This window comes from Nisaea nitritireducens (genome assembly GCF_014904795.1).
Taxonomy (GTDB): domain Bacteria; phylum Pseudomonadota; class Alphaproteobacteria; order Thalassobaculales; family Thalassobaculaceae; genus Nisaea; species Nisaea nitritireducens.
On record NZ_JACZFS010000009.1, the window covers coordinates 56,489 to 284,819 of the forward strand.

Annotated in this window: 217 protein-coding genes (2 of these 217 cut by a window edge); 111 read left to right on the forward strand and 106 right to left on the reverse strand. The window is 59.8% G+C overall.

The features are described from left to right. A protein-coding gene (locus IG629_RS01825) for a hypothetical protein (protein WP_193170282.1) crosses the window boundary here: on the forward strand, positions 1-433 show its 3' portion. It extends 185 nt beyond the left edge of the window; only the last 433 of its 618 coding nucleotides appear in the window; its start codon lies beyond the left edge, outside the window; it ends in the stop codon at positions 431-433. Positions 434-1,532: 1,099 nt separating this feature from the next. On the opposite strand, the gene IG629_RS01830 is transcribed toward IG629_RS01825, so the two are convergent. From IG629_RS01830 to fliF, 8 genes are all read right to left on the reverse strand, one after another. Next, positions 1,533-2,324 (reverse strand): MinD/ParA family protein, encoded by a 792-nt coding sequence (locus IG629_RS01830; protein WP_404923176.1) that lies wholly within the window; start codon positions 2,322-2,324, stop codon positions 1,533-1,535. Between the two features lie 36 nt (positions 2,325-2,360). Next, a complete protein-coding gene (locus IG629_RS01835) occupies positions 2,361-3,356 on the reverse strand; it encodes a flagellar biosynthesis protein FlhF (RefSeq protein WP_193170283.1) in 996 nt (331 codons plus the stop codon). Between the two features lie 47 nt (positions 3,357-3,403). Beyond that, positions 3,404-5,545: a flagellar biosynthesis protein FlhA gene (flhA, locus tag IG629_RS01840; RefSeq protein ID WP_193170284.1), complete on the reverse strand. Its 2,142-nt coding sequence runs from the start codon at positions 5,543-5,545 to the stop codon at positions 3,404-3,406. Positions 5,546-5,612: 67 nt separating this feature from the next. Continuing rightward, positions 5,613-7,094 carry a sigma-54 interaction domain-containing protein gene (locus IG629_RS01845; protein WP_193170285.1) on the reverse strand — a complete coding sequence of 494 codons (1,482 nt, stop codon included), beginning with the start codon at positions 7,092-7,094 and terminating at the stop codon, positions 5,613-5,615. Between the two features lie 47 nt (positions 7,095-7,141). Beyond that, the gene (locus IG629_RS01850) at positions 7,142-7,999 is read right to left on the reverse strand and encodes a motility protein A (protein ID WP_193170286.1); all 858 of its coding nucleotides are present in this window, start codon (positions 7,997-7,999) and stop codon (positions 7,142-7,144) included. Between the two features lie 22 nt (positions 8,000-8,021). Then, positions 8,022-8,396, reverse strand: a complete 375-nt coding sequence (fliN, locus tag IG629_RS01855; RefSeq protein WP_193170287.1) for a flagellar motor switch protein FliN — start codon at positions 8,394-8,396, stop codon at positions 8,022-8,024. Positions 8,397-8,424: 28 nt separating this feature from the next. Beyond that, a complete protein-coding gene (locus IG629_RS01860) occupies positions 8,425-9,339 on the reverse strand; it encodes a FliH/SctL family protein (RefSeq protein ID WP_193170288.1) in 915 nt (304 codons plus the stop codon). A 49-nt stretch (positions 9,340-9,388) separates the two neighbouring features. Then, positions 9,389-11,080 carry a flagellar basal-body MS-ring/collar protein FliF gene (fliF, locus tag IG629_RS01865; RefSeq protein WP_193170289.1) on the reverse strand — a complete coding sequence of 564 codons (1,692 nt, stop codon included), beginning with the start codon at positions 11,078-11,080 and terminating at the stop codon, positions 9,389-9,391. 264 nt (positions 11,081-11,344) lie between these two features. Between fliF and IG629_RS01870 the strand changes: the two genes are divergently transcribed. Continuing rightward, the gene (locus IG629_RS01870; RefSeq protein WP_193170290.1) at positions 11,345-12,919 is read left to right on the forward strand and encodes a tetratricopeptide repeat protein; all 1,575 of its coding nucleotides are present in this window, start codon (positions 11,345-11,347) and stop codon (positions 12,917-12,919) included. Here the strand turns inward: IG629_RS01870 and sciP are convergent. From sciP to IG629_RS01890, 4 genes are all read right to left on the reverse strand, one after another. After that, entirely contained in the window at positions 12,908-13,222 is a 315-nt protein-coding gene (gene sciP, locus IG629_RS01875) for a CtrA inhibitor SciP (protein ID WP_193170291.1), read from the reverse strand. The genes IG629_RS01870 and sciP overlap by 12 nt on opposite strands. 161 nt (positions 13,223-13,383) lie before the next feature. Continuing rightward, entirely contained in the window at positions 13,384-14,694 is a 1,311-nt protein-coding gene (locus IG629_RS01880) for a flagellar hook protein FlgE (RefSeq protein WP_193170292.1), read from the reverse strand. 111 nt (positions 14,695-14,805) lie between these two features. Continuing rightward, positions 14,806-15,471 carry a flagellar hook assembly protein FlgD gene (locus IG629_RS01885; RefSeq protein ID WP_193170293.1) on the reverse strand — a complete coding sequence of 222 codons (666 nt, stop codon included), beginning with the start codon at positions 15,469-15,471 and terminating at the stop codon, positions 14,806-14,808. 12 nt (positions 15,472-15,483) lie between these two features. Further along, positions 15,484-17,766, reverse strand: a complete 2,283-nt coding sequence (locus IG629_RS01890) for a flagellar hook-length control protein FliK (protein ID WP_193170294.1) — start codon at positions 17,764-17,766, stop codon at positions 15,484-15,486. Between the two features lie 326 nt (positions 17,767-18,092). Between IG629_RS01890 and IG629_RS01895 the strand changes: the two genes are divergently transcribed. From IG629_RS01895 to flaF (IG629_RS01925), 7 genes are all read left to right on the forward strand, one after another. After that, positions 18,093-18,920, forward strand: coding sequence for a flagellin (locus IG629_RS01895; RefSeq protein ID WP_193170295.1), 828 nt, complete (start codon positions 18,093-18,095; stop codon positions 18,918-18,920). A gap of 347 nt (positions 18,921-19,267) precedes the next feature. After that, positions 19,268-20,095 carry a flagellin gene (locus tag IG629_RS01900; RefSeq protein WP_193170296.1) on the forward strand — a complete coding sequence of 276 codons (828 nt, stop codon included), beginning with the start codon at positions 19,268-19,270 and terminating at the stop codon, positions 20,093-20,095. A gap of 204 nt (positions 20,096-20,299) precedes the next feature. After that, positions 20,300-20,716 carry a flagellar biosynthesis repressor FlbT gene (locus IG629_RS01905; RefSeq protein ID WP_193170297.1) on the forward strand — a complete coding sequence of 139 codons (417 nt, stop codon included), beginning with the start codon at positions 20,300-20,302 and terminating at the stop codon, positions 20,714-20,716. Next, a complete protein-coding gene (gene flaF / locus IG629_RS01910; protein WP_193170298.1) occupies positions 20,716-21,153 on the forward strand; it encodes a flagellar biosynthesis regulator FlaF in 438 nt (145 codons plus the stop codon). The genes IG629_RS01905 and flaF (IG629_RS01910) overlap by 1 nt, the downstream gene beginning before the upstream one ends. Positions 21,154-21,211: 58 nt before the next feature. Continuing rightward, positions 21,212-23,161, forward strand: a complete 1,950-nt coding sequence (locus IG629_RS01915; RefSeq protein WP_193170299.1) for a tetratricopeptide repeat protein — start codon at positions 21,212-21,214, stop codon at positions 23,159-23,161. A 257-nt stretch (positions 23,162-23,418) separates the two neighbouring features. Next, on the forward strand, positions 23,419-24,237 hold the full coding sequence (locus tag IG629_RS01920) for a flagellin (RefSeq protein WP_193170300.1): 819 nt from the start codon (positions 23,419-23,421) through the stop codon (positions 24,235-24,237). A 33-nt stretch (positions 24,238-24,270) separates the two neighbouring features. Further along, positions 24,271-24,645 carry a flagellar biosynthesis regulator FlaF gene (gene flaF, locus IG629_RS01925; protein ID WP_193170301.1) on the forward strand — a complete coding sequence of 125 codons (375 nt, stop codon included), beginning with the start codon at positions 24,271-24,273 and terminating at the stop codon, positions 24,643-24,645. A gap of 27 nt (positions 24,646-24,672) precedes the next feature. Here the strand turns inward: flaF (IG629_RS01925) and IG629_RS01930 are convergent, their stop codons facing one another. Next, positions 24,673-26,412 (reverse strand): tetratricopeptide repeat protein, encoded by a 1,740-nt coding sequence (locus IG629_RS01930; RefSeq protein ID WP_193170302.1) that lies wholly within the window; start codon positions 26,410-26,412, stop codon positions 24,673-24,675. Positions 26,413-26,544: 132 nt separating this feature from the next. Between IG629_RS01930 and flgK the strand changes: the two genes are divergently transcribed. The 4 genes from flgK (at position 26,545) to IG629_RS01950 (ending at position 30,765) form a co-directional block, all read left to right on the forward strand. Next, positions 26,545-28,017 carry a flagellar hook-associated protein FlgK gene (gene flgK, locus IG629_RS01935; RefSeq protein WP_193170303.1) on the forward strand — a complete coding sequence of 491 codons (1,473 nt, stop codon included), beginning with the start codon at positions 26,545-26,547 and terminating at the stop codon, positions 28,015-28,017. A gap of 14 nt (positions 28,018-28,031) precedes the next feature. Beyond that, positions 28,032-29,036: a flagellin N-terminal helical domain-containing protein gene (locus IG629_RS01940; protein WP_193170304.1), complete on the forward strand. Its 1,005-nt coding sequence runs from the start codon at positions 28,032-28,034 to the stop codon at positions 29,034-29,036. A gap of 190 nt (positions 29,037-29,226) precedes the next feature. Continuing rightward, entirely contained in the window at positions 29,227-29,616 is a 390-nt protein-coding gene (locus tag IG629_RS01945; protein WP_193170305.1) for a hypothetical protein, read from the forward strand. Between the two features lie 186 nt (positions 29,617-29,802). Next, entirely contained in the window at positions 29,803-30,765 is a 963-nt protein-coding gene (locus IG629_RS01950) for a tetratricopeptide repeat protein (RefSeq protein WP_193170306.1), read from the forward strand. 55 nt (positions 30,766-30,820) lie between these two features. Here IG629_RS01950 and IG629_RS01955 read toward each other — a convergent pair whose 3' ends face one another. Genes IG629_RS01955 through IG629_RS01965 form a run of 3 tightly spaced genes read right to left on the reverse strand, consistent with a single transcriptional unit; the run spans position 30,821 to position 32,773 of the window. Beyond that, positions 30,821-31,267 (reverse strand): hypothetical protein, encoded by a 447-nt coding sequence (locus IG629_RS01955; protein WP_193170307.1) that lies wholly within the window; start codon positions 31,265-31,267, stop codon positions 30,821-30,823. A 1-nt stretch (position 31,268) separates the two neighbouring features. Next, on the reverse strand, positions 31,269-31,604 hold the full coding sequence (locus tag IG629_RS01960; protein ID WP_193170308.1) for a rod-binding protein: 336 nt from the start codon (positions 31,602-31,604) through the stop codon (positions 31,269-31,271). An 11-nt stretch (positions 31,605-31,615) separates the two neighbouring features. Then, positions 31,616-32,773 (reverse strand): flagellar basal body P-ring protein FlgI, encoded by a 1,158-nt coding sequence (locus IG629_RS01965; RefSeq protein WP_193170309.1) that lies wholly within the window; start codon positions 32,771-32,773, stop codon positions 31,616-31,618. A 223-nt stretch (positions 32,774-32,996) separates the two neighbouring features. On the opposite strand from IG629_RS01965, the gene IG629_RS01970 reads away from it, so the two are divergent. Together IG629_RS01970 and dksA are read left to right on the forward strand one after the other, a co-directional pair. Further along, the gene (locus IG629_RS01970) at positions 32,997-33,419 is read left to right on the forward strand and encodes a flagellar assembly protein FliX (protein WP_193170310.1); all 423 of its coding nucleotides are present in this window, start codon (positions 32,997-32,999) and stop codon (positions 33,417-33,419) included. A gap of 176 nt (positions 33,420-33,595) precedes the next feature. Continuing rightward, positions 33,596-34,012 (forward strand): RNA polymerase-binding protein DksA, encoded by a 417-nt coding sequence (dksA, locus tag IG629_RS01975; RefSeq protein WP_193170311.1) that lies wholly within the window; start codon positions 33,596-33,598, stop codon positions 34,010-34,012. Between the two features lie 129 nt (positions 34,013-34,141). On the opposite strand, the gene flgH is transcribed toward dksA, so the two are convergent. The 4 genes from flgH to flgF are packed head-to-tail and all read right to left on the reverse strand — an operon-like array spanning position 34,142 to position 37,489. After that, positions 34,142-34,906 (reverse strand): flagellar basal body L-ring protein FlgH, encoded by a 765-nt coding sequence (gene flgH / locus IG629_RS01980; protein WP_193170312.1) that lies wholly within the window; start codon positions 34,904-34,906, stop codon positions 34,142-34,144. A 26-nt stretch (positions 34,907-34,932) separates the two neighbouring features. Then, positions 34,933-35,919: a flagellar basal body P-ring formation chaperone FlgA gene (flgA, locus tag IG629_RS01985; protein ID WP_193170313.1), complete on the reverse strand. Its 987-nt coding sequence runs from the start codon at positions 35,917-35,919 to the stop codon at positions 34,933-34,935. 34 nt (positions 35,920-35,953) lie between these two features. Then, complete coding sequence (gene flgG, locus IG629_RS01990) at positions 35,954-36,739, reverse strand: flagellar basal-body rod protein FlgG (RefSeq protein WP_193170314.1); 786 nt, start codon at positions 36,737-36,739, stop codon at positions 35,954-35,956. Between the two features lie 24 nt (positions 36,740-36,763). After that, positions 36,764-37,489: a flagellar basal-body rod protein FlgF gene (gene flgF / locus IG629_RS01995; protein WP_193170315.1), complete on the reverse strand. Its 726-nt coding sequence runs from the start codon at positions 37,487-37,489 to the stop codon at positions 36,764-36,766. Positions 37,490-37,938: 449 nt separating this feature from the next. Here flgF and IG629_RS02000 point away from each other — a divergent pair, with 449 nt between their 5' ends. The 9 genes from IG629_RS02000 to IG629_RS02040 all read left to right on the forward strand — a co-directional run bounded on the left by IG629_RS02000 (position 37,939) and on the right by IG629_RS02040 (position 47,172). After that, positions 37,939-38,478 carry a flagellar basal body-associated FliL family protein gene (locus IG629_RS02000; protein WP_193170316.1) on the forward strand — a complete coding sequence of 180 codons (540 nt, stop codon included), beginning with the start codon at positions 37,939-37,941 and terminating at the stop codon, positions 38,476-38,478. Positions 38,479-38,487: 9 nt separating this feature from the next. Then, positions 38,488-39,528, forward strand: coding sequence for a flagellar motor switch protein FliM (fliM, locus tag IG629_RS02005; RefSeq protein ID WP_193170317.1), 1,041 nt, complete (start codon positions 38,488-38,490; stop codon positions 39,526-39,528). A gap of 9 nt (positions 39,529-39,537) precedes the next feature. Continuing rightward, positions 39,538-40,089: a DUF6468 domain-containing protein gene (locus IG629_RS02010; RefSeq protein WP_193170318.1), complete on the forward strand. Its 552-nt coding sequence runs from the start codon at positions 39,538-39,540 to the stop codon at positions 40,087-40,089. After that, positions 40,089-40,952, forward strand: coding sequence for a MotE family protein (locus IG629_RS02015; protein WP_193170319.1), 864 nt, complete (start codon positions 40,089-40,091; stop codon positions 40,950-40,952). The genes IG629_RS02010 and IG629_RS02015 overlap by 1 nt, the downstream gene beginning before the upstream one ends. Before the next feature lie 189 nt (positions 40,953-41,141). Continuing rightward, positions 41,142-41,531 carry a response regulator gene (locus IG629_RS02020; protein ID WP_028464636.1) on the forward strand — a complete coding sequence of 130 codons (390 nt, stop codon included), beginning with the start codon at positions 41,142-41,144 and terminating at the stop codon, positions 41,529-41,531. A gap of 45 nt (positions 41,532-41,576) precedes the next feature. Next, the gene (locus IG629_RS02025) at positions 41,577-42,047 is read left to right on the forward strand and encodes a protein phosphatase CheZ (protein ID WP_193170320.1); all 471 of its coding nucleotides are present in this window, start codon (positions 41,577-41,579) and stop codon (positions 42,045-42,047) included. Positions 42,048-42,050: 3 nt separating this feature from the next. Next, on the forward strand, positions 42,051-42,695 hold the full coding sequence (locus IG629_RS02030; protein WP_193170321.1) for a hypothetical protein: 645 nt from the start codon (positions 42,051-42,053) through the stop codon (positions 42,693-42,695). Beyond that, on the forward strand, positions 42,692-43,417 hold the full coding sequence (locus IG629_RS02035) for an OmpA/MotB family protein (RefSeq protein ID WP_226886381.1): 726 nt from the start codon (positions 42,692-42,694) through the stop codon (positions 43,415-43,417). The genes IG629_RS02030 and IG629_RS02035 overlap by 4 nt, the downstream gene beginning before the upstream one ends. Continuing rightward, complete coding sequence (locus tag IG629_RS02040) at positions 43,414-47,172, forward strand: tetratricopeptide repeat protein (RefSeq protein WP_193170322.1); 3,759 nt, start codon at positions 43,414-43,416, stop codon at positions 47,170-47,172. Before IG629_RS02035 ends, IG629_RS02040 begins: the two co-directional genes overlap by 4 nt. A 42-nt stretch (positions 47,173-47,214) precedes the next feature. On the opposite strand, the gene fliP is transcribed toward IG629_RS02040, so the two are convergent. The 4 genes from fliP to IG629_RS02060 form a co-directional block, all read right to left on the reverse strand. Beyond that, complete coding sequence (gene fliP / locus IG629_RS02045) at positions 47,215-47,991, reverse strand: flagellar type III secretion system pore protein FliP (RefSeq protein WP_193170323.1); 777 nt, start codon at positions 47,989-47,991, stop codon at positions 47,215-47,217. Beyond that, positions 47,988-48,335, reverse strand: coding sequence for a FliO/MopB family protein (locus tag IG629_RS02050; RefSeq protein ID WP_193170324.1), 348 nt, complete (start codon positions 48,333-48,335; stop codon positions 47,988-47,990). Before IG629_RS02050 ends, fliP begins: the two co-directional genes overlap by 4 nt. Before the next feature lie 133 nt (positions 48,336-48,468). Further along, positions 48,469-48,795: a hypothetical protein gene (locus IG629_RS02055; RefSeq protein ID WP_193170325.1), complete on the reverse strand. Its 327-nt coding sequence runs from the start codon at positions 48,793-48,795 to the stop codon at positions 48,469-48,471. Then, positions 48,792-49,160, reverse strand: a complete 369-nt coding sequence (locus IG629_RS02060; RefSeq protein ID WP_319024991.1) for an EscU/YscU/HrcU family type III secretion system export apparatus switch protein — start codon at positions 49,158-49,160, stop codon at positions 48,792-48,794. The genes IG629_RS02055 and IG629_RS02060 overlap by 4 nt, the downstream gene beginning before the upstream one ends. Before the next feature lie 164 nt (positions 49,161-49,324). On the opposite strand from IG629_RS02060, the gene flgB reads away from it, so the two are divergent. The 11 genes from flgB to IG629_RS02115 all read left to right on the forward strand — a co-directional run bounded on the left by flgB (position 49,325) and on the right by IG629_RS02115 (position 60,602). Then, on the forward strand, positions 49,325-49,738 hold the full coding sequence (gene flgB, locus IG629_RS02065; protein ID WP_193170327.1) for a flagellar basal body rod protein FlgB: 414 nt from the start codon (positions 49,325-49,327) through the stop codon (positions 49,736-49,738). Positions 49,739-49,784: 46 nt separating this feature from the next. Beyond that, positions 49,785-50,195 carry a flagellar basal body rod protein FlgC gene (gene flgC / locus IG629_RS02070; protein WP_193170328.1) on the forward strand — a complete coding sequence of 137 codons (411 nt, stop codon included), beginning with the start codon at positions 49,785-49,787 and terminating at the stop codon, positions 50,193-50,195. A gap of 69 nt (positions 50,196-50,264) precedes the next feature. Continuing rightward, positions 50,265-50,570: a flagellar hook-basal body complex protein FliE gene (locus tag IG629_RS02075; RefSeq protein WP_193170329.1), complete on the forward strand. Its 306-nt coding sequence runs from the start codon at positions 50,265-50,267 to the stop codon at positions 50,568-50,570. A 93-nt stretch (positions 50,571-50,663) separates the two neighbouring features. Beyond that, entirely contained in the window at positions 50,664-50,930 is a 267-nt protein-coding gene (gene fliQ / locus IG629_RS02080; protein WP_193170330.1) for a flagellar biosynthesis protein FliQ, read from the forward strand. Positions 50,931-50,945: 15 nt separating this feature from the next. After that, a complete protein-coding gene (gene fliR / locus IG629_RS02085) occupies positions 50,946-51,710 on the forward strand; it encodes a flagellar biosynthetic protein FliR (protein ID WP_193170331.1) in 765 nt (254 codons plus the stop codon). Between the two features lie 57 nt (positions 51,711-51,767). After that, positions 51,768-52,847 (forward strand): flagellar biosynthesis protein FlhB, encoded by a 1,080-nt coding sequence (flhB, locus tag IG629_RS02090; RefSeq protein ID WP_193170332.1) that lies wholly within the window; start codon positions 51,768-51,770, stop codon positions 52,845-52,847. A 59-nt stretch (positions 52,848-52,906) separates the two neighbouring features. After that, positions 52,907-54,934, forward strand: a complete 2,028-nt coding sequence (locus IG629_RS02095) for a hybrid sensor histidine kinase/response regulator (RefSeq protein WP_193170333.1) — start codon at positions 52,907-52,909, stop codon at positions 54,932-54,934. A gap of 272 nt (positions 54,935-55,206) precedes the next feature. After that, positions 55,207-56,283 (forward strand): recombinase RecA, encoded by a 1,077-nt coding sequence (gene recA, locus IG629_RS02100; RefSeq protein WP_193170334.1) that lies wholly within the window; start codon positions 55,207-55,209, stop codon positions 56,281-56,283. Positions 56,284-56,578: 295 nt separating this feature from the next. Further along, complete coding sequence (alaS, locus tag IG629_RS02105) at positions 56,579-59,239, forward strand: alanine--tRNA ligase (protein WP_193170335.1); 2,661 nt, start codon at positions 56,579-56,581, stop codon at positions 59,237-59,239. Between the two features lie 134 nt (positions 59,240-59,373). Then, positions 59,374-60,234 carry an AAA family ATPase gene (locus IG629_RS02110; protein WP_193170336.1) on the forward strand — a complete coding sequence of 287 codons (861 nt, stop codon included), beginning with the start codon at positions 59,374-59,376 and terminating at the stop codon, positions 60,232-60,234. Next, complete coding sequence (locus IG629_RS02115) at positions 60,234-60,602, forward strand: hypothetical protein (RefSeq protein WP_193170337.1); 369 nt, start codon at positions 60,234-60,236, stop codon at positions 60,600-60,602. The genes IG629_RS02110 and IG629_RS02115 overlap by 1 nt, the downstream gene beginning before the upstream one ends. On the opposite strand, the gene IG629_RS02120 is transcribed toward IG629_RS02115, so the two are convergent. Beyond that, complete coding sequence (locus tag IG629_RS02120) at positions 60,599-61,585, reverse strand: hypothetical protein (protein ID WP_193170338.1); 987 nt, start codon at positions 61,583-61,585, stop codon at positions 60,599-60,601. The genes IG629_RS02115 and IG629_RS02120 overlap by 4 nt on opposite strands. Before the next feature lie 186 nt (positions 61,586-61,771). Beyond that, the gene (locus tag IG629_RS02125; RefSeq protein WP_226886382.1) at positions 61,772-62,299 is read right to left on the reverse strand and encodes a GNAT family N-acetyltransferase; all 528 of its coding nucleotides are present in this window, start codon (positions 62,297-62,299) and stop codon (positions 61,772-61,774) included. 206 nt (positions 62,300-62,505) lie between these two features. Here IG629_RS02125 and IG629_RS02130 point away from each other — a divergent pair, with 206 nt between their 5' ends. Further along, positions 62,506-63,684 carry a vWA domain-containing protein gene (locus tag IG629_RS02130; RefSeq protein ID WP_193170339.1) on the forward strand — a complete coding sequence of 393 codons (1,179 nt, stop codon included), beginning with the start codon at positions 62,506-62,508 and terminating at the stop codon, positions 63,682-63,684. After that, positions 63,681-64,562 (forward strand): C40 family peptidase, encoded by an 882-nt coding sequence (locus IG629_RS02135; protein ID WP_193170340.1) that lies wholly within the window; start codon positions 63,681-63,683, stop codon positions 64,560-64,562. The genes IG629_RS02130 and IG629_RS02135 overlap by 4 nt, the downstream gene beginning before the upstream one ends. Before the next feature lie 42 nt (positions 64,563-64,604). Here IG629_RS02135 and IG629_RS02140 read toward each other — a convergent pair whose 3' ends face one another. Both IG629_RS02140 and IG629_RS02145 read right to left on the reverse strand, forming a co-directional pair. Next, positions 64,605-64,982, reverse strand: coding sequence for a glyoxalase superfamily protein (locus IG629_RS02140; protein WP_193170341.1), 378 nt, complete (start codon positions 64,980-64,982; stop codon positions 64,605-64,607). Between the two features lie 142 nt (positions 64,983-65,124). Further along, entirely contained in the window at positions 65,125-65,736 is a 612-nt protein-coding gene (locus IG629_RS02145) for a histidine phosphatase family protein (RefSeq protein ID WP_193170342.1), read from the reverse strand. 152 nt (positions 65,737-65,888) lie between these two features. On the opposite strand from IG629_RS02145, the gene IG629_RS02150 reads away from it, so the two are divergent. From IG629_RS02150 to IG629_RS02175, 6 genes are all read left to right on the forward strand, one after another. Then, a complete protein-coding gene (locus IG629_RS02150) occupies positions 65,889-67,076 on the forward strand; it encodes a pyridoxal phosphate-dependent aminotransferase (protein ID WP_226886383.1) in 1,188 nt (395 codons plus the stop codon). A gap of 64 nt (positions 67,077-67,140) precedes the next feature. Beyond that, positions 67,141-67,425, forward strand: coding sequence for a hypothetical protein (locus IG629_RS02155; protein ID WP_193170343.1), 285 nt, complete (start codon positions 67,141-67,143; stop codon positions 67,423-67,425). Between the two features lie 27 nt (positions 67,426-67,452). Beyond that, on the forward strand, positions 67,453-68,253 hold the full coding sequence (locus IG629_RS02160) for a carbon-nitrogen hydrolase family protein (RefSeq protein ID WP_193170344.1): 801 nt from the start codon (positions 67,453-67,455) through the stop codon (positions 68,251-68,253). Between the two features lie 50 nt (positions 68,254-68,303). Next, entirely contained in the window at positions 68,304-70,292 is a 1,989-nt protein-coding gene (locus tag IG629_RS02165; protein ID WP_193170345.1) for an acetyl-CoA carboxylase biotin carboxylase subunit, read from the forward strand. Between the two features lie 126 nt (positions 70,293-70,418). Continuing rightward, positions 70,419-70,604, forward strand: a complete 186-nt coding sequence (gene rpmF / locus IG629_RS02170) for a 50S ribosomal protein L32 (RefSeq protein WP_193170346.1) — start codon at positions 70,419-70,421, stop codon at positions 70,602-70,604. Positions 70,605-70,712: 108 nt separating this feature from the next. Beyond that, positions 70,713-71,591, forward strand: coding sequence for an isocitrate lyase/PEP mutase family protein (locus IG629_RS02175; RefSeq protein WP_193170347.1), 879 nt, complete (start codon positions 70,713-70,715; stop codon positions 71,589-71,591). 140 nt (positions 71,592-71,731) lie between these two features. Here IG629_RS02175 and IG629_RS02180 read toward each other — a convergent pair whose 3' ends face one another. From IG629_RS02180 to IG629_RS02200, 5 genes are all read right to left on the reverse strand, one after another. Continuing rightward, the gene (locus tag IG629_RS02180; protein WP_193170348.1) at positions 71,732-74,068 is read right to left on the reverse strand and encodes a molybdopterin-containing oxidoreductase family protein; all 2,337 of its coding nucleotides are present in this window, start codon (positions 74,066-74,068) and stop codon (positions 71,732-71,734) included. Positions 74,069-74,211: 143 nt separating this feature from the next. Then, complete coding sequence (locus IG629_RS02185; RefSeq protein WP_193170349.1) at positions 74,212-75,330, reverse strand: malate/lactate/ureidoglycolate dehydrogenase; 1,119 nt, start codon at positions 75,328-75,330, stop codon at positions 74,212-74,214. After that, on the reverse strand, positions 75,330-76,085 hold the full coding sequence (locus IG629_RS02190; protein WP_193170350.1) for an HpcH/HpaI aldolase family protein: 756 nt from the start codon (positions 76,083-76,085) through the stop codon (positions 75,330-75,332). Before IG629_RS02190 ends, IG629_RS02185 begins: the two co-directional genes overlap by 1 nt. 13 nt (positions 76,086-76,098) lie before the next feature. Beyond that, the gene (locus IG629_RS02195; RefSeq protein ID WP_193170351.1) at positions 76,099-77,067 is read right to left on the reverse strand and encodes a hydroxyacid dehydrogenase; all 969 of its coding nucleotides are present in this window, start codon (positions 77,065-77,067) and stop codon (positions 76,099-76,101) included. 40 nt (positions 77,068-77,107) lie between these two features. Beyond that, positions 77,108-77,800 (reverse strand): RraA family protein, encoded by a 693-nt coding sequence (locus IG629_RS02200; RefSeq protein WP_193170352.1) that lies wholly within the window; start codon positions 77,798-77,800, stop codon positions 77,108-77,110. 119 nt (positions 77,801-77,919) lie between these two features. On the opposite strand from IG629_RS02200, the gene IG629_RS02205 reads away from it, so the two are divergent. Beyond that, positions 77,920-78,357: a methylglyoxal synthase gene (locus IG629_RS02205; protein WP_193170353.1), complete on the forward strand. Its 438-nt coding sequence runs from the start codon at positions 77,920-77,922 to the stop codon at positions 78,355-78,357. A 208-nt stretch (positions 78,358-78,565) separates the two neighbouring features. Here IG629_RS02205 and IG629_RS02210 read toward each other — a convergent pair whose 3' ends face one another. Together IG629_RS02210 and IG629_RS02215 are read right to left on the reverse strand one after the other, a co-directional pair. Continuing rightward, positions 78,566-78,985 carry a DUF6285 domain-containing protein gene (locus IG629_RS02210; RefSeq protein ID WP_193170354.1) on the reverse strand — a complete coding sequence of 140 codons (420 nt, stop codon included), beginning with the start codon at positions 78,983-78,985 and terminating at the stop codon, positions 78,566-78,568. Next, complete coding sequence (locus IG629_RS02215; protein WP_226886384.1) at positions 78,978-80,000, reverse strand: phosphotransferase family protein; 1,023 nt, start codon at positions 79,998-80,000, stop codon at positions 78,978-78,980. Before IG629_RS02215 ends, IG629_RS02210 begins: the two co-directional genes overlap by 8 nt. A gap of 231 nt (positions 80,001-80,231) precedes the next feature. Here IG629_RS02215 and IG629_RS02220 point away from each other — a divergent pair, with 231 nt between their 5' ends. Then, positions 80,232-80,585 carry a RidA family protein gene (locus IG629_RS02220; protein WP_193170355.1) on the forward strand — a complete coding sequence of 118 codons (354 nt, stop codon included), beginning with the start codon at positions 80,232-80,234 and terminating at the stop codon, positions 80,583-80,585. Between the two features lies 1 nt (position 80,586). Here IG629_RS02220 and IG629_RS02225 read toward each other — a convergent pair whose 3' ends face one another. From IG629_RS02225 to IG629_RS02295, 15 genes are all read right to left on the reverse strand, one after another. Continuing rightward, the gene (locus tag IG629_RS02225) at positions 80,587-81,075 is read right to left on the reverse strand and encodes a phosphatase domain-containing protein (RefSeq protein ID WP_193170356.1); all 489 of its coding nucleotides are present in this window, start codon (positions 81,073-81,075) and stop codon (positions 80,587-80,589) included. A gap of 47 nt (positions 81,076-81,122) precedes the next feature. Then, complete coding sequence (locus IG629_RS02230; RefSeq protein ID WP_226886385.1) at positions 81,123-81,932, reverse strand: ABC transporter ATP-binding protein; 810 nt, start codon at positions 81,930-81,932, stop codon at positions 81,123-81,125. Further along, positions 81,916-82,800: an ABC transporter ATP-binding protein gene (locus tag IG629_RS02235; RefSeq protein WP_193170357.1), complete on the reverse strand. Its 885-nt coding sequence runs from the start codon at positions 82,798-82,800 to the stop codon at positions 81,916-81,918. The genes IG629_RS02230 and IG629_RS02235 overlap by 17 nt, the downstream gene beginning before the upstream one ends. Beyond that, the gene (gene nikC / locus IG629_RS02240) at positions 82,797-83,726 is read right to left on the reverse strand and encodes a nickel transporter permease (RefSeq protein WP_193170358.1); all 930 of its coding nucleotides are present in this window, start codon (positions 83,724-83,726) and stop codon (positions 82,797-82,799) included. Before nikC ends, IG629_RS02235 begins: the two co-directional genes overlap by 4 nt. A gap of 15 nt (positions 83,727-83,741) precedes the next feature. After that, complete coding sequence (locus tag IG629_RS02245; protein WP_226886386.1) at positions 83,742-84,764, reverse strand: ABC transporter permease; 1,023 nt, start codon at positions 84,762-84,764, stop codon at positions 83,742-83,744. A gap of 61 nt (positions 84,765-84,825) precedes the next feature. After that, the gene (locus IG629_RS02250) at positions 84,826-86,433 is read right to left on the reverse strand and encodes an ABC transporter substrate-binding protein (RefSeq protein ID WP_193170360.1); all 1,608 of its coding nucleotides are present in this window, start codon (positions 86,431-86,433) and stop codon (positions 84,826-84,828) included. A 139-nt stretch (positions 86,434-86,572) separates the two neighbouring features. Beyond that, the gene (locus IG629_RS02255; RefSeq protein WP_193170361.1) at positions 86,573-87,331 is read right to left on the reverse strand and encodes an SDR family NAD(P)-dependent oxidoreductase; all 759 of its coding nucleotides are present in this window, start codon (positions 87,329-87,331) and stop codon (positions 86,573-86,575) included. Between the two features lie 8 nt (positions 87,332-87,339). Beyond that, entirely contained in the window at positions 87,340-87,834 is a 495-nt protein-coding gene (locus tag IG629_RS02260; protein ID WP_193170362.1) for an acyl-CoA thioesterase, read from the reverse strand. A gap of 5 nt (positions 87,835-87,839) precedes the next feature. Further along, entirely contained in the window at positions 87,840-88,460 is a 621-nt protein-coding gene (locus IG629_RS02265) for a LysE family translocator (protein WP_193170363.1), read from the reverse strand. Between the two features lie 118 nt (positions 88,461-88,578). Then, a complete protein-coding gene (locus tag IG629_RS02270) occupies positions 88,579-89,280 on the reverse strand; it encodes a HoxN/HupN/NixA family nickel/cobalt transporter (RefSeq protein WP_193170364.1) in 702 nt (233 codons plus the stop codon). 84 nt (positions 89,281-89,364) lie between these two features. Continuing rightward, positions 89,365-89,973: a sarcosine oxidase subunit gamma gene (locus tag IG629_RS02275; protein ID WP_193170365.1), complete on the reverse strand. Its 609-nt coding sequence runs from the start codon at positions 89,971-89,973 to the stop codon at positions 89,365-89,367. After that, positions 89,966-92,998, reverse strand: a complete 3,033-nt coding sequence (locus tag IG629_RS02280) for a sarcosine oxidase subunit alpha family protein (protein WP_193170366.1) — start codon at positions 92,996-92,998, stop codon at positions 89,966-89,968. Before IG629_RS02280 ends, IG629_RS02275 begins: the two co-directional genes overlap by 8 nt. Beyond that, entirely contained in the window at positions 92,995-93,285 is a 291-nt protein-coding gene (locus IG629_RS02285; RefSeq protein ID WP_193170367.1) for a sarcosine oxidase subunit delta, read from the reverse strand. Before IG629_RS02285 ends, IG629_RS02280 begins: the two co-directional genes overlap by 4 nt. A 12-nt stretch (positions 93,286-93,297) precedes the next feature. Further along, positions 93,298-94,554 carry a sarcosine oxidase subunit beta family protein gene (locus tag IG629_RS02290; RefSeq protein WP_193170368.1) on the reverse strand — a complete coding sequence of 419 codons (1,257 nt, stop codon included), beginning with the start codon at positions 94,552-94,554 and terminating at the stop codon, positions 93,298-93,300. Between the two features lie 119 nt (positions 94,555-94,673). Beyond that, entirely contained in the window at positions 94,674-95,303 is a 630-nt protein-coding gene (locus IG629_RS02295; RefSeq protein ID WP_193170369.1) for a hypothetical protein, read from the reverse strand. Positions 95,304-95,489: 186 nt separating this feature from the next. On the opposite strand from IG629_RS02295, the gene IG629_RS02300 reads away from it, so the two are divergent. After that, the gene (locus tag IG629_RS02300; protein ID WP_193170370.1) at positions 95,490-96,956 is read left to right on the forward strand and encodes a M23 family metallopeptidase; all 1,467 of its coding nucleotides are present in this window, start codon (positions 95,490-95,492) and stop codon (positions 96,954-96,956) included. Further along, positions 96,937-97,440, forward strand: a complete 504-nt coding sequence (locus tag IG629_RS02305) for a bactofilin family protein (RefSeq protein WP_193170371.1) — start codon at positions 96,937-96,939, stop codon at positions 97,438-97,440. The genes IG629_RS02300 and IG629_RS02305 overlap by 20 nt, the downstream gene beginning before the upstream one ends. 48 nt (positions 97,441-97,488) lie before the next feature. Here the strand turns inward: IG629_RS02305 and IG629_RS02310 are convergent, their stop codons facing one another. From IG629_RS02310 to IG629_RS02320, 3 genes are all read right to left on the reverse strand, one after another. Further along, on the reverse strand, positions 97,489-98,490 hold the full coding sequence (locus tag IG629_RS02310; protein WP_193170372.1) for a threonine/serine dehydratase: 1,002 nt from the start codon (positions 98,488-98,490) through the stop codon (positions 97,489-97,491). Positions 98,491-98,639: 149 nt separating this feature from the next. Further along, positions 98,640-99,338, reverse strand: a complete 699-nt coding sequence (locus tag IG629_RS02315; protein ID WP_193170373.1) for a haloacid dehalogenase type II — start codon at positions 99,336-99,338, stop codon at positions 98,640-98,642. Positions 99,339-99,344: 6 nt separating this feature from the next. After that, positions 99,345-101,465, reverse strand: coding sequence for a lytic transglycosylase domain-containing protein (locus IG629_RS02320; RefSeq protein WP_193170374.1), 2,121 nt, complete (start codon positions 101,463-101,465; stop codon positions 99,345-99,347). A gap of 295 nt (positions 101,466-101,760) precedes the next feature. Between IG629_RS02320 and dapA the strand changes: the two genes are divergently transcribed. Further along, positions 101,761-102,636, forward strand: a complete 876-nt coding sequence (gene dapA / locus IG629_RS02325; protein ID WP_193170375.1) for a 4-hydroxy-tetrahydrodipicolinate synthase — start codon at positions 101,761-101,763, stop codon at positions 102,634-102,636. Between the two features lie 41 nt (positions 102,637-102,677). After that, complete coding sequence (gene smpB / locus IG629_RS02330) at positions 102,678-103,148, forward strand: SsrA-binding protein SmpB (RefSeq protein ID WP_193170376.1); 471 nt, start codon at positions 102,678-102,680, stop codon at positions 103,146-103,148. A gap of 4 nt (positions 103,149-103,152) precedes the next feature. Here the strand turns inward: smpB and IG629_RS02335 are convergent, their stop codons facing one another. Next, positions 103,153-103,803, reverse strand: a complete 651-nt coding sequence (locus tag IG629_RS02335) for a uracil-DNA glycosylase (protein ID WP_193170377.1) — start codon at positions 103,801-103,803, stop codon at positions 103,153-103,155. Between the two features lie 20 nt (positions 103,804-103,823). Then, the gene (locus IG629_RS02340; protein ID WP_193170378.1) at positions 103,824-104,477 is read right to left on the reverse strand and encodes a LabA-like NYN domain-containing protein; all 654 of its coding nucleotides are present in this window, start codon (positions 104,475-104,477) and stop codon (positions 103,824-103,826) included. A gap of 203 nt (positions 104,478-104,680) precedes the next feature. Here IG629_RS02340 and folK point away from each other — a divergent pair, with 203 nt between their 5' ends. The 12 genes from folK (at position 104,681) to parC (ending at position 116,242) form a co-directional block, all read left to right on the forward strand. Then, complete coding sequence (gene folK / locus IG629_RS02345) at positions 104,681-105,199, forward strand: 2-amino-4-hydroxy-6-hydroxymethyldihydropteridine diphosphokinase (protein WP_193170379.1); 519 nt, start codon at positions 104,681-104,683, stop codon at positions 105,197-105,199. Between the two features lie 79 nt (positions 105,200-105,278). Beyond that, positions 105,279-105,674, forward strand: coding sequence for a DNA-directed RNA polymerase subunit omega (gene rpoZ, locus IG629_RS02350; RefSeq protein WP_193170380.1), 396 nt, complete (start codon positions 105,279-105,281; stop codon positions 105,672-105,674). A 105-nt stretch (positions 105,675-105,779) separates the two neighbouring features. Beyond that, positions 105,780-107,927, forward strand: a complete 2,148-nt coding sequence (locus tag IG629_RS02355; RefSeq protein ID WP_193170381.1) for a RelA/SpoT family protein — start codon at positions 105,780-105,782, stop codon at positions 107,925-107,927. Between the two features lie 31 nt (positions 107,928-107,958). After that, positions 107,959-108,636, forward strand: a complete 678-nt coding sequence (locus IG629_RS02360) for a DUF2062 domain-containing protein (protein WP_193170382.1) — start codon at positions 107,959-107,961, stop codon at positions 108,634-108,636. Next, positions 108,633-109,388 carry a pyridoxine 5'-phosphate synthase gene (locus tag IG629_RS02365; protein ID WP_193170383.1) on the forward strand — a complete coding sequence of 252 codons (756 nt, stop codon included), beginning with the start codon at positions 108,633-108,635 and terminating at the stop codon, positions 109,386-109,388. Before IG629_RS02360 ends, IG629_RS02365 begins: the two co-directional genes overlap by 4 nt. Positions 109,389-109,398: 10 nt before the next feature. Continuing rightward, a complete protein-coding gene (gene acpS / locus IG629_RS02370) occupies positions 109,399-109,821 on the forward strand; it encodes a holo-ACP synthase (protein ID WP_193170384.1) in 423 nt (140 codons plus the stop codon). 129 nt (positions 109,822-109,950) lie between these two features. Next, complete coding sequence (lepB, locus tag IG629_RS02375) at positions 109,951-110,667, forward strand: signal peptidase I (protein WP_193170385.1); 717 nt, start codon at positions 109,951-109,953, stop codon at positions 110,665-110,667. Between the two features lie 7 nt (positions 110,668-110,674). Beyond that, a complete protein-coding gene (gene rnc, locus IG629_RS02380; RefSeq protein ID WP_193170386.1) occupies positions 110,675-111,349 on the forward strand; it encodes a ribonuclease III in 675 nt (224 codons plus the stop codon). Beyond that, entirely contained in the window at positions 111,342-112,268 is a 927-nt protein-coding gene (gene era, locus IG629_RS02385; protein WP_193170387.1) for a GTPase Era, read from the forward strand. Before rnc ends, era begins: the two co-directional genes overlap by 8 nt. A gap of 73 nt (positions 112,269-112,341) precedes the next feature. Beyond that, positions 112,342-113,193: an ion transporter gene (locus tag IG629_RS02390; protein ID WP_319024992.1), complete on the forward strand. Its 852-nt coding sequence runs from the start codon at positions 112,342-112,344 to the stop codon at positions 113,191-113,193. Then, complete coding sequence (recO, locus tag IG629_RS02395; RefSeq protein WP_193170388.1) at positions 113,180-113,929, forward strand: DNA repair protein RecO; 750 nt, start codon at positions 113,180-113,182, stop codon at positions 113,927-113,929. Before IG629_RS02390 ends, recO begins: the two co-directional genes overlap by 14 nt. A 102-nt stretch (positions 113,930-114,031) precedes the next feature. Continuing rightward, positions 114,032-116,242 (forward strand): DNA topoisomerase IV subunit A, encoded by a 2,211-nt coding sequence (gene parC, locus IG629_RS02400; RefSeq protein ID WP_193170389.1) that lies wholly within the window; start codon positions 114,032-114,034, stop codon positions 116,240-116,242. Between the two features lie 17 nt (positions 116,243-116,259). On the opposite strand, the gene IG629_RS02405 is transcribed toward parC, so the two are convergent. The 3 genes from IG629_RS02405 to motA form a co-directional block, all read right to left on the reverse strand. Next, a complete protein-coding gene (locus IG629_RS02405; RefSeq protein WP_193170390.1) occupies positions 116,260-117,003 on the reverse strand; it encodes an arginyltransferase in 744 nt (247 codons plus the stop codon). Between the two features lie 9 nt (positions 117,004-117,012). Continuing rightward, entirely contained in the window at positions 117,013-118,068 is a 1,056-nt protein-coding gene (locus tag IG629_RS02410) for a flagellar motor protein MotB (protein WP_193170391.1), read from the reverse strand. Positions 118,069-118,149: 81 nt separating this feature from the next. Continuing rightward, positions 118,150-119,010, reverse strand: coding sequence for a flagellar motor stator protein MotA (gene motA / locus IG629_RS02415; RefSeq protein WP_193170392.1), 861 nt, complete (start codon positions 119,008-119,010; stop codon positions 118,150-118,152). Positions 119,011-119,217: 207 nt separating this feature from the next. Between motA and IG629_RS02420 the strand changes: the two genes are divergently transcribed. Beyond that, on the forward strand, positions 119,218-119,694 hold the full coding sequence (locus IG629_RS02420; protein ID WP_193170393.1) for a flavin reductase family protein: 477 nt from the start codon (positions 119,218-119,220) through the stop codon (positions 119,692-119,694). Between the two features lie 3 nt (positions 119,695-119,697). Here the strand turns inward: IG629_RS02420 and IG629_RS02425 are convergent, their stop codons facing one another. Next, the gene (locus IG629_RS02425) at positions 119,698-120,936 is read right to left on the reverse strand and encodes a threonine ammonia-lyase (RefSeq protein ID WP_193170394.1); all 1,239 of its coding nucleotides are present in this window, start codon (positions 120,934-120,936) and stop codon (positions 119,698-119,700) included. 223 nt (positions 120,937-121,159) lie between these two features. On the opposite strand from IG629_RS02425, the gene IG629_RS02430 reads away from it, so the two are divergent. Next, entirely contained in the window at positions 121,160-121,738 is a 579-nt protein-coding gene (locus IG629_RS02430) for an outer membrane beta-barrel protein (RefSeq protein WP_193170395.1), read from the forward strand. Between the two features lie 6 nt (positions 121,739-121,744). On the opposite strand, the gene IG629_RS02435 is transcribed toward IG629_RS02430, so the two are convergent. The 5 genes from IG629_RS02435 to IG629_RS02455 form a co-directional block, all read right to left on the reverse strand. Next, positions 121,745-124,162 carry a penicillin acylase family protein gene (locus IG629_RS02435; RefSeq protein WP_193170396.1) on the reverse strand — a complete coding sequence of 806 codons (2,418 nt, stop codon included), beginning with the start codon at positions 124,160-124,162 and terminating at the stop codon, positions 121,745-121,747. A 36-nt stretch (positions 124,163-124,198) separates the two neighbouring features. Continuing rightward, positions 124,199-125,728 carry an aldehyde dehydrogenase family protein gene (locus IG629_RS02440; protein WP_193170397.1) on the reverse strand — a complete coding sequence of 510 codons (1,530 nt, stop codon included), beginning with the start codon at positions 125,726-125,728 and terminating at the stop codon, positions 124,199-124,201. After that, positions 125,725-126,879, reverse strand: a complete 1,155-nt coding sequence (locus IG629_RS02445; RefSeq protein ID WP_028464715.1) for a CaiB/BaiF CoA transferase family protein — start codon at positions 126,877-126,879, stop codon at positions 125,725-125,727. The genes IG629_RS02440 and IG629_RS02445 overlap by 4 nt, the downstream gene beginning before the upstream one ends. 92 nt (positions 126,880-126,971) lie before the next feature. Continuing rightward, on the reverse strand, positions 126,972-127,442 hold the full coding sequence (locus tag IG629_RS02450; RefSeq protein WP_226886387.1) for a CopD family protein: 471 nt from the start codon (positions 127,440-127,442) through the stop codon (positions 126,972-126,974). 36 nt (positions 127,443-127,478) lie between these two features. Further along, a complete protein-coding gene (locus IG629_RS02455; protein ID WP_193170398.1) occupies positions 127,479-127,937 on the reverse strand; it encodes a GNAT family N-acetyltransferase in 459 nt (152 codons plus the stop codon). Between the two features lie 148 nt (positions 127,938-128,085). Between IG629_RS02455 and IG629_RS02460 the strand changes: the two genes are divergently transcribed. From IG629_RS02460 to IG629_RS02470, 3 genes are all read left to right on the forward strand, one after another. Continuing rightward, positions 128,086-129,018 (forward strand): alpha/beta fold hydrolase, encoded by a 933-nt coding sequence (locus IG629_RS02460; RefSeq protein WP_193170399.1) that lies wholly within the window; start codon positions 128,086-128,088, stop codon positions 129,016-129,018. Positions 129,019-129,148: 130 nt separating this feature from the next. After that, the gene (locus IG629_RS02465) at positions 129,149-129,991 is read left to right on the forward strand and encodes a YheT family hydrolase (RefSeq protein ID WP_193170400.1); all 843 of its coding nucleotides are present in this window, start codon (positions 129,149-129,151) and stop codon (positions 129,989-129,991) included. A gap of 98 nt (positions 129,992-130,089) precedes the next feature. Continuing rightward, entirely contained in the window at positions 130,090-130,908 is an 819-nt protein-coding gene (locus IG629_RS02470; RefSeq protein ID WP_193170401.1) for a cyclase family protein, read from the forward strand. A gap of 77 nt (positions 130,909-130,985) precedes the next feature. On the opposite strand, the gene IG629_RS02475 is transcribed toward IG629_RS02470, so the two are convergent. The 3 genes from IG629_RS02475 to hemB form a co-directional block, all read right to left on the reverse strand. Next, positions 130,986-132,347: a sensor histidine kinase gene (locus IG629_RS02475; protein WP_193170402.1), complete on the reverse strand. Its 1,362-nt coding sequence runs from the start codon at positions 132,345-132,347 to the stop codon at positions 130,986-130,988. Positions 132,348-132,356: 9 nt separating this feature from the next. Further along, complete coding sequence (locus tag IG629_RS02480; protein WP_193170403.1) at positions 132,357-133,124, reverse strand: PstS family phosphate ABC transporter substrate-binding protein; 768 nt, start codon at positions 133,122-133,124, stop codon at positions 132,357-132,359. A 196-nt stretch (positions 133,125-133,320) separates the two neighbouring features. Continuing rightward, positions 133,321-134,370, reverse strand: coding sequence for a porphobilinogen synthase (gene hemB / locus IG629_RS02485; RefSeq protein WP_226886389.1), 1,050 nt, complete (start codon positions 134,368-134,370; stop codon positions 133,321-133,323). A 222-nt stretch (positions 134,371-134,592) separates the two neighbouring features. Here hemB and IG629_RS02490 point away from each other — a divergent pair, with 222 nt between their 5' ends. From IG629_RS02490 to lpxB, 29 genes are all read left to right on the forward strand, one after another. Then, positions 134,593-135,744: an acyl-CoA dehydrogenase family protein gene (locus tag IG629_RS02490; protein ID WP_193170404.1), complete on the forward strand. Its 1,152-nt coding sequence runs from the start codon at positions 134,593-134,595 to the stop codon at positions 135,742-135,744. Next, a complete protein-coding gene (locus IG629_RS02495) occupies positions 135,741-136,808 on the forward strand; it encodes an enoyl-CoA hydratase/isomerase family protein (RefSeq protein WP_193170405.1) in 1,068 nt (355 codons plus the stop codon). The genes IG629_RS02490 and IG629_RS02495 overlap by 4 nt, the downstream gene beginning before the upstream one ends. A gap of 62 nt (positions 136,809-136,870) precedes the next feature. Then, positions 136,871-137,752, forward strand: a complete 882-nt coding sequence (gene mmsB, locus IG629_RS02500) for a 3-hydroxyisobutyrate dehydrogenase (protein ID WP_193170406.1) — start codon at positions 136,871-136,873, stop codon at positions 137,750-137,752. An 82-nt stretch (positions 137,753-137,834) separates the two neighbouring features. Beyond that, on the forward strand, positions 137,835-138,356 hold the full coding sequence (locus tag IG629_RS02505) for a MarR family winged helix-turn-helix transcriptional regulator (RefSeq protein WP_193170407.1): 522 nt from the start codon (positions 137,835-137,837) through the stop codon (positions 138,354-138,356). Positions 138,357-138,526: 170 nt separating this feature from the next. Next, complete coding sequence (gene proS, locus IG629_RS02510) at positions 138,527-139,846, forward strand: proline--tRNA ligase (protein WP_193170408.1); 1,320 nt, start codon at positions 138,527-138,529, stop codon at positions 139,844-139,846. Positions 139,847-139,873: 27 nt separating this feature from the next. After that, positions 139,874-141,118 (forward strand): lipoprotein-releasing ABC transporter permease subunit, encoded by a 1,245-nt coding sequence (locus tag IG629_RS02515; protein ID WP_193170409.1) that lies wholly within the window; start codon positions 139,874-139,876, stop codon positions 141,116-141,118. After that, on the forward strand, positions 141,111-141,860 hold the full coding sequence (locus tag IG629_RS02520; RefSeq protein WP_226886390.1) for an ABC transporter ATP-binding protein: 750 nt from the start codon (positions 141,111-141,113) through the stop codon (positions 141,858-141,860). The genes IG629_RS02515 and IG629_RS02520 overlap by 8 nt, the downstream gene beginning before the upstream one ends. Positions 141,861-141,966: 106 nt before the next feature. Then, on the forward strand, positions 141,967-145,464 hold the full coding sequence (dnaE, locus tag IG629_RS02525) for a DNA polymerase III subunit alpha (RefSeq protein WP_193170410.1): 3,498 nt from the start codon (positions 141,967-141,969) through the stop codon (positions 145,462-145,464). After that, entirely contained in the window at positions 145,448-145,777 is a 330-nt protein-coding gene (locus IG629_RS02530) for a hypothetical protein (protein ID WP_193170411.1), read from the forward strand. Before dnaE ends, IG629_RS02530 begins: the two co-directional genes overlap by 17 nt. Positions 145,778-145,847: 70 nt before the next feature. After that, the gene (locus IG629_RS02535) at positions 145,848-147,389 is read left to right on the forward strand and encodes a M81 family metallopeptidase (RefSeq protein WP_193170412.1); all 1,542 of its coding nucleotides are present in this window, start codon (positions 145,848-145,850) and stop codon (positions 147,387-147,389) included. Continuing rightward, entirely contained in the window at positions 147,386-148,054 is a 669-nt protein-coding gene (locus tag IG629_RS02540; RefSeq protein ID WP_193170413.1) for an O-methyltransferase, read from the forward strand. Before IG629_RS02535 ends, IG629_RS02540 begins: the two co-directional genes overlap by 4 nt. 71 nt (positions 148,055-148,125) lie before the next feature. Beyond that, entirely contained in the window at positions 148,126-148,485 is a 360-nt protein-coding gene (locus IG629_RS22835) for an SH3-like domain-containing protein (RefSeq protein ID WP_193170414.1), read from the forward strand. Next, complete coding sequence (locus IG629_RS22840; protein ID WP_193170415.1) at positions 148,485-148,799, forward strand: SH3-like domain-containing protein; 315 nt, start codon at positions 148,485-148,487, stop codon at positions 148,797-148,799. Before IG629_RS22835 ends, IG629_RS22840 begins: the two co-directional genes overlap by 1 nt. Next, positions 148,796-149,488 (forward strand): nitrile hydratase subunit alpha, encoded by a 693-nt coding sequence (locus IG629_RS02555; protein WP_193170416.1) that lies wholly within the window; start codon positions 148,796-148,798, stop codon positions 149,486-149,488. The genes IG629_RS22840 and IG629_RS02555 overlap by 4 nt, the downstream gene beginning before the upstream one ends. Before the next feature lie 171 nt (positions 149,489-149,659). Further along, positions 149,660-150,508 (forward strand): 30S ribosomal protein S2, encoded by an 849-nt coding sequence (rpsB, locus tag IG629_RS02560; RefSeq protein ID WP_193170417.1) that lies wholly within the window; start codon positions 149,660-149,662, stop codon positions 150,506-150,508. Between the two features lie 132 nt (positions 150,509-150,640). Continuing rightward, positions 150,641-151,588, forward strand: coding sequence for a translation elongation factor Ts (gene tsf / locus IG629_RS02565; protein ID WP_404923226.1), 948 nt, complete (start codon positions 150,641-150,643; stop codon positions 151,586-151,588). A gap of 49 nt (positions 151,589-151,637) precedes the next feature. Beyond that, positions 151,638-152,381 (forward strand): UMP kinase, encoded by a 744-nt coding sequence (gene pyrH / locus IG629_RS02570; RefSeq protein ID WP_449867041.1) that lies wholly within the window; start codon positions 151,638-151,640, stop codon positions 152,379-152,381. Between the two features lie 3 nt (positions 152,382-152,384). Then, complete coding sequence (gene frr / locus IG629_RS02575; RefSeq protein WP_193170418.1) at positions 152,385-152,945, forward strand: ribosome recycling factor; 561 nt, start codon at positions 152,385-152,387, stop codon at positions 152,943-152,945. A gap of 3 nt (positions 152,946-152,948) precedes the next feature. Further along, entirely contained in the window at positions 152,949-153,680 is a 732-nt protein-coding gene (locus IG629_RS02580) for an isoprenyl transferase (RefSeq protein WP_193170419.1), read from the forward strand. Positions 153,681-153,687: 7 nt separating this feature from the next. Next, entirely contained in the window at positions 153,688-154,575 is an 888-nt protein-coding gene (locus IG629_RS02585) for a phosphatidate cytidylyltransferase (RefSeq protein WP_226886391.1), read from the forward strand. 26 nt (positions 154,576-154,601) lie between these two features. Then, on the forward strand, positions 154,602-155,831 hold the full coding sequence (dxr, locus tag IG629_RS02590) for a 1-deoxy-D-xylulose-5-phosphate reductoisomerase (RefSeq protein WP_193170421.1): 1,230 nt from the start codon (positions 154,602-154,604) through the stop codon (positions 155,829-155,831). A gap of 43 nt (positions 155,832-155,874) precedes the next feature. Beyond that, positions 155,875-157,008: an RIP metalloprotease RseP gene (rseP, locus tag IG629_RS02595; protein ID WP_193170422.1), complete on the forward strand. Its 1,134-nt coding sequence runs from the start codon at positions 155,875-155,877 to the stop codon at positions 157,006-157,008. 140 nt (positions 157,009-157,148) lie between these two features. Further along, entirely contained in the window at positions 157,149-159,452 is a 2,304-nt protein-coding gene (bamA, locus tag IG629_RS02600; RefSeq protein ID WP_319024994.1) for an outer membrane protein assembly factor BamA, read from the forward strand. Then, complete coding sequence (locus IG629_RS02605; protein WP_193170423.1) at positions 159,409-160,011, forward strand: OmpH family outer membrane protein; 603 nt, start codon at positions 159,409-159,411, stop codon at positions 160,009-160,011. Before bamA ends, IG629_RS02605 begins: the two co-directional genes overlap by 44 nt. Positions 160,012-160,030: 19 nt before the next feature. Then, on the forward strand, positions 160,031-161,062 hold the full coding sequence (lpxD, locus tag IG629_RS02610) for a UDP-3-O-(3-hydroxymyristoyl)glucosamine N-acyltransferase (protein ID WP_193170424.1): 1,032 nt from the start codon (positions 160,031-160,033) through the stop codon (positions 161,060-161,062). Continuing rightward, positions 161,062-161,538 carry a 3-hydroxyacyl-ACP dehydratase FabZ gene (fabZ, locus tag IG629_RS02615; protein ID WP_193170425.1) on the forward strand — a complete coding sequence of 159 codons (477 nt, stop codon included), beginning with the start codon at positions 161,062-161,064 and terminating at the stop codon, positions 161,536-161,538. The genes lpxD and fabZ overlap by 1 nt, the downstream gene beginning before the upstream one ends. A 3-nt stretch (positions 161,539-161,541) precedes the next feature. Beyond that, positions 161,542-162,348 (forward strand): acyl-ACP--UDP-N-acetylglucosamine O-acyltransferase, encoded by an 807-nt coding sequence (gene lpxA / locus IG629_RS02620; protein ID WP_193170426.1) that lies wholly within the window; start codon positions 161,542-161,544, stop codon positions 162,346-162,348. 8 nt (positions 162,349-162,356) lie between these two features. Then, positions 162,357-163,190, forward strand: coding sequence for an LpxI family protein (locus tag IG629_RS02625; protein ID WP_193170427.1), 834 nt, complete (start codon positions 162,357-162,359; stop codon positions 163,188-163,190). Then, on the forward strand, positions 163,187-164,392 hold the full coding sequence (gene lpxB, locus IG629_RS02630; RefSeq protein ID WP_193170428.1) for a lipid-A-disaccharide synthase: 1,206 nt from the start codon (positions 163,187-163,189) through the stop codon (positions 164,390-164,392). The genes IG629_RS02625 and lpxB overlap by 4 nt, the downstream gene beginning before the upstream one ends. A 134-nt stretch (positions 164,393-164,526) precedes the next feature. Here the strand turns inward: lpxB and IG629_RS02635 are convergent, their stop codons facing one another. Continuing rightward, positions 164,527-165,828, reverse strand: a complete 1,302-nt coding sequence (locus IG629_RS02635) for a citrate synthase (protein WP_193170429.1) — start codon at positions 165,826-165,828, stop codon at positions 164,527-164,529. A 96-nt stretch (positions 165,829-165,924) separates the two neighbouring features. Then, on the reverse strand, positions 165,925-167,319 hold the full coding sequence (gene gltX / locus IG629_RS02640; RefSeq protein ID WP_193170430.1) for a glutamate--tRNA ligase: 1,395 nt from the start codon (positions 167,317-167,319) through the stop codon (positions 165,925-165,927). A 92-nt stretch (positions 167,320-167,411) separates the two neighbouring features. Here gltX and IG629_RS02645 point away from each other — a divergent pair, with 92 nt between their 5' ends. After that, positions 167,412-169,514, forward strand: a complete 2,103-nt coding sequence (locus IG629_RS02645; RefSeq protein ID WP_193170431.1) for a ComEC/Rec2 family competence protein — start codon at positions 167,412-167,414, stop codon at positions 169,512-169,514. A gap of 94 nt (positions 169,515-169,608) precedes the next feature. Then, entirely contained in the window at positions 169,609-169,923 is a 315-nt protein-coding gene (locus IG629_RS02650) for a hypothetical protein (protein WP_028464750.1), read from the forward strand. A gap of 9 nt (positions 169,924-169,932) precedes the next feature. On the opposite strand, the gene lexA is transcribed toward IG629_RS02650, so the two are convergent. The 6 genes from lexA to IG629_RS02680 all read right to left on the reverse strand — a co-directional run bounded on the left by lexA (position 169,933) and on the right by IG629_RS02680 (position 175,031). Further along, complete coding sequence (gene lexA / locus IG629_RS02655; protein ID WP_193170432.1) at positions 169,933-170,700, reverse strand: transcriptional repressor LexA; 768 nt, start codon at positions 170,698-170,700, stop codon at positions 169,933-169,935. 100 nt (positions 170,701-170,800) lie between these two features. After that, positions 170,801-172,054, reverse strand: coding sequence for a molybdopterin molybdotransferase MoeA (locus tag IG629_RS02660; RefSeq protein WP_319024995.1), 1,254 nt, complete (start codon positions 172,052-172,054; stop codon positions 170,801-170,803). Continuing rightward, complete coding sequence (moaC, locus tag IG629_RS02665; protein ID WP_193170433.1) at positions 172,044-172,520, reverse strand: cyclic pyranopterin monophosphate synthase MoaC; 477 nt, start codon at positions 172,518-172,520, stop codon at positions 172,044-172,046. The genes IG629_RS02660 and moaC overlap by 11 nt, the downstream gene beginning before the upstream one ends. A 33-nt stretch (positions 172,521-172,553) precedes the next feature. Beyond that, on the reverse strand, positions 172,554-173,360 hold the full coding sequence (gene trpC / locus IG629_RS02670; protein WP_193170434.1) for an indole-3-glycerol phosphate synthase TrpC: 807 nt from the start codon (positions 173,358-173,360) through the stop codon (positions 172,554-172,556). Beyond that, a complete protein-coding gene (gene trpD / locus IG629_RS02675; RefSeq protein ID WP_226886393.1) occupies positions 173,353-174,402 on the reverse strand; it encodes an anthranilate phosphoribosyltransferase in 1,050 nt (349 codons plus the stop codon). The genes trpC and trpD overlap by 8 nt, the downstream gene beginning before the upstream one ends. Next, the gene (locus IG629_RS02680; protein WP_193170435.1) at positions 174,399-175,031 is read right to left on the reverse strand and encodes an anthranilate synthase component II; all 633 of its coding nucleotides are present in this window, start codon (positions 175,029-175,031) and stop codon (positions 174,399-174,401) included. The genes trpD and IG629_RS02680 overlap by 4 nt, the downstream gene beginning before the upstream one ends. A 130-nt stretch (positions 175,032-175,161) precedes the next feature. Here IG629_RS02680 and IG629_RS02685 point away from each other — a divergent pair, with 130 nt between their 5' ends. Both IG629_RS02685 and IG629_RS02690 read left to right on the forward strand, forming a co-directional pair. Next, complete coding sequence (locus IG629_RS02685) at positions 175,162-176,235, forward strand: divergent polysaccharide deacetylase family protein (protein WP_193170436.1); 1,074 nt, start codon at positions 175,162-175,164, stop codon at positions 176,233-176,235. Positions 176,236-176,256: 21 nt separating this feature from the next. Next, a complete protein-coding gene (locus IG629_RS02690; RefSeq protein ID WP_193170437.1) occupies positions 176,257-176,706 on the forward strand; it encodes a GNAT family N-acetyltransferase in 450 nt (149 codons plus the stop codon). 94 nt (positions 176,707-176,800) lie between these two features. On the opposite strand, the gene IG629_RS02695 is transcribed toward IG629_RS02690, so the two are convergent. The 5 genes from IG629_RS02695 to IG629_RS02715 form a co-directional block, all read right to left on the reverse strand. Further along, positions 176,801-178,405, reverse strand: coding sequence for a gamma-glutamyltransferase family protein (locus IG629_RS02695; protein ID WP_193170438.1), 1,605 nt, complete (start codon positions 178,403-178,405; stop codon positions 176,801-176,803). A 378-nt stretch (positions 178,406-178,783) separates the two neighbouring features. Further along, positions 178,784-181,468, reverse strand: a complete 2,685-nt coding sequence (gene ppdK / locus IG629_RS02700; RefSeq protein WP_193170439.1) for a pyruvate, phosphate dikinase — start codon at positions 181,466-181,468, stop codon at positions 178,784-178,786. Positions 181,469-181,665: 197 nt separating this feature from the next. After that, a complete protein-coding gene (locus tag IG629_RS02705) occupies positions 181,666-182,487 on the reverse strand; it encodes a universal stress protein (RefSeq protein WP_193170440.1) in 822 nt (273 codons plus the stop codon). A 19-nt stretch (positions 182,488-182,506) separates the two neighbouring features. Then, positions 182,507-185,287 carry a formate dehydrogenase subunit alpha gene (fdhF, locus tag IG629_RS02710; protein ID WP_193170441.1) on the reverse strand — a complete coding sequence of 927 codons (2,781 nt, stop codon included), beginning with the start codon at positions 185,285-185,287 and terminating at the stop codon, positions 182,507-182,509. Then, a complete protein-coding gene (locus tag IG629_RS02715; protein WP_193170442.1) occupies positions 185,284-186,981 on the reverse strand; it encodes an NAD(P)H-dependent oxidoreductase subunit E in 1,698 nt (565 codons plus the stop codon). The genes fdhF and IG629_RS02715 overlap by 4 nt, the downstream gene beginning before the upstream one ends. A gap of 608 nt (positions 186,982-187,589) precedes the next feature. Here IG629_RS02715 and IG629_RS02720 point away from each other — a divergent pair. The 3 genes from IG629_RS02720 to IG629_RS02730 all read left to right on the forward strand — a co-directional run bounded on the left by IG629_RS02720 (position 187,590) and on the right by IG629_RS02730 (position 190,708). Beyond that, positions 187,590-188,561, forward strand: coding sequence for a Bug family tripartite tricarboxylate transporter substrate binding protein (locus tag IG629_RS02720; RefSeq protein ID WP_193170443.1), 972 nt, complete (start codon positions 187,590-187,592; stop codon positions 188,559-188,561). 109 nt (positions 188,562-188,670) lie between these two features. After that, entirely contained in the window at positions 188,671-189,168 is a 498-nt protein-coding gene (locus IG629_RS02725; protein ID WP_193170444.1) for a tripartite tricarboxylate transporter TctB family protein, read from the forward strand. A 22-nt stretch (positions 189,169-189,190) separates the two neighbouring features. Continuing rightward, positions 189,191-190,708: a tripartite tricarboxylate transporter permease gene (locus IG629_RS02730; protein ID WP_193170445.1), complete on the forward strand. Its 1,518-nt coding sequence runs from the start codon at positions 189,191-189,193 to the stop codon at positions 190,706-190,708. An 81-nt stretch (positions 190,709-190,789) separates the two neighbouring features. On the opposite strand, the gene IG629_RS02735 is transcribed toward IG629_RS02730, so the two are convergent. Beyond that, positions 190,790-191,476, reverse strand: coding sequence for a fumarylacetoacetate hydrolase family protein (locus tag IG629_RS02735; protein ID WP_193170446.1), 687 nt, complete (start codon positions 191,474-191,476; stop codon positions 190,790-190,792). Positions 191,477-191,637: 161 nt separating this feature from the next. On the opposite strand from IG629_RS02735, the gene IG629_RS02740 reads away from it, so the two are divergent. After that, positions 191,638-192,654, forward strand: a complete 1,017-nt coding sequence (locus IG629_RS02740; protein ID WP_193170447.1) for an FG-GAP repeat domain-containing protein — start codon at positions 191,638-191,640, stop codon at positions 192,652-192,654. 15 nt (positions 192,655-192,669) lie between these two features. Here IG629_RS02740 and pcaD read toward each other — a convergent pair whose 3' ends face one another. Further along, on the reverse strand, positions 192,670-193,464 hold the full coding sequence (pcaD, locus tag IG629_RS02745; protein ID WP_193170448.1) for a 3-oxoadipate enol-lactonase: 795 nt from the start codon (positions 193,462-193,464) through the stop codon (positions 192,670-192,672). Positions 193,465-193,689: 225 nt separating this feature from the next. Between pcaD and IG629_RS02750 the strand changes: the two genes are divergently transcribed. Both IG629_RS02750 and IG629_RS02755 read left to right on the forward strand, forming a co-directional pair. Next, positions 193,690-194,676 (forward strand): MBL fold metallo-hydrolase, encoded by a 987-nt coding sequence (locus IG629_RS02750; RefSeq protein WP_193170449.1) that lies wholly within the window; start codon positions 193,690-193,692, stop codon positions 194,674-194,676. Between the two features lie 192 nt (positions 194,677-194,868). Beyond that, positions 194,869-196,041, forward strand: a complete 1,173-nt coding sequence (locus tag IG629_RS02755) for a DUF2336 domain-containing protein (protein ID WP_193170450.1) — start codon at positions 194,869-194,871, stop codon at positions 196,039-196,041. 46 nt (positions 196,042-196,087) lie between these two features. On the opposite strand, the gene IG629_RS02760 is transcribed toward IG629_RS02755, so the two are convergent. After that, positions 196,088-198,424, reverse strand: coding sequence for a PAS domain S-box protein (locus IG629_RS02760; protein WP_193170451.1), 2,337 nt, complete (start codon positions 198,422-198,424; stop codon positions 196,088-196,090). Positions 198,425-198,714: 290 nt separating this feature from the next. On the opposite strand from IG629_RS02760, the gene IG629_RS02765 reads away from it, so the two are divergent. Continuing rightward, complete coding sequence (locus IG629_RS02765; RefSeq protein ID WP_193170452.1) at positions 198,715-199,092, forward strand: Hpt domain-containing protein; 378 nt, start codon at positions 198,715-198,717, stop codon at positions 199,090-199,092. A gap of 20 nt (positions 199,093-199,112) precedes the next feature. Here the strand turns inward: IG629_RS02765 and IG629_RS02770 are convergent, their stop codons facing one another. Next, a complete protein-coding gene (locus tag IG629_RS02770; protein WP_226886394.1) occupies positions 199,113-199,493 on the reverse strand; it encodes a response regulator in 381 nt (126 codons plus the stop codon). Between the two features lie 214 nt (positions 199,494-199,707). On the opposite strand from IG629_RS02770, the gene IG629_RS02775 reads away from it, so the two are divergent. Then, entirely contained in the window at positions 199,708-200,472 is a 765-nt protein-coding gene (locus IG629_RS02775; RefSeq protein ID WP_193170454.1) for an ATP-binding response regulator, read from the forward strand. 168 nt (positions 200,473-200,640) lie between these two features. Then, entirely contained in the window at positions 200,641-202,209 is a 1,569-nt protein-coding gene (locus IG629_RS02780; RefSeq protein ID WP_193170455.1) for an ATP-binding protein, read from the forward strand. A 20-nt stretch (positions 202,210-202,229) separates the two neighbouring features. Here the strand turns inward: IG629_RS02780 and IG629_RS02785 are convergent, their stop codons facing one another. Continuing rightward, on the reverse strand, positions 202,230-203,522 hold the full coding sequence (locus IG629_RS02785) for an MFS transporter (RefSeq protein ID WP_193170456.1): 1,293 nt from the start codon (positions 203,520-203,522) through the stop codon (positions 202,230-202,232). A gap of 213 nt (positions 203,523-203,735) precedes the next feature. On the opposite strand from IG629_RS02785, the gene hspQ reads away from it, so the two are divergent. Then, positions 203,736-204,065, forward strand: coding sequence for a heat shock protein HspQ (hspQ, locus tag IG629_RS02790; protein WP_193170457.1), 330 nt, complete (start codon positions 203,736-203,738; stop codon positions 204,063-204,065). A gap of 199 nt (positions 204,066-204,264) precedes the next feature. Here the strand turns inward: hspQ and IG629_RS02795 are convergent, their stop codons facing one another. From IG629_RS02795 to IG629_RS02815, 5 genes are all read right to left on the reverse strand, one after another. After that, positions 204,265-204,894 carry a class I SAM-dependent methyltransferase gene (locus IG629_RS02795; protein WP_193170458.1) on the reverse strand — a complete coding sequence of 210 codons (630 nt, stop codon included), beginning with the start codon at positions 204,892-204,894 and terminating at the stop codon, positions 204,265-204,267. 125 nt (positions 204,895-205,019) lie between these two features. After that, positions 205,020-205,907: an ABC transporter permease gene (locus IG629_RS02800; protein ID WP_193170459.1), complete on the reverse strand. Its 888-nt coding sequence runs from the start codon at positions 205,905-205,907 to the stop codon at positions 205,020-205,022. Continuing rightward, complete coding sequence (locus IG629_RS02805) at positions 205,900-206,856, reverse strand: ABC transporter permease (protein WP_193170460.1); 957 nt, start codon at positions 206,854-206,856, stop codon at positions 205,900-205,902. The genes IG629_RS02800 and IG629_RS02805 overlap by 8 nt, the downstream gene beginning before the upstream one ends. Before the next feature lie 23 nt (positions 206,857-206,879). After that, positions 206,880-208,355: an ABC transporter substrate-binding protein gene (locus tag IG629_RS02810; protein ID WP_193170461.1), complete on the reverse strand. Its 1,476-nt coding sequence runs from the start codon at positions 208,353-208,355 to the stop codon at positions 206,880-206,882. 117 nt (positions 208,356-208,472) lie between these two features. Continuing rightward, positions 208,473-208,778, reverse strand: a complete 306-nt coding sequence (locus IG629_RS02815) for a hypothetical protein (RefSeq protein WP_193170462.1) — start codon at positions 208,776-208,778, stop codon at positions 208,473-208,475. Between the two features lie 210 nt (positions 208,779-208,988). Here IG629_RS02815 and IG629_RS02820 point away from each other — a divergent pair, with 210 nt between their 5' ends. Then, positions 208,989-209,768: a DUF2189 domain-containing protein gene (locus tag IG629_RS02820; protein ID WP_193170463.1), complete on the forward strand. Its 780-nt coding sequence runs from the start codon at positions 208,989-208,991 to the stop codon at positions 209,766-209,768. Here the strand turns inward: IG629_RS02820 and IG629_RS02825 are convergent. From IG629_RS02825 to IG629_RS02880, 12 genes are all read right to left on the reverse strand, one after another. Then, positions 209,765-210,616, reverse strand: coding sequence for an alpha/beta hydrolase family esterase (locus IG629_RS02825; protein WP_193170464.1), 852 nt, complete (start codon positions 210,614-210,616; stop codon positions 209,765-209,767). The two genes, IG629_RS02820 and IG629_RS02825, sit on opposite strands and share 4 nt — an antisense overlap. A gap of 73 nt (positions 210,617-210,689) precedes the next feature. Beyond that, positions 210,690-210,827 carry a cbb3-type cytochrome oxidase assembly protein CcoS gene (gene ccoS / locus IG629_RS02830; RefSeq protein WP_193170465.1) on the reverse strand — a complete coding sequence of 46 codons (138 nt, stop codon included), beginning with the start codon at positions 210,825-210,827 and terminating at the stop codon, positions 210,690-210,692. Next, positions 210,814-213,117, reverse strand: coding sequence for a heavy metal translocating P-type ATPase (locus IG629_RS02835; protein WP_193170466.1), 2,304 nt, complete (start codon positions 213,115-213,117; stop codon positions 210,814-210,816). Before IG629_RS02835 ends, ccoS begins: the two co-directional genes overlap by 14 nt. 8 nt (positions 213,118-213,125) lie before the next feature. Further along, positions 213,126-213,641: a FixH family protein gene (locus IG629_RS02840; protein ID WP_193170467.1), complete on the reverse strand. Its 516-nt coding sequence runs from the start codon at positions 213,639-213,641 to the stop codon at positions 213,126-213,128. After that, complete coding sequence (gene ccoG, locus IG629_RS02845) at positions 213,641-215,128, reverse strand: cytochrome c oxidase accessory protein CcoG (RefSeq protein ID WP_193170468.1); 1,488 nt, start codon at positions 215,126-215,128, stop codon at positions 213,641-213,643. Before ccoG ends, IG629_RS02840 begins: the two co-directional genes overlap by 1 nt. 103 nt (positions 215,129-215,231) lie before the next feature. Then, positions 215,232-216,101, reverse strand: coding sequence for a cytochrome-c oxidase, cbb3-type subunit III (gene ccoP / locus IG629_RS02850; protein ID WP_193170469.1), 870 nt, complete (start codon positions 216,099-216,101; stop codon positions 215,232-215,234). A 2-nt stretch (positions 216,102-216,103) separates the two neighbouring features. After that, on the reverse strand, positions 216,104-216,253 hold the full coding sequence (locus IG629_RS02855; protein WP_193170470.1) for a cbb3-type cytochrome c oxidase subunit 3: 150 nt from the start codon (positions 216,251-216,253) through the stop codon (positions 216,104-216,106). 12 nt (positions 216,254-216,265) lie between these two features. Continuing rightward, on the reverse strand, positions 216,266-217,000 hold the full coding sequence (gene ccoO / locus IG629_RS02860) for a cytochrome-c oxidase, cbb3-type subunit II (RefSeq protein WP_193170471.1): 735 nt from the start codon (positions 216,998-217,000) through the stop codon (positions 216,266-216,268). Positions 217,001-217,003: 3 nt separating this feature from the next. Next, the gene (gene ccoN, locus IG629_RS02865) at positions 217,004-218,488 is read right to left on the reverse strand and encodes a cytochrome-c oxidase, cbb3-type subunit I (RefSeq protein ID WP_226886412.1); all 1,485 of its coding nucleotides are present in this window, start codon (positions 218,486-218,488) and stop codon (positions 217,004-217,006) included. A 418-nt stretch (positions 218,489-218,906) separates the two neighbouring features. Further along, positions 218,907-220,298, reverse strand: coding sequence for an oxygen-independent coproporphyrinogen III oxidase (hemN, locus tag IG629_RS02870; protein WP_319024996.1), 1,392 nt, complete (start codon positions 220,296-220,298; stop codon positions 218,907-218,909). A gap of 28 nt (positions 220,299-220,326) precedes the next feature. Next, positions 220,327-220,926 carry a hemerythrin domain-containing protein gene (locus IG629_RS02875; RefSeq protein ID WP_193170473.1) on the reverse strand — a complete coding sequence of 200 codons (600 nt, stop codon included), beginning with the start codon at positions 220,924-220,926 and terminating at the stop codon, positions 220,327-220,329. Between the two features lie 72 nt (positions 220,927-220,998). Continuing rightward, the gene (locus tag IG629_RS02880; protein ID WP_193170474.1) at positions 220,999-222,570 is read right to left on the reverse strand and encodes a bifunctional aminoglycoside phosphotransferase/ATP-binding protein; all 1,572 of its coding nucleotides are present in this window, start codon (positions 222,568-222,570) and stop codon (positions 220,999-221,001) included. Positions 222,571-222,706: 136 nt separating this feature from the next. On the opposite strand from IG629_RS02880, the gene IG629_RS02885 reads away from it, so the two are divergent. Next, positions 222,707-224,086: an MmgE/PrpD family protein gene (locus IG629_RS02885; protein WP_193170475.1), complete on the forward strand. Its 1,380-nt coding sequence runs from the start codon at positions 222,707-222,709 to the stop codon at positions 224,084-224,086. A 21-nt stretch (positions 224,087-224,107) separates the two neighbouring features. On the opposite strand, the gene IG629_RS02890 is transcribed toward IG629_RS02885, so the two are convergent. The 4 genes from IG629_RS02890 to IG629_RS02905 form a co-directional block, all read right to left on the reverse strand. Further along, complete coding sequence (locus IG629_RS02890; protein ID WP_193170476.1) at positions 224,108-224,779, reverse strand: Crp/Fnr family transcriptional regulator; 672 nt, start codon at positions 224,777-224,779, stop codon at positions 224,108-224,110. A gap of 173 nt (positions 224,780-224,952) precedes the next feature. Continuing rightward, entirely contained in the window at positions 224,953-225,738 is a 786-nt protein-coding gene (locus IG629_RS02895) for an ABC transporter ATP-binding protein (RefSeq protein WP_193170477.1), read from the reverse strand. 22 nt (positions 225,739-225,760) lie between these two features. After that, positions 225,761-227,485: a hydantoinase B/oxoprolinase family protein gene (locus IG629_RS02900; protein WP_193170478.1), complete on the reverse strand. Its 1,725-nt coding sequence runs from the start codon at positions 227,483-227,485 to the stop codon at positions 225,761-225,763. A gap of 12 nt (positions 227,486-227,497) precedes the next feature. After that, positions 227,498-228,331 carry the end of a hydantoinase/oxoprolinase family protein gene (locus IG629_RS02905; protein WP_193170479.1) on the reverse strand. 1,257 nt of this gene lie beyond the right edge of the window, so 834 of the gene's 2,091 nt are visible here — the last part of the coding sequence; the start codon falls outside the window, past its right edge; its stop codon occupies positions 227,498-227,500.

The window sequence follows — 228,331 nt, forward strand, 5'->3', positions numbered from 1 at the left end:
GGCGGGTGTTGCGGCTGACCGGTTTTCGGGCGCCCCTTGTGTGACCGCCTGCGGCGTTGGTGCTGCGCTGGTGGGCTGCCCTGCCGTTGCCGGTTGGCCAGTCCCCGGCTGGCTCGTAGCTGTTGCCTGGCCCGCTCCTGTTGTCTGGGGCGAAGTGATGGGTTGGCTGGTTTGGCCAGTTGCCGCTGAGGATGCTGTTGTTGCAGCAGCGGACGATGGCGCCTGTGATTGGGGGGCGGCGCCTCCCGGTGAAGGGGAAGAGGCACTTTGTGGCGCCGGCGCCGCCGCTGTACTGGCCGCACTCGCACCTGCGCTCGAACCTGCCTGCACCGGCGGGCCCGGCTGTCGTGTGATCGCGGGGCTGCCTTGCTGGGCGGCATCCGGTTTCACAGCTGGTTGCTGTGCTTGTGACGGTGTGTTGGTGACAGGCTGACCACCGGTTGGTGTCTGCGACGGGGGCGCTGCTTGAGAAAACGCGGCCTGTGATACAGAAGGCAAGCTGCCGGAAGGTTTCAGGTGAGGGCTGGATGCAAGCAGATACCTCGCGGCGGCCTGGGCCGCTTGTTGAGGTTTGATGCCGCTTGCGGTTGGCGGAAGCGGGCCGCCTGCGATGCCCTGGGGCAGTGAGGTGGGACGCAACACGATGGCACGGGCAATCTGCCCATCGGATAGTGGCGGTAATGTCCTTGGGGCAGGTGCCGTTGTGGATGTCGCGCTGCCGGTTGTCCCGGGCGAGGTTTGTTGGCCCCCGGATACCGGTTTTGCTGCTGCATTGGCTTGCACTGGAGAGCGAGGTTGCAGGAGCGCCTGAAATCCGTTTTCCGTTCGTTGCAGGATCAGGCTGACAACGGTGCCCGGGCGAACAAAGGCGGGAATTTGTCGAGGGTTGACCTGGATCGTCGCCTCGCCTGCCGCCGCTCGGACGCTGACGGTACCGTCGGTCCGAACCCGCGTGACCGTCACATCCTGAGCCGCTGGATGCTGGGCCTGAGACTGGGGTGGTTGGGATGCCGGGGCTCGGGGCACGGGCGCAGGAGTTGCTGCCGCGCGGCCTGACACAGGCGTGTTTTCGGGGAGCGTCGGGGGAGGGTTCTGAGACGCAGAGCCTTGCGCGGGCGGTGGTGCCGATGACTGTGTCGGTGACGCTGGCGGCTGCGACTGGGCCGGAGACTGAGACTGAGACTGAGAAACGGGGGCTTGCTGGCCTTGCGGCGCAGGAGCCTGAGGGGGCTGTCCCTGGGGAGGTTGCCCCTGGGGAGGTTGAGGCTGCCCTTGGGGCACTTGTCCCTGAGTTGGTGGGGCTTGCGGAGCCTGTCCTTGCGCAGTTGGTCCCTGAGCAGGCTGCGGCGCTGGCTGTTGTGTTTGTGGTGATGTGCCTTGAGCCGCCGGCCTGGCCTGATTGCCTGACTGAAGTGCGTCCGCGCCACTGGTCACCCGTCCCTCAACCGGCGCACTGGCCGGCTGTGAGGAACTTGTCGCCTGCGTGGCAGGCGCGGTGGGTTGTACGGTGCTCAAGCTTCTCTCTTCAGCCGCTATAGCAGCTTGTCGACGATAGCCTCCACGTCGGTCGCGGCCGGGGCCGACGGATAGCGGCTCAGGATCGGGCTCTGGTTCCGGATCGACTCAATGACCTTCCTGTCGCGGCGGATGATTCCGAGCAACTGTGGCTCGAACTTCAGGAAGTTCATCGCTGCCTTGCGCAGGGTCTCGTAGGTTTTCCGGCCGTCATTCACCGAATCCGCGCTGTTCACGACAATAGAGACCTCGCAATTCGGATCGCTCTGGTGGGCAACTTTGACGAAGGCATAGGCGTCGGTCAGCGATGTCGGCTCAGCGGTCGTGACAACGACGATCTTTCCGGCCCGCGCCGCCAGCATGCGGACGGTCCGGTCCAGACCGGCCCCGAGATCCATAACCACGCGGTCGTAGGTATCGGAGAGTTGAACAAGTTCTGTGCCCAGCGATTGCAGCCTGTTCGAGGGCAGGGTCGCGAGGCTGCCGGAGCCGGAACGGCCAGCAATGATGTCGAAATTGCCGGCGTCATAGTGAATTTTTGCCTGAGCAAGGGAGAGCCGGCCGGCAATAACGCCGCCCAGATCGCGCTGAGGCATCAGGCCGAGCTGGATATCGACATTGGCGAGGCCGAGATCGGCATCGAACAGCAGAACCTTCTGGCCCATCCGGCTGAGCCCGTGAGCCAAGGTTACCGAGAACCATGTCTTGCCGACACCGCCCTTGCCTGACGCAATGGCGAGAATGTTCGCGCCTTTGGTGACGGGGCCGCTGGCCGTGGTCGGGCGGGGCTTGTCTGCGGGCGACATCATTGGATTGATCCTCGGGTCCGTTCCATTTTAGCGACCTCAACCATAGGCGCCTCGTGCCGTTTGCTGTTCGTCGTCGAAACTCTCCACCACTGATTTGGGGAGCAACAATCGTGCCAGTGTGACGGGGTTCATTGGCCTGAGACCGTCTGCCACACTCGGCCCGACACCCACTTCGGTCATCTGCAAACCGGACATCGCGGCAGCGCTCAGATAGGATCCGAAGCGGCGGGTCATGTCGATCCGGGTGAGAAGCAGGCGGCGGGCGCCGAGTTCACGATAAATACCGGCGATCTCGGCTGCTTCCATCGGATCGGTGCCGCCAGCCATGACCAGAACGACATCCGCGTCCACCGCTTTGATCAGGCGTGCCTGCCTGTCGATGTCATCATTGTCGAACGGGTTCCCGCCCGGGCAGTCGATCAGGATATGCCCGCGCCCTTTGGCACCGGCGACGGCAGCTCTCAGCTCACCGGGGGTTCCCGCACTGATCAGGTTCAGCTTCAGGATCTTGGTGAAGGCTTCCAGCTGCGCGAAGCCGCCTGCGCGGACAGTGTCCGTGGTAATGACGCGCACAGCCTGTTTCTGCATCACCAGCCGGGTCGCCAGCTTGGCGATGGTAACGGTCTTCCCGGCGCCAGGCATGCCGACCAGCAGGATCGGCTTGTCCGCGGTGCCGAGCGGCATTGGCGAGAAGGCAAAATACCGGTCAAGGGCGCCAGCGAGCGCGAGGATCGGGTCATCCATCGAGAGCTCTTCGGCGGCGTTGATCAATTCGTCCGATATTTGCGGCGGAACGCCGTTATTGAGGAGGGCATCCGTGATGATCTCTACTGGATCCTCATAGGCCTCGTCGTAATTGTCTTCCTCGAACTCGAACTCATCTTCGACCTGATCGATGGCGGCCGTTATGCGCACGCCAACACCATCCTCACCGGTCTGGGTCGAGACAATGATGGCTTCTTCGCCGAAATGCTCTTTCACGAGCATCATGGCTTCGTTCATCGTGTCAGCGGAAAAAGTCTTCAGGCGCATGGAGTCCTCACCGGCAACGCGCTCCCGTTATGCGCCCTAGACAAAAACTATACTTGGCCAAGGGTCTTGATCCGTGCCTTGGGGTGAATTTCATTCTGAGACATTACCACAGTCTGCGGCCGGAAACGCTCGACGATGGAGCGGACATAGGGACGGATACCGGGCGAGGTGAGAACCGTCGGGAATTCACCGACCTCGGCAAGCTGATCCAGCGCGTTCCGGAGCGCCGTGATGAAGTCCTGAAGCTGACTGGGCGGCATTGAAAGCTGCTGCTCTTCGCCCTGGCCGATGATCGAGTTGGCGAAGGCTTGCTCCCAGTCGGGAGACAGGGTGACGAGATGGATAACGCCATCGTCCGCAGTATTCTGCTCGCTGATCTGCCGGGCGAGGCGGGTCCGCACATGCTCGGTGATCAAGGTGATGTTGCGGGTGAAGGTGGACGCTTCGGAAACACCTTCCAGGATGGTCGGCAAGTCACGGACGGAGACACGTTCGCTCAGCAGATTCTGCAGGATGCGCTGCAGGCCTCCTACGGAAATGTTGGACGGCACCACGTCGGTGACCAGCTTCTGGTACTGGTCCGGCAACTCGTCGAGCAGCTTCTGGGTCTCGGTATAGGACAGCAGATCGCGCATGTTGTCGCGGATCAGTTCCGTCAGGTGTGTGGTGACCACGGTCGAAGGGTCGACTACCGTATAGCCCTTGAAGAGGGCTTCTTCGCGTTGTTCCGGGCCGACCCACATTGCGGGCAGGCCAAAAGTCGGCTCGCGTGTGTCTGTGCCGGCAAGATCGATCGGGTTGCCTCCGGGATCCATGACCAGAAGGCGGTTCGGCCGGATATCACCACGCCCGACCTCGATCTCCTTGACCCGGATGACGTAGGTGTTGGCCGGCAGCTGCAGGTTATCCTGGATACGGACCTGCGGCATGATGAAGCCGCTCTCCACGGCGAGCTGCCGGCGCAGGGCCCGGATCTGATCCGTCAGACGTTGACCTTCGGTGGTCTCGTTGACCAGAGGCAGCAGGCCATAGCCGAGTTCGAGCCGGACAAGATCGATATGCAGTGCGGCCGAAATGGGCTCTTCCGGCGGCGGTGCGGCGGCTTCATCCGCTTCGCGCTGTACGACCTCTGCCGCAGCCTTCTCGTGCCCGCTATAAATCATGTAGGCCAGGCCGCCGACAGCCGCCGCGAGCGACAGGAAGATAAATGTCGGGAAGCCCGGTAGCAGAGACAGGATGACGAGCAGAACGGCGCAGAGAGCCAGTGCTTTAGGATAGCCGCCAAGCTGACCGAATACGGCTTTTTCCGTGGTGCCGGTGGTGCCGCCCTTGGTGACGAGCATACCGGCGGCGGTGGAGACGATCAGGGCCGGGATCTGGCTGACCAGACCGTCGCCGACAGTGAGCAGCGTATAGGTCGAAAAGGCCTCGGAGAAACTGATCCCTTGTTGGGCGATGCCGATGACCATCCCGCCGATCACGTTGATCACGGTGATAAGCAGGCCGGCGACGGCGTCTCCGCGGACAAATTTGGACGCACCGTCCATGGCACCGAAGAAGGTGCTCTCCGCGCTCAGTTCCTCGCGCCGGTTCCGGGCCTGATCCTCATTGATCAGGCCGGAGGAAAGATCTGCGTCGATTGCCATCTGCTTGCCGGGCATGGCGTCGAGGCTGAACCGGGCTGCGACTTCCGCGATACGGCCAGAACCTTTTGTGATGACGATGAAGTTCACGATCACCAGTATCGAGAAGACGATGATCCCGATAGCGGCGTTGCCGCCCATCATGAAGCCGCCGAAAGCCTGAATGACATCGCCGGCCGCGTCCGTGCCGGTATGCCCGTCGGCCAGGATCAGCCGCGTCGAGGCCAGGTTAAGCGATAGCCTCAGCATGGTGGCTATCAGCAAAATCGTCGGAAAAGCGTTGAAATCAAGCGGTTTTTCGATGAACAGCACGGTCATCAGAATGATCACGGACAAGGCGATCGAGATCCCGAGAAGGATATCGAGCAACATTGTCGGAACCGGCAGGATTAGAACCGCGAGTATGCCGATCACGCCGAGGGCAAGATAGATATCGCCCCGATGAGCCGCAGCCTTAAGGCTATCCAGACTGAAGGACGGGAGCGCAGTCCCGGAGCCGCCGCCACCGCCCTCCGGCTGCGGAGCCTGATTGGAGGCGTCGGTCATTCAATGCCTCTCATCGCGCGTTCCCGTTTCTTCATTGCAGATTGCCTGATGCGGTCTAGATCGCACTTCAGGCCGGTGCCCGGTCCGCTTCGCCCGGTGGCGGCACATTGACGCCTTCCTCGGAATAGGCTTTCAGCTTGTTGCGCAGCGTCCGGATAGAGATGCCGAGAATATTGGCGGCATGGGTCCGGTTGCCGAGGCAGTGGCTGAGCGTATTGATAATGAGCTGGCGCTCGACATCGGCAACGGTGCGTCCGACGAGATCTCCGCCGCCAGCTTCGCTTTCTTGCGCCGGGGCAGCGGCCGGAGGCGGAGCTGCCGGCGCTGCCGGAGTCGCTTCCGGCTCGTCAAAAGATGCCGGTTGGAACGTATTGGGAGCCGGAGGCGTGATCGGCTGGGGTGCTGGCGTCGCCTGCAATGGCGGAGCTTCCTGGGCGGCGGGCGTCATTTGCTCGCCGGTCAGGATAATTGCATCAGCGCCGATCTCGTTGCCGGAGGCAAGCAGGACGGCACGGTGCAGGGTATTCTCCAGCTCACGCACGTTGCCGCGCCAGTGATGGCCCTGCAGCCGGGCAATTGCCTCGTCGCTCAGTGACCGTTCAGCTACACCGTTGGCTTCGGCATATTTTTTCGCAAAATGGGTCGCAAGCAGCTTGATGTCCGCCGGGCGTTGGCGCAGCGGGGGAAGCTGAAGATTGAAGACATTGAGGCGGAAATACAGATCCTCGCGGAAATTGCCTTCCCGGACGTGACGCTCGAGATCCCGGTTGGAAGTTGCAAGAAGACGGATGTCCACTTTGACCGGCTGATTGCCGCCAACCCTGTCGATTTCACGTTCCTGGATGGCGCGCAGGAGTTTCGCCTGCAAGCGGATATCCATTTCGCTGATTTCATCGAGCAGCAGGGTGCCGCCGTTTGCTTCCTCGAACTTGCCGACGCGCCGGGCAACGGCGCCGGTGAAGGCGCCCTTTTCGTGGCCGAACAATTCGGATTCCAGCAGATTATCCGGGATCGCGGCGCAATTAACGGAAACGAACTGCTTGTCCGACCGTTTGCTCTTCTCGTGCAGATAGCGGGCAAGGACCTCCTTACCGGTTCCGGACTCGCCTGTGATCAGAACGCTGGCATCGGACGGGGCAATCTGGTCGGCGAGTTTGAGCACCGCCCCCATGATCGGGTCCTGGAAAATCACCGAGCTCTGTTCTTCGGTAACGGCTGCGAGGACGGCGGCAATCAGTTCGGCGTTCGGAGGCAGCGGGATATATTCCTTGGCCCCGGCCTTGATCGCGGCGACGGCGGCATCTGAATCATTTTCGAGGCCACAGGCGACAACCGGCGTGTTGATGTGCTCCTGATTCATCGCCCGGAGCAGCTTCGCCACCGGCTGGGCCACGTCGATCATCACAAGGTCAGCGCCTTGGCCGCTGCGCAGGGCATGCATCGCGCCCTCGACATTGTCCAGGTGACTGACTTTCGCGCCCTTTTTCAGGGCGATCTGACCGGCTGCGCTAATATGTCCGCCAAGTGTGCCGACGATCAGCAATCGCATCTGTCAATTCTCCTGTTTGGGCGACTGTCTCCGGCCGCCCGTATCCGTCATTCGTAATAGTCGAGCCGCTGCGAGGGCGGCAGTTTGGTATTCAGCATGCGTTCAAGAAGCCGCGGGTTCTCCTGCCGGGCGATCGACATCGCGCAAGCGTGGTAGATCTCGCATTCGAGCAGTTCCGCTTCCGCGTTGCGCTCCAGCTTTGCCGCAATAGGTGCCAGCACCATGTAGGCGAGGATGGCGCCATAGAAGGTTGTCAGCAGGGCAACAGCCATGGCCGGCCCGATGGAGCCCGGATCGTTCAGGTTGCCGAGCAACTGAATGAGGCCGATCAGAGTGCCAATCAGCCCCATGGACGGAGAGACTTCAGCGGCCCGGCGCAGCACGCCGGCATGGCGGTGGCGAATGTCCTGGATGGCATCGATTTCCTGAGCCAGGACCTGATCGATCTGGTGCGGCGTGGCGCCGTCTACCGCCATGGCGACGGCGCGCTGCAGGAACGGCTCGCTATCGACGGAAGGGATGACGGCATCAAGCGCCAGGACTCCGTTGTCGCGTGCGATCGCCGCCAGATTGAGCGATCGTTCGCCAGCCAGCCGCGGGTCATGTCGCTGCGGGAGCAGCGTTGCCAAAACAGCGCCGATAGCTCCGAATAATTCGGAAATATTGTAGGAGACAAGGGTCACGGCAAAGGTGCCGATGAGAACAATCAGGACTGCGGGCAGATTGTAGAAAGAGCCAACCGAACCGCCGAGGATCAGCGCTGTTATAACCAGTCCGAAAGCGACCGAAAGTCCCAGGATCAAGGCAAAATCGATAGTGCGCCCGCTCGCCGGAACGTCGAACGTTCTGGTGCGGGCGGGACGCGGACGGACTCCGCCATTCTCTACAGTCGCGCGATCTGCCATCAGTTTTTCCTGATCTCGCTGCTTAGCTGCTTCTGTCGGATTTGATGATTTCCGTCATGGTCACGCCGAGACGTTCGTCGACAATCACGACTTCTCCGCGGGCCACGAGACGGTTATTCACATAGATGTCGATCGCCTCGCCAACCTTGCGGTCCAGTTCGACAACAGCACCACGACCGAGTTTGAGGAGCTGGCTGACCTGCATGCTGGACTTGCCCAGCACGGCGGAGACTTGCACAGGGATATCGTAGACGGCTTCAAGTTCTCGCGCGCTGATCTGCTGACGGGATTCCTCCGGGACAACTTCCGGGGGCTCCTCTGCGGCCTGCTGCTCCATGGCGGCGGCCATATCCAATTCTTCGAGATCTTCGAAATCGACATCGCTTTCGTCGGACATATCGTTCTCCTCTGGCGGCCTGGCGGCGCTAGTTCTGGATCAGTTCAGCTTCGATGGGATCGCCGTCCGCGTCCACACCCTCTTCAGGTGTTTCCGGGACCGCGTCGGACAGGTCGAGGGCGGGCGCATCGTCCGCAATCTGTTCATCGGATGCCGCATCTTCAGTGAGTTCAGTTTCAGTGAGTTCAGTGGGGTCAGACAGGTCTTCAGGTACCACCTGATCGTCGACTTCGGCTTCTGAGGCCATGTCCGGCGGCATATCGGAGCCGATATCGGAACGGGCGGGCAGGGAGGAAAGGGTGCGCTCCACCATTTCGTCAATCTCACCCCAGGTCTCGTCCAGTGCCCTCTCAACTGCGCCCGCTGCCCAAGAGACACGGCAGTCGGTTGCGACGAGTTCCGGGTCACCGACCAGAACAACTTCGCCCTCGTAGCCAACACGGGATGCCATCAGCTGAACCTTGTCGCGGAGCGGTGCTTCCAGCTCGGCGGCGACACGGATCATCACCTTCGGTTGCTCGGTCAGAAACTGGAACGCCTGATTGATAACATGCTCGATCTGCGGCAATTCCGTGCCGCGCGTCAGTTCCGGTGCCATCTTGCGCATGATTGTGGCGGACAGGCGGACTGCGTCGCGCTGCATTTCAGAAGTCCATTTGCGATGGACCTGATTGAGTTCGCCAACTTTGCTCAGCACACCCTCAAGCGAAACGGCGACTTGCTGCTCGATAGAGGCCATGGCGGAGGACATACCCTCCTGCCGACCAAGCTGATAGGAGGCTTCCTTGGCCTCGTCGACCTCTTCCTGACTGTAGGTCGGAGGTGCGTGTTCATCGGCTTCAAGCTCCGCCATTCGCGCGGCCTCTGCCGCGCGGCGCATCTTCTCCTGATATTCCTCGTCGAAGATATTGTCGAACAGGAAGCGTGATTTTTGCGTTGTCATGCTGCCCAACCCGCTAGGCATGGCGCAGCGAAAGCGTTTTTAATGGCCGTCAACCGCCACCTCCGGCATTGCCTGCTTCCTGGTACATCCAGTTGCGGATGATTGCGACAGCTTCTTCCGGATGCTTTTCGACGATCTCGCCGATCTTCTTCAGAGACGACGCGCGAACCCGTCCTTCGACCTGATTGATATCGATCATCTGGTCGAGCAGGCTTTCCTCTTCGTCTTCGCCTTCCAGAAGTTCTGCCATATCGGCAGTGGCCCCGGGGCCGGTCAATTGGGCGATGGCGTCCGCACCGGCAATCATGCCGCCGGGCCCGCCACTGGCGGCAAGCGTAGTGGGCATGGATTCAAACAGGCGGGTCAAGACGGGGCGTACGACCAGCAGGATGACGAGGAGTCCGACAACGGCCAGAACCAGAACCTCTGCGAGTTGCAGGAATTCATCCTTGGAAATGCCGAACAGCAGCGACCCGTCGCCAAGGTCAAGCGGCTCCAGTTTGACGAACTGCATGTTAACGACTTCGACTGTATCGCCACGGCTGCCGTTATAGCCGACAGCGGAGCGCACGAGCGTGGCGATCTGTTCCAACTCTTCCGCTGTCCGCGGCTGGTAGACCTTGTCGCCGTCCTCATTCTCGACATAGCGCCCGTCGACAAGGACCGCGACGGAAAGGTTCTGGATCTCACCGGCTTCCTTGACGCGATTGCGGACCGTGCGGCTGATCTCGAAGTTGACCGTTTCCTCGGTCCGGGCGGATTCAGACCGGGCAGAAAGATCACCTTCGCCGGCGTTAGCCTCGGATTCCGGGAGGTTGTTTTCTACCGAAACCGTGTCCTGCTTATTCCGTTCCTGGGTGCTTTCGCTCTCTTCGATGGTCTGCGTTGAACGGGCGACCTGGCTGTCCGGGTCGTAGATCTCTGATTGTTCCGTAAAACGGTCATAATCGATATCAGCGCTGATCTCTGCCCGCACGCGTCCGAGGCCGACGATGCGCTCGACCAGCTCTTCAACGGAGCCGCGCACGCGGTTCTCAAAGGCCAGCCGCATCTCTTCGGAGCTTTGACCGGGAAGGGTGCCATCCTCTTCGTTGGTGCCCCGAGCCAGCAGCTGGCCCCGGCTATCGAGGATGGAGATGTTCTGCGGTTCCATATCGGGAACTGCGGCGGCGACCAGATGCTGGATCGCCAAAACCTGTTCGCGCCCAAGGCGGCCGGCGCCCTGAACCTGAAGCACCACGGATGCGCTCGGCTTGCGGCGCTCGCGGCTGAAGAGTTCGCGCTGAGGCAATACGAGATGGACCCGGGCGCCGCGGACATTGTTCATCGCCCCGATGGTCCGTCCGAGCTCGCCTTCAAGCGCGCGGACCAAATTCACGTTCTGAACGAAATTGGTTGTGCCGAGACCGTCGGACTTGTCGAAGATCTCGTAGCCCATGGTTCCGCCGCCGGGTACGCCCTGCTCGGCGAGCGTAACGCGAAGTTTCAGAACTTCGTCTCCGGGAACAAAAACCTGTTGGCCGCCAGCCTTCAGTTCGTACTGGATATTGCGGGCCTCAAGTTCCTTGACGATGGCACCACTGTCGGCTGGATCGAGATCGCCATAAAGCAAGGACATCCCGCCGGTCGAGAGGCGGGAGGCGAGGAAGATGAAGAACCCGAGCACCGCCACTGCCGTTCCGACAAGGGCGGCGATACGGATAGGGCCGAGATTACGAATCAAGTCTACGAGAGGATTCATGGGTTATAATCCCCGCAATTGCATACAGTAGGTGCCCGAAAGTAACCCGGGAGGTTCTCGCGAATACATTGCATTTTATATGTATCTTTCGAAAATTGAAAGAACCTTCTGGGCAAAAACTGCCTAGTGAATATATCCGACAATGAATCGAAAGAGAACAATTAATTAGCGGAGGAAGTTGTGGTATTGGTTAAGGAAATATTGAGCGCGAATGTTCGATTCCCGATCTGATTGGCTCGTAGCGAGCGCCGTGGAGCAATAAGAATGGCGAAATCTGAATCTCGGAAACAGGTGTCCGGGCCTTCCGAACCCGGATTGCCGTCAAAGGGTGCGGTGGATATCTCGCGATCGCGCCATATCACATTGGCGAACAAGGCGACGCACCTGCTGACTGCCGGGAAGCTTGAGCCTGCCCGTAAATTGTTCATGGAAATCCTGAACGAGAACGAGGACGACGTGTATGCAATGCACGGTATCGCTCTCATCGCGCGCGATATGGGGAGATTGCCAGTTGCCGCCGAGTTGATGAAGAAGGCACTCGCATTGGATCCGAGAAACCCGATGATTTCCAGCAATCTCGGGACAATCTACGAGGCAATGAAAGAATATGAAGAAGCGTTGACCTGTTACAGGAATTCGCTCAAATGGGGCATTCGAGATGGTGCCATCCATAATAATATCGGAAGTGTGCTTTCCAGATTGGGGCGCCGGACCGAAGCACTCATTTCGTTCCGCAAGGCCTTGAAAGCAGGCGTTGAGTTTCCGGAGGCCATGACCAACATGGCGACGATGCTTGGCGATCTCGGCGACTATAAGCAGGCGGGCTACTACTTTCGTCGAGCGTTGGAGATCGATCCGGAGAATGCGCACGCGCATCACAATCTCGGTGTTATCTTGCTGCGTCAGGGGCTCTGGGAGGAAGCTTGGTTCCACTGTGAATGGCGCATGGTCGCAACAAACAAGGGGGTGCCTTGGCGAAAGTTCTCGCAACCACTCTGGAATGGAAATCCGTTTCAGGGCGCTCGGCTCATGCTTTATGCGGAGCAAGGCATCGGTGACGAGATACGGTTCGCGAGCATGATTCCAGAGGCGGTTGCGCGAGGTGGTGAAGTGGTCGTGGAATGCGCGCCCCGCCTCGTATCGCTGTTTCAACGTTCCTTTCCGCAAGTTCGGGTGGTTCCGGCCAAATACTGGCCAGCGGAAGAAGGTGTTGAGCCGTTCGATATTGCCTGCCCGTTCGGAACGCTTGGGCGCTTGTTCAGGAACAGCAAAGAGAGTTTTCCAATGCATTCCGGCTATCTCAAGCCGGATCCGCGTTTGGTCTCAATGTTTCAAGAACGTCTGAGAGAGGCCGGGCCTGGGCCTTATGTTGGAATATGCTGGCGTAGTGGCCTGGCAGGCGCTTACCGAGATGAACACTATTCGACAATCGAAGATATGCGACCGGTTATGAATGTGGACGGCGTAACCTATGTGAATCTGCAATATGATCCCAAACCTGAGGAATTCGACATTGTGAAGTCGGAGTTTGGTGTTGATCTGGTCGCTTGGGACGACGTGGATCTCAAGATGGAGCTTGAGAAAGCAGCTGCCCTCACAAGCTGCATGGATCTTGTTGTGAGTCCGGGGACATCGGTTGCGGTCATGGCCGGCGCGCTCGGTGTCGAGACCGTTGAGTTTCGGCCATTCCCGATACCGGACAGTTATTTCAAGAACGGCCGATGCCCATGGTTCCCGAGTGTCCGGTTTTTCGTGAAACGGCAATCGGAGAAATGGAACAAAATGTTCAGAAAGATCGCGGCTGAGATCGAGGCTCTGAAAACGGGTTCAGCTCTCTGACCGGAGCCGCCTGGACGCGCGACGATAGTCCTGGACACGCGTGGCGCGCAGGGCCCGGGTTCCGTGTGCCTTGATCAATTGCCGCCAACTCGCGAATTCCTCATGACTGAGGCTGTATCGTGCGCAGGCTTGTTCAAGCGTTATCAGGTCGTCTTCAACAGCGCGTACGACCTGCGCTTTTCGGCTGACGACCCAGCGCTTGGTGCTGGCCGGTGGCAATTGAGCAAACGGGTCGTCGGATGTCTGAACGGGCTCTGCTGAGTTTGCGTTCAATTTTTTGTCCTGATGTTTGTCTGCGGTCATCTTTTCAACGCATCATGAAAATGCCGGTAGTTCAAAAATACTGGCCGCTCCCTAAAAAATCCTTAAGACCCAGCGCTTTCCGAAATGGCGTAGAACAAAAAAAAGCCCCGGCAAAAAGCCGGGGCAAAAGAAAATCGGTAGAAAGTGAACTGAAGGGCCGTTTACCGCTTGATACGGATGATTTCGTCCAGCAGTTCGTCACCGGTTGTGATGATACGGGTTGCAGCGGAATAGGCGCGCTGCGTCACAATCAAGTCAGTAAACTCGGTTGCGATGTCGGTGGTCGAATTCTCCAGGGCACCCGACTGAACCCGCCCGGTGCCACCATTCGTCGGAATGCTGAGGACAATGTCGCCAGAGGTTGATGTGACCCCGTATGCGTTACCGTTCAGGGAGACTAGTTCCGTCGCTGAGGGAACTGTTCCAAGTGGTAATCGGTAGATGTTTCTAGATTGTCCATTGGCAAAGTTTGCCGCGACTAATCCGTCCTCCGAGATCGAAACGCCTGTCAGTGCTGACGGGCCGGACCCATCCTGGTTCAGCAGTGAGGTTTCAAATTCTCCATTGAACTGAGACATGCCGGTCGGTTGGCCGAATGTACCCCAGTTAAGGGTAATCGTGTTGAGGTCAACAGCACGGCTGAATTGGCCCGCACTGATTGTCAATGTCTCAGTCGCGGCTTCGTTGGTTGCGCCAGGGGTGACACCGTCGACTGCCCGCAGGCTGCCATCGGTGTTAAACACCATGGTGTGCAAACCGCCACCAATCGAGACGGAGACGGCTGTAGCCGTGCCCGGGTTCTGGATCAGATCGTAACGATAGTCCCAGGTGTTTGCGGCAGCGTCTTTTGTCCAGGTGGTCCGAAGCAGATAGTCGAAGCCCTGGGAGTCAAAAATCGTGATGTTGGTGACAACCGATTCACCGGTGGTTGCGCCGGCAGGCAGGTTGGCGTTTATGGTTACATCGTCCGTAGCGTTTGCGATCTGGCCGAACTGGGACAGGTCAACTGTCTCCAGACTGGTGAGCAGGTCGCGTGTATCCTGGTTTACAATATTGCCCGAGACATCGGTGCGCCAGCCCTGCAGATAATAACCGGCAGTGTTGACCAGACGGCCGTTCTCATCCGTATTGAACGCACCGGCCCGAGTCAGCAGATACTCATCGTCCGAACCTGGATCCGCCGCACCATTGACAACGAAGAAACCATTGCCGTCGACGGCAATATCCGTCGTGCTGGTCGTGCCCTGCAGCAGGCCCTGCCGGCTTGGGTCCGTCAGCGGCTTGCTCTGTACGCCGCCTGGTGTGAAGGCCGTCGCGGACGGGCTGCGGGTGACCAGCGTCTGGAAGCGCGCTTGCGTCTCTTTATAGCCGACGGTCTGCGAGTTCGCGATGTTGTCAGAGATAATCCCGAATGCGGTTGCTTGCGACGCGATCGCCGCAACACCCGCAAAAAGTCCACCGGTAACACTCATGTTTAATCTCCATTCACATGACCAGGGTATGACCCGCTGGCCGGTTCTACCGATGATGCCGGTCTGGCATCGTGGCCGGGGGCTTCTCTATGGCCGCCCGGTCCTTCCGCCTTAGACGGCGGAAACGCGTGTGATTTCATTCATCTCGACGATGATCTTTCCGACCATCAGGCTCGGTCCTTCTGCGCCGGTAACAACACCGGTTACCAGACCGACCGCCTCTACCTCGGCTGTTACGCCTTCGTTGTCGGAGTCGAGTGCATTTATCTGAATAGAGTAGGGGCCGTTCGGAAGCTTCTCGCCATCCGCATCGGTGCCGTCCCAGTTGAACTCAAAGCGCTCGCCCGCTCTGGTTTGACCTTGTTCCGAATAAACCAGATCGCCAGCCGCGTTGAAGACGTTGACGGTGTTCGAGTCAGCCTCGGATTCAAGCAGATAACCCCAGCTCGCACCGTCATCGGTGAGGTTGGTGTTGTTGCCGTTGAAGATCACGTGCTCGCCGATATAGTTGACCGCCGACGCATTCGTGTTTGCAGCCTGCGCGGAAACCAGAGACGCCAGGGACTTGTTGGTCTCGATCTGCTGTTCGACGGCGGTGAACTGGACCAACTGGTTGGTCATCTCGTTCGTATCCATCGGGCTGGTCGGATCCTGGTTCTGCAACTGGGTCAGAAACAGCGTCAGAAACTGGGCGCGCTCATCTTCGAGGCGCTCCTCGGTTGTCTGCTGCGTCGCAAAGATGCTGGAGCTGCTTGTGCTTGAAACTGCGTCCACCATGTCATCAGCCTCCTAGGCTACCAGGTTCAGCGACCCGTCGTCGCCGATACCGTCGTGTTCCGAACCGGTGGTGTCCGTTGCCGGCTGCTCGTCGCTGCCATCAAGGTCACCGCCATCTTGCGAGAGGGGCCCGTTTCCGGAGCCTGCATGTTGTTGCCTCTCGTTGGTGCCGCCGCCTCTCATCTGAAAGTCGAGGCTATCGCCACCGGTCTTGAGTCCTGCGTCTTGCAAGGCCCGTTCCAATTGCTTCGCATCGCGTTGCAAAAGTTCCATGGTTTCCGGCTTGTCGGCGATTACGGTTCCCCGAATGGCGCCGTCAGAGCCGATTTCGAGGCGAACTTCTACTTTGCCGAGTTCTGACGGGTTGAGCTGGATCTTGATTTTGTCGAGCCCGCCCTGGGCAGCTTTGATCAGCTTCACCTTGACCTGTTCGGTCGCTGGAGTGGGCAAAGTCTGCCGGTCCTGGGTGGCCGCCATACGGTCGGCCGAAGCCGTTCTCAGTGAGTCGGCAAAACCACTACTGGTGCCTTGGGCCGGAAGATCGGCTGCCCGTGATGTGCTCGACGTTGTGCCGGTCGGGTCGGCTTGCGCACGCTGAGTAGAGGATGATTGCTGTCGGACAGATGCCAGTTGTTCAGGTGTCGAGGCAGTAACCTGACCCTGCGCAACGGCTGTGACTGCCGCTGTGGCCGGGTTTGTCTGGCTGGTTTGGCTGATGATAGCCGGATTAGGCTGACCCTGGCCAGCCGCAGCCTTCGCACCATTACCAGTGTTCTCGTTTGAAGCCGTCACGGCATTGCTGCGTTTCACGTTGGATCCGCCGAGCGCGTTCGATTGCGCAGGACGGCTGTTCAGGGCCGTTGCAGCCGCAATCGTTTCACTGGGGGTAGGAAGAGCGGTCTGTTTGACCGATCCTTCTGCCAAGGATGTGCGATTGTTGGCGATTAGGACCGTATCCGCTACGGCGGCAGGTTTGGCCGGCGTCTGGGAGACGATCTCTATTTTTGGAATGGTCTCTCTGGCGGTCTTGGTTGCTGAGGATATAGCCGCTTGCTTGCTGCCTTCGTCTGGACGGCCTATTTCAGCATCGGCTGGTACGCTTGCGGTCTGCGCCGTAGCCATAGTTGCCTGATTGGTTTGTATCGGAGCAGAGACCTGAGACTGATTCACGGCTTTCTGTGACGCTGCCGTTGTCTGGCCGGGAGCGCCTTTATTGTCCTGGGATGCGTCCGACTGCGCCTGCGGAGGCCATGGGACGGGTAATTTAAAGGTCGTCGTATCATCGACAGATACAGCGCTCTGTGTCGTGGCTGCTGTGCTCTGGCCGGTTTGGGTCAGTTTCTCAAGTGCGGCGAGCTTCGGGTCCCGGGACGTGGTGGCCGCAGGTGTTGCGGTCGCCTTCTGAGAGGTGTTCTTCTCGGCTGTGGCCGCTGTGAGCTGTTCCTGTGCGTCGTCCGTGATCGCATTATCAGGCTTGTTCCCCACTGCGGCCGCAGTCGTGGAAGAAGCCTGAGCGACTTTTGGTTCCGGAACAGACGTTGCGATTACTTCCGGTGCGGAGCCCTCGGTTTGCGTGCTCGGTGCTGTAACGCCGGCTTCTGCCGAGAGAGGAGCGTCGGCCGCACCCGCTGCGTTCTCATCAGTCGCACCTTCTGCATATGGCGTTGATGTATCCGTCGGCTGGTCTTTAACGGGCTTTTTTACAGAGCCGGCATTATCTGCCGATGTGCTGTTCTTGGTCTCAGCCGTGTTGGTCTCAGCCGTGTTGGTCTCAGCCGTGTTGGTCTCAGCCGTGTTGGTCTCAGCCGTGTTGGTCTCAGCGGTGTTGGCCTCTGCCGTGTTGGTCTCAGTCGTGTTGGTCTCAGCAGCGCTCGTCTGCACTTTTGTATTGGTTTGTTTCGTGTCCGCCTTGTCTTGTGTCGCGTTTGCTGCTGTTGCGCCCGCTGCACCGGTTTGTTTTTCGGTGGCGTTATTTGTTTGGCGATGATCCCGCGTGTCTTCGATTTTGGGATCCCGCTCAGATCGATTGCTTGTCGCGTGGGAGGGCTTGGTTTCCCGCGGCTCAGTCGCTTCGTTATAGTCATCGAGCCTGAACTTCGGGCGATCAGGATTACGGGCAGCGATCGGATCAAAGCCTAATCCATTTCCAAGCTTACCTGTGTAACCGATCGTTGGATCGTTAGTCGTTGATACGGGAGACATGTTTCGCCCTCGCGTGTTGTTCCGCAGAGGTAGAAGCAAAGAGCGGGCCAGAGATTTCCGGCAGAAATTGCCGGGTATGGCTTCTTTGACCATGAAAGGCGGGCGCGTGATTTCCTCGAGAGGGAAGGATTTTCCGGGTATGGAGGAGGCTCATGCACCGGTTTTTGCATATGGGGGAACAAGCGACATGAAGGAGAAATGGTGCGGGGTTCGATGTCTTTTTCAAGATGAGATTTTTGGACGTGCGGCTGAATTTTCTATTTAATCTTCTGATATCAAACAAAAAAAACAATTTAATTACAATTTTAAATTCTTTATTGACAACATTTAGGCAAATGTAGATTATAGGTTCGTGGGCAATGCCCGCTGTCAGCAAAAAGCTGACTTAACCTGAGCCCTTAGAAAGAGGACTTGAAAAAATGGCTATCCAAAACTCTGTTTTGACCAATCCGTCTTCCTTTGTTGCCCTTCGCACCCTGAATGGCATCAACCGCAGCCTCGACACCACGCAGAACCGTGTCTCCACGGGCCTCAAGGTTGCGGGTGCTCTGGACGACGCGTCCAACTTTGCCATCTCGCAGGGTATCCGGGCCGAACTTAAGGCCATTGATGCGGTTACCCAAGGCCTGAACAATGCCAAAGGTATCGGTAACGTTGCAATTGCCGGTGTCACCGGTATTTCCAACTTGCTTGCTGACATTCGCGGCAAACTGACCGAGCTTGCCAACGAAGGTATCACAACCACGCAGCGGAATATTCTTCAGGCTGACTTTAACGAGTTGGTTTCTCAGGCTGCCAACTTCATCTCTAATTCCGCCTTCAATGGTGTGAACCTGATCGAGTCCGGTGCGGCCTCAGTCAACACACTCTCCAACCTGGCCGGCGGCTTGCTCACTCTGACGTCACAGAGTTCGGTCAATACCCAGGTCGGCAGCCTCGCTATCGTGACCTTGACCTCAGCGACAAACGCTCAGAGCGTCATTGCGAACAACTTTTCCAATTTGGAGTCCGTCGTGAATACCGCGCTCGGTTCTCTCGGTGCGGAAGTTCGTGCCCTCAACCTGCAGACCGCTTTCCTTGAGGAAATCCGGGATGCAACCGATGAAGGCCTGGGCAACATCGTTGATGCCGATCTGGCACGTGAATCTGCCCGTCTCACGTCTCTGCAGGTGCAGCAACAGCTGTCCACGCAGACACTGGGCATTGCTAACCAGCGTCCGCAGACCCTTCTGGGCCTGTTTGGTTAAGCCAAGTTCAAAATACTTTTTTACGAAAGGGCGGCTTTGGCCGCCCTTTTTGTATGCGGAATCCTTATCGCGAATTCCACTATTCCCTCGATAGGTTGGTGCGATAATTCGCACAGACCGACATAGCTCCGACACCGGTGCAAATTTTTAAGTATTTCAATGCCCTAAAATGACGCAACCAGAGGTTCTCTCTGTGTGCGCCGAATCCCCCACTGAGATTAATCTTTTAGCAACTCTTTTGTGTGTTAATGTGTCCTATCCGCTCAAAGAAGCGGGTTTTGCTCTGGGGGCTTGCCCCCTAATTACTGCGGAACAAATTCCGCTGTCCTTAGAAAGAGGAGGCCAAAATGGCTGTTCAGAATTCTATCTTGACGAATCCGTCCGCATTCACGGCGCTTCGTACCTTGAATTCCATCAACCGTAATCTTGATACGACTCAGAACCGTGTTTCCACGGGCCTGAAGGTTGCGGGTGCTCTCGATAACGCCTCTACGTTTGCTATCGCGCAGGGTATCCGGGCCGAGTTGAGCGGTATTGATGCGGTTACTCAGGGCCTGAATAGTGCCAAGGGTATCGGCAACGTTGCGATCGCCGGTGTGACCGGTATTTCCAATCTCTTGACCGACATCCGCGGCAAGCTGACGGAGTTGGCTAACGAAGGTATCACTACTGCGCAACGGAATATTCTCCAGTCCGACTTTAACGAGTTGGTTTCGCAGGCTGGTAACTTCATCGCCAACGCATCCTTCAATGGTGTGAACCTGATCGAATCCGGTGCTACGAACATCAATACGCTCTCGAATTTGGCTGGCGGTACACTGTCTCTGACGTCACAGAGTTCGGTCAATACTCAGGTCGGCAGCCTCGCTATCGTGACCTTGACCTCGGCGACAAACGCTCAGAGCGTCATTGCGAACAACTTTTCCAATTTGGAGTCCGTCGTGAATACCGCGCTCGGTTCTCTCGGTGCGGAAGTTCGCGCCCTCAATCTGCAGACGCAGTTCCTTGAGGAAATTCGTGACGCAACCGATGAAGGTCTTGGTAACCTGGTCGATGCTGATCTGGCACGCGAATCGGCCCGGCTCACCTCTTTGCAGGTGCAGCAGCAGCTGTCCACGCAGACTCTCGGGATTGCAAACCAGCGCCCGCAGTCTCTGCTTGGCCTGTTCCGTTAATCGCGGACCAAACCTACTTGGAAATCGGGGGAAGAAATTCCCCCGATTTTTTTTGTCCGGAATTCGCCGATATCTTCAGTATTTTTCCCGAGATATCTCTCAGGCCTTGTTCAATCTCGCGTGCGATGTGACGAAGCGCATTTTCCGAATTGCTGATTTAGTGTTATGGATATGCAATCAAGTCGGTTGCGCAGGTTCCATAGAATGCCATTAAAAATCAATGTGAAGCCGGGTGAAAAGTTCGTCGTTAACGGCGCAGTCATGGTGGCCGGGAAAAAAGGCGCGTCTTTAGTCCTTCAGAACGAAGCAACGATCCTTTTGGGCAAAGACATTATGCAGGAAGAGGATGCAACCTCGCCGGCAAAACGTATCTACTTTACCATTTTATTAATGTATCTGGATCACGATGATCCCGATCAATATCGTGGCATGTTCCTTGAGTTGGTTGAGAGCTTTCTTGAAGCGACAACATTTAAAGAAGTGCGGATGACGCTTTTGAATCTGGTTCAGGACGTGAACGAAAAGCGCTTCTATAGAGCTTTGAAAACCTGTAAGGCCCTTATTAATTATGAGGCTGAGATTTTCAAAATTGGCGCGCCAGAAGTGGCTGGGAGTAATTGATGTCCGGCATTGACGCCTATAAAAAAACCATCACTCAGACTGCAACGTCACGCGATACAGAGTACCGCTTGTTGGCGCAGGTTACGTCTGAGTTGATCAAAGCCGTTGAGAACAAAAAAGGCGCGATGAATGATCCGACAAAGATGGCTCAAGTTGCGTCGGCACTGAACTGGAACAAGCAGGTCTGGGATATCTTCGTCGAAGATTGCGGAACTGCTGGCAATCAGCTGCCTCGCGACCTGCGCGCAGCAATTGTCAGTCTCGGTATCTGGGTAACAAAGGAAACTGCTATTGCGCTGGAAGGCGAGGGGGATATTGATTCCCTGGTTGCCGTGAATAGAGACATTATGAAGGGGCTTAAGCCCTCTCAATCGACGGAAAATCCAGCGGCGCCCAAGCCGTCCGGTGCTGTGGGGTCTATTCTGGACCAAGCCTGAACGGGAAGGGGCTATTTATCAGCGTTTCAGTTGATATGCGACCGGCTTGGAACGCTGAATGACCCCTGAGCAACGCGCGGACTATCTTTCAAAGCTTCTTGAAACGTCTATTGATGCGCATCAAGCTGGCGATTTTTCTGTAGCAGAGGCGGGGTACCGCGAAGTACTCGGACAATTCCCTCGCCATGCAATTACACTTGATCTCTTCGGAACCTTGCTGTTTCAAACCGGGAGAGTTGAAGAGGCGCTTGAGCCGCTTGAAAAAGCGGTCGAACTTAGTCCTTCACGCGGTCCGGCATGGAACCATTTGGGCTCAGTCCGTGCCTCTCTGTCCGATCGGCAAGGGGCTTTGCAGGCATTCCAGTCAGCTGTAGAGACCGGTCCGGACAATATCGACGCATGGCTTAATCTCTCCCGCGTTGCAGAGGAGAGTGGAGATTTTTCTCTGTCAAAAAATGCGGCCTGGAACGCGGCTGACCTCTTTCCTGAAAATAGTCAGGCTCAAGCGCGATTGGGCGCAATACTTGTGCGCTCCGGTGCAAGAGATGAAGCGCTGCATCCACTTTCCCACGCGATACGCTTGTCGCCACTTGGTGTTGAACCTTATCTGCATTCAGCAATTGCGTTCTCGTCAACCGGCGATGAGCAGGCAGCAGAGCTGGCCATTCGAAAATGCCTTCTGATTGCTCCGGACAAGGTCGCTCCGTATCCTCACCTCGTCGGATTGCAGAAAAGCAAAGCGCTTGGCCGCGGCCCGGTCAACGGGAGTGTGTGGGCGCGTCGTGCGACCCGGGTTGCTCCGGCTGATCCTCGATTGTGGGCGCATTTGGGCTCCGAGTTACTGCGTTATTTGGAAGTTGATGCCTCAATCAGTGAGAGCCAGCGTGCGCTTGTTCTCGACCCAAGTAACAGTACGGCAACATTCGATCTACCCAACGCACTGTTTCGCGCAGGCAGGCATCAAGCAGCACGCGCCGCTGCGTACCGAGGGCTTGTTGTATCGCCAAGTGAAGATGCATTTCACATCATGGTGGCGGAAGTTGAATTCGCGCTGGGGAACCTGGATGTCGGCTGGAAGCATTTTGAGGTCAGGCGAACAGCTCGATTTGGTTCGGAGCGAATTGGCTTACCACCATTCTGGGAGGGGGACGGCAATCCAGGACGCCTGCTTGTCGCTGCCGAGCAGGGAGTTGGTGACGAGTACATGTACCTTTCCATGTTACCTCAGCTGACGGAGCGATGTTCGGAGGTAACTGTTGAGTGCGATAAGAGGAATTTGCCTTTATTCAGACGGAGTTTCCGGGGCATTGATTTCGTTGAGCGGCAAGTTTTCGGTCGTGAAAATGCTGATCCGTATTTCGACTACAGAGCACTGACTGCTGAACGAACTTTCGATTGCGCAATCCTCGCCGGTTCTCTTCCCGGTATCTTTCTAAAAGACGGATCAAAACCTGGACCGGCTCGAATCTTTGATGTTGATCCAGAGGAACGGCAGTACTGGAGAAACCGGTTTTTGCAATTGGGAAAAGGACCATGGGTTGGGCTTTGTTGGCGTAGTGGAATCAGCGGAGGCTTCCGCAATCAGCTCTATTGCCGTCCAGAGGCCATGGTAAAGGCGCTCGGCGCACGAACGGCAAATTATGTCAGTCTAATTTACAATCTGCAGCCCGGAGAATTGGATGCTGCTCGGGAAATCTCTGACTGTTTCATCTATGACCCTGAAGACATAGATCAGAAAAACGAGCTAGATCGTGTGGCAGCGATGTTATCCGCTTTGGATGCCGTAGTTTCCGTTGATACCGCCGTTTCTCCATTGGCGGCCTCAATAGGAACGCCGACCATCCGGCTGGGCTGGAGTCATCTCCGCCTAAGCGATGGCTATGATGCTGTGCTTGGATCCTGCCATCCAATGACAGGTAATCTTGAGCGCTTTGAGGTCGACGTGTCTTTGCCCAGAGCGGGAAAGGCATTACCGAAAATCCTCAAGGCTTCCGCTCACGGTAAATAGTGTCTGTGTGCAGCTGCAAAAAATGCCGATTTCGGCAGGCCGCTGAGCTGCAAGAACAAGCTCATTTTGAATTTTTTGACATAAATATATTTAAAATCAATTAGTTACTCTTCCTCTTCGAGTTGGCCCGACAATTGCGATGTATGGGCCAAGACAGTGGTTCGTCGCTGTTCCTGCCCGGCAATAAAGACCATGTCCAAGAAATGGACTGGTAGCTGAAGGGCGGAGGCGACGCGAAGAGAGAAGGAACACTGGAAATGGTTAGCAACTCGATTCTGACGAACCCGGAGGCTCTGGTCGCGCTACGCAATCTCGAGCGGACCAACTCCCTCTTGGCGAAGACACAGGACCGGGTCTCGACCGGCCTGAAGGTGACCGGGGCCGAGGATGATGCTTCGAACTTTGCCATCGCGCAGGGGATCCGGGGAGACTTGCGCGCTTTGAGCGCCATTCAGCAAGGTCTGAACAATACCAAGGGCATTGCCCAGGTTGCGCTCGCCGGTACAACCTCGATTTCGGATTTGCTCGCGGACGTCCGGCAAAAGCTGACGGAGCTTTCGAACGAAGGTATTACGACGCAGCAGCGCAACATTCTGCAGGACGATTTCAACGAATTGGTTTCCCAGGCGCGAAACTTCGTTGCCAACGCGGTGTTCAATGGGGTGAACGTTCTCGATACCTCGACAGCGGTGAATACTCTGTCGAATCTGAACAACGACACGATTACCCTGCGGGCACGAAATCTGCTCACTGAAATCAACTCGCTTGGCGGCGCTACGCTGACATCGGCAACCAATGCGCAGAGCGTTTTGACGTTTCAGTATTCTAATCTGGAGTCGACTATCAACATTGCGCTCGGTCAGCTCGGTGCCGATACCAGGGCCTTGAATTTCCAGACAGAATTCCTGACCGAGGTCAGCGATGCGACGGAAGAGGGGCTCGGCAACATCGTTGATGCCGATCTTGCTCGCGAGTCAGCGCAGCTCACCGCTTTGCAGGTGCGCCAGCAGCTCGGCGTCCAGGTTCTCAGTGTGGCCAACAATGCACCGCAGGTTCTCCTGGGGCTGTTCCAGTAGGCAACGGATCAGTAGTTCTTGGAGGGCCGTAAAATGCGTCAGGGCTATGCCGCATATTCGAATGTTCAGACCAAGACGGAGACCCCTCAGCAGATTGAATATCGATTGCTCGGGCAGGTCACGACTGCCTTGCGAAAGGCAGAGGAAGATACGGCCACGTTACAGGACAGGTTGAACGCGGCTCTGTGGAACGGGAAGGTCTGGGACGCGTTCCTGTGCGATTTGTCCGAACCGGGAAACACACTCCCGGATCAGCTCAAGAAAAGCTTGATTCAACTTGCCCGCTGGGTAGCGCAGGAAACTGAGCTTGTTATTGAGGGAAAGGCTGAATTGACGGCGATGATCAATGTGAATCGTCAGATCATGGAAGGCCTTCAAGACCAGTTCCGGCTTGCCGAGGCGAGCTAATCAGCCAACCAAACTCCGCTTATCCAGCTAGTTCTCGCCTGACAGCATCCGGACCAGATGAGGAACCGCCTCGTCTATCAGTGCCGGCCAGGAGCGGTCGCCTGTCTTTACCAGACTGCATTCCCCGGGAAACCAGGGATCCCTCTCGGCACCGAAGAAAATGGCACCGCATTGGGAATGAAGTCCGATCGACGGTGTCCCCACCGCACCTGCCATCATCAGTACAGATGTGTTTGGCGAAATCACCAGATCGAGAGCGGCAATCATTGCCGCCACTCTGTCCAACTCATCCCTCTGGTCGATCCCTGAAGGCAAATAGAGTTGCCGACCCGAAGAGGCCTGAATGGCTGCTGTTTCATAGACCGAAGCGTCATACTGAAGGCAGACCGGCAGGAAATCGGCGGCTTCCAACAATGGGACGATGTCTTTCAGCTCCGGATAGTTATGCCGGGCTCCTGACCTGCGCATCCCGCTGCGCCAGCTTATGCCGACTGCAGGCAGGCTTCCGATTTTGCGAAAGTGCTCTTTCCAGAAGGTGGTTTCCGCGTTGTCTGGCACCAGATACCCGGCTTTGCCTGGAAAGGTTTCGAGAGATGGGCGGACAGCTGATGGCAGATCGGCGAGCATCATGTGCTGGCCGATGCAATGTTCTTCGACAAGCGGTCCGTATTGAGCTGTTGGCGGTTCAGTATCCGAACGCTGGATTTTCTCGATGGGCGTCACGCCTGGAAAGGAGCGCGCGAAGAGTGCTGTCAGGCGTTTGTCCGCTTCCAGAAAGACGGGGCCACCGAAGCGTTTTTGTATATCCGGAATACAGGAGGCAAAGCGGATCTCATCTCCGATGCCCTGCTCGTGGCAAATCAGTAGGCCTTTCCCGTCCCCGCATGGCTCACCATCCCATTCTTCCGGTAACCCTTGGCGTATGATCCGGATTTCCGGCTTCAGATGGCGCCAGAAGTTGCGGGCTTGCCCACGCGCGATTTCGCCGGCGCTTAACAAAGCGTCTGTCAGGCCATGTTGTAAGCCTATATTTTCTGGTTCCAATACACATGCTCGCGTCGCGCTTTTGACACCTTCCTGCATGCGGCCAACTCTTCGTTCGAGCAGCTGTAGATTGTTCCATGCCTGTGCTGCCCCAGGGGTCATGAGCAAGGCTTTTCGGTAGGACAGAATTGCCGAGCTTGCCTTGAAAGCATCGAAGAAAGCACGGGCTTCCTGAAAATAATATTCAGGATTTGGCATCGAAACCGTGGAGAGGAACTGCAACGCTGACAGTGCTTCCTCCGGCCGTTCCAGATCATTTAGCACAGCAGCGTAAGACATTTGCCAGCTTGCTTCTTCCGGACGCAGAGCCATTGCTTTCTCGAGCGAGACACGTGCGTTGAAAGGATCGCCGCTGAGCCGTTCCGCCTCGGCCATGTTCCGCCAGGCCTCTGGATGATCGGGCGCTATCGCCAATGCGTGCCGTAACTGGAACAGCGCGTCGTCAGGATCTTCACCAGACAGGAAGATGCAAGCGAACCGATTGATACAGTTGGCGTCACCGGGGGCGAGCAAGAGAGAACGGCGAAAGCAATCTATGGCTTGTGCTGCGTCGCCCGATTGAAAAAGAGCCAGCCCGTAAAAATGCCAGAAGTGGCTCAAATCATGCAGCTGAGGTGCTGCGGCCTCATACAGAGGCAATGCTTCTCCGATCCGGCCCACGTTATGTTGCGCGAGGGCGTTCTGAAGGATCTGGACCGCAGTAGCTCTGGATTGAGTCGACATTCGCCGATGCTGCACTAACGGCGATCCATCTGAAAGTCTTTCTGACAGCATCTGAAAATTGAAGCTGGCCCGCTTCTTGCTTTCATACTTTCGAGGCACTTTGCCTATGAGACTTCGGAGGTGATAGCCACCATGTCAATTAACAGCGCTCTAATCGCGGCAACGTCCGGCCTGTCGGCAGCTCAGGCCCGAATCGATGTGGTGTCCCAAAACGTGGCGAATGCCGCGAACGAGACATACACACGGAAATCGCAGCAGCTCCAGACCCGTATCATCGGCGGTCAGGCGCAAGGCGTTGATCTTGGCGTGGTGGTGCGTACCGTCAATGAAGGCCTGCAGAAGGATATCCGTTCTCAGCAGGCTACCGTTTCCGAGCTGACGGTTCTGGACAGCTTTCTTGAGCGTATGGTCGAGTCATTCGGACGACCGGGTGATGACGATTCAATTTCCTCCAAGATTACGGACCTGAAAGAAAAACTTCAGGCACTGTCGATCGCTCCGGAGCTTGGAGCGAACCAGGCTGAAGTCCTGCGCGCGGCGGAAAGTGTGGCGGCCGAATTTCAGGAACTCACGCAGACCATCAGTAATCTGCGGAAAGAAGCGGACCGGCAGATTGCCGACACCGTCGATCTTGTGAATACGGCGCTGGACAATATCGAGACGCTCAATGATTCCATCGCGACTCGCAAGACCCAGGGCCTGACAACAGCCGATCTTGAGGATAGCCGCGATCAGTTCGTTGAAGAATTATCGCAGTATATGAACATCAATGTGATTGAGCGCTCGAATGGCGAGCTGACCATTCTGACTGGTGATAGCCGCTTGTTGCTCGATGACACAAAGTTCCCCCTCACTTTCGTGGAAACGTCTCTTTTCACGTCGACGACCGCTGGTCAGCCTTTGCAGATAGAAGACGGGCTTCCCGGCACAGCCACGAACCCAGATATTTCGTCCGAGGTATCCGGCAAGGACGGAGAATTGGCCGGACTTCTTCGGGTACGCGATACGCTTCTGGTCGAAGCCCAGGATCAGCTGGACACTCTCGCGCATGAACTGGCGAACGATCTGGACACTTTCACGATCAATGGCACGACTGCGGTGGTAAACTTGTTCGTCGATGGCGGTGGCGCCGTTCCGGCTGACGCGCTGGGCAACGAGCAGGGGTTCGCGGAAGTCATTCAGGTGAATGCCTTGGTGACCGCGACGCCGTCAATTCTCGTTACCGGTAATACAGCGGATGGAGCAAACACATATGTTGCCATCGGTTCCGGTGACCACCGTGTCGCAAATGCCATGCTCGATGTGTTTCAGGACACCCAGACTTTCGTCGCCGGCTTCGGGCTGACTACTGATAACAGTATCGAAGGCTTTGCCGCCGAGCTGGTCGGTTTTCAAGCCAACCAGCACGCGACCTTTGAAAGCCAGCTGACGTTCGAAACGAATTTCCGTGACACACTGATACAGACCTATCGGGACGAGAGCGGTGTCAATACGGATGAAGAGCTCGCCAAACTGATCGAACTGGAAGCCGCTTTCGCGGCCTCTGCGCGCGTCCTGCAGACTGTCCAGCAGTCGCTTGACGAACTCGTTAACATTATTCGTTAGGAAGGAGTGAGACGATGCGTGTCGCCACCCTGACAATGTCACTACGGGCACAGAACACGGTCCTGAACCTTCAGAACCAGTTCTCGCGTGCGCAGGAGCAGGTCTCGACCGGGAAGATCTCACAGATCTACAGTGGACTGAGAGGTGATGAAGCACGTGTCTCGATCCAGCTTCGTGAGGAGATCCAGACCAAGGAGGCCTACGTCAGCACCATCGAGCAGGTGCGGACGCGGACCAAGATCATGGAAGCGGCTCTGACCGGAATACAGGATCTTGCCGAGCAAATGCGGGTTGAGCTGATCAATCAGCAGGAAGGCAAGTTCGACGATACGGCCCCGGTGCTGAAGCAGTTTGCGGATTCCGCCATTGATCAGCTCGTGAGCCTTCTGAACACCCAGTCCGAGGGGCGGTATCTGTTCAATGGAACGGATGTGTCGAATCAGCCTGTGGATGATGCCGCAACTCTGAAAACAGCGGCCTTTGCAGCAATCCCGGCGCTTGCTGTCGGTAACTCGGCAGCCGTCATCGCGGCGTCGGCTACCAATTTTGGGACAGATGCAAACTGGAACAATGTTGCAGGACTTATACCCGGGCAGACTAAACCGTTTGCCTTCGATGCGGCGGAAGGCGTGCGCCTGGAATTTGGTGAGCTCGCCAACGACAATGCAACCTTCGAGGAACTCTTTGAGGTTTTGGCAACATTCGCCGACGTTGATTTCGCCGCGGGTCTCGATAATGATTATCGTGCCCTGGTTGACGACGGTTTGACACGGGTTGAGGCAGCGGCCGATGAGATTGGCTTGATGATAGCGTCGGTTGGTACGACTCAGGCACGTATGACGGACATAGAATCACAGCATAAAGATGACAACACCTTGCTTTCGAATCAGCTTGATGGTGTTGAAAACGTTGACCCTTATGAAGCGGCGGCAGAATTTCAGTTGCTTCAGGGGCAGCTCCAGGCTGCCTATCAGACGACGGCATCCCTGCGGCAGCTCTCACTGGCTAATTACATATAAATTCGTAGGTAAATATGTAGAAATTATTTTTTCTAACTTGTTGAAGCGTATAAGTTTATGCTCGCCGAGCGTAATTTTCATAAATTGCGCCATGAATTGCGAATGACTCGACATTCTTGTTGTCGGGTGTTATATACATTTGAAGTTGCCGACAAAAGGCAGGTTAATTTACTCCAGAATGGAGATGGTCATGGTCGAGATCCTTTCCGGGGCGACCGCCGCACAGTCAGTTGCGAAAACCGTCCCGTTGCCATCGCTGCAGGCGCCAATTTCTGATTCTGCCAGCGTCCCCAAGAATGCGTCTTCCGATTTTTACCTGAGCCCGGTGATCAGATTCGACCCGGAAGCTCTAGCTGTGATTTTTGAACTTCGTGACAGTCGCTCAGGCGAGGTGACGAAGCAATTTCCGCCAGAGCATGTCGTTCGAGAACTCCAGAAAAGCGCCGGTCTTGTGCAGGAGCCTGTTGAAGCTTCTGAGCAAACTCCAGGCAGCGGTGGGGATACCGATGCGAGTGCTGTGGGAAATAGCGAGTCGTCTCCAAATGGCGGTGCGGATCAGGAAGTTGACGTTCTGATCTGAGTTGGGTCGGCAGCCTTGAGTAGAGGCTGCAACGAATTTTGTTCTGGTTAAAAAGGGCGAGGACCGCAGGTCCGGCGCCCTTGTTTCATGTCTGGGCTGCATTTTTCTGGATGGATGCAGAGTAATTGATGTAGGGGCGGTTCCGAAAATTCCCCTATTGATCCAACTATGTTACGAATTGACAGGATGGACTTGAGTATTCCGATGGAGGGTTCCGGCGTGGGTGATGAAGACGCGATCAATGAGCTGCTGAAGCGCGGTATCAGCCATCATGAAGCAGACGAAGTCGTTGAGGCGCGCAATATCTATGTCGAGATCCTGGAACGGGATCCGCAGAATCATAAAGCGCTGGATCTTGCTGGTTTGCTCTGCATGCAGTGCGACGAGCTCGATGCCGCGGCAGATTTTTTCACCTCCGCTATAGAGCTCGACCCGGAATCCGGCCGATATCTCTGCCACGCCGGCACACTTGAATTGCACCGGGGTAATTTTGGGCCGGCAACCGAATTGCTCAAGAAGGCGATTGCCAACGATCCTGAAATCAGTGAGTCGTTTCTCTCGCTTGCTTTGGTCTATCGCGCGCAGAAAAAAATCGGCGATGCGATTTCTGTGATTGAAGACGGTCTTTCCCACGACCCGGACAATAGCCGGCTTCTGACCTGGCGCGGTGTTCTTGAGATTGATCGGGAAGATCTGCCGAGCGCTGCCGAGTTCCTGCATCGGGCAATCGATGCTGACAATGAGAATATCGAGGCGATGGTGACGCTCGGTAATGTCATGATGGAGCTTGATGAACTGGATATCGCGGAGCGCTGCTACGTTTCCGTTAAGGAGCGCGTGCCGGGAGATATCGGGACGCGGTGCCGTCTCTCTGTTCTGCTTAAACGTTTGGGTAAGCGCGACGAAGCGGTCACAGAGCTAGAGGCGGCTTTCGCGGAGGCGCCTGCGGAAAGCGACAGCTTCAATGAAATGGCTCTGTTGTTCGAATCTCTTGGAAACGACGACGATGCCATCGTTGCAGCCGAACGGGCGGTTGCGCTGGATGCCGGCAACGTAGCAAGCTTTGAATTGCTCGCGCGGCTCCATGGCAAGGCAGGAAACGAGGAAGCGGCAAAAGATGCCGAAGACAGGGCGTCAGCCCTTTCCTGACAGCTCGATCGATCTGAAGGCGCCTCATTGAGCGTGGCGTGTGAGCACTCTTCGATTATAGGCTTTTACTGACTGCTGCCATCGGCTGGGCCAATGGTGTGTAAGCCGCGTAGCCGGTCCGGGTTTTTCCGAATGTCGGAGCATCGGCATCGATGCCGCGCTGCTTGCGGACGGATTCCATGATCAGTGACACAACCCGTTCTGCGGCATCGTGGCTGGAGCGTAGCGCGAGCATATTGTCCGACAGAGTGCAGCGGAAGCGCTGATAGAGTTCCCGCAATTCTGTCCGATCCCCATCCGGTACATCATCCAGCACTTCCGGATGCGCGCGTACCGCGGTCTGATGCTTGTCGAAGGCGAGGGACAGTTGACGCTTGCGGGCCTGGAGTTTGTCCAGTGTCTTGAACTCGCGCTTCTTCAGCAAAACGGTCTCTTCATTCAAGAGCTTCATCAACCCGATCATGCTCTCTCGGAAAGCCTCGACGATGGAATGATCAGGCATTTCAACGTACCTCCTGCAAAGAGATCAACTGGCGTTCGATGTTGTCGGCAAGGCCGATGCCGCCGGTGCCGGCCATTTGTTTGCCGTACTCGTCGACCAGCAGGTCACGATAGATGTTCTCGGCCTGGCCGCCGCCGAACATTGGGTTGCTTTCCATACCCTTGAACATGTGACCGAGCATCTGGCTGATGAAGATGCCTTCGAAATCCTCGGCGGCACTGCGGATTTCCGTTTTGTCACCACCAGCGGCCTGCAGCTTTTGCACTGCGGCGTTCGTGCGGGCAGTTTGAGCCTGGGCGCTTGCGGCGGCGGAGTCGGCGAGGGATGTGGTTTGCATCATTCGGCTCCTTAAAGAACTTCGATTTCGGCTTGCAGGGCGCCTGCGGCCTTGATCGCCTGCAGGATCGAGATCAGGTCACGCGGGCCAATACCGAGGGCGTTGAGCCCGTCCACCAATTCCTGGAGGGTCACGCTCTGGGCGAGGACGGAAAGCTGCTTGTCCTCATCCTGATCGATCTCGATCTGGGTCCGCGGGACAGTGACGGTCTCGCCGGTCTGCGCGAACGGCTGAGGCTGCGACACCTGCGGTGTTTCCGTGATCCGGATCGTCAGGTTGCCCTGGGCGATAGCGACCGTGCTGATCCGCACATTCTCGCCCATCACGATGATGCCCGTCGTCTCGTTGATCACCACCTTGGCGGCAATGTCCGGGGTCACCCGCAATTGCTCCACATCCGTGATCAGGGCAACGGCGTTCCCACGGTAGTTTTCAGGAACGATCATGCGTACTGAGGCCAGATCGTTCGCCTGGGAGATCGGCAAGCCGATAAAGGCGTTGATTGCCTGGGAGATCCGTCGTGCCGTCGTGAAATCAGGATTTTTAAGGGCGATGGTGACGGTTTCCATGGATGCCATGGAGAACGCGATTTCCCGTTCGATGATTGCACCGTTGGCGATCCGGCCGTTGGTCGGGACGCCCTGGACAACGCTCTGTCCATCGCCTGCGGCAGAAATTGCCCCGGTCGCGACCGGTCCCTGGGCCACGGCATAGACCTCTCCGTCTGCGCCGACCAACGGGGTCACCAGCAAGGTGCCGCCCAACAGGTCCTCGGCATCGCCGATGGCGGAAATGGAGACGTCAATACGGCTGCCTTGTTTGGAGAAGGGTGGGAGGGTCGCGGTTACCATAACGGCGGCGACATTGTCGGTATCGAGGTTGTCGTCGCGGGCATTGACGCCGAGACGTTCCAACATGCCGACCAGACTTTCTCGGGTGAAGATCGCGCTATCGAGCGCGTCGCCGGTGCCGTTCAGGCCAACCACGAGGCCGTAGCCGACGAGGATGTTCTCCCGGACGCCTTCAAAATCGACGATATCCTTGATGCGAGTCTGGCCATGCGCATGCTGCGTCGGCGCGGCGATCATCAGCGCGACCAAGGCGAGAAGGCCAAGGGTCGAGCTTATAAAAAGCGATGAGCGGGTCTTTTTGTTTTCTTGCGGCCGCATCTCTATCGGTTCCTCGTGTTCTCTTGGAGTCGTTTCGCGGACCCCAGTCGACGAAGGTTATGCGAATACCGTGCCAGTTATTGCATCGGTAAGCTCCGGGATTTCAGCCATACCGCTTCCGGAGCCTTCCGAGCGTTGAATAGGCGGAAAATCGTAAGGCTTTATTCGCTATGACGGTGTCTTGCCGATAGTGTATGACTCCGGAATAGGTAGGGTTTGCACTATGAAAATAGATCCATCACGTCGTGTCAGTACCCCGGCCACCCGAAAAACCTCAAAGTCGGGCAGCGCAGGCGGGACACAATTTTCCGGTCTGCTTGACGGGACTCAGGAAAGTGCGTCCGCGCAAGGCTCCGGTCCCGCGATGTCGGTCGACGGGTTGCTCGCCGTCCAGGAGACAAATCCGGATGGTCGCGGTCGGGGGAAGCAGGGGGCGGAGCGCGGAGAAGATCTGTTGGGCCGGCTTGAACGGATTCGCGACGGTCTTCTTATGGGGGCCATCCCCGAATCCGAATTGCGCGCCCTTGCGACCAGTATCACCACAACGCGGGAGCGGAGTTTTACCGATCCCCGGCTGGGTGAAATACTGGATGAAATCGAGCTCCGGGCACGGGTCGAACTCGCAAAACTCGGCACTTTTTTGTGAGTTGTAGGTTTGGTTCCAAGTTTTTTATTTAATTTCAATCGTTTGCGCGCATCAAACGCGATGCGATTCATCTGTAAACAGAGGGTTGAAAATGAGTCGGCCCCGGACCTATACTCCGGCCGCTCGAAAAGGGCAGAAAGCTTGCCTTTCATTGGCCTTTGTCTTGGAGGACCGGGATGAGCGTCACTTTGCCGCCGGACTATTCGCCGTCGGAAGACGAAGATTTTATGAATTCAAAGCAGCAGGAGTATTTCCGCCAAAAGCTGCTGAGGTGGCGGGCTGAGCTTCTGCATGAAGCGACCGAGACGCTGAGCCACCTGACCCAGGAAAATCTGCAAAAACCGGATATGGCTGATCGCGCCTCGCTTGAGACGGATCACCAGATCGAGTTGCGGACACGGGATCGCGAGCGCAAGCTGATCAGCAAGATCGATGCGGCGTTGCAGCGGATTGAGGACGGCAGCTACGGCTATTGTGAAGAGACGGATGAGCCAATCGGCTTGCGGCGTCTGGAAGCACGGCCGATCGCGACCTTGAGCCTCGAAGCCCAGGAGCGGCATGAGCGCCTGGAGCGGACACACCGCGACGACTGACCATGATACATCTATGAGAATAAAGAAAAGGCCGCTCCCCCGGGAGCGGCCTTTTTAAGTCTGGTTGATAGCGTCGCATGCAGCTCAACCAAAGCCGGGCGGTAAAATTTACCGCCCGGCTCAATCACATCAGAAGGGCATCAATATTTCGAGAGCCTGGGCACCGTAGCGCTGCTGCTGCAGATCGGAGATCTGGCCGCGGCCGCCATAAGCGATTCGGGCTTCCGCCATTTCGTCATAGCTGACGGTATTTTCGGAAGTGATGTCCGCTGCGCGAATCACGCCGCCGACGACGATCTCGCGGACTTCCATGTTAACCCGGACCTCTTGACGCCCGAACAGCACCATATTGCCGTTCGGGAGCTCCTGCGTCACCACGGCGGCGACGCGCAGGCTGATGGTTTCGTTCCGGTCGATCCGGCCACGGCCGTCATTGGTCAGAGAGGAATTCAGATCCACAAGGCCGGCGCCCGTCGTTCCTTCAGCGAAGACGTCGCTCAGCAGGGATTGAGCTCCGAATAATCCATTCAGGTTCAGGCCATCGGAGTGGGTCCGGTCGTGCCGGGTGCGGTTATCGATCGCGGCCTCGTCGGCAATCTCGACAACGACGGTGATGATATCGCCGACCTGGCTGGCGCGCTGATCCTCGAAGAAGGCGCGGGAGCCTTCGACCCAGAGCGAGTTGGCCTGCCGGGTCGCGGTGACCGGCGCCGGCATCGGCATCGAGACCGGCCGGTAGTTTTGTGCCTGGGTCGGATTCTGGATCTCCGAGAGTTCAGGCGTTTTGCCGATGTCTGCAAGGCGCTGGAAGACGTTGCAGGCGCTGACCGACATGCCGATCAAGGCAACGGCTGTGATGCGGGAGAGCAGAGCGGGGAGGGACTTGTTTTTCATTGTTCCGGTTCCTTTGAAAGGAGTTCCTAGTTCATCGCAAGACGCGGGCCGGCGACGGAGACGATGCCGGACTGGGTGATCGAGCCGACAACGGTCTTGCCGCTCGAAAGGTTCTTCACGCGGATCGTGTCCTTGCGAGCGCCGCTTTCGAGGGCCTGACCCCGCAACGTCAGTGTCATGAAGGAGGTTCTGAAGATCATGGTCACCAGATCGCCCTTGTGGATCAATTCGATCGGTTTGACGTCGGTCCGCCGGATCACGCGGCCGGCGCTGATTGGACGGCGGGCGCTCATGCCGACAAGCTGGTCGGCAGAAGTTACCGTGTTGTAGTTGCTGCGGCGGGCACGCATTTCCGTCCAGACGATGTCGCTGGCATGGATCGTCTCGCCGGGAGCGGCATGACGGCTCAGCACGGGAACCTCGATAACCGGATAGACTTCGCCCTGTGCCTGGGCGCGGATGACCTTGCCGTTACCGATCGGCACGGAGATAGAGGCCGCGAAGCGCTGGTTTTGGCTATTGTAGTCGATGGTGTCGACCGAGATTTCCGGCGGCATGTCGGCCGGGATCATCAATGTTAGCCGACGGTTGGTCAGCTCGACATCGATGTTATCGGCAACATAGTCCTGCTGCAGCCGTTCTGCGATGGCTTCCCGGACCAGCTGCAGCGGAACCGCACGGCCTTCGCGTTGGACGGCAACACGGATGCGGTTATGTGGAGGAGTCCAGTCCAGGCCATGGATCGAAGCCAGTTTCCGCAGAGTGCGCAGGCGGACAACCATGTTTTCCCCGGGGGCCGGGGCGTCGCCGACGCGGGCGTCTTTTCCGGCCGGCAGGCCGATGAAAAGATCGCTCAGCATCAACGATTCCCGGTCGAGCATGACGGTCTCGTTCGCAAAGATCGGGACGCCCTTGGTCTCGTTCGCTGTCGCCGCCTGCGGGATGCCGAGGGCAATCCCGAAGAGCGCGGCGGCCATGATGAGCTTCAGTGGCTTCAGCATTTTGCGTGTCATGTCGTTTCTCCCTGGTTTCCGGGGTCAGGCCGCTTTAGCGAACCTGATTGACCGTGGCCATCATCTGATCCGAGGTCTCGATGACCTTCGAATTCAATTCGTAGGCGCGCTGGGCCGTGATCAGGTCGGTAATTTCCTGCACCGGATCCACGTTCGAGGATTCGATGTAGCCCTGGAACAGCCCGCCGAAGCCGTCCGTTTCCGGATTGGCCGTGCTCGGCGCGCCGGAAGCTTCGGTTTCGAGCAGCAGGTTGTTACCGGCATGTTCAAGACCGGCATCGTTCTGGAAGGTCGCGAGCTGGATCTGGCCGACATTCGATTCCGCCGTCTGGCCGTCCAGTTTCACAAGGACCTGACCGGACTGGTTGATGGTCACGCCGACCGCGCCGGCCGGGACGGTGATGCCCGGCTGTACGGTGTAGCCGTCCGCAGTCACCAGAGAGCCGTCTTGGCTCACCTGGAAGGAACCGTCACGGGTATAGGCGGTCTCGCCATCCGGCAACTGGATCTGGAAGTAGCCGTTGCCGCGGATGGCCAGATCAAACTGGTTGTCGGTAAGGATCAGGGAGCCCTGCTCGTTGACCCGGTAGGTAGCGGCCGTACGAACACCGACACCGAGCTGGATACCTGAAGGGACAATCGTGCCCGCATCGGAGGAGTTGGAGCCAACCCGCCGCAGATCTTGATACAGCAGATCCTGGAACTGGGCCCGGTGCCGCTTGAACGCGGTGGTGTTCATGTTGGCGATGTTGTTGGAAATAACCTCGACGTTGGTCTGCTGAGCCAGCATGCCGGTGGAGGCGATGTTCAAAGATTGCATGGTTTTCTTCCTTCTTCCGGCAAATTAAGAGGCTGTAGCGGTGCCGAGTTTACGGACCGAGGTGCGAAGTCTTTCGGCTTCCTGGTCCAGCATGTTTTTCACCGCTTCGTAGCTGCGCTGAATGTCGATCAGTCTCGTCAGTTCCGAAATAGCGGAGACGTTCGAGGTCTCGAGGTGACCCTGGAGCAACTGGGAGCGCTCGGCGGGACGGGGGGCTTCAGTTGTTTCGAAGGTGCTGCCGCCGCGCTTTTGCATGCGCGGCAGGTCATCGAATTCGACGACTTTCAGATTTCCGAGCACTTCCGGGCCGGCGCTGATAGTGCCATCCGGCGAGATCTCGATCTTGCGGCCGTCCTGTGGAATGAAAATCGGGTTGTCGTCCACATCCATGACCAGCTCACCGTTGCCGGTGACCAGCTGATTGTCCGGGTCGAGCTTGAAGTTGCCGTTACGCGTGTACATCTGCTCCCGGCCGTTATCGACCGTGAAGAAGCCGGGGCCTTCGATGGCAATATCGAAAGTGTTCTGTGTCGGCTGAAGTGTGCCGGGCTGATGGATGACGATGGTTCCGTGGTCGATCACGAAGTCCAGCTTCTCGTCCATCTTGGTGTCGGTTTCGTAAGGCGAGTAGAGAGCGATTTCCCGCTTGAAGGCGGTCGTGCTTGAGTTCGCGATGTTGTTGGCGACCAAAGACAGCTCGCGCCGAAGGGCGGATTGCCGGGAGAGCCCGATATAGATCGCATTTTCCATGACGATAATTCCCAACCAGTGTCCAAATCGCCGCGTTCTACGGCCGTCGCCGACAAATAAGCAGGTTTCATGCCAGTTATGGAATTGAGTAAAATCAATGTGTTGGTGGATTAATCGGCGGAGCTGGGTCGCTTGAGGCGGCAAGTCGCGCCGGGATGGAAGCTTTTGCCGGGCGCTGTTTTCGAGTAGATCCTGGCCTTGCTTGAATGGAACTCCAGTCTCACGTGCGCGCGTCTTTAGAGACTGGGTTCGCTCATTTCTCGAAGTTTATGATAAATATGGAGAATTGGCGCGTTATGTGCTTTACTCTTTAGCCATGTCTGGCTTTCCCGATGTTCGGGGCTGCGCGAGTTGTTTAATTCGCACGCCGGTCGGGTCAGGCTGGTTGCGCTTTGCTATATTCAGCCATTTGCTGGCTGTTTTAATGGGCTTGGAACAGGACGGAACGCATGGCCGAGGAAGGCGAAGTCGTTGAGGACAGCGGTGAAGCGGGTGAGGAAGAAGCCAGCCGAAAGCTAAGTCCCAAGAAAATCATCCTGTTCGTATTGCTGCCTCTGCTGCTCCTTGTAGGTGCGGGTGCGGGTGCGGCGATCATGCTTGGCATGCTCGGCGGCGAGGAGCCGCCTCCCGAAGTCGAAGCTGGGGCAGAGCCACAGGAGGTCGTGGAAGAAAAGTCTTCTGCTCAGGCGATCTTCTTTGAAGTTCCGGACCTTATCGTTAATCTCAATACGAGCGGCCGTAAAACGGCATTCCTGAAGATCAAAATCGCGTTGGAAGTCAGCGATCCAGCCGATGTGGATGTCGTAAATCAGAACTTGCCGCGTATCGTGGACAACTTTCAGGTATATTTACGTGAACTCCGCGTGGACGACCTGCAAGGATCAGCCGGCATGTATCGTCTGCGTGAGGAATTGCTCCGGCGTGTGAACCTGGCGGTTCGCCCGGCGCGGGTGAAGGATGTGCTGTTTAAGGAAATGCTGGTTCAGTGAGGAATTCGCATGGCCGATGATGATCTCGCCGCCGAGTGGGAGGCGATGGGTGAAGACGACGAGGACGATGATGTTGGTGGCGGCAGTGGTACTGGCGCCCGGGTCCTAAACCAGGACGAAATCGACTCTCTCCTTGGATTTGACGAAGGCGCCGGCGGCGACGGGGATACCTCGGGTATTCAGGCCATCGTCAATTCGGCTCTGGTCTCCTACGAACGTCTTCCGATGCTTGAGGTCGTGTTCGACCGTCTCGTTCGGATGATGTCGACAAGCCTGCGTAACTTTACGTCCGACAACGTCGAGGTCTCGCTCGACAACATCACATCCATCCGCTTCGGCGATTACCTGAACTCGATTCCGCTCCCGGCAATGCTGAGTGTGTTCAAGGCGGAGGAGTGGGACAACTATGGTCTGCTCGTCGTCGATTCGGCGCTGATCTATTCCATCGTCGACGTGTTGCTCGGCGGTCGCCGGGGCACGGCGGCCATGCGAATTGAAGGCCGTCCTTACACCACGATCGAACGTAACCTGGTCGAGCGCATGGTCACGGTCGTGCTGAGCGATCTGTCTGCCGCGTTCGATCCGTTGAGCCCGGTGACATTCCGGTTTGACCGCCTGGAAACAAATCCGCGATTCGCCACCATTGCGCGCCCTGCGAACGCTGCAGTGCTGGCACGGCTCCGTATCGACATGGAAGATCGCGGCGGGCGCCTCGAACTGATGCTTCCCTACGCCACACTGGAGCCGGTCCGTGAGCTGCTGCTGCAGATGTTCATGGGTGAGAAATTCGGTCGTGACTCGATTTGGGAAACCCACTTGGCGAACGAGCTGTGGGCAACGGATATCGAGCTTGAAGCGGTGCTGGACCAAGTCGTTCTGTCGCTTAACGATGTCTTGAACTGGGAACCCGGTACGAAGCTGCAGCTGAATGCCAGCCCGAAATCCACGATCGACATGCGATGCGGTGAAGTCCCCCTGTTCGTCGGGAGCATGGGCCAGCGCAACGGCAACATCGCGGTCAAGATCAAGCAGAAGCTGCGAAAGATGTAGGCGGGCCGCATGTCAGAAACGATCCTGCCCCTGATCCTGGATGGCCTTCTGGTCGTGCTGTTACTGGCGACCATCGTCTACGCGATGATCCTGAACCGTAAACTCAATCGTCTGCGCGGCAATCACGATGAGATGGAAGTCTTTGTCGACAAGCTGAACGTGGCCTGCGCGCGGGCGGAATCTGCAACAGCAGGCCTGCGCAATGCCGGGGAGAACGGCAAGGCTGTGTTCAGGGAATCGGCATCAAAGGCTGAAGCACTGCGCGATGAGCTTGCTTTCCTGGTCGAGCGTGCCGATATCGTAGCAGGGCGCCTTGCAACTGCGAGTGAAGGCACCAAAGTTGTTCCTAAGGAAACCCAGGCTCAGGTTGCCGCGACAAAGACCGAGCCAGCGAGGAAGCCAGGATCGAAGCGCCCTGCACCAGCGGCCCGGCGTGGGCAGGATGCCGGACGGGCGCAGGAACCGGCACGGGCTGGCCGGGCAGCACCAGCCGATGACGCGGGGTCGCCCCGTTCGGAAGCCGAGGAAGAACTGCTTAAAGCACTGAGGAACGCGCGCTGATGGCATATGACAGGCAGGGACGGAAAGCTGCGGTAAAGCCGGAAGAGGCAGAGCAGACGGCAACACCGAATGCCGCGCGTGTCCAGGGTGGGCAGGCGGTCAAGGGCAAAGCGCCTGCACGGCGTGCGGCGGGTAAGAAATCGTCGGCTGCCCGGGACCAACGTCAGGCTGGCGCCCCGCGGAAGCCGGCACGTCGCTCCGGTGCTTTTATCCGTGTTCTCCCAGTTGTCGTCGTCGTTTCCCTGTTCCTTATGGGGGTCAAGGTCGTCGGCATCTGGGACGTTTTGGAAAACGGGAAGTCGCCGGTCAGTGTTGCGGCTTTCGCCGAGGCGGACAGCCCGGCCCCGACTTCAGCAAATGCGGGAAGTGGCGCCGAGCCGGAACAACTGGCTCAGGCGACGGAGCCTGCGAAAAGCGACGACGGAGACAAACCGCTCGACCCCGTTCTCTTCACGCGCTCCGAAATCGAGTTGCTGCAGGATCTGTCGAAACGGCGCAAGGAACTGGATGCCCGGGAGCAGACCGTGATCCAGAAAGAGGGCCTGCTGACCGCGGCAGAAGACAGAATCGATAAGAAGATTGTCGAACTGCAGAAGGTCCGGACGGAAATCGAAGGGCTGATCAAGACCTACGACGAGCAGGAAGAAAAAGAGATCAAGAGCCTCGTGCAGATTTACGAGAAAATGAAGCCGAAGGATGCGGCACGAATTTTCGACGAATTGGACATGAGCATCCTGCTTCGGGTTTTTGATCGGATGAAGGCATCTAAGTCCGCATCCGTGCTCGCCAATATGCGGCCGCAAAAAGCCAAGGAAGTGACGTCGCGAATCGCCGAGCGCAGGACTATCCCCAATACCAATTGATTGTATCGCGTGCATTGTGCGCTCGCGAACGCAGAATTAGTCTTTGCTTGCCCGAGACCTGCAATTCGCAGTATTCCATCGGTATATCAGGCATTAACGACCTTTTAATAGGATCGCTGTTAGTGTCTGGGCGTTGGTTAATCGAAAGCCGGACGGGATCCGGCCCTGAATGAAAATGGAGAGGTGCCGATGGCTGTCGACAAGGGCATGAGGGTTCTCATTGTCGATGATTACAAGACAATGCTGCGTATTATTCGGAACCTTCTTAAGCAGCTTGGTTTCAACAATGTGGACGAAGCAAGCGATGGCAGTGCTGCCTTGCAGATGCTGCGTCGCGGCGACGAATACGGTCTTGTGATTTCCGACTGGAATATGGAGCCGATGACGGGTCTCCAACTGCTCAAGGAAGTACGGGCAGACTCCAAATTGAAAAGCACTCCGTTCATCATGGTCACTGCTGAGAGCAAGACCGAGAACGTTGTGGCTGCAAAGCAGGCCGGCGTGAACAATTACATTGTGAAGCCGTTCAATGCAGAGACGCTGAAGACAAAGATGACCGCGGTTATCGGAGCTTTCTGATAGCTGTTCCTCTCTGGGACCGGTTACAGCGCGGGGGAGTTGTCTATGACTGAAAACGGAATCCGCGAGGATCTGTTGCCGGAAGCAGCGCGGGAACTTGATGCAATGGCCTCGGTTGCCGAAGAGGCAGCCGAGCGAATCCTGACAGCCGTCGAAAAGATCGACGAGTTGCGGGAAGGCATGCCGGAAGCGGTTTCCGAGGCTGTTGGTGAGGCCATTATCGAGATTTTCGAAGCCTGCGGTTTCCAGGATCTAACCGGTCAGAGAGTTGGCCGAATCCACAAAACCCTCGACGGTGTTGCGGATCGGGTTGAAGCGGTAATGGCCCATACGGGGCACGGTCACGGCGATGCTTCATCCGAGGCGAAAAGAAATCGTGACAAACACCCGGAAAATGTAGAAAAATCAGGCAGTGAACCGTTCTCAGAAGAGGGTTTGTTGAACGGTCCTCAGCTGCCTTCCGATGCGAAGTCCCAGGAAGAAATTGATGCGCTGATGGACCAACTCAACAAGTAGTCTATGGCCCAAGGCGAAGACAAGGCGCGTGGTGCAAGCCAGCTCGGCAGCTTGCCGCTGTTTCTGAGTCTGTTTTTGCTCCTTCTCGCGTTCTTCATTTTTCTCAACTCGATCTCCACCCGTCAGACGGGCAAGAGCGAAGACGTGCTCGATAGCGTGCGCTCGAGTTTTGCGTCTGTGCTGCGTGGCGGCACTGGTGCAGGTGTCTTCGAGGGCGAGCCCGGAAAAGTCGACGACAAGGGGCTGCGGGACGAGTTGCTCGAAGCGTTTGACCCGCTGCTGAGCGAGACCACGATTGCCCGGGAACGATCGGGAAACCCCTTTTACGTCGACTTCAAATCGGCACGCCTGTTCGAGGGTGACCGGGTCGATCCCGTCTTTGAATTTCGCGATTTTTCAAAGCGTGTATCCGCTGTATTAGCCTCAAAAACAGCGCGCGATGGAGCCGAGTTCCGCTTCTGGTTCAACGTTCCCGCAGCTGGCGCCAAAATGCTTCTGGCGCGGCAGAGAGCGGCCCGGCTCGCCGAAATCATGATCGCATCGGGGACATCCCGAGCAAATGTTTCCATCGGATTTCGCGAGTTGCCGCGCCCGGATACAGTCCGTTTTGCCGTCCATCTCGGTGCTGAAAGGAACGGGGCTCCATGAGGGGGGGGACGGCAAGGCGAAACGGCCGCGGAAACAAGCCGGGCGGCACATGGATGGTGACATTCGTCGACCTGGTATCGCTTTTGCTCGCGTTTTTCGTGCTGTTGTTTTCCATGACCTCGCCGGATGCGCCACAGTGGGAATCTTTCACGGCATCCCTACGGTCGACATTCTCGGCCGATTCGGCAAAACGGTCACGCGAGGCACTGATGCCGGAAAGTGTCGAGGCCGAGGATCCGGGGCCGGGTTTCGACCTCGGTTATCTGCGGCGGCTTCTTGAAGCGGCCATGTCCCGGGATGCAATTTTGCAGAACGCGACTATTACTGCGAAGGACGGGCGGCTCGTTCTGTCCATGGCGAGCGATGTATTCTTCCAACCGGGAGCCGCGACGATGCAGCCCTCTGGCGAGGAAGCGCTTTTCGATCTTGCGGTCGCCTTGTCCGAGATCGACAACCGGATCGACATTGTCGGCCACACCGACCCCCGGCCGTTCACGTCTTCGTCCGGATCTTTTCACTCGAACTGGGACCTGTCACTTGCCCGGGCTCTGTCAGTTGCCGACACGCTCCAGCGCTTCGGGTATCGTAAGCCGGTAGAGGTCAGAGGCGCCGCTGACGGAAAGTTCGGAGAGATTGACACATCATTGCCGCTCGAAGACCGATATCGCAGGGCACGGCGGGTAGATCTCGTGATTTATCACGAGAGGGACCGGCGAGGATGATTCTGCAGCTCGCAAATACTGAACGACTGCGGCTGGCTTCCGCAGGAGCCGGGATGCGGGCTGTCGCGATCCGCACCATTGCCGCGCTATGCCTGGTGATCGTGACATTGGCTTCGGCCGGTGCTCAGAACGTCGGTATTTCAAGCGGAAGCGCGAACGGCGTCGATAGCCTCCGGTTCGACTGGCCGGCGCGGGTCGGCTACGAGGCCCAGAAATTCGGAAACACTCTGGCCATCGTGTTCAATCGCCCGGTCGCAGCCGATTTCGGCCCGGTGGCGAACGGTGTCGGGAATTTTGTCTCCGGGGTAAGCCTCGATAGCGACAATCGTACGGTGCTGATCGATCTCGCTGGTAATCCGCGGTTCCGCTCAAGGCGAGTAGGGACATCGGTTGTCCTGGAATTTTTCGATCGTAATGCTCCGGCGCCGGCTACGACAGCGGCGCCTGCTCCGGCGGAGAAAGCGACGGCAGCTCCGGCACCGGCTCCTCCCGTTCGTGCTCCCGCTCCGGCAGCCGCACCTGCCCAGAACGCCCCACCTGCGGCGCTTCCGAGACCGCCGAACGTGCCTGAATTGTCCGTGCGGACCGGAACGCATGAAAACTTTTATCGCTTCGTTTTCGACTGGACGAAGCAAACGCCTTATACCGTTTCGGAACATCCGGACCGCGCTGTTATCCGGTTCGAAGGCCCGGCCTGGATCAATGACGACGAGGTCCGGCGGTTCATCCCGGAGCGATTCAAGAATTTCAGTTCGGCTCCTGGCGGTAACGCGATCGACGTAACGATCCCGCTGCAGGCGCGTGCAGGCGTGCGGCATTTCACCAGCGGGACGCGGGTCGTTCTGGATGTGGTGGCGGGCGGTGAGCCGAGCAGGACGGGAGTGTCCTCATCCACAGAGCCGGCGGTGCCGACGCCTCGTGCTGCGCCGGTAGAGCCGGTGCAGGCAGCGGTGCCGGAAAGCCAGGCGACTGATTCCGCAAAAGAGGTCGCGGCACAGTTCGGGCTGCAGCCGCAGGCCGGGGGGGCGTCCGTGCCGCCGGCATCAGCGGTCCCGGCTCCGGCAACGGTACCAGCACCAGCACCCGCACCAGCAGCAGGCACTGCGCCTCAGGCCGGCGCAACGGAAAGCCCTGTACCTGCCCCAGCCGCCGGGGTCGAGCAGCAAGCCGCCGCCTCGGCTCCTGCCGAGCCGTCCGCGGCCGGAACAGGCGCGGAAACGCCGGCGCCGGGCCGCTCGCCCGAGATCGAGCCCGAAGCTTTCGGGACCGCGACTCGGCTTCAGGATATTGATCTCAAGACTCTGATGCAGAGTGGCGAATCTCTCGTCTCCAGCCTCAGTGCCGGAAACCAGGGGGTGATCGAAGGTCCTGTCATTCCGGTCACCGCATCGCAGGACAACAACATCGTCTCGGTTCGTTTTGAATGGACCCAGCCTGTTGCCGCCGCCGTTTTCGCCCGGGCCGGGTATGTGTGGGTCGTTTTCGGAGCTCCTGCACGCTTTGATCTGACGAGCCTCAACAGTGCCGACTATCAGTTGTTTGGCGAAAAAGTTCAGGTACCGGTTAATGGGGGCTCGGCCGTCCGGTTCCCCACCGTTGAAGGGGTGAACCCCAGGGTCTGGCGTGACAATGCCGTCTGGATCGTCGATTTCCGGCCGCAGAACAGCCGGCCGGACGTGCCTGTGCGGGTTGAAACACAGCTCGTCAGCGCGCAGGGACCTCGCGTTTTCATTCCGCTCGAAAGTCATGGCTCGACCGTCATTATCAGGGACCCGGAGATCGGCGATCAGTTGTTTGTCGTACCGGTCGCGTCCCTCAGCCGCGGTGTCGACGGCCTGCGGCAGTTCACCGAATTCAACCTTCTGAATTCGGCGCAAGGCGTGGTTGTTCAGCCTCTGGCCGATGATGTCACCATCCGCTCGCTGCCAGATGGCGTGGCCATCACCAAGCTTGGGGGAATGACGATCTCGCGTAACGTTCAGCAATCGACGGACGATCAGGTTGCACAGCGTATTGACGGATTGCCGCCAGGGCTCGCGCCCGGCCGGATATTCGATTTCAGCAATTGGCGGAAGGGCGGCACGGACAAGTTCCTGCAGGAAAAGCAGGCGATCCAGAGGCGGATCTCGGAGGCGACCAGTATCGCGCGCAGCGGTCCCCGTCTGGAACTGGCCCATTTTTACTTCGCGCACGGCCTTTCCGCGGAAGCGATGGGGTTGCTTCGCACAATCGAGGTCGAGGATGAGGATCTTTCCCGCCGACCGGACGTAAAAGCCTTGCGTGGTGCGGCCCAGTTCATGCTGGGGCGTTACAAGGAAGCGGAAGAAGACCTGATGGACCGCAATCTCAGCGGCCTGTCAGAAGCCGAGCTCTGGCGCGGTGCGACGAAGGCTTCGCAGGGCCGCTGGCCGGAAGCTGTCGAGCATTTTGCCCGTGCCGGTGAAATACCGGGCGGATATCCGAGAAATATCGCGACGCAAATGGCGTTGCTGGCGGCCGAGGCGGCTATCCGTGCCGGCGATTATCGTGGCGCGGGCGCTTTTATTGATGTTGTCGCGGAAGGTCAGCCGACGCAGGGCGAGCAGGCCCGCCTCAATTATCTGCGGGGTCGGGTGCTTTACGCATCGGGTGATGTTGACACGGCGCTGGATTATTGGCGCCGCTTGTCCCAGGGACTGGATCGTTGGTCGCGGGTCCGTGCCGAGCGGGCGCTCATCGAACATGGAATGAGGGCTGGCCAGATCAGCCGCCCCGACGCAATCGCCGGGCTCGAGAGCCTGCGATACACGTGGCGCGGGGATCAGGTGGAGTTCGATCTTCTGCGGGAACTGGGCAAGCTCTATCTGGAAGAAAATGAGTATGTCGACGGGCTGAACGCGCTGCGCGAAGCGGTGACCTTCTTCCCGGAAAATCTCTACGCGGAGCAGGTCGCGGAAGAGATGACGGATTCCTTCAGCCGGATCTTCACAGAGGGCGACTCTGACAAGATGACGCCGATCCAGGCCCTGTCCCTGTATGATCAATTCCGGGAGCTGACCCCTGTTGGCGGTCGTGGAGACGAGATTATTCAAAGGCTGGCTGACCGTCTGGTTCAGGTCGATCTGCTTGATCGTGCATCCATCCTGCTGGAACGGCAGGTGAAATTCCGGCTGCAGGGCGGAGACAAGGCACGTGTCGGTGCCAGGCTCGCTCTGATCCGTCTGTTGGACCGGAGGCCGGAAGAAGCGCTGGCCGCTCTGGATGAAAGTGTTGCCCCGGGCATGGGGGCTGATCTGGCTCTGGAGCGCAAGCGTCTCCGCGCCCGTGCCGAGTTCGAGTTGGGGGATGCGGACGGAGCCTTAAGGCTGCTTGCCCGCGATCAGAGCCGGGATGCCGATTTGTTGCGCGCCGATATTTTCTGGCGGACCCAGCGTTGGGCCCAGGCTGCCGAGGTTTTCCAGCGTCTGGTCGGACGGTCGGGACAGGATGGACGCCGGATCGACGACCGCGCGGCGACTCTGATCCTGAACTGGGCTGTATCTTTGTCGCTCAGTAGTAATCTTGAGCAGTTGAGCCGGGTCAGGCAGATCTTCACCCAGCAGATGGACAACACGCCCTTCCGCGAAGCTTTCCGGCTGATTACCAATAAGACCGAGGGAGATCTCGATGATTTCCGGACACTGGCGGACCGGTTTGGAGAGATCGGCCGGTTCCAGGCTTTCCTGACGTCCTATCGGGACCGTCTCAAGGACAAGCCGTTGAGTGCGACAAACTAGGTCCGGGCAGTACGAGGTGTTGCCTGTATGCCCGCGGCCTGGCTAAGAGGCGCCGAAGCTGCGGACAAGACTTCCTGCGATCAGATACCAGCCATCCACCAGAACGAAGAAGATCAGCTTGAAGGGCAGGGAGACGATGACCGGCGGCACCATCATCATGCCCATGGACATCAGGATCGATGCCACGACCATGTCGATGATGACAAACGGCAGGTAGATCAGGAAGCCGATCTCGAAGGCACGTCGGAGTTCGCTGATCATGAAGGCGGGCACCAGCACTTTCAGTGGCGCGTTGGCGCCAACTTCGGCCGGGCCGACCTGACCGATATCCTCGAAGAGCTGCAGGTCCTTGTCCCGCACCTGACCGAGCATGAATACGCGGAAAGGCTCAGCCGTGCGTTCGAAGGCTTCAAACTCGTCTATCCGTTCCTCAATCAGCGGAGAGATCCCGTCTTCCCACGCTTTTTCAAGTGTCGGCGCCATGATGAAGCCCGTCAAAAACAGGGCGAGGCTGATCATCACGATGTTCGGCGGCGATTGCTGGGTGCCAAGGGCGGTTCGCAGCAGGGAGAAGACGATGACGAGCCGGGTGAAGGACGTGACTGTTACCAGAAGGCCGGGCGCAAGGGAGAGCAGTGTAATTGCGCCAACGAGCTGGATCAGGCGCGCCGTGGTCGAGCCTCCGGGCTCACCGATATCGAGGGTCAGGGTCTGCGCCACGGCATCCGGGGCGACAATCAGACCGGTCAGGGCAATGCATGCGGCGCCCGCAAACCAGCTCCAATGTGGCCAGCGGCGGGTGAAAAGGGCCTGTCTCATGCCTGTTCTCCCGTTTCCTTGGGCTCGTCGGTGGCGGGCTCGGCAGCGGCGCCGGCAGCTTTCAAGGCGGATTGAAAGCTGCTTGTACCAGTGCTGGAGTCGATAAGCAGGTCGTTGTTTGGGCCGAGCAGCAGCAAATGCTCGCGTTCATCGCAGCGAACAAGCATCACGCGGCGCCGCGGATCGAGAGAAATCTGACCGGTCACGGAGAGACGCCCAGCGGCGTGGGGACGCACGATACCAAGCCGCCCCGCATAGCGCCGGGCAACCCAATAGACGACGCCGATCAAGCCGATCGTAAAGGCGAAGCCGAGGAAAAACCGTACGTAAATATCGAAACCCATGGTGAAAGCATTTCACAAGGTGTCACGGATGGGAACCGGCAAGCCGATGTCGGCGATGCGAAGTAACGGAGAGCTGTCGGGAGAAGCCGGGCAGGGCCGGAAATCAAGGCTGTTTGTGTGGATGCGATTAGGCCTATCGGCGTCCTTTGCTGCCATAGGCAGCCGCAGCCTTCCTGCGCAAGTTCGCGGAATCGGACGAAGGCGGTTCTTCAGCCGCCTTTTGGGCCATTGCCTCCGACAGTAGTTCAAGCAGCCCAATGACGTGCTTCATTTCCGGAGCGAGAGCGTGAGCTTCTTTCGAAGGCAGGTCCGGGATAGCGGTACAAACCGATGCGACATCCGCTTCAAGGCCGGTTAGCGCGCCGGAGATGGTCGACGACGGTTCCTGTAGTGCGGCCTCCAGGCGTGCACGGATCGAGGCCAGACGTTTCTCCGGGCTTTCAGGATTGGCGGCTGTCATTTCTGCTCCTCGACGCGGACCCGTTCGTTGGCGCGATATACATAGGTAAGGATCTCGGCCACTGCTGCGAAGGCTTCAACCGGAATTTCGCAATCCACTTCAACCGCCGCGAGGATCTGGGCCAGGTCGGGGTCTTTCCGCACCTTTACATCGTTTTCGAAAGCAAGGCGCAGGATCTTTTCCGCTAGCTCTCCATAGCCCTTGGCGATCACCCGCGGTGCGTCTTCAGTTCCGTCATCGTGATTGAGAGCGATTGCAATCTGGCGGTTTTTTGACGCGTTGGCCTCACGGCGGGCCTTGGCCGCACGCCGCTCCATCGCCGCGCGCTGCCCCTCCCGGTCTGGGAGGGCTTCTGCGTCGGACACCGAAATTCCTGTCAGGTCTCGCGTACGGTCTGTCATCTGGACAAGTATATGCGAGCACACGCCCAGGCCAAACAAGCCAATCTTGGCACGATGTTTGCTTTTATCGTTGCGAGAGCCGTGAAGGTTCTCAGGGTTTAACGAAAAGTGCGCGAGCGAGAGTCGATATGTCGATCACCAATCTGACACTGATGAACATGGCACAGCACAAGCTGAACTGGCTTTCCGAACGCCAGTCCGTGTTGGCGCAGAACATCGCGAATGCCGACTCTCCGAGCTACCGGTCGCAGGATCTTACGCCGATCAATTTCAAGCGTGAGGTTGAGCAGGGGCTCAAGCTTCCCGTCGCGGTAACGGAAGGCAACCACATGACCGGAACCACACCGCGCAACGATTTCCGTATCGACAAGACGGGATACAAGGAAGTTTACGAAGCGAGCCCGAACGGTAACGGCGTTGTTTTGGAAGAGCAGATGATCGCCGTGCAGGACACCAAGCTGCAGTACGATCTCGCGCTGAATCTCTACAACAAGCAGATCGGCATGTTCCGCACTGCACTCGGTGGCGGCGCTGGCAGGTAAGCAGGCCCCCCAGTAAAAACAGACGTGGACAGGAAAGGATCAAGTCATGGATCTCAATTCTGCGATCAAGATTTCCGCATCCGGTATGCGGACCCAGGGCACCCGGCTCAGGGTCATTTCCGAAAACGTGGCCAACGCGGATTCGCTCGGTTCGGTCAAGGGCGTGGACCCTTACCGCCGCAAAACCATCGTCTTCGAGAATTATGTCAACCGGGAGGACGATGCCGAAATGGTCCGTGTCGCGAAGATCGGCCGGGACGATTCGGCGTTCAAGCTGGCCTACGAGCCGTTTCATCCCCTGGCCGACGAAGATGGATATGTGCGCCGGCCGAATGTGAACAGCCTGATTGAAATGATGGACATGCGGGAAGCGCAACGCAGCTACGAGGCCAACCTTTCCTCGATCGAGATGGCGCGCAGCATGCTGCAGCGGACGGTCGATCTATTGCGCGGCTAAGAGACCGGCCGGGCTGGAAAACGCACCTGATTCCGCGTAATATCGGATCAAATCGAAATGGAGATATCCATGGTAGGTAATATCGGAAATGCGCTCGGGGCAGCTGGAATCGGCAAGGTTCCGGGAGCCGACGATACGAAATCCGCCGGCACGGTCGGGACGGATTTCTCCAGCTTCGTGAAGCAGGCGGCACAGGATGCGGTCGGTGTCATGGAGTCCGGTGAGCAGATGTCCATGAAGGGTATTGCCGGCGAGGCGGATCTGACCGACGTGGTGCAGGCGGTGAACAGCGCAGATATTACGCTGCGGACAATCGTCACCCTGCGGGATCGCATGGTTCAGGCCTATCAGGAAGTTATCCGCATGCCAGTTTGATGGCGCTTGCGGTTCCTTTTAGGGTCATAATCGGTTGGTCATGAATTGCCCGGCAGGAATTGCCGGGCTGCACATGTTTGCCGGGATGAGATCATGAATGAAGCTGATGCCATCGAGATCGGTCGCGAGGCCGTTATCACAATGCTGACAATGTCGACGCCAATCATGTTGCTCGGCCTTGCCATCGGTTTGATGATTTCCCTGTTCCAGGCCCTGACCCAGTTGCAGGAAATGACACTGGTGTTCGTGCCGAAGATTATCATCGTGTTCGGCGGACTGATTTTCTTCCTGCCATTCATGCTGAACACGATCAGTGCCTTCATGCAGTCCATCGCTGACAAAATCATATCGCTCGGCTAGGGCAGGCGCAGGTTCATGCCTCTCGAGGATTTCCTCCCGACCCAGGTCTATATAATTCTGCTGGTGTTAAGCCGGTTGGGCGCGACGATGATGCTCATCCCGGGGATAGGCGAAACCTTTGTTCCCGTCCGCTACCGGCTGACCCTGGCAATCGGGCTGAGCCTCGTTGTCGCTCCCCTGATCGGAGACAAAATCCCGTTGGCGCCGAGCGCGCCGGAGCTGGTGCGTCTGCTTTTTCTTGAAATGATCGTCGGCCTCTATTTCGGGATTGTCGCTCGTATCCTGCTGTTGACGATGGATACCGCCGGACAGATCATCGCCATGAATGCTGGCCTTGCGAATGCGCAGATCTTTAACCCTGCCATCGCCACGCAAGGCTCGTTGCCCGGCTTTTTCCTGCTTAATATCGCGACCCTGCTTCTGCTGATCACGGATCTGCATCATTTGCTGATCCGTGCCTTGATTGACAGCTACTCCCTGTTTCCTCCGGGGGAGCCGCTTCCCATCGCGGATTTTGCCGATGCGATTTCGACGATTATCTCGAACAGCTTCCAGCTTGCGGTCCAGCTTTCCTCGCCATTCATTGTGTTGGGATTGCTTTTCTATCTGGTGATGGGGGTCATGGCGCGTCTGATGCCTCAATTGCAGATCTTTTTCGTCGCACTGCCGATCCAGGTGGTGATGGGGCTGGTTGTTCTTTCTTTGGTTCTGAGTGGGGCCATGCTGGTCTTTTTGGAGTATTATGGCGCGAATATCGGGAGTTACGTGATCCCGACCTAGTGTGTGTGGCGCTGCGGCAATGGGATTGCGGCAGCCGGGGCGATCGGAGCCGGTGGCATGGCCGACCAGGACGATGCAGATAAGTCAGAAGAACCGTCTGCGCGAAAACTTTCCCAGGCACGGGAGAAAGGCAATACCCTCAGTTCCAAGGAGGTGAATAATTTCGCCGTCCTTTTGGGGGCGACGTTGATCGTGGGGCTGATCGGGCCTTATTTGCTGACGGATATGAGCCGCGCACTGCTGTTTTTCATCGAGCGTCCCGACCGTGTCGACATGAGCGCCGTCGGACCGGTCCTTTACGATACGCTGCTCAATGTGGGGATCGCTGTCGCGCCTGCATTGGGCCTTCTTGTCGTTCTGGCGGCTGGAGGAATTCTCGTACAGATCGGCTGGCTGATTGCTCCGTCAGCGATCGAACCGAAGCTTGAGAAAATCTCACCGATCGCCGGTGCAAAACGTCTGTTCAGCTTGAAATCGGTCGTTGAGCTGCTCAAGGGCATCGTCAAGATGGTTCTGGTCGGCTTCGTCGCCTATCTGATCGTCTCTCCGGAATTCTCGCGCGTCGAGCTCATGGTGCAGATGGACATCACGGAACTGCTCAATGAAACCCATTGGGTGGCGATCAAGCTGTTCGTCGGCGTGCTGGCGATCATGGGTGTGTTGGCGACCGTAGACTACCTCTATCAGCGCTATGAGTTCATGAAGCAGCAGCGCATGTCCAAGCAGGAAGTGAAGGACGAGCACAAGCAGACCGAAGGCGATCCGCATGTTAAGGCGCGGCTTCGCCAGCTTCGTGCGGAGCGGGCGCGCACGCGGATGATCGCAGAGGTGCCCAATGCAACGGTTGTGGTCACGAACCCGACCCACTTTGCCGTGGCGCTGAAATACGAAATGGACGAAATGGCCGCGCCAAGGGTTGTTGCCAAGGGCGTGGATGCCGTTGCTTTGAAGATCCGGGAAGTCGCGACTGAGAACGATGTTCCGATGGTCGAAAACCGGCCATTGGCGCGGGCGCTGTTCGACAATGCCGAAATAGACGAGGAAATCCCGGAAGAGTATTTCAAGGCGGTGGCCGAGGTCATCAGCTATGTCTTCAAGATGAACAAATCGAACGTGCCCGCGAACATCTCTCTATAAATCAGAAAAAGACGGGGGCGGAGGGCTCGTGTAAATGTCCCGCCCCTTGGGGAGACCGGATGGATCCGATGATTGTGCCCGCGGTGAGCGGCTTTGTGGCGGCCGCCGCCATTGCTGTCACTGCGACTATCAAGCTCAAGCGCTCCCGTGAGGCCTTAAGCACACTTGAGGCGGAGCGTGAACAATTGCGGGGAGATGTGGCATCCCTGACAGCGGAGGTCTCTGACTTAACTCAGGCGGAGAAAGCCGAAGCAGCACCGCCGCTCCCGGTCTGCAGGTTCTCCGAAGAAGGTCGCTTTCTATCCGCCAGTCAGTCTTTCACTGAGCTGTTTGGAGCGGGTGACGGGGACAATATTGCCTCAAACAAGGTCGTCCTCCGGCTGCGCCTGATGGTCAGCAAACACATGGAGCAGGTCCGGGCCGCAGAGCCGGGCGAGCTTGTCTTGGCAGGAACGGTGCCGGGGGAGGCGGATCAGTCCGCCTGGCAGGTGCAGCTCGCCATCGACAGGGATACCGACGATGCCGGAAGTATTCTGGCATTGCTGTTACCCCAGTCGGATAGCTGGACCGCGCCGGCTCTCGATTATGCCCCGGCGGGCATTGTTTTCCTCGGACCCGATTTCAAAACCATTCATGCGAATGCTGCTTACAGCGCGCTGGTTGAAGGCACCGGGCCGGGAGCGGCGGACCGGGGCACGCTCTTTGTCGATCTTATCGACGGGGAAGACCGGGAGGCTGCTGCCCGGTTCCTGGAGGCAGCATCCGCCGATGGTGAGAACATCGAAGTTCAGCTTGTCGACCGTGAAGGCGGCGACGGCATCGAGGTCGCTGTTTTCTGTCGTTCTCTCAAAGCCGGGGAAGGTCCGGACGGCGCAATTCTCGTTGTATACCTGATCGATATCGGTCGCCGCCGCCAATTGGAGGCGCAGGTTGCCCAGTCGCAGAAGATGCAGGCTGTGGGCCAGCTCGCCGGCGGTGTCGCGCACGATTTCAACAATCTGCTGACAGCCATGAACGGGTATTGCGATCTCCTGCTCGCACGTCACCGGCCGGGAGACCAATCCTTCTCGGATGTCATGCAGGTAAAGCAGAACGCCAACCGGGCGGCTAATCTGGTACGTCAGCTCCTCGCATTCTCTCGCCAGCAGACGATGATCGCGCGGGTGCTCGATGTCACCGAGACCGTTGCGGACCTGTCGCACCTGTTGCGCCGGCTGATCGGCGAGAACATTACTCTGAAGATCACCCACGGCCGCGAGCTCGCCCCGATCCGGGTCGATCAGGGGCAGCTCGAACAGGTGGTGATCAATCTGGTCGTGAATGCGCGCGACGCCTGTCCGAGTGGCGGCATGATCACGATGCGGACCCAGGACTTTGTCACCCAGACGCCGGTCCGGCGCGGCGATGACATGATGCCGGTCGGGCGTTATGTGCAGCTTGATGTGGTGGATACCGGAACCGGCATTGACGAGAAGATCATTGCGCGGATTTTCGAGCCGTTCTTCTCCACCAAAGAGGTGGGGCAGGGAACCGGCCTCGGTCTTTCGACAGTCTATGGCATCGTGAAGCAGATCAACGGCTTCATTTCAGTGGAGAGCACGGTCGGAGAGGGGACGACATTCTCCGTGTTCCTGCCGGCCTATGAGGGCAAGGAGGCGCTCAGCAGGCATGGCGAGGGGCAACTGGATGGCACCGAATCCCGCAAGGATCTGACCGGGGTTGAGACCATCATGCTGGTTGAGGATGAGGATCCTGTCCGTTTGTTCGGCGCACGGGCGCTGCGGAACAAGGGGTACAAGGTGATCGAGGCCCGCAACGGCGAGGCTGCACTGCAGTTGTTGTCGGATAAAAGCGAGGAAATCGACCTGCTGATAACCGACGTGGTGATGCCGGGAATGGATGGCCCCACCCTCGTGCGAAAGGTGCGTGAGGACCGTCCGGACCTCAGGGTCATCTGCATTTCTGGCTATTCCGAAGACGCATTGCGCCAGCGCATCGAGGAAGACACGAACATTCACTTCCTGCCGAAGCCCTTCAGCCTGAAACAGCTCGCCGGAACGGTGAAGGATGTGCTCCACCCGCTATGAGGCTTTCCGGGTGATTCGCTCGGTGAAGCAGGAACGGGATGAGAACAAAACTCCTGTTTCACCTTCGAAACGCAAAATGTCGTATGCGGTCGAAAAGTGAATCCTAGATTTCGAACGTGAACAAAACAGGAAAATGTTCTTGTTAACGAGAACAAACATGGTACATACTGCAATCCGAATTTCAGTTCAGTCCCGCCCATGAAGTTAAGACGACAGACGGGACCGCGCTGATTGCCATCGCAGGCGTCCTTGTGGGATATGGAGGATCGGGTATGTCGGAACTAGCACTCAAAGTCATCGAACGGGACCCCATGGACAAGACAAAGGCATTGGACGCCGCCCTCGGCCAGATCGAGAAGGCATTTGGCAAGGGCTCGATTATGAAGCTCGGCCAGAACGAGCAGGTGGCCGAAGCCGAGGCCGTCTCGACCGGCTCGATCGGGCTCGATATCGGGCTCGGGATCGGCGGCTTGCCGCGCGGCCGGATTGTCGAGATTTACGGTCCGGAAAGCTCCGGTAAGACCACGTTGGCACTGCATGCCATTGCCGAGGCGCAGAAGAACGGCGGAACATGCGCCTTTGTCGATGCCGAACATGCGCTCGATCCGATCTATGCCCGGAAGCTTGGCGTCGATCTTGATGAGTTGCTTATCTCCCAGCCTGATGCGGGCGAGCAGGCGCTGGAAATCACCGATACGCTGGTGCGCTCCGGTGCCATCGATGTGCTGGTTGTCGACTCTGTTGCCGCCCTGGTGCCGCGCGCTGAACTCGAGGGCGAGATGGGCGATAGCCATGTCGGCCTGCAGGCCCGGCTGATGAGCCAGGCGCTGCGCAAGCTGACCTCCTCGATTTCGAAGTCCCGCTGCCTCGTCATCTTCATCAACCAGATCCGCCTGAAAATCGGTGTGATGTTCGGCAATCCGGAAACCACGTCCGGCGGTAACGCGCTGAAGTTCTATGCGTCCGTACGTCTGGACATCCGCCGGATCGGCGCGATCAAGGACCGGGACGAGGTGATCGGCAACCAGACCCGGGTCAAGGTGGTGAAGAACAAGATGGCCCCACCTTTCCGTGTGGTCGAATTCGACATCATGTATGGCGAGGGTATTTCCAAGACTGGTGAGATCCTCGATCTCGGCGTCAATGCCGGGATTGTCGAGAAGTCCGGCGCATGGTTCTCCTACAGTGGCCAGCGCATCGGTCAGGGCCGAGAGAATGCCAAGCGTTTCCTGACGGAAAACAAGGAAATTGCCAACGATATCGAACGGCAGATCCGGCAGAATGCAGGCCTCGTCGCGGACGCGATGATGCAGGGCCCGGACGACACGGCACCCGAAGCCGGAGCCTGATCCGGACATCTGTTCCCGGGGCCGGGAAAACCGGCCTCATTTGACAACGAATAACCCCGGCCCGATCTCGGTGCCGGGGTTTTCTTTTGCCGAAGCAAGGCGCGTTGCCGGAGCGGCTTCATTCGTTGAGATGGTGTGGATGTGGAAAATGGCGGATTCCCTAAGGCCCCGCGCTGGACAGAAGAGGGCTTCTTCAGTACAAGCGGAGCCCGCTTGCCGCGATGGCGCGGCGGGTTGAAAGGCACGGCAATACCAGCGGCAAAACAGACAATGGCCGCCGGACCGGAGAGACGATATGCAGACCGCGAACGAGATCCGACGCACATTCCTCGATTACTTCGTTGAGAACGGTCACGAGGAGGTCGCCTCCAGCCCCTTGGTGCCGCGGAACGATCCGACCCTGCTTTTCACAAATGCCGGGATGGTGCAGTTCAAGAACGTCTTCACCGGGCAGGAGCATCGCGACTACAACCGGGCGGCCACCTCCCAGAAATGCGTGCGTGCCGGCGGCAAGCACAACGATCTTGAGAATGTCGGCTACACGGCCCGGCACCACACCTTTTTCGAGATGCTCGGAAACTTCTCCTTTGGAGACTATTTCAAGGAACAGGCCATCGAGCATGCCTGGACCCTGATCACCAAGCGCTATGGCCTGCCGGCCGACAAGCTGCTGGTAACGGTCTATCACGAGGACGAGGAGGCTGCGGCGCTCTGGCGTAAGATTGCGGGCCTGTCCGACGACCGGATCATCCGGATTGCCACCTCCGACAACTTCTGGGCGATGGGCGATACAGGCCCTTGCGGCCCGTGCTCCGAGATCTTTTTCGATCACGGCCCGGACATTCCCGGTGGCCCTCCGGGCAGCCCGGACGAGGATGGCGACCGGTTCATCGAGATCTGGAACCTCGTCTTCATGCAGTACGAGCAGATCGCGCCGGGCAACCGGGTGAACCTGCCGCGCCCGTCGATCGATACCGGCATGGGGCTGGAGCGTATCGCCGCCGTCATGCAGGGACAGCACGACAATTACGACATCGACCTGATGCGCGCTCTTATCGAGGCGTCGGCCCACGAGGCCAATGTCGATCCGGACGGGCCATACAAGATTTCTCACCGGGTGATCGCGGATCACTTGCGCGCTTCCAGTTTCCTGATTGCGGACGGCGTTCTGCCGTCGAACGAAGGCCGCGGCTATGTGCTGCGCCGGATCATGCGCCGCGCCATGCGCCATGCCCATATCATGGGCTGCCGGGATCCGCTGGTCTGGAAACTGGTGCCGGCATTGGTCAAGCAGATGGGCGACGCCTTCCCGGAGCTCGGCCGCGCGGAAAGCCTGATCAAGGAAACCCTGAAGCTGGAAGAAACCCGCTTCAAGGAAACCCTTGGCCGTGGCCTGAAGCATCTTGAGGACGAGACCTCAAGGCTCGGCGACGGTGAAACTCTCGCCGGCGACGTGGCTTTCAAGCTTTACGATACCTACGGTTTTCCGCTCGATCTGACCCAGGACATCCTGCGCGGTCAGGGACGGCTCGTCGACACGGACGGTTTCGAGACCGCGATGGAACGCCAGCGCGCGGCGGCCCGGGCTGCCTGGTCCGGCTCCGGAGAAGCGGCGACCGATGCGGTCTGGTTCGAGCTGCGCGAGCAGTGCGGCGCCACCGAATTCCTCGGTTACGACACGGAACATGCCGAAGGCCAGATCGAGGCACTGGTGCTGGATGGCAAGCCGGTGAAACGGATCGACGGGCCGGCCGAGTTCGCCATGATCGTCAACCAGACCCCATTTTACGGGGAATCCGGCGGTCAGGTCGGCGATGCCGGAAGTGCCCGGACGCTGGGAGGGACGGAGATCGAAGTCTCTGATACCCAGAAAAAGGTTGGTGACCTCTGGGTCCACTTCGCGAAAGTCGGCGAGGGTGTGGTCGAGGTTGGCGACGCGGTCGAATTGACCGTCGACAAAGCGCGCCGAGGGCATACGCGGGCGAACCATTCCGCCACCCACTTGCTGCACGAAGCACTGCGCCGCCATCTCGGCAAGCATGTGACGCAGAAGGGCTCACTCGTCGCGCCTGGAAGGCTGCGTTTCGATTTCGCCCACCCGAAAGCGATGTCCCACATGGAGCTGAAGGCGGTCGAGACGGAAGTGAACGAGCGCATTCGCGGCAATAGCGGCGTCAGCACCACCCTGATGGATCCTGAAAGCGCCATCAAGGCGGGCGCCATGGCGCTGTTCGGCGAGAAATATGGGGACGAGGTGCGGGTTGTCAGTATGGGCGGGGCGACGGACGATCCCGGCAAGCAGCATTACTCAACCGAGCTTTGTGGCGGTATCCATGTGAACCGGACCGGCGATATCGGCGTTCTGCACATCATTTCCGAAGGCGCCGTCGCGTCCGGGGTGCGTCGGATTGAGGCTGTCACGGGCGCCGGTGCGCTGGAATATCTGGATGGCCGTGAGGGCCTGCTCACCGCAGCAGCGACAGTCGCCAAGGTTGCCGTCGATCAGCTTCCGGACAGGATCGGAACCCTGATCGAGGATCGCCGCAAGCTGGAGCGTGAAGTGCAGGATCTGCGCCGCAAGCTCGCGGAGGGCGGCGGGGCGGGCGAAGCACAGTCCAAGGATGTGGCGGGTGTCACTTACGCCGGCCGTACCCTTGAGGGTGTGCCCGCGCGCGAGTTGAAAGGCGTCGCGGACGGCCTGAAGCAGCAGATCGGTACGGGCGTCGTGGCCGTGGTCTCTTCCGATGAGGGCAAGGCGTCTCTGGTGGTCGGCGTTACGGCGGATCTGACGGACAAGGTCAGTGCTGTCGATCTGGTTCGTGTCGGCTCCGAGGCTCTTGGCGGCAAGGGCGGCGGCGGCCGTCCGGACATGGCCCAGGCCGGCGGCCCGGATGCGGACGCAGGCCCGGCGGCAATTGCTGCCATCGAAGCCGCCCTGGCTGAAAAACTGGCCTGAACGGGCGTGGCTTTGTCATCGACAGTGAGCAGATGATCGCCGTACCTTAACGAGGAGGCGCCCGCCGAGGGCGCCTTTTCCTTGCCGCCCAGAACGAACCTGCTGGCGGTATCCATGCGCCCAAGGGAGTTTTCATGACCGAGACGTCACGCTTTTCAGGAACGGACGGGTATATCGCGACGGAGGACCTCAAGGTCGCCGTGAACGCGGCGATCACCCTGCAGCGTCCACTCCTGATTAAGGGCGAACCCGGAACCGGCAAGACAGTCCTTGCCCACGAGGTGGCCCGCGCTCTCGGCATGCCGCTGATCGAGTGGCACATCAAGTCAACCACGAAGGCGCAGCAGGGTCTTTACGAATACGATGCGGTCTCCCGCCTGCGTGACAGCCAGCTCGGCGACGAGAAGGTGCACGATATTTCCAACTACATCGTGCGCGGCAAGCTCTGGGAGGCCTTCGAGGCGGAGAAGCCGTCGATCCTGCTGATTGACGAGATCGACAAGGCCGATATCGAGTTTCCGAACGACCTTTTGCTTGAACTCGACCGGATGGAGTTCTTCGTCTACGAGACGCAGCAGGTGGTGAAGGCCAAACAGCGTCCGATCGTGATCATCACCTCGAACAACGAGAAGGAACTGCCGGACGCTTTCCTGCGCCGTTGCTTCTTCCACTACATCCGGTTCCCCGAGCCCGAGGTGATGGCGGAAATCGTCGAGGTGCATTTCCCCAAACTGAAGCAGAACATGCTGCGCGAGGCGTTGACCTCCTTCTACGAGGTGCGCGAGGTGCCGGGATTGAAGAAAAAGCCTTCGACATCCGAGCTGCTGGACTGGATCAAGCTCCTGGTGGTCGAGGACATCCCGCCGGAGACGCTGCGGTCCAAAGACAAGAAAGACATTATTCCGCCGCTTTATGGCGCTCTGCTGAAGAACGAGCAGGATGTGCATATGTTTGAACGGCTGGCCTTCATGGCGCGCCGGGAGGGACGGGGATAATGAATCGGGCAGGTTTTATTCTTGGCGCCATACTGGCAGGGGGCGTTTTTTCTGCACCCGCGACTGCGGCCGAAGACACGTTGAAGAACGCGCTGACGGCCTATGGCAGTGCGGCCGGGAAAATCGCGGCTTCGGTTCCCTTCTGCGGCGGGCCGGCCGAAGAGGTCGACTATTTTGAACGGCAGGTGAAGGAGCTTGCCGAGAAAGCCGGCGCAGGTCCTGTCGAATGGTCGATCATTCAGGCCGCGTTGGAAAAGGCGCGGGACGCCGCCGAGATCCAGAATCATCACTGCAGCGAAGATGGAGGCCGGGCGCTGGCAACCGACCTTCTGGAGAAACAAAAGGCCCTGCAGGCTGCTCTTAACTAGCCGCCGCCCGGTTCAGCGGTTGCCGGTTCTTTAGGAGCCGGGGTTTTCGGCTTCTTCCGGTCGTCATCTTCGGAATGGGGCTCCGCCGTCCGATCCAGAAGGTTTGGCACAAGCCGCTCGCTGAAACCGGCAAGCACACTGAGGAAGGCCAGCTTGTCGGCGGCATTCCCTTCGGCCCCGGTGTTTTGCGCCGTCCCAACCAGGTTGTTGATGAGCCCGGATTTCAGCGCGATGTGCAGGATCACCGCACCGAGGATACCGACCAGCATACGCTGGATGGCATAGGTGATGTTGATGGTCAGTGTCGCGGCCGGGTCAATGGAGAGGCTGCGCAGTCCTATGGCTGTTGACAGCAGGGCGCCCAGGCAGCCCATGACGGCGGCGACCGATACATTGAATTTATTGAGGCCCAGGATCGTCTCTGTTGCGGGGGTCGGCATGCGTTCGGTATAGATCGCGAGACCGATGGTAATCGCAACCGTTGCCACTACGCAGACCGTGAAATAGAGCACGCGCATGAAGTTGCTCAGTCGCTTCGAGATGCGTTTGCTTAAATCGGAAAGGGTTTCGCGACCTTTGTCCGGCTGGTCGATCAGGGCTTGCGCGATGCCTTTGGCTGTTTCCTGCTCATAATAATTGTGCCGTGGGTCTTCTGGGAAGCCGAATTGGTGGGCAATCCAGGCGAGTACCCGGGCCCAACCCACCTTCATAAGATTGATCTGCTGGTTCAGGTCGGCGAGTTCCGGGCCCAGCGACAAGTAATTTTCACGCTGTGTTTGTGCCTGCGCCGGGTCGTCAGAGAATTGCGGGCTGATGCCTTTCTCGGTCATATAGATCTTGAAATCATGCATCGCCCACAGAATAGCGGTTACCACTATACCGCGCTTGTCGGGTGCGCCGACTTTCAGGTCGCTGAGTTTAAATTCATCGCCCTGCCGTTCTTCGGGCTCTGTCATGGTGCTGTTGAGGTCATCTTCTGCCATGAAAATTCCAGCTCCGATTTGAAGGCGACATAAAATGATACTCAATATATCAAAGCTCATTTAACACGTAAAGATTGTAATTGATTCGTTTGTGGACGGGCTTTGCAGCCAGTCGGCTCTTTCAAGCCTGTCCGGTAGAAGGAAGGCGCCCTGTTGGACGCCTTCCTGTTGTGTTTATCCGATGGACTACAATGACATCCTGAGTGTCACTTCTCCGGATGCTTCGTGAAGGTACCGCTCAATTTCGGTAAAGCCTGCCCGGTCATAGAAGCGACGGCCGATCATGTTTCTTTCGAAAACGTCGACATGCAAAGGCCCTTTCAGCTTCCGCGCATGATCGACCATCCGGTGGCCGTATCCCTGGCCGTGGTAGGCGGGGTCAAGAAACAGTCCGCCAATCTCCCTGTCGATAAGCGCAATAAAGCCGATCGGCAGGGAGGCATGCTCAATTACCCACGTCTCTGCATTCGGCAAATAGAGGGTGCGCATGTTGACGTCTTCCTGCGTGAGGAAGTCATCTCCCAGAAACGGATGGGCAAGCCTGCTTGCCGACATCCAGATGGAAATGAGTGTTTCGGTATCGCTTGATTGATAATGCCTGATCATTGGTCTGGATAATGTCCATATCCATGCCGACGGCAGTGTGCCGGGGCATATCGATTGATATTTTTTGATGAAGACAGGCCAATGGGCGCGGCGCAGTGACCTGCGCAAGCGTTCTCCGGCATCGGCTTGGATAGGCGGCCACTTGGCCCCCCGTACTCATCGGGACATAAAATCTCCAGTTCCGTGACGGCTTCTTAGGGGGATTGGGGCCGCGAGAGCAATCTTATTCGGCGGCCGGATGGTATTTTAGTTTTCGTTCGTCCGTCAGTGTCGTCCGGTCTTGACCGGCCTCTCCGGTCCTGTGACAAATCCCCATGTTTTCAAATTTCTTTTACGAGCTGAAACGCGCCGAAGTGCCGGTCTCCGTGAAGGAGTACCTGATGCTGCTGGAGGCCGTGCAGGCGGGGCTCGCCAATTACGCGGTCACGGATTTCTATTACCTCTCCCGCGCGACGCTGGTGAAGGACGAGCGGCATCTCGACCGGTTCGACCAGGTATTCGGCCATGTCTTCAAGGGGCTGGAATATCTCACCGATCTGTTCGGCGAGGATATCCCGGAGGAATGGCTGCGCAAGATGGCGGAGCTGAACCTGACCGAGGAGGAGAAGGCCGAGATCGAGGCCATGGGCGGCTGGGAAAAGCTCATGGAGACCCTGAAGCAGCGCATGGAAGAGCAGGAGAAGCGTCACCAGGGTGGCAACAAGTGGATCGGCACGGCCGGCCGCAGCCCTTTCGGCGCCTATGGCTACAATCCTGAAGGCGTGCGCATCGGCCAGGACGGCAACCGGCACAACAGGGCAGTCAAAGTCTGGGACAAGCGGGAGTTCCGCAATCTCGATGATTCTGTCGAGATCGGCACTCGGAACATCAAGATGGCGCTCCGCAAGCTGCGCCGCTTCGCCCGTTCCGGCACACCGACCGAACTGGATATGAGCGACACCATCCGTTCCACCGCGCGCAATGGCGGTTATCTCGATCTCAAGATGGTACCGGAGCGGCACAACAACGTGAATGTGCTGCTGTTCCTCGATGTCGGCGGCTCCATGGACCCGTTCATCAAGGTGACGGAGGAGCTGTTTTCCGCCGCCCGGTCAGAGTTCAAGCATCTGGAATATTTCTACTTCCACAACTGCCCCTACGAGAAGGTGTGGAAGGACAACTGGCGCCGCCATACCGAGGCAACCTCAACCTGGGACGTGCTGCACACGTACGGGCCGGAATACAAGGCGATCTTCGTCGGTGATGCCTCGATGAGCCCTTACGAGATCGCCATGCCTGGCGGTAGCGTGGAGCATATGAACCAGGAGGCGGGCGCCGCCTGGATGCAGCGCCTGACCGGGCATTTCCGGCGCACCGCCTGGCTTAACCCGACGCCCGAGAAATACTGGCACTACACCCAGTCGATCAGCATGATCCGCGACCTGATGGAGGACCGCATGTTCCCGCTCACCCTGGACGGTCTCGACCGGGCAACGAAGGACCTGATGGCGTGAAGATTGACCCGTTCGACCATCGCCTGACTCCGGCCCGCGCGGATATAGCGGCCGATTTCCTCGAAGCGGATATCGATGCGCCGAAATATGTCGCGGGCGAGGCATGCCGGGTGCTGCCGGGCAGGCTGTCGGTGCGCGAGGCGCCGGACGCGGCGGCGCGGCAATCGACCGAGCTGCTGTTCAACGAGCGCTTCATCGCCTATGAGCGCAAGGATGGCTGGGCCTGGGGCCAGAACCAGAGCGACGGCTATGTCGGATATGTCCGTGAGGACGGACTCGGACCTGATAATGAGGCGACCTACAGTCACGAAATTCAGGCGCTCCGGAGCTACGTGTTCCCGGAGCCCGACCTGAAGAGCATCCCGCTCGACATGCTGCATCTTTCCACCCGTGTACGGGTTTCTGAGACAGACGGGAATTACTCGAGGGTCGATTTCGGTGAGACGGGCGGCTGGATCTATACGCCCCATCTGTGCGACGTGACCGAGGTGGAGCCTGACTATCTCTCGACCGCCGAGCTTTTCATGGGCGCCCCCTATGGCTGGGGCGGGCGCTCCAGCTTCGGGCTGGATTGCTCGGCTCTGGTGCAGTTGGCACTGGCACGGGCCGGGATCACCGCGCCGAGGGACAGCGACATGCAGGAAGCAGCCGTCGGCGAGATCGTCGAGGGCGGGCTGGATGCGGCCCAGCCGGGCGACCTGCTGTTCACGGAAGGCCATGTCATGTTCCTGGCCGAGCCGGGCATGCTGCTGCATGCCAACGGTCATCACATGGCAGTGGCTTATGAGGGACTGGCGGATTTCATGTATCGGACCCGGGACATGGATATCCCGATCCGGACCATCCGCCGGCTGCCGTCTATTCCTGACATGGAGTAAAGCGCCCCGGCACGGGCCAGCCGTGCCGGAGATGCCCTAGCCTCAGAGTGCCGCGCCGACGTCGATGCGGTTACCGTCCGGGTCTTCGAAGACGAAGGCCCGAAGACCATAATCCTTATCCTGTAACCCTTTGACGATGCGCATGCCTGCCTGCTGGCAGAGTGCGTACAGGGAATCCACATCGTCGACCATGATATGGGCGACATTGAACGGCGCAGCCTTGTGACCGGGCTGCAATGTCAGATGCAACTCGGCCTGACCCTGTTTCAGGATCATGAAGCCGACGGGACTGCCGTTCTCGAAGACCTTCTCGAATCCCAGGACGCCGACATAGAAGTCGTGTGCTTTCTGGATTTGTTTTACGGGAAGTGTGGCGGCTATACGGCCAAACCGTATGCCGTGAGGGGCATGCTCGCTCATCCTATGACCTCTGGTTGGGAGAGGGCAGGCGACGATACGGGCGGTGCCGGAACGTTCCCGATCTCCTGAACAAAGTGGCCGGGGCGGTGCCCGCGCTTCTTTTTAGGATGCAAGGCGGAGACCGGCAACGCCTAATCCGGTGTTATCCGGCTTCGAGAGAGATGCTGAGCACGAACTCTTCCGCGCCATCCTCCAGCACATGGAAGCCGTGCTGCGGCCGGTCGAGGGCGAAGCAGTCTTCCTCGCTCAGCCCGAGATAGATCCCGCGCATGATCTTGTTCACCACGCCGTGGGCGATGACGATGTGTGGCGTCTCGGCGGAGCGCAGCTCGTTCATGACCGGGATCAGCCGGTCGCGCACCATCTCCGTGCTTTCGCCGCCGGGATGCTGGTAATGCCAGGGATCGGCGCGCCGGGCGACGGCATGCTCCGGGAAATCCCGGTCCAGTGCGTCCCAGCCGTGATAGCCGTCATGCTCGCCGAGGGTGATCTCCATAAGCCGCTCGTCGAACCGTACTGCTTCATAAGGTAGATCAGCAGTGTCGCAGATGATGGCGGTGGTCTGCCGAGTGCGGCCGAGAGGGCTGGCGATCACGGGCAGGGCGGTCGCGCCGAGCATCTCGCCGAGCTTGCGGCCATGAGCCTCCGCCTGGCGCACGCCTGTGAGCGTGAGCGGGGAATCGAGCTGGCCCTGCAGCCGTCCCAGCCGGTTCCATACCGTCTCCCCGTGCCGGATCAGATAGATCCTGCCCATCGTCTTCCTCGCGTTCTGTACTCAGTGTCGTCCGGTTAATCGGGGCTAACCCGTGCCATCGGTTTTATGGGGTTGTGAGCATGGGGCAAAGAGCTAAAGTTTTCCGACACCGTGCTCCGGCCCGGCCCGCTTCCAATTGCAGGATGAAGATAATGCTGATGCCCGCCGCGCCCGATTTCGGTCCGATGAACCCCCTTGTGGAGAACCTGGAAGAGACCGGCATTGTCGAGGTCGCCCAGCATGGCTGGGATCGGCAGGGGCTGATCCCGCTCTGGTTCGGCGAGGGCGACTTGCCGACGCCGGCTTTCATCACCGACGCTGCCGCCGATGCGATGCGCCGGGGCGAGACCTTCTATACCGATCAGCGCGGCATTCTCGATCTCCGCAAGGAAATCGCCGCCTATATGAACCGGACATTCGATATCGCGCTCGACACGGATCGGGTAAGCCTGACGACCGGCGGCATGTCGTCGCTCGCCATGGCCATGCAGATGATCCTGGCGCCGGGTGACGAGGTGCTGGTGGTGGGCCCGATCTGGCCGAACATTTATTCCACGGTGGAGATCAATGGCGGCGTCAGCACCCATGTCTCGCTCAGCCTGCGGGACGATGACTGGCATCTCGACATGGATGAGTTGTTCGCGGCCGTCACCGACAAGACCAAGGCGATCTTCGTCAACTCGCCGGGCAACCCGACGGGCTGGATGATCGAGCAGGAGCAACAGCAGCAAATACTCGACTTCGCCCGGGAGCGCGGCATCTGGATCATCGCGGACGAGGTCTATCACCAGCTCGTCTTCGACCGGGACGTCGCACCGTCCTTTCTGCAAATCGCCGAGGATGACGACAGACTGTTCGTCATCAACAGCTTCTCCAAATCCTGGATGATGACCGGCTGGCGGCTCGGCTGGCTGACCCACCCGGCAGCCCTCGGCCCGACCGTCGCCAAGCTGGTGCAGATCGTCACCTCCGGCGTCCCGCAATTCCTGCATCGCGGCGCCATCGTGGCGATGCGCGATGGCGATCATGTGATCAAGCAGCTGCGCGACCGTTGCCTTAAAGGCCGGGACATCGTGTTCGACCGGCTCGACGCCTGGCCCCGGATCAGCTCCGCACGGCCGAAAGCGGCCTTCTATGCCTTCTTCACAGTCGACGGCATGGATGACTCGGTCGCGGCGTGCAAGGAGATCATCGACAAGTGTAATGTAGGCCTCGCGCCGGGCAGCGCCTTTGGGCCGTCGGGTGAGGGTTATCTGCGGCTCTGCTATGCCTCCGCGCCGGAACGTCTGACGGCGGCGATGGATGCGCTGGAGGGTATGCTGGGCGGGCCGAAAGCGTAAGGCTTTGCGCCCGATTCCCGCTCCGCTATAGTCGGTGTCACTGATTGAGCCGAGGGCATCGCACATGGCATTGACACCGAGTGGACCGAGAAATGGCGGCGTAGGCGCACCGAACGGGCGTGTCCGACGCCCTGTGGTTCGACGTCCGGATGCCGCCACCCCCACACGTGTTGCCCAGCAGCAGCCGTTACAGATCCCAAGCAGTGCGCCGACTCCGGGCTTCCGGCTGCGCACAGCCACCACGGACGCCGAGATCGAGCGTCAGATCAACCGGCTGATGGCTCTCCTCGCGAATGACAATATCGATCAGGATGCCCCTGCTGGCTCTTATATCAATTTCCTGATCTGAAGTGGATTCTAGAGGCGGGGAGAGGGCATGCTCCGGATTGCCACAGCTCAGCTCCCGATCACGTCCGATCCGGAAACGAATGCAGCGGCAATTTGTGATCTGATTCGTGAGGCAGCGGCTTCCGGCGCGGACTGCATTCATTTCCCCGAAGCCGCCTTGTCCGGCTATGTGAAAACCCAAATCAAAAGCTGGTCCGATGTTGACTGGAAAGCTCTGGATGCGTCTCTGAACGAGGTCCGCGCATGCTGTGCGGAGACCGGTATCTGGGCCTTTGTCGGTTGCAATCATCGCCACCCGGAGGTGACCCGCCCTCTGAACAGCCTGCACATCATTGACGGGCATGGCCATGCCGTCGCGCGGTACGACAAGCAGTACTGTTCCAATTCGGAGATCACGGACTGGTATGCGGCGGGCAACAAGCCGATCACGGTCGATATCAAGGGAATTCGGCTAGGCTTCCTGATCTGTATCGAAGTTCAGTTCCCGGAGCTCTTCATGGAATATGAGCGGCTTGGTGTGGACTGCCTCTGCCTGTCGTCCGGTCCTGGCCTGGAAATGTTCCGGATTCAATGTCAGGGCCATGCGGCCAGCAATTGCTTCTGGTTGAGTTACTCCGTTCCCGAAAATGGGAGCGAGAAACAACCGTCCTGTTTCATAGGCCCCGACGGAGAGATTTTGGCCTCATGCGGGCGCGCCGCATCGGGCCTGGTGCTTGGTGAGATCGATCCGACGAACCTGAAATGGGACATTCCGGTGAACAAGGCACGGCCCTGGCGGTGCAGGGCGCGCATCGGTGAAATCTATCGCGAACACAGGTTGAAGGAATAAGGGCACGTTGTCCTATTGCCGCTCTCAAGGGGCTCGGCTAACTTCCATGCATGTTCAAGAAAATCCTGATCGCCAACCGTGGTGAAATCGCCTGTCGCGTGATGCGGACCGCAAAGCGCATGGGCATCCAGACCGTCGCCGTTTATTCCGACGCGGACGCCGACGCCCTGCATGTTCGGACAGCCGACGAAGCGGTGCATATCGGCCCTGCGGCCTCTTCCGAATCCTATCTGGTGATCGACAAGATCATGGATGCGATCCGGCAGACTGGCGCCGAGGCGGTGCATCCAGGCTATGGCTTCCTTTCCGAGAACGCGGCCTTCGCCGAAGCGCTCGAAAAGGAAGGCGTTGCCTTCATCGGCCCGGGTATCAAGGCCATCGGGGCTATGGGCGACAAGATCGAATCGAAGAAGCTCGCGCATGCGGCAAAGGTCAGCACGGTGCCGGGTTATCTCGGCATCCTGGCCGACGACAAGGAAGCGGCGAAGGTCGCACGCGATATCGGCTATCCGGTGATGATCAAGGCCTCTGCCGGCGGTGGCGGCAAGGGCATGCGGGTTGCCTATAACGACGACGAGGTGGTGACAGGTTTTCGCTCTGCTGTGAACGAGGCCCGCTCCAGCTTTGGCGACGAGCGCGTCTTCATCGAAAAGTTCGTCGAGGAGCCGCGCCATATCGAAATCCAGGTGATCGCGGACAAGCACGGCAATGTCGTGCATCTGGGAGAGCGGGAATGCTCCATCCAGCGCCGCCACCAGAAGGTCATCGAGGAAGCGCCGAGCCCCTTCCTGGACGAGAAAACCCGTGCAGCCATGGGTGCGGAAGCCGTGGCATTGGCACAGGCGGTGGATTACTCATCCGCCGGTACCGTCGAGTTCATCGTCGATGCGGAGCGGAACTTCTATTTCCTGGAGATGAACACCCGGCTGCAGGTGGAGCATCCGGTGACGGAACTGGTCACCGGCCTCGATCTGGTCGAGATCATGATCCGCTCGGCGGCGGGCGAGAAGCTGCCTTTCACCCAGGACGACATCAAGATGACCGGCTGGGCTGTTGAGTCGCGGATCTATGCCGAGGACCCCTATCGCGGCTTCCTGCCCTCCACCGGCCGTCTGGTGCGCTATCAACCGCCGCAGGAGAGCGATACGGTTCGTTGCGATACCGGCGTCTATGAAGGTGCCGAGATTTCCATGTTCTACGATCCGATGGTGGCCAAGCTTTGCACTTACGGGGACACAAGGATCGAGGCGGTGGACCGAATGGCCGAGGCGCTCGACCGGTTCCTGGTGCGCGGCATCGGCCACAATGTCGATTTCCTCTCCGCTGTGATGGCGCATGAGCGGTTCCGCGAGGGTCGTCTGTCGACCGGCTTCATCGCTGAGGAATACCCGGACGGTTTCGTCGGCGCGCCGGTCGGCGACGCCGTGGAACATGCCATGCGCGCTGTCGCTGTGGCGGCGGAATGCGCCAACGGGGAGCGTAACCGGATGATCTCCGGCCAGACGCCGGTTGCCGATCGCAAGGCGCCGCAAACCGCCTGGAAAGTGCGGCATGACGATGTGGCGGAGGATGCGAGCGCGGTGGTTGTGGATGGCGGCTTCGACGTCACCATTGGCGGACAGACCTACGAAGTGCGCGGGACGCTCAGGAGTGGCCAGCCGGTGTTCGGTGGCACCGTCAACGGCAAGCCGTTCCCGGTACAGATGGAACGCAAGGGAATCGATTACCACACGTCCATCGCAGGGGCGCAGCGCCAGTTCATGGTGATCAGCCGGAAGGCCTCGGAACTGTTGGACCGGATGCCGAAGAAAGAGGCGGCCGACCTCAGCAAGTTCCTGCTCTCGCCGATGCCGGGCCTGCTGGTCTCGCTGGCGGTGGGTGAGGGAGACGCGGTCAAGGCCGGGCAGGAACTGGCCGTGGTCGAGGCCATGAAGATGGAGAACGTGCTGCGCGCGGAGAAGGACAGCACGGTGGCGAAAATCCATGCTGCCGCCGGGGGAAGCCTTACCGTCGATCAGCAGATCATCGAGTTCGAATAAACGCATGCCTGCCGGACGGGTTTTGCAGGGTTTTTCCCTTGCAACTGCTCCGGAAACCCACTAATACAGCGCCCCTGAGATCGCACCGTCGGTGCAATCGGTACCGACGAACTGAGGATAAGTGACATGGCAGTTCCCAAAAGGAAAACGACCCCGTCGAAGCGCGGCATGCGTCGTGCCCATGATCGGGTAAAGTCTGATGCGTATGTGGAAAGCGCGGATACCGGTGAGCTGCACCGCCCGCACCACATTGATCTGAAGACCGGCATGTATCGCGGCCGCCAGGTCCTGAAGGTCAAAGACGCCTTCTGAGACCGGCACGCATATGTGACGTGAAAAGGCCCCTTTTGGGGCCTTTTTCCATTTTGGCGTCAGGGCTATCGTTTCCCGTCGAACAAGAAGAACGGGGAGTGGACGGCTATGACGGCGAAAGCGACGGCACTGAGGGCCCGGCTGGCAGAAGGGCGAATCCTGACGATACCGGGCTGCTATGACGCGATGAGCGCGAAACTGGTGGAGCAGGCCGGTTTCGACGCGGCCTATGTCAGCGGTTACGCGGTCAGCGCGACGCAGATCGGGCTGCCGGACGCGGGCCTGCTTTCCTATAAGGAAATCCTCGATCAGGCGCGGGACATAGCGGGCGCCGTCTCCATTCCCCTGATAGGGGATGCGGATACCGGGTTCGGCAATCCGGTTAATGTCCGGCGCACGGTGAAAGGCTTCGCCGATTCGGGAATCGCCTGCATCATGCTGGAAGATCAGGTCTTCCCGAAACGCTGTGGATTCGCCAAGGGCGTCGAGGTGGTGCCGCGCGGCGAGGCGCTGATCCGGTTGCAAGCCGCCCTCGACATGCGGGACGAGATCCGCGCGGAAGGCGGCGATGTGCTGATTCTTGCCCGCACGGATAGCCGCGTTGCCGAGGGGCTGGATGAAGCACTCTGGCGCTGCGAGGCCTTCGCCGACCGGGGCGCCGATATCGTCTATTTCGAGGGGCCGCAGAATCGCCGGGAGATGGAAACGCTGTGCAGCCGGGTGCAGGTGCCGAAACTGCTCGCCCAGCTTGAACGCGAAGGCCGTCCGCTGCTCAGCCCCGCAGAGGCGGAGGCGATCGGCTATGAGTGCCTGCTGTTCGGGGTCACCCTGCTGAACGTCTCGATCCGCGCCATGCGCGATGCACTCGCCCTGATGGCCGGGGGCAACCATCCGGGACCGGACCGGCTGCTGAGTTTTGATGAGTTATACGAGACGGTAGGGTTCGATTGGTATTACGGGCTGGAAGAGCGCTATCGGAGCGAGTGAGAGTGAGAGCCACACTCTCCCCCACATTCGTCATCCCGTTGAAAAACGGGACCCAGGTGTTCATAGGGTTATGCTCGTCATCCCTGGGTCCCTGCGTGCGGAGGGATGACGTTTCATTAATTGATCATGCTTTTAACCGATCAAACCTTCCGCACCTCGCACCAGGAGCAGCGCAGCGGGATGGAGCCGCTGACCGGATCGCATTTTTCGGTCGGGATGGCGGCGTTCATGTTGGCCGCGAGAGCATTACCCTCTGTGTTCGGCGTATCCGTGCTGTCGCTGACGGCCCAGCCATGCTGCGCGAAAACGGCGCCGGGCGCGAGGTCCTTGCCGAGCTTGGCGCGGGCGATGAACTTCCCGGCCTTCGTGCTGATCTCCACCCAGTCATGATCGGCGATCCCGCGTGCTTCCGCCGTGGCGGGCGCCATCTCCAGGATCGGGTCCGGTTGCAGCCGTCTGAGTGACGGGATATTGCGGTGCTGGCTGTGGCAATAGACAACGGTCTTGGCCGATCCAAGGCGGAGCGGGAAGAGACTGTCTTCCTCTTTCGGAAGCTCTTCGGCATCAAGGCTCGGCACCGGGGCGTAGCCATGTTCCAGCATCTGTTCGGAATAGATCTCTAGCCGCTTGGACGGGGTTGGGAAGCCGTTTGCAAGGTGTGTCTCGGTTGCGACCTCTGTATCCAGCGTGACACCCTCTGGCGCCGCCCTGAGGGCGTTCAGATCAAGCCCCGAGGGTACAAGGATGTGGGCGTGTCCCTTGTCCGCGTCGCAATCGAACATGACATCGGAGAGGCCGAGCCTGCGGGACAGCTCCAGCACGATATCGGTATCGCTCTTCGCCTCGCCGACCGGTTCAATCACGGCCGGGCGGAGCTGGATCTTGCGCATGCCCTCCAGGCTGGCATCGAAGCCGTTGCGGAACCCTTCACGCTCCCATGACGTTGCAACCGGCAGCACGATATCCGCATGCTTGGCGCTCTCGTTCAGGAAGAAATCCGTATGGACGTGGAAGTCGAGCTTGCCGAAGGCGTCTTTTGCCCGGGCTGTGTCCGGCTGGGAGGCGAGCGGATTGCCGCCGAAGGAGAACAGCATTCGGACGGGATAGGGCGTGCCATCGGTAATGGCGCGATAGACGTCCCGTGCGGTCACCCAGCCCTGTCGGCTGGGGCCGAGAGGGCGTTCGGTGAGGCCAAGCGCCTTCGCCTTCTGGCTGTCGCTCAAAAGGTCATGCCCGGCGATGTCGTTGAATTTGGCCGCACCGCCTGGAACATTGCCGCCCTTCCTGCCGTAGTTACCGGTCAGTCCATAGAGGGTGGAGATCGCCCTGTCCGTCTGGGTGGCGGTCAGGCTTTGCCCGACGCCGTTCCAGGCGTAATAGGCGAGCGTTGGGCTTTCAAAGAGGATGTCGGCGGCCTTGTGCAGATCTTCTTCGGATATACCGGCAATCTCGGCGACCTGTTCTGGCGGATAGTCCGCGGCGGCATCTGTGAGGGCTTGCAGGGCGGTCCGGCAGTGCAGGGTACCAGCACTGGCCTCTATGGCGTGTGAGCCGAACAGTGCAGAATTTCCCGGTGCATCCAGCCAGCGGCCTTCTTTCGCATCGTATCGCAGGGGAGCGCCACCCGCCGAAGAGGCTGCGAGCAGGATGTCGGGACTTCCCCCTGGCGCCAGATCGCTTTCCCGCAGGAGGTGGTCCGTTTCGGGATGCACCAGAAAGGCGGCGTTGGTCCATGTGCGGGCAAAAGCCTGATCGAACCGGCCGCTTTCCAGCATCAGATGGAGCAATCCCAACGCCACGGCCTGGTCCGTTCCGGGGCGGACGCGGAGCCAGCAATCGGCGCGGCGGGCAAAGAGCGTAGGGCGCGGGTCGATGACGACCAATTTCGCGCCCTTGCGGATGGCTTTCTGGATTTCGGTTGACCGGGCAAGCCAGGTCGCGGCCGGATTGTGCCCCCAGAGCAGCACGCAATCCGTATGGGCGAAGTCCGGCGTGCCTATATCGGTGCCGTAGGTGAAACGGGAGGCGATGTCCTTATGCCAGTTGCAGATCTCCGTCCCGTAGATGGTGTTCGGGCTGCCATAGGCGCGGATGAACCGCTCTATCCAGGAGATGCTGTCGGAGATGTGCGTGCCGCTCGGCGTGGTGACGGAGAAGGCGACTTGCTCGGGGCCGTGCTCATCCCGGATACGGCCCATATGGCCGGCGATCTCGTCCAGTGCTTCGTCCCAGGTGATCGGCTCCCAGGTCGGCGTCTTCGCGCCCTTGGGAGAGGTTCGCCGCAGCGGTCGGGTCAGCCGGTCCGGGTGATAGACCAGCTCGGGTGCGGCCTTGCCCTTGGGGCAGAGTTTGGCGCCGCTCGGATGGTTCGGCAGCGGGTCGATGCCGAGCAGCTTTCCATCCTCGACAGTGGCCACACAGCCGCAGCGTGAGCGGCACTGGGTGCAGAAGGCGGGGATGCGTGCCTGTTCGGTCATGAGTGGGAACTCCCCAAAGGATAGCGGGAAAGCATAAAAAGGTCGTCATCCCGGCCGGAGCGCCGGGACCTAGCCGATCATAGAGCTACACCCGCCATCCCTGGGTCCCTGCGTCCGCAGGGATGACGGTTTTAGAGGAGAGATTATGCAGCGGTAAGTGTTGCGATTTCCGTTTCCGTGAAGCCGAGCTTGCGGGCGGCGGCGAGGATATCCGACCAGGCGGCTTCCGCCAGCGGCAGGCCGGTTGCCTGGCGCTCCGCCATGACGCGGCGCTCGTTCTCGCCGGGCACCAGAACTTCACTGTGACCATCCGCCGTGCGGGCGCTTTTCACGAAGGCGATGTAGGATTTGATCTCCTCCGCCATGCTGTCCTGACCGTCGAACTTCTCGGTATCGATAAAGATCGACAGCATGCCGTTGCAGAACCGCCGCCGTTCAGGCTCGTCAGGGCCTCCGGCACAGCCGGAGCCGGTGAGGGCGCCGGCCATCATCTCCATCATGAAGTTCAGACCTGACCCCTTGTGGCCCCCGAATGCGGTGAGCGCGCCGGGACCTTCATAGGGCATCGGTGCCTTGCCTTCGGGGACGTCGCCATAAAGCGGTCGGGGATCGCTCGTCAGGGAGCCGTCCGCGTCGATCAGGGAGCCTTCGGGCAATGGTTTGCCGCCCCTGAGGGCGACCAGGGCCTTGCCTTCGGCCACGGTGGATGTGGCGAAGTCGTGAACGACCGGATCCTGCCCCGCGACGGGAATGCCGATGCAGAAGGGCGAGGTGCCCATGCGCCGCTCCCGGGAGCCGAACGGGGCGACGAGGAGGGAGCCACGGACATTGACCATGTGCAGCGAGGCCACACCGGCCTCCGCTGCCCGCTCCGCCCAGTCGCCGATCCGGCCGAGATGGCCGGAGTTTTGGAGAGCCGTCAGGGCGAGGCCATGCTGCTTCACCTTCTTCAGACCGAGATCGATGGTCTGTTCGCCGATGCTCTGGCCAAAGCCGTAATTGCCGTCGAGGATCGCCATGACGTCGTTTTCCATGACGATCTCGATAGTCTGGCCAATCTTCTGCCGCCCGCTCTCGGCCCATTCGAGATAGCGCGGCACTCGGATCACACCGTGACTGTCATGACCCCGGAGATTGGCCCCGGTTAGCCGCTCCGCGATGCAGGCGGCCTCCGTTCCGGAGCAACCGGCGCGCTCGAACATCGCGCGCACCAGCCGGATCATCACATCGGGAGCAACCCGGATCTCATTTTGCGCGCCCATCAGGCCCGCATGCCGCTCACGGCCGCATTGACCGAAGAGGAGAGGAGCCGCACGTCGTTGGACAGGGTCACCAGATCGAAACCCTTGGCCAGCATGTTCTTGGCGTAGCTGTTCTCGAGGCAGTGGATGCCCGCCTTGATGCCCGCTGCCTTGGCGGCGGCGAGGATCTTATCGATGGCTTCCAGCATTTCCGGCTCGGCACGGTCCAGGCCGGGCTTGTGGCCGAGCGAAATGGAAAGATCGCTCGGGCCGATATAGAGGCCTGTCAGACCCGGCGTCGCCGCAATCTCTGCGACATTTGCCAGGGCTTCCTCTGTCTCGATCATCGCCAGGGTGACGATCGTCTTGTTGGACTGGTTGTGATAGTCGCCGCCATAGATCATCCCGGCGCGGGTCGGGCCAGAAGAGCGGTAGCCGTCGGGCACGTAATTGCAGGCGCCGACGAAGGCTTCCGCATCCGCACGATTGTTCACCATCGGGCAGATGACGCCAAGGGCTCCGGCATCCAGCAGCTTCATGATGATGCCGGGCTCAAGCCACGGGGGGCGGACCATCGGCGTCGCGTCCGATGCGCTCATGGCCTGCAGCATGGTGAGCGCGGCCTGGTAATCGACCAGACCGTGCTGCAGATCGATGGTGATGGAATCGAAATCCTGCGCCGCGAAGATTTCCGCGGTGAAGGTGTTTGGAATCGAAAGCCAGCCGTTAATCGCGCCGCGGCCGTCTTTCAGGCAGTCCTTCAGTCGTGTTTTCATGGCCGGGCCCTCCCTAGAGCACTTCTTTGTTGATGACGGTGTCCGGGTTCGGCTTGCCGTCGAGCACGTTCAGAACGTTCTCCGCCGTCTGGCTCGCCATCCGCAGGATTGATTGTTCGGTCACGCCGGCGCTGTGCGGGCTGACGATGATGTTGTCGAGCTGGAACAGCGGATGCTCCGGCTTCGGCGGCTCGCTGGCGAAAACATCGATGCCGGCCCCGGCGATGGCGCCGGAGGTCAGCGCATCGTAAAGCGCATCCTCGTCCACCATGCCGCCGCGTGCGGTGTTGATCACATGTGCGGTCGGTTTCATCGCGGCGAATTGGGCTTTGCCCATCAGGTTCACAGTCTCCGCGCTTTTCGGGCAGTGCAGGGAGACGAAATCCATCTGCGGCAGAACCGCATCCAGATGTTTGACCGGCGTGCAGCCCGCCGCCTTGATGACGTCGTCATCTACAAAGGGATCGATGACCGAAACCCTCATGTCGAAAGCCAGCGCCCGCTTGGCAACGCGCGTGCCGATGCGGCCGAAACCGACCAGCAGCACGGATTTGTCGGCAATGTCCTGGGCGCCCATCTGGCGCTTGATCCAGAAATTGTCATTCCGGGTGGCGTGGTCGAATTCGACGCTTTTCTTGGCCAGGGCCAGGATGAAATACATCGTATGCTCGGCCACCGAGACGGCGTTCGATGTGGCGGCAACGCAGAGCGGAATACCGCGTTCGGTAAGGGCCGCAACATCCACTGAATCGTAGCCGACGCCATGGCGGGAGACGACTTTTAGGTTGGGTGCCGCCTCGATCACCGCGCGCGGGATCTTGGTGGTCTGGACCGCGATGGCATCGATGTCACCGGCATGAGCGATCAGCTCTTCTTCGGTGGCGAACTGCAGGACGGTGGTCTTGACGTCGTCGCGGGCGTCGAACTGGGATTGGCCGGCGTCGTTGAGCTTGTCGACGACCAGCACATGAAACTTGTTCATATTCGGATCTCTCAGGCTTGGGGGCTCTCAGGCTGGCGGGTCAGTGGATTTCGGCGGAGCCGGCCATTGCGGCCTTCAGCTTGTCGATATCGAAATCCGGTGACTTGGCGGCATCGAGAATGACCTTCTCTTTCCGCTCCAGCAGGGCGATGGCATCCGGCAGTTTCTTTACCGCTTCGGCTGGTACGACCACGGCACCGTGCCGGTCCGCATGGATGATATCGTCATGATTGACCGCCATGCCGCCGACATTTACCGGCACGCCGAAATCGACGGGATGAACCCAGCCGTGACTCGGGCCGACCTTGCCGCCGAGGATCTGGAAGCCGGGTGCCGATGCATCGACATCGCGGAAAGATCCGTTGGTGACGCAGCCGAGGCAGCCGAGACCCTTGTGGATATTGGTGTTCACCTCACCCCAGAAGGCACCGAAACCGGGCTCAGGGTCGAGATCCTGCAACACCACGATGCGGGGGAGAGCGCCGTCCGCGACATAGGTGTAATAGGCGGCGCGGGTTGCCCTGGCGTCGCCCTGGGGCGGCGTGACGGCGCGCATGGTGGCCGTGCGGGCATAGCCGCAGATCGGGGGCAGGGACGGATCGAGCGCGACCAGCGGCATTGTTGTGAAGCCGATGGTCCGGCGCTCAGGTATGACGACCTCAAGGCCGTTGCAGATCGTGGGAGTATCCCACTCCGTCAGCTTGCGCAGATCGGATTCGGTGATATCGGACATGTCCTCCCGTCCCATATAAGTTGTTTTTGATTAGGTATTTTCTTGCAGCTTAGCGATGGCTCACGGGACAGTGTAGCGCCCTTTTGGAAACTATCGCCTTAAAGCAGGGACCGTATCGGATGAAGGAACGCAAGCGCATCGGGCTGATTGCCCACGATGCCCGCAAGCCAGCTCTCAGAGCTTTCGTGCACAGCCACAGGGACCGGTTCGCCGGGCACGAGCTCTTCGCCACCGGGACGACGGGAAAGGTTATCGCCGAGGATACGGGGCTCGACGTTCACTGCCTGAAAAGCGGTCCGCTTGGCGGCGACCAGCAGATGGGGGCGTTGATCGCGGAAGGCGGGCTCGACATCCTGCTCTTCTTCACGGACCCGATGACATCCATGCCGCACGATGTGGATGTGAAGGCGCTGCTCCGGCTCTGCACGCTCTACAATGTCGTGCTTGCCTGTAATCAGGCGAGCGCCGATTTCGTGCTCGGCAGTCCGTTGTTCGACACGGCATATGAAGCAGCCGAACCCGATAATGAAGGCTATCTCAACCGCGTGCTTCCCTGATGTCCGTGCACTTCCTTGACGAAAAGGCTGTGCCATTTCAGCACGGATTTGCATTTCGAGTGCCGTTTGGTGTGTCTGAGCTGCATCAGTTTCTCTTAATAAACAGCGCGGAATACCTACGGTGATTTGCTGAACCGTTAATCAAAACAAAATAGTAGATCGTTTTATTGAAGCATCGATTTATGTTGGATTGTCGGGAGTTTCTGCATCAGTTGGGCGTCGGCTGAGAATATTCACGGGCAGCCAGAAATTTCGGGTTTGAAAGCTTCAGCTTTTCTTCGGTGAGAACGGTCAGCAGGGTGTGGACAGGCCCGGTGAGCGATTTGTCATAGACGCCCTCGCGTAGCTCGCGTGTCAGGTCGCGTGACAGTGTGTCGAGTTTTGATTCGGCATCGTGTCCCGCGCGTTCGACATTGTCCTCGCCATAAAGGCCGGCAAATCCATCGAGGATACGCTGGATACCATCGCGACCGGCATCCGCATCAAATTCACGGACCGCTGTTGCAAGCGCGCTGGCGATCATCAGGCCGAGATATTTCCTGTCCCCGTCGAGGGCAGGCAGAATGTCCTCCTGGAATGCGGCCAGGGCTGTTTCGATCAGGGCCTTTCTGCCGGGTGCTTCAAACATTGGCGCGGGTCCTTTCGATTTCACCGATCTGTTGCAGAATATCGAGCTCCATTTCGGCGGCTTTGCGGCCGGTAAGGGCGAGCTCAATGGAGCGCTCGGCGCCTGAATTATGCCGTTCCCCCTGCAGCAGGGCGATGGCGCCCCAGCGCACGGTAGCCAGCACTTCCCAATAGGGGACAAGGGACCAGTCGAGAGCCGATCCGGCTTCTTCCTCATATCCTGCATAGAGGTCTTCGCGGCTGCCGATACCGCCAGCCTCACGCTCGTCCGCGCCGAAACGCCAGCAGCGGGCACAGAACCAGCCGATATCCTCCAGCGGATCGCTCCACCCGGCGAACTCCCAGTCCAGCACACCGGTCAGTTTGCCGTCCGCGACCATATAATTCCCGGTCCGGAAATCCCTGTGGCAGAGCACGGCAGGACTCGGGGCGGGGCGGTTCAGTTCCAGCCAGCGCAGCCCCCATTCCAGTGCCGGATAGGCTTTCGGCAGGCTGTCGAGGAAACCATAGAGCTCGGCGATCCGCTGGGCGGCTGGATTGGCCGGAGTGTCGCCAAGGAAAGCCAGATCCGGACGGGGTGGCTGGATGCTGTGCAAACGGGCCATCTCCCGGCCGATCTGCCGGGCAAGGCCGGTGCGGTGCGGATCGAGCGCGGCATCGCGCGTGAGCATACGGGGATTAGCGGTGCCGTCCGCCTTGCGCATGACATAGAAAGGTTTTCCGATAACCGACCCTTCCGGCTCAAGCGCGAGCGGCTCGGGGACGGTCATGCCAGCGTCGAAACCGGCGGAAAGCAGGCGGAACTCTTCCACCCGCCCGTGACTCTCATCCACCCCGGAAGCCGCGTCAGTGCGCAGCACCGCCTGCTCCATCCCCGAGAGACGTCCGCCTTGTACCGCCAGATCCAGCAGCCAGTTTTCCTGGATGGCACCGCCGGTGAGCAGCTTCGTTCCGGTGATTTCGACTTTTTCTGCACCTGTTTGCGCCCGTAGCCATACAGCTACAGCGCTGCGCATTCCTGCATCCATGCTCAAGCGTCACCCCAATTTGATGCGAGCGTTCCGGCCCATTCTTGAGTGGGCGATTAAGCCGAGCTGGGCCCGGCTTTGCAATGCCTGTGTGTGATATCCGCGCTGTGACGGCCGTTCCCGCTTCGGCACAGGTGAGATCGGCGGAAGACGCTATGCGTAAGCGGCCGTGCCCGCTTATGCTGCGGCCTCTTTCAACGCTATTGGAGCGAACAGGTTATGGATATCAAGCGCTATCGCACGGGCGAGCGGATGAGTCAGATCGTGGTCCACGGCAACACGGTCTATACGGCAGGTCAGGTCGCCCAGAACGCACCTGGCGCCAGCGTCGCTGATCAGACCAAGGATATCCTTGCGAACCTGGATGCGCTGCTCGCCGAGGCAGGTACCGACAAATCGAAGCTTCTGACCGCCACGATCTGGTTGAACTCCATGGATGATTTCGCTGAGATGAATGCAGTCTGGGACGGCTGGGTAGTAGCAGGTTCGACCCCGTGCCGTGCCTGCGTCGAATCGCCGAAGCTCGCCAGCCCGAAATACACCGTCGAGATCATGGCTATCGCGGCGCTCTAACCTATCTTGAGGCGCCGGCGTTTCTGGCCCAGTCCAGCTGCGCCGGCGTTTCGATGGTTCCGGGGCGCGCATTACGCACCGTCTCGACCGCGTCGTCCGGCGTTGAGCCACAGGCCATGAGCAGGCGCGCGGCGATCATGCCGCTACGGCCGAAGCCGGCCCGGCAATGGATCAGGACGCGGCCGCCGGTTTTCAGACGCTCTGCCAGAATGGTCTCCAGCGAGGACCAGGCCTTTGTGTCGGCGTCCGATGGAATATCGAAATCCTTGATCGGGAAATGCGTCCAGCTCAGCGCATGTTGCAGGAAAATATCCCGCATTTCCGGCACGCCGTGCTCGGAAAGCTCCTCTGCTGTTGCCAGCGAGAGGACGGCATCGACTCCCGATTTGGCGATCCCGCCAACCGCCTCTTCATCCTTCGGTACAGGCCCGAGGAAGAGGGTTCCCGGCGTACCGGGAACCGGAATTTCTGTCGCACCATAATGTTCCATGGCGGGATGCTATCCGCTCAAATATGAACAAGAGATGAACAGCACGTTCAATCGAACGATTCCATGCCAGCTGCCGCTGAGCGGTCATAACCAAGGCTGGCCTTGAGGAGCTGGCGGGTATAGGCCTCGGCCGGCTCGGATGCGCGGAGCTGGGCGACGGTCAGTTCCTCGACAATTCGACCCGCGTTCATCACCGCGAGCCGGTCGCACATATGGGCGATCACGGCGAGATCGTGGCTGACCAGAACAAAGGTCAGGCCGCGTTCCTGTTTCAGGCGTTGCAGCAGGTTCAGGATCTCCGCCTGTACCGACACGTCGAGCGCGGAGGTCGGCTCGTCCAGCAGAAGGATCTCCGGCTCCAGTATCAGAGCCCGAGCGATGGCAACGCGCTGACGCTGGCCACCCGAAAGCTGGTGCGGGTAGCGGAACCGGAAAGTGGGCCCCAGGCCGACCGCGACAAGGACATCGCTCACCCGGTCGTCGATATCGCTCATGCGGTGGATCTGGCAGGGCTCGCTCAGGATGCGGTCAACGGTATGGCGTGGATGCAGCGAGCCGTAAGGGTCCTGAAACACCATCTGGACACGCTTGTAGAACGGTTTGCCGCGAACCCGGCCGAGGAGGGTGCCGCCGATCTCGATACTGCCGGTCCAGTCCGCATTGAGGCCACTCATGGCGCGCAGGACGGTGGACTTGCCGGAGCCGGATTCGCCGACCAGGCCGAAGGTCTCGCCCTCGGCGACGTCGAAGGAAACGCCGCGAACGGCATGCACGATCTCGTCGTCGGAGCCGAAGCGGACATCGAGGTCTGTTACGGAAATCAGCGGCATCTGGCCGGCCTCACTTGAAATAGGCATCGACACCGGGCTCCGTCTTCCAGCTTTCCTGGCGTTCGAGCACCGGCAACGGACCGGGCTCGCGATCAAGGCGCGGAAGTGAGTTCAGCAGCCCGCGCGTATAGGGATGTTTTGCCTGGTCCAGCTCGCTCGCCTTGCAGGTTTCCACGATCTGGCCGGCATACATGATGATCACCCGGTCGCAGAAGGAAGCGACAAGGTTGAGATCGTGCGAGACGAACATCAGTCCCATGCCGCGCTGGGTAACGAGGTCGTCGATAATCGCCAGCACCTGCATCTGCACGGTGACGTCGAGCGCCGATGTCGGCTCGTCCGCGATCATCAAATCCGGGTCGGGAATCAGCATCATGGCGATCATGATGCGCTGTCCCATGCCGCCTGACACCTCATGCGGATAGAGTGAGAGCACGCGCTCCGGATCGCGGATTTTCACTGCGGCCAGCATCTCGGCTGCCCGTGCTTTCGCATCCCGGAAAGAGGCGCCGGTATGGACCCTGTAGGCCTCAGCGATCTGCTCGCCGATGGTCATCACAGGGTTCAGGGAATATTTCGGATCCTGCATGACCATGGAAATTCGGTCACCCCGAATATCCCGCATCTGCTTTTCACTGAGTGTCAGCAGGTCGTGCCCATCGAACTCCATGCGCTTTGCGGTGATCTCTCCCGGGGGCCGGATCAGTCTCAGAACAGAACGTCCAGTCATGGTCTTGCCGGAGCCGGACTCGCCGACGATGCCGACTTTTTCCCGGCCGACTGAGAAGCTGATATTGCGCACTGCATCAACGATGCCTGTGCGGGTGTGGAAGCGGACCGAAAGATCCTCGACGGTCAGTAGGGCGCCGTCCTTGCCGCCGTTCGCGCCAATCATTGGCCGCTCCGGGGATCGAGAATATCGCGCAGCCCGTCGCCGAGCAGGTTGAAGCCGAGGCTGACAATGAAGATGGCGAGGCCCGGCATGGTGGCGACCCACCACTGATCCAGCAGGAACTTGCGACCTGAGGAGATCATCGCGCCCCATTCCGGGATCGGCGGTTGGGCGCCGAGGCCGAGGAAGCCGAGACCGGCGGCGGTCAGGATGATGCCGGCCATGTCGAGGGTCACGCGAACGATCACCGAGGAGAGGCAGAGCGGCATCACGTGTCCCGTGATAATGCGGGTGGCGGAGGCACCCTGCAGACGGATGGCGCTGATGTAATCCTGATGGCGCACCGTCAGGGTTTCCGCCCTTGCGAGGCGCGCGTAGGGCGGCCAGGAGGTGATGGCGATGGCCAGCACGGCGTTCTCGATCCCCGGGCCGAGCGCGGCGACGAAGGCCAGTGCAAGAACGAGGCGGGGGAAGGCGAGGAAGATGTCCGTCAGCCGCATCAGGACGGTGTCTGTCCAGCCGCCAATATAACCGGCCAATGAGCCGATCACGAGACCGACCACGGGCGCGGTAACAGCCACAAGGGTCACGATGTAGAGGGTGATGCTGGCGCCGTGGATGATCCGGCTAAGGATGTCACGGCCAAGCTCGTCCGTACCGAACAGATGGCCTGGCGAGCCTGGCGGTTGTAGACGGTTGGTCAGTTCTTGTGCCAGAGGATCGTGCGGCGCGATCCAGGGCGCCAGAGCGGAGACCGCGATCAGCACCACCAGAATGGCTAGACCGAGCAGGGCCAGAGGGTTTCGAGTGAGCGAGAGCCAGCCGAGATAGGCCTGGACCACGCGGGCATGGCCGCGCGACGCGGGCGTATCCGTGGTCAGCCAGGCCCGGAGGCCGGCTTTTGCGGGATTGAGTGTGTCTGCTGTCATGATTTCTTTGTCCGGCTATCGGGCGCGTGGATCGACGAGCCGGTACAGCAGGTCGGAGAGCAGGTTGAGGCCAACAAAGACGCCGCCGACGACAAGGGTTCCGCCGAGCACGGCGTTCATGTCGGCGGAGAGCAGCCCGGCGGTGATGTAGAAGCCGAGACCGGGCCAAGCGAAGACCGTTTCCGTCAGCACCGATCCCTCAAGCAACTGGGCATAAGAGAGGGCGATCACGGTGATCAGCGGCACCATCACGTTGCCGAGGGCATGGCGCCAGATCACCTGGAATTCGGAGATACCTTTCACCCGGGCGGTGGTGATGTATTCCTGGCTCAGTTGCTCCAGCATGAAGCTGCGGGTCATGCGGCTGATATAGGCAATGGAGTAATAGCCGAGCACAGCTGCCGGCAGGATGATGTGCGACAGCGCATTGCCGAAAATCTCGAAGTCCCCTGCGATCAGGCTGTCGATCAGGATCACGCCGGTTATGTTCGGCACCACATCCTCGAAGAAGATATCGAGCCGTCCCGGCCCGCCGACCCAGCCAAGCACGCCGTAGAACACCAGCAGGCCGATCAAGCCGAGCCAGAAGACTGGCATGGAATAACCGAAGAGGCCGAGCACGCGGACGACTTGATCCGGCCAGCGGCCCTTGTTGACAGCAGCGACGACACCCATGGGAACACCGAAAATGATGCCGAATATGGTGGCGATTGTCGCCAGCTCCAGGGTTGCCGGAAATACCCGGATGATATCCTCCGCGACCGGTCTTGCGGTCAGCAGGGAGGTGCCGAGATCGCCCCGGAAAACATCGCTGATGTAGTAGAAAAACTGGATATAGAGCGGCTGGTCCAGACCCATCGCCTTGCGGGCGGCCTGATAGATTTCTTCGCTCGCCTTGTCGCCGACGACGGAGAGCGCCGGATCGATCGGCATGACGCGGCCGATGATGAAGGTGATAAACAGCAGCCCGATGAAGGTGACGGCGATGGTTGCCATCGTCTTCAGAACGGACCGCAAAAAACGCGGGGAGAGGAGCATCGCTCCTCTCCCTGTCGCATGTGATGTGTTCAGTGCCATACGGCAGCTTTATCCCGGAAGGTTACTTCTTCACAGTCCAGTAATAGACGCTGGACACGGCGCTGCCGGTATAGAAGCCGGTGACGTTCTTGCGCAAGCCGGTCTGCTCGATTTTCTGCAGCATGACGACGAACGGGCTGGTCTTCTGATGGTCCGCCTGAATCTTGCGGTACATCTCGGCCCGGGTGTCGCGGTCGCTTTCCTGAACGGCGGCTTCGGTTTCCTTGGTCATCGCGGGGATGTCCCAAGCATTCCGCCATGCCAGCTTGCCTGTGTTCTTCGCTTCGAAAGCGTTGTCCGGATTATGCGCGAATGTATCGGCGTTGGTGTGCGGATCCGGATAGTCCGGGCCCCAGGCACCGAGATAGATCTCATGCTTACGGGCACGATAGGCGCCGAGGATCTGCTTGCCGGTGCCGACTTCAAGGGTTGCCTTGATACCGACCTTGGCGAAGATGTTCTGCAGGGACTGGGCGATTTCCAGGCGTTCCTGAGCGTTCCGCACGAAGATCTTGACCTCGAATCCGTCCGCTTCACCCGCTTCCGCGAGCAGGGCCTTCGCCTTCTCGATGTTCTGGCTGTAGGGCTTGTCTTTCAACTCGCCGAGATAGGTCAGAGGCAGGAAGGCCTGATGCACGGTGTACTGGCCGCGCAGGAAGGTGTTGGCCATGCCTTCATAATCGACGAGGTATTTGAACGCTTCCTGCACCTTCGGCTTCGCCAGGGTCGGAATGTCCTGATTCAGAGAGAAGTACATGATGCGGCCGCGGAGATCTTCCTCGACCTTTACATCGCCACTGCCGGAAATGCCGGCAATGTCGTCGGGGGAGAGGTTACGGGCAACGTCGATGTCACCTTTTTCCAGCAGCAGGCGCTGGGTGGCGGATTCCGGAATGTGACGCATGAAGACGCGTTTCATGTCGGCCGCGCCGCGCCAGTAGTTTTCGTTGACCTCGAGGACGTAGTTCTCGTTCGGCTTCCAGCCGCGCAGGGAATAGGCGCCGGAGCCGGCGGAATGGGTCTTCAGCCACTCGTACCCCATGTCACCATCGGCCTCATGTTCCATTGCCGTTTTCATGTCGACAATGCTGCCGATTGTGGCGCTGAGGCAGTTCAGGACGAAGGACGTCGCATATTTTTTATCCGTCTCCATGACCAGGGTCATGTCGTCGGTCGCCTTGATCTTCTCCTTCACATTGTCGGCGGTGAAGCCGAACTGGGTCAGGATAAAGGACGGGGTCTTGTTCAGGATGACCGCGCGCTGCAGGGAGAAGGCCGCATCGTTCGCCGTCACCGGATTGCCGGAGTGGAACTTGACGCCAGACCGCATCTTGAAGGTGTAGGTCTTGCCGTCGGCGCTTACCGTCCAGCTTTCCGCCAGACCGGGCTTGTAGCCGTCGGTCAGCTTGGCCGGATCGAAGGTAACCAGCGTGTCGTACACGTTATTGGCGAGGTCGCCGCCGGCGAACTCGAAGATTTCAGCCGGATCGAGCGAGACGATATCGTCGATACGGTTGGCGACGACGAGGGTGTCCGCCGGGGTGGCCGCGAACGATTGCCCGATTGATGCGGGCAGCGCCACGGATGCGGCCAAAGCCGCGACCGCGAAGCTCTTTGCCAGTGCGTTCATGTGAAGCCTCATGAAGTTATGTTTTTTGTTGGTATCTTTTCACGATCCAGAATGAATCGTAGGCCGTCAGCCTAGACGCTGGCGACAGTGATCTCAAACACTTGTTCAATGCAGCGCAACAAATTGAGGCGTGCCGCGGCTATGACGCGATGTAGAGCCCGCCATTTACATGAATGGTCTCTGCGGTCAGGAATGCGGCGCTGTCACTGCACAGGAAAGCGGCGACCCCGGCGACCTCTTCCGGCGTTCCTAACCGTCCCAGAGGGGTCATTTTCAGCATGTCGCCGCCGCGCTCCTGCATAAGCCCGCGTACCATTGGTGTGTCGATCAGGCCTGGCGAGATGGCATTGCAGCGAATGTTCCGGCTGGCCACTTCCTGGGCGAGAGAGCGGGTGAGGGAGAGAACCGCGCCTTTCGCGGCGGAATAGGGCGCATGACCGAAGCTACCCCGGTGCCCCGCCATCGAGGCGATGTTCACGATGGCGCCGCCGTCCGGCATATGGGGCAGGGCAGCCCGTACGGTATGAAAGACGCCATCGAGATTGACAGCAACGCCGCGCCGCCAGAGCTCGTCTGTCATGCCGTCCACGGTGCCCTGCTCATAGAGCCCGGCTCCGGTGACGACATAATCGACCTGCCCGAACCAGTCCCGGCAGGCCGCGACGGCGGCAGCGACCGCGTCCGGGTCGGAAACATCCAGCGGGTGGGTCGCGAGGGCAGTGCTGTCACCGAGTTCACCCGCAAGTGCTGTGAGGCTTTCCGGATGCAGATCGGTCAGAAACAGATTTGCGCCGGACGCGGCGAACAGCTTGGCAATAGCCGCCGGTATTCCGCCGCCGGCCCCGGTCAGGAACAGGGTTCGTCCGGTGAAATTATAGGATACCGTTTTAGCGGACATGGCTTGCCTCATGCCGTTTCCGGATCGTCGAGCGCGATGATCGCGGCCCGCAGGGCCTCGGGGATCGGCGCTTTCTCGCCTGTCTCGTTCACCACCATGACGAAAAGCTGGGTCGAGCTGTTGCAGCAGCCCTCGGCATCCCATGTAGCATAGGTCATCACCATGCTGGTATTGCGCATGGAGACCACGCGGCCAGTCACGCAAATCGGCGTGTGGTAGGCGATGCCGCGCAAATAGTCGGTCTCCAGATGCTTCATCACCGGACCGGGAACGTCCATCGCGTGGCGAGGATGGCCAAGGACCTCAAAATAGAGGTTCCGCAGGCTCTCGTACCAGGTCAGGTAGGCGGTGTGGTTCACATGGGCGAAAGCATCGCAGTCACGCCACTCGACCAGTTTCTGGACGGCGAAATGCCAGTCGTCGGAAATGTGAAACCGCTGCTTCAGATCGTCGGTGACGGCAAAGCGTGCGAGATCGCCATATTGGTCAAGCACTGAGCTCATTCTGGTTAACGCTCCATCAGGGCGACACGGATGCCAAGGAAGATCAGCAGCCCGCCGAACACCCGGTTGACGATTTTCTGGCCGCGTTCCAGCACGTTCCGGACGATATTACTGTCGAGCGTGTAAACGAAAAACAGCCAGAACAGGGCGCTCACCGACATCATGATCAGGACCAGTAGCAGCGTGGTGGCGGCCGAGGTTTCGGGGGTGATCACCATGGTGAAGACACCGAGATAGAAGAGCGTGCCCTTCGGGTTGAGGATGTTGTTCAGGAACCCTTGCAGGAACCAGCTCTTGCCGGCGTTCTTTTGCAGTTCGGCTTTCGTCTCCGCGGAGAGGGCCATGTCCCTGGCGCGGAAGCTCATTACGCCGATATAGATCAGGTAGGCGGCGCCGGCATATTTCAAGATGTTGAACGCGAGGATGCTTTCGGAGATCAGCCAGCCGATCCCGACGGCGCAATAGGTGATGTGGACCATGTTGCCGGTCAGCACGCCGAGAGAGGATTGGAGCCCGCCCGCGCGTCCGCCGACAATAGTGTTACGCATCACGATCACCATGTCCGGGCCGGGACTGATCATGACAAGCAGCGTGATACCGAGAATGACGAGGATCTGATCGGTCATGGCACTCATCTCCCATGTTGATGCGAGAGACTAGCCGGGCCGGTGCGGCCTGATCCAGCCGCCAATCCGGAAATTATGTGAAGCCTGATCGCTGGTTCTCGAAATCGGCGGGCGTGTTTCACATCAATGCGCTGGCATTTTCTGCGGCAATGGTGATGCCGATAACAATGGCGACCAGCCCAATGGCACCCTGGATGGCGAGATTGCCGACTTTCAGGCTCTTGCTTGTCCAGTGCAGGGGCACGGCGATGATGGCGGAGAGGACGCCCATACCGATCATGCTGCCGACGCCGAAAAGCAGGACATAGAGAATGGCATCCGAAGGCGTGTCGAGGCCGACCGCCGTCATCATCAGGATCGAGCCGGAGCCCGCGAGGCCATGCACCATGCCGATGGAAATGGTGCCGAGCGGCAGGCCATGCCGGTGCGCATGTTCAGCTGGACCATGCGCCGTTCGCTCGCTTTCGGCGGTGACGAAATGGACATGGGCCTTGCCGTCGGAGTGTTTGTGGACGCGCCAGGCGCCGCCTTCACGCCAGAGGCGGAGGAGAACACGGGCGCCGAGAACCACGAGCATGAGACCGACGCCGAATTCGAAGATTGAACTCCATCCCTCGCCGACGCTGAGACCGAAGCCGATCATCAGCCCGGTGACGGCGCCGAGGATCAGCGAGTGGCCAAGCCCCCATGCCAAGCCGTGTTTCACCGCCCGGCGCACCGAGGAGCCGGAGGTGACCATGCTGGAGACGGCGGCGACATGGTCCGCTTCGAAGGCGTGCTGCATTCCGATCAGGAAGCCAAGCAGCAGAATTCCGGTCATGCGATCCTCTTAATCCTGGTCATTCCGGCTCGCCACGGGAGCATGGCAAAGGCGCGGCGAAAATTGATGCTGTTTCCCGGATGGTCAGGAGACGCGGCAGCCATGTTCCAGCGCACCGTCAAGCAGGCTTTCGAACAGATGCACGGCATAGGAACGGTGGACATAGATATCGAACACCGGCTCGGCGCTGCGGCAATCGATCAGGGCCGCCGCATGGAACAATCCGGTCATCCGGCTGGTATCGATCAAAAACTCCGATGGATGCATATCGATGCTGCAGCCTTTCGCCAACAGTGTTCGGGCATCGCGCCCGGACAATCGAAGGATCGTGCGTGCATGGCTGAGGTCTGTGACCGCAACACTATCCGGCAGCACTGACCGAAGATGTCCAGCCAAGTCACGCGTTTCCGGTTCCACGACCAGCCACTTGCCGGTGCCCGTCCCGAGGATGCGGGGCTGACCGATTCCGGCACTCTGGTTCGGGGTGAGGGATGGCGCTGTGCTTGTGTCTGACTCGAGCGCTCCGATCAGCGACGGGATTGCCTCGGCACGGGCTTCGACCTGCACAACGGAAAACGGAGTGCGCTCAGTCAGGTGAATGCCGGGACCGTCGAAGCGGTTGGCGCCGTGGTCGCCAGGTTGCAGAACTCCGGCGAGGGCCGAGCGGCGGGCGAGAATCACAGTGTCAGCCATGGAGGCGTGCTCCTTCCACGTCATAGACATTCGGGCTGGTCACCTTCACATGGACCGCTTCGCCTTTCAGCGGGAACACCGCCCAGACGGTGTCGCCGATCCGGTTGGGGCCGTCTTTCAACAAGCCGAGTGAGATCGGGTGACCGACATTCGGGCTTACCGGGGCGGTGGAGGAAACATGGCCGAGCTTCGGCACCGGTGGCGGCGTTTTCGGGTCCTCTACCAGGATCGAGCCGGCGCGGATCCTGGTCTTGCCGTCGACCGGCGTCAGCCCGACCAGTGTCGGGCGGCTCGGATCGTCCATGCCATCGCGGGTTACGAGGGCGTCACCGATAAAGCGCTTCTTCGAGCTCATCATCTTGCCGAAGCCAAGGTCGGCAGCGGAGACGCGTCCGTCGATCTCGGCAACGGTTACATGACCTTTTTCGATACGCAGGATGTTCAGAGCCTCCAGTCCGTAAGGGACAAGGCCGTGCGCTTCGCCAACAGCAAGGCAGCGCTCCCACGCGGCTTCGCCATACCCGGCGGGCACCGCGATCTCATAGGCCAGCTCGCCCGAGAAGCTGATACGGAAGATCCGGGCCGGGAAGGCTCCGAGTTTCGCCTCGCGCACCCCCATGAAAGGGAAACCCTCGTTGGAAAGGTCCACTTGCGGGAACAGGTCCTGCAGGATGGCGCGGCTGTTCGGCCCGGCAATGGCCATGGCCGCCCACTCGTCGGAAACTGACGCGACCTTCACGTCGAGGTCGGGCCAGTGGACCTGCAGATGCAGCTCCAGATGCTCCATCACAGGGCCGGCCTCGGCCGTGGTCGTGGTCATGTAATAGTGGTTCTCGCCGATCCGAGATGTGGTGCCGTCATCAAGGGCGACACCGTCCTCGCGTAGCATGACGCCGTACCGTGCCTTGCCGACAGCCAGAGTCTTCCAGCCGTTGATATAGACCCGGTTCAGCAGTTCGGCCGCGTCCGGTCCCTGGATGTCGATCTTGCCGAGGGTGGAGACGTCCGAGATACCGGCGCTGTTTCGGACTGCCAGAGTTTCCCGCTCGATGGCCTTGAACATCGCTTCGCGGGAATTGGGCTCGTCCTTGCCGAGATAGTATTGCGGCCGCATCCAGAGCCCGGCTTCAACCATCTGTGCGCCATGCGCGAGATGCCAGTCGTGCATCGGTGTGCGCCGGACCGGGTTCTGGTGACGGCCAATCTCCCGCCCGGCAAATGCGCCGATGGCAACTGGCGTGTAGGGCGGCCGGAACGTGGTGGTGCCGACTTCGGACACGTCGAGACCGCGCGCTTCGGCCAGCACGCCATGGCCGTTGATGTTCGAGGTTTTGCCCTGGTCCGTACCCATGCCGAGCGTGGTGTAACGTTTCAGATGCTCGACCGAAACATAACCCTCGCTCTGGGCCAGCTTGATGTCATCCGCGGTGACATCGTCCTGCAGATCGACAAAGCGCCGTCCCTTGCGGCCGGGCAATGCCGGAACCTGCCAGAGGATTTTGAGCGGGCCGGTTGCCTGCTCGTCGGTGGACGGGATATCAGTCACAGCTCCAGTAGTGAAACCAAGTGCCTCGGCGGTCTCCTGACCTGCCGTATACCCGTCGGCAAGGCAGTCCCCGAGGCTGAACCGGCCGCGCGCCGCGCCGATGGAGCGATCGTTCATGCGGGATTCGCCCGGCACGAAGGCGGCGATGGCCGAATCGTAGACCGGTTTGCCGCTCTGGTGGCTGTAGAGATGGACGTTCGGGCTCCAGCCGCCACCGGTCGCCAGCAGGTCGCACGGAATAAAGCGGGTTTCCGGGGTGGTGCCGGATTGCAGTGTGCCGAGGTCGGCGATGTCGACACCGGCAAGGCCGAGATAGCCATGGGTGCGGACAACAACGGCCCCGCGCACGACATCAATGCCCTGGGCGATGACGTCTTCCTTCAGCGGACCCTGTCCGCCGGTACGTGGGTCGATCACGCCGCGCACTTCGATGCCCGCTTCCGCAAGGTCGAGAGCGGTGCGGTATCCGTCATCGTTGTTGGCAAAGACCACGGCGTGCTTGCCGGGCCGCACGGCGAAACGGTTTGCGTATGTGCGGGCGGCCCCGGCCAGCATCACGCCGGGGCGGTCATTACCGTCGAACACCAGCGGTCGCTCGGTCGACCCGGTGGCCAGCAGCACCTTTTTGGCGTGGATCAGCCAGCGGCGCTGACGTACCTGGAAGGGTGCCGGGACGGGCAGGTGATCAGAGATCCGCTCCAGCACGGCGATAGTGTCGCCGTCGTAGTAACCGAAAGCGGTCGCGCGGCGGAGAATAGTGGCGTTCTCCATCTCCTCAAGTTCGGCGAGAGTGCTCGCGGCCCAGTCCATAGCGGGTTTGCCGTCGATGGTCTCGCGCTCACTGCGCAACCGGCCACCCGGCTTGTCGTTCTCGTCGATCAGGAAGACACGGGCGCCGCTCCGGCCAGCGGTCAGGGCTGCGGCAAGTCCGGCCGGACCGGCACCGACCACCACGATGTCGGCATGGCCGTGCATCTTGTCGTAAAGATCGGGATCGCTGACATGCTCCGCCGTGCCCATTCCGGCAGCCTTGCGGATGAAATGCTCATAGAAGTGCCAACCGGGCATGCCCATGAAGGTCTTGTAATAGAACCCGGCGAACAGGAAGCGCGAGGCGAGGTCGTTCACGCCCATGACGTCGAGGGCGAGGGACGGCCAGCGGTTCTGGCTTTCGGCTTCCAGCCCGGCAAACAGCTCGATCTGGGTGGCCCGGGTGTTCGGCTCCTGCCGCCCGCCTGAGCGCAGGTTCACCAGCGCGTTAGGCTCTTCCGGTCCGGCCGAATAGATACCGCGCGGGCGGTGGTATTTGAAGCTGCGGCCGACCAGTTTGATGCCGTTGGCGAGCAGGGCGGAGGCCAGCGTGTCGCCTTCATATCCGGTATAGGATTTACCGTCGAAGCTGAAGGAGAGGGGGCGGGTACGTTCGATCTCGCCGCCTTCGGAAATCCGGAAGGGCTGCTGTTCCTTGCCGCGAATCATGGCTTGGTCTCCGTCTCCGGCAGGGGAATCTCGTCCGCCGGCCGTCCGGCCCCGAGGATCTCGTGCGTCAGGATATTTCGCAGCACCTTCACCACTTCCCGGCAGCCAAGGCCGTGATGCCAGAGTTCCAGATGCGGGCCGCGCGGATTATCGCGCGTATAAACATAATCGACCCAGGCCGGGTCGTTCTTCTCGGCGCCGTCCGGACGTTTCTTGGTGGCGTCACCGATATAGGTGAACTCCTCGTGGGCGCGTTTGCCGCAATAGGGGCAGTCGATATAAAGCATGTCCGGCGCCTCCTAATGGTGCCCCGGCACGGGGCCGGTCGCTTCTTCGTCGAGAATATGACCGCGCTCGAAGCGGTCGAGCCGGAGGCCGGCATTCAGCGGATGCGGCTCGTCCTCGGCGATGGTGTGGGCAAAGACCCAGCCGGAGCCCGGCGTGGCCTTGAAGCCGCCATAGCACCAGCCGCAATTCAGATAGAGATTGTCGATTGGAGATTTACCGATAATGGGGCTGCCATCCATCGACATATCCATGATCCCGCCCCAATGACGAAGCAGCCGGAGCCGTGAGAGCGAGGGCACCATGGCGATGCCGCCGCGCATGACATGGTCGATTGTCTCCATGTTGCCGCGCTGAGCGTAGGAATTGTACATGTCGAGATCGCCGCCGAAGACCAGGCCGCCCTTGTCCGACTGGCTGAGATAGAAGTGCCCGGCGCCATAGGTCACCACATGGTCGATCAGTGGTTTCAGCGGCTCGGAGACGAAGGCCTGCAGCACATGGCTCTCGATCGGCAGTTTCATACCGAGCTTTGAAGCGAGATAGCCGGTATTCCCGGCGACGGCGAAACCGATCTTGCCGCAGCCGATGGTGCCGCGCGATGTCTCGACAGCCTCGATCCGGTTGCCGGTGCGCTTGAAGCCCGTGACCTCACAATTCTGGATGATATCGACGCCGAGCCTGTCGGCGCCACGGGCGAGGCCCCAGGCCACTGCGTCGTGCCGGGCAGTGCCGCCGCGTGGCTGAAGCAATCCGCCATAGATCGGAAAGCGGGCCTCGTCCGAGTAGTTGAGATATGGGATCATGCGCTTGACCTCTTTCCGGTCGAGCAATTCGGCGTCGATGCCGTTCAGTCGCATGGAATTGCCGCGCCGGGCGAAGCGGTCCATCTGTCCGTCCGAATGGGCAAGGTTGAGCACGCCGCGCTGGCTGAACATGACGTTGAAATTCAGCTCATGGCTCAGATTTTCCCACAACTTCATAGACTTCTCGTAGAAGTGGGCGTTGTCGTCGAGCATGTAGTTTGAGCGCACGATGGTGGTGTTGCGCCCGGTGTTGCCGCCGCCGAGCCAGCCTTTTTCCAGCACGGCGACATTACGGATGCCGTGCACCTTGGCCAAATAGAATGCCGTCGCCAGACCGTGTCCGCCGCCGCCGACGATGACAACGTCGTAGCTTGGCTTCGGCTCCGGATCGCGCCAGGCACGCTGCCAATTCTTGTGCCCGGTGAGGGCGTTCTGGATCAGACTGAAGACGGAATATTCGGCCATGAGCGGATTGCCTTGCCGTATCGTTAAGAAATTACCGGATATGCCTAGCACCGGCCACGGCAAAACGAAAAGCCAGTTTACGACCTGCTGTCGCGCAATTGCGTCACGCAGGCGTTCCGCTACATCCGTTCGACCCGTTCTGCCAGTTGCATGGTGATGCCGGCGGAGATTCGCCCGGCCTCACTCGCCATGGCTTCGATGAAGACTACGAGAGGTTGGCCGAGCCGGTTGATCAGCGAGTCCTGGTCGGCTGTCGCTTCTTGGTCGGCAAGCGCTTGGCGGAGCAGCGCTTTGAACTCCTGGTTCACATAATCGATTCTGCTCTCGCTGCTGGCGAGCCACCGGGCTGCGGTGGTCCGGACGGACTGCAGGCTGTCGTCGGTTCGGATAAAGGTTTTCACCTGACGGCCGCTCGGGTCCGGTCCGAGTCGGGAGATCATTTCGATACTGATCCAGGCGAACCACCAGCGCCATGGATCGGCCCGCATCATCCCATCGTCATAGACAATTTGCAGCAAATGCAACGTGGTAACCGGTGCTTCCGGCTTGAGCCGGACGATCTGCGGCGGCAAGGCTGTCAACGCAAATGACTGCAGGCGCTTGTCCGATGCACTCGCGGATTTGCGTGCAGGGCCCGGCCGAATGCCGAGTTCCCGCATGCGCGTTTCCGTATCCACGATCTCGAACCAGTGCCGCAGGGCGAGTGCCACGCCGCGGATCTGGTCAGCTTCCCATTGCGCCCGATCCATGGCCCGATTCTACCTGGTTCAATGTCAATTTCCGCATAAATTCTTAACATACTTAAGGTTATTGTGACTGCAGGTCCGCAGGTTGCCGCCAATGGCGCCTGAAAGTGTTGCCCGTCTTGCTTTGGGGCTGTCTGGCAGGTACTCTTACCGAGGTATGTCAGACGCAATATTCAAGGCTACAAGCGTATGGAAACGCCAAGCTCTTCGCTTGCAAGCAGTATAACGGCCTGGATCAACCATTTTTTCCGCGAACGCGAGGTAATCCTGCGGTCCGATTCAAGGATCCGCTATTTCTCGCTCAGTACCCGGCTGCAAGTCGGCTTCGTTCTTGTGTGGGTGATGGCGGCAAGCTGGGTCGGCTTTGCGTCGGTCGGCGTATACATGCAGGACGAGCTGCTGCGGGGCAAAGACGTCGCCATCCAGCGCAGCCAGGATTCCTACCGCCAGTTGCTCGATCAGGTTTCTGACTACCAGCTCTCCGTGGTCGCTATTACCCGGGACCTGAAAGAGACGCAGGGTCAGTTGCAGCGGCTTTTTGACCAGAACGAAGGCCTGCGCAGCAACCTGACGTCGACAGAGTCGCGGTTGCGCTACACTCAGGTGGAGCGCGATCGGATCAATGCCGGCCGCAAGGCACTGAATGACCAGTTCAGCCTTCTTGGCCGCGAATTGCGCCGCATGACAGGCAAGAATAACGGTCTTGAGACGCATATAAGCAATCTGCGGACACATCTCGAAACGCTCGAAGCCGAGAAGAACGAGATCGCGGCGGAGCGCGAAAAACTGGACGGCCGCCTCTGGCGCCTGAACAACGAGCTCGCGGAATCCGTGGCGCAGAGGGATCACCTCGCTGAGACCATTTCGCATCTCCGTTCGGATCTCAGGACGGTAATGCTTGAGAGAAGCTCGGTGACGTCTGAAAATGACTCGCTGCGGAGCCGGATTTCCTCGTTGGAGGCACGGCTCACCGACGTCGACGATGAACACAGGCTCCGGCTGGAAGCGATCTCGGAGCGGGCGCTCAACAATATCCACGCCGTTGAAGCTGTATTGCGGAAGACAGGGCTCGACCTGGAGCGCATCGCGCCGATGCCCGAGGGCATGATCATGGGGCAGGGCGGCCCGTTCATTCCCTACCATCCGGAACTTCAGTCGGAGCGTTCAGAGGCTGACAGTCTGGAAACCCAACTGGAGCTGCGGCTTTCCCGTTGGGAGAAACTCCGCGACGTCTATCTGTCCGTGCCGTTGATCGTGCCGATGAAGGACTATTACTTCACCAGCGGATTCGGCCGGCGCAAGGATCCGATCAACAAGCGCTGGGCCCTGCATGCCGGTCTGGATATGTCCGGACCACGCAAACAGGAAATCATGGCGGCGGCGCCTGGAAAGGTGATCCGTGCGCACCGCGAGGCCTTCTATGGACGGATCGTCGAAATCGACCATGGAAATAATATTACGACCCGGTACGCGCATATGAGTAGTATCGCGGTGAAAGTAGGCCAGAAGGTCGGTCTTGGTGAGGTGATCGGACGCATGGGCAATTCGGGTCGTAGCACGGCCGCGCATTTGCACTATGAGGTTCGTTTCAAGAATAAACCGATGAATCCGCGTAACTTTCTCAGGGCGGGACGATATGTTTCAAAAAAAGGATAGTCGCGGTCAGCAACAGGCACCGCAGAAGCAGGCCGCGCCCTCGATCCTGAGCGCGGATCTTGTGGTCAATGGCAACCTCGTGAGCGACGGCGACATGCAGGTCGACGGAACTGTTGAGGGCGACATCACCAGCAAGAAGCTGACGATCAGTTCCACGGCTGTTGTCCGCGGATCGATAGAGGCCGATGCCATCGTTATCGCGGGAGCCGTGACGGGGCAGGTCAAGGCCCGCCATGTCACACTGAACAAGACGGCACGCGTCATTGCCGATGTCGTTCAGGAACGGCTGACCATCGAGCCGGGGGCTTTCTTCGAAGGCAACTGTCGGCACTTCCCGGACGAAAAGCCGGTGGAGAAAAAAGCGCTGGAGCGGTTTGGCGCGAAGCCGGAACTGGCTTCCCCCAGCGTCGTCGGTGGGCCGAAGCCGGCAGCCGCATCTGCGGTTTCCGACGCCAAGGACAAAGAATCCCACGCCATCGCGTGATTTAGAGCCGGGCGGCGATCGCGCCGCCCGCGCCCTGAGTGCTTGCGTCTATGAACGCGAGAGTGCCTTGGCGAACATTTCGGAATCACAGTTACCGCCGGAACAGACGACGGCAACATTTTTGCCCTGCATGTCGATTTTGCCGCTGAGGGCTGCCGCAAGCGCAACCGCACCTCCGGGCTCCACCACGATTTTCAGATAACGGAATGCAGCGGCCATCGCGTCGAGCGCGTCATCGTCGCTGACTACGAGACCTCCTGCCAGAAGCGGCTTGCAGAGGCTGAAGGTGATCTCGCCCGGTGTCGGCGTCACGATGGCATCGCAGATGGAGCGCGCGTCGGGATCATTGCTCTCATGCTTGCCGCTCACGAGGGATCGGGCCATGTCGTCGAAATTCTCCGGCTCGGCGGAGTAGACAGCAACGCCGGGCGCGACATTGTGAATCGCAAGCGCGACACCGGATACAAGTCCGCCACCGCCGCAGCATACGATAACAGCGTCCAGATCAGCGCCGGCTTCCTTTGCCTGCTCCGCGATTTCGAGGCCGATGGTGCCCTGACCGGCGATCACGCCAGGATCGTCATAAGGGCGCACCAGCGTCGCACCGGTCTCAGCGGCGATCCGCTGCCCGATCTCCTCACGGTTTTCGTTGTAGCGGTCATAGAGAATGACCTCCGCGCCGTAATCCTTGGTGTTCTGGATTTTCATCGCCGGCGCATCTTCCGGCATGATGATGCTTGCCTTGATGCCAAGCCGGCTTGCCGCATGGGCGACGCCCTGGGCGTGGTTGCCGGAGGAATAGGCGAGCACGCCGCGCGCCCGGTCGGCCTCCGGGATCAGCGAGAGCCGGTTGAAGGCACCGCGATATTTGAAGGAGCCGGTGCGTTGCAGGCATTCCGGTTTGACCAGCAGGCGGCCACCAAGCTTCTCGTTCAGCAGGGGCGCTTCCAGCAGGGGGGTGCGCACCGCTTCGCCTTTCAGGCGCGTGGCCGCGGTTTCGATGTCGGCGAAAACGGGGGCTGCGAGGTGCGTTGAAGCAAGCTCGTTCATCGGGTCACTCTCCTGTATTGGGGACCGGTCCGCGAGGCGCAATAAATGTGCGGACCGGTTCATGCTGACGATAGGAGTGCGAGGGCGCCGGTGCAACGCTGTGATTGTCACCGTTTCAATCGGTCGGGCAGGGGCAGTCGGGCGGGTGATCAGAGCAAGGGAGGCAGCTCGTCCAGAGTCCGAAGTTCCGCGTCCGGTTTTCCGGGCAGCCGTTCCGGGGCCTGGGAGAACCGGTTTATCCAGGCGACCTTGAATCCAAAGGCGGACGCCGCGGTCGCGTCCCAGGCGTTCGAGCTCTGGAACGAGATGTGATCCGCATGGATGCCGAGCCGGTCGACGGCGAGCTGATAGACAGACGGGTGCGGCTTGTAGATGCCAACCTCCTCGACCGACAGAACGGCGTCCATCAGTGCGCCGACACCGGACTTTTCGCAGACCCGCTCCAGCATCTCCGGTGAGCCGTTTGACAATATAGCTGTCTTCAGACCCCGGTCCCTGAGGGCTTTCAAGACACCAAGCACTTCGGGATAAGCGTCGAGGGTGAGGTAGCTGTTCAGGAGATCGTCCCGCAGGCCTGCGGGACCAAGGTTTCCCAGAACGGACTCAAGCGAGAAATCGAGTGCGTCGCCGGTTACCTGCCAAAAATCGACATGGCGGTTCTGCAGGGCCCGGAGCCATGTGTACTGAAGTTGCTTTGTGCGCCAGATCTCCGACGTCCTGTCGGCCTGTTTATCCGGATCCGGAAACTGGCCGCGGCACTGCGCGACAGCGGAATGAACATCGAACAGAGTGCCATAGGCATCGAAAACGCAGGCCTTTATGCCTGCGAAGGACGGATTAACCGACATTGAGCGTTACTCCCTTGTGAGCGCAGACGCCTGATGAGCGTCGAGCAGAACGCCGCAAGCCGTAACGCACCACACATCGCGCGGGGAGACTTTATCCCATGAGATCACGGGACTGTGACGCCCGAGCCGGGCCCGGTAGACCACCAGCCCCTCAAGCACGCGCTGGACATAGTTCCGGGTTTCCCCGAACGGAATCCGCTCGATCCAGTCGACGACGTCGACATCGTCGCTGCGCGGATCGCCGCGCTCCCGCAGCCACCGGTTCACATTGCCGGGGCCGGCGTTGTAGGCGGCGATTGCAAGTATGTAATTGCCGTCGAAACGGTCGATCAGGCCGGAAAGATAGGCGCTGCCAAGCCGGATATTGAAATAGGGATCGGTTGTCAGCCGCCTCGCCGAGTAGCGCTGCTTGACGGTTTTTGAGACCTGACGGGCCGTTGCCGGCATCAATTGCATCAAACCGCGCGCGCCGGCCCGGCTCTTTGCTTTTGTGTCGAACCCGCTCTCCTGACGGATGATGGCCAGCATCAGGGCCGGCTCCAGCGGGCCGTGTTCGGTGGCATAGCGGGTCGGATAGCCCGTCTGCGCCAGCACGATGCCTTTGCGGGCGGCAGTCCGGGCGGCCCGTACCGCGATATCCAGATAACCAAGCTCACGGGCAAGCTGCGCGACAAGGACAGCCTGCACCCCGTTGTCGGCAAGACGCGAGAGATGGGTGACGAAATCTCGCGCCAGATCGTCCTGGCCTATACGCCCGAGGGCGGCAGCCACTTGCGCCAGAGTCGTCTGGCGAAAGGCCGTCCTCTCTTCCGAGGTCGGCTTCGGTTCGCGCGGCAGTCGGAAACCGTTTGTGTTGAGGCGGGCCTGAGCGAGCTGGCCGTAGAAGGTGGCGGGATTTTCCGCCGCGCGGCTGTACCAGTGCCGGGCCTGCTTGTTCTGCCCGCTCGTCTCCGCAGCCCGGCCTGCCCAATAGCCGGCACGGGCAAGACTGATTGAGGTACTGACGCCGTTATACAGCTTCTCGAAAGCTTGCAGCGCTTCGGCAGGCTTGTCAGCGAAACGAAGCGCGATCCAGCCAGCGTGCCATTCGGCTTCGGCGAAACTCAGGCCGCTGTGCTGGATGTGCGCGGCGGAGAGCAGGTAGGCGTCTTCGTCGCGATTGTCGTCCAGCGCGTAACGAATTTGCCGCGAGCGTTCTCGCCACCAGAGAGCCGGGTACTGTTGGCCGGTCGGGACGGACCAGAGTAACTCCAGCGCGTCGTCCTTGCGGCCCTTGCGGTGACGCCACAGTAGCCGTTCGTATTGCAGCCCCGGATCAGATTGCAGGTCGTCGGGAACACGGTTGATCGCCCCGTCGACACCAGGGGACTGGGTGCGCAACTGGATTCTGGCAAGCGCCAGGTTTCTTTTGTCCTTGGCGACCAGGGGGAGAACCCGGCGGGCGGATGAGATGAAGCCGCGCCAAAGCATCCGGTCAAGGCGGATCCAATGGTCGTCAGCGCTGAGAAGAGACCTGTATCGCTTCAGGAAGGCCCGATGGTCCGATCGTCCGAATGGCGTTTCGTGCCAATAGGCGCGCGCTTTCTCGCTCAGATCCGAGCGGTCCAAGCTGCTTTCGAGAGACTTCAGATATTTAAGGCGTCCGGCAGCGGTCCGGGGCGCGATTTCCCCGAACCAGCTTTGCTGCGCAGAGACCGGGAGATCCTCCGGCATGAGATATTCGGCGCGGGAGATCATTTTCCAGCGGTTGGGCCAATTCGGATTCTCTTTCAGGAAGACGGCAATCTCTCCGAAACCGGCGCCACTTGCCGGATCGCGGAGACGCAGCCATGTCAGAACCTTTTCAAGCTCGGGCCGGGCCGGCTCGCGCGGAATTTCCGCAACCGCGCTCCACTTTCCCTTGGCTGCGAGCGTGAAAGCACGCCGGTAGGCGGTCGCGCTGTTCTTTGGAACAAGCAGGTCCCCGGGCCTGATCACCGGGAGTGGCGGAAGAGTGACTTCCGGCCGGATTTCAGGAACCGGTGCGGCGGCATGGCTCGAGGTGCCGGACATCGCCCAAAGAGCGCCTGTCAGGGCGCCGGCAACGGCCAGGATCGCGCATGTGGTCGATCCAGATCGGAACAGCATTCGCAGTATCTATTCCCTCGCCGCCACAGGTTGCGCGCGGACTGCTCGACCGGGGGGGCCAGTGTGGAGTCTGCGTGCCAAGCAGCATGATAACAGGAAACCGGCTTCACGCTAAGTCACGACTCGATATGGATAAAGCGGAGCTGCGCCTTATTTCCGGCAAACCGGCGCAAATACCCATGTATGGAACGCAAGTTCTTGTTCCTCCGCGAAGGTAAGCGTATGGTCCCCGTCTTTCGAAGAAACAGCCAAAATCGGCAGGAGACGAGACGTGGCCTACAATGCTGGAAATCCAATGTTCAAGGGATCCCTGGTAGCATTGATCACGCCGTTCAAAAACGGCGCGGTCGACGAGGCCGCGTTCCGAAAACTTGTCGACTGGCAGATTGAGCAGGGGACGAACGGTGTGATCCCGACGGGAACCACCGGCGAATCTCCGACGCTCAGCCATGCAGAGCACAAGCAGGTTGTTGAAATCTGTGTAGATCAGGTTGCTGGGCGGATTCCGGTTATCGCCGGTACCGGCTCCAATTCGACCGAGGAAGCCATCGAGCTGACGCAACACGCCAAGGAAGCTGGCGCGGATGCGGCACTGGTGGTCACACCGTACTACAACAAGCCGACCCAGGAAGGCCTTTACCGGCACTTCAAGGCGATCACCGATGCGGTTGATTTGCCGGTCATGATTTACAATATCCCGCCGAGAAGCGTCATCGACATGACTGTCGAGACAATGAAGCGGCTGTCCGAGCTGCCGAACATTGTCGGTGTTAAGGATGCGACCGCCAGCGGGACGCGTCCGATGGAAACCCGGCTTGCGATCGGATCGGATTTCTCCCAGCTTAGTGGTGAGGACGGAACCGTTGTGCCGTATCTTTCCCAGGGTGGACACGGCTGTATCTCGGTCACGGCGAATGTTGCGCCGGGTCCGTTGTCGGAGCTGCACCAGGCGTGGGGCAAGGGCGATCTTGATACGGTAATGACCATTAATGACCGGTTGTTCCCGCTGCATCAGGCTCTGTTCTGCGAAAGCAGCCCGGGCCCGGTCAAATATGCGGCAAGTCTGCTCGGGATCTGTGAGCCGACCACCCGTCTGCCGATCTGCGAGATCGCGGACAGCAGCAAACAAAAAGTGGAATCCGCTCTGCGGCATGCCGGTCTGCTGAACTGATCAGCGGGCCGGGCCTGCCCGGCGGTTGAAGGAAGTCTCCCATGGCGGGAAAGAAATCAGGCGACGGATTGATCGCCCAGAACCGTCGTGCGCGGCACGACTATTTTATTGAAGACACGGTCGAAGCCGGGATCGTTCTGACTGGCTCCGAAGTGAAAAGCTTGCGCGACGGCAAGGCCAGCATCGGTGAATCCTATGCTGGCCAGGACGGCGGCGAGCTGACTCTCTTCAATGTGCATATCCCGGAATATCCGGCTGCCGAGCCCTTCAACCACGAACCGCGCCGGCCGCGGCGTCTGCTTGTGCATCGCAAGGAGCGGGACCGTCTGCTTGGTCTGGTGCAACGGGAAGGGGCAACGCTCATCCCGCTGCGGCTTTATTTCAACGATCGCGGCATCGCCAAGATCTCGATCGGGATCGCGACGGGCAAAAAGAAGATGGATAAGCGCGAGACGGAGAAAAAGCGGGACTGGCAGCGCGACAAGGCGCGCCTGATGCGCGAGAAGAATTGACGCGTCAGAGCGCGCTCATCAAGCCCCGGATCGTGCCAAACACGTCCTCGAACATCTCTTCAGTCAGCTTGCCCGTGTTCGTGTTGTAGCGCGAGCAGTGATAGGAATTCACAAGGGTGAAGCCCGCGCCCGGCTCATGTACGGCGTTATGCCCGAACTTGAAGCGGTTCTTGGGAATGCCGAGCCCTGACAGTATCGCGCCGTGGGCGAGGCCGCCCAGCGCCAGGACCACACGCCGGGGGCCGGAAAGTTCCATCTGAAGAAACGGCGCGCAGGCCTTCACTTCGGCGCCAATGGGCTTGTTTTCCGGCGGCACGCATCGCACTGCATTCGTGATACGGCAATCGACGAGTTTCAGGTCGTCCTGGCCTTCACTGTCATAAGTGCCCTCCGAGAAGCCGAACCGGTCCAGCGTCTGGTAAAGCAGGTCGCCTGCATAATCGCCGGTAAATGGCCGGGCCGTGCGGTTCGCGCCACGCAGGCCCGGTGCCAATCCGACTATCAGGAAGGACGCGTCTTTCGGCCCGAACGAGACCACCGGTCCGTTATGCCAGTCCGGAAATTTCTCGCGGTTGGCGTGGCGGAAATCCACGAGGCGGGGGCAGAGCGGGCACTCGCGGCCCGGCTCCTCAAGGCTGGATATCGATACGGTCATGGGGCCGCCCGGACGGGGGCTCAGTAATTCGGGCGACGCGGCGTCACCTGCGCCTCGTCGATATCGTCCTCGTAATCATCGTCATCGAGATCATCCTCGGCACCGTCTTCATACTCGTCCTGTTGCGGACGCACCGGGCGGGCCTGATGGGCGCGGGCGATCTTCTCCTGAAAATCCTTCAGCTCCAGGAAATGATCGGCCTGGCGGCGCAACTCGTCGGCGATCATCGGCGGCTGCGACTTGACGGTCGAGACGACGGTGACCCGCACGCCCCGGCGTTGCACGGCCTCAACCAGCCGGCGGAAGTCGCCGTCGCCGGAGAACAGCACGACATGATCGAGATGCTCGGCCATTTCGAGGACATCGATGGCGAGTTCGATATCCATGTTGCCCTTGATTTTCCGGCGCCCGGAGGCATCGGTGAATTCCTTGGTCGGCTTGGTGACCATCGTGTAGCCATTATAGTCGAGCCAGTCGACAAGGGGCCGGATTGGCGAGTATTCTTGATCTTCAATCAGTGCAGTATAATAAAAAGCACGGACAAGACGGCATTCGTCGGCAAAAACAGTCAGTAATTTCCGATAATCGATGTCAAACCCGAGAGATCGCGCTGCTGAATACAAGTTGGCGCCATCGATAAAGAGACCTGTTTTTTCTTGAGGATAGAAATGCATCAAATAATTCCTTTATTCTTTTTCTTATTTCCATCACGCGCAATAGACCAACCGGCCATCAATTGCGCAAGTAATTTGCGGTTGTAGAATTGAGGCCTTGACTGTCAATCGATTGTAGATCTTTTTCAAATCTAGTCGGATGTATCGAAAGATCAAAGCCGTATTAATGGCGATGTCGTTAAAGCATCAATGGAATGGTGTCCATGATTTATTTGGGGGTTGGTGCCAATCTCCCGAGCGCGCGATTTTCATCGCCGCGGGAGACGCTTGAGGCCGCCATGGCGGATCTCGGCCACCTTGGGGTCGTGCCGCTTGCGGTATCCCGCTGGTTTGAGAGTGCGCCTGTTCCGGCCTCTGACCAACCTTGGTACGTGAATGCCGTTTACAGCGTTGAGACCGACAATGATGCGGCATCGTTGCTTGCAAGGCTGCATTCTATTGAAAAGGAATATGGGAGGGTTCGCGGCGCGGTCAATGCCGCGCGGGTCATTGATCTGGACCTTCTGGACTATCACGGGGAATTAAGCGACGGCAGTGGCGGTCCCATTCTGCCGCACCCGCGAATGCATGAACGGGCCTTCGTTCTCCATCCGTTGCGCGACCTCGCGCCGGACTGGCGGCACCCGGTCAGTGGCGCCGCTATAGACAGTCTGATTTCGGCACTTGACGCCAGTCAGACGGTCCGGCTGCTCGGTTCTGTCGGGGAAGGGTATAATTCCTGACCTAATTGACTTGCTCCCGAGGGGGCAAGCCAATATATATTCTTCTTTCCGGTATCTTTTTGGAACGGGACGCACACCCATGGCACGGGTCACGGTTGAAGACTGCATTTTGGAAATTCCGAACCGGTTCGATCTTGTTATGATCGCCGGTCAGCGCGCGCGGGACATTTCCGCAGGCGGACAGCTGACCATCGATCGCGACAATGACAAGAACCCGGTCGTTGCACTGCGCGAAATCGCGGACAAGACCGTCGATCTTGGCAACCTTCAGGAAGCGCTGGTGCGCGGCCTGCAGCGGGTTGTCGAGGATGACGGTCCGGAAGACGATGACATGAGCGCGATTGAAGCCGATGGCGGCGCTGCCATCGAGGAAGCCGCAGACGCATTGGGCATGCAGATCCAGTCTGCCAAGGAAGACGGCGCGGGCGCCGGTTTCGAGGACGTTGATGAAGAGGTCCTCGGACGCGAAGGGTAAGCCGGCAAGGCTTTCCGCTTCCCTGCATTGGCGGTCCGAACCAGGACCGTTTCTTCTTCCTGAAGGCGCCTTGAGCACGGCCGCGCAGAGCGCGCGGGGGAATTCATGATCCGGCAATACGAGCTGGTAGAACGGGTCAAAAATTATGACCCGAGTATGGACGAGGACGCGCTGAACCGCGCCTACGTCTATGCCATGAAGATGCATGGCTCGCAAAAGCGGGCGTCTGGCGACCCTTACTTTTCCCATCCTCTCGAAGTCGCCGGCATTCTGACCGACATGCGGCTCGATACCAGCACCATCATCACTGCGCTGCTGCACGACACCATCGAGGATACGGACGCGACGCCGGAGGATATCAAGCGCCTCTTCGGCGAGGATATTCTGCGTCTGGTCGATGGCGTCACCAAGTTGACCCGGATCGAACTGCAATCCGACCGGACAAAGCAGGCGGAGAATTTCCGAAAGCTTGTCCTTGCGATGAGCGAGGATATCCGGGTCTTGCTGGTGAAGCTGGCGGACCGGGTCCACAACATGCGGACCCTGCATTTTATCGAATCCGAGGACAAGCGTCGGCGTATCGCCGCCGAGACCATGGATATCTATGCGCCGCTGGCCGAGCGCATCGGTATCCAGGCGATGCGGGACGAGCTGGAAGATCTCGCCTTTGCCGAGCTTAATCCGGATGCGCGCACGTCGATCATGACGCGCCTCGACTACCTCTATGATGAAGGTAGCGACACGGTTGACCGGGTGATGGACGAATTGCGGGAAACTGCGGCGACTGTTGAAATCGTCCCGGAAATCTCGGGCCGAAGGAAATCGCCCTATTCAGTCTGGCTGAAGATGCAGCGCAAGGATGTCGGCTTCGAGCAGCTCTCAGACATCATGGCATTCCGGCTCGTGGTCGCGAACACCGGCGAATGTTACCAGCTGCTGGGCGCTCTGCACGGCAAGTATCCGGTGATACCGGGGCGCTTCAAGGACTACATCAGTACGCCGAAGCCGAACGGATATCAGTCCCTGCATACCGGCATTATCGGCCCGATGAAGAAGCGGATCGAAATCCAGATCCGGACCCGGGAGATGCACGAGGTCGCCGAGCTCGGCGTTGCCGCGCACTGGGTCTACAAGGAAGATCCGGCCTATAGCCGGGAAGGCAAGAAATACCGCTGGATACGGGAACTTCTGGAAATCCTGGAACATGCTTCCGGGCCAGAAGAGTTCCTCGAGCATACCAAGCTCGAGATGTATCAGGACCAGGTTTTCTGCTTCACGCCGAAGGGGGATCTGATCTCCCTGCCGCGCGGGGCCACGCCGGTCGATTTCGCTTACGCGGTGCATTCCGAAGTCGGTGACAGGTGTGTCGGCGCACGGATCAATGACCGTTTAATGCCGCTGACCACACCGCTGAAGAACGGCGATCAGGTCGCGGTTTCGACGTCGAAAAATTCAACGCCGTCTCCGACCTGGGAACAGTTTGTTGTCACCGGCAAGGCAAAGGCCCGGATCCGGCGCTTCGTCCGTTTGCAGCGGCGACAGCAGTTTGCCGATCTTGGCCGAGCCATCATGCAGAAGGCCTTTCGGCAAGAAGCCCAGAAATACTCCGAGAAAACGCTGGAAGGCGTTCTCGGCAAGTTCCACGTGGAGACCGTCGAGGATCTGCTCGCCGGTGTCGGCGAGGGCGTGCTGAGCGACCGGGAAGTGTTGCATGTAGCGGTTCCGGAAACTCTGCCCGCCCCGGACAAACAGAATGTCGTGCCGATCACCCGGGCACGGACCAAGGCCCGCAAGGGCAGCCCAGACGCGGTTCCGCTCAAGGGGCTGATCCCCGGCATGGCGGTACATTATGCCCGGTGCTGCCATCCGCTTCCCGGAGAGCGCATCGTCGGTATCGTGACCACAGGTAAGGGGGTCACGATCCACACTATCGACTGCGATACACTCGAGAACTTCCATTCAACGCCGGAGCGCTGGCTCGACGTCTCCTGGGATCTGGACAGCGAAACCGACATGCATGTCGGCCGGCTGGATATCGTCCTGGCGAACGAACCCGGCAGCCTTGGCAGCCTTTCGACCGTGATCGGCCGAAGCAGAGGCAACATTATCAACCTGAAGCTCGTCAATCGCTCGACCGACTTCTTCGAACTCTATATCGATGTCGAGGTAGCCGATGTTCGGCACCTGACGGAAATCATCGCCGCACTGCGCGCCACACCGGTAATAAATTCGGTGGATCGGGCCCGCGGCTGAACCACATTAAGTGAGAAGTGCCGATATCCCGATGGCACGGGGTTTCCAACGGCACAGTGAGCGTGAACAGAGGAAAGGTTCGGCGTACATGTTTAAACGCCGGCAGGCAGAGAGTACTGCCTCCAGGATTCGTCAGTTTATCTGGCCGCGGATGGGGTTCGGCCGGTTGTGGCGCTATACGGGCCACCGGCTGGGGCGCATGCCGGGGACGCCTTATAGCATCGCCGCGGGCTTTGCCTGCGGGGCCGCTGCGTCCTTCACGCCGCTGATAGGTCTGCATTTCATCCTTGCGGGGCTTTTTGCCTGGAGCATCAGGGCCAATATCCTGGCCTCGGCGATCGGCACCGCAATCGGCAATCCTTGGACGTTTCCCTTCATCTGGCTCTGGATCTTCAAGGTGGGCAGCTGGATCGTCGGTACCCCAGAAGGTGTGGAACCTCCGAAATTGACCTTGGACTTTTTCCTTGGGATCATTTCCGGAGAGTCTTTGGGGCAAAGCGTCGATCTGTTGATGACAATGGTCGTCGGCAGCGTGCCAACCGCGATTGCCGTCTGGTTTCTCCTCTATTTGCCGCTGCTTGGCTTGATCGAGGGTTACCGGAGGCGACGGACGGAACGGCGGGACGATGCGGTGGCCCGGAAGAGTGCGGACGCAGAGAGACTGCCTGTCGATGGCAGGGTTTCTGAGCAGGGAGCGGGAAGCCAATGAGCTATTTGCGGCTTGGCGTTAATATCGATCATGTGGCGACGATCCGGAACGCCAGGGGCGGTGCCCATCCGGACCCGGTGCGTGCGGCCCGTCTTGCGGCTGAAGCCGGCGCGGATGGTATTACGGCGCACCTGCGCGAAGACCGCCGTCATATTTCCGATGCCGATATCGAGCGGCTGACGCGCGAGATCGACCTTCCGCTGAACTTCGAGATGGCGGCGACCGACGAGATGCTCGACATCGCGCTCCGGCACAAGCCGCATGCGGCCTGTATCGTTCCGGAGAAGCGCGAGGAAGTGACCACAGAAGGCGGTCTGGACGCGGCTGGTCTGCATAATCATCTGACCCGCTACTGCGATGCGCTGAAACAGGCGGGCATCAGGGTCTCGCTCTTCATCGAAGCGGACAAGCGGCAGATCGATGCGGCGGTGGCGCTCGGTGCGCCGGTCGTGGAGCTTCATACCGGCGCCTATTGCGAGGCGGAAGGCGAGGCTGCGCGAGCGGCCCAGCTGGAACGTCTTCGGGATGCCGCCCGTTACGGCGCCGAGCGTGGCCTGGAAATGCATGCCGGACATGGTCTTTCCTTCGACACGGTCGCACCGGTCGCCGAAATGCTGGAATTCCACGAGCTTAATATCGGGCATTTCCTGATTGGGGAGGCGATCTTCAGCGGCCTCGACAGCTCTATTCGGCGCATGCGGTCCTTGATGGACAATGCCCGGGCCGGCGCATCGGGCCGGGTCGGAGCCTGAGGTCCCGCACATGATCCTTGGCATCGGCAGCGATCTGGTCGACATCACCCGGATCGAACGGTCGATCGACCGTTTCGGTGACCGGTTTCTGGCTCGCATCTTTACCGACAGGGAGCGCGACAGGGCGGATTCCAAGGCGAATCGCGCCGCCGTTTATGCCAAACGGTTCGCGGCCAAGGAAGCCGTCTGGAAAGCTCTTGGAGAAGAAGATCGTCCGGGCATCCAGTGGCGAGAGCTCGAAGTCGTCAACGATGCCTCAGGAAAGCCGTCTTTTGAGCTTAGCGGTATCGCCGCCGCCCGTTTGCGGCAGATCACACCGGAAGGGCTGGTCGCACGTGTCGATCTGTCGCTGACGGACGAGCCGCCCATGGCGCAGGCTTTTGTCGTGATATCCGCCGAAGCGCCTGGTTTGAGGGAGACGTCGGGAGGATAGCCGTCGCTTGCCGTAGTCTTGGGAATCCGGCATACATCGCCGTGCCGTCCGCAATCGCGGACAGCTGATGACGGTGCTCCTTCTCCGGACCTGTTCTGATAATATTGTCACCGCGCCCCCTGGAGTATCATGCGGGAATTCATAAAGACGCTCGTCTACGCAATCCTGATTGCCGTTGGCTTCCGAACCGTCGCTTACGAGCCGTTCAATATCCCGTCGGGCTCGATGTTCCCGACCTTGCTCGTTGGCGATTATCTCTTCGTTTCCAAACCGTCCTACGGCTTCAGCCGCCACTCTCTGCCGTTTTCTCCGCCGTTGTTCGAAGGCCGTATCCTGTTTACCGCGCCGGAGCGTGGTGATGTCGCTGTATTCAAGAAGCCGACGGATGAGGCCACGGACTATATCAAGCGCGTGATCGGCCTGCCGGGCGACCGGGTGCAGATGAAGCAGGGCCGCCTTTACATCAATGGTGAGATGGTCGAGCGGCGGCGGATCGAGGATTATGTGATGACCGACCCGTACGGTCGGATGGCGTCCATTCCGCAGTTTATCGAGACCCTGCCGAACGGTGTCGAACACCGGATACTGGAAGCGATGGGCAACCGGGCGCAGCTCGACAACACCGAAGAGTTCCAGATCCCCGAAGATTTTTACTTTATGATGGGCGATAACCGGGACAATTCGCTCGACAGCCGCGATAGCTCGGTTGGTATGGTTCCGGTTGATAATTTTGTCGGACGTGCTGAAATCCTGTTCTTCTCGACCGATGGAAGCACACGGTGGTACGAGGTGTGGAACTGGCCGTTTGCCACCAGATTCAGCAGGTTGTTCAAAGTCATTGAGTAACCAACAGATGGAAAGCGATCTGGAAGAACTCGAGGAAATTCTTGGCCACACGTTCGGCCATACAGACGTTCTGCGCCGGGCTGTAACCCACGCAAGCGCGGAGCCGCGGGCCTGGAATGCCTATGAGCGGCTGGAATTCCTCGGAGACCGGGTGCTGGCCCTGATCATGGCTGAGCACCTGTTGGACCGTTTCCCGCACGAGCGGGAAGGGGCGATTGCAAAACGGCATGTAGGGCTTGTTCGTCGTGAGGCTCTTGCGGAGATCGCGCGGCAGATCGGCCTGGGGCGTTTCCTGATTGTCTCCCGCGGGGAGACCGAAGCCGGCGTCCGGGAAAGCGAGACGATCCTTTCCGATGCCATGGAAGCGGTGATCGGGGCGCTCTATCTTGATGGCGGGCTGGAGGCGGCCCGGCGTTTCATCCTGCAGGGCTGGAACCCGCTTGTTGAAGCCGAACTGCGGCCACCGCAGGATGCGAAGACGACTTTGCAGGAATGGGTGCAGGCACGGAAGATCCCTCTCCCGGCATATGAAACCGTAGGCCGGGACGGCCCGGCCCATGCGCCGGAATTTACGATCAAGGTCACGGTCCAGGGCCACGGTTCGACGACCGGTGCCGGTAAATCAAAGCGCATCGCTGAACAGGATGCAGCAGGCAAGATGATTGCGAAACTGAATGGCTGATACACAGGCAAACGGCACTGACATCCAAACACGGGCGGGATTTGTCGCCGTCGTCGGCGCGCCGAATGCCGGTAAATCGACCTTGGTCAACCGGTTGGTCGGGTACAAGGTCTCCATCGTCACCCGCAAGGTGCAGACCACGCGCACGCGTATCCGCGGTGTCTGCATGCATGGCGACACCCAGGTCGTGTTCGTTGACACACCGGGCATTTTCGAGCCGAAACACCGGCTCGACAGGGCCATGGTGCATGCTGCCTGGGAAGGCGCGGGCGACGCGGATCTCGTCGTGCTGATGGTCGACGCCTCCCGCAAGAAGGTCGACGACGATACGCGCCGCATTATCGCGGGGCTGCAGAAGTCTCAACGCAAAGTCATTCTGGTTCTGAACAAGATCGACGATACGGCACGTGAAGCTCTGCTGCCCTTCGCCGCCGAGCTTGCCGAAACCGGCATTGCCGAAGAGACCTTCATGATCTCCGCCGAGAATGGCGACGGTTGCGATGACCTGCTGAAATATCTCGCGGACCGCATGCCGGCGGGGCCTTATCTCTATCCGCCGGACGAGGTTACGGATCTGCCGCTGCGTCTGCTGGCGGCAGAGATCACCCGTGAGGAAGTGTTCAACCGCCTGCATCAGGAACTGCCCTATTCGGCGACGGTGGAAACCGAGAGCTGGGTCGAGAAGGAAGATGGCAGTGCGGTCGTCAACCAGGTGATCTACGTGCAGCGTGACGGGCAGAAAAAGATCGTCCTCGGCAAGAACGGCTCGATGGTGAAGTCCATCGGCGCGGCCGCCCGCCGTCAGATGCAGGAAATATTCGACAAGCGCATCCACCTCTTCGTTTTCGTGAAGGTGCGCGAGAACTGGATCGACGATCCGGAACGCTATCGTGACTGGGGCCTCGACCCGAACGTCTGATGCTGTGTTACGACGGACGGGTGTTTGTGGGCGATCTCAGGGAAAATTTTCTCAATGCGCTTAGGTAGACCCCGTGGATAGCCTTCGTTACCAGATTTGGCGACAGCTCGATATCGAAGCCCGGCCTGGGCACACGATGTCGTTCGCGAATAGAGCGTTGATCGTCGCGATCCTGGTCTCTGTTGCTGCGGTGGTGCTGGAAACGGAACCGACAATTCGCTCCAGAGCACCGATGCTGTTCGTCTCTCTGGAACACTTCTTCGGATGGCTGTTTGTAACGGAGTATCTGGCGCGACTCTGGTCTGCCGGGGAGCGCAAGGAGCATGCGGGGCTCATCGGGCGTTTCAAATATGCTCTGACACCGGTTGCGTTGATCGATCTGGTGGCCATCACACCGTTCCTGCTGGCTCCATTCGTCGACTCTGTTGATGGAACGGCATTCTACGTATTGCGTCTGATGCGGCTGTTCCGCGTGCTCACACTGGCGCGGACGGGGCCGTTTACAACAGCTGCGCGTCAGATCTGGCATGGCATTGTCGACCGGCGGTATGAGTTGGCCTTCAGCAGCCTGATCGCATTGGCCATGATGATCGTGGCGGCAACCCTGCTTTATGTTGCGGAAAGAGACGTGCAGCCGGAGGCGTTCGGCAGTATCCCGCGCGCTATGTGGTGGGCCATCGCAACGCTGACGACTGTCGGGTATGGCGATGTCTACCCGGCAACGACAATCGGCAAAATACTGGCGGGCCTCGTTGCGCTTTCAGGCATCGGGCTCGTTGCCATGCCAGCCGGTATTCTCGCCTCCGCACTTTCTACTGCCTATCAGGAACGCAAGGCGCGCCGGGGCCGGGATGAGGCGGCGGCCGGTCCTGCGCCGGAAGGCGAAAGACATCAGAGCGAAAGGCATCAGGGTGGAATGGACTGACGAAGGCATCGTTCTGTCGGTCCGGCCACATGGCGAGAGCGCGGCCATCGTCACGCTGATGACCGAGGCGCACGGGCGTCATGCCGGCCTGATGCGCGGAGGCGCATCGGCCCGGCACAAGGGTATGCTCCAGCCAGGAAATACGGTGCGCGCGGTCTGGCAGGCGCGATTGGCGGAGCAACTCGGGAGTTATTCCCTGGAGCTGGATGAAAGTCATGCAGCCGACCTCTTTGATGATCCGCTGAAACTGTCCGGCCTTGCGGCTGCCTGCGCCGTAGCCGACCGGGCCTTGCCCGAGCGTGAGCCGCACCCGGCGGTGCATGCCGGTCTTCAGGCCCTGATCCATGCCATGCGGAATGAGGAACTCGGCGATCTCTGGGTCGCGGTCTATGTCCGTTGGGAGCTTGGTGTGTTGGCGGAGCTTGGCTATGGGCTCGACCTTACGAGTTGCGCGGCAACCGGCACCAATGACGAGCTGGCCTATGTCAGCCCGCGAACTGGCCGTGCCGTCTCCCTCTCGGCGGGTGAGCCCTATCGGGATAAAATGCTGGCCATGCCCGATTTCCTGATCGGCCGGGGCGACGGGGCGATGGCCGATCTGTTGAAGGGGCTGGATCTCACCGGCCACTTTCTGGAAAAGCATCTGTTCAATACCCAGGGAGAGCAGAGCCCGGCTTCACGGACCCGGTTCCGTGACCGGATCGAGTCGTCGACCAGTCCCGACATGATTGGTTGAAAATATCCGGTTTTGAGCCTTGGGTGCGTCAGCACACTTGGAACGGCACGCGCGCTCGCATACAATATCTGGCGTCCAGATTCATGAAGGTCCACAAGATCCATGCTACCTGACATTCGGGATACCGGCCTCGCCGAGGCGCTGAGCGAACGCTACCTCGCCTATGCCATGTCGACGATCATGTCCCGCTCGCTGCCGGATGTGCGCGACGGGTTGAAGCCGGTGCACAGGCGTCTGCTGTTCGCTATGCGCCAGCTTCGGCTCTCTCCGGACGATGCCTTCAAGAAATCCGCCCGCGTCGTCGGTGACGTGATGGGTAAGTTCCACCCGCACGGGGACTCGGCGATCTACGATGCGATGGTCCGCCTGGCGCAGGATTTCGCCGTCCGTTACCCGCTGGTCGACGGGCAGGGGAATTTCGGCAATATCGACGGCGATAATGCGGCGGCCATGCGCTACACGGAAGCGCGCATGACCGAGGTCGCGGAGCTGTTGCTGCGCGGCATCGACGAGGACGCTGTTGATTTCCGCCAGACCTATGACGGCGAGGGCAGCGAGCCGCTCGTCCTTCCGGCGGCTTTCCCGAACTTGCTGGCGAACGGATCGCAAGGCATCGCCGTCGGTATGGCGACCAATATACCGCCGCATAACGTGGAAGAGCTCTGCGACGCTCTGCTGCACCTGATCAAGTATCCGGAAGCGCGTATCGAGACACTGGTCGACATGATCCCGGGTCCTGACTTCCCGACCGGCGGAATGCTGGTGGAAGACCGGGCGGCTGTGATCGAGGCCTACCGCACCGGGCGCGGCAGCTTCCGGCTCCGGGCCAAATACGAGGTGGAGAAGCTCAAAAACGGCACCTATCAGATTGTCATTACCGAGATCCCGTATCAGGTTCAGAAGTCACGCCTGATCGAGCGGATGGCGGAGCTGATGCAAGCCCGAAAACTGGCATTGCTCGGGGATATTCTCGACGAGTCGGCGGCGGACGTCCGGGTTGTACTGGAGCCGAAGAACCGCAATGTCGACCCGGCTGTCCTAATGGAGAGCCTGTATAAATTCACCGACCTCGAGATCAAGTTCAGCCTGAACCTCAATGTGCTCGATGCGGACCAGACGCCCCGCGTCATGTCTTTGCCGGAGACGCTGCGGGCTTTCCTCGATCACCGTCATGAGGTGCTGATCCGGCGCTCGAATTTCCGTCTCGGCAAGATCGAGGACCGGCTGGAAGTGCTGGCCGGCTACCTGATCGCCTTCCTCAATATCGATGAGGTGATCCGGATCATCCGCGAGGAGGATCATCCGAAAGAGGAAATGATCCGGCGGTTCGAGCTGAGCGAACGTCAGGCCGAAGCCATCCTCAACATGCGGCTGCGGAGTCTGCGCAAGCTTGAAGAGATCGAGCTTCGCAAGGAATTCGAGGAACTGACGGCGGAAAAGCAGGAGATCGAGACCCTGCTTGGTGACGAAGGGCTGCGCTGGAAGACTGTGGCGAGCGAGGTCGGCGAGATCCGCCGTACCTTCAGCAAACAGACCGAGCTTGGCCGCCGCCGGACCGAAATCGGCGCGGCGCCGTCCGATGTCGAAGTGCCGATGGAAGCGATGGTCGAGCGCGAGCCGATCACCATCATCTGCTCCGAAAAAGGCTGGATTCGCGCCATGAAGGGCCATATCGCGGATGACGCCGAGCTGAAGTTCAAGGAAGGCGACGAGGGGAAATTCCTGATCCGGGCCGAGACCACGGACAGGATATTGATCTTTGCCAGTGACGGACGATTCTTCACGATCATGGCGGACAAACTGCCCCGTGGCCGCGGCCATGGCGAGCCGCTGCGCCTGATGATCGATCTCGATAACGACGAGGAGATCGTCGACATCCTGCCGCATCGCAAGGGGCAGCGCCTGTTGCTCGCTTCCAGTGATGGGCGCGGATTCATCGTGAATTCCGACGATCTGCTCGCTCAGAAGAAGGCGGGCAAGCAGGTGCTCAATCCGAGTGCGGGTGCGAAGGCGCAGATCTGTCTGCCGGTCGAGGGTGAGTTGATCGCCATTGTCGGCACCAACCGCAAGCTGCTCGTTTTCGAGGCCTCGGAAGTGCCGGAAATGGCGCGCGGCAAGGGTGTGATCCTGCAACGCTACAAGGACGGCAGGCTCGGCGACGTGACCTTCCTGAAGACGGAAGAAGGACTGAGCTGGGAACAGACCGGAGGCCGGACGCGTACGGAAACGGATCTGACCACATGGCGCGGCAAGCGGGCCGGTGCAGGCAAGATGCCGCCGAACGGTTTCCCCAGACCGGCGCGATTTACCTAACTGCCGGCACGGTTTACCTAACCGGAGGCTGAGCTCTCTTCCGGGGTGGCCTCGACCCAGCCTTCCGGCGTTAGAAGCTCGTACGGCCGGTATTTGGTCTTGTAGGCCATCTTGCGGCAGTCCGGGATCCAGTAGCCGAGATAGACATAGTTGAGGCCGCGCGCTTTCGTGCGTTCGATCAGGTCGAGCACCATGTAAGTGCCGAAGCCGCGTGTGCCGTCCGACGTATCGAAATAGCTGTAGACGGCGGACAGCCCGTCTTCTTGCTCATCCACCAGCATGATCGCCACCAGTTCCTGGGCCGCGTCGCGGTATTCGATCAGGTAGGTTTCTATGGGCGAACGTTCGACCATTTCCGCATAATCCGCGAAATCCATCATCGCCATTTCGCCGTCGCCATGCCGGCCTTGCTGATAGGCCTGGAACAATCGGTATTGTTCTCGGGTGGCGATGGCCTGGACAGGCCGCGCGGTCAGATCTGCGTTGCGTTTCAGCAGCTTGCGAAAGGTCCTCGACCAGCGGAAATCGGCACAGCGAACGCGGACAGGGTTGCAGGCATTGCAGCTCGGGCAGGCCGGCCGGTAGGTCAGGTGCTGGGTACGGCGGAAGCCGGCCTTCGCCAGGGCGTCGTGCGCAAGCTGGCCGCGACGGCTCGAGATATCCGCAATCAAACGGCGCTCGGTCTTGCCGGGAAGATAGGGGCACGGCATGGGCAGCGTATGGAAGAACGCCAGCGGGCGGGCTCGAAGATTGTCAAACATGCGTCGGGGTCAGCCTCCGGATCGCACTGGCGGCAGGGCCGAGCCGGTATCCGGCGCGATGATCGGCGGAAGCGTCGTCTCGAGCGGCTGAACAGCGGGCTCGCCGGACGCGACTGCATCGGCTGCCTGATCGCTGAAATCCTGCTTCAGCAGAACGATGCTGATACGCCGGTTACTGGGAGAGGTCGGGTCGTTCGGCTCGATAGGGTCGGTATCGGCCATGCCGACAACCTGGGCAACGCGACCTCCCGGAATACCGTTGGCGATGAGCGCCCGCCGACTGGAAAGCGCGCGGTCCGCGGACAGCTCCCAGTTCGTGTAGGTCGCCCCTTCGGGGAAGGGGCTCGAGTCCGTATGGCCGGAGATCTTTATCTTGTTCGGCAGCTTGCTGATGATTTCGGACACTTTTGCCAGAAGCTTGCGTGTCTGCTCGAACATGTCCGCGCTACCGAGCGGGAACAGGGCGACCTTTTCCTGATCGAGCAACTGAATACGCAGGCCTTCTGGCGCATTATCGATCTGCAGGCTGTCTGCGATCTCTTTCAGCTCAGGGTCGTTTGATTCCTCGATCGCCTGACGCAGCATCTTCTCGGCCGAGGCGAACTGAGCGGCTTCCCGTTCCTCAAGCAGCTTTTCGAGTTTCTCCGCGCTGATCAGGCCTTCGGCATCGTCGTCACTGCCGAGGCGGGATTCGATGTTTTCCGGATCGTCCGAATCAGCATCGAGGGATTCCGTGTTTTCCGCCTGGGGGCGTGCCACCTGAGGCGTACTGATCATCGGCGGAGAGGAAGCAGATTTCAGCGCGCCCGGCACGGTGATCGAGGTGCCGCCGAGGACGCCGCCGGAACCGCTTCGGGTGGAGCGCGAGATGGCTGTCGGATCGAAATAGTTGGAGATACCCATCTTCTGTTCCTCTGTGGTTGCGTTCAGCAACCAGAGGAGCAGGAAGAAGGCCATCATCGCGGTCACGAAGTCGGCATAGGCAACCTTCCAGGCGCCGCCATGGTGACCGCCATGGCCACCCTTCTTGACCTTCTTGATAATTATGCTGGCGTGGTTGTCCAAGCTTTCTCGTTCCCGTTTGGCGCGCGGCTAGAGTGACTCTCGACCGCTTGTTGCATTCTGCGTGCCAGATATCGGTCCGTACTAGACCGGAGGCAAGGCCGCGACAGCTTCCTCAACCTCGAAGAAGGAAGGGCGGTCCTTGGACATAAGCGTCTTGCGGGCAAATTCCACCGAGACGGCCGGGGCGTAGCCCGAGACGTGGGCAAGCAGGCCGGCCTTGATGCAGCCAAGGTATTTGGCGTCGGCATTCAGGGTCGTCCCCATGGTGGCAGCCAGCGGGCTCACGAAGCCATAGGCGAGAAGAATGCCGAGGAAGGTTCCGACCAGAGCGCCACCGATCAGCTTGCCAAGCACTTCCGGGGGTTCGGTGATCGACCCCATGGTTTTGATGATCCCGAGCACGGCCGCGACAATCCCAAGCGCGGGGAAGCCGTCGCCCATGGTCTGGTATGCTGATGCTACCTCAGCGTCCTCGGCATGGTGGGTCTCAAGTTCCTCGTCGAGGAGGTCAGCCAACTCGTGCGGGTTATCGGTGCCGAGCGTCATCATCCGGAGATAATCACAGAGAAAGTCGAGTGCGTGGTGATCGGACGAGAATTTCGGAAAAGCCTGGAAGAGCGAACTGTCCTCCGGTCTCTCGATATGGGATTCGATAGCGAGCATGCCTTTTGTCTTCGCGAGCTTGAAAATCGCATACATCAGACTGAGCAGTTCGAGATAATCGTCCTTGGAGTATTTTGGACCACTCAGCGCGGCTTTGAAGCCGCGTCCGGCATTACCCAGAACATGTTTTGGGTTCGCACAGATAAACGCGCCGACACCGGCACCGCCGATAATGACAAGCTCAAAAGGCTGCCACAGAGGCCCGAGTTTGCCGCCCATGGCCATGTAGCCGCCAATCACGCAGACGATGACGACAACCCATCCGATGATCACCAGCATGTGACGCTCTCCACCCGGTAATGGTCCCAGAACGCATTTCGGGAAACACTCAAAGCCTAATATCCCTCAAATTTCGGTTATTTGTAAACAACAAGGGGTAAACAATTGATTTACTGGCTGCTTTGCGCCATGTCAGCCAGTGAAGTTTGAGCCGGTAACGGACATGCCTTTGGCAGTTTTCCGGCAAAATAAGGAGCTGTACTCGTAATGTCAGTGAATTCGGATCAATTCCGCGATGTGATGGGGCGCTTCGCCACGGGGGTGACTGTGGTCACGACCACCAATGAAGGGCGTCTCGACGGTTTTACGGCCAGCTCCTTTTCATCAGTATCCCTCGATCCGCCGTTGGTGCTGGTCTGCATTGGCAAGGATGCGACGTGCCATGACGCGTTTTCAGACGGCGGTTGCTTCGCGATAAACATTTTATCCGCCGATCAGGCCGACCTGTCCGTGCGGTTCAGCTCCGACGTCGGCGACCGGTTCGACGGCGTGGCGCACGAGCCCTGGGTGACCGGCGCGCCAATTCTGGGTGGCGCCCTCGCGGCCATCGACTGCACATTGCATGCGGTTCATGAAGGCGGGGATCACTCAATTCTCGTCGGACGGGTTGAACGGCTCGGCCCCCTTCGCGAAGACGCCGATCCGCTCATTTACTATCGCGGTACCTATCGTTCGGTTTCCTGAACCTTAAAGAGGCCGACCTTCCATCGCCATGTTGCTCATGACGCTGGTCTTCAGACCGGCGGCGTCGAGTGCGGCGACGATTTCCAACACGTGATCCGGGTTACGGGTCTCCACCAGCACTTCCAGCTCGGCTTGCTTGATCGGTACATCCTGGAACATGCGCTGGTGGTGAACCTCGACGATATTGGCGCCTGAGCGTCCGATCAGCCCGGCCACACGGGCGAGGGTGCCCGGCTGATCCCTGATGTCGATCCGCAGGCGCGCAAGGCGGCCGTGACGGGTCAGCCCGCGCAGCAGGACTGTTGCCAGCATACGCTGGTCTATATTGCCGCCGCAGATCACGCTGGCGACCCGTTTGCCTGCAAAACGCTCCGGTGCCTTGATCATCGCTGCAATTCCGGCCGCGCCGGCACCTTCGGCAACCAGATTCTGATGCTCTGCGCAGCCATTGACGGCACGCTCGATCTCGATCTCGTCGACCAGAATGATGTCGTCGACCAGCGCGCGGCAGATTTCCGTGGTCATGGCACCCGGTATTTTCACCGCGATGCCTTCCGCCAGAGTCTCGCCGCCAAATTGTGGAGGCAGGCCACGCAGAGCAGAATACATGGAGGGGAACTGCTCAGACTGAACGCCGATTATTTCGATGGCCGGGTTAAACATCTTGGCGGCGATGGCCATGCCGGAAATCAGGCCGCCACCGCCGATCGGGACCACGAGAGTGTCAATGGCTTCGGCATCCTGCATCAGCTCGAGCCCCGCGGTTCCCTGACCGGCAATGATCATCGGATCGTCATAGGGATGGATCAGGACATATCCATGCTCTGCGACCAGTTCCTCGACCTTGTCCCGACTCTCGGAGAGCGTATCGCCGAACTGGACCACTTCAGCGCCGTAGTTGCGGGTCTTTTCCACCTTGGTGAACGGTGTCGCTGCCGGCATGACGATGGTCGAGTGAATGCCGAGAGCCGTCGCATGATAGGCCACGCCCTGCGCATGGTTGCCAGCGGACATGGCGATGACACCGCGGGCGCGCTCTTCCGCACTCAGGCTGGACAGCTTCACATAGGCGCCACGCGCCTTGAACGATCCTGTGAGCTGCAGGTTTTCGAGTTTCAATGTCAGGTCGATCCCGAGGGCCTGGCCGAGTGCCGGTGCCGGGATGGAGGGCGTTCGAAGGATTTTGCCGCTCAGTTGTTTCTGAGCCTTTTCAATATCTTCGAATGTAACAGGCAGGGTCATCTCGATGCTCCAGTAAGATAGGCCGGATTATTGCACGCCGGTCCGGTCACCGGAGGGTGTTCTTTTAACGCTGATTTGACTCCAAGTGCCCATGAGAGCGTGGTAGGAGTCCAATCATACGGGGAAGGGCGAAGAAACGCCGTTCTTGGAGAGAATTAAGGGACTCACCGGGAACGCAGTGTTGTTGGAGGGACATCAAATGTCCTGCCTAGGCCGTATTGTCATGCCTGTCGTGTTTTGCCTCGCCATTGCGGGGATGCCGGTGTTATCTGCCGCAAACGAACTCGATGAACGGCAGAGTTCCTGGTATTTCCTCGGCGCGTCAACAGATCGTTACGGCAATGCCACGGAAAACGGGCTCCGTTTTGTGAACGAGCCGGAGCGGCGTAGCCTGGACGATTTTCAGACAGGCGAGCGCTATCAGTTTTCCCTCCGTTATACCGATCTGGGTGAGCCGACAGGACAAGTCGGACTTGGACGTGGACCGGACCCTTACGGGGCGGGGGATGTGTTGTCGATCTATCTCGACCGTTCCTTCGATCTGGGCGACGACTGGTCTGTGCGACCGCATGTAGTCGCCGGCCTTGGTTTGGCCTATGGCACCGGCCTCGACCGTCAGGAGGAGAGATCGCCATCCTTTGAGTTCGGCTTCGGTGCCTCTTATGAAATGTCGGATAGCTGGGATTTCTTCACGGAGTACCGAGCTTTCTACACCCGGACGGCACAACCCGGCCTGAGAGCGGAGGAAGACGATTCCGGTTTCGCCCAGAATTTCATGCTCGGCGCGCGACTGCGATTCTGATCGCCGCTATTCAGGACGCAGAGTGAGAGTTTTCGTCCCTTGCCCTTCTGATGCGCCGATCCGGCGATAACGGCCGTTCGCCCAGGCCTCCGCCTGATCATGATAAAACTCCGAGAACGGGTTGCCCGACTGACCAAGCGACAGGCTGAACAGAGAGGCATCGAGATCCGAGAGATCGTAGACCGTCCGGATTCCAGCGCCATGCACATGATAGAAGCTGAAATCGGCCTCGGAGATCCGCACGCTCGGGCTGCCGCGGTTCACGGTGAAGTCGCCGCCGTCGGTTGCGATCTGGCTGTCCAACAATTTGTCGAGCAGCGGTACACGTGACCAGAGCTGATGCCGGAAACGGGCTTCGTGGGCTTTGCCCCAGCGCCAGTCTTCAGGATTGGGCCCGAATTTGGCGGTCAGGCGCGCAATTGCTTCCTGCAGGCTCTCGCGAACTGGCGCCGTGCACGGTTCGACCACGTCGGAGCGAATATCGTCGCACCATTCCGTGGCATCGGTCAGGACGGCTTCGAACATATGCGGATAGACACGCCGGTAGTCACCGATCAGGTACCCAAGCTCGTCACCGAAGATCTTGCGATGCAAAAGCGTGGTCCACAGTGTGTAGACCAGCGGCTCGACCCGGTCGCGGCGCATTTCCCCATCCCACCGGCGGAGCCTTTCGACCATTTCAAGTTCCAGGTCCGTCAGATTGCCTTGCTTCAGGTTGTCGAGCAGAAGCGCGCGTGTCCGTGGCACATCGGGCGACAGGTTATCCATCTGCAGGTCGATCTGGGATTGCACCGTGGCGCCGGAGCTGATCGCCAGCAATTGCTCCCGGATGCGCTCCGCCCGGAACGGGACTTCGAACTCCCGGCCGAGGGAAAGTGTCGGGTCCAGGCGCGGCAGCCGGTCGTTTGCCTGGACCACCATACCGCTTTCAGGATTTTGGATGAGGGGCAGCCGGTCCCGGTCGATCCAGCCGATCCAGTCTCCGGCCCCGGTTGCGCCGTCTGCGGGCATGAAACCGTCGCCCATGTTGCGGGCTGGCACGCGGCCGGCAAGGAGCAGGGCGATATTGCCCTCCCGGTCGGCCAGGGTGACGTTTTGCGGCGGGCTGGAAAAGCCTTCCAGGGCCTCTATCGCTTCATCGACGGAGCGCGCCTGGTTCAGCAGCAGAAAACCTTCCGCACTATTGTCGCCCGGCGCGAAGGAGGCGGCGCTGAGAGCCAGGACCGTCTTCCGGTTGGTACGTTTGGCGTCGTTCCATATGTCGGAAATCACCGGGCCGTGCCGGGTCGAGCGGAAGGTTTCGGTGACTTCCCGGTCGCCGATCCGGAAGCGTTCTTCACGGACCTCAAATGCCTGGCTGCCGTCGGGGGTCAGGTAGCGCGCGGGATCGTTCGGATCGATCTGCTCGATGAAAAGGTCCTGCGTATCAGCGTGGGGAGTGGTGAAGCCCCACGCGATGCTGTCGTTATGCCCGAGGATCAGAAAGGGAACACCGGGAACCGTTGCGCCTGCCAACGCGGTGTCCGGGGTCTCGATCCTGGCGAGATACCAAAGATTGGGATTGGTGAGCCTGAGGTGAGGGTCGCTGGCGAGCAGCGGTTTGCCGCTTTCGGTCCTGCTGCCGGCAAGCGCCCAGGCATTCGATGCGCCGCCCGGAGCAAGCTGGGCGGGCAGAGCCGCGGCAAACCGTATTGCCGCGGCAAGGTCTGCTGGAGAAAGAAGGCCCTGTTGCACCGGCGCCATGTCCGGTTTCCGCCCGTCCGGTTCCTGATACAGGAAAGCGATCTGGGCCGGACTCAGGCCCGCCTCGATCATCCGCAGCCGTTCCAGTTCGGACGACCAGTTGGTGCCGAGCCGGAAGCCCATGAGCTGTTGCCATACCAGGCTGTCCGCCGGCTTCCACGGCTCCGGCTCGTGGAACAAAACAACGAATTCCGGCGGCAGTGCGCCCTCGCGGGTCGTCAGGTAAGAATTGACGCCGTCCGCATAGCGCTCAAGCGCCAGTTTCATCTCCGGTGATGCCTGACGAAAGGCTGCTTCGGCCCGACGATAGAGCCCGAGACCGCGCGTCAGGCGGTCGAAGGCCAGCACGCTCTGCCCCGCCGAGGCTGACAGATTGCCGACGATTTCCGCGATCCGTCCGGCACCGATCCGGCGCATGGATTCCATTTGCCAGAGCCGGTCCTGGGCATGGACATAACCAAGGGCGAAATAAGCGTCGCCATCCGAGCCTGCCTTGATCAGCGGCACACCGGCGTCGTCCCGGGCAACTGTCACGGGGGCGGTTAGCCCTGCCAGGGTGACGTCTCCCTCGATCTGGGGCACTGAGCCGCTCAGCCAGACGAGCAAGGCTGCACAGCCGAAATTGAAGCCCACAAAGACAAAGAGAAGGCCGAGCGCAAGACGTTTACCCCATCTTAGCATCGGCCTTCTCCCTATCGATTACGCTATTACGCGGTATCAGGTCTTGTTGAAGATGATGGTCTTCTTTTTCGTGAAGTGTTCCAGCATGGCTTCCAGCGTGGCCTCCTTGCCGATGCCGGACTGCTTGACGCCGCCATAGGAAAGACCCGGCTGCACCACCAGGTTCTGGTTCACCTGCACGAAGCCGGCTTGCAGCTTCTCGGTGAAGTTGAGCGCGGCTTTCAGGTCGTTGGTCCAGACCGTGGCGGCGAGGCCATAATCGCTGTCATTGGCGGCAGCGAGCACTTCTTCCTCGTCGGTCCATTTGATGACGCAGGTCACCGGGCCGAAGATTTCCTCGCGGGCCAGCTTGCTGTCGTTCGTCATGCCGAGGAATACGACAGGCTGGACGAACAGGCCGTCCTTGAATTTCTCGTCCGTTGGCATGGCGGAGCATTCGATGGCTTCCGCTCCGGCCTCGCCCTTACCATGATCGATATAGGACTTCACCTTGGCGAACTGCTCCGGCGAGATGATAGTGCCGATATCGGTTTTCTCGTCCAGCGGGTCGCCCATTACCATGGCGTCGACCTGCTCGCGCAGCTTGGCGACGAATTCGTCATGCACGTCGGCATGGACGAACATACGGCTGGCGGCTGTGCAGCTCTGGCCCTGACGAGTGAAGCGCATGCCGGTGACGGCACCACCGATTGCCTTGTCGATGTCGGCGTCCTTCATGACGATCATCGGACTCTTGCCGCCAAGTTCCAGTGTTACCGGGATCAGCTTGTCGGCAGCCGTCTTGTAGACGATCTTGCCGGTCTCGACGGAACCGGTGAAGGTGATCTTGCCGACCTTCGGATGGGCAACCAGCGGGGCGCCGCATTCCGGGCCGTAACCGGACAGCATGTTGAAGCAGCCGGCAGGCAGCACGGAGGCCAGGATCTGGCAGACGCGCAGGACAGTCAGCGGCGCTTCCTCGGCGGATTTCACCACCACGGTGTTGCCGGCGACCAGTGCCGGGGCGATCTTCAGTGCCATCAGCAGCAGCGGGACGTTCCACGGAATGATCGCGCCGACGACACCGACCGGCTCGCGCACGGTGATGGTCAGCATGTCCGGATGGTGCGGAACGGTCTCGCCCTTCAGCTCAGACGCGAGGCCGGCATGGAACAGGAAGGCGTCGGCCAGGATCGAGGCCTCGACACGGCTTTCGGTGCGCAGTGCCTTACCGGTTTCAAGAGCGATCAGGCGGCCAAGCTCCTCGACATGGTCCATCAGGACTTCGCCGCATTTATGGATCAGCGCGCCACGGTCGCGGGCCCGCATCTTGCCCCATTCCTTCTGCGCGGCGGCTGCATCTTCCACCGCTGCGTTCACGTCGGCCTCGTCGCCCTCGGCGCCATAGCCGATGACGGTGCCGGTGGCCGGATCAATGACCTCGAAGCTGTTGCCGGAGGAGGCCGGGACCAGTTTGCCGCCGATCAGGTGGCGGCCGGAAAGCGCCTTCGCCAGAGCGTAAGGATCGGTGTTCGGGGTGAGGGCCGGCTCGCTCGAGAAGTCGAGTTCCGTGCGCATCAGATTCATAGTCCAAGCTCCTTGAGAATACGGTCGCGGTCCTGGTCGAGGTTCGGTGACGGAACGCGTGTCTTGGGGTCGTCGAAAGCAGTCAGTTTGATCGGGTTGCCGACGACTTTCATCGCGCCGGTGACCGGATCGTCGACATCCACGATCATGTTGCGGGCAGCGGCCTGCGGATGCTCCGCCGCCTGGCCGACATCGTTGATTGGCCCGTTCGGCACGCCGGCTTCATCCAGAATGCCGCCCCAATGGGCAGTCGTGTTTGTTTTCAGGATCGCCTCGATTTCGACCTTCAGATAGGCCTGATGCTGGGCCCGGAGATCGTTCGTCAGATAGCGGTCGTCTGTCTTCCAGCCGGGCTTGCCGAGGCCGTCGGCCATCTTGTGGAACAGGGAATCGTTGCCGGCGGCGATGATGATGTAGCCGTCCAGGGTCTCGAACGCTTCGAAGGGTGTGATCGAGGGATGGCGGGCGCCGAGCGGACCTGGCGCGGAGCCGGTGACGAAATACCGCATGATGGCGTTTTCCAGCAGGGCGAGCTGGCAGTCGAACATGGAGATGTCGACCTTGGTTGCCTCGCCGGTGCTGGACCGGTGGACGAGGGCGGACATGGCGCCGATCGCGGCATAGAGGCCGGAGCCGATATCGCCGATAGAGGTGCCGATCCGGGTCGGCGGCGCACCCTCATGGCCGGTGATGCTCATGATGCCGCCCATACCCTGCACGACCATGTCATAGGCCGGTCGGTACATGTCCGGGCCGGAATGGCCGAAGCCGGAGGCGGAGACATAGATCAGCTTCGGGAACTTCTCGTGCAGCCGCTCCCAGCCGAAGCCGAGCTTCTCCATGGTGCCGGGCCGGAAGTTCTCGACGATGATGTCGGCCTTCTCCAGCAGCTTGTCGAGGATCGCCTTGTCGCCTTCGTCCTTCAGGTTCAGCGCAATGCTTTCCTTGCCCCGGTTGACGGACTGGAAATAGGCCGACTTGCCGTTGATGAACGGCCCGTAATGCCGCGCGTCGTCGCCGGTTTCAGGCGTTTCCACCTTGATCACCCGGGCGCCGAGTTCCGCCATCATCATGGTGCAATAGGGCCCCGCGAGAATCCGCGAGAGATCCACTACCGTCACCCCGGAAAGGGGGCCTCCTGACGCTGCCATGCGCTGTGTCCTTTATGAATTAACTCAGAGATCTGGAGGCGAATTAGTAAGGGATTGAAAAGGTCACGGCAAGCCGGGCTCCGGCAAGAATGCTATCCCCAATAACGACCGGTCGCTCCCACGATGATGGTCACCCACCCCAAGCCAAGATTGGTCGCGACAATCACCCGGATCCGGTTCAGCCTTGCTCCCGCCGTTGGGAAGTCTTCCGCATCGACTGCGCGGCGGAACTTGAGCCATTCGGCGAAATAGAGATGGCCGAACAGGCCCATCATGACGAAACCGGTCAGGTTCATGATGTGGATATGGATGCCGGCACCGGCGAAGCCTCCGAATTCCATGAAGATCATCCAGTAGCCACTGGCAAGTAACAGAACAATCTGGGTGGTTACGAAGCTGAAGAAGCGGGCGAAAACCGCGCGCCAGAGGCGCAGCCGGTCCGGCGCGTGCTCCAGTGTGCCCATGGAGGGGCGGAGGCAGTTATAGGCGAAGAACATGCCGCCGACCCAGATCACCGCCGAGACGATGTGGATGGCGAGGGCGATAATCATTGTGTAGGGCATATCTCTCTCCTGCTCTCTCTCGTGGAGAGCCTTGGGTCAGGGTGTTTCGCGCTGATAGAGGATGAAAGGCGTCTTGGTGGCGATCCGATCATAGGCTGAGCGGCCGCGATAGTTGAATTCCTGGGTCAGCCATCGGACCATCGACCAGCCCTTGTCCTGGGCCATCGCGTCCATTGCCTTGAACAAAGCCTCGAACACGCCTTGGCCGCGCGCGTCCGGATCGACGAACAGATCGTCGAGGAAACCGCATTCGGCGCCGGAAAGCGGGCGCGGCATGGCGCGGATATGGGCGAGGCCAATCGCCTTGCCGTTTGCGTCCTCGGCGATCAGGCAGGTCAGCACATGGGCCGGATCGTTAAGCCAGCCCCAGACCGTGTCCGCGATTTCATCTGTCATCGGCACCTTGTAGAAAGCCGCATAGCCGTCATAGAGCCGGCGCCAGTCCGTCTTGTGCCGTTCCGCCACGGGAACCACGCGGGGTGTGTCGCGTTCCACTGTCAGGTCTCCCAATACAATAATTTGCGGACCTTATCAGTATCGCCGGCACGGGCAAGTGGGCTGCGTACTTGACGCATCACTGCCCGGAGGGAATATGTCGGCAGGGACAGAACGGCATCGTAGCGATACGGGGACAGGACGGAGCATGAGACCAGATCAGGGCAGTTTTCCCTTCACCGACGACCATGGCACCGTCTGGCTTGCTTTTACGGACTGGGGCAACCGGTCGCTGCAGCGGACCATGATCTGCGCCCACGGGCTCACCCGCCAGGGCCGGGATTTTGACGCTCTTGCCCGGGTGGTTGGCAAGGATATCCGTTGCATCGAGACGGATGTCGCCGGGCGCGGGCGCAGTGGCTGGCTGAACAATAAGGACGGCTATAATTTCGAGACTTATCTGCGCCATGCGGACGCATTGCTGGACTATCGCGGTTTGCAGGAGGTCGAGTGGCTCGGGACCTCGATGGGCGGCATCATCGGAATGCTGCTGGCCTCTCGTGAGGGAACGCCGATCAAGCGGCTGATCCTGAATGATGTGGGACCGTTCATCCCGAAGGCGGCACTGGAGCGGATCGGAACATATGTCGCCGATCCACCGGTCTTCCAGAATTTGAACGAGGCCGGGGCCTATCTGCGCGAGACACTGGCGGATTTCGGCGATCTTTCAGATGCGGACTGGTCGGAAATGACCCAGCACAGCGTCCTCCGGGAGCCGGACGGTACATACAAGATGCATTACGATCCGGCGATCGGGGCCGCGTTCGAGGGGCCAATTGATGATGTCGATCTCTGGGCGGTCTACGACATGATCAAATGCCCGACCCTTGTGCTTCGGGGTGCCAATTCCGACTTGTTGCCTCGTGACGTCGCCGAGGAAATGACGGAGCGGGGCCCAAAGGCGGATCTGATCGAGTTCGAGGGCTGCGGCCACGCGCCGGCGCTGATGAACGAGGCCCAGATCGGCGCCGTGCATGAATGGCTCATGCAGTTCGAGCCGGTCGAGGAAGAGGAAGACGAGGATATGGCTGCCAACGCGCCTGTTAACGACGCCGACGGGACGCAGAGTGACGCTTCCTGACATTCCGTCCTACCCGCCGTTTCAACCGCGCTTCCCATGGGTTGGGGGTCATCCGCAAACGCTTCGGAGCTTTCTATTCGGCGGACGGCCGGCTATCCCGTCTGCGCGGTCGGAGAGGATCGCGTTTCCGATGGAGGACGGCACAGGGGATCGCTTGTCCGGGATGCTGGAGCATCCGGCCAAACCGGTGCCGGGAGCGCCGCTTGTTGTCATTATCCATGGGCTCACCGGCTGCGAGGACAGCTATCTGGTTCGTGACGCGGCCCGGTATTTTGTGGCGGCGGGATTGTCTGTGCTGCGGCTCAATCTGCGCGGAGCGGGAACTACTCGAGGCGATTGCACGCAATCCTATCATGCCGGCCGGACCGGAGATCTGGATGCCGTGCTGTCACAGTTGCACGAAAACGGCACGGCTGACCGTTTCGTGCTCTATGGCGCCTCCCTCGGCGCCAACATGATGCTGAAATATCTCGGCGAAGAAGAGCGCCCGCATGTGGTGGGCGCCGTCTCCGTTTCCGCGCCGATCGATCTCGCCCGCTCGTCCGAACGCATCATCCAGCCACGTAACCGGCTCTACCATCGCTGGCTCCTGAAAAGCATGAAGCGCGAGGCCCTGGCGACCCCGGGTCTATCAGTCACCGAAAGCAATGCTGTCGCGAATGTGCGCACCATCTTCGAATTCGATGAGCGTCATGTTGCGGCCCGGAACGGGTTTGACGGTGCGCGGAACTATTACACGCAGAGTTCCGCCAGGCAGTACCTGAAGGGCATCACGACCCCGACCCTGATCATCCACGCCCTCAACGATCCCTGGATACCGGGGGCGAGCTATCTCGATTTCGACTGGTCGGGATCACCGCGCCTGACGCCGCTCCTGCCGCTCGATGGCGGACATGTCGGTTTCCATGACGGCGCCGGAAGCTGGCATCTCCGGATGGCCGGGAAATTCCTGGAAGAACGAAAGATTCTCTGAACCGGAAGAGTTGCGACAGCTCTCATAGTCATGCTGCGTTGCAGCATGCTGTCTGGCATGCATAAGATGTTCGCCTTATAGTTAATAAGGAGGCTTCCATGTGCGATATCTGCGTGATGAATGCGGTGAAGGATAAAATGCTTTCCCGCCGCTCCCTCTTCAAAACCGCTGCGATGGCGAGTGTTGCCGTGGCCGCCGGTGCAGCAGTTGCTGCGCCGCAAGCGCTGGCGGCAGGCCATAACGTCGTCGAGGACATGACCCACACACTGGATGCCGAATTCCCGACCTATTTCGGGGAATCGCAATTCTCCATGGAGCAAAAATTCAACTACGCGGAGCACAGCTTCAATCTGTTCGAGTACACAGTGAACGAGCACACGGGCACCCATATCGACGCGCCGCTGCATTTCTCCGCTGACGGTACGTCGGTTGATGAAATCCCTGTGTCCAATCTCGTGGTGCCGCTTTGCGTCATTGATATTTCCGCCAAGGCAGAAGAAAGCGCTGATTCGCAGGTAACGCCCGCTGATCTGCGGACCTGGATGTATGAGCATGGCGACATTCCCGCCAATGCCTGCGTGGCAATGTATTCCGGGTGGGGCGAGAAGGTCGGCAGTGATGCGTTCAGAGGCTTCGATGGCGAGAAGCAGCATTATCCGGGCTTCCACGTTGAAGCCGTGAAAATGCTGATGGAAGAGACCGGCGCAGCCTCAATTGCGGTTGATACGCTTTCGCTTGATTACGGTATGTCCGGCGATTTCGCCACGCACTACGCCTGGCTGCCGAGCGGCCGGTTCGGCATTGAATGTGTTGCCAATCTGGATAAGGTTCCGGCCAAAGGGGCGACACTGGTCGTGGGGGCGCCAAAACATAAAGGTGGAACTGGCGGGCCGGCACGCATCTTTGCGCTGGTCTAATCAGGGGGGCGGCCTGCGTATCAGGCAGGCCGCACCGCCGCACCGCCGGCCAGTGATAGAGACCAGGATCAGTTAAATCAGCATACGGCGAGGCTTGATTGCGAAGCGTCGAGTTGGGTGTTGTTCGCGTCTTGTGAGCCGCGCGGAAAGCTGACCGTGACTCGGGTGCCTTTACCGGGCTGGCTCTGAATGTCGAGGGTGCCGTTGTGCAGCCTTGTCAGCGCCTCGGCGAGCGGCAGGCCGAGCCCGGTTCCCTCGGATGCAAGCGATGCGTTGCGCGCAACCTGCTGGAACGGTTTCAGCGCGACCTTTATCTCGCTCTCGGTCATGCCGACACCGGTGTCGCTGATGATGAAGGTTAGTCTTTCGTCCGGGGTGGACGCGACCTCGCACGAGACTGAACCGCCTTCCGGCGTGAACTTGATGGCGTTTGAGAGCAGGTTGATCAGAATCTGGCGCACACGAATGCGGTCGAGCATGGCCGGTTCCAGCTCGCTCTCGGGCTGTATCAGGTTGATCTCTATCTGTTTCCGGGATGCGAGATCGGCTGTCAGGCGGATACATTCGCTCGCCAGAATGACGCCACTTGTTGGTGAAAGCGTCAGTTGTTGTTCGCCGTTCTCGATCTTGGCCATATCCAGGATTTCGCTGACCAGTTCAAGCAGGTGCTTGCCGCTCACATTGATATCGTCGGCATATTCCTTGTATTTGGCGGGCTGGTCGCCGAGATGACCGCCTGAAATCAGATCCGAGAAGCCAATAATCGCGTTGAGTGGGGTCCTCAATTCGTGACTCATGTGGGTCAGGAATTCGGATTTTGCGTGCCCGGCGGCTTCCGCCTGGAAGCGCTGTTCGTTGGCCGTGTCGAGTGCTTTCTGGGTCAGTTCGACCTGCTGACGCAACGAAGACTCCGTTTCCGCGAGGGACAGGGCTGTTTTTCGCAAGGCACGGAGCGGAATGGACCTCAGAAACACATAGAAAAGAGCAGCAAGACCGATCGTGAAAAAGCTGGCAGTCGTGATGTCATGAATGAATTTGTTCAGAGATACAGTGATCGAAACATAGGCAATCGTTCTACCGCTTTCCGTTACGGGTATGCTGGTTGTCAGTGCCGGGCGCCCGATTACGGGGCCTACCTCGGCCAGTATTTCTCCGTCAATGGCCAGAAGTGCCTGGTGTGTCTCGTTGTCGGGGAGTTCGCGCGCTAGTAATTCCGGTAACCGGTGGCCGGCATATTTCCATCGTGCGCCGTTTCTATAGGCGTACCGGGCGACTGTGTTGGCGGATATGGTTGCTTTGTACTCGGCGACTTCCGTGAGTTTTTGGTAGTCCAAAAATGCAAAGACCAGCAAAGGAACAAGCGCGATGACAATGGCCAGCGCTATGGCCAGCTTTTCGATCAGTGCGATGAGCCGCATCGGGTTTGAAATTATCGACATGAAACGGCCTCAGTCCGACGGGGACGCGCCCATGTCGAAGATCATCTTCTGTCCCTCCGGCGAGATCATCTGTTCGGCCAGTTTCCGGGCCAGATGCGTCGGTTTTTTCGGAAGAACGAGGCAAACTCGAAGGGAAAACGGGTAGCTCCGATCCGATACGGTCGCTGCGCTGGGCTTCACACCATCTATCGAAGCGAGGTTGAAATCGAGTTCTTCCGCCTTGATCTGCAGGAGGGTCATGATGCCAAGGGATCCGGTAATCTCCCGCACAAGAGACGCGTTGATCTGGTCGCTTGTTCCAATCGCGATATCGGGGCGCTTGAAGGCCGCCTCGAACTGCTTTTCAAGGCCTGGAACTTTCGAGGCGAGATAAGGCATCTCCGAGCCGCTGCGGGACCTGAGAATGACTTTGAGTTGGGTGCCGTCATCCCATTTCGGCAGGATGTTTTCATAGATTTCAGGCAACTCGCTCTGATTGAAGTTGCCTGGAGCCGGGTGTGTCGTTGCAAATACCAGGGGCGTGCGCATGCAATGAGTTTCGTGAAGCCCATGCGCTTTTTCGGAATCCTTCAGTTTTCGCGCTGAAAAAGACGCATCAATAATACCGTCGCGCAATGCTTTCAGGCCGCCGCCGGACCCCATGCTGGGGAGAACTGTTACTTTGTCTGCCGGAGAACCGGAGTGAAGCTGGCTTCCGAGCTTGGCCGCAATTCCGAGTGCGATACCTGTGCCGCTGACCTCGATCATATCGGCCTTGGCGCTTGTCCCTGACGTCATCAAAGAGACTGCCAAAAACGTTCCAACAGCGATATGGAGGCACGATTTATAGGTCCGCATGTGTTCTTTACCCTGCAGCTGGATATAACCGCATGGCCGAAGGTCGCCCACGCAATCTCTTCGGGGCGTTATAGGGGGAAAATGGTTGACGGGTGATTAAGGTTACAGCCCTGTCAGGCAAGCAAACCGATGGGGATCAGCCAGTCCTCAACCGCTCGGCAACCTCGATTGCGAAGTAGGTCAGGATGCCATCCGCACCTGCGCGCTTGAAGCCAAGCAGGCTTTCCACCATAGCCCGCTCACGGTCGATCCAGCCGTTCAGGCCGGCGGCGGAGATCATCGCGTATTCGCCGCTCACCTGATAGGCGTAGGTCGGCATGGAGAAGGTGTCCTTCACCCGGCGCACGATGTCGAGATAGGGCATGCCCGGTTTGACCATGACCATGTCCGCGCCTTCTGCAATGTCGAGGGCGACTTCGCGCAAGGCCTCGTCAGTATTTGCCGAATCCATCTGATAGGTCGACTTGCTGGCCTTGCCGAGAGTACCTGACGAGCCCACAGCGTCCCGGAAAGGCCCGTAGAAGGCGGAAGCGTATTTCGCCGAATAGGCCATGATCTGCACATTGTCGAAGCCGTGCGTGTCGAGGGCTTTGCGGATAGCGGCGATGCGCCCGTCCATCATGTCCGATGGCGCTACGATGTCGCAGCCCGCACGGGCCTGAGCCAGGGCCTGGCGGCACAGGATCTCGACGCTCTCGTCATTCAGGATGCGGTCACCCTCAAGCACACCGTCGTGGCCATGGCTGGTATAGGGATCGAGAGCAACGTCGCACATAACACCGATATCCGGCACGGAGGCCTTGATCGCGCGTACGGCTTCGCAGACCAGATTATCGTCGCGTTCGGAGTAACTGCCGGTCTCGTCTTTCAGTTCCGGCTCTGTAAACGGGAAGAGGGCGACGGCCGGAATGCCGAGATCGCGAGCCTTGCCGACGACTTCCGGCAACCGGTCGACGGAATAGCGAAACACGCCGGGCATCGAGTCGACCGGCTCTTCCAGGCCATGGCCGACACGGACGAAAACCGGCCAGATCAGATCGTCGACGGACAGTCTGTTTTCCGCCACAAGCCGCCGTGACCAGTCGGTCTGCCGGTTACGACGCATGCGGATCGACGGGAACCCTGAACCGGTGTTCAGCGTATTGTCGGTCGCGGACAGGTGCGGGGCGGATCCGTTCAGGGGCATTTTCTTGAGCCTTGTTCGTTAACCAGCAGGCGTTTCTCTCGCAACGGATGGTAAAGCGGAGAGAGGCCGGTGAAAAGGCACCGGTTGTCGCACTCTTGTTAGGGATGTCTACGACGGCTCACACTGAACTGCGCAGGCATTGAACACCGGCAGGGTGCCGCCTATGATCCGCCGCCCGAATGTGTGCCGCCAAGAACACGCGCCGGTTATGGAGGATTAAAGATGGATTTCCAGCTGAACGAGGAACAGCGCGCCATTCAGGATATGGCCCGCGCCTTCACGGCAGAGCATTTCACCCCGAACGCCGCGCGCTGGGACGAGGAAGAGATCTTTCCGGTCGAGGAGATTCGCAAAGCGGCGGAACTCGGGTTGGCCGGAATTTATGTCGGCGAGGAGCATGGCGGCTCCGGCCTGACCCGGCTGGATGCCGCGATCATCTTCGAGGAGCTGTCCGCGGGCTGCCCCTCGACTGCGGCCTATATCTCGATCCACAACATGGTCTCCTGGATGATCGACCGGTTCGGGTCGGACGAGGTCCGGGCGCGGTTTCTGCCGAAGCTGACCAGCATGGAGCTGATGTCGAGCTATTGCCTGACAGAGCCAGGTGCGGGCTCGGACGCGGCCTCGCTGAAAACCCGCGCCACACCGGAGGGCAACAGCACATTCCGGATGACGGGCGCAAAGGCCTTCATCTCCGGCGGGCCGACCAGCGATCTCTACGCCGTCATGTCGCGCACCGGCGGAGACGGCGCCGGTGGGGTCTCCTGCTTGTTGGTGGAAAGCGGTACAGACGGGCTCTCTTTCGGCAAGAAGGAGCGCAAGATGGGCTGGCACAGCCAGCACACCTCCATGGTGAATTTCGAGAATTGCCCGGTGCCGAGGGATAATCTCGTCGGTAACGAGGGCGACGGCTTCAAGATCGCCATGGCCGGTCTCGATGGCGGGCGGATCAATATCGCGGCCTGTTCCCTCGGTGGCGCCCGTGCGGCATTGGAAGCTGCATTGTCCTATGCGGCGGACCGCGCCCAGTTCGGCAAGAAGCTGAACGAATTCCAGGCCATCCAGTTCAAGCTCGCCGATATGGCGACAGAACTCGATGCGGCAAGGTTGATGGTGCACCGGGCAGCGGACAGCCTGGACCGGAAGACTCCGGAGGCGACCAAGCATTGCGCCATGGCGAAACGCTTCGCGACAGACCTCTGCTCGCGGATCTGCAACGAGGCACTGCAGATCCATGGCGGATACGGTTATCTTGGCGACTTCCCGCTGGAAAGACTGGTGCGGGACCTGCGGGTGCACCAGATTCTTGAAGGGACCAACGAAATCATGCGTGTGATCATCGCGCGCAAACTCCTCACGGAATGGGATCAATGACTGACGACGTTCGTTTTGAAGTACAGGGCGCGATTGGCTGTATCACCCTGGACCGCCAGCGCGCGCTGAACTCGCTGACGCTTGAAATGATCCGGGCAATGCAGGTGCAACTCGACGCCTGGGCCGAAGATCCGAAAGTCGGGGCGATCCTGGTCGAGGGCGCCGGAGAAAAGTCATTCTGCGCCGGTGGGGATGTCGTCGCCGTGCGCCGCTCCCGGCTGGAAGCTGGCGATACAAGCAAGCCGACCAAGCTGATGCTGGACTTCTTCGGCGAGGAATATCGTCTGAACCGCTCGATTTCCGACTATCCGAAGCCTTATATCGCGTTGCTTGACGGCGTAACCATGGGCGGCGGTGTCGGCATCTCGGTGCATGGTGACTTCCGGGTCGCGACCGACCGGACGCTTTTCGCCATGCCGGAGACAGGTATCGGTCTGTTCCCGGATGTTGGTGGCGGCTGGTTCCTGCCGCGTTGCCCGGGCGAGCTCGGAACCTATCTTGCGCTCACCGGCGCGCCTGTGAAGGCGGCTGATTGTTTTTATATCGAGGCGGCCACGCATTTCGTCCCAAGCGAGTCTCTGCCGGCATTGCGTGAAGAGCTGTTGGCGCTTGACCTTAAGGGGGACGCTGCGGGCCGGATCGAGGTTCTGCTTTCCGAGCATTCTGCTGCCTGCGGTGATGCGCCATTGGCGGAGCATCGTTCGGTGATCGACAGCGCGTTCTCCCATGACCGGATCGAGGATATTCTTGCAGCCCTGAAGGCCGACGGCGGCAGTTTCGGTGAAGAGACCGCTGCCTTGCTTGAGCACCGTTCTCCGACCAGTCTCAAGGTCACGCTGGAGATGGTGCGCCGCGGCGCGCGCTGTGCCAGCCTTGCCGAGGATCTGGAGATGGAATTCACCATGGTTCAGAGCTTCCTGGTAGCCGAAGATTTCTTCGAGGGCGTGCGAGCGCTGCTGGTCGACAAGGACCGGGCGCCGAAATGGTCGCCGGCGACACTGGACGCGGTCACACCTGAGGCCGTCGCGGGGTATTTCTCGACAGACGGCAAGATCGGGCTCTGAAAGCATCAAGCGGCACAGGGCCCTGGCTATAAGAAAACAAGTGAGGACGAGGGAGCTTTCAAATGACCACCATCGCATTCATCGGGCTTGGCAATATGGGCCTGCCGATGGCCAAGAACCTGCTTGGCGCGGGCCACGCCGTACGCGGCTTCGATCTTTCCGCCGAGAGCCTGGAAAAGCTGGCTGCAGCTGGTGGCACTGCAGCTGAAAGTGCTGCCGAAGTCGTGAGCGGCGCCGAGGTGGTGGTCACCATGTTACCGGCGGGCAAGCATGTCCGGGCGGTTTATGAGGAAAGTGTCTTCCCTAACGCGGCTCCGGGGACATTTTTTATCGACTGCTCAACCATCGACGTGGATACATCGCGAGCCGTGGCGGCGGATGCGGCTGCGAAAGGTTTTCTCATGCTCGACGCGCCGGTTTCCGGCGGGACCGGTGGGGCCGAGGCCGGCACTCTGACCTTTATGGTCGGTGGCGACGACGCGGCGTTCGAGCGAGCCAGTCCGCTGCTCGATATCATGGGGGCGACGATTGTCCATGCAGGTGCCAGCGGCAGTGGCCAGGCCGCCAAGATCTGTAACAACATGGTGCTCGGCATTTCTATGATTGCTGTGTCCGAAGCCTTCGCCCTGGCTGACAAGCTCGGTCTTGACCGGCAGAAGCTCTTCGACATCAGTTCGAAGTCTTCCGGACAATGCTGGGCAATGACAAGTTACTGCCCAGTCCCGGGTCCGGTTCCGACTTCACCGGCGAATCGGGATTACCAACCTGGCTTCAGCGCGGCGATGATGTTGAAGGATCTCGATCTGGCCCAACAGGCAGCGGAATCCGCCAAAGCCACAACCCCGATGGGGGGTAAGGCCGCGGAATTCTATGGAAAGTTCGTCGCCGAAGGTAATGGCGCTCTGGATTTCTCTGCGGTCTTCAAGAAGCTTCGCGGCAATTAGGTTGCGTATTACGGCTTTTTGACGCTACAAGAACGAGCACTATTGTATCGAATTCATAGCTAATATTGGAGTTCGGAGGCTTATGTCGGGCGTGACGACACCGGACCAGAATGCAGCGGACCCTTCCGCGGTCAAAAACGAGTATTTGGAAGCGATCAAACTGATCGAGCGTCTCCACAGGCAATTTCTTGAAGTTGTTAAGATGGAGCTCGATCGTAAGGGGATCGAAGACATCAACAACATCCAGGCCTTGATATTGTTCAATATCGGGAGCGAGGAGTTGACGGTCGGGGAGCTGACGAACCGGGGCTACTATCTCGGCTCTAACGTGTCCTACAATGTCCGCAAAATGGTCGAGAACGGTTATCTCGCGCAGGAACGGTCCGCGCATGACCGCCGCTCGATCAGGGTGAAGCTCTCCGATAAAGGGCTGGAGCTCTGCAGCTTTGTCACGGACATGTTTGATCGTCACGCTTCGGCCCTTGGGGAATCCGGTGGAAGCCCCGAACGGTTGAACGAGTCGAGCACGGTATACCGGGAGCTCGAGCGGTTCTGGATGGGGCTGCTCAATTTCGGGATCCGGGGCGGAATGCCACCGAGCTAATCCAGACTGCCCGAAATGCAGAGAAAACCGACAAACGCGCGGCCGGCTCTCCGGCCGCGTTTTCGTTTGGACAGCTGAAAAGCCTTTCCATAGAGTGTCGCGGCGCTTTACTGCCCTGTTGCGCAGCCCCGTGCTGTCAGGGACAAGACTTCCAGACCACAGAGGATTCCATGCGTCTTTCCGCTTATTTTCTGCCCACGCTGCGCGAAAATCCGAAGGAGGCGCAGATCGTCTCCCATCGCCTGATGCTGCGCGCGGGGATGATCCAGCAGTCCAGCGCCGGGATCTATTCCTGGCTTCCGCTTGGCTACAAGGTTTTGCGCAAGATCGAGCAGATCGTCCGCGAGGAACAGGATGCGGCCGGCGCCCAGGAAGTCCTGATGCCGACCATCCAGTCCGCCGATCTCTGGCGGGAAAGTGGCCGGTACGACGATTACGGCAAGGAAATGCTGCGGATCGAGGACCGGCACGGGCGGGACATGCTCTACGGTCCGACCAACGAGGAACTGATCACCGACATCTTCCGGAGCCATGTGCGCAGCTACAAGGCGCTGCCGCTGATGCTCTACCATATCCAGTGGAAGTTCAGGGACGAGGTGCGGCCCCGGTTTGGCGTTATGCGCGGTCGTGAGTTCCTGATGAAGGATAATTACTCCTTCGACACGACCTATGAAGGTGCGGTTGACGCCTACAATAAGATGTTCGTCGCTTACCTGAAGACCTATGCCCGCATGGGGCTGAGCGCGATCCCGATGAAGGCCGATACCGGCCCGATCGGCGGCGACCTTTCCCATGAATTCATTGTTCTCGCCGATACCGGTGAGAGCGGTGTGTTCTACGACAAAGCCTGGGAGAGCCAGGACTTCGCCAACATGAACGTGAATTACGCGGACATGGATGAAGTGAATGCGATCGTCGAGCGCTATACCTCGCTCTACGCCGCGACGGATGAGAAGCATGTTCCGGGCGAGGCACCGGTTCCCGAGGCGAACCTGAAGGAACGCCGGGGCATCGAGGTCGGCCAGATCTTCTATTTCGGCACCAAGTACTCGGAGCCCCTGGGAGCCGTGGTCTCGACGCCGGAAGGCGGGGACGTGCCTGTGCATATGGGGTCCTACGGTGTTGGCGTCTCGCGTCTGGTCGGCGCGATTATCGAGGCCAGCCACGACGACAGGGGCATCATCTGGCCGGAGCAGGTCGCGCCCTTCACCGTCGGCATCGCAAACCTGAAAACCGATGACGAGGGATGCACTGCGGTCTGCGAAGACCTATATGCCAAGCTCTCGGCGGCGGGGATCGAGACATTGATCGACGATCGGGACGAGCGTCCGGGCGCGAAGATGGCCAATCTCGACCTGATCGGCGTGCCGTGGCAGGTTCTCGTCGGGCCGCGCGGGCTTAAGTCCGGCGTGGTCGAGGTGAAGAACCGCAAGAGCGGCGCGGTCGAGGAAATGACACCGGAAGCGGCATTGAACAGGTTCGCTTCCTGATTGGGGTCCGGCTCTAAGGGGTTCTTAATGTTCGGCACTTTCGAGCGCATGGTGGCCATGCGGTATCTGCGCTCCCGCCGCCAGGAAGGCTTTATCTCCGTCATTGCGGGGTTTTCCCTGCTCGGCATCGGTCTCGGGGTTGCGACGCTGATCATCGTCATGTCGGTGATGAACGGCTTCCGGGCGGAGCTGGTCGGCCGGATTCTCGGTCTGAACGGACATATGTCTGTCTACAGCAAAGGCGCGCCGATCCAGGGCTTTGACGATCTGGCTGTCCGGATCGGTGAGATCCCGGGCGTGCTGACAGTCACGCCACAGCTTGAAGGCCAGGTCATGGCCATGGCAAACGGCATCGCGTCAGGCGCCCTGGTGCGCGGCCTCAGGGCCAGTGCGCTTCTCAGCCGGCAAATCGTGCCCGACAACATCATTGCCGGGTCGCTGGAGGAATTCAGCGGCAAGAGCGGTGTGATCATGGGCGCCCGGTTGGCGCGCCGTCTGCGTGTAGGGGTCGGCGACAAGATCACGCTGATTTCGCCCAGCACTACGACGACCGTGATCGGCAGCGTGCCGAGGATGCGCGCTTTCACGGTCGCGGCACTCTTCAATGTTGGCATGTATGAATACGACAACACCTTTATCTATATGCCGCTGAAGGCCGCCCAGACCTTCTTCAAGAGCGGAGACGCGGTGAACGCGGTCGAGGTGATGGTGAATGATCCGCAAGAGGTCGATGCAGTTCGCCTGCCGCTCCGAAAGGTGATCGGCGCGGACAAGTATTCCCTCGACTGGAAGCAGCAGAATTCGAGTTTCTTCAACGCGTTGGAAGTCGAACGGAACGTCATGTTCCTGATCCTGACGCTGATTATTCTGGTCGCTGCCTTCAACATCATCTCCTCGATGATCATGCTGGTGAAGGACAAGGGGCGGGATATTGCCATCCTGCGCACCATGGGCGCCTCAAAGGGCATGGTGATGCGGATCTTCTTCATGTCCGGCGCCAGCATCGGCGTGATCGGAACAATTGGCGGAACCATCCTCGGACTGGTCTTTTGCGACAATATCGAAACCATTCGGCAAGCCCTGCAGAGCCTGACGGGAACCGAACTGTTCTCGGCGGAAATCTATTTTCTATCGAAGCTTCCGGCCGAAGTCGATGCCCTCGAAGTGATTACCGTGGTTTCCATGGCGCTGTTCCTGTCCTTCGCCGCGACCATTTATCCGGCCTGGCGCGCGTCCCGGCTCGACCCGGTGGAGGCTCTTCGCTATGAGTGATCTGGGGCCGAACGGGCAGCCGATGTCGGATATCGAGCGCATTGCGCGGGGCGGGGCGACAAGCGACGCCGTTCTCGAACTACGGGGCGTCTCCCGCAGCTTCAAGGAGGCTGGCGGCACCCTGACGGTTCTGCATGATATCGATCTCAGCCTTAAAGCGGGTGAGGTGACGGCGTTGGTCGGGCCATCCGGCGCGGGCAAGTCGACATTGCTGCATATCGCAGGGCTGCTGGAGCCACCGAGCACCGGGGAAGTGATCTTCCAGGGTGAATACTGCAACCAGGCAAGCGAGGCAGAGCGCACCCGGATCCGGCGCGACGGTATCGGCTTCGTCTATCAGTTCCATCACCTGCTGCCGGAATTCTCGGCGCTTGAGAACGTGATGATGCCGCAACTGATTTCAGGCCTGTCGAAGAGCGAGGCACGCGACCGGGCCCGGCAGTTGCTGGAACTCGTCGGTCTGGAAAATCGCGAAACCCACCGTCCGGCGAAATTGTCCGGTGGTGAACAGCAGCGTGTCGCCATCGTCCGCTCCATCGCGAATGTACCGGCTGTACTCTTGGCGGACGAGCCCACGGGCAACCTTGACCCGCATACCGCCGAGGAGGTTTTCAAGCAGCTCCGCCGGATTATTTCGGCAACGGGAATCGCTGCCCTGATCGCCACGCACAACCACGAGATCGCCCAATCAATGGACCGGATCGTGGAGTTGCGCGACGGCACCCTGAAATCAATTAAATAAACGAATTCAGTGTATTATGCTTGGGGCGCAGGTGTTCGCCTGTTGTTCATGCTGACGCTCCCACAGAGCTGTGAAACAATCTACGACCTGTTGTTCCGGGGGCTGCATGTCTCACGCCGATTTCGTTCATCTCCGCGTTCATTCCGCTTATTCGCTCGCTGAAGGAGCGATCAAGGGCAAGGAGCTTGTCTCGCTTGCCAGCAAGAATGCGATGCCGGCGGTGGCGATGACCGACAGCGGCAATCTGTTCGGTGCGCTTGAATTCGCTGTGACCGCCTCCGGCGCCGGCGTGCAGCCCATCGTCGGTGGGCAGCTTGCCGTCCGCAGGCCAGATTCGGAGCCGCGCAGCGCTCTCAAGGTTGTCGGCGGCACAGCCCACACACCGAACCAGACCGATCAGATCGTGCTGATTGCTCAGACCGATGCGGGCTATCGTAATCTGATGGATCTGATCAGCCGGTCCTTCACCATGACCGACCCGGGCGAATCTCCGCAGATACCGTTCGAGGATCTGGAAGGGCGCAGCGACGGATTGATCGCGCTGACCGGCGGGCCCGAGGGGAAAGTGGGCCGGCTGTTACTGGATAATCGGGCGGAAGAAGCGGAAACCGCGCTGCTGGATCTGAAGGCGCTGTTCGGTGACCGGCTGTATGTCGAAATCCAGCGTCACTTTCTCGACACAGAGCGGCGCACAGAAGCGCCTTTCCTCGATCTTGCCTACAAGCACGACATCCCGCTTGTGGCCACCAACGAATGCTATTTCGCGACCGAGGCGATGTATGAGGCGCATGACGCGCTGCTCTGCATTGCCGGGCGCACGGTGATCGGCAACCCGAACCGCCGCCGTGTTACGCCGCATCACCGGTTCAAGAGCGCCGAGGAGATGCGGGAGCTGTTCTCGGATCTACCGGAGGCGGTCGACAACACGCTGGTGATCGCCCGGCGGTGCAGCTTCATGCCAGAGAAACTGGCGCCGATCCTGCCGCCTTTCGATACGGTCGGGGGCCGTAACGAGGCGGAGGAGCTGAAAGCACAGTCCGAAGAGGGCCTGAAAAAACGTCTGGAAGCCCATGTCTTTACCGAAGGCATGGACGAGGCCGCCCGCGCCGAAGCGGCGAAACCCTATCATGAGCGGCTCGCGTTTGAGCTCGGCATCATCGAGCAGATGGGCTTTCCCGGCTACTTCCTGATCGTTGCCGATTTCATCCGGTGGGCCAAGGACCGGACCATTCCGGTCGGGCCGGGCCGTGGTTCCGGTGCTGGCTCTCTGGTGGCATATTCGCTGGATATTACCGACCTTGATCCGTTGCGCTGGGGATTGCTGTTCGAACGTTTCCTCAATCCGGAACGTGTCTCGATGCCTGACTTTGATATCGATTTTTGTCAGGACCGTCGTGGCGAGGTGATCGAGTATGTGCAGCAGCGTTATGGCCGGGACAAAGTCGCCCAGATCATAACCTTCGGTAAACTGCAGGCCCGCGCTGCCTTGCGCGATGTCGGTCGGGTGCTGGAAATGCCGTACGGTCAGGTCGACCGGATTTGCAAACTGGTCCCGAACAACCCTGCCAACCCGGTTACGCTTGCCGAGGCGCTGGATGTCGAGCCGGAGCTCCGTCGTCAGCAAAAAGAGGACGAAGAGGTTGGCGAGCTGATCCGGATCAGCCTGCAGCTTGAAGGATTGTACCGGAACGCCTCGACTCATGCCGCAGGTGTGGTGATCGGCGACCGGCCGCTGCATGAGCTGGTTGCGCTCTATCAGGACCCGAACTCGGACATGCCGGCGACCCAGTTCAACATGAAATGGGTGGAACAAGCAGGCCTGGTGAAATTCGATTTTCTTGGCCTGAAAACGCTCTCGGTCTTGCAGAATGCGGTCGATTTGCTGAAGCGTCGGGATATCAATATCGACCTCTCGCAGGTTCCGCTGGATGACAGGCCGACATACGAGATGCTGGGGCGGGCGGAGTCGACCGGCGTGTTCCAGCTTGAAAGTACCGGCATGCGGGACGTGCTGCGCCGGATGAAACCTGACCGTTTCGAGGATATCATCGCGCTCGTCGCCCTATACCGTCCGGGCCCGATGGCGAACATTCCGAAATATATCGCCTGCAAGCACGGAGAAGAGCAGCCGGATTACATGCATCCGGTACTGGAGCCGGTGCTGAAGGAAACCTTCGGCATCATGATCTACCAGGAGCAGGTGCAGCAGGCGGCCCAGAGGCTTTCAGGATACACGCTCGGCGGCGCCGACCTTCTGCGTCGCGCCATGGGTAAGAAGATCAAGGAAGAGATGGACGCCCAGCGCGAGACTTTCGTGAAGGGGGCCGTCGAGCAGAAAGTGAAGGCCGAGAAGGCGTCGGAGATCTTCGATCAGATCGCCGCTTTCGCCGGTTACGGCTTCAACAAGAGTCACGCGGCGGCCTATGCGCTGGTCGCCTATCATACGGCCTATCTCAAGGCGAATTACCCGGTCGAGTTCCTGGCAGCGTCCATGACCTACGACATGAACAATACGGACAAGTTGAATGTCTTCCGGCAGGAGATTCAGCGCCTCGGTATCGATCTGCTTGGCCCGGACATCAACAAATCCTTCGTCGATTTCGTGCCGGAAGTCGGCCCGAACGGCGAGCTTGCGATCCGCTATGCGCTGACGGCCATCAAGAATGTCGGCGAGGGCGCCATGGAGGCGCTGATCAAGGAGCGCACGGAGAACGGCCCCTACAAGTCGATCAACGAGTTCGCCAGCCGGATCGACGGCTCGGTCGTGAACAAGCGGCTGATGGAAAACCTGGTTCGGGCAGGCGGATTCGACTGCCTGACCATGAACCGGGGGCAGTTGTTCGAAAGCGTCGAGAAAATCATGCGCCATGCCAATGCGGCGGCGGCGGAACGCAGCTCCGATCAGGTCAGCTTGTTCGGCGGCTCCTCGGCTGAGTCCGAGCCGGATATCGCTCTGGCGGACCGGCTCGACTGGCCGGCGATGGAGCGGCTGAAGGAAGAGTTCGACGCCATCGGCTTCTATCTCTCTGCCCATCCGCTCGACGCGTATGGAGCATCGCTGGAACGGCTCGGCGTGGTCCGCTCGGACCAGATTGTCGCCACCGTGAAGGCGAAAGGCAATTCTGCCCGGATCATCATCGCGGGGATCGTTGTCGGCTCCCGCGTGCGTACCTCGAGCCGGGGCAATCGCTATGCCTTCGTCCAGCTCACCGATCAGGCGGGCGTCACCGAAGTCACGGTCTTCTCCGAGGTGCTTGCGGTCAATCGCGACTTGCTGGAAGCGGGCCAGTCATTGCTGGTGAAAGCCGACGCAAAGATCGAGGACGAGGGCATCCGCCTCACCGTCTCCCGTATCGAGGCGTTGGACAAGGCGGTCTCCGGCACGGCGGCGGGGCTCAAGATTTACCTGCGCGACAAGGACCCGATCCCGCATATCTGCGAGATGATCTCCAAGGAAAAGCCGGGCCGGGGCAAGGTCAAACTTGTGGTCGACACGGATGATGAGGAGGTCGAGGTCGCGCTCGCCAGAACCTACACAATTTCTCCGAATTTCCGGGCGGCGATCAAGTCGCTTCCCGGAATTGTCGATGCCCGGGATATCTGATCCGGTGATAGACGCGCTGATTCAGAGAATTCTGTTCCTGGCCGGTGGGGCCGCCGTGGTCTTCGGCGCCAGCTATGGGCTATATTCTCTCTGGGAAGAGCACACGATTTCGGGGCGCTGCTTCGCGGCGGAACGCAAGCTGGAGCAGCACCGGTTCGGGATGGATATGCAGCATCTGCTCAATCTCTCGGATGAGCAGGCCAACCGGAAACGGTCAATCGAGCTTTGTCTCGTCGAGGACGGCACCTGCTTCGATGGCTTTGCTCCTGATTTGCAGGATTTCTGCAATTCAGAATTGACATCCGGGGGCTAGGCAGCCGGGCTTGTGCGTCCTAGGCTGCATTTCCCGTCTCTGACACCCACCGCCTCCGGACCGGATTCTCATGAACAAGAAACGTATCGCGATCTGCGGATTCAATCTTGAATCCAATCGCTTCGCCCCGACCTGCGCGCGTCCCGATTTCGAAGAGAATATGTGGTTCAAGGGCGCTGATATAGACCGTCAGGCGCGGGCCGAGCATCCCTCGATCCATGTCGGGATCTGCGGGTTCTATGACATCATGGACGAGAAATTCGGCGGTCCCGCCGGATGGGAGCCTGTGCCGGCTCTGGTGATCGGCTCGTGCCCTGCCGGTCCGGTCGAGGAAGAGTTCTTCAACGAGTTTCTGGCCGAGCTGAAAGCGGATCTGGAAGCCGGCGGCACGGTGGATGGCGTCTATATCTGCGAGCATGGCGGCGCCTGCGCGACCCACACCCATGATCCGGATGGAGAGGTGTTCAAGCTGGTGCGGGAGGTCGTCGGGCCGGACGTGCCGGTGATCGCAACGCTGGACCTGCACGCTAATGTCTCGGACGAGATGATGGAGGCGACGGATCTGATGATCGGCTACATCACCAATCCCCATGTCGACCTTTATGAGCGTGGTTGCGAGGCGGCAAAGGCCATGCTGGAGATGTTCGGCGGGGTCGAGACCGCATCGTATCGGGTGCGGTTGCCGCTGGTGGCGCCGTCCGTAACCCAGCTGACGGCAGAAGGGCATCCGTATGGCGACCTGATCCGCCTCGGTCAGACCAAGCTCGATGCCAGCGTGATGAACGTGACCTGCCTTTCCGGCTTCGCCTTCTGCGATACGCCGAAGAACGGCATGACGGTGATCGTCACCACCCGGGGAGACGCTGTGGACGCCAAGCGCGTGGCGACCGATCTGGCCGAAGCCGCCTGGAAGGACAAAGGGCGCTACGTCCCGAAGATGATGCCGCTGGAAGACGCGGCGGCACTGGGGAAAGCGGTCAGCGCGGATGCCTCCCGCGAGCCGATCCTGTTCGCGGACCCGGCGGACAATCCCGGCGGCGGCGGGCGCGGTAACACGACCTATATCCTGAAGGCCTTTCTCGATGCCGGGGTGACCGGCTGCACCTTCGCGGTGTTCTTCGACCCGGCGGCGGTCCGGGCTGCCAAGGCTGCCGGTATAGGGGCGACGATCGACGTCACGCTGAACAGCGAGGAAGACAACAGCTTCTCCGACAAGCTCGACGTGACCGCCGAGGTGCTGCATCTCTCCGACGGAGTTTTTGTAGGCAATTACGGCATGGTCGAGGGCAAGACGACGGACCTCGGGGACACCGCAGTGTTGCAGGTCGGCGGGATAAAGATCGTCTGCATCACGAAGCGGACCCAGTGCCTGTCGCCGGATTATCTCACCGCGTTCGGAATTGATGCTGCCGCCGAACGTTGCATAGTGGTCAAGTCGCGCGGGCATTTCCGCGCCGGTTACGCCCACATGTTCCCGCCGGAGCGGGTCGTGGAAGTGGACGTGCCTGGGCTGACCTCGCCGAACCTCGCCAATTTCGACTGGAAATATGTTCAGCGGCCTTTCTTCCCCGTCGATGGGGATGCCGCCACCTGGGACCGGAGCCAAGCATGAGTAGAGAGACCTGGAACGCCGTCGACGATTATTTTACGGCGGAACTGGTGCCCGAGCAGGCGGGCTTCCAGAAAGCGCTGGATGCGAGCGATGCCTCAAATCTGCCAGCCATCAGCGTCTCGGCCAATCAGGGCAAGTTCTTGCATCTCATTACCCGGATGATCGGCGCGAAGAAGGTGCTCGAGATCGGCACGCTCGGCGGTTACAGCACGCTCTGGTTCGCCAGCGCGCTTCCGGCCGATGGCACGGTGGTGACGCTGGAGTTCGAGCCGCTGCATGCCGAGGTGGCGCGCGCCAACTTTCGGGACGCCGGGTATCAGGACATGATCGATGTGCGCGTCGGTGCGGCGCTCGACAGTCTGCCGAGTGTCGAGGCGGATGGCGTGGGGCCGTTCGACGTCGCCTTCATCGATGCCGACAAGAAGAACAATCCCGGCTATTTCGAGTGGGCCCTGAAGCTGGTCCGGCCGGGCGGTGTTATCCTGGTCGACAATGTGGTCCGGGGCGGGCAGGTGCTGGAAGCTGCGACAAGGGACGTGGACGTCCAGGGCGTGCGCAAGGTGATCGGGATGATCAAGGCCAGCCCTCGGGTTGATGCGACGGCCCTGCAGATCGTCGGCTCGAAAGGCTATGACGGGCTGGCAATCTGTCTCGTGAAACCGTGATCGGGCGGGACTTGCGGGCCGCTCCGGTATTGGCCAGCATGGTTTTGGAATTCTGAGAGGGAGGAGTTGCGATGGAACGGGATTTTACCGCGCGCGGCCATCACGACATGGGCGGCCTGCCTGCCGGCGATATCGACCGGGAAGAGCATGATTACGCGCTTTGGGAAAAGCGGGTCGATGCCTTGATGATGATCTGCACGAACCGGCTGAAGCTGATGACGGTGGATCAGCTGCGCAAGGGCATCGAGGCCCTGCCGCCAAGCGCCTATGATGACATGACCTATTACGAGCGCTGGATCTCTTCGGTCACCAACACCCTGCTGGAGCGGGGTGTGTTCACCGCGGACGAGCTTGGCGCGAAGATTGAAGAGGTGCGGGCCCGTTATCCGGACGGAGTGATGCCGGAAGGCAGTGCCGGAGGAGGGTGCTGATGGCACGCTTCGCTGTCGGGGACCGGGTCCGGGTCCACAAGCAGTTCCCGCCGACCCCACCCAGTCATATCCGCACGCCGTATTATGTGCGTGGGCATGCTGGCATCGTTGAGCGGATCTGCGGCGCCTTCCGCAACCCGGAGGAACTGGCTTTCGGCCGTGACGGCGCGCCTGAAATACCGCTCTACCGGGTGCGCTTCCGTCAGAAGGACCTCTGGTCGGATTACGAAGGCCATGAGGACGATAAAATCGACATCGAGATCTTCGAGTTTTGGCTCGACCGGGCCGAGGGATCTGAAGGAGAAACGGCATGAGCACGGGGCACGACGATCAGGGCCACGATCACGGACATCATCATCACCACGATCATGACCACGACCATCTGCATCCCTACGATCCAGAGCATCATCACCCGCACCGGGCGGATCAGGACGACAGCATGACCTATTACCGCCTGATGGAAGAGGCGGTGCGCGAGCTGATGATCGACAAGGGACTGGTCACGGCTGACGACATCCGTGCCGAGGTAGAGGCGATGGATGCCCGTACCCCGGCCAACGGAGCACTCGTCGTCGCCCGCGCCTGGACGGACGCGGATTTCAAGACGCGTCTGATTGCGAGCCCGAAGGAAGCGATCGCCGAAGTCGGGCACGATATCGGCCCGATGAAGCTGATCGTGCTGGAGAACACGCCGGAGGTGCACAATGTCGTCGTCTGCACGCTCTGCTCCTGCTACCCGCGCTGGATCCTCGGCATCCCGCCGGACTGGTACAAGAGCCGTTCCTACCGCTCCCGCGTCGTCCGCGAGCCGCGCGCCGTGTTGCGGGAATTCGGCACGGAGATCGCCGATAATCGGGAAGTTCGGGTGCACGACAGCACAGCGGACATGCGCTACATGGTGCTGCCGATGCGTCCCGAGGGCACCGACAGCATGAGCGAGGAAGAACTCGCCGCCTTGGTCCACCGGGATTCCATGATCGGCGTGACGGAAGTCAGCGTCTGAGATTTGCCGCTCTTCCCCCTTGCATTTCGGCGCTTCGACCTTTAAAACCCGCCGCATTCATCACGCACACGGGTGTGCGCGGTGTCGGGGAGACATCCCGGCGCAGCGCTCCGGTGTCCGGGCAGGTGCCTGGGCAAAACCCGTGGAGGCATAACCGGAGAAAGACGGAAGATGAGCGTCCCTACGTTTACAATGCGCCAGCTGCTTGAAGCTGGTGTCCATTTCGGCCACCACACGCGCCGCTGGAACCCGAAGATGGAAGAGTACATCTTTGGCATCCGCAACAACGTTCACATTCTCGACCTGCAGCAGACGGTTCCGCTTCTGTATCGCGCTCTGTCCGCGATCCGCGACGTCACCGCGTCCGGTGGCCGCGTGCTCATGGTCGGAACCAAGCGCCAGGCTGCTGATGTGATTGCCGAGACCGCGTCCAAGACCGGTCAGTATTACGTCAATCACCGTTGGCTCGGCGGCATGCTGACCAACTGGAAAACCATTTCCAACTCGATCCGCCGCTTGAAAGAGCTGGAAGAGCGTTTCGAGCAGGGCATGCAGGGGCTGACCAAGAAAGAGCAGCTCAACCTGTCCCGCGAGCGCGAGAAGCTTGATCGCTCCCTCGGCGGTATCAAGGAAATGGGTGGCCTTCCGGACATCATGTTCGTGATCGACACAAACAAGGAACAGCTTGCCATTCAGGAAGCCAACACACTGGGTATTCCGGTCGTGGCCATTCTGGACAGCAACAGCGACCCGAAAGGCATCAGCTACCCGATCCCGGGTAACGACGATGCGATGCGCGCCGTTTCGCTTTACTGCGAGCTGGTTGGCAACACGGTTCTCGCCGGTCTGCAGGAAGAAATGATGTCTTCCGGCGTTGATGTTGGCGAGTCGGAAGAAGCTCCGGTGGAGCCGGCTGTTGAAGCCGCTGCTGAGCCGGTTGCTGAAGCTCCGGCGGAAGCCGCTGCTGAACCGGCGGAAAAGGCTGCTGACGCGGCTCCGACGGAAACCGCAAGCGCCTAAACCGCTCCGGTTTGCTAGACTGATCGTGATGGCGGCGGCACGCGAGGGCGGAGCCGCCGCCGTTACGAGACGGGTTCGAAAAGTTACGATTGTTTGACAGGCCCGCCGGCCCCGACAGGGAGCTAGGACGGCATGAGCAACGAAAAGAGGAAGACGATGGCTGTCACCGCTGCGATGGTTAAGGAACTGCGCGAAAAGTCCGGCGCGGGCATGATGGATTGCAAAAAGGCACTGGGCGAAACCGACGGCAATATTGAAGCCGCGATCGACTGGCTGCGGACCAAAGGTCTTGCCGCTGCCGCCAAGAAGTCCGGCCGTGTGGCTGCCGAAGGTCTGGTCGCGGTTGCGACCGAAGGCACCAAGGGCGCGCTGATCGAGGTCAATGCGGAAACCGACTTCGTTGCCCGCAACGCCGATTTCCAGGGTTTCGTTTCCACGCTCGGCGGTCTCGTTCTCTCCAACGGCGACGATATCGATGCGCTGAAGGGCATCGCCTATCCGGAAGCTGGCCGCACCGTTGAAGAGCAGCTGACCCATAACATCGCCACCATCGGCGAGAACATGAGCATCCGCCGCGCCGCGTCGATCTCTGTCTCCAACGGCGTTGTCGTTCCCTACGTCCATAACGCGGTCGTACCGGGTCTCGGCAAGATCGGTGTGCTGATCGCGCTGGAATCGACTGCCGATGCAGGCAAGCTTTCCGAGCTTGGCAAACAGCTCGCCATGCACGTCGCCGCGACGTCCCCGCAGAGCCTCTCCGTCGACGATCTCGATCCGGAGCTGGTCGAGCGCGAGCGCGCCGTTCTGGTCGATCAGGCGAAAGCCTCCGGCAAGACGGAAGAGATCGCCCAGAAGATGGTCGAGGGCCGGATCCGCAAGTACTATCAGGAAGTCGTCCTGCTTGAGCAGACCTTCGTGATCGACAACGAGAACAAGGTCTCCAAGGTCATCGAGAACGCTGCTAAGGAACTCGGTACCGAGGTGAAGCTCGTCGGCTTCCGTCATTTCGTGCTTGGCGAAGGCATCGAAAAGGAAGAAGAAGACTTTGCCGCCGAAGTCGCAGCCACTCTGGGCAGCTAATCGGCAGGATGGGACCTGAAACTATACGGGGGAGAGCAGCGTGACGGCGATCGAACAAGGTCAGGAGCCGCCGGCTCCCAAGTATAAACGGGTTCTGATGAAAATTTCGGGTGAAGCCCTGATGGGCGAACGGGCTTATGGCCTGGACCCGGATATGGTCTCCCAGGTCGCGAACGAGATTAAATCCGTTTGGGACCTGGGCGGCGAAGTCTGCGTCGTCATTGGCGGCGGGAATATCTTCCGCGGCGTCTCCGCAGCCGCCAAGGGGATGGAGCGGGCCACCGCTGATTATATGGGCATGCTGGCAACGGTGATGAACGCACTCGCCATGCAGAGCGCTCTCGAAGGCATCGGCGTTCAGTGCCGGGTGTTGTCTGCGCTGCCGATTTCCGCCGTGGCGGAGCCCTACATCCGCCGCCGGGCCGTCCGCCACATGGAAAAGCGCCGTGTGGTGATTTTCGCCGCCGGTACAGGAAACCCGTTCTTCACTACCGATACAGCCGCCGCTTTGCGCGCCTCCGAGATGGGCTGCGACGCGATGCTGAAGGCGACCAAGGTCGACGGCGTCTATGACGCCGATCCCGCGATCGCCAAAGACGCTGTACGGTATGATCAGTTGACCTACATGGATGTTCTGTCGAAGGACCTCAGGGTGATGGATGCATCGGCGATCTCGCTCGCACGCGAGAACGGCATTCCGATCCTTGTCTTCTCGATAGAGAATGTGGGAGCTTTTGCGGATGTGATCCGCGGACGCGGCACCTTCACAATTATAAGTGAGAAGGCTGGATAAAAAATGTCTGAAGGACCCGATCTCGACGATCTGAAACGCCGCATGGACGGCGCGCTCTCTGCTCTGGATAAGGAATTCCAAGGACTGCGGACCGGCCGCGCCTCGGTCAACCTGCTCGAGCCGATCATGGTCGATGCCTATGGCTCCAAGATGCCGATCAACCAGGTCGGCACTGTCGGTGTACCGGAGCCGCGCATGCTGACCGTCCAGGTCTGGGACAAATCCATGACCAAGGCGGTCGAGAAGGCGATTCGCGAATCCGATCTTGGCCTGAACCCGCAGGTCGATGGCCAGTTGCTTCGTATTCCGCTGCCGGATCTTTCCGAGGAGCGCCGCGCGGAACTTGCGAAGGTTGCCGCGAAATACGCCGAGTCGGCCCGTATCGCGGTCCGCAATGTGCGCCGTGACGGTATGGACAGCCTTAAAAAAGCCGAAAAAGACGGCGACCTTTCCCAGGACGAACGCCACCTCTACGAAGAGGAAGTGCAGGAGATGACGGACAAGTTCGTCTCCCGCATCGACGAGGCGCTCGGGTCCAAGGAAAAGGAGATCATGCAGGTCTGACCAATGGCGGAATCTGACGCACAACATCAACCAAAACATCCGCGTCACATCGCCATCATCATGGATGGCAATGGCCGTTGGGCGAACGCACGCGGGCTGCCGCGCACTGTTGGACACCAGCGCGGCGCGGAAGCTGTTCGGCGCACCGTAGAGGCATCGATCGATCTCGGAATTGGCTATCTGACCCTGTTCGGGTTCTCTTCGGAGAACTGGAAACGGCCGAAGATGGAAGTTCTCGATCTGATGGGGCTGTTGCGCCGCTATCTGAAGAGCGAGATCGTGGAGCTGCATGAGAAGGGCGTCCGGTTTCGGGTGATCGGCGACCGTGTGCGGCTTGATAGCGATATCGTCAAATTGATCGAGCAGGCCGAACGTCTGACCAAAGAAAACAGCCGTCTGGTTCTGACCATTGCGCTCAGCTATGGCGGGCGCGATGAGATTGTCAGCACCTCACGCCGACTGGCGGAGCTGGTCGCTGAAGGGGCCTTGAAACCGGATCAGATCAACGAGCAGATGTTCGGTGAAGCGCTGGAGACGGCGGATATTCCTGACCCTGATCTGCTGATCCGGACCAGCGGCGAGAAGCGGATCTCCAATTTCATGCTCTGGCAGTGTGCTTATTCGGAGTACGTTTTCCTGCCGACGCTGTGGCCCGATTTCGGCAAGGACCAGCTCAGCGAAGCTATAGACGAGTTCTGTCAGCGGGACCGGCGCTTCGGCGCGGCCGTCGGCTGACCCGGGGATGCCGGGCCCAGCCATTGACCCGGCACCGGATGGTGTTGGCTCCGGAGCGCCGCAAACGACCGCTCCTGTAGGACGCTCGCGGGAGCTTGTCCTGAGGATTGTATCCTCACTCGTGATCCTGCCGCCCGTCCTCCTGCTGTTCTGGCTCGGTGACTTGTACTTCCTGGCTCTTGTGACGGTCTTGGCCGCGGCGATGGCATGGGAATGGTGCAATCTCGTCAATCCGGACAGCGCAACGGCGATACGCCGTCTCACCGGTCTGACCGCAGCCATGCTTGTCGGTATTGCCGCTTTCAGTTTCCGGCAGCCGGAGGCTTTGTGGGCTCTTCTGGGACTGCCGCTGATCTATGTGGCCGCGGTCCGCTTTGTCACCGGGGCCTGGACACTGAATCTGTTGCCGGGCCTGTTGATCGCATTCGCCCCCGCATTCGCTATCTACTGGGTGCGAGAGTTGCCAGGTCATGGGCTTGAGACTGCGCTGTGGCTGGCGTTTTCGGTGGTTATCACGGATGTTGCGGCCTATGCGGCCGGGCGGACCATTGGCGGGCCGAAAATCTGGCCGCGGGTCAGCCCGAACAAGACCTGGGCGGGACTTATCGGCGGGATGGCAGGAAGCGCCTGTTTCGGGGCTCTATTGGCAGTGTATCTGGGACAGACACCTGGTCTCGTCGCACTTGCAGGGGCGGTGATCGCCATCGTCGCGCAGGCAGGTGACTTTGCCGAATCGGCCCTCAAGCGTTATTTCGATGTTAAGGACTCCGGGCGTTTGATACCCGGACATGGCGGCATACTCGACCGGGTGGACGGTCAGATCACCGTTCTGCCGCTGGCGGCGGCGCTGATGCTTCTTTCAGGGAAGAGTATCCTGCTCTGGACCTGGCCCTGAGCGAAATGCTGAAAACGACTGACAAAATGCAGGATCAACAGCGCAAATCGGTTTCCGTGCTTGGGGCTACCGGCTCCGTCGGCGGCAGCACGGCAGACCTGTTGCTGGCAAATCCGGACCGTTTCTCTGTGACGGCACTCTCCGGTGGCCGCAACGTTGTACGCCTGGCTGAACTCGCGCATGCGCTGAAGCCCGAATTCGTCGCGATTGCCGATCCGGACAGCTATGCCGACCTGAAGAGTGCCTTGTCGGGAACCGGGATCGAGGTTGCGGCCGGGGATGCGGCTGTTTGCGAGGCTGCTGCACGCCCGTCAGACTGGGTGATGGCCGCCATTGTGGGGTGTGCAGGCCTGTTGCCGACACTGACGGCGGTCCGGCGGGGCGCGACGGTTGCTCTGGCGAACAAGGAATGCCTGGTTTCCGCCGGCGATATCATGATGCGTGAGGTCGAGGCCTCGGGCGCAACATTGCTGCCGGTCGATTCCGAGCATAACGCGATCTTTCAGGTGTTCGAGCAGCACAGGCGCAAGGCGATAGACAAGATCGTGCTGACAGCCTCCGGTGGCCCGTTCCGCGATGCGACCCTGGCGGAGATGGACCTGAAAACCCCCAAGCAAGCGGTAGCGCATCCGCAATGGAGCATGGGGGCCAAGATCTCGGTCGATTCCGCGACGATGATGAACAAGGGGCTGGAGGTCATCGAGGCCGCGCATCTGTTCGATCTGGACGTGGACCGGATTGATGTCCTGGTTCACCCCCAATCGATCATCCACAGCATGGTTGCCTACTCGGATGGCTCGGTGCTGGCGCAGCTCGGCATGCCGGACATGCGAACACCGATCTCCTACGCTCTGGCCTGGCCCGAGCGCATGGAGACCACGGTCCAGAAACTCGACCTGACTGAGATCGCCAAACTGACTTTCTTTGCTCCGGACATGGAGCGTTTCCCCGCACTGGCGCTGGCGCGTGAAGCCCTGCGCTCCGGCGGCGCGCAACCCGCTATTCTGAATGCGTCCAACGAAATTGCCGTGGAGGCTTTCCTGGACAAGCGCTTGCCTTTCACCGGAATCGCGGAACTGGTCGGCGACGCATTGCAGGCTGTAAACGTGGGCACACCGCAGACAATCGACGATGTGATTGCCCTTGACCTGGACGTCCGCGGACAAGCCCGAGAGCTGATTTCAGGTGCTCGCCGGACGTCGTCGTCGGCTCTCGTTTCCGAGAGCGCCATTGAGATTGAGGCCGACCGTCTCTAAATAGAACAAATCGTAACAAATCGTTCTGAGGATCGCCGTCGCTATGGAATTTCTGACCGGTTTCGCTGGAAGCCTGATCCCGTTTTTGCTGATCCTCACCGTTCTGGTTTTTGTCCATGAACTTGGACACTACTGGGTCGCGCGTCGGGCAGGCGTCCGGGTCGAGGTGTTCTCTGTCGGTTTCGGGCCGGAATTGTTCGGCTGGAACGACAAGCACGACACCCGATGGAAGATCTCGGCCATCCCGCTGGGCGGTTATGTGAAGATGTATGGCGACGCGGATCCAGCGAGTGCCACATCCGAGGGGCTGGAAGAAATGACGCCGGACCAAAAGGCGGTCTCCTTCCATTACAAGAGCGTCGCCCAGCGCATTGCTATCGTTGCAGCCGGTCCGGCCGCGAACTTTATTTTCGCGATTGTTGTTCTGGCGGGGCTGTTCATGGTTGTGGGGCAGCGCTACGCGCCGGCGACGATCGACGAGGTGATGCCTGACAGCGCCGCTGCTGCTGCCGGACTTGAGGCCGGAGACCGTGTGCTGGAGATCGCTGGCACCGAGGTCACACGTTTCGGCGATCTTCAGGTTGTCGTGCGCGAAAATCCCGGCACGGCGTTGCCGATGATCGTGCGCCGCGGCGATGCGGAACTCAATTTGACCATTACGCCGAAAGAGATCATCACCGAGGACCGCTTCGGCAATGCGCTCAGGTTCGGTCAGCTTGGGGTGCGCAGCAACAATGTCGCCATGATCAAGCATGGTCCGCTGGATGCGCTCTGGAGTGCGACCGTCGAGACCTACAGCATGACAGCCCAGACACTGCGTGCCGTAGGCCAGATGATCACCGGCTCCCGCGGTACGGAGGAGCTAGGCGGGCCGATCAAGATCGCGCAGATGTCCGGCGAAGTGGCAAAGCAGGGCTGGGATACGACGTTCTGGTTCATGGCCGTACTTTCGGTCAATCTCGGCCTGATCAATCTGTTCCCGATTCCGGTGCTCGATGGCGGTCATCTCGTGTTCTATACGGCAGAAGCGATTCGGGGCCGACCCCTGAACGAACGTTTCCGTGAATATGCATCCGTGGCTGGGCTGTCTCTGGTGATTGCGCTCATGGTGTTCGTCACCTGGAATGACATTGTCAGCAATTCATTCGTGCAGAAAATCGGCGAGATTTTCGGCTGACTTCGGGGGTGCTGGACACAGCACTCCGTAAGTTTTCGAATTATCAACGGAATCACCGGTTTAATGCGTGTTCCAACCAGTCTATAGTCCGCCACCGGACTGACCTTCACAGGGTTTGATAAGTGTTTGCGGAGTTTGATGTGTCGGCACGACTGACGCTTGCCCGTTTCTTTGTGGCCGTAGCCGTCCTCACGGTCGGAATTTTTGGGGCTCCGTATCTGCCGGGCGGTATTTCGCCGGCGGCGGCGCAGACCATGCAGGTCGATGAGATCGAGGTTGTCGGCACCCAGCGTGTGGACCCGGAAACGGTCCGCTCCTACATGACCGTCAAGGTCGGTGAAACTGTCGATGCTTCCGCATTGGACCGTTCCCTGAAAGCGCTTTTCGGAACCGGCCTTTTCGCGGATGTCAGTCTCCGGCCGGTTGGTGGACGAATCACTGTGACCGTTGTCGAAAATCCGGTGATCAACCGGATTGCCTTTGAGGGCAACAAGCGAATCAAGGACGAGGAGTTGGAGCGCGAGGTCGAGTTGCAGCCGCGCCGGGTGTTCACCCGCACCCGGGTGCAACAGGACGTTCAGCGTATTCTCGATGTCTATCGTTTGAGTGGCCGTTTCGCTGCCACAGTCGAGCCGAAAGTTATCCAGCTCGAGCAAAATCGCGTCGATCTGGTGTTTGAGATTGATGAGGGACCGCTGACCCGGATCCGCTCGATCTCCTTTATCGGCAACAAGGAATTCAGCGATTCCAACCTGCGCGATATCATTCTGACAAAGGAGTATGCCTTCTGGCGTATCCTGACGACCACGGACACCTATGATCCTGACCGTCTCAGTTTTGATCGGGAACTGCTCCGTCGGCATTACCTGAGCAAAGGCTACGCGGATTTTAAAGTCGTCAATGCCGTTGCCGAACTGACGCCGGACCAGAAGGATTTCGTTGTCACCTTCACGATGGAAGAAGGCAATCAATACACATTTGGCGAAATGGACTTCGACATCCGCCTGAAGAATGTCGATGAAGAGGTGCTTCGTCCCCTTGTCGAGCTGGTTCCCGGCGAGATTTACAACGCCGATGAAGTCGATGATGCCGTCGATAAAATCGTCGATTATCTCGGAACTCTCGGTTTCGCCTTTGTCGATATACGCCCGCAACCGCATCAGGATGTCGAGGGCAAGACCGTCGGCATCACCTTCTTCGTTGGTGAAGGCCCGAAGGTCTTCGTCGAGCGTATCGATATCGAAGGCAATGTGCGGACTCTAGATCGGGTTATCCGGAGGGAATTTCAGCTCGCCGAGGGCGATGCCTTCAACACATCGAAGATGCGGCGTTCCAACCGAAGAATTCGTAATCTCGGCTTCTTCAAGTCCGTGGACGTCAAGAACCGTGAAGGCTCGCAGCCGGATCGGACCGTCATTACCGCTACTGTCGAGGAACAGTCGACCGGAGAAATCTCCTTCGGTATTGGCTTCTCGACTGTGGATAGTCTGATCGGCGATATCGGGATACGGGAGCGCAACCTGCTCGGCCGGGGGCAGGACCTCCGCCTTAAATTCTCGGGATCGGTCACCCGCCAGCAATTCGACATAGGCTTCACTGAGCCGTACTTCCTGGATCGGGATGTGGCTGCGGGCTTCGATTTGTTCCGGATTGTCCGGGATGAAACGGACGAGAGCTCCTTCAAGGAAGAGAGCAGCGGTATCCGCCTACGCGCTGGTTATGATCTCGGTGAAGATCTGCGCCACTCGGTGAACTATCTGTTGAAGACAACTGAGATCCGGGATGTCGAAGACGACGCTTCCCGTTTTGTTCGGGACCAGGAAGGTTCCCAAACGGTCTCCCAGATCGGCCATACCCTGTCCCTTGATATGCGGAATAGCAGGTCCGATCCGACGGAAGGGTATTTCGCCAGCCTTTCAAACGATCTTGCTGGGCTCGGCGGCACGGTGACCCATTTCCGAACCACTCTCCGCGGCTCCTATTATCTGCCTTTGGTCGATGATTTTGTCCTCGGCCTGATCGGTGAAGGCGGACATATCGTGGGGCTGAACGACGATGTCGGCATTGCGGAGAGGTTCTTTGTCGGCGGTAACAATTTCCGCGGCTTTGCGCGCAATGGCATCGGCCCGCGTGACAGCATCAGCAATGACGCACTGGGCGGAAACACATACTATGTCGGCACAGCCGAAGTAGGCTTCCCGCTTGGCTTACCCGGCGATCTTGGGATCAAAGGATTTGTTTTCAGCGATGTCGGGTCTCTCTACGGGATCGATGAGAGCGGGTCGGAAATTATCGACAATACAAGCTTACGTGCGTCCGTGGGTACGGGGCTGTCCTGGGCTACGGCGTTTGGTTTGATACGCATTGACGTGGCACAAGCAATTTTGAAGGACGATGCTGATGATACTGAAATCTTTAGGTTCAGTTTCGGAACGCGCTTCTAGAGCACTCGCGGGGTTTGTTCTCGCGGTTTCACTGACGACTGTAGTCGCTGTCTCACCGGCGGGCGCGCTCGAGAAGATCGAGCCTGTCAGTGTCGCAGTGGTCGACGTGCAGCTCATCATGCGCCAGTCCGATGCGGCAAAGAATATCCGCGGGCAGGTCGAGACGCGCCGGAAGACCTATGAGAAGGACTTTCAGCAACGTGAAGCCGCTGTGCGTGAAGCGGAAAAGGCTCTGGCACAGCAACAGGCTATTCTTGCCAATGAAGTCTTCCAGGCGCGTGTCCGGGAGCATCAGCAGAATATTGCCAGCTTGCAGCGTGACGGACAGGGGATGAAACGTCAGTTGGACCAGGCCTATGCGCGCGCCAACGGCAAGGTTCGTCAGACAATGATCGAGATCGTTGCTGAAGTCGCAGGAGAGATCGGTGTCGGACTGGTCCTGTTCAAGAACCAGATTTTCCTCGGCGATCGCAAGATCGACATCACCGATGAGATCATGAAGCGACTGAACACGAAGCTGCCGAAGGTCGAGGTGACCTTCGCTGAAACGCAGAACTAAAAACGATTGATGTCGCGCGATGCCGGACAAGAGATTCTTCAGGAAATCAGGAACATATTCGGCAGCTGAGCTTGCCGAGCGTGTTGGCGGCGAGTTGCTTCACTGCGCCGACCCGGAACTGGTTATCGAGGATATCGCTTCGGTGGAAGAAGCGACCGCCAGCGACATCTGTTTCGTTGAGAACCGGCGTTACGTGGGGGCTCTGACCTCATCTTCGGCGGCTGTTTGTATCCTGCCGCGCAATATTGCCGATCGGGCTCCTGACGGACTCGCCCTGATTATCAGCGACCGCCCGCGCCGGGCCTTCGCTAAAATCGCTTCTCTCTTCTATCCGGAAGAGCGTCCTGTTACAGGCGTTGCTCCAACAGCGGCAATCGATCCGGCCGCGACGATGGGAGAGGGTTGTTCCGTCGGGCCGGGAGCTGTGATTTCAGCCGGCGCCAAGCTCGGGGACGGCGTCACGGTCGAGGCCAATGCCATCGTCGGTGAGAATGTCGAGATCGGAGCTGGGAGCGTGGTCGGAGAAAACGCGTCACTCTCCCATTGTCTGATCGGAGCGCGGGCCGTGATCTATCCAGGCGCCCGGATAGGGACCTGCGGTTTCGGGTTTGAAGTGGATGAAGCCGGCGTCATCAAGATGCCCCAGCTCGGTCGGGCAATCATCGAGGACGATGTCGAAATTGGTGCAAACAGTTGTGTCGATCGCGGCAGCGGACCGGATACGGTCATTGGTCGCGGGACCATGATTGATAATCTGGTCCAGATCGGCCACAACGTTCAGGTTGGCAAAGGCTGTATCATTTGCGGTCAGGTTGGTATTGCCGGCAGCGCGAAAATCGGGAACTACGTGGTTCTCGCTGGGCAGGTCGGCGTGGCCGGTCATATAGAACTCGGCGATGGTGTGCAGGTCGCAGCGCAGTCCGGTGTTTCGGGCACGACTGCGCCGGGCGAGAAGATCGGCGGATCGCCGGCCGTACCGATAAGAGAATTCCGCCGCCAGGTGGCAGTTATCAAGTCCTTGGGGCGACGCAACAAAGATCTGGAGAACTGATGGGCGCCGCAGATATAGAAGTCGGAACGGCTGTCGAAACCGATATCGACGTGAACCGGGTAATGGAACTCATCCCGCACCGGTATCCGTTCCTCATGGTGGACAAGATCGAAGAAATCGAGCTCGGCGTAAAAGCGGTCGGGGTCAAGAATGTCTCGATCAACGAGAATTTCTTTCAGGGTCACTTCCCGAGCCGTCCGGTTTTTCCGGGTGTTCTGATCATTGAGTCAATGGCACAGACTGCAGGCTGCCTGGTGGTCGCCACTCTTGGCAAGGAAGCGGAAGGCAAGCTGGTTTACTTCATGACCATCGACGATGCCCGGTTCCGCAAGCCCGTGGTGCCTGGCGACCAAATCAAGATTCATGTTGAGAAATCCAGGAACCGGGGACCGGTCTGGAAATTCACGGGGGCGGCAAAAGTCGATGATGTGCTGGTCGCCGAAGCGACGTTCTCCGCGATGATCGTGGACAGCTAGAGGATGGCATCGCAGGAGCGCAGCATCCACCCGACCGCGATTGTTGATAAAGCCGCGGAAATAGGCGCCGGAGTCGAGATCGGCCCGTATTGCGTCATTGGCCCGAACGTTGTTCTCGGAGACGGATGCCGTCTGCACTCCCATGTGGTTCTTGATGGCCGGACCCGCATCGGAGCGGAGACAGAGATCTTTCCGTTCTCGTCCATCGGACAGATTCCCCAGGACTTGAAATATGGCGGGGAGCCGTCCGAACTGGTGATCGGTGCGCGGAACGTGATCCGCGAGCACGTCACCATGAATATCGGCACCGAAGGTGGCGGCATGATGACCAAGGTGGGTGACGGCTGCCTGTTCATGGCCGCGTCTCACGTAGCCCATGACTGCATCGTCGGTGACAATGTCATCCTGGCAAACAATGCGACCCTGGCCGGGCATGTGACAGTCGGCGAGTTCGCCATCCTCGGCGGGCTCAGTGCCGCGCGGCAATTTGTACGTATAGGCAAGCACGCCATGATCGGTGGTCTTACCGGTGTCGAGAACGACGTGATCCCGTTCGGAACCGTGATGGGGGACCGGGCGCGGCTGTCCGGTCTTAACCTGATCGGTTTGAAGCGCCGGGGATTTACTCAGGAGCAGATCGCCGAATTGCGCAAGGCCTACCGGCTGCTGTTCGCGGACGAAGGCACGTTCCAGGAACGTGTGGAGTCCGTTGCACGTGAATTCGGCGACCATGAAGCCGTGGCGGATATTATCGATTTCATCCGCGCTACGAGCAGCCGCGGTGCTATCTGCCAGCCGGGCAGGACCTGAGGCCCGTTATGCCGAAGCTCGGAATTCTTGCCGGCGGCGGGGTGCTGCCCCGCCGTATTGCTGAGCGTCGGCTGAGTGACGGTGACGGTGTTTTTGTGATCGCTTTCGAGGGTCAGACGGATCAGGAAACCGTTGAGGGGCTGGATCATGCATGGGTTCGACTCGGCGCCACCAGCGGCACACTGAAGCACCTGAAAGACGCCTCGGTCGAAGAAGTGGTGATGGCCGGGCCGATGCGCAGGCCCGCCTTTTCGGACATGTCCCTGGATCTGCGGTCGGCAAAGATGTTGGCCAAGGCCGGGCGCAAAGCATTCGGCGACGATGGTCTGCTTTCCATCATTATCGAGGAACTTGAAGGCGACGGGTTCCGGGTGGTTGGGATCGACGATGTGCTCGGCGGTTATCTGATGCCGGCTGGGGCGATTACGGAGTGTGCGCCTGACGAGGCCGCAGAGTTCGATATTGCGCGCGGCAAGGCCGTCCTGGAAGCGCTGAGTCCGGCTGATGTCGGGCAGGCCGTCGTGGTTCAGGAAGGTCTGGTGCTTGCCGTGGAAGCGGTCGAGGGAACCGATGCGATGATTGCCCGGACAGCGGATCTGAAGCGCGACAGTGCCGAGGGACCAATCCTGGTGAAGATGCGGAAGCGTGGACAGGAGCGCCGGGCGGATCTGCCGACGATAGGGCCCGATACGGTGCGTGGAGCTGCTGCAGCCGGTTTCCGCGGCATAGCGGTTGAGGCGGGGGCGACAATCCTCGTCGACCGGGAGGATGCGGTGAAAGTCGCGAATGAAGCGGGACTTTTCCTTGCCGGTATCGAGGGTCTTCAGGAGCAGCAATCGTGACAGAGACCGCCGCCGCAGAGCGCACGCCGCTGGTCTATATCATTGCCGGAGAAGCATCCGGAGATGTCCTTGCGGCCGGCCTGATGCAGTCGCTCAAGAAGATGACAGGCGGGAAGGTGCGCTTCGCTGGCGTGGGCGGCGACCGGATGGCGGCCGAAGGCCTGACCAGCCTCTTTCCTATATCGGAATTGGCTGTGCTGGGAGTGTTCGAAGTCCTTCCGCACGCCCCGAAGTTGCTGCGGCGCATCGGTCAGACCGTCGACAATATCCTCGAGCTGCAGCCGGATGTCCTGCTGACGGTTGATTCCAAGGGTTTCAACCTGCGTGTACAGAAGCGTCTCTTCAAGCGTCGTGCGGCCGGTCAGAATGTCCCGTTTCCATTGCTGCATATGGTGGCGCCGACCGTCTGGGCCTGGCGGCCCGGTCGCGCTAAGAAGATCTCGAAATTCCTGGACGAGCTTCTTGTCCTGTTCCCGTTCGAGCCCCCGTATTTCGAAGAGCATGGGCTCAAGACGACGTTCGTCGGACACCCCGCATCGGTTCAACCGGTTGGTGACGGCGCACGCCTGCGCGCACGAACCAGGATACCGCCGAAGGCGCCGGTTCTGGGCGTGTTTCCGGGGAGCCGTCGCGGCGAAGTGCGCCGGTTGCTCCCGGGTTTCGGCGAAACTGTGCGAAGGCTTGCACCGCGTTATAAGGATTTGAAGGTCCTGATACCGACTGTTTCCGGTGTTGCCGACATGATCCGTGACGGGGTTGCGGATTGGCCGGTGCAGCCGGTCATCCTTGAAGATGCCGACGACAAATATGATGCGTTTGCTGCCATGAATGCGGCGCTGGCGGCCTCTGGTACGGTGACGCTCGAGCTGGCTCTTGCAGGCGTGCCGACTGTTGTTGGTTACAAAGTTAATCCACTCTCCGTGCCGATCGGGCGAATGCTTGTGAATATGGAGGCCGTGGTCTTGACGAACTGGATCTTGAAGCGGCAGGTCCAGCCCTTTTTCATGCAGCACAATTGCACACCTGATGCTCTGACAGTGGCGGTCGCCCGGATGTTCGACGATACCCGAGCCCGCGCCGACTGCTCCCGGGCTGCTGATGAATTACGCGCAGTTCTCGGGACCGGCGAGATTGCACCTTCGGACAGGGCGGCTCTGGCTGTCGCCGAAGCGGCGGGCATCGCGGTTCCCGAACTTCCTTAATCAGGCCCGGCTTTCCTTAACCGCGGGAAGAAAAGCGACGCTTTCGCGGCCCTCTGATCATTAGTTCCCTGACTGTAAAATGAAAACGGCGGCGCTTTCGCGCCGCCGCTTCAGATCCGGGTAACCGGAATGTTTTAGCGTTTGTCGAGAGTGACAAACGGACGCTCGGTCGGGCCAGTGTAAAGCTGGCGCGGGCGGCCGATTTTTGCCTGCGGATCCTCGATGCTTTCCTTCCACTGCGCGACCCAGCCCGTGGTCCGGGCGACGGCGAAGAGGACGGTGAACATGGAGGTCGGGAAGCCCATCGCCTTCAGCACGATGCCGGAATAGAAGTCGACATTCGGGAAAAGCTTGCGATCGACGAAATAGGGATCTTCCAGCGCGATCTTCTCGAGTTCCATCGCCAGTTCAAGCAGCGGATCGTCGACGCCGAGGATTTCAAGCACCTCGTGGCAGCTCTCCTGCATGACCTTCGCACGCGGATCGTAGTTCTTGTAGACCCGGTGACCGAAGCCCATCAGGCGGAACGGATCGTCCTTGTCCTTCGCCTTCTTGATGTACTCGTTGATGTTATCCTTGTGACCGATCTCGTTGAGCATCGTCAGCACGGCTTCGTTCGCGCCACCATGTGCCGGGCCCCAGAGCGAGGCGATACCGGCCGCGATGCAGGCGAACGGGTTGGCACCGGAAGAGCCGGCGAGGCGGACGGTCGAGGTGGATGCGTTCTGCTCATGATCGGCATGCAGGATGAACAGGCGGTCCATGGCTTTTGCCAGAACCGGGTCCATTTTGTATTCCTCGGCCGGAACCGAAAACATCATGTGCAGGAAGTTTTCGGAGTAGCTGAGATCGTTCTTCGGATAATTGAACGGCTGGCCAATGGAGTACTTGTAGGCCATGGCGGCCAGGGTCGGCATCTTCGCGATCAGACGGAAGGACGCCACCATGCGGGCGTGCTCGTCATTAATGTCCGTGGAGTCGTGATAGAAAGCGGACAGCGCGCCGACGACACCGCACAGAATAGCCATAGGGTGGGCGTCACGGCGGAAGCCGCGATAGAAGTTGCTGAGCTGCTCGTGGACCATGGTGTGATAGGTCACGTCATGATCGAACTTGGCTTTCTGCGCTTTGTTCGGCAAATCGCCGTTCAGCAGCAGGTGCGCAACCTCGAGGAAGTTGCAATTGGCGGCCAGATCCTCGATCCGGTAACCGCGGTGCAGCAGAATGCCCTTATCGCCGTCGATATAGGTCAGGCCGGACTCGCAGGAACCCGTCGAGGTGAAGCCGGGATCATAGGTGAAATGATCCGTCTGGGCGTAGAATTTACGGACATCGACCACGTTCGGGCCGACCGATGCGTGCAGGACTGGAAGGTCGTAGCTCTTGCCGGTCTGATTATCGGTGAGTGTAAAGCTGCCGGTGTTTGATTTAGTCATCCTGAGCTTCCCTTAGTTCTTGTTGGGCGGCTGCCCCGTATTCCCCAGGGGCAAGTTTGGGGCAACGTGCCGCTTAATCGCGGCGGATATTAGTCTCTATTGTGCAGTGCCGCAAACTGCCTTGAGACGGGCCAAGGTTTCTGCGCGTTCCAGAACGGCGGCAACCTCGAAGATACCCGGAGAAACGGTTGATCCCGTCAGCGCTGCACGCAGCGGCTGGGCGAGCTTCCCGAGTTTGACATCGGCTTTTTCAGCGACTGCGCGGACTGCTTGCTCGACGGATTCCTCGCTCCAGTCCGTCATCGCCTCAAGCTGCGCGGTGAGGGCGGCGAGTTGGCTAAGCGCCTCTTCTGTAAGTAGGTTTTGGGCCTTCTCCGTGAAATTCAAAGGCACGGACGCGGCATAAAATGCTGCATTCTCAGTCAGCTCAACCATAGTTTTGGCCCGCTGTTTCAGGCCGTCCATGCCTTTCAGAATCCGGCTGCGACCTACCTCGTCAACGTCACCGAGGCCGGCGATCACAAGATTGGCCAGCCTTTCATCGTCGGCTTCGCGGATATAATGGCCATTCAGATTTTCCAGTTTGGCAAGATCAAAACGGGACGGAGAACGGCCGACCGCATCCAGTGTGAACCATTCGATTGCTTGCGCGGAGGAAATGATCTCGTCATCGCCATGGCCCCAACCGAGGCGGAGCAGATAGTTGTTCAACGCTTCCGGCAGGTATCCCATATCCCTGTAGGCATCGACGCCAAGGGCTCCATGACGTTTTGAAAGCTTGCCGCCATCGGCACCGTGAATCAGCGGGATATGGCCGAATTCAGGCACGTCCCAGTCCATCGCGCGGTAAAGCGCGGCCTGGCGGAACGCGTTGTTCAGGTGATCGTCGCCTCGCAGCACGTGGGTGATTCCCATATCGTGATCGTCGACGACGACTGAAAGCATATAGGTCGGGGTGCCGTCGCCGCGCAGCAGCACGAAATCGTCAAGTTGCTGGTTCTGAACTGTGACTTCGCCCTGGATATGGTCGGCCAGCGTGGTTTCGCCCTCGAGCGGCGCCTTCAGGCGTACGACCGGATCGACGCCCTTGGGGGCTTCAGACGGATCGCGGTCGCGCCACATGCCGTTATACCGCATCGGTTTGCCGGCAGCCTTGGCTTCCTCGCGCATGGTCTGGAGTTCTTCCGGCGTGCAGTAGCAGTAATAGGCACGCCCCTTCGCGACCAATTCCTTGGCCACGTCTGCATGGCGCTCCAGCTGGGCCGACTGATAGACCGGCTCTTCATCGCCGAGCAGCCCCAGCCACGCGAGACCATCAAAAATGGCCTGCACCGCTTCCGGGGTGGAGCGCGCCTTGTCGGTATCCTCGATCCGGACCAGATATTTTCCGCCCATGTGCCGCGCATAGAGCCAGTTATAGAGCGCGGTCCTTGCGCCGCCGATATGCAGGAAACCGGTTGGCGACGGGGCAAAACGCGTGACGACGGACATGGAGCTGTTTCTCGTGATTTGTTGGGCAAACGCTGCATCGCGGGTCATCTCAGCCTGCGAGCGCGGGGCTGTGTAGCACATTGACCGGTGCAGTGCGAGATTGGACCGCGTCTGGGGGCGTGCCGGGCAGTGGATATCGGGGGGCGCGTCGCCGGCTGGCCGGCGTGCTGGCGGAGAACCGTTCCCGTGCCGGGCTTTGGCTGCCTGTTGCATTCGGTGCCGGTATTTTCGGCTATTTCGACCTGTCCTCCGAGCCGCCGCTCTGGGTTGGCCCGGGTCTTCTCGGATTCCTCGTTTCGCTTCTGCTGGCCACCCGGCGCTCCATGATCTCCATCTCCTGCCTGATACCTTTGCTCGCCGTTGCCGCAGGATTCTCGGCGGCGCAAATCAGGACGTGGCAGGTCGCAGCACCGGTGCTTAAGCGGGAAACGGCCGCTTCTCTCACCGGGATGGTGGAGGACGTGCGGGTCACTTCCCGGGGCGAGAGGGTGATCGTACGTGTGGAGCGCCTTGGCCGGGTGGGACCGGAAGACCGACCTGGCCGGGTGAGGCTGCTTTTGCTGAAACGGGACAGGGCGCCGCCGGCCGGCTCACGGATCACGGTCTTTGGGCGTTTCAGCCCGCCGCCTCCGCCGGTCGCTCCGCATGCCTACGATTTTCAAAGGGTGCTCTATTTCGGGGGAATCGGCGCCGTCGGCTTTGCCCTTGGGCTGGTGACCGTGGAGGAGGCGGGGGAAGTGCCCTTGTCCGGTCGACTTTCGGCTCTGCGCAGTGAGCTCTCGAAGCGAATCAGATCCCGGCTTCCGGGAGACACCGGTGCGCTTGCGGCCGCGCTTCTTGTCGGGGATCGGGATCATATTTCCGAGAGTGCGACAGCGGCCATGCGCGATGCGGGGATCGCCCATTTGCTTGCCATATCCGGATTGCATATGGGGTTGGTCGCGGGCTGTGTGTTTTTCTTCATCCGTTTGCTGCTGAGCCTCCATCCGGAGATAGCACTGCGCTGGCCGACAAGAAGATTGGCTGCATCGGGGGCAATCCTGTTCGCGACGGCTTACCTGCTGGTATCTGGCGCGTCTGTGCCGACGCAGCGCGCCTATGTCATGACGCTGGTCGTGTTGATCGGGGTTGTGATCGGCCGGCGGGCGATTTCCATGCGCCTGATTGCCTCCGCTGCGGCAATCATCATGGCGGCGCGTCCCGAATATGTTCTGGGCGCCAGCTTTCAGCTGTCCTTCGCCGCGGTAATTTGTCTCGTTGCCGTCTATGAGACCGGACTGTGGAGCCGGTATCCGGCGCGTGGCCGGCTATTCGGCGGTTTTGCCCGGCATGTCGGGCTGCTTGCTCTCAGTTCCCTTGTCGCGTCGAGCGCCACTATGCCGCTGGCGCTCTATCATTTCCAGAAAGCCGCTCTCTACGGTGTTGCGACCAACATGCTGGCTGTTCCGGCAGCCAGCCTCTGGATTATGCCATTCGGCGCTGCGGCGCTGTTTCTTATGCCATTCGGGCTTGAGGGACTGGCGTTGGTGCCGATGGGCTTGGGCATCGATGCGGTACTCCATCTTGCTGGCGTCGTGCAGGACTGGCCGTATGCAACGCATGCTGTTGCGGCCGCTCCGGGCTGGGTTATCGGTCTTGCGGCTTGCTCCGGGCTTTGGCTGTGCCTGCTGCGTGGCCGCGTGCGGTTCGGTGCCGTTCCGCTTCTTGTCTTGTGCATTGGCGTTCTCGTTGCGTCTCCCTGGGTTCCGCCGACTCTGATCGTCGCGGACCGGGCGAAGAAGATTGGTGTATTTTCTGAAATGCGGATGATCTCAACGTCGCGGCACGCGGGTTTTGCTATCGGCGTCTGGCGTCGTCGCGCGGGGGTGCTGGAAGCGCGAGGGGAAGCGTCGCCGTCCAAGTTCCATTGCGACAGTCTGGGCTGCGCGGTGGACGCGCCTCGGATTGGTTCGGTTGCCTGGTCGACAGATGCGCAATCCCTGGCGGAAGACTGCCAACGGGCGGATATTCTTGTGACCCGGGTCAGGATACCGGACGATTGTCCGATGCCGCGCCTGATCCTTGGGCCAAAGCAAATCAGGGCCGGAGGCTCCATTGCGATCTGGCTGGATCAACCCGTACCAAAAGTGGTATATTCAAGAGAAATACAGGGAAACAGGCCTTGGTCTGGTGCGGTAACGCGTGGCCGCAATTAAACAAATTGAAATTTCACGCGAAAAAAGAGATAACTTTATATAAATTGATTGAGCCTGTCTCTAGGACTGCGATTTACAGAAGGGTGAAGCGCTGGTGTCGGACACTTTGAAAAAACGAGCCCTGAACATTCTGGCTGACTCGGTATCCGATGTTGTTGGCACCAAGAACCTTGCCTATATCGCAATCAAGAAAGCTTCCGACGAAGAAGGCAACGATGCCCGTCAGGAATGGGCAACGTCAGTATTCGATCAGATTCCGCTGACCAATCGGCGCGAGATCAAGAGCGTAGCGATCAACAAGGCACAGGAAGAACGTCGTCACGTTCTTTCCGTCCGGGCACGCAACAAGCCGAAGGCAGAAGTGAAAATTGCCGATCTCGGTGTGATCTGGGGCGCGAACGCCGGCTAGTCGCCGGACTTAATATTTCCGCATCAAGCCGACAAGACTGCCTTGGATCCGTACCTGGTCCGGGCCGAATATGCGCGTCTCGTAATTCGGGTTGGCAGGCTCCAGAGCGATCGCATGTCCGCGTCGACGCAGACGTTTCAGTGTCACTTCATGCTCATCGACAAGGGCGACAACGATACTGCCGTTATCGGCGGTATCGCCGCGTTTGATGATCACGGTATCGCCGTCGAGAATGCCGGCATCGACCATGGAATCGCCCGACACTTCAAGAGCGTAATGATCTCCCGCCCTGATCATGGAACCCGGAATGCCAACGCGGGCACTATTGTCCCGCAGCGCTTCTATCGGTGTGCCGGCGGCGATCCGTCCCAGCATGGGAAGGTCGATCATTTCCTCGTCCGAATGTGTGGCTTCCTCCGGAGCAGGGCTGACGGCTTCCTCGTCATCGCGCGAGGCCCGAGTAAAATTCCCCGGAATGACATTCGGGGTAAACCCGCGGCTGGCAGGACGGTCCAGTGCGGCCGGATGCGTTACGCTCGGCTGAGCCAGAACCGTCGCGCTTGAATCGGGCGTGCGCAGTATTTCAAGCGCCCGGGCCCGATGCGGCAGGCGGCGGATGAAACCGCGTTCCTCCAGCGCTGTGATCAGCCGATGGATGCCGGACTTTGATTTCAGGTCGAGTGCATCCTTCATTTCATCGAAGGAGGGGGAGACACCGTCCTCTTCCAGCCGTTTCTGGATGAAGAGCAACAGTTGGTGCTGCTTTTTCGTGAGCATCAGGGACTCCCGCACTGGTTCCGTAAAGAACAAAAGATAAACATTTAAATGTTCTACTTTGGTTCTTGTCTGGCGTCAAGCCTCTGATCAAGCGGGGAGATCAGATTGAAACGGTACCGATGCCGAGGGGGAGAACGTCGACTTTGGTGCCGGCTGGAAGCGCTGCGCCGTGCGGCGGGCGGATCAGCAGACAGTTCGCATCGGCCAGCAGGGCCAGCATGGAGCTGTCCTGGCGCTCGAAGATCTCGACCACAGCCTCGCCGTTTTCGTCCAGATGATACGTCGCGCGCAGATAGTCCTGACGCCGGTCGTTTTCCTTGAGCGGCATGGCAAGACGTGCCTTCAGGGTGCGGTTGTCCTGTTCGATCCTGCCAAGCATGGCGGAGATAGCTGGTCGCAGGAATACCGTGCCGCAGACGATTGTGGAAACCGGGTTGCCCGGCAGGCCCAGCATCGGTGTATCGCCGATATGGCCGAAGATCAGCGGTTTGCCGGGCCGCATGGCGATCTTCCAGAAATCAAGCTCGAGCCGGCCGGGTCCGAAACTGTCGCTGCCCAGTGCATGTCGGACGAGATCGTGCTCGCCGACGGAGGCGCCGCCGGTCGTGATCAGGATGTGGGCGCCTTTGGCGCCCCGCACCATGGCTTGAATGCCTCCCACCGTGTCGGGAGCAATGCCGAGGATAGTTGGCTCGCCGCCACAGGCCCGCACCAGCGCCGCCAGAGCATAACTGTTCGAGCTGACAATCTTGTTCGGCCCTGTTGGATCGCCCGGCCTGATGATCTCGTCGCCGGTTGGCAGGATGGCAACGCGCGGTTTCCGGCGCACTTCGATCCAGGGCACGTTCATTGCGGCGGCCATGCCGATATCACGGGCGGTCAGAACCCGTCCGGCCTTGATCCGGACATCGCCCTCGCGGAAGTCGAGCCCTGCCGGGCGCACATAGGCGCCGGTTTTCGTCGCTTCGGTGATCTCGAGAGTGGCGCCGTCTTCTTCCGCGCTGGCCTTCACGTCTTCCTGGATGACGATGGTATCGGCACCGTCAGGTATCGCGCCGCCGGTGAAGATGCGGACCGCCTCGCCACGGCCGACAGTGCCGTCGAAGATATGACCGGCGGGGGCCGTCCCGATCCGTTTCAATCTGGCGCCCGATTCGGCCACATCCGCGCCACGCACGGCATAGCCGTCCATGGCGGAGACCGCTTCCGGCGGCTGGGTGCGGCGCGCGGCGATATCTGCAGCAGCGGTACGCCCGTGTGCGTCCGTCAGGGGGACTTCCTCGGCCGGCATGAGCGGCATCGCGGAGAGGATGCGGCTCAGCGCCTCCTCGACCGGCAACAGGTCACTTGCCATGCCAGTCTCCGGATTTGCCGCCGGCCTTGTGAATGAGGCGGATGTCTTCGAGCTTCATGCCCCGGTCCACAGCCTTGCACATGTCATAGACGGTGAGGGCGGCAACGCTGACGGCGGTGAGCGCTTCCATCTCGACACCGGTGCGGCCCTTCAGCTTGCAGGTCGCGCTGATATCGACCGCATTGCGGTCCGTATCGCAGGACAACTCGACCTTGACCGAAGTGAGGGCGAGCGGATGGCAGAGCGGGATGAGGTCCGGGGTCTTCTTGGCGCCCATGATCCCGGCAAGGCGGGCGACGGAGAGCACATCGCCCTTTTTCACGCCGCCATCGACGATCAGTTTCATCGTCGCCGGATCCATCGTCACCGTACCGGCCGCCGTTGCGGTCCGTTCGGTGATTTCCTTGTCGCCGACATCGACCATGGCGGCGTTGCCGCGCTCGTCGAAATGGGTCAGTTCGCTCATACTCTGTTCCGTTTGCCTTAAAGGGGCCGGCGCTCAGGCAACAGCCGGCACGGGATCGCTCAGGAGCATTGCCGTGGCGCGGCGCACATCGTCCTGTCGCATCAGGCTTTCGCCAACCAGGAAGCAGCGGGCCCCGACGGCGGCCATGCGCGCAAGGTCGGCCGGCTCGTAAAGTCCGCTCTCGGAAATCAGGATCCGGTCCGATGGTACCCGCGGGGCCAGCTCCTCCGTCGTCGCAATATCCGTCACCATGGTCTTCAGGTTACGGTTGTTGACGCCGAGCAACGGTGATTTCAGTGCGAGAGCCCGGTCCAGTTCCGCTCCGTCATGCACTTCGATCAGCACATCCATGCCGAGTTCCATCGCAAGCGCTTCCAGGTCCGCCGCCTGTGCATCTTCGAGGGCAGCCATGATGAGCAGGATGCAATCGGCACCGAGCGCGCGCGATTCCCAGATCTGGTAAGGGTCGAGCATGAAGTCCTTGCGCAGGACCGGTAGCGTGACCGTGTTCCGGGCGGCGATCAGAAAGTCGTCATGACCCTGGAAATAAGGCTGATCCGTCAGGACGGAGAGACAGGTCGCGCCGCCGCCCGCATAGGCCTCGGCAAGGCGTGGCGGGTCGAAATCGGCGCGGATCAGGCCCTTGCTGGGAGAGGCCTTCTTGACCTCCGCGATCAGTCCGTAGCCGACCCGTGAGGCCCGTTTCAGGGCCGAGCCGAACCCGCGTGGGGCCGAAGCTTCCTCGGCGCGCACTTTCAGCTTTCCCACTGGCCTGGCAGCCTTGCAGGCAGCGATATGATCGCGCTTGTCCGCGCAGATCTTGGCAAGGATATCAGTCATTGGCTGCTGCCTCGTTGAGTGAGTTGGTCACCTTGATGAGCGCATCGAGTTTCGCTAGCGCCTTTCCGCTGTCGATCGTCTCCGCGGCCAGGGCGACGCCGTCTTTAAGATTGGAAACCTTTTCGGAAACCATCAGGGCGGCTGCGGTGTTGAACAGAACGACGTCGCGATAGGGGCCTGTCTGGCCTTCCAGCAGATCGCGCAAGGCTTTCGCGTTCTCTTCCGGGGCTCCGCCCTTGAGATCTTCAGGCTTTGCCAGCGGTAGGCCCGCATCCTCTGGAGAGATCTCGAAGGAGCGCACCTTGCCGTCTTCCAGCGCGGACACATAGGTCGGGCCGGTCGTGGTTATTTCGTCAAGGCCGTCGGAGCCATGCACAACCCAGGCCCGTTCGGAGCCGAGTTTGCCCAGCACTTGCGCGATCGGCTCCACCCATTCGCGAGCGAAGACGCCGACAAGCTGGCGCTTCACGAAGGCCGGGTTGGAAAGCGGGCCGAGCAGGTTGAAGATGGTCCGTGTGCCGAGTTCAACCCGGGTGCCGCCGACATGGCGCATCGACGCATGGTGGCGGGGCGCCATCAGGAAGCAGATCCCGGTCTCGTTGATGGCCTTCTGCACCAGGCTCATGTCGCACTCGTTATTGATGCCGAGCGCGCTCAGAACGTCGGCAGCCCCGGTGCGGGAGGAGAGGGCGCGGTTGCCGTGTTTCGCGACCGGCTGGCCCGTCCCGGCAAGAACGAAGGCGCTGGCGGAGGAGATGTTGTAGGTCTTCGCCCCGTCACCGCCAGTGCCAACCGTGTCCATGGCATCGGCGGGCGCAGTGACGCGCAGTGCTTTCGCCCGCATCGCCTTGGCGGCACCGGTGATTTCCTCGACTGTTTCGCCGCGGACCCGCAGCGCCATCAGGAAGCCGCCCATCTGTGCAGGCGTGGCATTGCCCGACATGATGATATCGAATGCTGCTTCAGCTTGCTCTTCCGACAGCGTAGCGCCGGTCGCCACGTGCCCGATCAGCGACTTCATGTCCTGGATATCGCCGGTCATGTCCCGGTTTTCCGCAATTCTGATTCAAGCTGCTCCAGCGGCTTCAGAGGCTCGGCATTGACGCCAGAGATCCGCAGGAAGTTCTGCAGGAGTTGGTGGCCATGCTCGGAGGCGATGCTCTCTGGATGGAACTGCACACCATGGACCGGCAGATCGCGATGCTGCAGCCCCATGATCATACCGTCTTCCGTCTCGGCCGTAATCTCGAGACAATCGGGCAGGGTTGCCCGGTCGACCACCAGCGAGTGATAGCGCGTTGCCTCGAACGGGCTGGGGAGCCCCTGAAAAACACCCTTGTTCGTGTGTGTGACGGAACTGATCTTGCCATGCATAGGAACCGGCCCACGGGTGATCTTGCCACCGAAGGCCTGTCCGATAGACTGCATCCCGAGGCAAACGCCGAACACGGGAACCTTGCCGGCGGCGCGCTCGATCAGTTCCAGGCAAATGCCGGCCCTGTCCGGATCGCACGGGCCCGGAGACAGAACGATACCTTGCGGGTTCTGCGCCATCACCTCGTCGGTGCTGATCTGGTCGTTCCGGTGTACAACCACCTCCACGCCCAGCGACCCGAGGAAGTGCCACAGGTTGTATGTAAAGCTATCGTAATTGTCGATAAGTATGAACATTTTCAGACTTTTATCGAATTATGTTGATGTAAGATCGGAAGCTCTTCTAGTGTTTATAGCAAGCCTCCGCACGAGCGAATAGAGACTGCCCCGGCACGCGTGGCTTGGCAAACCCTTTTGGGACCGGTTTATGGCGCGGAAACGCAAAGACAAAATCAGGATCAACAGACTGGTTCTCGCGGCTGGCGGAGGGGCCTTCGTGCTGGCTGTCTTTGGTGTCGGGCTGTGGGCCGGCATGCAGTTCGGTGCGGAGACTTTGGGTGAAGCGCCGTCTGAGAATGTGGCGCCGACACGCCAGATGGCGGCACTCCCGGCACCGGCGCCTGTGGGCCCCAAGCCGCGCGACCAAGCCGCGCTAGACCGGCTGATTGCCAAAGTCGCGGAACCGGTGCCGGAAGAGGTGGCGAAACCCGCGCCTGCCGTTATCCCTCCCATCGTGGATCTGATGCCTGCAAAAACACCAGCCTGGATCCGGAACGCGGTTGCGTACAGGGCGGAGGGCGGCAAGCCTATGATCGCGCTGGTGATCGACGATGTCGGGATCGACCGGAAGCGCTCGGACGCCGTGGTCGCCCTGCCGGCGCCGCTGACGCTGTCGTTCCTGACCTATGGCCACGATCTGGACAGGCAGACCGCAGCGGCACGGGCCCGTGGGCACGAGCTGATGGTGCACGTGCCAATGCAGCCGAAGAGCGCGGACGCCGATCCCGGCCCGAAGGTGCTCCGGGTGCGGGATACGCCGGTGCAGCTTGCCGAAAAGCTCGAATGGGGGCTTGGCAGATTTAATGGCTATGTCGGCGTCAACAATCATATGGGCAGCCGCTTCACGACGGACCAAACCGGTATGCAGGCCGTGATGGCCGCACTCGGCAGCCGAGGGCTGTTCTTTCTCGATTCGGTGACCGCACCGGACAGTGCCGGAGTAAGCACGGCGCGCGCAGCCGGGGTGCCGGTGCTGACCCGGGACGTGTTCCTCGACAACGAGGACACACCGGAAGAGGTCAGGTATCGTCTGGAGCAGGTAGAGAAAATCGCCCTGCGGACCGGTACCGCCATTGCTATCGGACATCCGCACGATGCGACGATTACCGTGCTACGGGACTGGATTCCGGATGCGGTGTCCCGCGGATTTGCAATTGTTCCTGTCTCCGCTCTTGTCCGCAAACGGTATCCGGCGCTATGGGAACAGGCGGGACGTTCTTGATCCACCGGAAAGGGGCCGATCATGGTCGATTGGACATTTGAGAGTTTCGAAAGCCTCTCGTGCGCCGATCTCTATGACATTTTGAGGCAGCGTCAGGATGTTTTCGTCCTTGAGCAGAAATGCTTCTACCCGGATATCGACGGCAAGGACCATCTGGCCCGGCATCTGATCGGGCGTGCTGAGGACGGCACCTTCCTTGCCTATCTGCGCATTCTCGGTCCGGGCGATTATTACGACGAGCCGGCGCTGGGGCGCGTGCTGGTAACGCCGGAGGCCCGGGGCAGGGGCCTTGCCCGCAAGCTGATGGAGGAGGGGCATACCCGTGCCCAGGCGCTGTACGGCGACGTCCCGATCCGGCTCAACGCGCAGGCTTATCTGAAGGACTTTTACCTGAGCGTCGGCTACGAAATCATCCGTGGTCCTTATGACGAGGATGGCATCCCGCATTACGAGATGCTGAAGGCGGCCTGAGAGCTTTTAAGGAATAGACTTCCGGCCTGTCCCGGGGAACCCATTGAGGATTCACCATGGAGGACAGGCAGGATCGTCTTATCGAGATAGATCTTCAGATAGCAATGGCAGCCCCGTCGCGGCGCGAATCCGCAGCACCCGAGAGGGCACCGCTTTTCGGGTCGCGGCGGATTGCATGCATGCCGCCGCATTCCATTGAGAACGGCTTTATGCTCTCAATCTCATGTCCGCGCCGTGTCAACTCCTCGATCACCGGCTCTTCCACACGGGCTTCGAGGTTGACCTTTGCGCCGTCCCAAAGCCGGGCGCGGGGGGCGTCGATGGCGGCCTGTAGCTCGAGTCCGAAATCGAGATGATGGACCATGGCCTGCGCCTGCGTTTGCAGAATGCCGTAGCTTCCGGGCGTGCCGAGCGCGAGTACGGCTTCGCCGTCCTTGAGCGAGATGGAGGGCGCAAGGCACATGCCGAAACGCTCCCCACCGACAAGACGGTTGGGGGAGTCCGGGTGAAGATCGCCCCAGTTCATGAAGTTGTTCATGGTCACGCCCGTTCCCGGAATGACGACGCCTGAGCCGAACATGGAACCGAGGCTCTGGGTCAGGCAGACCGCGTTGCCGTCGCGATCGATGGCGGAAAAGGATGTGGTGTGTTCGCGCAGCTCCACACTGCCGGGCAGAGGGCCGTCGCCGAATTGTTCCGTGCGCCCGGTGATCGGCGCCGGGTCGAGAAGGCGCTCGCGCAGCGGCGCGATGTGGCGTTCGCTGAGGAGCTCCGCGACCCGTTCGGGACTGCACTTGTTGTTGCGGATGCGGGTTTCCGCCGCCAGGCGGACAGCCCGGAAAACCGTGTCCAGGTGATCCGCCGAAAGATGCTCCTTGGCGCCGATATCGATGCCGTCGAGCAATTTCAGGGTCAGCAGGAATTGAAAGGACTCGGCAGGCGGCGGCGGCACGTGAATGTCGAGCCCGCGATAGTTCGTAACCACCGGCTCTTCCCAGACAGGGGCAACGGCCGCGAGGTCATCCTCCGTCATGCAGCCGCCAAGCGATTGCAGATGCGCGATCATCTTTCGCCCGAGAGGGCCGTCATAGAGATATGAAGGCCCTTCAGCAGCGATGGCTTCCAAGGTCTCCGCCAGATCGGGTTGCTTCAGGACGGCGTTGAGGGTGGCATCATCGGTTGGATCGATATAGGTCGAGAGCCATTCCGGCTGCATATTTCTCGGACGGCTGACGCGCACCATTTCAACAAAGAATGGCGAGACAGGGACACCCTGCCGCGCATGCTTGATCGCCGGCGCCAGGAGAGTGCTCAACGGCAGTGTACCGAGTTCGGAGGCAAGTGTGCACCAGCCGGCGAGATTGCCCGGCGTTCCGCTTGCATTCGCCCCGTCCCGGATGTCGAGACTATCCAGTTTAGAGGCATCGAATGCGGACGGCACCGGCGGGTGGAAATCGAGAACGCGGACTTTCCGTTCCTTGGCCGTGAATACGGTTGCGCAACCAAGCCCGGCAAGGCCGGACATGAACGGTTCGGCGACATTGAGAACAGCGGCTGTGGCGACGATAGCGTCGAATGCGTTGCCGCCGGCCTCCAGCATCTTCGCTCCTGCCGCCGAAGCCAGCGGATGAGCGGAAGAGACCATTCCGCCGACCGCGCGCACTGTCGGACGGCCGTGTGAATAGACGGCGACACCCATCGAAATTCCTCCACTGAAGATCAGCAGGCAGGACGCCCGCATCCATTGAGAGTCGCAGAACACGACTGGAGCGAGGATGCAGGTGACGAAAGCGGGGATCAATCCAAAATACGCGCCAATGCGCCTTTGCGGCCAATTGGATGTCCGCGCTCTGTGCAGATAGATCGCTAAAGGCTGTCTGGGGCTGCGACGGAGCTTCCGGAACTTGTGGGCAAAGCCTGGCAGGAAACGTCCTGCCATGTCTTCGGCTATTATGAGGCTGCGGACGGGAGCAGAACAGATACCATTATGCCTCGCGCTAGAATTTTCAGCGCCGCCTGGTCTGAAATGAGAAACGCCGCCCTATAGGGCGGCGTTTCCAGTTCTTGAAAGCGGTCCTTAAGCGTCCTGTTTACGCACGCCATCAGACTCGTCGATCCCCGCCTGCGCCGCCGCGAGCCGTGCGATCGGCACCCGGTAGGGCGAGCAGGAGACGTAAGTCAGGCCGACTTCGTGGCAGAAGCGGACCGACGCCGGGTCACCGCCATGTTCGCCGCAGATCCCCATCTTCAGGTCCGGGCGCGTCTTCTTGCCTTTTTCGGCGCCCATGCGCACGAGGGCGCCGACGCCGTCCCGGTCGATGGTGATGAATGGGTCGGCCGGCAGCAGGCCGCGATGCAGGTATTCCTCGATGAAGGAGCCAGCATCGTCACGGGAGAAGCCGAATGTGGTCTGGGTCAGATCGTTCGTACCGAAGCTGAAGAATTCGGCCGTCTCGGCGATCTCGTCCGCCACCAGGCAGGCGCGCGGCAACTCGATCATGGTGCCGACCATGTATTCGAAGTCTTCGCCGGTCTCGGCTTTGACGTCCTTGGCGATGCGATGAACGATCACAGCCTGATCGTCCATTTCCGCCTTGGTGCCAACCAGCGGGATCATCACTTCCGGAATGGCCTCGATGCCTTCTTTCTTCACCGCGACAACGGCTTCGAAGATGGCCCGGGCCTGCATTTCGCAGAGTTCCGGATATGTAACGGCAAGACGGCAGCCGCGATGACCCAGCATCGGATTGGCTTCGTCGAGTTCCGCTTTTCTGATCTGCAGGGCACGTAGCGAGACACCGGCGGCATCGGCCACAGCCTGCATTTCCTCGTCCGTATGCGGCAGGAATTCGTTCAGTGGCGGATCCAGCAGGCGGATGGTCGCCGGCAGGCCGTTCATGATGCGGAAGAGGGCTGTGAAGTCCTCGCGCTGGTACGGCAGCAGCTTCGTGATGGCCGCGCGGCGCGCTTCGGGATCGCGGGCCAGGATCATCTCGCGCATGTGCACGATCCGCTCCGGATCGAAGAACATGTGCTCTGTCCGTGACAGGCCGATGCCTTCGGCACCGAAATCGACGGCGGTCTGCGCATCCAGCGGGGTTTCCGCATTGGCCCGGACACCGAGGGTACGGAATTCGTCCACCCAGCCCATCAGCTCACCGAAATCGCCAGTCAACTCCGGCTTGATGGTGGCGACTTCGCCCTTCATCACTTCACCGGTGGTGCCGTCCAGGGTGATGATGTCACCTTCGACGAACTCGCGCCCGCCTGCCAGCATCACCTTGTTCTTGCCGTCGACCTTGATCTCGCCCGCGCCGGAGACGCAGGGCGTGCCCATGCCGCGTGCCACGACAGCGGCGTGGGAGGTCATGCCTCCGCGCGTGGTCAGGATGCCCTCGGCCACGTGCATGCCGCCGATATCCTCGGGGCTGGTCTCGTTACGGACCAGGACCACCTTCTTGCCGGCCTTTGCCCACTCTTCCGCCTCCTCGGCGGTGAAAACGATCTGGCCGCTGGCGGCACCGGGCGAGGCAGGCAGGCCTCGGCCGACAACATCGCGCGTGGCATCGGGATCGAGAGTCGGGTGCAGCATCTGGTCGAGCTGGGCCGGATCGATGCGCCGTACGGCTTCACGCTTGTCGATCACACCCTCGCGCACCAGGTCGCATGCGATCTTCAGCGCGGCCTTGGCCGTGCGCTTGCCGTTACGGGTCTGCAGGATCCAGAGCCGGTTCTGCTGAACCGTGAACTCCATGTCCTGCATGTCGCGATAATGCGCTTCGAGCTTGTCCCGGATCGCCACCAGTTCCTTGTAGACGTCCGGCTGGACCTCTTCCATGGAGGCCAGCTCCCCGCCGCCTTCCTCGCGCTCGGCGATGGTCAGCGGCTGCGGCGTACGAATGCCGGCAACTACGTCCTCGCCCTGTGCGTTGACCAGGAACTCACCGTAGAAGCGGTTGTCGCCGGTCGAGGGGTTGCGGGAGAAGCAGACGCCGGTCGAGCAATCGTCACCCATATTGCCGAACACCATGCTCTGCACGGAAACGGCGGTGCCCCAGGATTCGGGAATGTCATGCAGGCGGCGGTAGGTGTTCGCCCGCTGGTTCATCCAGGAGCCGAACACGGCGCTGATCGCGCCCCAGAGCTGTTCCTTCGGGTCTTCCGGGAAATCCCGCCCCAGAACCTCTTTCACCCGGGCCTTGTATTCGGCGACGATGGTTTTCCAGTCGTCCGCCGACATTTGCGTATCGAGGCTGTAGTCCTTGAGCTCTTTGTAGTCCTCAAGGATTTCCTCGAAATTGTAATGCTCAACCTCAAGCACGACGTCGCTGTACATCTGGATAAAGCGGCGGAAGCTGTCATAGGCGAAACGCTCGTCATTGGTCTCGCGCGCGAGGGCGGCGACAGTGACGTCGTTCAGGCCGAGATTAAGCACCGTGTCCATCATGCCGGGCATGGAAGCGCGGGCACCGGAGCGGACGGAAACCAGAAGCGGTTTTTCGGTGGAGCCGAAGCCGCGGCCGAGGGTTTCTTCAACCGCTTTCAGGCCGGCTTCGACCTGATCGGCTAGATCGCTCGGATAGGTCCGGCCGTTGGCATAATAATGCGTGCAGACCTCGGTCGAGATCGTAAAGCCGGGGGGGACCGGAAGGCCGAGACTGGCCATCTCTGCCAAATTGGCGCCTTTGCCACCCAGAAGCTCTCGCAGTTTGGCCGAACCGTCAGCCTTGCCTGCTCCGAAATTGTACACCCACTTGGCCAAGAGTCGCTCTCCGAGTCATGGTTCCAGTGCCTAACGTCCGGGCACCCACACCCGGGGAGCTCGGCACCGTTTGATTGTTGCACCTGCGAAAAGGGCAACGGGGTCGGATGGTGTTTACTCAAAGAATGGCGCCGTTGAAAGGAAAGAGTCGCAGTCCGGAGCGGAATTTGACTCTTTCGTGACGCCGGTTTTGTGAATCAATGGGCCATCAGAACCGGAACGGTCAGATTTTCCAGAATGTCACGTGTGGTTCCGCCGAAAATATCCTCGCGGATACGGGTTCGGCTATATGCGCCCATGACCAGGATATCAGGATTCGTGCTGTCGCAATGTTTCAGGATCGTATTCGCGATGCCGCCGTTATCCGGAAGAACGACCTGCCGGGCATCGATACCATGCCGCCGGAGATGACGGAGAATGTCATGGCCGCAATCGGGCGGAGTATCTTTCGGGACAACCGTAACGATGTCGATCCGGCTCTTGGTCTCCAGGATCTGCATGGCGTCCGTCAGGGCGCGGGCAGCCGGGCGGCTACCATCCCAGGCAACAACGGCGAATTCATTGAAAGGCCGGTCTTCATACTTCTTCGGCACCACAATCACGGGCTTGCCGGAGAGCAGCACGATATCCTCCGGCCGGATTTCCGCCTTCACGCCGTTTGACGCGGTGAACTGACCGACCAGCAGAATGTCGAAATAGCGCGCGCCTTTTGCCAGAACCCGGTTCGGCTCGCCTTGTTCCGCGATCCAATCCCCTTTGCTGGTATGCCCGAGGGCGGAGAGTTGTTCCCGGAACTGTGCCTTGATGCCGGAGACGCTGTCCTGTTCTGCTTTTTGCAGGGTTTCAAGAATGCTGTCCGGTATCCACTGGCGAGTCTGGTTATCCAGATTAAGAGGCGGATTTACATGCAGTCCGGTGATAGATGCGCCGTATTTGGCGGCCATACGCACCGCAAGCCGGAGCGCAGCGTGACTGTTGGCCGTGCCATTATAGGCAACGGCGAGATCCTTGATTGCCATTCATTCCTCCCAAGGCCGCTTATTCCGCGGCTTCTACAGTTTCCCGCACAGCTTCGATCTTGGCGGCGCAGAACTTGAATTCCGGAATCTTGCCCATCGGGTCGAGCTGCGGATTGGTCAGCAGGTTGGCTGCCGCCTCCGCGAAGCAGAACGGGATGAAGATCATGCCTTCCGGCACGTCCACATCCTGCCGGGCCTTCAGGGCGACCGTGCCGCGCCGGGTTGTGACCTGGACATAGTCGCCGGCCTGTACCTCCATCCGCTTCATGTCCCAACGGTTGAGGCCGGCAATGGCTTCCGGCTCCAGGGCATCCAGCGTGGAGGAGCGCCGGGTCATGCTGCCCGTATGCCAGTGCTCCAGCAGGCGTCCCGTGGTCAGGATCATCGGATAATCCGCATCCGGCAGCTCAGCCGGTGCCGTGACCTGGGCCGGAACGATCTTCGCGCGGCCGGACTCTGTCGGGAACCGGTCGCTGAAGATGATGTCGTTTCCGGGCTTGTCCGGTGCGTCACAGGGATAGGTGACGGCTTCTTCACGTTCCAGCCGCTCCCAGGTGATGTTCTTCAGGGAGGGCATGATCTCCGTCATCTCGGCGAAGATGTCGGAGGGGTGTTTGTAGTCCCAGTCCAGCCCAATGCGCTGCGCCAGTTCCTGTACCAGCTCCCAGTCTTGCCGGGCTTGGCCCGGAGCCGGGACCACGGGGCGGGCGATCTGCACCTGACGGTTGGTATTGGTGAAGGTGCCCCATTTTTCCGCATGGGCGGAGGCGGGCAGTACCACGTCGGCATGCCAGGCGGTCTCGGTCAGGAAGATGTCCTGAACTACCAGATGTTCCAGCCGGGCCAGCGCTGACCGGGCATGGTTCTGGTCCGGGTCCGACATGGCCGGGTTTTCACCGAGGATATACATGGACTTGATTTCGTCGCGCAGGATTGCGTCGATGATCTCAACCACGGTGAGGCCCTTGACCGGCGGCAGGTCGGTTTTCCAGAACTCTTCATAGAGAGAGCGGATGCTCTGATCTTCCACGGACTTGTAGTCCGGGAAGACCATCGGGATCATGCCGGCGTCGGAGGCGCCCTGCACGTTGTTCTGGCCGCGCAGCGGATGCAGGCCCGCCCCCTTTCGGCCGATCTGGCCGGTGGTCAGGGCCAGCGCGATCAGACAACGGGCATTGTCCGTGCCGTGGATATGCTGGGAGACACCCATGCCCCAGAAGATCAGCGAGGCCGTCGAGGTGGCGTAGAGCCGGGCGACGGAGCGGATGGTTTCGGCGGGAATCCCGCAGATCTCTTCCATTTTCTCCGGCGCGAAATCCTTGATGCTGGATTTCAGAGCTTCGAAGCCCTCTGTGTTCGCCGCGACATACTGAACGTCGTAGAGGTTTTCCTCGACGATGGTGTGCAGCATGCCGTTCAGCAGGGCGACGTCGGAGCCGGGCTTGAACTGCAGAACTTTGGTCGCATGGCGGGCGAGACCGTTATTCTGGCCGCGCGGGTCCATGATGATCAGCTCTTTGCCGTTCTTGGCAGCAGCCTTCAGGAACGTCGCGGCGACTGGATGATTTTCCGCCGGGCGCGCACCGATGACGATAATGCAGTCGCTGTCCTCGGCGGCGGTGAAGGGAGCCGTCACGGCACCGGAATTCAGTCCTTCCATCAGGGCGGCGACCGAGGAGGCGTGGCAGAGCCGGGTGCAGTGATCGACATTGTTGGTGCCGAAACCCTGACGGATCAGCTTCTGGAAGACATAGGCTTCCTCATTTGAGCATTTCGCCGAGCCAAAACCGGCAAGCGCATCGCCGCCATCGCGGTCGATCACCTTTTTCAGGCCGGAGGCAGCGCGTTCCAGGGCTTCTTCCCAGGTCGCCTCGCGGAAATATTTGGAGACATCGCCGCGATCGATTTCCATGTCGCCGGCCTTCGGCGCATCGTCGCGCCGGATCAGCGGCACGGTCAGCCGGTCCGGGTGGTGGATGTAATCGAACCCGAAGCGGCCCTTTACGCAAAGCCGGTTGTTGTTGGCGGGGCCATCGCGGCCGTCGATCTGAAGGATCTTGTCGTCCTTCACATGCACGCGGGTCTGGCAGCCGACACCGCAATAGGGGCAGAGCGTGTCGACCACGCGGTCGGCGTATTCCGTCCGGGTTCCAGCCTTGTCGAGCAGGTTGGCTTCCATCAGCGCGCCTGTGGGGCAGGCCTGGACGCATTCGCCGCAGGCAACACAGGTGGACTCGCCCATGCCTTCGTCGAAATCGAATACCACCTTCGAGCCATGCCCGCGATAGGCCATGCCGATAACGTCATTCACCTGGACTTCGCGGCAGGCCCGGACGCAGAGATTGCAATTGATGCAGGCGTCCAGATTGACCGTGATCGCGGAGTGGCTGATGTCTGCTTTTGGTCTTTCGGTTCCGGGGAACCGGCTGGCTTCTCCGATTTCCATCTGGTCGACCCAGTTCCAGAATTTGGAATCCGGATCGTGACTGGTCTGACGTTCCGGCTGATCAGCGATCAGTAGCTCGAAGACCATGTCACGGGATTTTTTTGCCCGTTCGCTTGCTGTCTGCACTTTCATGCCCGGCGTCGGGGTGCGGACGCAGGAGGCGGTCAGGGTGCGCTCGCCCTCGACCTCGACCATGCAGGCGCGGCAGTTACCGTCGGCGCGGTAGTCTTTCTCCGGCTGCCAGCAGAGGTGCGGGATCTCGGTGCCGAGACGGTCCGCCACCTGCCAGATGGTTTCGCCGGAAAGTGCTTCGACGGTTTCGCCGTTCAACTCGAAAGAGATGCGATCGCTCATTTCAGGTCTCCCGGGAAATATTTCATCACTGATCGGATCGGGTTGGGTGCTGCCTGGCCGAGGCCGCAGATGGAAGCGTCCGCCATGACCGCGCTGAGTTCTTCGAGGAGGTCCGTATCCCAGCTCGGCTGCTGCATCAGCTGGACGGCCTTCTCGGTGCCGTTGCGGCAGGGCGTGCACTGGCCGCAGCTTTCGTCTTCGAAGAATTTCAGGAGGTTGAGGGCCACGTCCTTCATGTCGTCCTTGTCGGAAAGGATGACGACTGCATGGGAGCCGACGAAGGAACCGTGTTTCTCCAGTTGGCCGAAATCTAGCGGGATGTCGGCCATATCCTTCGGCAGGATGCCGCCGGACGGGCCGCCGGGCAGGTAGCCCTTGAAGCTGTGTCCGTCGGCCATGCCGCCGGAATGCTCCTCGATCAGTTCGCGCGCGGTGGTGCCGGCCGGAACCAGCTTCACGCCCGGGTTCTTGACCCGGCCCGAGACTGAATAACTACGGAGCCCCTTGCAGTCGTTCTTACCCTGATCCGCGAACCATTTGGCGCCGTTCTTCAGGATTTCGGGCACCCAGTAGAGCGTCTCGATATTGTTTACCAGCGTCGGCCGGCCGAAAATGCCGTTGACCGAGACATAGGGGGGGCGGTGACGCGGCAGGCCGCGCTTACCCTCGATGGATTCAATCATCGCGGACTCTTCGCCGCAGATATAGGCGCCTGCACCACGGCGCAGAGTGATCTTGGTGTGTTTGGCCAGACCTGCGGATTCTACGGCTGCGATCTCCTTCAGCAGAATTTCGCGGGCTGCCGGATATTCGTCGCGCAGATATATAAAGACTTCTTCCGCCTCGACTGCCCAGGCCCCAATCAGCATGCCTTCGAGGAACTGATGCGGGTTGCTTTCAAGAAACATCCTGTCCTTGAAGGTGCCGGGCTCGCCCTCGTCACCGTTGACGGCCATCAGGCGAGGACCTTGCTCGGCGCGCACGAAGCTCCATTTCCGGCCGGTCGGAAAGCCGGCGCCGCCGAGACCGCGCAGACCACCTTCGGAAAGGGTTTCGATCACATCTTCGACACTGCGTTTGCCGGACGTACAGGCCTCCAGAGCGGCATAGCCTCCATCGTTGCGGTAGGCGGCAAATGCCTTGTAATCGGGAATATGCGGATGCAGGTGGCCGCTCCTGGCGACCTCAAGAACCTTTTCGGTGGTGCAGTTATCGACATGGCGGTGGCCGACTTCGGCAGCCGGTGCCAGATCGCAGCGGCCCATACAGGGAGCGCGCAGCACGCGAATATCGGCATCCGCGTTGGCCTCGAGTTCCGAGATAAGCCGTTCGGCGCCAGAAAGCGCGCAGCTGAGGGACTCGCAGACCCGGATGGTAACGGGGGCAGGGCGCTCCTCGCCGTCGCGGACGATATCGAAATGCGCATAGAAGGACGCGACCTCGTAGATCTCCGACATGGGAATGCGCATCTCTGCGGCCAGTGCGTGCAGCAGGCCGGCGGGCAGGCATCCCTCACTGTCTTGTATCAGATGCAGATGCTCGATCAGCAGATCACGACGGCGTGGAAGGTCGCCGAGGATTGCCCGGACACGGTCCCGGTCGTCTTCTTCGAGGAACCGCCCTTTGGGCAGTGCCGGGGCTTTTCGTCGGCCCGAACCGGGATGGATTTTTTTCCCGACTTTCATCTGATTCATGGTCTTTGCGGCCTTCTTGTTGCTTCCTCGGCATATCCCGGACCCTTTTGACAGAATCCTGAGTTTCTCCCAATCGCGTCCCAACGAACGCTATCGGCCAGTTCTTGTTTTGCTTCGCCCGTGCGCGTCATCAATTCGCTTCTGAGCGTCGCCTTTTATTCGTTGCGTGCTTTTCGCACGTCATGCCCGCCTAGGGCTTGCCCGGGGCGGTAGTTTTCGTTCTCGCTGATCCGGCCTGAAGCCGGAAATCGCCAAACAATCGAATAACCTTACCCTTGAGTGTGCTTTCTTTTCGCCCGTGCAGGCAGGTCATTATGTATTGGCATCTTGTATACCATAGTCGCGTGGCGGCAGGCTGTCGAGTGTCAGAGAGTGTCATGTCGCCGAAAACATTCAATAAATCTGCGACTTTTTACAAGTGCTTTACCGTATAGCGTGCCCGGTTGACTATGGGCGCAAGAGAAACTGGTATACAAGATACTTGGGCTTGGTATACCATTTTCGTGCCATGAAAAGTTGTTGGTCCTTGCTGAAAAGCCGGACTACGCTTTGGCGACGGACAAAAAGAAAAAAATTAATTTGTCCGGAAACAACAAGGGAGGAATTCAATGAAAATCTCAAGACGCTGTCTTATGGGCTTGGCTGTCATTGCCGGTCTCGGACTGACCGTTAATGCGTCGGCACAGGCATTCGAGCCGGTAAAACCGGTCGACTTCATTATCATGGCTGGCAAGGGCGGTGGCGCCGACAAGATGGCCCGTCTGATGCAGACCATTGTTGAAAAACATAAAATGGCATCCAAGCCGTTGATCCCGATCAACAAGCCGGGTGGCTCGGGCGCTGAAGCCCTTGTGCATGTTCAGAATGCCAAGGATCAGGACCACACCATTATGGTGACCCTGAACAGTTTCTATACGACTCCGATGCGTCAGCCGGGTCTTGGCGTCGACTCCCTGAAATTCGCACCGGTTGCGCGGATGGCGGAAGACACCTTCCTGCTTTGGGTGCACAAGGATTCCGGTCTCACGACGTTCGAGCAGTGGGTCGATCACGTGAAGAGCGTCGGTAATCAGTGGGTCATGGGCGGAACCGGCAAGCTGCAGGAAGACCAGCTCATCACGGATTTCCTGAACGCTAATTTCGACCTCAAGATGAAGTACGTGCCTTACAAGGGCGGCGGTACGGTGGCCAAGCAGGTTGCCGGCAAGCACATCAATTCCTCTGTGAACAACCCGTCGGAAATCGAAGGTTTCTACAATGCCGGCGTTGCTATCCCGCTGGTGGCCTTCACCAAGGAGCGTCTGGATAAGTTCCCGAACGCCCCGACCATGACCGAAAAAGGCCAGGACTTTGCCTACTACATGCAGCGGAGCGTCGTCGGCGCGCCGGGCATGTCTGCGGACGCACAGGCCTACTATACCTCGCTGTTCAAGAAGGTCTTTGATAGCAAGGAATGGCAGGATTATCGCACGAGCAAGAGCCTCTACGGCGACTTCCTGTCCGGAGCCGAGCTTCAGGCTTACTGGAAGGTCAACAATGAGACGCATCGCAAGATGCTGGCCAAGGCCGGCGCTTCCTGATCGCCGATCTCAGCACTCCCGGAGCCTGAGCGCTCCGGGGGTGTGATTTAAGGGGTCTGGGATCCCGTCTCTTTTTCTATTCATGATCGAATGAGGAAGGTCGCCGCACATGCGTCGCGCGGAACTGGTCACGGCTGTCTTGTTGGCAGCATTTTCCATCTATCTGATGTGGAAGAGTACTGAGCTGAATGTCGGCTGGGTAGAGCATGAAGGTCCCGGAGGCGGCGCTTGGCCGTTCTGGTTGGCCGGGATGATGTTGGTCTGCAACATTTGGACGATTGTGAACTGGGTTCGCAAGACGACGCCTCAATCGCGCTCCCAGGACCTGTTCATGGACTCTTATGCGATCCGGATGTTCTTGCTGGTTGGTGGCAGCGTGGTCGGTCTCGTGGCCATGGTCCATGTCATCGGCGTCTACGGGGCTGTGCCGATCTTCATGCTGTTCTACCTGCGGGTTCTCGGACGGCACAACTGGGTGCCAACGCTGGTGATTTCCGGAATAGCACCAGTCGTCATCTTCTTCTTCTTCGATGTCGCCATGCGGATCGTGCTGCCCAAGGGATACCTGGAGCCGCTGTTCTATCCGCTTTACGACATCTTCCTTTAGCGCCGGCCTGGGGATTTAAATTATGGAAATCATTCAGCTTCTCTTGGACGGCTTTCTGATCGCTTTCGAGCCGCTCAATCTTGGGCTGGTCGTTGTCGGCGTGACGGTCGGTCTGTTCATCGGCGCTATGCCGGGCTTGGGATCGGTGAACGGTGTGGCGATCCTGCTGCCACTGACGTTTCTCGTGCCGCCCACTTCTGCGATCATCTTTCTCGCCGCAATCTATTACGGCGCCATGTATGGCGGCGCTATCAGTTCGATCATGCTCGGGATACCCGGGGCGTCGACAGCGGTGGCGACGACTTTTGACGGACGACCGCTTGCCCTCAAAGGGATGGCCGACAAGGCGCTCATTGCTGCCGCTGTCGCATCCTTTTTCGGCGGGACGATCTCGATCATCCTTTTCACCGGTTTTGCGCCTGCGCTCGCCAGTGTCGCGCTTGATTTCGGCGACCAGGAGATCTTCGCACTCATGCTTCTGGCCTTCGCAACTTTCGTAGGCCTCGGTGGCGACGATATTGCGAAGACCATCTTCTCCATCTGTATCGGGTTGGTGTTCAGCGCTGTCGGAATGGATATCATTTCCGGAACACCGCGGCTGGTCTTCTTCGATATCATCGGTTTCCTGCACGGAATCAATTTCCTGGTACTTGCGATCGGCGTCTACGGCATCGGTGAAATGCTCTGGACCATCGATTCAACCCGGGGAAATCCGTCGATGTCCAAGGTCGAGGTCTCAACCAAGCGTACGATCTCTCATCTGAAGGAAGTTCTGAAGGAGTGGAAGCCGGCCTGGATCGGCTCCCTGCTGGGGTTCTTCGTCGGTATCCTGCCGGCGGCGGGCGCTACGCCGGGGTCTTTGATGGCCTATGGCATCTCGAAGATGACTTCGAAAAATCCGGATGGTTACGGCAAGGGTGAAGTCGGTGGCGTGATCGCCCCTGAAGCCGCGAACAACTCTGCTTCGACGGGCGCCATGCTGCCGATGCTGACACTGGGCATACCGGGCTCCCCGACGACCGCGATCCTGCTCGGCGGGATGGTTATCTGGGGGCTTGTACCCGGCCCGATGATGTTCATCGAGCAGTCGGACTTCGTTTGGGGGCTGACCGCCAGCCTCTATGCCGCGAACTTCTTCGCGGTGATCATCAATATCCTCTTCATCCCCGTCTTCCTCTGGGTGCTGAAGATGCCGTTCACCATTCTGGCGCCGATCATCTTCGTGCTCTGCCTCGTTGGCGGTTATGCGCCGACCGAGGATATGCACGATGTCTGGCTGATGGTGATCTTCGGTTTCGGGGCCTACCTGCTGCGCAAGCTGGATTATCCGCTGGCCCCGGCAGTGCTGGCCATTGTGCTTGGCCCGATCGCCGAGCCGGCACTTCGGCAAAGCCTGATCATTTCCGGCGGCGATGCCACTGTGTTCTTCACCCGGCCGATCGCCGGACCGATCACGATGATCGCTATTGTCCTGCTTCTGCTGCCGCTGGTGCAGGTCTTCCGGAAAAAACGCAAGCAGGCGAAAGACGCCGAGGCGTGACTTCGCGGAAACGCCTATAGACGAACAAAAGAAAGGGCGGCCACTGAGGCCGCCCTTTCTGATTCAGCAGTAACGCCAGCCTCAGGTCACGTTGACGACCAGATCGCCAACGCCTTCGACATGGCCGTGCATGACATCGCCGCGCACGACGGGGCCAACGCCGGCCGGCGTGCCGGACATGATGATGTCACCCGGGACCAGTGTGAACAGGCTGGAAAGATAGGAGATCATTTCCGGGACCTTCCAGAGCATCTGGTTCAGGTCGCCTTCCTGGCGCATCTCGCCATTGACCTTGAGCCAGACGGCACCGTTTTCCGGGTGGCCGATGTCAGAGGCGGGGACGATCTCGCCGCACGGAGCGGACATCTCGAACGCCTTGCCGATTTCCCACGGCCGGCCGAGCTTCTTCATCTGGCCCTGCAGATCGCGCCGGGTCATGTCGAGAGACACCGCGTAGCCATAGACACAATCAAGGGCGTCTTCGACCGGAATGTCGGTTCCGCCCTTCTTGAGCGCGACGACCATTTCGATTTCATGGTGCACGTCGTTGGACTGGGGCGGGTAGGGGAACTTCAGGTCCGGGACGATCAGGTTGTCCGGATTCTTCTGGAAGAAGAACGGCGGCTCCTTGTCCGGATCGTGGCCCATCTCGATGGCATGTTCAGCATAGTTGCGCCCGACGCAGTAAACCCGGTGCACGGGGAAGCGATCGTCCTGGCCGCGGACGGGCAGGGAGACTGCCGGGGGCGGCGTGAAAACATAGCTCATGTCGGACTCCTTGGTGGGAGGTTGAGGCACGTCGCGTTGCCCGCGCTCGCGTGCCTGTGAACAACTGCGATACATATCGGACAGGGACATGGGCGCGTCCAGTCCTATATTCGACGAGCTTTCTTCGTCATTTAGACCGGGTCTCCGGAGAGGTTGGGCGCATGCGGGTTGCAACTATTCTGACGACAGCTGTCATAGCAATGGCGTCGATGTCCGTATCGGCAGCGGAACTGTCGGTCCGTAAACTGGATCTTACAGCTCCCGGCGGTACGCTTGTCAGTACGATGGATCACGTTCTGGCGCGGGCCGCAAATGGTGCAGTGTTTGAAGTCACCGGCGATGGGTCGGTGATCGATAAATCCGGAGCGGTACAGATGCCAGAGCCCGGCCCTTTGCCGCTTCCGCTCGTGAAGGACGGCCGGGTTGCGATCAGTCCGGATGGCCGGATCAAGGCCTGGTACAATAGCGAAACTGAAAGCTACGGCCACGGCGCACTTGGAGATCCGGTGGAGGCGCTGAGCCTGGTGGTGCAGGAGGAGAGCGGCGCGCCCGCTATCTATACGGTAACGGCGGACGAGGTGTTTGAGGATCTCGAACCCCGGATTGTCGACCTGGATCGCGAGCAACAAGGCCGGCCGGAAATCGTGGCCATCACGGCATCGTCGACTGGCGGAGCCGGGATTGCGGTGTTCGGTCTTGGCAGGGACAGCGACGGCAATCCCGCGCTGCTTCGGCTGGCCAGTTCCGCCAGGATCGGAGCTCCGTACCGTTGGCTGAATATTGCCGGCATTGCCGATTTCGACGGCGATGGCTTTACCGAGATCGCTTATGTCGACCGGCCGCATATCCGTGGCGAGCTGGTCTTTCTGGAATGGCGCGGTGGCCGTCTGCGCGAACAGGCGCGCGAGGGTGGGTATGCCAACCATCATGGCGGCTCGACGGTCCAGGACCTGTCGGAAATTGCCGATGTCGACGACGACGGCAATCCCGATCTTATCCTGCCCGTGCGGGGATATGGTGCCATTGTCGCAGTATCGCTGACACCAGACGGGCCGCGCAGGATCGCCGAGGTGAAGATACCATCGGCGCCCCTTTCCAGCATCGTCTCCACGAGCCCGCAGAGCGCGGTCTATCTCGATAGAGACGGGGCTCTGTATGAGATCCGGTGGGCGCCCTAGGGCAGGTCTGCCAGCTCAGATCAGGCCCTGCTTCCGGAAGAAACCGTTCATGGCGTTGGCCAGGACTTCCGGCTGTTCGAGGCTCGGGATGTGTCCGGCATTTGGAATTTCTACATAGGACGCATTTTTCATGGCATCGGCCATGGCCTTGACGAGTGCGGGCGGTGTCGCGCCGTCTTCAGCACCGCAGAGAACCAGGGTCGGCACGGTCAGAGAGAGGGTTGCCTCGGTCAGGTCCGCGTCACGGATCGCCGAGCAGCAGCCGAGATAGCCGGCCTGTGTGGTCCGCGCGAGCAGGTTGCGCCACCCTGCCGTGGCGGCCGGATTGTTTTTCCGGAAAGAGGCCGAGAACCAGCGCTCCATCACACCATCGGCGATACTTTCGAGACCGTTCGCGGAGATCGCATCAATGCGGTCCTGCCAGAGGCTGGCTTCCCCGATTTTTGGCGCCGTATCCATGCACACGAGGGCGTCGACCTGTTCGGGATACCGGGCCGCATAGTCCTGGGCGATCATCCCGCCGATGGAAACACCGCCAAGCAGGAAGCGCTCCAGCCCGGCATGGTCGGTGATGATTTTCAGGTCGGAGCTCAAATCCTGGATGGAGTAGGGAGGCTCGGACACGTCCGTCAGGCCGTGTCCGCGTTTGTCATACCGGATAATGCGTCCGATCCCTTCCAGCTTCGGCAGCAGCTGGTCCCAGATCCGGAAATCCGTGCCGAGAGAGTTGGCGAGAACCAGCGTCGGGCCGGTCCCGACTGTCCGGTCGGAATAGTGAAATGTTCGTGATCCAGCTTTGAAGAATGCCATTTTATTTCCTCCCTCGCGTTCTCTTCTGCTCGGGTTTTGTACCCTTAACCTGCGGAAACTCCACCTTATTTAAGACCCTTGCGATAAAGGTCCGAGCAGGCGCTGCAGTGCGGGAGGCTGTAAGCTTCGTGAGCGGACCTCTTTTTCCGGCACCCGCATCTTTTCAGCGCGGCCTGCTGCGCTACTTCCAAGGCTTTGACTTTGTTCGGTCGAGGGAGGACCCAGATGACGACCCGTTTAAAAGCGCTTACCAGGCGGGAAGCAATGTTTGCCGCCGCTGGAACATTGGCCGCACCGGCAGTGCTCACCAGTCTGCCGTCTCTGGTTGAGGCGGCGGCACCGATGCAGGGGGCGTCACACCCGTCGCATTACCGCTTCAAGCTCGGTACGTTTGAGGTAACGACGATCTGGGATGGGGCCATCCAGCTCGATGGTCCGCACCCGATTTTCGGGCAAGACCAGTCACAGGAAGACGTGGTGCGGCTCGCGGAAGAAAATCACCTGCCGGGGAACCGGATGGAGATCTCTTTCACGCCGGTTATCGTCAACACCGGCAAAGAAGTGGTCATGTTCGACGCCGGAAACGGTAATGGTCGCAGGCCGAACGCCGGCCATCTTGCAGAAGCCCTCGGCCGGGCCGGGTTTACCGCAGAGCAGATCGACGTTGTCGTCCTGACCCATTTCCATCCGGACCATATCGGGGGCCTGATGGAAGGCGGCGGCGCATTGTTCCCGAACGCGCGTTACGTAACCGCCGCGGCGGAATACGACTTCTGGTCTCCGCCGGAAATGGCCGAGGGCAAGCTCGCGAGGGTCGGCAAGTTGGTGCAGAGCAACGTCGTCCCGTTTGCGGAGAAGATGACGTTTCTGAAGCCCGGCGAAGACGTGGTGTCCGGCATTCAGGCCGTTGGTGCGGCAGGGCATACACCTGGGCACATGGCATATCACTTCGAAAGCGACGGACGGCGACTGCTCGCCTGGGCCGATACCACCAATCACTATGTGGCATCCTTGCAGCGTCCGGACTGGCATGTGCGGTTTGACATGGATAAGGAAGCCGCCGCGGCGACGCGCAAGCGCTTGCTGGATATGGCAGCGGCCGAGAAAATTCCTGCTACGGGATATCACATGCCATTCCCGGCCGTGGGATATGTGGAGACGCACGGAGCTGCCTATCGCTGGGTGCCGGCAAGCTATCAGCTCAATCTCTAGGAATTCGGCAGGCCGTGAATTCAGGAAGCGGCGCGTTCTTTGGCGCGTCGCTTCTTATACTTGCGCGGATAGCCGTGAAATCTGCTAGACTTACTTAAGAGTGACGCATCAAGTTTTCGTTTGATAAGGAAACGTTAACCGTTGTTGCGGAACACTCACCCGCTATAAATGCAGCGAGATGTGAGGAAGCGCATGGTAAGCTCTGGTGACAGTGGCAATGGCGGCGGGGCGCTTTCGGCAGCCGATGTGCAGTCTCTGCTGAAAGATCCCTCAGCTGATAATCGTGCCGCGACAGTGGCGAAGGTGGCAGGCCAGCTGTCTACCTCCAGCTTTTCCGCAACAGAATTGCCGATGGCCCAGGAAATTCTCCGGGTCATGGCGCGCGATGCGGAACGCAGGGTCCGTGAAGCGCTGGCCCGCGAAGCGAAGTCTGCGAAAGACCTGCCGCATGACGTTGCGCTGCTTCTGGCAAAAGACGTGGAATCGGTCGCAATGCCGGTCCTCGAATTTTCCGAGGTGCTGCGCGAGGATGATCTGGTCGAGATCGCGTCCGCTGCGGATGAGATGAAGCAGTCGGCAATTGCCCGGCGTGAAAACGTTCCGGAGGCTGTTGCCGAGACACTGATCGACAAGGGAAATCAGACAGTCGTTGAAACGCTGGTGCGGAACGAAGGCGCTACGATTTCCGAGAGCGGCTTCAAGAAGGCGATCGACCGGTTCGGTGACGATGAGAATATCCAGGACGGGTTGGTCAACCGCTCGTCTCTGCCGGTTGGAATTTCGGAGCGTCTGGTTTCGATCGTGTCGGAGCGTCTGCGGGAGCATCTGGTTAAACACCATGATCTGCCGGCAAACATGGCGACCGACCTGCTTCTGGAAGCGCGCGAGAATGCCACGCTGAGCCTTGTGTCAAACGGAGCCGGCGCGCAGAAGGTCGAAGACCTTGTCGCCGAATTGCATCGCAATGGCCGCCTTACGGAATCAATTGTTGTCCGTGCTGCTTGCCTCGGTGATCTGTCCTTTGCCCAGGCGGCACTGGCCGAACTGGCATCCGTCCCGTTGTTAAATGCACAGAAGCTGTTCGACGATGAAGGTAATCGCGGACTGAAGGCGCTGTTCGAACGGTCCGGGCTGCCGAAGCGCTCTTTCCCGGTACTGCGCAAAGCAATCGATGTGATGCGTGATACCGATTATGACGGGCTGGAGAGTGACCGGGAGCGGTTCAGTCTCAAGGTTCTGGAGCGACTGCTGACCGCATTCGAGACGGACGATTTCGGCCTTACCGAGGAAGATACGGATTACTTGCTGAAGCGTCTGGCCACCTTGACCTCAAGCACCGCCGAGGCGCGCGAGCATTTGCACTGAGGCCGGTTTCCGTGACGTTTTTTAACCGTCTCCGGAAATAGTTTTCTCAGGCTTTCACGTTACGCGGAAGACTGACGGTGAAGGTCGATCCTGCACCCGGACTGCTTTCGACAGAGAGTGTGCCGCCATGGGCCTCGGCTATTGGCCGGCAGATACTCAGGCCCAGACCGGTGCCGCTGCTGTGCCTGTCATCGGCACTGTCCACCCGGAAGAAACGTGTGAAAATCCGTTCCTGCAATTCCTTGGGAATGCCTTCCCCGTGATCCCTGACCGAGAAGGTTAGGGTGTCAGCCGTGCTTTCGGACCTGACTTCGACCTGTTGGCCTGATTTGGAGAATTTGATCCCATTCGATATCAGGTTCGTAATGACCTGAGTCATGCGGTTTGGGTCGCCTGTAAAAATCGGGTTTTCGGCGGTTTTGCAGATCTTGAGGCTGACACCAAACTTGATGGAGTACGGCTGCATGCTGACGACGCAGTCAGAGATCAACTGTTCAATATCGCTCTGCTGCATATCGTAAGACATCTGACCGGCATCGATTTTCTCAATATCCAGAATATCGGTCACCAGAACGCCGAGACGCTCGCTATTGCGATAGGCGATATCGATAATTTGCTGCATCTGGTCGGTGAGCGAGCCGGCAACTCCGCTGCGTGCCAGCCCTAGGGCTCCGGTGATCGAGGTGAGCGGCGTCTTCAATTCGTGACTGACAGTGGAAATGAACTCGCGCTTGATGCGTTCAAGATGCTTGCGCTCTGAAATATCGCGGATAATGCCGACAAACCGGAGGCTCGTGCCGACGAACATTTCACCGACCGCGAGTTCGATCGGAAAAACGGTTCCATCCGATTTAATCGCGGTGAACTCCCTGTTTTTTCCAATTACGTTCTTGGTATGGCCGGTCAGATAGCTCGCGATATAGCGCGGATGATTTGCGTGGTGCTTCCCGGTCATGAGGATACTTACGTTTTTTCCGAGAGCCTCTTCGCGCCGGGTTCCGAACATGCGTTCGGCTGCCGGATTGAAGGTGAGGATGACGCCATTGCTGTCGATAGTGATAATGGCATCGACCACCGTATCGAGGATGGCGCGGATCGACTCTGCCCGTTCGGCAAGGACTTCGGTGGCTTTAACGTGCTCGGTCACATCATGTGCGACGATCATGTGTTGAATGACAGTGCCATCGCTGGCCCGGATCGCCTGCCGCTCGAATTCGACCCAGATCGGCGTGCCGTTCTTTTTGTAATGCAGTATCGTGCCGCTGACCGACTTGCCGTGCTCAATATCGTTGTCGACGGATTCCGCGACCGATTTGTCGGTATCCGGCCCGCGCATGAAGGAGCGGGGTTCTTTCCCGGCTATCTCTTCGATCGTGTATCCGGTGCTTTCCGTGAACGCGGGATTAACCCATTCCACCCGACCGTCTTCGTCGAGGATCGTGACCATGGACCTGGTTCGATCCACGACAACCGATAACTGGCGGGCCTCTAGTTCGCTTTGCTGCAATCGGGCAAGTGTCGCCTTCAGCTTGGCTTCATTCTGCTTGAGCCTGGTAATGTCGATCCTCAGGCCAATGCGCATGCCGTCCGCTGTTTTGCGCTCGGCAATCCGAAGCCATCGTCCGTCGCCCAGTTGCTGCTCAATGTCCTGATTGGACGCCTGGTGTATTGCCAGCCGCTCCTTGAACCATTCCTCTTCGCGGCCGACAGCCTCCGAGTATTCGCCGGCCTCGAGTCCTGCGCGGACAATCTCGGTAAATGTCGCGCCGGGCTTTATGACATGGGCGGATCTGGTATACAGATCGCGATATTTCTGATTGCAGACGACGAGGCGGTCGTCAGAATCGAAAATGACAAAACCATCTCTCAAAGCTTCAATTGCATCGAACAGCTTTTCTTCAGCCGACCGTGCGCGTTCGACAAGAAGTGTGTTGTCTGAAATGTCCTTGATGATGCCGCGGATAATCGACGGTTTGTCACAATGCACCGGTTCAGCCCGGAGCATGTAGGTCACGGTGCACGCTGCCTCGTCTGCCTGAGCCTCAAAGGTAACCGGATCCGGAATGGCGTTGTTGAAGATTGTTTCGAACGCCCGGCGCAGCAGAGGCTGATCGGACGGGACCACCAGCGAGGCGTCAATTTCACCGCTTGGCAATAATTCAGGCTTCCAGATGGACAGCATTTCAGCAGCGTGAAACCGGAATTCTTTCCGCTCGGAATCCCATTCCCAATAAAGCGCTTTCGAGAGTTGCTGGAGCGCTTTCATCCTGTCCGCGTCGCTGGAACCGGGAGCAACGCTGGTGATCTTCAGTTTTTGCATCAAGCCCTCGTCATTGCCCGAATTGCAGGCGCGCGACGCAGTGTCGCTCTCATGGCTGACCATGATGCTCAATCCCGCTTGAAGCCTGATGATCGCGGGAATGGCCAGCAACGACGGTGACATAGGAGAGTTAATACTTCGTTGTTATCGTATGAGTTGGGGACTCTGCCGGATATCGGTATGGTCTCGTAATATTTCGCCGGCTTTAACCGGATTTAAACCGCTGTCTCATACGCTAACTGAGAACGCAAATAGCGGTGGCACATGGTTTGTTGGGCAAGGGTAAGGATGCTTCCCAGTGAATGGCTGGACGGAGATGGTGAGGCTGCAATGAAGAAACTGGCGCTCGGGCAATGACGGACGGCGATCTTCGGCAGGCATTCCTGGCACTCCGTGACGAATTTCTCGAAATCTGTCGCGGCCGCATCGGTGTGATCGAGCGGAACTGGTCGGAAATCACCTCCGGATCCGATGATGCAAAAAATCCCGAGGCATTGGAGTTCGTTAAGCGCGAAGCCCATACGATTGCAGGTACTTCCGGTACTTATGGGTATGCCGACGTCTCTAAATCCGCGAAAGAGCTTGAAGTTCTTTGCATCAGGTTGATGGACCAGGGTGTGAGCGACATGGATGACGCTCAAAAAGAGGAGCTTGCGGCGGCAGTGACTTCTTTACTTGAGGAAAGCACCCGTATGTTCGCGGACCCTGAAATCGGTACTGTCCCGTTCTGATGATGGTGAGAGTCAAACAATCATCCGGTGGTCCGGGCGTTCCAGATACGCTCCACTTCTTTGCTCAGTTGCATGGGGTCGAACGGTTTGGCGATAACGCCGATAGCCCCGATCTCCATCAGGCTGTCGATCTCGTCTTTCTGGGTCTTCGCCGTCATGAAGATGACCGGTATATGACTTGCCGCCGGGATTTTCTGAAACGCGAGGTATGTCGTCGGACCATCCATCTCAGGCATCATGACATCCATGACGATCAAATCGGGCGCCGTGTCCGCCACGGCTGCTATGGCATCCTTGCCCGAGGCGCAGGAGAGAACGTCAAATCCTCCGATGGATTCCAGAGTCAGCTTAGTGATCGACCGGATGTCGGCTTCGTCGTCTACATGCAGAATTTTGAGCATTGGCATTGCTTTCCAAGTTCCCGCAATCGGCGGGAGGGCGGAAGAACCGTGTTTGGCGAAAGCCGTCGCGTCAATAACACCGATAGTTCCACGCGAATTTATAGACCGAACTCTAGCGCAATGGCGTCTCGCCAACGAGTGGTAAAGCATGCCATATGATTTTGAGCGGCCCGGCGGGGCGCGGTTTGACGGCAAAAGGAAGGCTCGATAGCTGATGGAAGATTTTGAGAAGCATCTGGCGCGGTTGCATCAGGAGTTTTTGGACTATGCAAATGACAGCATAGGCCAGCTCGACAAGATGCTTGATGGCGCTGCCGAACGTGGCGAGCTCGAGCCGTCTGAAATGGTCGATCTCGCCAGGATCGTGCATTCGCTGAAAGGGTCCGGCGGCACGTTCGGGTTCACCAACCTGACAATCCTCGCGCATCGCTGTGAAGACTATATTTCAGCGTCGGATTCAGGGGCACCGCTCAAGATTTCGGATATTCGGATTTTCGTTGATCGGCTTGGCGATGTGATCGATGGGCGCATTTCCAACGATGGTCCGATCGATACTGTTGTCCGCTCTCTCCCGATGCGGTCCCGCTTCGACGTTTCGGATGTCACGGCCACAGAAGTTGAAATCGGTCTGATCATGGAGCCCGGCGCACAGGCGCGTCTTGTGACAAAAGAGCTTGAAGCTTGCGGCTATCGCGTTACGGGCGTGCAGTCGTCGATCCAGGGCATCGGTTACGTTTATCAGACCCGCCCGGACTGTGTTTTCGTTTCGGCCAACATGCCTGGTATGGATGGCGTGGATCTTATCTGCGCCCTGAAAGCAATGAAGGCGACGAAAGATATTCCCTGTGCCTTGTTGACCTCCTTTACCAGGGACAATCAATTGCTGAAGACGCTCCCGGAAACGGTTCCTATCGTGCGTAAAGGTAAGGAGTTCGGCGATGACTTGGCAGAAGCTCTGCAAAAGCTTGGATTAATCTAGGCTCTATCGAGGGGATGGCAAGACTGTAAAATTTGTATAAAAAAAATTAGGAAAATTGAATAAATAGTACATTCATCTTTGCTGGAATATTTCCGAATCTTGTTTTAATGAGGGTGCGCAGTTTTAAACCGTCGCCTGTAATTAGATCCCCCTCGACAACGAGTGACAATGACGCAGACTTGGACCAGCAGCCTTGCCGTTGCCGTCGAAGAGGTTATCGACGGTACCTTTGATGTGCCGCCCGACCCTTCGCGTGACGGTATTGTCATCTGGAATTCCGAGGGCCGGTTGAGTGCCTACAATCGCTCGATCTTCACTCTGCTCAATTTGCCGGACGATGCGTTGTCCCTCGGCATGGGAGAGCAGGATGTTCATTCCCTGCAGCCTTCTTATGGCGATGTGCGGTTTCTCAATGGTTTTAGTGCCGACCAGCTGACCGGGATCTCGACCGTTGGCTCGGGAAGCGATCATTGGCAGGCTATTCTCCAGTCCGGCCGGGTTGTTCGTATCGACACCCGCCGATTGAGGCAGGGCGGGCTGGCAACGGTTGTTGCTGATGTATCGGAAGAATTCTACCGGCAGGCAGCCGAAGAGGAGGCCGCGGTGCTGCGCAAGACGATCGAGGATTGTCCCATCGGCGCTTTGGTCCTGAGCTGCGACGACAATCGGCGGCTGATTGCGAACTCGGCCCTTGTGACCTGGCTTGGTGAAGATTTAATCAAGACGCTCGCCGAGAATGGCCCGCAACCGGTTGGTGAGAACGCCGACAATCTTGAAGCTGTGCTGACGGACCCGGAATTCAGCGCTCGAATGGCTGATCACGAGGTTCAGTGCACGGCGGCGGATGGCGAGACACATTGGGTATTGTTGTCCGGCAACCCTCTGGAGTTTGAAGGCTGCGCGGCGCGAATTATCTGGTTCCGTGATATTTCAGTGCGGCGGCGTCAGGCGCACGATCTGCAGACCAAGGTCGCGGATAAAACACGGCAGCTCGAAGACGCCTTGCATCGCGCCGACCTGGCCAGCCTGGCGAAGACACAGTTTCTCGCCAATATGAGCCACGAATTGCGGACCCCCCTGAACAGCATCATCGGGTTCTCCGACCTTCTGCAAAAGGAGATGTTCGGGCCGATCGGCAGTGAGCGATATACCGAGTTCGTCCAGCATATTCATTCAGCCGGTGCGCACCTGCTTGAGCTGATCAACGACATTCTCGATGTTTCCCGGATAGAGCTTGGAGAGATGGGGCTGAAGGAGGATCTGTTCGACCTTGGTCGCTCGGTTTCCACCACAATCGCCATGATCCGCCCGAAACTTGCCGAGAAGTCGCAACATTTCACCGCAGAGCTTCCGGACAGGCCGGTTGGGTTTACCGGGGACGAGCGGCAGATCCGTCAGGTTCTGATGAATTTGCTGACTAACGCCGTGAAGTTTACGGATACGGACGGCACGATCACTCTGCGGCTGACCATCGATCCGGAAGCCGGAGCTGTGCTTGAGGTGAAGGATAACGGAATGGGCATTCGCGAGAGCGACCTTGATCGTGTCCTTAACCCCTTCGAGCAAGCGACGGACGAAACCTACAGCCGCTCGATCGAAGGCGCCGGGCTTGGCCTTTATCTGACCCAGGCGATTGCCAAGTCCCATGGCGGCGATCTGAAGATCAGCAGCCAGTTGGGCGTCGGGACGAGTGTTACCGTGACCTTGCCGGCCACCCGGATCGAACCGCTCAGCTGATCCGGTCATCCCAGGGAGCTTTATTCCAGATGTGCCTCGACCGGCACGCCAGCCGGCGTGCGGATAAAGAGCGCGAGTACGGCACAGGCCGCGGGGTATAGGGCGAGGCCTTGGATCATCATGGTAGGCGAGCCGAAGTGATCGAACGCATAGCCGATCGGTAGCGGTCCGATGGATGCGCCGACGACGCCGATCATTTGTCCCACACCCTGAATACTCCCGAGATGCGCCCGGCCGAAGAAGCGCGGCCAGACATAGCCGAACAGCGTCATGCTGCAGGCATTCAGGAGGCCGAACAGGGCGGCATAGGCGATCGCTGTCGGAACATTGGTCACCTGCGTCACCATAAGCAGGGCCGTGGCCTGGATCAGCAGGGCGATTGAGAACGCATAGCGGGATTTGATCCTGTCGAGCGTGCGACCGACCAAAGGCATCATCGCCACCATTGTGCAGGCGGAAATCGGGAACATCCAGGCGGCGACCTGTTCTTCCAGTCCCTGTGCGCTAAAGATCTTCACCTGATAGAAATGCAGGCTTGTTACCAGCATGGCGATGGAAACCATCCCGAGCCAGAGCAGGTGAAAGGCTGGTGTCCTGAGCGCTTCGCTGAGGGACAAGCCTGACATGACTTCTGTCTGGGCTGCTTCATCGCCAGCCTGTTTTTCCGGAGCTATGCCATCGGGATGGAGCCCCTTCTGCTCGGGCTTGTCATGGACGAGCAGCCAGATGACAGGAAGCATCAGTATCCAGGTGGTCATGCCGAGCACAGTCCAGGCCTGACGCCAGCCAACAGTGTCGATCAGATATTGTCCGAGCCGCGGATGGATCGCCATTGAGGCGGCAAAGCCAAGCGCCATCAGGCCCATGGCGTAGCCCCGTTTCTTGCTGAACCATTGCGAGGTCATGTTCGCGCAACTCAGCATCAGCGAGCCTTGGCCGAAGAACCGCAGAAAAGCGAAACCGATGCCGAGCCAAAGCATATTCGCCGCGGCTCCGAAGAACAGACAGGCAAAACCGAGCAGGATGACGATTATACTCGCCATTTTACGGGCCCCGAAACGGTCGACGAGACGCCCCGTAAAAGGCAGGCAAAATGCGGCAAGCAGGGTGGCGGTCCCGTAAGCTGAGGCGATCTCCGTGCTGGAGATGCCGAGATCTTCACTTATCGGATCAATGAAAACGCTGAAGGTATGAGATTGACCGGGGCCGCTGGCAAAAAGGCCGAGTCCAGCAACGGAGAGAATGACCCATCCGTAAAAGATGCGATCGTTCAGGTAGCCGAACAGGTGATCGCGTAGCGCCGCGACGGACATTTATACCTCCCGGATGATTCTTAATTTCGAACTGAACCGCTCGATTGCCTCAAGATTGTAGGTAAAAAGGCCCAAGAACAAGCGAGATATTCATCTCCTGGTGGAAATACCGGACCTGCAGGATCTGTCCCTGCCGTGCGGCAGCGGTTGACGCTGCTCGACATTCCGGACAAGTTCCGTAAGAGTGAATGAAAACAACGGAATGGGTTTCCCGTGATAAAAATTGTCGAAGCCAAATTTGGTATCGGCGCGGTTGTTCGGCACAAGATGTTCGATTTCCGGGGCGTTGTGTTTGATGTCGACCCTGAATTTGCCAACACCGAAGATTGGTATCTCGCCATTCCGGAAGATCGCCGCCCGAGGCGCGATCAGCCATTTTACCATTTGTTTGCCGAAAATCCGGAAACTTACTACGTCGCTTATGTCTCGGAGCAGAACCTGATCGATGACAGCGACAACGGCCCGGTGAACCATCCCTCCATTTCAGAGCAATTCACGGGTTTTGATGACGGTCGGTATATCGTCCGTCACCACGAAGCCTGAGCCCAAGCTCGCAGTGAGTTGATGGCCGTCTTGCCGATCCATGTGCGATTGGCGGGACAGGGGCTCTATATGTATCCAGCAAGTGGTGCCGAGCTTGTCGGCGACGTGACCCACGCAAGCTGCCTGTTTCACAAGTATCGCTTAGACACCGGATAGCGGGCAGCCGGGGCTTGCTGATGGGAGTCCCGGCGTAACTGTTCTATGCGGCGTTTTTGCGCCGCGGGTGGTGAGGTGTCTGCTCCAAGCCCCGCTTTTTAAACTCCCACACCCGAGCGGGCGGCAGATTGCGCCATGCCGTGCCGACATGTCTTGCATTGATCCCGAGACCGTTCCGCAATGTCCGTGACACCGGGCAGCTCGGGCCGTAGCTGTACTGGACCAGGGAGCCATCTGCTCCCAGGACTGCGAATGCCTCGGCGAGGATCACATTGCGCTGGCTGCGGGGCAGTGACAGCAAGGGCAGGCTGGAGACGATTTTGCGAACAGGGCCGGCATTGTTCGCTGCGAGATGACGCCGAAGATGCTCGGCGTCTCCGGTAACGACGGTGACTTCCGGGAAAGCGCGCCGCAGCCAGTCGGACAAAGCCCGATCCCGTTCCAGAACGACCATGCGGTCTGGAGCGATACCGTTCTCTATCAGGGCGCGGGTAACTGCCCCCGTTCCACCGCCAAGCTCGACGATCCATTCGTCCGGTGCCAGATCGGCGACCGCACCAGCGATCAGTCGTGTCAGATCCCGTCCGCTGGGACGGACAGATCCGGTCTTAAGTGGGGCACGAAGCCATCTTGAGAGGAAGAAGATTTCCTCTCTGGCTGTTCGAAGACCCATGAAGCACTCCCTGAAATCAGGTCAGGATGTCGACCCTAAGAGTTCATAGATAGGCGCAACGATCTTGCACCAAAAGCATAAAAATCGCTGCCCATTTACGGATGTCCCGTATCGTTCCCAATATTCTAGGTCTTTGGCGGTTTTGCGGTACCCCGCAGTTTCGGATCCAGCAGGTCACGGAGCCCGTCACCAAGCAGGTTCAGGCCCAGTACAGTGACCGCGATAGCCGCTCCGGGGAGAATCGCCAGCATCGGCGCAAAATAAAGCATGGTCTGAGCCTCATGCAGCATCTTCCCCCAGCTTGGCTGCGGCGGCTGGGTGCCGAGGCCGAGATAGCTCAGACCTGCCTCGGCGAGGATGGCGAGGGCGAACTGGATCGTCGCCTGCACGATCAGCGGACTGGCGATATTCGGCAGCATGTAGCGCAGGGCGATCTGCAGAGGTGGCACCCCGACCGCGCGCGCCGCCGTGACATATTCCATCTTCCAGACCGAAAGCGAGACACCGCGGGTCAGCCGGGCGAAGACCGGAATATTGAAAATGCCGATAGCGATGACCGAATTCATGGTTCCGGGCCCATAGATCGCTGTAATCATCACGGCCGTGAGCAGGGCGGGGAAGGCGAAGGCGAGGTCGCTTGCCCGCATCACCGCTTCGCTGATTAGTCCGGGGCGCATTGCGGCGAGAAGACCGAGTGGGCCGCCGACACCGATGCCGAGGCCGACCGCGACCAGACCGACCGCGACCGAATTGCCCGCGCCGACCATCAGCATGGAGAGAATGTCCCGGCCGAAATGATCCGTGCCAAGCGGGTGCGCGATGGATGCGGCGCTGAGCTTTTCCGCGATATTCAGCACGGTGACCGGGTAGGGCGTCCAGACCAGAGCAAGCGCTGCCATCAGCAGGACTAAGAGGGAGATCGCACCGCCGATCAGAAAGCCGGGGTGACGCATCGCCCGGCGCCAGAAGCCGGCCCGGTGGCGGATGTAGCCCACGGCGGTGACTTCAGACATTGCCGCCGCCGTTTCTGAGGCGCGGGTCGGCCCAAGCGTAGAGTATGTCGACGATGAAATTCACCGTGATGACGATGGCGACAAGCAGAACGACGATATCCTTCACTACAATCAGATCCCGCTGGGCGATGGCCTGGAAGATCAGGCGGCCGAGACCGGGCAGGTAAAACACGTTCTCGATAATCACGGTGCCGGCGAGGAGGAAACTGAATTGCAGGCCCATGATGGTCAGTGGGGCGGCCAGTGCGTTGCGCACAGCATGACGCCAGAGCACGGTACCGCCTGGCAGCCCCTTGGCCCGGGCCGTCCGGATATAATCCTCTCCAAGCACGTCGATGACAGACGAGCGCGTGACGCGGGCCAGAATGGCGGCCTGCGGCAGCGCCAGGGCAATGGCAGGCAGGAGGAGGGCGCCGAGGGCGGGCAGGATACCGTCCTCGAAACCAGGAAAGCCGCCCGCGCTGGTCCAGCCGAGGGTAACGGCGAAAAGCAGGATCAGCAGGATGGCGAACCAGAAATTCGGCACCGCGACGCCAAGCTGGGCGATCCCCATGATAATGGTGTCGGCCGGGCGGCCCCGGAACATGGCGGACAGCACACCGCTTGGAAGCGCGATGAGCGTCGAGAACAGGATGGCCATCAGGGCCAACGGCAAGGTGACAACCATGCGCTCGCCAATGAGCTCGGAGACCGGAACGTCGTAGGTGTAGCTGATGCCGAGATCGCCCGAGAGGAAGGCCAGAACCCAGGAGACAAAGCGTTCTGGCGCAGGACGGTCGAGCCCCATCTGCGCCCGCAAGGCCGCGAGCGTGTCCGGCTGTGCATTCAGGCCAAGCATGACCTCCGCCGGATCGCCTGGAAGCACTTCCATAACGAGGAACACAATGAGGGCGGCGACCGCAAGGGTCGCCGCCAGAGTCGTCAGGCGCCGCACGACAAATTCAAGCATGGACGAAGTCCGGCTGGTTCAGGTTATTCCCAGTAAGCGGCCGTCACATCGTTGGCCTGGATCGGACGGTTTGCCCAAAGGCCCTTGATGCCTTTTTTCCAGACGCCATTCTGGGCGAGCTCGAACAGGAAGCCGTTGACGCTGTCTTCCGCCAGAACCTTCTGGGCCTCACCAATCAACGCTTTCCGTTTGGCCGGATCGACGGCTTCTGTCAGGTCCGCGTAGATCTGGTTGAAGCGCTCGCTCTTGTAATTGAAATAGTAGCTGTCGCGCGCGTAGATGCCGATATCGAACGGCTCGGTGTGGGACACGATGGTGAGATCGTAATCCGTGGTCTTGAACACCTGCTTCAGCCACTGCGCCCACTCAACCGGAATGATTTCTGCTTCTATACCGACCGCAGCCAACTGTGCCGCGATGACCTCGCCGCCACGGCGAGCATAGCTTGGGGGCGGCAGGGTCAGGCGCAGTTTCAGGCCACTCGCGTAACCGGCTTCCGCCAGCAGGGCCTTTGCTTTCGCCATATCATGCGGATACATGCCGGTCAGATCGACATAGGCCGGGTGATGCGGGGCAAAATGGCTGCCGATGGGCGTGCCGGAGCCGAACATGGCGCCGTCGATGATCGCCTGCCGGTCAATCGCATGCGCGATGGCCCGGCGCACTCGGATGTCGCTGAGGGCCTTGCTCGTATTGTTCATGGAGAGGATGGTCTCCCCCTCCGTGGTGCCAACGACGACCTCGAAGCGCGGATCGGCGCGGAACTGCTCCAGCAATTCCGGCGCGCCGAAATTCGGGAAGACGTCGATATCGCCCGACATCAGCGCGGCGGCTGAAGAGGCGGCATCCGGCATGACCTTGAAGCTGACTTTGGAAAGTTTGGCGGCAGCGCCCCAATAGGCGTCGTTTCGTTTGAGCCGGATCTCGGCGCCTTTGGACCAGCGGTCGAAGGTGAACGGGCCGGTGCCGACCGGTTTGGTTTTATTCGTGTCCGCGCTTTCCGGCGCGACCATGACAACGTCGCCCCAGCCCAGATTGAACAGGAAATGACCCGTCGGGCGCTTCAGGGTGATGGTGACGGTCGCGGCATCGGGTGCCTCGATCTTGGCGATCGGCTCGAAAAGGCCTTTCTGGGCGTTGGTGCTGTCTTCCGCCATGGCGCGGCCGATCGAGAACAGAACGTCGGCGGAATCGAACGCCGTGCCATCGTGGAATCTCACACCATCGCGAAGTTTGAAGCTGTAGGTCAGCCCGTCGTCGGAGACGGTCCAGCTTTTGGCCAGTCCGGGCAGTACGGCGCCGTCCGGACCGATCCGGGTCAGGCCTTCGAACACGTTCTGATAAACGACCTCGTCAATCGCCGCGGCGGCACCCCCGGTTGGGTCCAGATGCGGCGGCTCAAGCCCAATGCCGAGTGTCAGAGTATCTTTGGCGGCGACCTGTCCGGACATACCGAGACCGGCAGCCAGAAACGCTGCTGCGAACAGCTTGGTTTTCATTGTTTGTCTCCCTGCTCAAAGCGGACCGCTCGAAAGGGGGCAAGCCTTACATGCCCTCTGTTGCGCTGCAATAGCAGGAATGGGAATGTGGGATGCTTTGAAGAACTGGCCGCCGGGCTAGCTGTTTTCATGCAAAGCGGCTGAAAGCTTCGCCGCAGCTTCAGCGAGCGCGGTCCGTTGCGGCGCCGCGATCTCGGCATTCTCGAGGCAGTCGGCGGCCGCAGACAAAATGTCCGCCAGTAGATAATCGTGAAGATGGAATGACGCGACACGCTTGTCGTCTCCCGGATGAACGAGCTTTATCGCGATGCCATCGCTGTCGCGCTCCACGTCGAACGTACTGTCACGACGGAAATAGCCGAGATAGGCCTTGTCGGGAAATTCAATGGAAACCTCGGCGCCATCTGTAATCGGTTTGCGCATAATTGCTCCACTCTATCGGTCGGAAAACGGGTGCCGACTATCTATTTGCGTGGTCGGTGGCGAGAAAACATTGATCCATATCAATGTTTTTGTCTTGTTTCCGAATATTGTTGAGAGTGACACTTAAGCTGAATGTGCCGCCACGACGACAGCCCGGTTTTGCCGGGCATACAATGAGAGCGGGCAAGCAAGAAGGACCGGAGGAATATGATGGTGTCGATGGATACCATTCAGGCGCATGGCAGCCGGATGGAGCCTGACGAACCTTGGGAATGGCTGGCGGCGGGATGGCGTGACATTCTGGCCGGCCCGGCAATCAGCCTGACCTACGGGATCGCATTCTCCATTGTCAGTCTGGGGCTTGCCGGTGCGCTCTTCTATTTTGATATCCCGCACCTTCTGCTGCCGCTTTCGGCCGGTTTCATGTTGATGGGCCCGATGCTGGCGGTTGGTCTCTATGAGATCAGCCGACGGCGTCAGACCGGAGAGCCTGTTTCCCTCAAGACGGCGCTTTTCGTCCCGGTGCGCAACCCGACACAGCTCGCCTCACTGGGTGTCATCCTGATGGCGGCGCACCTGATCTGGATTCGCATCGCCACGCTGCTTTATGCGCTGTTCTTCGGCACCCAGCCTTTTCCGGGGCTGGAGGAGTCCATCAGCATCCTGTTCTTCACGTTCGACGGCCTTGGTCTGCTTGTTGTCGGTACCGCATTCGGCGGCGTTCTGGCAGCGGCGGTCTTTGCGCTTACGGCTTTCTCCGTGCCGATTCTGATGGTGCGCGACGTGGATGCTGTGACGGCCATTCTGGAAAGCGTGAAGATGATACGGCAGAACCTCTGGCCGATGCTGGTCTGGGCCTGGCTTATCGTGATGCTGACGACGGTCGGGATCGTGACCTGCTTCGTCGGTCTGGCGATTACCTTCCCGCTGATCGGTCATGCGACCTGGCATGCCTACAGGCGTGCCTTCGATGGGGTCAGGCCAAGCTAACCGGCCGACTTTGTATTGGCTGTCCCGCCGAGCCAGTCGAATGCGCGGGGATACCAGTCCTTTGGAGCCGCGTGCCCGCCATCATAAAGGCAGAGCGCGAGACGGGAGCCACCGTCACAGTGGTTCCATTCCTTGCAAAGCAGACCCTTCGGCCCGGTGCGCTCGACTTCAGGCAGCGCGCACCGGTTATGCTGGCGCAGGATATCGAAGCTCTGCAACACGTCTCCCTGGCGCCATCGCTCGCGAATGGTTCGTCCCTCCAGCGGCATGATCTTGTCGCCGCGTCCGTGCACATGGATCATTGTTACTGGACCTGCTGGACAAGTTACCGGGTGCGGGCGCCAGAACGCTCCAGCAACAGGAAAGAAACCGGCATAGCGATCCCCGGCCAGACAAGCGATATCCCATGCCATGGACGCGCCGAGCGAGAAGCCGGAGACCCAGAGGCGCGACCGGTCGATGGGCCAGCGTTTGGCGACATCCTCGACCACGGCTGCCGCGAAGGTGATTTCATCCCGATTTTTCGAGGGGGCGCCTCTTACGGACCAGCCCCCGTCGATCCCGTTCGGAGCGATGACAAGCGCTCCGGCGTCATTCGCCGCCTTTGTCAGTGCTTTCATTCCCATGACCGTGCGGCCGGTCTGACGATAGCCGTGATAGTAGAACAGAACGGGTAGCGGGGAGGTGCGGTCCCAGGCAATTGGCGCGCGTGCGTAGTAGCTGCCCCCAATCAACACGCATTCGTTGTCAGGCCCGCAATTAGGCTCCGCACTCTGTGCGTCTGTCATCAGACTGCCAGTGAGGATGAGGGTCAGGAACGCTGCCCGGATGATGCGCGGCCATTGCATGGAAATGACATTGGCCCATTCACGCGCGAATGTAATCCGCGAGGGACGTTAATAACGGCGTCGTGAAGGACGGTCAGTCGTCGTCCAGCATACGGTGCGCGGCGCCGTCCAGATCCTCGAACTGGCCGTTCTTGAGCGCCCAGAGAAAGGCGATCAGGCCGATCAGGCCGAGGAACAGGGCGGCGGGGATGAGGAAGCTAAGCGCGGTCATCTTGATGCTCCGGCAGGATCTGGCCGAGTTTAATGCGCAGGGCGTTCAGCGTCACCACCAGCGAAGAGGAAGACATGGCGATGGCGGCAATCAACGGCGTGGCGAAACCTGCGGCGGCAACCGGTATCGCTATCAGATTGTAGGCAAGGGCGAGGGTGAAATTCTGCATCACCAGTGCTCTGGAGATCCGGGCGGTCTTCAGGCTTTCCAGAACTGGTGCGAGATGATGGCCCTGAAAGATGAAATCCGCTGCTGTCTGACTTGCGTCCGCGGCGGTGCCCGGAGAGATCGAGGCGAAGGCGGCGGCGAGGGCCGGTGCGTCGTTCAGCCCGTCGCCGACCATGCAGACCCGGTGCCCCTGTGCTGTGAGTGCATCCAGCCGGGCGATTTTGTCCTGTGGCGTGCAGCCATGCCGCCAGGTCGTAATCCCGAGTTCCTTCGCAATCCGGGCCACCGCATCCTCCCGGTCGCCGGATAGCAGCTCCACTGCATAGCCGTCTTGCTGCAGGGCGGAAATCACGGCTTCCGCATCGGAACGGACAGTGTCGTTGAACCGGAACTGGACGTGACGGCCATTCTCGGAAAGCCAGAGCTCCGAGCCGTCATGAATGAGACCTTCGTTGGCTGAAACACCGGCGAATTCCCGCCGTCCGAGACGGATCTCGCTCTGACCGTCCGTGGCTTTCAGCCCCTGTCCCGGGATTTCCTCAACCGACTGGAGCGCGGCGACCGGACCGGCCACCCGGCGCAGGGCGAGGGAAAGCGGGTGACGACTGGCGGCGGCCAGCGCGGCGGCGCGCTTCAGATCGGCGAGTGCGATATCATGCCGGTCAACCAGTTCGGGGTGACCGAGGGTCAGGGTGCCTGTCTTGTCGAAGACCACGGTGTCGACAGTCGCGAGCCGTTCGAGGCCGTCCCCGGATTTTGCCAGGATTCCGGCTTTCAACAGGCGCCCGACCGCCCCCGCCTGGACGGCCGGTACAGCGAGGCCCAGGGCGCATGGGCAGGTGACGATCAGAACGGTAATGGCGGTCAAAAGTGAGCCTTGCCAACTCATCCCGCCGATCAGGAACCAGCCGAGGAAGGTGGCCAGAGAGACAGCATGCACAACAGGGGCATACCAGCGCGCCATCCGGTCGGCCAGCCGCACATAGCGGGCCCGGCCCTGCTCGGCGGCTTCCATGAGGCCGACGATCTCCGACAGCAGCGTGCCCTCGTCGGTGGCTGTTACCGTTACGGTGACAGGTGCGCCGACATTGACCGTCCCGGCGAAGACCTTGTCGCCTATCCGTGTCGGGCGCGGCAGGCTTTCGCCGGTGACCATGGAGGTATCGATTTCGGTCTGGCCGCTGGCCACAAGGCCATCGACCGGCAGGCGTTCCCCTGCTGCGACGGCAACGCTCATACCGGGGCGGATAGAGTCGACCGGCATCGAGACATAGTTTCCGTCAGGGCCGATTACGGTTGCTGAGACGGCTCTGAGGGCCAGGAGGTTCTGGGCGGCGGACTCGACCTTGCGCCGCAGCGAGCGGTCGAGAAACCGGCCGATCAGCAGGAAGAAAAGCAGGCTGACCGAGGCATCGAAATAGACATGCTCACCGCCACGGGTGGTCTCGAACAGGCTCATGCCACAGGCGAGCAGCACGGCTAGCGAGATCGGCACGTCCATATTGGTACGGCCATGCGAGACAGCGGAGAGGGCCGAGCGGAAGAACGGACGCCCGGCATAGGCGACGGCAGGCAGGGCGATCAGCGCGGAGAGCCAGTGCATCAGCGTCCGCGTCGCTTCGCCCATGTCCTGCGCAAGGCCGGCCCATACGGCAACCGAGATCAGCATCACGTTGGCGGCGGCGAACCCGGCGACCGCCATGGCCTTCAGCAGATCCCGGTCGTCCGTGTTGGCCGAAGCCGCCAGTTTCACCGGATCGTAGGGGCTGACTTCATAGCCGAGATCGGCCAAGACGCCGACGAGGGAGGCCGCGTCCGTCTGTCCCTCGTTCCAGCGCAGATGCAGACGGCGCGTCGTTGCGTTGAGCCGGGCTGTCAGAACGCCGGGTTGTCCGTTCAGGCCGCCCTCTATCTGCCGCACGCAGGACGGGCAGTGCATGTTCCTGACAATCAGGTGCAGGTCCGAGATCCCGTCTTCACCGGCGACAACATAGGAGGCGACATCCGCCGGCCGGATGACATCATCCGCCAGATCCATGGCCGCCGCGATCTCACAGCAGCTCGCAAGCGGAGCTGTCTGTATGTTTTGCGTGCCGGTCGGGCTGTCGGAGGTGGCGTTCATGTTTGTGCCTATTCGATCCAGAGCGTTCCATCCTGACGGAACGGTGTTCCGTCAGCCATGTGTGCGGTCAGGCGCGTATCCCAATTGCCGGCAGCGGGCAGGGTAGCCTGCCCGACATAATTCCCATCAGACGTCTCGGAGAGCGTGACAAGCTGGTCGTAATTCTCGTTGATCGGATGGCGGAAGGCGAGGGTGATGCTGGCGGGCATCAACGCCTTGCCCGCATTGTCCGACAGGCGGGCCGAAACGGACATGGTGATGATTCCAGGGGGCGTCTGGTCTCGCTTGAAGGCGATCTCCACCTGCCAGCCGCGTGCCCGTTGGGCTTCTGCGTCGCGGATAGCCGCATTGTAAGTCAGGCCCTCCTGATAGGACTTTTGGCTGGTCAGCCCGGTCCAGGTGTCGAGGGCGACGATGACGAAGGTGACGTTCACCGCGATCACGATGCCGAAGAAGGCGAGTAGCATCAGCAGGACGTGTTTGCCTTTGATCTTCATGGGCATGCTCATATGGGTGTCACTCATTACTCTGGGGCCCTGAATACCGTGTCGTTGACGGCGCGGTTGCCGTCTGCGAGATCGGTGACGATGAAGTTGAAGTCTTCCCGGCCATCCGGCGCATTGGCCGCCGGGACGGCGACGAAGACCCTGAACTGGGCGAGCCGGTCCGCCGGGACTGTGAGGCCGGTGGTCCCATCCAGTCCGACAACAGTGACTAGCGCATTCTCCAGCCCCTCGACCGCGATCTCGAAGCGCCGTATCTCGTGCTTCTTGTTCAGGATCTTGATCGTGTAGCCATTCCGGATGCCGCCGTCGGACAGTTTGACGAACAGCGGGTTCCGGTCATGCAGGATATTTATGTCGAGTGTAGACCGGGTGATCAGCGTGGCCAGCATGATCAGCCCGACGAGCGCGATCAGGGCCGTATAGATGACGGTGCGGGCACGGAAGATCCGCGGTTTCTGCTCCGGCTCTCCCGCCGCTCGTCGCTCATGATTGACGTAGGTATCGTAGGAAATCAGGTTCAGCGGCCGGTTGATACGAGTCATCACCTCGTCGCAGGCATCGATGCAGAGCGCACAATGGATGCATTCGAGTTGCTGGCCATCCCGGATATCGATGCCCATCGGACAAACTGCGACGCACTGATTGCAGTCGATGCAGTCTCCCCGTGTCTCCCAGTCCATGTTCTTGCGGAACGGTGCGCGCGGTTCGCCCCGGTCGTCCTTGTAGGAGACGATCAGCGAGTCTTCGTCGACAAGCGCGCCCTGGATGCGGGGCCAGGGGCACATGAAGGTGCAGACCTGTTCGCGCATCATGCCGCCAAAAATATAAGTCGTGCCGGTCAGCACCGCGACGGTGCTGTAGGCGACGATGGGCGCCTGCAAGGTAAAGAGATCGACCAGCAATGTCGGCGCATCGGCGAAATAGAAAATCCAGGCGCCGCCGGTCGCCATGCCGATCAGTATCCACAACACATGCTTTATACTTTTGCGGGCGACTTTGTTGACGGATAGGGGCGCCTTGTCGAGCCGGATGCGGGCGCTGCGGTCACCCTCGGTCAGGCGCTCGACCCAGATGAAGAGATCGGTCCAGACTGTCTGCGGGCAGGTGTATCCGCACCAGACCCGCCCGGCGAGACTGGTGACAAGGAAGAGGGCGAGGGAGGCGATAATCAGCAGCCCGGTCAGGTAATAGACCTCTTCCGGCCAGATCTCGATGAAGAAGAAATAGAAACGCCGCGCCGGGAAATCGATCAGGATGGCCTGATCGGGCGCGTTCGGGCCGCGATCCCAGCGGATCCACGGGGCCAGGTAATAGACCGCCAGCGTCGCGGCCATGACCAGCCATTTGAGCTTTCGGAACACACCCTTTGCGCGCTTCGGATAGATCTTGACGCGCGCCTTATAGAGGGAGCGTTCCTCCTTCTTGTTGACGGCATCGACATCGATCGTCTCGACATTCGTCGATGGCGCTGTGGCTTGGCTGGCTGCTTGGCTGGCCTGGTCCATTGGGGTGACCTGTTTGTCGGTTGACTGACGGGGGCCGGAAAGGCCGGACCCGGATCACGCACGAGGTGTACTCCCGCCGGGGAACCGGCGGGAGTACAGAGGTTTATTCGCCGCCGCCGAGTGAGTGGACGTAGACGGCAAGCTGCTTGATGGTCGCCTCGTCGAGGCGGTTGGTCCAGGCGGGCATCACGCCGAAGCGGGCATTGCTGACCGTCTCGCGCAGGGCCTGGCGATCACCGCCATAGAGCCAGATCGCATCGGACAGCCGGGGAGCTCCGAAGTCGCGGAGGCCTTCGCCCTTTTCACCGTGGCAGGACGAACACTGCTCGGCGAAAACGGGCTGACCTTCTGCCGCCGCCGCCGTGTCATGTTCCTGCCCGGAGATCTTCAGGACATATTCCACGACCTGGCCAATCTGCTGCCGCTCAAGCAACCCGTCCTTACCGAAGGCCGGCATCTCGCTGTAGCGAGTGTCGTCATGGTCGGAGCGGATTCCGTAATGGATCGTGGCAGAGATCTCTTCCGGCGTGCCTCCCCAGATCCAGTCGTCATCGTTCAGGTTCGGGTAGCCAACGAAGCCTTGGGCACCCTGGCCGTGGCACTGGGAGCAGTTGACCGCGAAGGCCGACTTGCCGCCCGCGAGGGAGAAGTTCAGCAATTCGCTGTCGCTGCGGATATCGGCCAGTGATGCGACCTCGATCCGGTCGAGATACTGCGCCTGAGCCGCCTTGGCTTCGGCGATCTTGTCCATCACGTCCTGACGGGAGGAATAGCCGATCATGCCCTTTGTATGGCTGCTGATCAGGGGCCAGGTCGGATAGACGACCCAGTACCCCACAGCCCAGATAATGCAGGCATAGAAAGTCCAGAGCCACCAGCGCGGGAGCGGATTGTTGAGTTCCTTGATCCCGTCCCACTCATGACCGGTTGTCTCGATGCCGGTCACATCGTCTTTTTCAACATTGTGAGCCACGGTCAATCCTCCTCAAGCGGCAAATGCGCGGCTTTCTTGAACTTGCTCTTGTTGCCGGGCCACAGCGCGTAGACCACGGCGGTGCCGAACATCACGACCAGGAACACCAGGCCCCAGGATTGGGCGAAGGCGGAAACAGTCTGATACGTCATGGGTTCCTCCTCCTACCTGAGTGCCGGATCTTTGGCGTAGAGGTCGAAATCGACCAAAGTGCCGAGCATCTGGAGATAGGCGATCAGAGCATCAAGCTCGGACAGCTTTTCCGGATTGCCGTCGAAGTCCCGGACCTGAGCCTTCGGATAGCGTTCCATGAATGCATCGAAGTCGTCGGCATCGGGGTTGACCTGGGTGCGGGCGTCCTCGACGGCCTTCTCGATCATCTCGTCGGAATAGGGGACGCCTACGCCGCGATTGGCGGCGAGGTGACCGGCGAGATCCTCAATCTTGAGCGAATATTCGGCGAGGAACGGATAACCTGGCATGATCGATTCCGGCACCACGGAGCGCGGATTGTTCATGTGCGCGACGTGCCAATCGTCCGAGTAGCGTCCTCCGACCCGGGCGAGGTCCGGCCCGGTCCGCTTGGAGCCCCACTGGAACGGATGGTCGTACATGCTTTCCGCGGCGAGGCTGTAATGGCCGTAGCGCTCGGCCTCGTCCCGGAACGGCCGCACCATCTGGCTGTGGCAGTTGTAGCAGCCCTCGCGGATATAGATGTTCCGCCCGGCCAGTTCCAGCGGGGTGTAGGGCCGCATGCCCTTCACCTTCTCGATGGTGCTCTCGAGGTAGAAAAGCGGAGCGATTTCCACCAGACCGCCAATGGCGACGGTGATCAGAACGCCGACACAAAGCAGGATTGAGTTCTTCTCGAAGATCGCGTGTTTATTGAGAAGCGACATTGATCATTCTCCCGCCGCGACCGCAGCCTGGGGTGCGCGCACAGGCGCTCCCACGAACGGGGCTTCATCACGAAGATCGCCCCGCATGGTGCGGTAAAGATTGTAAGCCATGACCAGCGAACCAGCGACGAACACTGCGCCGCCGAGGGCCCGGATGACATAGAAGGGATGCATGGCTTCAACGGTCTCGACGAAGGAATATTCGAGGAAGCCGAGGCTGTCATACGCCCGCCACATCAGGCCCTGAAGGATACCGGACACCCACATCGAGGTGATGTAGAGGACGATGCCGATGGTCGAGATCCAGAAGTGCCAGCCAACCAGACGCAGCGAGTAGAGCCGCTCCCGGTTCCACATGATCGGAACCACGCAATAGAGCGCGCCGAAGCTGACCATGCCGACCCAGCCGAGCGCACCGGAATGCACGTGCCCGATGGTCCAGTCTGTGTAGTGACTGAGGCCGTTCACTGCCTTGATGGACATGACCGGTCCTTCGAAGGTGGACATGCCATAGAAGGCGACAGAGGTGACCAGCATACGGAGAACAGGATCGGTGCGGAGCTTGTCCCAAGCGCCCGAGAGCGTCATCAGGCCGTTGATCATACCGCCCCAGGACGGCATCCAGAGCATGATCGAGAAGGTCATGCCGAGAGTCTGTGCCCAATCCGGCAGCGCCGTGTAGTGCAGGTGGTGCGGGCCGGCCCAGATGTAGAGGAAGATCAGCGCCCAGAAGTGGATGATGGAGAGCCGGTAGGAATAGACCGGACGCTCCGCCCGCTTCGGGATGTAATAATACATGATGGCGAGGAAGCCGGCGGTCAGGAAGAAGCCGACCGCGTTATGCCCGTACCACCACTGGGTCAGCGCATCCTGTACCCCGGAGAAAGCCGAATAGCTCTTCGCACCGGCAAGGGAAACCGGCAGGGAGAGGTTGTTCACGATATGCAGCATCGCGATGGTGATGATGAACGCGAGGTAGAACCAGTTCGCGACATAGATATGCGGCTCGCGGCGCTTCCAGAGGGTGCCGAGGAAGACCAGCAGATAGGCCACCCAGACGATGGTCAGCCAGAGATCCACATACCATTCCGGCTCCGCATATTCCTTACTCTGGGTGATGCCCAGGAGGTAGCCGGTCGCGGCCAGCACGATGAACAGCTGATAGCCCCAGAACACGAACCACGGTGCGAGGCCGCCCGCGAGGCGTGCCTTACAGGTCCGTTGTACGACGTGGAAGGAAGTCATGATCAGCACGTTGCCGCCGAAAGCGAAAATCACGGCTGAGGTATGCAACGGACGCAGGCGCCCGAAATTTGTCCATGGAAGGTCGAAGTTCAGGACCGGGAAGGCGAGTTGCAAGGCGATGACCAGGCCGACGGTGAAGCCGACCACACCCCAGAAGGTGGAGGCGATGGCCCCGGCACGGATCACGCCATCCATATAGCCTACATCGTCACCGGCTACGGGAACTGCAGGGTTTGCGGCCATGTCGTAGTGGCGTTTCACCAGCACGAAACAGCCAAGGGTGAAAAAGGCAAAGAACAGAAAGGCATGGAAACCCAATTCGGGGCTTGCTGCCTTCGCCATCCAAAGCAGGCTCACGATAGAGCCAAGCGCGAAGAGTACGCCCATGACCCATGCGCCGCCGCTGTCGCGGTTTGCGGTTAGTGTGCTGTTCATGACTTCCCTCGCGATACTGAACACACCGAATTGACCACCCCGGACCCGGAGTAGCCGCTAATGGCACGCTAGAAGCATTCGACCGTGGCTACATTGATCCAAGTCAAATTCCAGCGTCATCCTGGCCCTGAGGCCGAAACTCTCTCAACAGATGCGATGCGGCCATGTGGCCGGACCGCGCAGCGGCAAAGCGCCGCATTTTTTAGTCCGGGATACCCTCCAGAGATCACACAGCCCCGGAATGCCGGGCTTTCCCAGTTTGCAGATACGCATCGAAAAACGCCGCCACGACACGAACATAAGGACGGCCGGGCGAATTTATTTCGAGTATTTTCCCGTTCCAGTTTATCAGCCCATCCGTTTGCATTTCCTTAAGAGGAGTCGCGTCATCGAATAACGCGCTAACGTCAATGCCGGCATCGGCGCAAAGCGAGGCGACGTCGACCGCATCGCCGCACATCAGACCTTCGATGATCTGTCGGCGCAGCCGATCGTCCGCACTGACCGCAATACCGCGCGTAACTGCGAGGCCGGTCTCCCGAACACTTTCCTCATAAAGCCGCGTGTCGGCGATGTTCTGGACATAGCCACCGGGCAACGCGCCGATGGATGATGCACCAAACCCGATCAGCGCGGATGCAGCGTCGGTCGTGTAACCCTGGAAATTGCGTTTCAGAGTCCCGGCTTCGGCCGCTTCGGCCATGCTGTCTCCCGGGCGTGCGAAATGGTCGATACCAATCTGCACATAGCCGGCGGAGAGAAGAATTTCCGCCATCGCCTCGGCCTGATCCCGTCGGACTTCCGGGCTCGGGAGAGCCTCGGTAGGTATCAGGTTCTGGTGTTTGCGCATCCAAGGCACATGTGCGTACCCGAAGACGGCAACCCGGCTGGGCTCCAGGGTCAGAGCCAGTTTGACGCTGCGGACCGCATCGGAGACGCCTTGATGCGGCAGGCCGTACATCAGATCGAAGTTCAGGGCATTGATGCCCGCGGCACGGAGCGCGCCAACGCGATCCGCGACCAACTCAAACGGTTGCTCGCGATTAATCGCGGCCTGCACAGCGGGGGTGAAATCCTGCAAGCCGAGGCTGGCCCGGGTGATCCCGGCAAGCGCATAGGCTTCGACGAGGCTGTCATCAAGACTACGCGGATCGATCTCGATGGCGATTTCTGCATCTTCCGCAACGGGGAAACGGTTGCGTAGAACCGCCATCAGACTGCTGAAATCATGCGCATTCAGCCGATTTGGTGAGCCGCCGCCCCAATGGATATGACGGACCGTACCTGGCTGACGGATGTGATCCGCGACGGTCTCGATTTCCCGTTCCAGGACACGGGCATATTCAGAAACGGGCCCATATTTCCGGGCCACCTGCATGGCGCAGCCGCAATACCAGCACAGTTGTTTGCAGAAAGGGACATGCAGATACAGGGACAAGGAATCTCTGGCGCCCAATGCACCGAGCCACTGCTTGTAGACCTCTGCATTAATGTCTTCGTGAAAGTGCGGCGCGGTCGGGTAGCTCGTGTAGCGCGGCACATTGCGCGTTCCGTATTTCTGCAGGAGCGCGTGCTCTGCCGCACCCGCCATGCGCATCATTTTCGTTGTTGGAGTCACCTGGATTGTCCGATCGGGCCGATTGTTTTTAAAGGCGCAGCTTGTGATCGCCGGGAACATGGTCGTTGGCCGGCTCCTGGGTGCTCTGCCAGTCCATGATTTCCTGCCGCAAGGCCTCGAACTGGCCTTCCTTCTGGCTGCCGAAGATTGGGTCCGCGGTGTCCGACAGCGCGTCGTCCAATGAGGTCCAGTCTTCGGAAGTCAGTACCCGTAAGGCCGTTGGAAAGAAGATGCTTTCCTCCATCCGTATGTGTCGCCGCTGCGACTCGATGAATTCGAGTGCCGCATTTGCGAACTGGCTGCGCGTAATGATGCCAGCGCCGAGGACGTTAGACAGGGCAGCCGCGAAAGCTTTTATGAAAGCCTCGCAGGCCTCGTGCTCTTCTTCGAGAGGTCCGATTTCTTCCGCGGCAGAGGCATCCCGTGCGACGATTTTCTCGTAAATTTTGTCTTCGCGAGCGTGATGGAATTCGGCTGGGTAAGTGAGGAAGTAGTCAACGATTGCCGACACGATCTCGTAGTCGGGCTCACCCGTGAGGTGCGCGTCCTTGATCTGATTCTCGAGAATCGACAGGAGAATGTCATGATGCCGATGATCTTTTTGTAGTATTTTCAGTATCTTAGGCACGGCGACCTCCCTCATTTAGGTCTTTGCTGCCAATAGCCTATGAAATGTGAAACCGGTCGGCGTTGACCTATGTCAAAACAGGCCGAGCCGGGATTTTACAAGGGCAAGCGTTGCCGCGGCGGTTCCCCCGGCATTGGTTGTTTCCCAGTTACCGAGCGACCCGTGCCCATGCCGGGCCTGCGCCAGCATGACCGTTTCGGTGGCATCCGATGCGTCATTGGACCTCCCGGCAATCCTCCGCGCCATGACTTCCTCCGGGACGTCGAGCCAGAAGCCTTTGAACGGAGCGGAAAGAGATTGGGCCAAAGCCGAGATGGCCTGCCGGTCTTCCGGGCGGTCGTTCACCGCGTCCATGATCACTGTATAGCCGGCCTGCAATGCTTCAGCGGCCCGGCTCAGCATCGTGCTGTAGACCTTGGCGCTGGAGTCGGAGCTGTAGGCCGCGGCCGGAAGGCGTTCGGTCGGGGCGCATCCGTGCAGCCGCTTCCGGATGACGTCGCTGCGCAGGTGGACGGCGCCCGGGGGCGGAGAGAGGGATTGGGCGAGAGCCTGCGCCAGGGTGGATTTGCCGGAACCCGAAAATCCGCCGACTCCGATCAGGACAGGCGTAGCCGGTTCGATCTGACGCTGTGCGGCCTGAAAGGACACGCGCGACTGCTCCAGCATTGCCTTTCTTATCGAGGGATCCTCTTGCGCCTCGGCGCCACTCACCATGATTTTCGCGCGCACGGCGGAACGCGTGGACAGGAACAAGGGGAGGCACGGTAGCCCGTCGTACCCGCCGTCGATAAAGTATCGGTTGAAGGCAAGATTGGCCAAGCAGGGGAGGCCCCGGATGTCCAGATCACTCAGGAAGTAGGCAAGATCGTAGAGCGTGTCGATACAGGCGAATCGTGGATTGAATTCAAGGCCGTCGAACAGGGTCGGCTCGCCATCAATCAGGCAGATGTTCCGGAGATGCAAATCGCCATGACAATGTTTGGCATGTCCGGCCTCGACCCGGGCGTCCAGCAGCGGGGTTAGCTGCGCGAGCGCTTCGCGTGCATGGGCTGTATAGGCTGCCGTTTCATCCGGAGGGAAATGCTCGGGCTGGGCTGCAAATTCCTCGAGGTTTTCCTCGATCACCCAGCGCATTCCTTCGGCGCCTGCTCCCGATGCATCGTCGGCTGGAAGTGATTCTGCGGCATTATGAAAGGCGCGAATGCGATCTGCCGTTTGCTCGATCAATTCCGGAGTGAGTGTGCCATCTTCCGCCATCCTGTCCAGCAGCGCGTCCTGCTCGAAGCGCCGCATTTCCAGAACATATTCAATGGTCTCGCCGGGACCGTCGAATGCGATAGCGCCGTCTTTCTCCCGGGTCAGGCGGCGAATGCCGAGATAGAGGTCGGGTGCGGCGCGACTATTCAGCGTGAGCTCGGCTTCCGTGAAGGTCTTCCGGCGTTCGAGCGTGCCGAAATCCATGTAAGGGAAAGAGACTGCGCGCTTCATCTTGTAAGCCCGATCCCCGGCAAGGAAAACGTGCGAGCCATGGGTCGCTATATGGACGGGCTCTTCATCTGGGGGCGGATCATAGTTTTTCGCGAGGGCCAGAAATTCCAAAGCCGCACTTTGGTTCTCGGTTTCTTCCATGGTTCGATGGCTCATGATGATCCGGTCCCGCATTCCGGTTGATCACTGATCATGGCGAAGTGCCTTGCACGCGACCATGACATGACTCAATCCGGGACATGACTCAATTGGGGGCAAGCCTCGACCGGACCGGCCGACGAGGGAGGAAATTGTGGGCAGAGCTGAAATCAACAGTGCGAATCAGGACGGACCGGCTGCGGCGACACGCGCGCTGGCTGACTGGATTGTTTCAATCGGGTCCGATGATATCGGTGCCGTGCCGCGCACCTGGGCGACCGATGCCGTGCTTGACTGGTTTGGCGTGACCATCGCCGGAAGCCGGGAGCCGCTAAGTCATATTCTTGCCGAAACCATGGGGGAAGAGGGCACTGGGCCGGCGCGTCTGATCGGTCGTGCCAACGCACTTAGCCCGCTTAATGCGGCACTGGTGAATGGTGCTGCGTCGCATGCACTCGATTACGACGATGTGAACTCCCGGATGCTGGGGCATCCGACCGTTCCGCTGGTTCCGGCATTGCTGGCGATTTCCGACATGCAGCCGGTATCCGGGCGTGCCTTCCTTGAGGCCTTCATCGTTGGCTATGAAGCAGAAGTTCTGACGGCTGAAATGGTCGGTGAGGGGCATTACGACCTTGGCTGGCATATGACGGCCACGGTCGGCACGGTTGGCGCTGCCGCGGCCTCGGCCCGCTTGCTTGGGCTCGATGCCGAACAGACGGCGCATGCGCTCGGCCTTGCCATCGCGCAGGCCGCAGGCCTCAAGTCGATGTTCGGCACCATGTCCAAGCCTTTCCAGGTTGGCAAAGCGGCGATGAATGGATTGCTGGCGGCCCGGCTGGCGAAAAAGGGCATGACGTCGCGCACCGATGCCATTGAATGCGCACAAGGCCTTGCCGATACCCAGTCCAATGGGTTTTTCCCGGTCGAAATGACGTCTGGCGGCAACCGGTCTTTCGCGGTGGAAGAGAATCTCTTCAAGTATCATGCGGCCTGCTACCTGACCCACTCGCCGATCGAGGCGGCCCGTCGGCTTCGTGAGCTTCATTCCATTGAGCCCGGAGCAGTGGACCGCGCGACCATCGAGGTGAACAAGGGTGCGTTGACCGTCTGCAATATCGATCGCCCGGAAACCGGCCTTGAGATCAAGTTCAGCCTGAAGCATACGGTCGGCATGGCTTTGAGCGGTGTGGATACGGGCGATCTCGACGCCTACACGGACGCGACGGCTCAGGATGACGCGCTACGCGCCCTGGGTCGGCGTTCCATGGTCGTTGGTATCGAGAGCGATATCTGGAGCTTCGGCCGGGTTAAGCTCGATCTGAAAGACGGCTCTTCGGTGGAAGAAACGCAGAATGTGGGCGTTCCTGCATCCGATCAGCCGGAGCAGCGTCGCCGCCTGTTGGCCAAGTTCGGGACCATGAGTGAACCGTTCCTAGGCGCCAGTCGGACAGATGAACTCGCGGAGCGCATCCTGTCGTTAAACGAAGCAACGGATGCCAGCGTCCTTTCGGAACTGGCGCAGACATCCTGACAATCCTCAGACGATTGAGGCTCAGGTCGTTCCTAAAGCGACGCTCGAAAGAGCTTTCAGGTCGGGAATGATAACCAGAGACGGGCGAGGAAGCCGGATGATTTCGGCTTTCTTGAAGCTGGACATGATCCGGCTGATGGTTTCCGGCTGCATGCCCAGATGGTCGGCGATGCGCTCGCGCCGCATGCTGAGCTTCAGCTCCACCCCGCGCTTGGTTACCCGGCCGGTGCGTTCGGCAAGGTCCAGCAGGAAACCGGCGAGGCGTTCGGCCGCGGACGACCGCGCCAGCAGGAACATCCGCGCCTGGGTGCGGCTGACTTCGTCTCGGGCGGCACTGTAAAGAGCTTTGACCAATCCCGCCGCACCGGGTGCGCTTTGCGTGATCGGATCGACGGAGATGATGCAAAGTTCAGTCGGCTGTACGGCTTCGTAGAATTCGCGAATATCGCCGGACTCCTGTTGCGGCAGGGGCCAGGACAGATCGCCATTGGTCTTGAAGGCCGCGATATGACGGCGCCCGTCATCGGAAATATGTTCCTGCATGAGCATGCCGTTAACGATGCGGAAGATGGTATCCGGCGCAAAACCCGCAACATCCAGCTTCTCTCCGGCTCGTGCAGAAATGCGGGTAACCGCATTAGGGCATGTGGAGAGCCCGGCTTTGCCGACCGCTTGACGGATAGGGCACCTCAACTCCTCGCACCCACAGCAGGGCCCGGTTCCGGTTCGTTCCATCAATGCTGGAGAAGCCACATCCATAGCCGGTTCGCTTTCCTGTTTCATATGCCGGTGGCATGAAAACAGATGAAGCATGCATAGCGGCCCGCCGGCCGGCATTGATCCAGATCAATTGAATGCGGGAGGGATCAGCCCCGGGCGGCGAGGCGCATCTTGATCGGTCCGGTGGCTCGGCTATTGATCATTTGATCCAGGTAGAGGTTGTCCGCCTCCGGAACATCATCGCGCTTTCCAGACCATTTGATCTCGCCGTCGAACAACATGGCGACATTGTCGAAGCGGCTGCGTGCTGCCTTCATGTCGCCGGTCACGACAAGCACGGTTGTGCCCTTGCCTGATGTTTCCCGCTCGATCAGCGAGAGGATCGTGTTGGTCAGAATCGGGTCGAGCCCCGCCGTCGGATCGTCGAGGATCAGCAGCTCCGGGTTGCCGACCATGGCCCGGGCAACACCGACTCGTTTCTGCATGCCGCCTGACAGTTCCACCGGGTACAGATCGGCCATTTCCTCGCCGAGCCCGACGGAAGCCATGCGTTTAACCGCACGGTCGCGTGCCTCGGATCGCGAAACCCCTTCGTGATTGATCAGGCGGAAGGCGATATTTTCCCAGATCCTGAGGCTGTCAAAGAGGGCGTTTTGCTGGAACAGCATGCCGATGCGACCCTGGAAATCGCTCCATTCGTCGGTGCTCATGCCACTAAGTTCGAGATCGCCATAGCGCATGCTGCCGCTGTCGACCTGCATCAGGCCGACCAGACATTTAAGCAAGACGGACTTCCCGCTCGCCGACGGCCCGATCAGGACCGTCGACTGTCCGGCGGGAATATTCAGGGAGACCGACCGCAGCACCTCATTATCGGTGAAGCTCTTTGCGAGCCCATCGAGACGGATGTCCGGAGCGCTTCCTGATCCCATGCTTTTCTTCCTCGGCTCTGCGTTAGCTGGCGGCGCGAAGACCCTTCGTTCGAGCTTCGTCCACCATGCCTTTTCCATCGACGGCGACACCATATACCGTCTCTGCCGCCTCGGGCGAAACAAAGCCGAGCAGGACGTCCCGCGCAACCTCTGACGGATCGCGTTCGTGCGGATTTCCGAGACCGCCGCCTCCCGGCATGGAAATTATCAGCTTGTCGTCTCCGTTGACGCTTTGCCGGCCTTTCGAGTTCAACCGGCTGCCGTCGTTCGCCCGTTCGATGATACCGGCCGTCCCGTCACCGCCGCCGTTGCGGCCGCGTGGGGGGTAGGTCACCCGGTCGAACATGCAGTTGATGGCGAAGGGGGCATGCTGGGAATGGGAAATCTCCATCACCTGACCGACGCCGCCGCGATACCTCCCGGCGCCGCCACTGTCGGCACGATATTCCTTACGCCAGATCACCAGCGGAGCGATGGTCTCGTTCACCTCAATCGGGGTGTTTCGAACACCGGACGGGAACGCCGTGGCGTTGAGCCCGTCCTTGTCCGGGCGCGCGCCTGTGCCGCCTGCATGGAAGGTATTGATGGCGAACGGCGTTGCGTCGCCGTAATCCTCATCGGTCAGGCCGTGCCCGCCGAGCAGCACCGGGTTCCAGAGGCAGGAGGTTCCTTCAGCCGGTACCCGGTCGGGGATCACCTGGTTGAGGCAGCCGAGCACGACGTCCGGCAGCATCTGACCTATCACGTGCCGGGCGGTTACCGCGCATGGATGCTCGGCATTGAGGATGGAGCCTTTTGGCGCGCCGATGATCACCGGGGCGAGGGAGCCGGCATTGTTAGGCACCGCTCCGCCGACGACGCAGCGGATGCCGAAGCTGGCATAGGCCTGCGTGTAGGTTAGCGGCACGTTGATGCCGAAGCTCGATATGCCGGAGGTACCGGTGAAATCGACCTCGATTTCCTCGTCACGGATTGTCAGCGCGGCGACCAGATCGATCGGGCTTTCATAGCCGTCGATCCGCATGGAATTGTGGTAGGTGCCGTTCGGTAATTCGCGGATTTCCGCGGCCATGCCTGCCCGTGCGCTCTCGATCACATAATCGGCGAGCGTGTCGAGCGTCTCCATGCCGAACTCGCGCATCATGTCGATCAGGCGCGTACCGCCGACATCGTTACAGGCTGCGAGGGAATAGAGATCGCCCTCGACCTCGATCGGATTACGGACATTGTTGCGGATGATGGCAAGCACCGGCTCCACGAACTCGCCGTTCTCGGCCAGCCGCATGATCGGGATATTGATCCCTTCCTCGTAGATCTGCCGGCCGTCAGGCCCGAAACCCTTGCCGCCGACATCGACCACGTGGGTGGTGCAGGCAAAAAGCGCGACGATCTCGTTGCCGAGGAAGGTCGGGGTGACCACGGTGAAGTCGTTCAGGTGGCCGGTGCCGAGCCAGGGGTCGTTGGTGACGAAGATGTCGCCCGGCTTCATGACCTCTAGAGGGAACCTCTCCAGGAAGAACCCGACCGAGGCGGCCATGGCATTGACGTGACCCGGCGTGCCGGTCACCGCCTGGGCCAGCATGCGGCCCTTGCAGTCATAGACGCCGGCGGAAATATCTCCAGCCTCACGGGCGGAAGTGCTGAAAGCGGTCCGGATCAGGGTCTGGGCCTGCTCTTCCACAACGGAGAGCAGACGGTTCCACTGGATCTGCATGCGGATCTGGTCGAGGGCTGATTTCTGGCTCATGTCTGTGCTCCCTCAGGCCGCTTGCTTGCGGTTCAGGATGAGGTACCCGAGTTCGTTGACGGTCGCGTCGAACGCGGATGTCACGATGGTCGTGGTCTGGGACTCGGAGATGATGGCCGGACCCTGAATGGATGCGCCAACCGGCAGGCTGTCGCGCCAGTAGATCTTGGCTTCGACATAGGTGCCGGTGGCCGGATCGAATAGCTCACGATTGCCGGTTGCTTCCGCCGCTCCGCCGCTGGGCGCTGTCAGCTCGGCCGGGATCTGCGGCCGCGGGGCCGTCATGGTCAGCGTCCAGCTCAGGATCTCAGGTTCCGGTCCCGGGATGATCCGGCCATAGAGCCGCTTGTACTCGCTCTCAAACGCTGCCCGGATCGTGTCAGCATGGTCTGCGGTCAGGGCACCGTCGGGCAGGGGAACGGCAATTTCATGGCCCTGTCCGACATAGCGCATGAAGGCTGTCCGGGTTTCCTGGAGCGCGGCCCCGCCGGCACCACTTGAAACGATGACGCGGGCCTCGTCCGCCATGCCGGAGAGCAGTGTATTGATCTCACCCGCATCGAAGTCCGAAAGCTTGACGTATCTGGAGCGGACGACTTCGTAGGAGATCGGTGCACGCAGGAAGCCGATTGCCGAGCCGACACCGGCGCCGGTCGGCACAACGACAGTCGGAATGTCGAGTTTCTCTGCCAGTCTTGCGGCGTGCAGAGGGGCCGCACCGCCGAAAGCGATCATCGCCCGTGCCGCGATATCCTTGCCCCACTCGATGGCGTGGACGCGGGCGGCGTTGGCCATGTTCTCGTCGACGATCTCGCAGACACCGAAGGCGGAAAGCGCTTCGGAAAG

Bases quoted from the DNA above. Each gene is read 5' to 3' on its own strand.
- IG629_RS02305 (WP_193170371.1), top strand. From the start codon at position 96,937: ATGTTTCAAAAAAAGGATAGTCGCGGTCAGCAACAGGCACCGCAGAAG.
- IG629_RS02520 (WP_226886390.1), top strand. From the start codon at position 141,111: ATGAGTGATCTGGGGCCGAACGGGCAGCCGATGTCGGATATCGAGCGC.
- IG629_RS02465 (WP_193170400.1), top strand. From the start codon at position 129,149: ATGGAGGACGGCACAGGGGATCGCTTGTCCGGGATGCTGGAGCATCCG.
- IG629_RS02055 (WP_193170325.1), bottom strand. From the start codon at position 48,795: ATGACAGCCGCCAATCCTGAAAGCCCGGAGAAACGTCTGGCCTCGATC.
- IG629_RS02200 (WP_193170352.1), bottom strand. From the start codon at position 77,800: ATGTCCGATATCACCGAATCCGATCTGCGCAAGCTGACGGAGTGGGAT.
- IG629_RS22840 (WP_193170415.1), top strand. From the start codon at position 148,485: ATGGCACGCTTCGCTGTCGGGGACCGGGTCCGGGTCCACAAGCAGTTC.
- fabZ (WP_193170425.1), top strand. From the start codon at position 161,062: ATGGGCGCCGCAGATATAGAAGTCGGAACGGCTGTCGAAACCGATATC.
- IG629_RS02430 (WP_193170395.1), top strand. From the start codon at position 121,160: ATGCCTGTCGTGTTTTGCCTCGCCATTGCGGGGATGCCGGTGTTATCT.
- IG629_RS02160 (WP_193170344.1), top strand. From the start codon at position 67,453: ATGCTCCGGATTGCCACAGCTCAGCTCCCGATCACGTCCGATCCGGAA.
- fliR (WP_193170331.1), top strand. From the start codon at position 50,946: ATGCCTCTCGAGGATTTCCTCCCGACCCAGGTCTATATAATTCTGCTG.
- moaC (WP_193170433.1), bottom strand. From the start codon at position 172,520: ATGAGCGAACTGACCCATTTCGACGAGCGCGGCAACGCCGCCATGGTC.
- IG629_RS02685 (WP_193170436.1), top strand. From the start codon at position 175,162: ATGGCGCGGAAACGCAAAGACAAAATCAGGATCAACAGACTGGTTCTC.
- lexA (WP_193170432.1), bottom strand. From the start codon at position 170,700: ATGCTCACGAAAAAGCAGCACCAACTGTTGCTCTTCATCCAGAAACGG.
- IG629_RS02505 (WP_193170407.1), top strand. From the start codon at position 137,835: ATGTCGGGCGTGACGACACCGGACCAGAATGCAGCGGACCCTTCCGCG.
- ccoS (WP_193170465.1), bottom strand. From the start codon at position 210,827: ATGACCGCGCTTAGCTTCCTCATCCCCGCCGCCCTGTTCCTCGGCCTG.
- IG629_RS02515 (WP_193170409.1), top strand. From the start codon at position 139,874: ATGTTCGGCACTTTCGAGCGCATGGTGGCCATGCGGTATCTGCGCTCC.
- IG629_RS02495 (WP_193170405.1), top strand. From the start codon at position 135,741: ATGACTGACGACGTTCGTTTTGAAGTACAGGGCGCGATTGGCTGTATC.
- IG629_RS01870 (WP_193170290.1), top strand. From the start codon at position 11,345: ATGGCGAAATCTGAATCTCGGAAACAGGTGTCCGGGCCTTCCGAACCC.
- flgF (WP_193170315.1), bottom strand. From the start codon at position 37,489: ATGGAAAATGCGATCTATATCGGGCTCTCCCGGCAATCCGCCCTTCGG.
- IG629_RS02530 (WP_193170411.1), top strand. From the start codon at position 145,448: ATGCCCGGGATATCTGATCCGGTGATAGACGCGCTGATTCAGAGAATT.
- IG629_RS02255 (WP_193170361.1), bottom strand. From the start codon at position 87,331: ATGTCCGCTAAAACGGTATCCTATAATTTCACCGGACGAACCCTGTTC.
- IG629_RS02770 (WP_226886394.1), bottom strand. From the start codon at position 199,493: ATGCTCAAAATTCTGCATGTAGACGACGAAGCCGACATCCGGTCGATC.
- IG629_RS01885 (WP_193170293.1), bottom strand. From the start codon at position 15,471: ATGGTGGACGCAGTTTCAAGCACAAGCAGCTCCAGCATCTTTGCGACG.
- IG629_RS02730 (WP_193170445.1), top strand. From the start codon at position 189,191: ATGGAAATCATTCAGCTTCTCTTGGACGGCTTTCTGATCGCTTTCGAG.
- folK (WP_193170379.1), top strand. From the start codon at position 104,681: ATGATTTATTTGGGGGTTGGTGCCAATCTCCCGAGCGCGCGATTTTCA.
- motA (WP_193170392.1), bottom strand. From the start codon at position 119,010: ATGCTGGTGATCATCGGATGGGTTGTCGTCATCGTCTGCGTGATTGGC.
- IG629_RS02175 (WP_193170347.1), top strand. From the start codon at position 70,713: ATGACGGCGAAAGCGACGGCACTGAGGGCCCGGCTGGCAGAAGGGCGA.
- sciP (WP_193170291.1), bottom strand. From the start codon at position 13,222: ATGACCGCAGACAAACATCAGGACAAAAAATTGAACGCAAACTCAGCA.
- rpsB (WP_193170417.1), top strand. From the start codon at position 149,660: ATGAGCGTCCCTACGTTTACAATGCGCCAGCTGCTTGAAGCTGGTGTC.
- IG629_RS02270 (WP_193170364.1), bottom strand. From the start codon at position 89,280: ATGACCGGAATTCTGCTGCTTGGCTTCCTGATCGGAATGCAGCACGCC.
- IG629_RS02765 (WP_193170452.1), top strand. From the start codon at position 198,715: ATGACGGACGGCGATCTTCGGCAGGCATTCCTGGCACTCCGTGACGAA.
- IG629_RS02310 (WP_193170372.1), bottom strand. From the start codon at position 98,490: ATGAACGAGCTTGCTTCAACGCACCTCGCAGCCCCCGTTTTCGCCGAC.
- IG629_RS02015 (WP_193170319.1), top strand. From the start codon at position 40,089: ATGGCATATGACAGGCAGGGACGGAAAGCTGCGGTAAAGCCGGAAGAG.
- IG629_RS02585 (WP_226886391.1), top strand. From the start codon at position 153,688: ATGCCGGGCCCAGCCATTGACCCGGCACCGGATGGTGTTGGCTCCGGA.
- IG629_RS02365 (WP_193170383.1), top strand. From the start codon at position 108,633: ATGAGCTATTTGCGGCTTGGCGTTAATATCGATCATGTGGCGACGATC.
- IG629_RS02075 (WP_193170329.1), top strand. From the start codon at position 50,265: ATGGTAGGTAATATCGGAAATGCGCTCGGGGCAGCTGGAATCGGCAAG.
- IG629_RS01950 (WP_193170306.1), top strand. From the start codon at position 29,803: ATGGACTTGAGTATTCCGATGGAGGGTTCCGGCGTGGGTGATGAAGAC.
- IG629_RS02245 (WP_226886386.1), bottom strand. From the start codon at position 84,764: ATGCTCCTCTCCCCGCGTTTTTTGCGGTCCGTTCTGAAGACGATGGCA.
- IG629_RS01945 (WP_193170305.1), top strand. From the start codon at position 29,227: ATGGTCGAGATCCTTTCCGGGGCGACCGCCGCACAGTCAGTTGCGAAA.
- IG629_RS02835 (WP_193170466.1), bottom strand. From the start codon at position 213,117: ATGAACGCCACCTCCGACAGCCCGACCGGCACGCAAAACATACAGACA.
- frr (WP_193170418.1), top strand. From the start codon at position 152,385: ATGTCTGAAGGACCCGATCTCGACGATCTGAAACGCCGCATGGACGGC.
- IG629_RS02855 (WP_193170470.1), bottom strand. From the start codon at position 216,253: ATGACGTATCAGACTGTTTCCGCCTTCGCCCAATCCTGGGGCCTGGTG.
- IG629_RS02580 (WP_193170419.1), top strand. From the start codon at position 152,949: ATGGCGGAATCTGACGCACAACATCAACCAAAACATCCGCGTCACATC.
- IG629_RS02040 (WP_193170322.1), top strand. From the start codon at position 43,414: ATGATTCTGCAGCTCGCAAATACTGAACGACTGCGGCTGGCTTCCGCA.
- IG629_RS02220 (WP_193170355.1), top strand. From the start codon at position 80,232: ATGGATATCAAGCGCTATCGCACGGGCGAGCGGATGAGTCAGATCGTG.
- IG629_RS01915 (WP_193170299.1), top strand. From the start codon at position 21,212: ATGACCCCTGAGCAACGCGCGGACTATCTTTCAAAGCTTCTTGAAACG.
- IG629_RS02210 (WP_193170354.1), bottom strand. From the start codon at position 78,985: ATGTTTGAAGCACCCGGCAGAAAGGCCCTGATCGAAACAGCCCTGGCC.
- IG629_RS02275 (WP_193170365.1), bottom strand. From the start codon at position 89,973: ATGGCTGACACTGTGATTCTCGCCCGCCGCTCGGCCCTCGCCGGAGTT.
- IG629_RS02020 (WP_028464636.1), top strand. From the start codon at position 41,142: ATGGCTGTCGACAAGGGCATGAGGGTTCTCATTGTCGATGATTACAAG.
- flgK (WP_193170303.1), top strand. From the start codon at position 26,545: ATGTCAATTAACAGCGCTCTAATCGCGGCAACGTCCGGCCTGTCGGCA.
- IG629_RS02110 (WP_193170336.1), top strand. From the start codon at position 59,374: ATGACCGAGACGTCACGCTTTTCAGGAACGGACGGGTATATCGCGACG.
- IG629_RS02025 (WP_193170320.1), top strand. From the start codon at position 41,577: ATGACTGAAAACGGAATCCGCGAGGATCTGTTGCCGGAAGCAGCGCGG.
- IG629_RS02320 (WP_193170374.1), bottom strand. From the start codon at position 101,465: ATGCTGTTCCGATCTGGATCGACCACATGCGCGATCCTGGCCGTTGCC.
- IG629_RS02335 (WP_193170377.1), bottom strand. From the start codon at position 103,803: ATGACCGTATCGATATCCAGCCTTGAGGAGCCGGGCCGCGAGTGCCCG.
- smpB (WP_193170376.1), top strand. From the start codon at position 102,678: ATGGCGGGAAAGAAATCAGGCGACGGATTGATCGCCCAGAACCGTCGT.
- acpS (WP_193170384.1), top strand. From the start codon at position 109,399: ATGATCCTTGGCATCGGCAGCGATCTGGTCGACATCACCCGGATCGAA.
- IG629_RS01830 (WP_404923176.1), bottom strand. From the start codon at position 2,324: ATGATGTCGCCCGCAGACAAGCCCCGCCCGACCACGGCCAGCGGCCCC.
- IG629_RS02725 (WP_193170444.1), top strand. From the start codon at position 188,671: ATGCGTCGCGCGGAACTGGTCACGGCTGTCTTGTTGGCAGCATTTTCC.
- IG629_RS01930 (WP_193170302.1), bottom strand. From the start codon at position 26,412: ATGTCGACTCAATCCAGAGCTACTGCGGTCCAGATCCTTCAGAACGCC.
- fliF (WP_193170289.1), bottom strand. From the start codon at position 11,080: ATGAATCCTCTCGTAGACTTGATTCGTAATCTCGGCCCTATCCGTATC.
- rpmF (WP_193170346.1), top strand. From the start codon at position 70,419: ATGGCAGTTCCCAAAAGGAAAACGACCCCGTCGAAGCGCGGCATGCGT.
- IG629_RS01895 (WP_193170295.1), top strand. From the start codon at position 18,093: ATGGCTATCCAAAACTCTGTTTTGACCAATCCGTCTTCCTTTGTTGCC.
- IG629_RS02010 (WP_193170318.1), top strand. From the start codon at position 39,538: ATGTCAGAAACGATCCTGCCCCTGATCCTGGATGGCCTTCTGGTCGTG.
- IG629_RS02805 (WP_193170460.1), bottom strand. From the start codon at position 206,856: ATGCTTGAATTTGTCGTGCGGCGCCTGACGACTCTGGCGGCGACCCTT.
- proS (WP_193170408.1), top strand. From the start codon at position 138,527: ATGCGTCTTTCCGCTTATTTTCTGCCCACGCTGCGCGAAAATCCGAAG.
- IG629_RS02225 (WP_193170356.1), bottom strand. From the start codon at position 81,075: ATGGAACATTATGGTGCGACAGAAATTCCGGTTCCCGGTACGCCGGGA.
- IG629_RS02900 (WP_193170478.1), bottom strand. From the start codon at position 227,485: ATGAGCCAGAAATCAGCCCTCGACCAGATCCGCATGCAGATCCAGTGG.
- IG629_RS02680 (WP_193170435.1), bottom strand. From the start codon at position 175,031: ATGTTCATACTTATCGACAATTACGATAGCTTTACATACAACCTGTGG.
- IG629_RS02740 (WP_193170447.1), top strand. From the start codon at position 191,638: ATGCGGGTTGCAACTATTCTGACGACAGCTGTCATAGCAATGGCGTCG.
- IG629_RS02780 (WP_193170455.1), top strand. From the start codon at position 200,641: ATGACGCAGACTTGGACCAGCAGCCTTGCCGTTGCCGTCGAAGAGGTT.
- flaF (WP_193170298.1), top strand. From the start codon at position 20,716: ATGTCCGGCATTGACGCCTATAAAAAAACCATCACTCAGACTGCAACG.
- dapA (WP_193170375.1), top strand. From the start codon at position 101,761: ATGTTCAAGGGATCCCTGGTAGCATTGATCACGCCGTTCAAAAACGGC.
- IG629_RS02840 (WP_193170467.1), bottom strand. From the start codon at position 213,641: ATGAGTGACACCCATATGAGCATGCCCATGAAGATCAAAGGCAAACAC.
- IG629_RS02460 (WP_193170399.1), top strand. From the start codon at position 128,086: ATGAGACCAGATCAGGGCAGTTTTCCCTTCACCGACGACCATGGCACC.
- flgG (WP_193170314.1), bottom strand. From the start codon at position 36,739: ATGCAATCTTTGAACATCGCCTCCACCGGCATGCTGGCTCAGCAGACC.
- IG629_RS02000 (WP_193170316.1), top strand. From the start codon at position 37,939: ATGGCCGAGGAAGGCGAAGTCGTTGAGGACAGCGGTGAAGCGGGTGAG.
- recA (WP_193170334.1), top strand. From the start codon at position 55,207: ATGTCGGAACTAGCACTCAAAGTCATCGAACGGGACCCCATGGACAAG.
- rseP (WP_193170422.1), top strand. From the start codon at position 155,875: ATGGAATTTCTGACCGGTTTCGCTGGAAGCCTGATCCCGTTTTTGCTG.
- IG629_RS01905 (WP_193170297.1), top strand. From the start codon at position 20,300: ATGCCATTAAAAATCAATGTGAAGCCGGGTGAAAAGTTCGTCGTTAAC.
- IG629_RS02405 (WP_193170390.1), bottom strand. From the start codon at position 117,003: ATGTTTGACAATCTTCGAGCCCGCCCGCTGGCGTTCTTCCATACGCTG.
- IG629_RS02720 (WP_193170443.1), top strand. From the start codon at position 187,590: ATGAAAATCTCAAGACGCTGTCTTATGGGCTTGGCTGTCATTGCCGGT.
- IG629_RS02185 (WP_193170349.1), bottom strand. From the start codon at position 75,330: ATGGGCGCGCAAAATGAGATCCGGGTTGCTCCCGATGTGATGATCCGG.
- IG629_RS02120 (WP_193170338.1), bottom strand. From the start codon at position 61,585: ATGGCAGAAGATGACCTCAACAGCACCATGACAGAGCCCGAAGAACGG.
- IG629_RS02295 (WP_193170369.1), bottom strand. From the start codon at position 95,303: ATGGATCGGGCGCAATGGGAAGCTGACCAGATCCGCGGCGTGGCACTC.
- rnc (WP_193170386.1), top strand. From the start codon at position 110,675: ATGGAAAGCGATCTGGAAGAACTCGAGGAAATTCTTGGCCACACGTTC.
- IG629_RS02140 (WP_193170341.1), bottom strand. From the start codon at position 64,982: ATGAGCGAGCATGCCCCTCACGGCATACGGTTTGGCCGTATAGCCGCC.
- IG629_RS02130 (WP_193170339.1), top strand. From the start codon at position 62,506: ATGTTTTCAAATTTCTTTTACGAGCTGAAACGCGCCGAAGTGCCGGTC.
- IG629_RS02475 (WP_193170402.1), bottom strand. From the start codon at position 132,347: ATGTCGATAATTTCAAACCCGATGCGGCTCATCGCACTGATCGAAAAG.
- IG629_RS02880 (WP_193170474.1), bottom strand. From the start codon at position 222,570: ATGAGCCATCGAACCATGGAAGAAACCGAGAACCAAAGTGCGGCTTTG.
- fdhF (WP_193170441.1), bottom strand. From the start codon at position 185,287: ATGAGCGATCGCATCTCTTTCGAGTTGAACGGCGAAACCGTCGAAGCA.
- parC (WP_193170389.1), top strand. From the start codon at position 114,032: ATGCTACCTGACATTCGGGATACCGGCCTCGCCGAGGCGCTGAGCGAA.
- IG629_RS01880 (WP_193170292.1), bottom strand. From the start codon at position 14,694: ATGAGTGTTACCGGTGGACTTTTTGCGGGTGTTGCGGCGATCGCGTCG.
- IG629_RS02435 (WP_193170396.1), bottom strand. From the start codon at position 124,162: ATGCTAAGATGGGGTAAACGTCTTGCGCTCGGCCTTCTCTTTGTCTTT.
- nikC (WP_193170358.1), bottom strand. From the start codon at position 83,726: ATGACAGCAGACACACTCAATCCCGCAAAAGCCGGCCTCCGGGCCTGG.
- IG629_RS02795 (WP_193170458.1), bottom strand. From the start codon at position 204,894: ATGGGTCTTCGAACAGCCAGAGAGGAAATCTTCTTCCTCTCAAGATGG.
- IG629_RS02490 (WP_193170404.1), top strand. From the start codon at position 134,593: ATGGATTTCCAGCTGAACGAGGAACAGCGCGCCATTCAGGATATGGCC.
- IG629_RS02555 (WP_193170416.1), top strand. From the start codon at position 148,796: ATGAGCACGGGGCACGACGATCAGGGCCACGATCACGGACATCATCAT.
- gltX (WP_193170430.1), bottom strand. From the start codon at position 167,319: ATGTCCGTCGTCACGCGTTTTGCCCCGTCGCCAACCGGTTTCCTGCAT.
- IG629_RS02360 (WP_193170382.1), top strand. From the start codon at position 107,959: ATGGCACGGGGTTTCCAACGGCACAGTGAGCGTGAACAGAGGAAAGGT.
- lepB (WP_193170385.1), top strand. From the start codon at position 109,951: ATGCGGGAATTCATAAAGACGCTCGTCTACGCAATCCTGATTGCCGTT.
- ccoO (WP_193170471.1), bottom strand. From the start codon at position 217,000: ATGTCGCTTCTCAATAAACACGCGATCTTCGAGAAGAACTCAATCCTG.
- IG629_RS02280 (WP_193170366.1), bottom strand. From the start codon at position 92,998: ATGATTCGCGGCAAGGAACAGCAGCCCTTCCGGATTTCCGAAGGCGGC.
- flhB (WP_193170332.1), top strand. From the start codon at position 51,768: ATGGCCGACCAGGACGATGCAGATAAGTCAGAAGAACCGTCTGCGCGA.
- IG629_RS02735 (WP_193170446.1), bottom strand. From the start codon at position 191,476: ATGAGCTATGTTTTCACGCCGCCCCCGGCAGTCTCCCTGCCCGTCCGC.
- lpxA (WP_193170426.1), top strand. From the start codon at position 161,542: ATGGCATCGCAGGAGCGCAGCATCCACCCGACCGCGATTGTTGATAAA.
- IG629_RS02030 (WP_193170321.1), top strand. From the start codon at position 42,051: ATGGCCCAAGGCGAAGACAAGGCGCGTGGTGCAAGCCAGCTCGGCAGC.
- tsf (WP_404923226.1), top strand. From the start codon at position 150,641: ATGAGCAACGAAAAGAGGAAGACGATGGCTGTCACCGCTGCGATGGTT.
- IG629_RS02785 (WP_193170456.1), bottom strand. From the start codon at position 203,522: ATGTCCGTCGCGGCGCTACGCGATCACCTGTTCGGCTACCTGAACGAT.
- IG629_RS02180 (WP_193170348.1), bottom strand. From the start codon at position 74,068: ATGACCGAACAGGCACGCATCCCCGCCTTCTGCACCCAGTGCCGCTCA.
- IG629_RS02715 (WP_193170442.1), bottom strand. From the start codon at position 186,981: ATGAATCAGATGAAAGTCGGGAAAAAAATCCATCCCGGTTCGGGCCGA.
- IG629_RS02755 (WP_193170450.1), top strand. From the start codon at position 194,869: ATGGTAAGCTCTGGTGACAGTGGCAATGGCGGCGGGGCGCTTTCGGCA.
- ccoG (WP_193170468.1), bottom strand. From the start codon at position 215,128: ATGGACCAGGCCAGCCAAGCAGCCAGCCAAGCCACAGCGCCATCGACG.
- flgA (WP_193170313.1), bottom strand. From the start codon at position 35,919: ATGACACGCAAAATGCTGAAGCCACTGAAGCTCATCATGGCCGCCGCG.
- IG629_RS02750 (WP_193170449.1), top strand. From the start codon at position 193,690: ATGACGACCCGTTTAAAAGCGCTTACCAGGCGGGAAGCAATGTTTGCC.
- IG629_RS02775 (WP_193170454.1), top strand. From the start codon at position 199,708: ATGGAAGATTTTGAGAAGCATCTGGCGCGGTTGCATCAGGAGTTTTTG.
- IG629_RS02235 (WP_193170357.1), bottom strand. From the start codon at position 82,800: ATGATTGGCGCGAACGGCGGCAAGGACGGCGCCCTACTGACCGTCGAG.
- IG629_RS02540 (WP_193170413.1), top strand. From the start codon at position 147,386: ATGAGTAGAGAGACCTGGAACGCCGTCGACGATTATTTTACGGCGGAA.
- IG629_RS02230 (WP_226886385.1), bottom strand. From the start codon at position 81,932: ATGCCTATTTCAAGTGAGGCCGGCCAGATGCCGCTGATTTCCGTAACA.
- IG629_RS02205 (WP_193170353.1), top strand. From the start codon at position 77,920: ATGAAGGAACGCAAGCGCATCGGGCTGATTGCCCACGATGCCCGCAAG.
- trpC (WP_193170434.1), bottom strand. From the start codon at position 173,360: ATGACTGATATCCTTGCCAAGATCTGCGCGGACAAGCGCGATCATATC.
- IG629_RS02155 (WP_193170343.1), top strand. From the start codon at position 67,141: ATGGCATTGACACCGAGTGGACCGAGAAATGGCGGCGTAGGCGCACCG.
- IG629_RS02195 (WP_193170351.1), bottom strand. From the start codon at position 77,067: ATGAACAAGTTTCATGTGCTGGTCGTCGACAAGCTCAACGACGCCGGC.
- IG629_RS02050 (WP_193170324.1), bottom strand. From the start codon at position 48,335: ATGGGTTTCGATATTTACGTACGGTTTTTCCTCGGCTTCGCCTTTACG.
- IG629_RS02315 (WP_193170373.1), bottom strand. From the start codon at position 99,338: ATGTCGGTTAATCCGTCCTTCGCAGGCATAAAGGCCTGCGTTTTCGAT.
- IG629_RS01940 (WP_193170304.1), top strand. From the start codon at position 28,032: ATGCGTGTCGCCACCCTGACAATGTCACTACGGGCACAGAACACGGTC.
- IG629_RS01900 (WP_193170296.1), top strand. From the start codon at position 19,268: ATGGCTGTTCAGAATTCTATCTTGACGAATCCGTCCGCATTCACGGCG.
- IG629_RS01860 (WP_193170288.1), bottom strand. From the start codon at position 9,339: ATGACAACGCAAAAATCACGCTTCCTGTTCGACAATATCTTCGACGAG.
- flhA (WP_193170284.1), bottom strand. From the start codon at position 5,545: ATGACCGACGCCTCCAATCAGGCTCCGCAGCCGGAGGGCGGTGGCGGC.
- IG629_RS02690 (WP_193170437.1), top strand. From the start codon at position 176,257: ATGGTCGATTGGACATTTGAGAGTTTCGAAAGCCTCTCGTGCGCCGAT.
- IG629_RS02760 (WP_193170451.1), bottom strand. From the start codon at position 198,424: ATGGTCAGCCATGAGAGCGACACTGCGTCGCGCGCCTGCAATTCGGGC.
- IG629_RS02815 (WP_193170462.1), bottom strand. From the start codon at position 208,778: ATGCGCAAACCGATTACAGATGGCGCCGAGGTTTCCATTGAATTTCCC.
- IG629_RS01970 (WP_193170310.1), top strand. From the start codon at position 32,997: ATGAAAATAGATCCATCACGTCGTGTCAGTACCCCGGCCACCCGAAAA.
- fliN (WP_193170287.1), bottom strand. From the start codon at position 8,396: ATGTCCGACGAAAGCGATGTCGATTTCGAAGATCTCGAAGAATTGGAT.
- ccoN (WP_226886412.1), bottom strand. From the start codon at position 218,488: ATGGCCGCAAACCCTGCAGTTCCCGTAGCCGGTGACGATGTAGGCTAT.
- IG629_RS02340 (WP_193170378.1), bottom strand. From the start codon at position 104,477: ATGCATTTCTATCCTCAAGAAAAAACAGGTCTCTTTATCGATGGCGCC.
- IG629_RS02300 (WP_193170370.1), top strand. From the start codon at position 95,490: ATGGAAACGCCAAGCTCTTCGCTTGCAAGCAGTATAACGGCCTGGATC.
- IG629_RS02420 (WP_193170393.1), top strand. From the start codon at position 119,218: ATGTCAGTGAATTCGGATCAATTCCGCGATGTGATGGGGCGCTTCGCC.
- IG629_RS02895 (WP_193170477.1), bottom strand. From the start codon at position 225,738: ATGGGATCAGGAAGCGCTCCGGACATCCGTCTCGATGGGCTCGCAAAG.
- IG629_RS02660 (WP_319024995.1), bottom strand. From the start codon at position 172,054: ATGGCAAGTGACCTGTTGCCGGTCGAGGAGGCGCTGAGCCGCATCCTC.
- flgC (WP_193170328.1), top strand. From the start codon at position 49,785: ATGGATCTCAATTCTGCGATCAAGATTTCCGCATCCGGTATGCGGACC.
- IG629_RS02635 (WP_193170429.1), bottom strand. From the start codon at position 165,828: ATGACTAAATCAAACACCGGCAGCTTTACACTCACCGATAATCAGACC.
- IG629_RS01835 (WP_193170283.1), bottom strand. From the start codon at position 3,356: ATGCGCCTGAAGACTTTTTCCGCTGACACGATGAACGAAGCCATGATG.
- IG629_RS02445 (WP_028464715.1), bottom strand. From the start codon at position 126,879: ATGGCAGCGTCAGGAGGCCCCCTTTCCGGGGTGACGGTAGTGGATCTC.
- IG629_RS02265 (WP_193170363.1), bottom strand. From the start codon at position 88,460: ATGACCGATCAGATCCTCGTCATTCTCGGTATCACGCTGCTTGTCATG.
- IG629_RS02285 (WP_193170367.1), bottom strand. From the start codon at position 93,285: ATGCTTTATATCGACTGCCCCTATTGCGGCAAACGCGCCCACGAGGAG.
- IG629_RS02705 (WP_193170440.1), bottom strand. From the start codon at position 182,487: ATGGCAATCAAGGATCTCGCCGTTGCCTATAATGGCACGGCCAACAGT.
- IG629_RS02480 (WP_193170403.1), bottom strand. From the start codon at position 133,124: ATGACGTCAGGGACAAGCGCCAAGGCCGATATGATCGAGGTCAGCGGC.
- alaS (WP_193170335.1), top strand. From the start codon at position 56,579: ATGCAGACCGCGAACGAGATCCGACGCACATTCCTCGATTACTTCGTT.
- mmsB (WP_193170406.1), top strand. From the start codon at position 136,871: ATGACCACCATCGCATTCATCGGGCTTGGCAATATGGGCCTGCCGATG.
- IG629_RS01960 (WP_193170308.1), bottom strand. From the start codon at position 31,604: ATGCAAACCACATCCCTCGCCGACTCCGCCGCCGCAAGCGCCCAGGCT.
- IG629_RS02535 (WP_193170412.1), top strand. From the start codon at position 145,848: ATGAACAAGAAACGTATCGCGATCTGCGGATTCAATCTTGAATCCAAT.
- flaF (WP_193170301.1), top strand. From the start codon at position 24,271: ATGCGTCAGGGCTATGCCGCATATTCGAATGTTCAGACCAAGACGGAG.
- fliM (WP_193170317.1), top strand. From the start codon at position 38,488: ATGGCCGATGATGATCTCGCCGCCGAGTGGGAGGCGATGGGTGAAGAC.
- IG629_RS02165 (WP_193170345.1), top strand. From the start codon at position 68,304: ATGTTCAAGAAAATCCTGATCGCCAACCGTGGTGAAATCGCCTGTCGC.
- IG629_RS02115 (WP_193170337.1), top strand. From the start codon at position 60,234: ATGAATCGGGCAGGTTTTATTCTTGGCGCCATACTGGCAGGGGGCGTT.
- IG629_RS02260 (WP_193170362.1), bottom strand. From the start codon at position 87,834: ATGAGCTCAGTGCTTGACCAATATGGCGATCTCGCACGCTTTGCCGTC.
- IG629_RS22835 (WP_193170414.1), top strand. From the start codon at position 148,126: ATGGAACGGGATTTTACCGCGCGCGGCCATCACGACATGGGCGGCCTG.
- pcaD (WP_193170448.1), bottom strand. From the start codon at position 193,464: ATGGCATTCTTCAAAGCTGGATCACGAACATTTCACTATTCCGACCGG.
- IG629_RS02440 (WP_193170397.1), bottom strand. From the start codon at position 125,728: ATGAATCTGATGCGCACGGAACTCGACTTCTCGAGCGAGCCGGCCCTC.
- fliP (WP_193170323.1), bottom strand. From the start codon at position 47,991: ATGAGACAGGCCCTTTTCACCCGCCGCTGGCCACATTGGAGCTGGTTT.
- IG629_RS01890 (WP_193170294.1), bottom strand. From the start codon at position 17,766: ATGGTCAAAGAAGCCATACCCGGCAATTTCTGCCGGAAATCTCTGGCC.
- rpoZ (WP_193170380.1), top strand. From the start codon at position 105,279: ATGGCACGGGTCACGGTTGAAGACTGCATTTTGGAAATTCCGAACCGG.
- dxr (WP_193170421.1), top strand. From the start codon at position 154,602: ATGCAGGATCAACAGCGCAAATCGGTTTCCGTGCTTGGGGCTACCGGC.
- dnaE (WP_193170410.1), top strand. From the start codon at position 141,967: ATGTCTCACGCCGATTTCGTTCATCTCCGCGTTCATTCCGCTTATTCG.
- trpD (WP_226886393.1), bottom strand. From the start codon at position 174,402: ATGACCGGCGATATCCAGGACATGAAGTCGCTGATCGGGCACGTGGCG.
- IG629_RS01965 (WP_193170309.1), bottom strand. From the start codon at position 32,773: ATGCGGCCGCAAGAAAACAAAAAGACCCGCTCATCGCTTTTTATAAGC.
- IG629_RS02290 (WP_193170368.1), bottom strand. From the start codon at position 94,554: ATGGCCGAATATTCCGTCTTCAGTCTGATCCAGAACGCCCTCACCGGG.
- IG629_RS02450 (WP_226886387.1), bottom strand. From the start codon at position 127,442: ATGCCCTACACAATGATTATCGCCCTCGCCATCCACATCGTCTCGGCG.
- IG629_RS02250 (WP_193170360.1), bottom strand. From the start codon at position 86,433: ATGAACGCACTGGCAAAGAGCTTCGCGGTCGCGGCTTTGGCCGCATCC.
- era (WP_193170387.1), top strand. From the start codon at position 111,342: ATGGCTGATACACAGGCAAACGGCACTGACATCCAAACACGGGCGGGA.
- IG629_RS02145 (WP_193170342.1), bottom strand. From the start codon at position 65,736: ATGGGCAGGATCTATCTGATCCGGCACGGGGAGACGGTATGGAACCGG.
- IG629_RS02825 (WP_193170464.1), bottom strand. From the start codon at position 210,616: ATGCAATGGCCGCGCATCATCCGGGCAGCGTTCCTGACCCTCATCCTC.
- lpxD (WP_193170424.1), top strand. From the start codon at position 160,031: ATGCCGGACAAGAGATTCTTCAGGAAATCAGGAACATATTCGGCAGCT.
- IG629_RS02605 (WP_193170423.1), top strand. From the start codon at position 159,409: ATGATACTGAAATCTTTAGGTTCAGTTTCGGAACGCGCTTCTAGAGCA.
- IG629_RS01850 (WP_193170286.1), bottom strand. From the start codon at position 7,999: ATGGCAGATCGCGCGACTGTAGAGAATGGCGGAGTCCGTCCGCGTCCC.
- hemB (WP_226886389.1), bottom strand. From the start codon at position 134,370: ATGCCCCTGAACGGATCCGCCCCGCACCTGTCCGCGACCGACAATACG.
- dksA (WP_193170311.1), top strand. From the start codon at position 33,596: ATGAGCGTCACTTTGCCGCCGGACTATTCGCCGTCGGAAGACGAAGAT.
- IG629_RS02035 (WP_226886381.1), top strand. From the start codon at position 42,692: ATGAGGGGGGGGACGGCAAGGCGAAACGGCCGCGGAAACAAGCCGGGC.
- IG629_RS02190 (WP_193170350.1), bottom strand. From the start codon at position 76,085: ATGAAAACACGACTGAAGGACTGCCTGAAAGACGGCCGCGGCGCGATT.
- flgB (WP_193170327.1), top strand. From the start codon at position 49,325: ATGTCGATCACCAATCTGACACTGATGAACATGGCACAGCACAAGCTG.
- IG629_RS02820 (WP_193170463.1), top strand. From the start codon at position 208,989: ATGGTGTCGATGGATACCATTCAGGCGCATGGCAGCCGGATGGAGCCT.
- IG629_RS01920 (WP_193170300.1), top strand. From the start codon at position 23,419: ATGGTTAGCAACTCGATTCTGACGAACCCGGAGGCTCTGGTCGCGCTA.
- IG629_RS02470 (WP_193170401.1), top strand. From the start codon at position 130,090: ATGTGCGATATCTGCGTGATGAATGCGGTGAAGGATAAAATGCTTTCC.
- IG629_RS02355 (WP_193170381.1), top strand. From the start codon at position 105,780: ATGATCCGGCAATACGAGCTGGTAGAACGGGTCAAAAATTATGACCCG.
- IG629_RS02425 (WP_193170394.1), bottom strand. From the start codon at position 120,936: ATGACCCTGCCTGTTACATTCGAAGATATTGAAAAGGCTCAGAAACAA.
- flgH (WP_193170312.1), bottom strand. From the start codon at position 34,906: ATGAAAAACAAGTCCCTCCCCGCTCTGCTCTCCCGCATCACAGCCGTT.
- IG629_RS01955 (WP_193170307.1), bottom strand. From the start codon at position 31,267: ATGCCTGATCATTCCATCGTCGAGGCTTTCCGAGAGAGCATGATCGGG.
- IG629_RS02810 (WP_193170461.1), bottom strand. From the start codon at position 208,355: ATGAAAACCAAGCTGTTCGCAGCAGCGTTTCTGGCTGCCGGTCTCGGT.
- IG629_RS02800 (WP_193170459.1), bottom strand. From the start codon at position 205,907: ATGTCTGAAGTCACCGCCGTGGGCTACATCCGCCACCGGGCCGGCTTC.
- IG629_RS02095 (WP_193170333.1), top strand. From the start codon at position 52,907: ATGGATCCGATGATTGTGCCCGCGGTGAGCGGCTTTGTGGCGGCCGCC.
- IG629_RS01845 (WP_193170285.1), bottom strand. From the start codon at position 7,094: ATGCGATTGCTGATCGTCGGCACACTTGGCGGACATATTAGCGCAGCC.
- IG629_RS02695 (WP_193170438.1), bottom strand. From the start codon at position 178,405: ATGGGTGTCGCCGTCTATTCACACGGCCGTCCGACAGTGCGCGCGGTC.
- IG629_RS02625 (WP_193170427.1), top strand. From the start codon at position 162,357: ATGCCGAAGCTCGGAATTCTTGCCGGCGGCGGGGTGCTGCCCCGCCGT.
- IG629_RS02215 (WP_226886384.1), bottom strand. From the start codon at position 80,000: ATGCGCAGCGCTGTAGCTGTATGGCTACGGGCGCAAACAGGTGCAGAA.
- fliQ (WP_193170330.1), top strand. From the start codon at position 50,664: ATGAATGAAGCTGATGCCATCGAGATCGGTCGCGAGGCCGTTATCACA.
- IG629_RS02150 (WP_226886383.1), top strand. From the start codon at position 65,889: ATGCTGATGCCCGCCGCGCCCGATTTCGGTCCGATGAACCCCCTTGTG.